Genomic DNA, 226898 nt, shown 5'->3' with positions numbered 1-226898 from the left:
CGCGACCGCAATGATTTGACCATTTTTAATGAAGGGCCCAGCGGCTGCCAGGGTATCAAACATCATATCGAGCTGACCCGCAACCAAATCTTGCAGAGCAGGTCCAGCTCCCCGATAAGGCACGTGGGTGATATCGGTCTTAGTTAATTGTTTAAAAAGTTCACCAGCCAAATGTTGAGAAGTGCCATTGCCTGCTGAACCGTAGTTATATTTACCAGGATTCTTCTGAATGATTGCGATGATGGTTTTGAGATCAGTAGTACCAAACTTATTGGGATTGATCACAATGACTTGCGGCACGCTGCCTAGAACAGCAATCGGCTCAAAATCTTTTGTGATGTCATAACTGAGGTTAGGGTAGAGTGATTGCGCAATCGTGTGATGCACTGCGCCACCAAACCAGGTGTAACCATCGGGTGCCATTTTGGCTGCAATAGCGGCACCCAATGTACCTCCTGCACCACTCTTGTTATCGACAATGACTGAATCACCCAACTGGGTAGTGAGCTGTTTAGCAATAGGTCTCGTGAAAGCATCTACTGCGCCACCAGGAGCGAAGGGGTTAATAATAACAATCGTTTTATTGGGTGCGGGCCACGTCTCTGCTCCAATTGCTGGAGTAAGGGGGAGTAAAACTCCCGAAACCAATAAGAGAGTAAAAATCTTTTGTATTGCTTTATACATATTCAGCAACCTCAACGAGATTGCCATCAGGATCGCGTAGATAGATTGAGCGAATAGGCCCTAATGCACCACGACGAGAAACGGGTCCTACATCAATTGCAATATTGGCTTGCTTCAGATGAGCGATGACTTCATCGAGGGGTACTTTGCTAATAAGACAAAAATCGCCTGAACCTAGAGTAGGAACTTTAGCTTTGGTTGGAGTTTCAGTAGCGCGATCTTGTAGGTTAATTTTTTGTTGACCAAAAAGTAGGGCATAGCGAGGTTGCCCTTCAGGCCCTTTGAAGAATTCACGTTCAAAGCCAAATGCTTTTTCATAAAACTGGGTAGTAGTCTCAATATCGTTCACAGTCAGAACAAGGTGATCAACTCGATCAATCAAGGTATTCAAAATTCATCTCCTAAAAAAGGGGGGGTATCAACGAGATGATCGTAATGGTTTTGGAGCAGCTTATCTTGGGTGCAAACCCTAGTTTATCGGGGTCGTCACCATTTTTAGCTTCCCCAAGCTCAAGGGACAGGGGCTTGTGGGATTTAGTGGTTAAATAACAGAAAAGGGATGACCTAAAAAATCCCCGTTTGACCATATTGGAGTTAATGCATGAGTGAGACATATCGGATAGTGATTGTTGGTGGGGGTGCTGGCGGCCTAGAGTTGGCAACCAAGCTGGGCGACCGTTATGCCTCACGTCAAAGTGGTGGCAAAAAGGTGAGCGTAACCCTGATCGATCGCAACCGGACCCATATCTGGAAACCTAAGCTACACGAGATTGCTGCAGGTAGTATGGATCTGGGCGATCAAGAGCTCGATTACATTGCACAAGCCCATTGGCACCATTTCTCATTCAGGCTCGGCGAGTTAATCAATATTGATCGCAGCAAAGAGCAAATCCAAATTGCCGCCTTTATTGATGAGTCAGGAGAGCTCGTTACACCTGAGCAGTGGATCAAATACGATACCCTGATTATTGCCATTGGCAGTCTGACAAATGATTTCGGAACGCCTGGAGTAGAGCAATACTCGATTCGCCTAGAGTCACAGACTGATGCCAAGCGCTTTCACTTGAAGATGATCAATGCTTGCTTGCGGGCGCAAACTCAGACTACCCCTTTAGCGCCAGGCCAATTGCATGTGGCAATTATTGGAGCGGGTGCTACGGGAGTAGAGTTAGCTGCTGAACTACACCGTACGACTAGGGCAGTGATTTCTTATGGATTAGATCGCGTCGATCCCAATAAAGACCTCAAAGTCATTTTGCTTGAAGCTGCGCCTAGAATCTTGCCAGCCCTTTCGGAGCGGATCTCCAGTGCAGCAGAGAATCTCTTAGATGAGTTGGGTGTAGAGGTAATGACTAGCGCTAAGGTGGAAAAAGTATTGCCCCAGCAAATTTATCTAGCCAATGGCACTGTGATACCTGCTGAGCTTATCGTTTGGGCTGCAGGAGTCAAAGCGCCTGCATTCTTAAAAGACTTTGGTGGCCTTGAGACAAATCAAAGCAATCAGCTGACCGTACTACCCACTTTGCAAACTACTAGAGATCCCCATATTTTTGCAATGGGAGACTGTGCTGCTTGTCCTTGGGAAGAGGCTAATGGTGGAAAAGGCGGTATTGTTCCGCCTCGAGCACAAGCTGCGCATCAACAGGCTAGCCATATTTATAAAGAGATCGATAGCATCATTGCTGGCAAGCAACTCAAGGCCTATCACTATCGTGACTTTGGCTCGCTCGTTTCTCTGGGAGAATTTAGCAGTGTTGGCAGCATGATGGGTGGCTTGATTGGGGGCAGTCTCATGGTGGACGGCCTCTTTGCCAAGCTGATGTATTTGAGTCTCTACAAATTGCATCAGCTGGCACTGCATGGCTGGATCAAGGTAACGCTCGATACGATCAGTAGATTAATTCATCGTCGTACTGATTCGATTGTTAAATTACATTAGTACTTTCTGCTAGCTCAGTGATTCCAAGTAAATTTGAGCAGTTGCTCAAAAGGCTCTGGACTGATCGCCATTGGCCCTAGGAAAGGATGAATGTAGAGCAATAAGAAATAGAGCACACCCACAATCGTTAGGCCTAAAAATCCGATTAAGACTAAATGAGTACGCCCTGAATTCATTTTAAATAAACAGGAGAATAATAAAAAGACGAGTGAGCTGCTGATTAAGCCAATTCCTGCAGGAGGATCTAGAGCAAAACGGGCGCTATAAATTCGGCTACGTCTTAATTCAAGATATTCTGTAACCGTTTGCAGTAGTACTAAGTGTGCGTTAGCCTGACCCGCATTTTTTGGTTGAAAGCGAACAATATCGTTTTCAATTTTTAAGAATTTTTCATAAGTAGGAATGCTGAATTGATTTTTACTAAGTAAAGGCCATTCATCAGTAATGACCGATTGTGTGTAATCAATGAGAGCTGCTTTTTCCGCTCGGTCAATCTCCGGCGGAAGTGCAGAAAGTAGGCGATAAATATTATTGAGCTTACTAGCCTCTTTAAATGTGGCATCACTCACATTATTGTAGTTTTGCCAAACTAGCACTGTAATGAATGCGAATATCAGACTAAATACAACACCCATGGCGTTATAAATGTAGCCAGCATATTCAGAATCCTCGCCAAATAGATACTTTGGGGTAATTTTCTGAAATACAAAGTAGACTAAAAAGCAGAGTGATAAAACGATCGTAGATAGCCAAATACGAAGACCAATATCTGAAAATTGAAGTAGAAATTTGATCACCGCATAGTGCATAGTGTTCCCCGCATATATAAATAAATAGTATCTGGTAAATCTAGTCTGTTAGCATATTTTGACATTGCCCATTTAGCAAGTTTAATTTATAACGATAATGAAAAGTCCGTTTTCAGGCTTTAAGCCTGAAGCCTTTCAGTTTCTTGAGGCTTTAACCGAAAACCAAAACCGGATTTGGTTTGCTGAGCATCGCCATGAATATGAGCAATACGTTCGTGAGCCCATGAAGGGCTTTACAGTAGCGCTGTCTGATGCTTTGGCTAACAAAGATATCCCGCTTTGGGGGGATCCAAAAAAATCACTGTATCGAATCAATCGAGATGCTCGATTCTCTAAAGCCAAGCATCCTTACAATATGCATGCTAGTGGCTTATTTACCCGTACTGGTGATAAGTATTCCTCAGGTGTTTTATATTTCCGCCTTGATCCCCTGGGTTGCCGAGTTGCCGCCGGCTATTTGCAGCCAGAAAGTCATGTGCTTAAGAAGCTACGTTTGGACATTATGGGCAATCCCAAAGCTTGGCTAGCAATAGAGAAAGCTTTAAAGAAAAAAGGCTATGAGCTTGATTATTCAAATAGTCTTGCGCGCATCCCTCGGGGTCTAGAGAATGTTCCGGAGGAGGTAGAAAAAGCCGTTAAGTTGAAGGGCTGGATTGTTCGCAAACCTTTGCCCCGTTCAGTGATTTACTCAAATACACTCCTAAAAGAGATCACGGGATTTGCTGCCGATTTATTGCCACTCCTCAGTTTTGGATGGCATGCCTTGGAGGGTATGTAGCTCAGCGGGCTTGCTGAAATCTAATTAGAATACCCTTTTAGGAGAATTCTATGCAAGCCTATCTCTATACCGCGTTTATCACCTTACTTACTGTAGCGCTGTTATTTGCAGTGACTTTCAATGTCGGTAGAGCGCGTGGCAAATATCAAATTAAAGCCCCTGCAGTACTAGGGCATGAGATGTTTGAACGGGCTTATCGTATTCAGCTCAATACGATTGAAAATGTTTTGATGTTTTTGCCTGCCTTATGGCTATACGCTATTTTCATTGGCGATAAGGGTGCAGGAGACTCTGGGATGATTTGGCTGCTTGGCCGCATTTGGTATGCCATTGCCTATCAAACTAACCCGGCTAAACGAGGGTACGGCTTTCTGCTCTCTCTACTGGTCATCGTAGGACTTTGGTTAGGTGCTGCTTACGGTATTTATGGGGCATATCTCAAAGCCTAGTCGCTATTGATCTGATATGAAAACCTGGCGAATGCAGCGCAACTGCGCACTGACACCGAAACAGCTCTTTCAGTTTTACGCTGTCCTGGTCTTTTTCTCCCTGCTAGTGGGCATAGGCTTTCTGATTGTGGGGATATGGATGATCATCATCTTTACCTGTATTGAGTTGTGCGCACTGACCTTAGGCTTTTTAATCTATGCACGACACGCCCTCGATTTTGAGGAGATACAGATTGATGGTACGGTTCTCAAGATTACTAAATTCATTGGCAGTAAAACCAAAGAATATAAATTCAATAGTCGTTGGACCCAAATACTACTTTCTAGGGATAAGCCCAAAATCTTTGTACTGAGCTCAGAGAAAGAAAACATCGAGCTCGGGCAGTTTGTCAGACAAGATCAACTACCCCAGTTAATTTCTGAAATTAAGGCTTGTTTAGGTTAGATGCTGATTGCTCGACTACAGATCAAGCTTTTTAATCCGGTCACTTTTTGAAGTTCTTTGATAGAAAGAATCTGGCTTGGTCTTTACCCAGCCAATAAATTTTTGCATATCTGGATGTTCTTTGAGTGACTCTGCCGTATTGAGTTTCCTGGCAAGCTCTGTCTCGTTAAACAGAGCATGAATTTGCCGATGACAGATCCGATGCAGATACTCCGTTGCCTTACCTCCTTTGGATTTAGGGATGAGGTGATGAGCATCTTTTTGTGACTGCGGGATTGCTCTATCGCAAATGGGGCAGATGATGGGGCTTGCCTGCACCGTCTTCGAGGGCTCAGACTCAATCAATTTTTTCCGAATCTTACCGAGCATATTTTTCTAATGAAAAGCACTGTCCTAGAGAAAAGCCTTCACTCAGCTAGCGCATATTGCTTCAAAGTTTCGAGAGGAACCGTTTTGAGTGCATTGATATGCGTGCTCTCCAGTTTAATTTGTGGGGCGCAATCGGCTGCTAGTGCTTCTGCCCAGCGACTAATACACAAACACCATTGATCACCTGAGACTAGCCCCGGAAACTGAAATTCCGGTCGTGGGGTGATGAGGTCATTTCCTCTCTCAAGACTAAATTGCAGGAATGGTTTGGAGACAATCGCGCAGACCAGGTGTCTACCAAGATCGTTGTCATCAGTTTTGCAGCAGCCGTCTCGAAAGAAGCCAGTTAAGGGGTCAAAAGAGCAGGGAACTAGGGGCTCGCCCAGTACGTTTAGAGCAACTTCTTTGGTCATTGCTACTTTCGGTAGTGTTGAGTGCGTGAGTTATCTAATCAGACTCCTAAGTGTAAGAAAAAACGCCTAAATTTGCTTGAAATGGGGCTTACAGCAAGAATTTCGGGTTGGATTCATAATTGAGGCAGTCAGATCAAGCCTCAGGGCTTTCAGGAGAGACAGGATGATTAAGGCAATTCGGATTAAATTAGCGCGCTGGATTTTGGGGCATCACTGCCCTTGCTATCAAATGGGCTATCACTCGATGGTCGATTTTCAGCAAAGAAGCGCAGACAAGCTGAAAGAATCTCAAAAGAATAGCCATTAAGGCTAGCTAACGCACCAATGAGAATAGAAGATACCGATCCAGCCAGACATGCTGCTATTGAGTACCCCATGGAAGTGGGGGCGCCTGTCTTTGCTCCTATTAAAGTAGTCGAGGAGAAAGATAAGGCAGTCAATGTCGCTCGGCAAAATGCCAAGCTAGAATACGACCGCATCATGGAGCAGGCAGAGGTCTTAATGAAGCAGGCACGAGCCTTGCAAGCCAGACTCGATGCTACTGAGATGGTTCACTGTGCTAAGTTTGGTTTTAATCCGATTCATGGCAAAACCTATTACCTGTATTACGATGGCCGTAACGCAGTCAATATGCTGATTCAGAATGCGCCCAATAATTGGAGTTGCGGTATTCCAGATAACTGGTCTTATTTGATGGCAGTCAAAAAGTTGGGTGATAGCACCTGGGCTATTGTTGAAGAAGAGCAATAAGAAACTCGTTCTTATCCTCGGGGATCAACTCGATTTAAACGGAGCGGCCCTAAAAGGATTTGATTCACAGCATGATCAAATCATCATGGTGGAGTCAGCCAATGAGGCCCAATATGTCTGGTCTCATAAAGCCAAGATTGCATTATTTCTATCGGCCATGCGGCACTTTGCGCAGAAGCTCAAAGATAAAAAATATCCTCTGGCTTACTACTCAGAGTCTTCTAAGACGATTACAGAGGTGCTGCGCGAGCATTTGACTCAAAATCAGATTCAACATCTGGTATGCGTTGAGCCAGGCGAGTGGCGGCTCAAACAAGCGATTGAAGATTTAGCATCAGAATTCAAAATCCAGCTCGATATGCGGGAAGACAGCCACTTCTTTTGTACGCATGCCGAGTTTCGTGAATGGGCAGCGAATAAAAAAGAATTACGCTTAGAGTATTTCTATCGCTTAATGCGCAAGAAATATTCCATCTTGGTTGATGCTGAAGGCAACCCTGAGGGCGGGCAATGGAATTTTGATCAAGATAATCGCAAGCCCTATCCCAAGAAGGGCCCTGGGATTACCGATGCCCCCGCTGAATTTAAACCCGATGCGATTACGCAAGAAGTCATCAAATACGTTAATCAAACCTATCCGGAGCACCCTGGCTCTTTAGATCAATTCCACTGGCCTGTTAGCCGAGAGCAGGCATTAAAAGCGCTCGATTATTTTGTTGAATACCGCTTGCGTAACTTTGGTATTTTTCAGGATGCGATGTGGACGGATACGCCTTTTGGTTGGCACTCCCTGTTATCGAGCTCATTAAATCTGAAGCTCCTCAATCCGCGCGAAGTGATTGATGCGGTACTGAAGGCCTGGAAAAAAAACGCTCTTGATCTATCCAATATCGAGGGCTTTATACGTCAGATTTTGGGTTGGCGCGAGTTTGTCAGAGGAATGTATTACCTTGATATGCCGCAGATGGCCCAAGATAATTTTTATGATCATCAACGATCACTACCCAAGTGGTATTGGACAGGCGACACTCAAATGCACTGCATGAAGGATACGGTTGGTCAAACTCTACAGTATGGCTATGCACATCACATTCAGCGCTTGATGGTTACCGGTAACTTTGGACTCTTAGCAGAGATCTTGCCCTCAGCAGTATGTGATTGGTACTTGGCAGTGTATGTTGATGCGATCGAGTGGGTGGAATTGCCTAATACCGCTGGCATGGCACTATTTGCTAATGGTGGGCGCTTTACGAGTAAGCCCTATATTGCTAGTGGCGCTTATATCAAGCGCATGAGTAATTACTGCAGCTCTTGCAAATACAAACCGGATGTGCGCTTCGGTGAAACCGCATGCCCCGTGACCAATTTGTACTGGAATTTTTTGATTAAGCACCGCAAACAATTTGATGGCAACCCTCGCACGCGTTTGATGACGGCTAATTTAAACAAGATTAGTCCTGAGGATCAAAAACAAATCACCTTACATGCACAGCATATTTTGAATCATCTAGATGAGCTCTAAATCCAGCACATCCTTCAAAGGCAACAAATCTTTTCTACCTAGCAAGATCTGCGTGGTCTGTAAAAAAGAAATGGCCTGGAGAAAATCCTGGGCTAAGAATTGGGAAGAGGTGAAGTATTGTTCTGAGGCTTGTAAAAAGAAAAAGCCCAGCAATAGCCAGGCTTCTTCTTGAGGACTTATCAAACTCTTAGTGGACTACTAATTCAGGCTCGGGAACTGAAGAGCGAATCAGGTAATCAAATGCCCCTAAAGAAGCCTTGGCACCTTCACCCATGGAGATGATGATTTGCTTATAGGGCACAGTAGTGCAATCGCCTGCTGCAAAGACGCCCGGCAATGAGGTTTCACCCTTATCGCTAATCAAAATCTCACCACGGGGTGATAAATCAACCGTACCTTTGAGCCAATCGGTATTAGGCAACAAGCCAATCTGTACAAAGATGCCTTCAAGTTCAATCACATGCTCGCTGTCCTTATTACGATCTTTATAGCGCAGGCCATTAATCTTCTTGCCATCGCCCAGTGCTTCGGTAGTTAGCGCACTAGTCAGTACTGTGACGTTCGGCAAGCTGTTGAGCTTGTTTTGAAGAACGGCATCTGCCCGCAATTTGCTATCAAACTCAATCAGGGTCACGTGACTAACAATGCCGGCCAAATCAATGGCAGCCTCTACGCCAGAGTTACCGCCCCCAATCACTGCCACACGCTTGCCTTTGTATAAGGGACCATCGCAGTGTGGGCAATAGGCTACGCCTTTATTACGATACTCGTCTTCGCCAGGTACGTTCATTGATCTCCAGCGAGCGCCGGTACTAATGATCATGGATTTGCTTTTGAGGATCGCACCATTCTCAAGCTCGACCTCTAAACCTGCATCGCTCTTGCGCAAGGCTTTAGCACGTTGCAAATTCATGATGTCGACATCATAGCTTTTGACGTTTTGCTCCAAAGCCTGAGTTAGCTTAGGTCCCTCGGTTTCTTTAACGGAGATGAGGTTCTCAATACCGAGCGTATCCATCAGTTGACCGCCGAAGCGCTCAGCAATGATGCCCGTCCGAATACCCTTACGGGCTGAATAGATTGCTGCAGCAGATCCTGCAGGGCCGCCACCAATAATCAGCATGTCGAATGGTTCTTTAGCACTGAGTTTCTTGGCGACTTCTTTAGCATTACCGCTATCCAGTTTGGCGACGATCTCTTCTACAGTCATACGGCCTTGACCATACACTTCACCATTGAGAATCACGGTAGGCACAGCCATGATTTGGTATTGATCTACCAAACCTTGATAAAGGGCACCATCGATCATTTCATGTTCGATATTGGGATTGAGTGCAGCCATCAAGTTGAGGGCCTGAACCACGTCAGGGCAGTTGTGGCAAGACAGGGAGATAAAGGTCTGAAAGCGCATCTTTTCTGATAAACCACGGATGCTATCTAAGACCTCTTCTTCCACTTTAGGTGGATAGCCACTTGCTTGCAGGATGGCTAATATGAAAGAAGTCATCTCATGGCCCATGGGCAAGCCAGCAAAAGTAATACGAGCCGCATCTCCCGTCTTAGCCACGGTAAAGCTGGGCTTATGCTCACCATTACCATCAGTATTGACAGTAATCTTGTCTGACTGCTCAGCAACTTCATTTAAGAGCTCAAGCATTTCAGCTGATTTGGGATCGTCATTCAGACTCGCCGTCAAAACGATAGGGTCAACGATTCTCTCGAAGTAGGTTTTTAATTGAGCCTTAATGTTGCTATCTAACATGATGTTTTCCTTTGCTTCCTGTATTTCTGATGAGTCTATTGGAGAGTACTTTTGATCCTCTCCAATAGACTCTCCGAAGAGAGTCTGTCTGGCTAATACAAATTAATACAAACTACAACAAACCTAAACTTAGATCTTGCCTACGAGATCCAAAGATGGTGTCAAAGTTGCTTCGCCTTCTTTCCACTTGGCTGGGCATACTTCGCCTGGGTGAGCAGCGGTGTACTGAGCAGCCTTCAACTTACGCAATGTTTCGGAAACGTCACGAGCGATTTCATTAGAGTGAATTTCTGCAGTCTTGATAACGCCTTCAGGATTGATGATGAAGGTGCCACGCAATGCCAGGCCTGCTTCAGGAATGTGCACGCCAAAGGCATTGGTCAAAGTATGGGTTGGATCGCCAACCAATGGGAACTTCGCTTTACCTACTGCAGGTGAAGTCTCGTGCCACACTTTATGTGAAAAATGGGTATCAGTAGTGATGATATAAACTTCAGCGCCCATCTTTTGGAAGGCGGCATAGTTGTCAGCTGCATCTTCAATTTCGGTAGGGCAATTGAATGTGAAAGCTGCTGGCATAAAAATAAATACAGACCACTTGCCTTTGATGCTCTCGTCAGAAACGGTAACGAACTTACCGTTGTGGAAAGCTTCAGTCTTAAATGGCTGAACTTGAGTATTAATAATGGACATAGAGTTCCTTTCTGGGTTTACAAATGAGTTACAACGGGATCCATTCTGCGGGAAGGGGGCCAAGCCGTCCAATGAATAATATTTATGGAAGCTATCAGTTATTTATATTGATAGCTAAAAACTATAATTATGACAGAATTGTCATAGCCAAAATTGATAAGCCCCTGAAAATAAGGGGCTTTTTAGTGGATGAATTAGTCTTGCAACAGGCTTCTGAGCATCCAAGCGGTCTTCTCATGGATATTTTGACGCTGGGTTAGTAGGTCGGCGGTGGGTTGATCGCCGGCTTTTTCCACCAAGGGGAAGAGCTTGCGAGCAGTTTTAGACGTCGCTTCCTGGGCTTTAACCAAAAGTTTGACCATTTCCATAGCCTTGGGTACGCCCGATACCTCATCAATCGAAGTGAGTTTGCTGTATTCCTTATAGGTGGCCGGAGCTGGCTCACCTAGGGCACGAATACGTTCTGCAATCAGATCGAGTGCAGCCCACTGCTCGGTGTATTGGGTCATGAACATCAAATGCAAGGTATTGAACATGGGGCCTGTCACATTCCAGTGAAAGTTATGTGTCATCAGGTACAGGGTATAGCTGTCCGCTAATAGCTTAGAGAGACCTTCAGCAATCGCTTTGCGATCTTTCTCATCAATACCAATATCAATTTTTGTGCTCATGACATGCTCCGTCTGTTTGGGGTGAAATTCATTATGAATCGCTTTGTTACTTAAGGCTATTTTTCACATCAATAAATATAAAACTTATTTATAAAAAAGGGTGTTAATCTGAAGTGAATCACTACTCCGTGCCCTCTATTGGGGTTGAGGCTATCTACAGATTGGCTCATTCATTTCATTACACAAGGGCAAATCATGGCAGCTGGACAAAATCAAAGAAATAGAAAAAATGACCCTATGCTCACAAAGACTGGGAAAACGCGTCTTTACCCACTCAATTTGACACAATTAAAAACCCTATTGGAAAAGAGCACTAAGCCAAAAGAAAAGGGCATGATTCTGCGAGCTATTGCATTACGCGAAGTGGCGATTAAAATTGCTTAACAGTCCAAAACTAAAGGGGTAAGCATGTCAGCAAATCACGTTGTTATCTGGGTAGATCACAGAGAAGCCCATGTACTGTATTTTGATGCTAGCTTGAATCAGATGATTAAGGCTGATAGTGCACACCCCCATCTGCATCACAAGGCAAATGAAATCGGCAGCGGCAATGCGCCCGATGAGCATGCTTTCTTTCATAAAGTGATTAGTGCTGTGAAAGATGTGCATGAGATCCTGATTGTTGGCCCAGGATCAGCCAAGAATGAATTGCATAAACATGCCGTAGCGCACGATTCTGCAATTGCAAAGAAAATTGTCGGTGTGGAAACGGTGGATCATCCCACTGATGGTCAAGTATTAAATTTTGCTAAGAAATATTTTCAAAAGATTGACCAATTAAAAGGCATTTAGTCGTCGTTAATTAATTTCTTGATTTAATACACCATGAAACCATTTTTTGCCAAGCTATTTGATATTTTCACGATCATTGCCACGCTCTCTTTTGTTGCAGGCGTAATCCTATTTGCGGTTGATAGTAATAACCGAAATGGCAGCGGTAACCAATCCACCTTCTTTATATCTGAAGTGCTTTGGTTTGCTGCCATCATTGCCTTGAACTATGTAGCCTTAGGGAAGGCCACTTTGTGGAATGGTAAGCGACATCAGAATCAGGATCCAAAACAATAGCCACCCGAGGGTGGCTATTGGCTGATCGAATACCGCTTTACTTAATCCAGCGGATAAAGTGATCCTTAGCACGACGCACCTTCTTGAGATTGACTAACCAATCTTCATCGGCCTTGCGATAACCCAGGGGAAGCATCACAACACTGCGTAAGCCTTGGGATTTCAGATCCAAAATCTCATCAAGGGCTTTAGGATCGAAGCCTTCCATTGGTGTGCTGTCGACCGCTTCATAAGCTGCTGCAATGAGGGCGGTGCCCAGACCAATATAGGCTTGCTTAGCAGCGTGCGTGAAATTGACTTCAGGATCTCGTGCTGGGTAATTTTTCAAGAGCATCTGGCGATAAGCATTGCCCGTTTCAGTCTTGATGTCGCGAATCTCCTCGGTCATATCAAATGCTTGATTAATCCGGTCGGCTGTATAAGTATCCCAAGCCGCAAATACCAGCAAATGGGAGCAATCGGTGATCTGTGATTGATCATTAGCAATAGCCCTGATCTTGGTGCGAATCTCGGGGTTGGTGATCACCAATACTTCATAAGGTTGAAGTCCGCTTGAGCTGGCCGTTAGGCGGATAGCTTCCAGGATTTGATCCAGCTTTTCTTGTGGCACTGCTTTGCTCAAATCCATTTTCTTCGTAGCATAGCGCCACTGTAATTTCTCGATTAGGCTCATTTCGTCCTCTAGGCTTTGTGAGTGAAGCGTAAGCTACTATTTTAGATTAACTTAGGCTAGGGCACCCAAGAATCGCAGGCAGCAAATTAATTTATTTCTTCACCATCCTGGTTTACTATGTAAAAAAATAACTCTAGAAATAATAATGAAAAAATTACTTTCCTCGGCCTGTGCCACGGCATTCCTGTTATGTATTCATTTTGCTTATGCAGCCGGAGGCGGAGGGGTGGTTGCTGATCCTGGCGCAATGGAGGGCAAACACTTTGACTCTAAAGGCAAGCTACCCTCAAGTTTTACTATTGAATTACAAAATGGTCTTCGTAAGACACTTCCATTTGACGATAAGCGTGATTTTGAAGAGGCGCAAAAGGGGTTCTTAGCGGCCCCAGCTTATAAGCAGATCATGGCTGATGCGGGCAATGTTGCGTGGGATATGGGCAGCTACGATTTCCTATTACAAGGCAAAGATTTTGATAGCGTTCACCCCTCTTTGCAGCGTCAGGCGATCTTAAATATGGCCTATGGTTTGTATGAAGTGGTGCCAGGAAAAATTTATCAGGTACGGGGATTTGATCTAGCAAATATCAGTTTTATTAAGACTGACACGGGATGGATTGTGTTTGATCCGCTGACTGCAAAAGAAACTGCCAGAGCTGCTTTGGAGCTGGTCAATGAAAAATTAGGCAAGCGTCCTGTAGTTGCAGTGGTTTACTCGCATTCTCATGGAGATCACTTCGGTGGTGTACGCGGTGTAGTTAATGAGGAAGACGTGAAGAGCGGCAAGGTATTAGTTATTGCTCCCGCCGGCTTTATGGAACATGCCGTAGCAGAGAATGTCTATGCTGGTAATGCAATGACGCGTCGAATGTTCTTCCAATATGGTGTGTTATTGCCACGCAGTCCATTTGGTCATGTTGACCAATCGATCGGCAAAAATACTGCTTCAGGTAATTTGGGTTTGATTGAGCCTAATCGCTACATTAATCAGCCTTTTGAAACCATGACGGTTGATGGGGTAGTAATGGAGTTCCAAAATACCCCAGGCACTGAAGCGCCTGCCGAGATGAACACCTACTTTCCTCAGTTTCAAGCCTTTTGGGCGGCAGAAAACATTACTGGAACCATTCATAACATTTACACCTTACGTGGTGCTTTAGTGCGTGATGCTTTAGCTTGGTCTAAAAATATTAATAATGCACTCTATCGCTATGGTGACAATGTTCAGGTGATGTTTGCCTCACATAGTTGGCCGCGTTGGGGAAATGAGCGTATTCAACAGATCATGCGTACGCAACGAGATAGTTATGCTCATCTAAATAATGAAGTCTTGCACTTAGCTAACCAGGGCGTGACGATTAATGAAATCCAAAACGTCTACAAACAACCCGAGAGCCTGAAGACTCAATGGGCTGCTCATAGCTATCATGGCTCAGAAGAGCATAATAGCCGCGCAGTTATTAATCGCTACTTGGGTTATTGGGATGCCAATCCCGCCACTTTGATTCCCCTATCGCCTAAAGATTCGGCTCCGCTGTATGTGGAGATGATGGGGGGCTCAACAAAGATTATGGCCAAGAGCAAGCAGCTATATTCACAAGGTAAATACCGTGAAGCCATGGAGCTCTTAAATAAGCTGGTTTATGCCCAGCCCAATAATATCCCCGCTAAAAATCTATTGGCCGACACCTATGAACAAATCGGTTACCAAAAAGAGAGTCCTAGTGTGCGCAATAGCTTTTTGGGCGCTGCTTATGAACTACGTCACGGGATGCCTGCAGGCGTACCACCTAAATCGAATGGCCCAGATATGATCAAAGCGATGACGACTGAGTTGTGGCTCAATTCCTTGGCCATTAGTATGGATAGTAAAAAAGCAGATGGCATGCAGTTTGTAATTAATTTGGTCACTCCAGATAATGGAGAAAAGTTTGTGATTGAGTTAAGCAATTCTGCGCTGACCAATATTAAAGGTCAGCAAGCTAAAAATCCTAACTTGACCATCACAATCCAGCGCAGTGATTTAGAAATGATCATGGGTGGTAAGGCTACATTTGATCAATTGCTAGCTGATGGTAGGGTGAAATTCGATGGCGATCGAAAGTCCTTTGATCAACTAAAAAGCACACTGACAATTTTTAAGCCCGATTTTGAATTAATACCCGGTACTAAGGCCAATAGCCCAGCTTCTAAAGACAGTCGAGATCCCTTTGAGGTGCAAGAGTTAGCAGTCACTGGGGGCGAATAAGTATTGCTTATTAATATGCGCTAGCGTTTTAAAAACTTGCCGCTATTCCGATTGAGGTGCCTTGCACGTTTTGCCCGAATTGATAACGAAACATCAGTCGCACTCTCGTGAATAAGGGGTCTGAAGCACTGCGATCGATTTCAAGACCAGTTCCAACTGAAGATAGCGAATCAAAACCCAGTGCCCCTCTTAAATTACCCAAAAATTCTGTATGGGCTAATTCAAAAACTGCTCTCAAAGGTCTATCAAGGACTGTAAAAGGAGTGGGGATGCGACTGCGTGCCCATAAGCCTAGACTTTGGGAATCTGCAGAGCCCTGATAGCCTTGTGAGGTGTCGAATGTTTGAATGGGAATATTGGTATAACGAAGTTCAATATCAATTTCTTGTTCAGGCCGATAGTGCTCATAATCAAGCATGAGGGACCCACCTACACCATAGGTGTTCATTCGACCATAGCTCATGGAATTAAGTTGGGCTTGCGTGTTGCTATTGATATATCTAGCTGCAATAGAGGCATCACTCTCAAGATGCCCGAGCATGACATTGGCAATTGGTCTGAATCGGAGATCTTCTGTTAGTGGAAAATCCCAACCGACGCCTCCGGTTCCGGTAATGCTATTCCAGTGCATAGGAATATTGACTGAGCTAATGCCAGAGCTACCTGTAAAGACGGGATCGAAGCGATTGAGAGCCAGCGTGCCCTCCAAATAAAGCGGAACGTTTTGACTGATAACATCGCCGCCACCTACGGAGGTCATCTGTAGGTTGGTATCACTATTTCCAGGATTATAGATTTTCAGTTGGCCAGTGGTAACGTCAGGCGTTAATGAATAACCAGTAATTGTCATAAACGCATCTGATCTTTTTTGTAAATAATTATTGAGCGAATTGACAATCGCGCTCTGAGCATTACTAGATGCAGAATGAGAAAGTAGTGCTAAAAGTAGCGAAAAAGCGAGAAGGTGTTTTGAGATTAAAGACATTTGGAGTGACATTTTATTGCCAAAAAGTAAAAATAGATTACCGCTTTAAATCTGGACTAGGCCATAAAAAGTCTTTGGTGGACAGCCTGTACTGAAGCTTTTATCATCAAGTTATGAAAGCCTGTCTATTGAGCATCCTCAAGCTACCGATTCTTTTGGTAAATAGAGTCATCCTGTTTTTTGATGACATCATGAGTTTGCTGCGGGCTAATCTGCGCTAAAACTATTTGCTATATGCATTCAGCTAAGCCTCAACTATCTCCAGAAGATCTATCTCGTGTGATCGAAATGGCCTGGGAAGATAGAACCCCATTTGATGCGATTGAGAAAAGCTTTGGACTATCCGAATCTGCAGTAATTGTGCTAATGCGCAAGTCATTAAAGCGAGCTTCATTCAAGATCTGGCGAGAGCGCGTTTCGGGGCGAGCAACCAAGCATCAGGCTCTGCGCAGTAAGCTGGTTACTAGAGCATATTGCCCCACTCAATACAAGCAAAAGTGAGTCACTAGAAAATGCTACCAGGGGAGCTTTTCACCTGAATAACTCAAGAAAGAACCGCTATCGCTTTTCTCAAGAGCTAAAAGAACATTCAGCATATCGCTAGCAGCCTCCAGCGCAGGCCTTCCTTTCATTTCACCACCAAAAGGTTTTGATAGTCTGGACTGCACAGTTCCTGGATGCAAAGCAATTAAGGCGGCATTAGGTTTGGTACGTGCCAGTTCAATCGCTGCTGTCTTGATAATCATGTTGAGAGCCGCTTTTGAAGCTCGGTAGCTGTACCAGCCACCCAGTCGATTGTCTTCAATGCTTCCGACCTTAGCTGAAAGTGTTGCCATCACGCTATGCTGCGGATCGAGCAGTTTGACAAAATGTTTCAGAGTGAGGGCAGGACCAATCGTATTGGTATTGAAGAGGGTGCTCAGACTATCAGCAGTGAGATCCTCTAAACGTTTTTCAGGGCTGAAGTGCTCACTGTGTAAAACACCGATGGTATTAATAATTAACTGAAAAGGTCCTTGTGAAGCAAGCCCATTTGCGGCATCTGCAATGGAAGCTAAATCATCGTAGTCAATTGATGGCATCGACTGACGGTGAATGCCAACAACGTGTTCACAATCGGGATGAGCCTGCAATAGGTTGACCAAGGCTGAGCCAATCGATCCGGAGGAGCCAATCACAAGGGCTCGAAATGAGGTGGCTAGTAGTGGCATGAAATCCTTGAATAAGTGGTCAGCACGCTTTATTAATAAGCCTTAATATAGGCTTAAATGATTCAGCTTGAAAAACTCACCTTATTTTATGACGGCGCCTGCCCACTATGTCAGGCCGAGATTCTATTTTTAACAAAACGCAATCAAGCAGGCCTATTGTCTTTTGTAGACATCAATTCACGGCAGTACGACCCGAGTAAAGTTGGCGTTTCATGCGATCAAGCTTTGGCCTCGATGTATGCCCAATACGAGAGTGGCAAACTCATCAATGGTGTGGAGGTCTTCTTGCAGGCCTATCAGAGAGCGAACTTGCCAGTATTGGTTTGGTTCTTCTCGAGACCTTATTTAAGACCCATCTTGAATGTGAGTTACCAGCTATTTGCTCGCTTTCGTCATCCCATCTCTAGGACTATCGGCCCTATGGCTCTTCGGCTTGTCACAAGCTCACAAGGTAAATAAAAAATGAGTAATCCAGATCATCGTTGCTGTGGATCAGGTGTTTGTATCATTAATGAACAGGACGAGTGCTGGTGTGGCCAAGTTTGGAATGGTAGCAAGATGGCGCCACCCACCCAAAAACTAATGACAAACATTTCTGAGAGTGACAAAAGCTCAACATCTGATGAAGCAGTTATTAGACCAAAGCAATAAAAATCTCATCCCAAGCCAGTTTTTGTCTTGTTCAGGTAGTAATATTATTGAAGACTCAAACCATTAAGCCTATTTTTTGAAAGACTACTGATGGACAAAATGCATTTCACCAGAATGGACCAAGGTACTGCAGCTGATTTTGAAGTAATGAAAAAGGTGCATGAGCATACATTGGCAACTTTGCCGGATAAGCTCTATGGTCTTTTGGATAATCTTGCTAAAGATACAGCCTACAACATCACTCGAAAAGAGCACTGTCTTCAGGCAGCTACTAGGGCCTTACACGATGGTAAGGATGAAGAGTATGTTGTGGTGACTCTATTTCATGATATTGCCGAACCCTTAGGGCCCTTCAATCATGGTGAGGTGATTGGCTCAATCTTGCATCCATTTATCTCGAGGAATAATTACTGGATGCTGATGCAGCATGGTTTATTCCAAACCTATTTTTATGGGGACAAGATAGGCGCAGATCCTAATGCGCGCGATCAATTTAAATCAGATCCAGCATACGAGCAAACAGTAGAGTTTTGCGCAAAGTATGATGAAATCTCATTCGATCCTAAGTACAAAAGCGAGCCCATATCGACATTCGATCCCATGGTGAGAAGAGTACTCCAGAAGCAATGGGTTGCCCCATAAGCGATCGCATCTGTTTGTCTGATTAGTTAATAATCATTCATCATGTTTAAACATCAGATTCGGGTGATTCAGCTTTGTGCCATCAGCCTACCAGCCTCAGGATTTGCCGAAAAGTCTGTATGACAGGCAATTTTATAGTTCCTAAAATATACTTTGGCAATGCTCACGGCTGATATTGAAAATTACTTCTCTATTGATAAGCAATCCTGGAATCGATTGGGTGCACTCTCATCGGCAGAAATCCAAACTAGAATCGATTTAGCAACATGCTATCGATTGGCTGCCAAAATGAACTGGGATGATGGCATCTATACTCACATCTCTGCAGCGTTACCAAATGAGTCTAATGCCTACCTCATTAATCAATTTGGTCTTAGGTTTGATGAGGTAACTCCATTGAACTTGGTTAAAGTTGATACCAAAGGCAATATATTGCAGGGATCTGGACCAGTCAATATCTCGGGTTTTGTAATACATGGCGCTGTTCATGCAGCTCGGAAAGATGCTCTCTGTATCTTTCACTTGCACAATGAATCTAGCATTGCTTTATCAGCGCAAATTCGAGGATTATTGCCTTTGTCGCAACACGCAATGCGTTTTTATCAAGATATTGCCTACCATCCATATCAGGGATTAGCATTATCTTCGCAGGAGCAGAAAGAGCTGATAGCTAACTTATCAAATAAAAAAGCGATGTTATTAAGAAATCATGGCAGTCTTGTTTGTGGGGTAACAATTCAGCAGGCGTTTTATCTGATGCATACTCTAGATAAAGCCTGTTCTATTCAGTTAAAAATTCTTGACTTAAATAGTATTGCTTTTCCTGATGATCAAGTCTGTAGCAGAACCTTCGATCAGCTTTGTATGGATGGCGATCTTGAGGGTCAAATAGAGTGGCCAGCATATCAGCGCTGGTTGTTAAATTCTTAGTATTTAATAAGAGGAGTCACTATGCCATTGATACAAATTCAATTATTTGAAGGTCGGAGTAATGAGGTAAAGCGCGACTATGCCATCGCGATTACTGAGGCAGCAGTAGAAATTATGGGCTGTTCAGCTGAGTCAGTAGATGTGATCTACCAAGATGTCAAAAAGTCTGACTGGGCTACTGCAGGCAAGCTTTGGAGTGACTAGTGAACGATATTAAGGCTAAAAGAAAAAAGCCACCCAAGGGTGGCTTTTGTATAACTGGTGGGTCGGGCGAGATTCGAACTCGCGACCAACGGATTAAAAGTCCGCTGCTCTACCGACTGAGCTACCGACCCGGTAAAACGGAAATTATAGCAAGACTTGCGACTTCTTCAGTGGCTCTTGCGGGCCCTGCCTTTCTAGCCCCTTGCTTAGGAGTTCACCCGTCTTGCCACTGGCGGATTCTTTGAGAAATAATCTTTAATTCCCTTCAAAATAGCCTCCGCAATTCGGTCCTGATATGCATCATCATTGAGTCTGGCCTCCTCTTGCGGATTGCTGATAAAGGCGGTCTCGACCAAGATCGAGGGAATATCCGGCGCTTTGAGTACTGCAAAGCTAGCTTGCTCTACTTTGCCTTTATGAAGCGCTGCAAAACCACCAATTTGTCTCAAAACTGCATTGCCAACCTGCAGCGAATCATTGATCTGAGCAGTGGTCGACATATCGAGCAAGAGATTGGCCACTTGTCGATCTTGAGTCTTGATATTGATCCCCCCAATCAGGTCTGAAGCATTCTCTTTATTGGCCATCCATCTGGCGGTAGTACTTGATGCCCCCATTTGCGAGAGTGCAAAGACTGAGGCACCCTTAGCATTTCTTTCAATAAAAGCATCCGCATGAATCGATACAAATAAATCAGCTTGCACCGCACGGGCTTTTCTGACTCTGACATGAAGTGGGACAAAGTAATCACCATCTCTAGTTAAAAAAGGGCGCATATAGTCTTCGTTCTCAATCTTTTGATTGAGGCGCTTGGCAATCGAGAGCACCACATTCTTTTCTCTAGAGCCGGCTGCTCCTATGGCACCAGGATCTTCACCACCATGCCCTGCATCAATCGCAATCGTGATTAATCGCTTGTACTTGGCAGTTGCTGGAGGGGCTTTGACATCCGGAATGGCCTGGGCAACTGGCGAACCTTTTTCTGGTTTATTGGCAAATTGGGCTATCTGATCAATCTCTTCATTGGATTTAACGAGTGCTTGCTCTTTGCGCGCACTACTTTTGACTAACTCCATTAAAGGATCAGGTGGGGTAGTAGGGTAAAGATCAAACACCATGCGGTATTGATACTCGCCAATCGGATCAAGGGTAAAGAGTTGCGGCTTCACTGGCTCTTTGAGGTCAAAGACTAAGCGCACAACATTCGGCTGATATTGCCCCACCCGAATTTGCGACACATACGGGTCGTTGGGTTTTACTTTAGCCACAATATCTTTGAGAGTGGGATTGAGTTCTAGGTTCTGGACATCGACTACTAAGCGATCGGGATTGGTCAGCATTTGCTGAGTAATGGGCAGAGGGGTATCCGACTCCAGTGTGATACGTGTGTAATCTTCTGAAGGCCACATTCGCACTCCCAGAATCTTGGCACCCCAGGCAATGTCCATCTCACCTAAGAGGAGAACAAAACCCAAGAGCTTGGCCGAAGTCTTGAGATGCTGACGTCTCGAGAGATTGGCTGGTGTAGTGGGCTTTTTCATGAACGTTTAGATCTGCTTTAGTAATTGCTCGCCAAGGATGCTCTTGGCTTGTAGCGTAATGACTCTTTCAGGCTCGGTATTGCCAGCAGTCAATGTCATCTGCAGATCAAACGGTGGCAGGGTGTTTTCTGCTTTCTCGGGCCACTCGACTAAACACAATCCTGGCGCATCAAAGTATTCCGTAAAACCTGCCTCTTGCCACTCGAGGGGAGAGTGCATGCGATAGAGGTCAAAGTGATGGACTGTCAGCAGCTGCTGATCTAGATTAATTGGATAAGGTTCACACAGCGCATATGTCGGGCTCTTCACTTTGCCAAGATGTCCCATCCCTTGAATAAGATAACGTGCAAAAGTGGTCTTCCCAGCCCCTAGATCGCCGATGAGGGCAATATTGAGATGATGGTTGATATTGCTTGTTAGGACTTTGACGAGGGCATTCCCCAAAGACTGGGCTAGAGCTGCAGTCTCACTTTCTTGCCTACAATGCTTTATCTGGGTTTGGCTCTGGGTCATAGTATTTGCCTAGTTTATTCAATTATTGCTATACATTCTTAATTCATGAGCTCACCTTCATCTTCTCCCTCCACCTTGGATAGCGCCCAACTGGGTTCGTTACGCCAATGGCTTGATGGAGAGGCCAGGGCCATTGGTTTTGATGATGTCCGTGTGACCGACACCCATTTAGGTGAGGCTACGAATAAATTGCGAGAGTGGCTTGCTGCCGGGCGCCATGGTCATATGGAATATATGCAACGCCATGCTGCGCTCCGCTCAGATCCGCAACTACTTTTGCCTGGTACTACTCGAGTGATTTGTGTACGCATGAACTATGTACCGCCCGAAGTTGATTTTGAGCAAGAGTGGCAGCGTCTTGCTCAGCCCGATCAAGCGGTAGTCTCAATCTACGCCCGCGGTCGTGACTATCACAAGATCTTGCGCCAGCGATTACAAGATTTTGCAAAATCTATTGAAGCAAGGATTGGTTCTTTTGGCTATCGCGTCTTTACCGACTCTGCACCATTAATGGAGGTTGAGCTGGCTCGCAAAGCAGGATTGGGTTGGCGCGGTAAACATACTTTATTACTCAACAGAGAAGCAGGATCCACTTTTTTCTTGGGTGAGATCTTGGTCGATATACCTTTGCCACTGGATACAGAAATCGAAGACCATTGTGGGAGCTGCAGTGCATGTATTGATATCTGTCCTACACAAGCCATTACTGCACCATATGCATTGGATGCAAGACGGTGTATCTCTTATTTGACGATTGAGAATCCCGACCTTATCCCAATTGAGTTTCGCAAAGCAATGGGTAACCGCGTGTATGGCTGCGATGACTGCCAACTCATTTGCCCCTGGAATAAATTTGCACAGCGCAGTACCTTACCTGATTTTGCAGTTCGTAATGGCTTGGGTAGTGCCTCACTTTTAGAGTTATGGTCGTGGACTGAAGTTCAGTTTGAACGCAATCATGAGGGCAGTGCGATACGGCGCATTGGCTATGCGAAGTGGCGTCGCAATTTAGCAGTAGCACTGGGCAATGCATTGGGTTCAGATACGCCTGAAGAAGAAAAAAAAGGTATTCGGGAAGCGCTCATTGCCGCCTTAGATATTGCTGCTGATACGCCACCACTTGTCGTTGAGCATATTGAATGGGCCTTGGCTCAGTCTAATCATTCCGTATAAACCCTTTTACAATAGTGCTATGTCATCACCCCAGCAGCCCTATATAGATCCAGGTGAGTTAGCTCTAGAAAAATCCGTTTCTGAGCGCTTCAAGAATCGCCAGGATGCTTTTCGAACTGGGCTCAAGAATGCTGCTGGTGCACCTGCAATTGTCCTGTTTGCGGGCATGGTGGGTTTTGGAGCAATGGGTAAAACGAGCGGCCTAGATATGTGGTTCCCAGCGCTCAGTACGCTGCTGATGTTTGCTTTGCCTGGCCAAGTCGTTCTCATGGAGATGGTCCTTGGCGGAGCCTCAGTATTGCCGATCATCTTGGCGGTAACCTTAACTTCTACCCGCTTTATTACGATGACGGTTTCTTTATTTCCGCAGCTACATGATCGGGACCGTAATAAAAATCTCTATGCCTCTGTGCATCTATTGGCGATGACCGCATGGGCTATTTCTATGCGCGAGTTTTCAAGTATTGAAGTCAAGCATCGCCTGAGTTATTTTGTTGGCTTTGGTTTGGTCTGTTGGTTAATTAGTATTCCTGCAACGATCTTGGGTTATTACTTAGCAGCGCTTGTGCCAACTGCAGTGACACTTGGCCTCGTCTTTATCAACCCTTTATTTTTCTTATTAACTTTTGCAGAGGTCAAGCCCTGGATCAATCGAATTGCGATTGGCTTAGGCTGCATCTTAGGCCCCATCTTTTATTTTATCGACCGCGATACCAGTCTACTCGCTTCTGCAGTCATTGCTGGAACGATTGCCTACTATATTGATCGTAAGGTCTTGCGCAAGAAACCAGGGGTGATCGGCTAATGCATAACATGCTAAGCGGATGGTCTTTGGGGGCTGCTCTGATTGGTGCCTGTGTTGGCACTTATATCTGTCGCGCAATTGGCGTCTTGCTCTCGAGCCACATTCATCAAGATAGTGAGATCTTCCGTTGGCTCTCAGCAGTCACCTATGCGATGGTAGCAGCCTTAACCATTCGATTAATTTTATTACCCGTCGGCTTATTAGAAACCGTGCCGGTTTGGACCCGGATTCTGATTTGCGGATTGAGTCTTGGGCTGACTCTTTATAGACCTGGACGTCTCTTGACCCCGGCTTTATTTCTGGGGACTTTGCTGATGATTCTTTATGGAGCTTTGAGTTGAGACTCTCAATAGTGGGTGTTACTTTTTTCCATAAGCAGCATCATGATCAGGCTCAATCCATAAAACCCTTAAAAAATGATCTTGTCTAAAGCCAATTCCACGAATTGATTTGCTTACTCTAAATGAATACAGCGCTTCTACGCCTTTGGGAGGTTGAATACTGTGAATTTTCTCCCATTTCAAGCCCTTATCGCGATAGGCTTGGTTCCATGTTAGCTGTGTAATTTTTTCAAAAGTCGCTACTGCTTTTTCTTGTTCAATCAGTTCCAAGTCATCCCAGGTTGATTGAAAGACAGGGCTGTTGAGATCTAGTTCGATGAATAATTCAGGCCTTGCGTTTCGCGACATGAGTTTTATTCATTTTTAATTTAGTGAGATCGCTTGCTCTTGCAGGTGTTTTTTCAGCCCAGGCTAGGGCGTTACTGAGGTTCTTTTTGGCTGCTGGTGTATGCATCCATTTCTCATTGTCTGGAATAACAGTAGCTGTTTTGATAACCCAAACACCGGGCTCTGGGTTTTCGATTAAAACCTGACGTCCCGCATACTCTTTACCAAGGGATATCTGTCCACTCGACCCTATGGATTTAATAACCTGGCGATCTATAACTATGCCCATAGCATTCTCCTGTATTCATGCCGCATGAATGCATGATAGCATGAATTTATGAAATTATTCATATTTAGGGAGGGCTAATTTGAAGGCTGGATTCGGTTCTAGCTATATGACAAAGAACCCAAATTAGCTCATCAGTATCGCCATTCTGCGTAACTTGTAAGAGGTATTCAGTCAGGACTTCTTCACCATCAAGAAAATGGGCAATATCGAAGACTTTTAATTTCTGTATTTCTTTGATGATCTAAAACTCCTTGGCTGAGGAGTTATTTTAGCTTTATGAGTTTCAAGAAATTCATACGTCCCCTTAGATGCAGGGGGATTTATTTAGCAGAATTGCTTATAGATGGGCCGCCAGAATTTTGGCAATGTGCACTGCATCTCTTTGCGTACCATCGGTAATTTGATGGCGGCAACTCGTGCCATCTGCGACTATCCAGCTATTGGGCGACTTTCTGATGGTAGGTAGAAGACTCATCTCTGCCATTTGTTTGGATACAGTGATGTGCTCACTCTCATAACCAAAGCTACCTGCCATACCGCAGCAGGAGGACTCAATGAGTTCTGGATTGGCATTAGGAATGAGTTTGAGTAGCTCCAGCGCAGGAGTCACAGCAGCAAAGGCTTTTTGGTGGCAGTGACCATGAAAGAGTACAGGTCGAGTCGCTGCCTTCAGATTCAGACTCAGCTTATTGTCTTTGGCTTGCGCTGCTAAAAATTCTTCTAAGAGTTGCGCTTGTTTGCTTACGGTAATCGCTTTATCACCAAAGCCCATTACTAAGGCTTCGTCCTTGAGGGTAAATAAGCAAGAGGGCTCGAGACCAATAATCGGAATGCCAGCTTGCGCATAGGGTACCAAGTAATCGACTAATTCGCCTAATGTCTCTTTGGCTTGATCGACCATGCCTGCTGCAAGATAGGTGCGACCACAACAAAACTCTTTTGAGCAAGCGCTTGTTGAGCTTGTTTTGGCCTGAGTGGTTTTCTGTGGAATATGAACACGATAGCCGGCAGCCTGAAGGACTTGAATGGCAGCCTGTAGGTTCTCGTTTTCAAAATAGGCATTAAAGCTATCTGCTAGGAGTACTACCCCTTTACCATCTTGATGCAGTTCTGCTGGGCTGTATTGCAACTTTTGGAGAATAGATTTGTCATTCCAGAGAGTCTCTTTTTTCCAGACCGGCAAACTTCTTTGTGCAGAGATACCCATCAGCCACTCTTGTAGCTTCGCTACTGGAGGCAGGTGATTTCGTAGATTGAGTAAAGCAGGTAAGCCCGGGATATTGCTGATAATCGGTGCGTACTTGGGTAAGGCAGCGACTAACCAATCCCGCATAGTGAAGCCAACCCGTTTCTTGTAAGCATGCAAGAACTCAATTTTCATCTTCGCCATGTCAACGCCGGTTGGACATTCACGTCGACAAGCTTTGCAGCTCACGCACAGATCCATGACTTCTTTAATCGCATCGCTGCCTAATGGTGAATGCTCATCGTGTGTATCGAGTTGATTCGATAAAGCAAGCCGTAAGGTATTAGCACGACCGCGGGTGAGATCTTTTTCATCTCGGGTCACGCGATAGCTAGGACACATCACGCCGGCATCAAATTTACGGCAGTGACCATTGTTATTGCACATCTCGACTGCTTTAGCTAAACCGAGTGCAGGATCGCCACCGCTACCTGCTGTAGTAATTTCTTCGGTTACTGGATTGTTTTGTACATTCCAGGCTGACCAATCTAAGCTGGGTTTGAGGGGAATGACTTTGTAATCAGGTGGGAAGCGGAAATAGCTTGCATCATCCATCTTGGGCGGATTGATGATCTTGCCCGGATTAAATAAATTACTGGGATCGAATGCCTGTTTGATTTGCGCTAAGGCCTCGGTGATCTTTGGGCCAAACTGCCATGAGATCCACTCACCACGACACAGGCCATCACCATGCTCACCGCTATAAGCCCCTTTGTATTTTCGCACTAGCTCAGAAGCCTCTTCTGCCACTGCGCGCATCTTCTGGGCACCATCACGTCGCATGTCCAGAATGGGGCGAACGTGCAGTGTGCCGACGGATGCATGGGCATACCAAGTGCCGCGTGAGCCATATTTAGCAAAGACCTCGGTCAGGGCTTGGGTATATTCAGCAAGAGACTCGAGCGGAACGGCACAGTCTTCAATGAAGCTGACAGGCTTGCCATCACCTTTAAGACTCATCATGATGTTTAAGCCAGCCTTACGCACTTCCCATAAATTCTTTTGCATGCCGGCATCAGCCATTGGCACCACTGAACCGGGCAGACCTAGATCACCCATTAGCGTTTTTAGGCTCTTGAGTTTCTCAAGCAAGCTTGTTTGTGTTTCTCCAGAAAACTCCACCAGTAGAATCGCCTCTGGTGTTGTACCTTGCGCATCAATTAAAGCAGTTTCAATCGTTTTCTTAAAGCTGGGATTCGTGCGCGCCAGATCAATCATCGTGCGATCCACTAACTCCACTGCGGTGGGGCCTAGTTTGACAATATGCTGCGCACTATCCATGGCCTTATAAAAACTGGCAAAGTTCACGACGCCTAAGACTTTGTGTTGGGGTAGTGGCGCGAGTTTGAGTTTGAGGGACTTGAAGTAAGCCAGGCTTCCTTCACTACCAACAAGCAGGTGCGACAAATTAACACTGCCATCTGGGGTATAGGGTAATTCGCTTTGAGGATGAAAGACATCCAAGTTATAACCTGCAACGCGTCTCATCACTTTCGGGAAACGTGCCTCGATCTCAGGTTGTAACTGATTAGCTAGACCTTGCACAAATTGACCAAGTTGTTTTGCCTTGCCAGTACTGCTTGCAAAGTTGCCAAATTGAGCGATGCTGCCATCCGCTAGCCAAGCATCAATACCTAAAACGTTATGTACCATATTGCCGTAGGCAATTGAACGACTGCCACATGAATTATTTCCTGCCATTCCACCAATCGTCGCTTGCGCCGATGTCGATACATCGACCGGAAACCACAGCCCATGTTTTTTGAGTTCGGCATTGAGATGATCCAGAACCATCCCCGGCTCAACTTCAGCAAAACCTTTTTCAGGATCAATCTGTAGACTCTTGCGAAAGAAGTGGGTGTTATCGAGTACTAAGGCAACGCCAGTGGTCTGACCACATTGACTGGTGCCGCCGCCCCGAGGAAGGATCGGAATCCGATGCTCCCTGGCAACTGCTAAGGCTGCTTCGATGTCGCTGGCGCTCTCGGGAATGACCACCCCCAGCGGAAATTGCTGGTAAATCGAGGCATCCGTGGCATAGCGGCCCCGGCTTGGGGTATCGGTCAACACTTGGCCACGGATATTTTTCCGTAGCTGGGAGACGATTTCAGGGGCTAGGGTTGAATTGGTGCTCATATAACAAGGTATGGGAAAATGTATTAAAACATTGTTTTTCAATAAAAATCACATAACAAGAGACTAAAAATGCTAAAACTGGACTCGCACCCTTCAGGGCGACACTTTTTACATATTCCAGGCCCTAGCCCAGTGCCAAGTCGTGTTCTGCGCGCTATCAGCTATCAAACCATTGATCACCGCGGCCCTGAGTTTGGTGAGTTTGGTAAAGCAGTATTAAGTAATCTGAAAAAGATTTTCAAAACGGATCAGCCTGTCATTGTTTACTCTGCTTCAGGAACAGGCTCGTGGGAAGGCGCATTAGTTAATGTGCTCAATCCTGGTGACAAAGTCCTCTTTTATGAAACTGGTCAGTTTGCTAACTTATGGCGCGCACTAGCAACCCGCTTAGGTTTACATCCTGAGGTGGTTGGTAAGCCTGGTCAAGACACTTGGCGTTGGGGTGTGGATGCTGCAGTGATCGAAGAACGTCTTCGCAAAGATACGGGCCATGAAATCAAAGCAGTGTGCGTAGTCCATAACGAAACTTCGACGGGTGTAACTTCCAATATCGCTGCAGTACGCAAAGCGATTGATGATGCTAAGCATCCTGCCTTGTTATTGGTTGATAGTGTTTCTGGTTTAGGCGCTGCTGATTTTCAGCATGACAAATGGGGCGCTGATGTCACCATCTCTGGATCACAAAAAGGCTTGATGCTTCCGCCCGGAATTGGTTTTAATGCTTTGTCGCCCAAGGCGATTGAAGCAAGCAAGCACAATAAGATGCCTAAAGCCTATTGGGCTTGGGATGAAATCATTGAATCTAATAAAAATGGTTACTGGCCAACAACTCCTAGTACCAACCTGATGTATGGCTTGCATGAAGCGATGGAGATGATGTTGGCTGAAGGCTTAGATAATATCTTTGCCCGCCATCAACGCTTGGCCCAAGCCTGCCGTCACGCGGTGGCTGCCTGGGGCCTTGAGAATCAGTGCTTAGATAAAGATACCTTCTCTCCAGTGCTGACTTGTATCGCTACACCAGAAGGCTTGGATGCTGATAAATTGCGTAAACATGCACTCGAGAAATTTAATCTCTCCTTGGGCACCGGTTTAGGCAAGATTAAAGGTAAGGCCTTCCGTATTGGCCACTTAGGCGATTGCAATGAACTCAGTTTGATGGCTGCCTTAAGTGGTGTAGAGATGAGTTTTGGTGCCATGGGTTACAAACCTAAAGCGAGTGGCGTAGTTGCTGCCCAAGAATTCTTAAAATAATTTGTTTACTAATAATCTAGTTTAAAAGATAGAAAGAAAATCATGTTAGCTTCTAAACCTTACCTCACTCAAGCTGATGCACAAAAGATTCTGGATGCAGCAAATAAATATGCAGAGGCCAATAACTTTGCTGTGACCATTGCGGTTTGTGATGACGGCGGCCACTTACTGGGCTTGATTCGTCGAGATGGTTGTGCGCATATCTCTGCATACATTGCTCAAGAGAAGGCGCGGACTGCTGCAATGGGTAAGCGTGAGACTCGCGTTTACGAAGAGATCATTAATAATGGCCGTACCGCTTTTGCATCTGTTCCCCATAGCATGGGAATGTTAGAGGGCGGGGTCAATATCGAGGTAAATGGTTTTACCATCGGCGCAGTCGGCGTTTCCGGCGTTAAATCGACTGATGATGCGGCTACTGCAAAAGCCGGTATCGCAGCCATTCTGTAAGTTACCTTGACAAATATCCCTACTGAAACTTCTGCTGAACCCACTCCCCAAGCAACGATTACCTTTGCTGATTTTGGCTTAGATCCGCTGATCCAAAAAGCGGTATCTGAGCAGGGCTACACCAGCCCTACACCCATTCAAGCGCAAGCCATACCCCATGTTTTATTGGGGCAAGACTTGATGGGCGCTGCCCAAACAGGCACTGGCAAAACTGCCGCATTTGTATTGCCTATTATTCAACGCATTTTGCGTCACGCAAGTAGTAGCGCCTCACCTGCCAGGCATCCAATCCGAGCTTTAGTGCTTACACCGACCCGCGAGTTAGCTGTTCAGGTGGCAGAGAATGCAGCAAACTATTCTCGTCATACTGATTTACGTTCGGCTGTGGTCTACGGTGGCGTGGATATGAAAGAGCAAGTAGCCACCTTGCGAGGCGGTATCGAGATTTTGATTGCGACGCCTGGCCGTCTCCTAGATCACATTGGATCTAAGGTAGCCAACCTCTCTCAAGTAGAGCTCTTAGTCTTAGATGAGGCCGACCGCATGCTTGATATGGGCTTCTTGCCCGATTTGCAACGGATCATCAATTTAATTCCTGCACAACGTCAGACTTTATTGTTCTCAGCAACGTTCTCGCCAGAGATTAAAAAACTGGCACAGAGCTATTTGCGTAATCCTGTGACGGTGGAAGTGGCTCGGCAAAATGCTGCTGCTGATACTGTGCGCCAAGTAATTCACATGGTGCGATCGGGCGATAAAGAAAAGGCGATTGTGAAGATTTTGGCTTCACGAACGGAACAAGGTTTGTCCCGCCAGTGCATCATCTTTACCAATAGCCGTATGGGTTGCGCCAGATTAGCGCGTGCTCTAGAGCGAGACGGGATTAAAGCCGGCGCGATTCATGGCGATAAGAGTCAAGGCGAGCGCACTTTAACGCTTGACGCTTTCAAATCTGGTGCAATCGAAGCGCTCGTTGCAACTGATGTGGCAGCTCGGGGTTTAGATATCCCAGCAATGCCATGTGTGATTAATCATGAGTTACCGTTTAATGCGGAGGACTTTATTCACCGGATTGGCCGCACTGGGCGCGCAGGAAGTACTGGTGATGCGATTGCTTTGGTAGACGATAGTGAAAAACGTCTGCTCGACGATATCGAGAAGTTGATGAAGCGTAAGTTAGAAATCATGCCTTTACCCAACATCGATATACCTGGCGGTAATGAATCTGACGATCGCCCTAGACATCGATCATCTCGAGAGACCACTCAGAGATCGTATTCAACACCAAAGTCATCGCCAGCGCCTGCTGCTGATCCTTTCTTTTCCATGCCTTATGAATCTTCGAAGACGGTGAATAAAGTGGAAAATACAGATGCTCAGCCCGAAGTCAAGAAGGTGGGTATTGTTCCTGCAAAGCCTCCAGTTGGCGCTTTGCTTGGTGGCTTCAAAAAGAAATAAAGCGCGAATATATTAATTAGTAGCACTTCTTTTTCCAAGCAGCAGTCGCTGCTGACAAAAACTCACCAATACTCTGGTGTGCTTGCTGAGCGATTTCCTGTAATCCCAAATGATTGGCTGCTTGTTCAAGCGCGTTGAGAGCATCAGCAGGAGTGCTTGTATCGATTGCGTTAGCCAGAGTTTGCTTGCTCAGTTTCTCACCAAATTCATCAAGTACTAGGGGTAAATGTAAATACTCTGGCGTCGGGTAGTGAAGTACTTTCTGTAAATAAATTTGCCTTGCCGTATTGCTGAGTAAATCTTTGCCCCGGACCACATGCGTAATTCCTTGTTCAGCATCATCGACAACCACCGCCAATTGATACGTAAATAGACCATCACTTCTGCGTAGGACAAAGTCGCCTACCTCCTGATTCAGATTCTGGATCTGATAACCCAAGGCGCGATCCTCAAATTCAATGGCACAGTGTTTGGGGAGGGCGATTCTCCAAGCGGTGCTGGGTTCTTCGTTTTTGCGCCCTAGCTTTCCTCTACAGCTTCCTGGGTAGACTAAGTCTTGATGGCGTTCGGTCTCGATCCCTAGTGCCTCTAGGGTCTTAGCAATAGTTTGGCGGGAACAGTTGCAAGGGTAAAGCTGACCCTCCTCAATGAGCTGATTCAAGGCCTTTTGGTAGCTTTCCTGCCGCTTGGACTGCCACATGGGCTCTTCGTCCCATTGCAGGCCGCAGGCAAGTAGCTGGGCCTCGATTTGCTGGGCTGCTCCAAATACGCTACGGGGGGTATCCACATCCTCAATCCGGAGTAGCCACTGACCCTGATGAGCCCGTGCGTCAAGCCAGCTGCCAAGGGCTGCCACTAGAGAGCCAGCATGCAAAGGGCCGGTCGGGGAAGGCGCAAATCGCCCGCGATAGGCTCTGGCTGGGGAAGGGAGTTTTTGTAGGTCAGACACAGCTAAAATCATCTCATGGCTTCACCTCGTTTTGTTCATCTTCGTCTCCACTCCGAGTTTTCAATTACGGACGGAATCGTGCGAATTGATGATGCGATTGCTGCAGCCGCTAAAGATGAGATGGGTGCCTTGGCCATCACAGACCTGGGTAATCTATTTGGCCTAGTGCGTTTTTATTCTGGAGCCCGTGCCGCAGGACTTAAACCGATTGCTGGTGCTGATGTCTGGATTAGCAATCCTCAGGATCCCGATCAACCCCATCGTTTATTGCTCTTGGTGCAAAACCAATCGGGCTATCTGAATTTATGTCAGTTGCTTAGCCGCGCTTCTTTAGATAATCAATCGCGCGGTAGAGCCGAAGTGAACCCCCAATGGTTTACAGAACCCGCCGCCAAAGAAGAAGACCGTAAAGCGAAGAAAACCCTAGCCCATGGTCTGATTGCCTTGTCGGGGGCACGCACTGGCGATGTGGGTGCAGCGCTATTAGGTGGTCAATCCGATCAAGCTAAAGTCCTGGCACAGCGTTGGAGCAAGGCATTCCCCGATAGTTACTTCATTGAAGTGCAGCGCGGCGGTCATCCGCAAGATGAGCAACACCTTCAATTCGCTTGTCATCTGGCCAGTAGATTAGACCTGCCCGTAGTAGCGACCCATCCTGTGCAATTCATGCAAAGAAGTGATTTCACGGCGCATGAGGCACGAGTATGTATCGCTGAGGGCGAGTTATTAGGTAATCCCCGTCGTCAGAAGAAATTCAATGAAGAGCAATATTTCCTGAGTCAAGTGGAGATGGAACAGCGCTTTGCAGATCTACCTGTTGCCTTAGCGAACTCAGTAGAAATTGCTAAGCGTTGCAATCTCTCGCTCACTTTAGGCCAACCGCGTTTACCAAATTTCCCGACGCCACCTGGTATTACGCTAGACGATTATTTATTGCAGCAATCGGAGATTGGTTTGAAGCGCCACATGGAGCGTAACTTTCCTGATCCAGCAGAGCGCACAAAAGAAGAGGGTCGTTATCACGATCGCCTGGTCTTTGAAGTGAAGACAATCTCGCAAATGGGTTTCCCAGGATACTTCTTGATTGTTGCTGACTTCATTAACTGGGCTAAGAACAACGGCGTTCCCGTAGGTCCTGGGCGCGGATCGGGAGCAGGCTCTTTGGTTGCTTATTCACTAGGCATTACCGACCTTGACCCCTTGCGTTACAACCTCCTTTTTGAGCGCTTTCTGAATCCTGAGCGTGTCTCGATGCCTGACTTTGATATCGATTTTTGTCAGCAGGGTCGCGACCGAGTGATTCAGTACGTTAAAGATAAGTACGGCAAAGATGCGGTCAGCCAAATTGTGACCTTCGGCACTATGGCTGCGCGTGCAGCGATTCGAGATGTAGGTCGAGTATTAGAGCAGGGCTATAACTTTGTCGATGGTATCGCTAAGCTTGTGCCGAATAAGCCAGGTCAATACATGACGATTGATATGGCCAAGAAGGAAGAAAAACAATTAGCCGAGCGTGAGAAGAATGAAGATGAAGTGCGTCAACTCTTATCGCTCGCTCAGCAATTAGAGGGTATGACTCGTAACGTGGGTATGCATGCTGGTGGCGTATTGATTGCCCCCGGTAAGCTAACAGATTTTTGTCCACTCTACACCCAAGAGACAAAAGATCAAGATAGTAGTTCTGTGATCAGTCAGTTTGATAAAGATGATGTAGAGGCGATTGGTCTCGTTAAGTTTGACTTCTTAGGTCTGACGACGCTGACCATCTTGGCAGCAGCCGAGCGCTGGATTAAAACCCTCCATGCGGATCGCAAAGACTGGAGCATTGGCGATATGGCGCTCGATGATCCTGCTGCGTTTGAGGTCCTCAAAAAAGCCAATACCGTTGCCGTCTTCCAGCTAGAAAGTCGCGGCATGCAAGGTATGCTTCGGGAAGCCAAGCCCGATCGTTTTGAGGACATCATTGCCTTGGTCGCCTTATATCGTCCGGGCCCGATGGATCTTATTCCTGACTTTATTGAGCGTAAGCACGGGCGTCAAAAAGTAGAGTATCCCGATCCCCGTATCGAACCCGTTCTACGTGAAACCTACGGCATCATGGTCTATCAAGAACAGGTGATGCAGATGGCGCAGATGATCGGTGGCTACTCATTGGGTGGCGCGGATTTATTACGACGTGCGATGGGCAAGAAAAAACCTGAAGAGATGGCACAGCATCGCAAGATCTTTAGTGATGGGGCAAAAGCTGGCGGTATCTCTGAAGGCAAAGCCAATGAAATCTATGACCTGATGGAACGCTTTGCGGGTTATGGTTTTAATAAATCGCATGCAGCTGCTTATGCCTTATTGGCTTATCAAACCGCCTGGTTAAAAGCCCATTACCCCGCAGAATTTATGGCAGCCAACTTATCGCTCGCCATGGACGATACCGATAAGATCAAGATCTTGTATGACGACTGCTTGGCTAATCAAATACGGGTGTTCTCTCCCGATATCAACACTGGCGTGTATGACTTCACTCCCTTACGGAGCCCAGATGCTACGCCGGATGCGCCACTCAGTCACATTCGTTATGGTCTGGGCGCAGTACGCGGTACGGGTGAGGCGGCAATTGAGGCGATTGTTAAAGCGCGTGAAGCGGGCGGATCCTTTAAGGATATTTTTGATTTCTGTATGCGCGTCGATCGCCGTCAAGTCAATCGTCGTGCGATTGAAGCTTTGATACGGGCTGGAGCGTTTGATACCTTGTATAAAGATCAACTCCAGACTGGCGGCAATCTATTTGATATTCGTTCTACCTTATTAGCTTCCCTGGCACGTGCCATTGAAGCTGCAGAACAAGCCGAAGCCTCAGTGAACCAGGTGAGCTTATTTGAAGTTGCTGGTGAAGCCGATCGTCACCTGCCAGAGTTAGTGCGCGAACCTGTGTGGTCTGAGAAAAAACGCCTCTCTGAAGAGAAGACTGCGCTCGGCCTTTGTTTAACAGGACATATGTTTGATGCTTATCGTGAAGAGACTAGCCACTTCATCCGCCAGCCTTTAGCAAAAGTGACTGAAGGTAAAGATCAATTAATTGCAGGCATTATCACCTCGGCGCGGATGCTGACGGGGCAGCGTGGACGCATGATGATTGCAACGATTGATGATGGTAGTGCTGCAATTGAAGTCACTCTCTATAGCGAAGTCTATGAACCCAATCGCTCTTGGCTTAAAGAAGATGAGTTACTTGTTGCCAAGGTGAACGTTACCCCCGATAAGTTCTCAGGCGGTATGCGAGTTGTTGCGGAAGCAGTCATGGATATCACGGGTGCCAGAATGCGCTTTGCACGCAATGTGCACGTTTGTATTGATTCAGCGATCGATGTGAAGATGTTACGTAGCCAAATTGGACCCTACTTAATGGCTAATCGCACTCGAGAACCTAAATTTGGCGCCCCTCCCACAGCTAGTAATGATGGAGTCAAGGGTTTAATTCTGACGGCAGCGGTGACTACGGCTGGTGGTGCTTGCTTAATTCAGTTCCCAGAGGACTTGCGGGTCTATCCTGATGACGCTTGCTTACACAGCCTGCATCAAGTTTTAGCTTCCAAGCAAGCTAATCCTGTACAAGTTCAGTATCACTAAGCCTTGCTTAAAGCTTGTTCAATTGCAGTAATCACTTGAGCAGGTTCTAGTAAATCCAGGCATTCACTCAAGCTATTCGGATGATCATCGCAGCCGGCTTTGCGACAAGGTACGCATTCTCCAGGGCCTTGCAAGATCGTTACATAGCCATTCGTTTGAGTACGAGCGCGCAAAACATAAGGCTCGGTACCGATAAAGCCATTAGGCCAGGGTCCAAAGTTAGTAGGTGGCGTAGGGCCAAAAAGGGCAATCGTTTTGGTATTGCAAGCTGCAGCAAGATGCGTAATAGACGTATCGACACCAACATAGAGTAGCGCGCCTCTTATTAAGCTTGCTGCTTGTGGGATGGATAGCTTGCCTGCGGTATCAATCACTTTCTGCCGCGTACTCTCATCTAATAGAGAAAGAATCTCTTGATTGAGTTGAAGATCCTGTTTTGCAGAGGAGGCGCTGAGAACAACTTGCCAACCTTGAGAGACCAGCCAAGTGATGAGTATTTGCCAATACGACAGTGGCCAACGTTTATAAGCAGTTAGAGGTCCGGGATGCACGACAACATAGGGTGATAGCAGTTGACTGGCAATGACTGGAGTTAGTGATTCTTCTTTAGGGGGTGTGACTACGATCTGTTTACTAAAGAGATCTTGTGCATTTTTGTAAAACACCTCGAGTAAACGCAGCTTTTCTACAATCACGTGTTGCTTGAAGTAGTCCACATTTATAGTGTGTATGCAGATCGCTTTCTTCCAGGTATTTTGACGTTCTGCCTTGTGGTCTGTATTGTCAATGCCAGTCTGACCTTGGGGATGACCGCCAAGAACACCGACTCTTCTGAACGCTGCCAATAATCCATAGAGATAAGCGCGATCACTGGGCTGCGTGACGATGGCTAAATCGTATCTTTGAAACAAGCGATTAAAGAGAGCAAGATATTCTGGAAGGCGAGGTCGATCTGAGGTTTCAATGATTTCGGCAATATCAGGATTGCCTTTGAGCATGTCGAGCTTGCCTCGGTAGCCCAGAAAATGAAATTCTGCATCGGGCCATAACTCACGGGCTCTAGAAATGAGAGGTGTAGTTACCAGTACATCACCAATTTGCCGAGTGGCAATGAATAAAACCTTCTTGGGTTTATAGGAATAGAGCTTAGACATAGCGCTTCTTATCGAGCCTTAGCGAGAATTTTTTCACGCACGTGGCGGGCGTTCTCGGCAGCATGAGATTGATCATGAATGTGGTGAAAGAGATGAAATACTTCTGTTGCCCATGCACCTGATTTACGAATGATTCCGTTTTGTTGCAGGCGGAATATGAAGTCAGCATCTTCATGCCCCCAGCCCGTCATGCTTTCATCAAAGCCTTGAATTGCCAGGGCATCGGCTTTCCAGCAGGCCATATTGCAACCTTTGATACGACGCCATACGAATTTTTTGTAATGACGCCAGCTACCGTCGCCAAGCTTGATCTTGATCGGCAGGTATTTATTGATTCCCCCACTCAAGCGATAGCTGAGCAAACTGTTGAAGAAACGCTTTGTATCCCAGTGTGGCCAAAACAGGAGAGACTTAGTAAGAGCTTCATTCAGAATCACGCGGCTACCGGTAAGCAAAAAACCTGGCTGAGCAAGTTCACGATGTTTGGCAATAAAATCGGATTGCACGATACAGTCGCCATCCAAAAAAACCAGATAGTTGCCCTTTGCTACTGCAATGGCTTGGTTCAAAATGCGCGTCTTACGAAAGCCTATGTCTTCTTGCCAGAGATGGGTTATGGGTACTGCAAAAGACGGACGCATCGCTTCAATCAGTGCTTTAGTGTCTTCTTTGGAGCCATCATCGGCAATGATGATCTCAAAGTTCTGATCCGTTTGTTGATTCAGAGATTCTAGGCAAAGCTTCAAGGCTTGCGGCCAGTTATAGGTCGCCAGTAATACCGAGATCATTCTTTGACATCCTGTTGATCAGGTCGCTGACTTTGATTATGGAGCTGCCACAGTTTGATATAGCGATAGTAAGTGCCTTGCCCATTAGAGATGGCTAAAGCCAATCCTTGAGGACCATCTAAAAAACCTGCTCGCAGAATATAGGTGCGCAAGAAAGACCATATTCCATGCAAGACTGCTTTGCAGGGGCTACTGGTTTTACCTGCGGCAAATGCTTGCTCAGCAGAAGCGGTGGAGTAGCGATCAATTTTTTGTAGAACCTGGGAATAGTTCATAAAGCTAAAGTGCAACATCGGATTTTTCAGGCGAGCTACTTGACCATTAGGGATAAGACGCTCGTGCACTAAATCATCCGAGAAGCGGGCGGTACCGCGCTTAAATAAGCGATCGACATAATCAGGGCTCCAGCCGGAGTGACGAATAAATCTGCCGCAATACCAAGATAGTCTCGGAATCGCAAAACAGTCAACCTGGGCCGAGTGATTGATAGCCGTCAGAATTTCCGACCTCAGGGCCGGAGTGAGTCTTTCATCAGCGTCTAGGGACAAAACCCATTCTCCAGTAGCGAGGTCTAAGGCCCGATTCTTTTGGGGGCCAAAACCAGGCCAATCTGAGGGCTCAGCAATGATGGCGCCATAGTTCCGGGCGATCTCTAGGGTGCGGTCTTGACTGGCTGTATCGACCACGACGATCTCGCGGGCAATGCCCTCAAGGGAGGCTAAACAATCCCCAAGATTGGCCTCTTCATTGCGGGTTATGAGTATGACTGATAAGGTGGGCATAATTCATTATATGAATGCTCAAGACCGTACCGCCCTAAACCGCCTAATTCAGTATCTCAGACCACATATTGGCCTGATTGTGGGTTCTTTATTGGCCATGGCTATCGTTGCCGGAGCCGAGACCTCAATCCCCGCTTTAATGAAGCCACTGCTCGATCGAGGCTTTACTGGGCAGCTCAATTCCAAGCTTTGGCAGGTGCCTGTTTTTCTGGTCGGCCTCGCTTTAGTTCGAAGTCTGGCGCAATTTCTCTCTAACTATTTATTGACCCGGGTTATTAACTCGGTTCTTCTCAAACTGCGTGAGCAGATGTTTCAAACGCTATTGCACGCACGGACAGTTTTCTTTCAGAAGAACTCAGCTTCTAATTTAATTAACGCCGTAGTCTTTGAAGTCAATAACGTTCTCTCGGTAATGGGTGGCATGTTAATCAGTCTAGTGAGAGACTCTCTTACTGTGATTGGCTTGATGGGTTATCTCATCTACCTCAATTGGCGTTTGACTTTAGTCGTGCTGATTATTTTCCCTGTGATTGCCTTGATTATGAGCAAGATCAATCGGCGCCTTCGTTCACTCAATCGTGAACAGCAGGCACTCACCAGTGATTTAGCTTATATCGTTGAAGAGTCAGCTGCAGGTTATAAGATCGTGAAGGTCCATGGCGCGCATGAGTATGAGATGCGACGCTTTAAAGAGAAGGCTGAGCGTTTACGTCAATTTGCCCTTAAGTCAGCAGTAGCGGGCGGCCTGAATCAACCCATCACGCAACTGATTGCCTCAATGGCTTTGTCAGTGGTGTTGGTGATTGCTTTAATGCAATCGGCTACCGAGGGTACTACGGTTGGAGGCTTTGCTGCCTTCATTACAGCGATGATGTTGGTGATCTCGCCTTTAAAGCATTTGGCCGATATCAATCAGCCTTTACAGCGCGGCTTGACTGCAGCAGAGATGGTTTTTTCAATGATGGATGAACCCATCGAGGAAGATGAATCTCGTAAAGCCAGTATGCAGTCACTGGATAAAGCCAAAGGCGCGATTCGGTTTGAGGATGTGGGCTTCTCTTATGAACAAGAAGTCGGACGCCAAGATGCTTTACGCCATGTCAATTTATCGATTCAGCCAGGAGAGATCGTTGCATTTGTTGGCCCATCTGGTGGCGGTAAGTCAACCTTGGTGAGTTTGCTACCTCGATTCTTTAAACCCACTAGCGGTGAAATTTTCTTAGACAATATTCCTCTGGAAAATATTGCTTTAGCTGATCTTCGTAAGCAGCTTGCCTTTGTGAGTCAGGATGTGATTTTGTTTAATGATTCAGTAGCGGCTAATGTTGCTTATGGCGCAACAGGTAGTGAAGGTATTGATCGTGGCCGTGTGATTGAAGCGCTTGAGGCGGCTAACCTGGGCGCTCTCATGAAAGAGTTGCCTGAGGGAATTGATACTTTGATTGGAGATAACGGTAATCGACTCTCTGGTGGTCAACGCCAACGTCTAGCAATTGCCCGCGCAATTTATAAAAATGCCCCAATTCTGATTTTGGATGAAGCGACATCGGCATTAGATTCAGAATCTGAGCGCCAAGTTCAAGATGCATTAGAAAGATTAATGACAGGCAGAACCACTTTGGTGATCGCTCATCGTCTTTCAACCATTGAGCATGCAGACCGCATTGTGGTGTTAGATCAAGGGCAAGTTGTCGAAAATGGCTCGCATGAAGAATTGATTCAGCAAGATGGCTTGTATGCTAACTTGCATCGCATTCAGTTCTCGAATGCTTGAAAACCCATTCTCAGTTAACTGAGAACAATATCGTATTGCTCTTGCCGAAAGCTCGCTTCGGCTTGTAGTTTGATGGGCTTTGCTACAAAGTCCCCAAGTCTTGCTAGGAACTGACTTTCTTCCTCAAGAAAGAGATCGATCACATCGGGCGCAGCCACAATTCGAAACTCTCTGGGATTAAATTGACGATGCTCACGCACAATCTCTCGCAAAATCTCATAGCAAATCGTTTGAGGGGTCTTCACTTCTCCTTTGCCAGCGCAGCTAGGGCAGGGCTCACAAGTGATGTGTGCCAGGGATTCACGGGTACGCTTGCGGGTCATCTCTACGAGACCCAGACTAGAAAAATCATTGACTGAAGTACGAGCATGGTCGCGCTCCAAATTGCGCTTCAGTTCGTGCAGAACGGACTCTTGATGCTCTTTGCTGAGCATATCAATGAAGTCAATAATGATGATGCCGCCTAGATTACGGAGGCGCAGTTGTCGAGCAATTGATTGGGCTGCTTCCAGGTTGGTCTTAAAGACCGTATCATCTAAATTGCGAGCCCCAACATAGCTGCCCGTATTAATATCAATGGTGGTCATGGATTCAGTTTGATCAATCATCAGATAGCCGCCAGATTTAAGATCAACCCTTCGACCGAGCGCTTTGTTAATCTCGGTATCCACATCAAATAAATCAAAGAGGGCGCGCTCCCCACGGTGCAAAGTGAGCTTACCCAATACATTGGGCATATAGTTGCTTGCAAAGGTGTTGAGCTTCTCATAATTTTCAGCTGAATCTACCCGAATTTGGGTTGTCTCTTCACCGGCTAGATCTCTAAGAACGCGTTCAGCCAGGCTGAGGTCTTGATACAACAAAGAGGGCGCTGATTTTGTTTTAGCGGCTTCGAGAATATTTTCCCAGGTGGTGCGCAGGTAATGCATATCGTGTTGCAGCTCGTTATCGGTCGCCTCTTGTGCGCTAGTGCGCACAATGATTCCACCTTTTTCATCAGCAGGCATGAGGCCAGCAAGGCGGTTTTTGATGGTTTCACGCTCTTCTGGCGCTTCAATACGCTGGGAGATGCCAATGTATTTCTCGGTACTAGGATCATTGCTATTGGGGGGTAGGTAAACCAAATTACGACCTGCAATACTTAATTGGGTAGTCAGTCTTGCCCCTTTTGTGCCTAGAGGATCCTTGAGTACTTGCACTAATAAGGTTTGGCCTTCAAAGAGAAGTTTTTCTATTTGGGTTTGTGAGTGATTTTGCAGAATATCAGCCACATGCATGAATGCAGTGCGGTCTAAACCAATTTCAATGAAGGCCGATTGCATGCCGGGTAGAACACGCGCTACTTTAGCTAGATAAATATTCCCAACAATGCCACGCTGACGGGTGCGTTCGATCTGGAGTTCTTGTACTGCTCCCTGCTGAATGAGGGCAACCCGCGTTTCTTGCGGAGTAATGTTAATTAGAATTTCTTCATTCATGGGTAGTGCTCAATGGGTATACAACTTGGGCAAGATTCAGTAATTGGGATGTCTCTGCGAGAGGTAGGCCCATGATACCGCTATAGCTTCCCGTAATCGATTCAATCAAGACGCTACCGAGTCCCTGAATCCCGTATGCTCCTGCCTTACCAAAGGCTTCCCCGGAGGCAATGTACTTGGTAATTTGGTCTTCGGATAATTTAGCAAAGGTCACTTCAGAAATTTGGACTGCTGAGACGGGTTCACTGGTGCGGCTGATTCTCAGCGCAATGGCAGTCAGAACTTGATGGGTTTTGCCACTTAAGAGTTTGAGGATGCGGTCTGCATCAATTGCATCAAAAGGTTTACCCAGAATTTCACCACCAATATGACCAGGCAGGCTCACTGTTGTGTCGGCGCATAAGATTGGGGCCCAAGGTAGTGCTCTTTCGATATGGCGCTCCAGTGCAGCAGCACTTTTGGCTAAAGTAACTCGCTTAACATAGTCATGCGCTTTTTCATTAGGATGGATAGCTTCAATACTTTCAGTATCTTCGCCTGGCGCCGGTGCGAGCATTTCATACTTCACGCCAATTTGCTTGAGTAGTTCTTGGCGACGAGGGCTTTGAGAGGCGAGGTAGATATAAGGAAACATGGCAGATTGGTTATTAAGCATTGAGCTTACTCTCGATGATACGGGTGGCCTTGCAAAATAGTCCAGGCTCGGTAGAGTTGCTCGATTAAGATAAGTCTAGCCATAGCGTGAGGTAAAGTCAGACTAGAAAGTCGCCACATTGCATGCGCTTTTTCTTTGAGGCTAGGGTCTAGACCGTCGGCGCCACCAATCAAGAAGGTGATGTCGAGCCCATCTTGGCGCCAGCTTGCGAGCTGCTTTGATAACTGTTGGGTAGTTTGATCCTTGCCGCGCTCATCTAAGGCAATGATTTGCGATCCTTTTGGAATGGCTGTCAAGATCTTGATTGCCTCTTTAGCCGGTGTGAGGTCGGGCTTAATTTCTTTAACATCAATCGCGCAGTCTGTTGGCATACGCTTAATGTAGTCATGGCTTGCCGTTGCTACCCAATCCGGCATCTTATGTCCCACGGAAACAATCGTCAGTCGCATCGTAATTGCAACTTCAGTGTATTTTTAATCAGACTCTTCGTCATCGTCACTAGCCTTAACTAAACCTCTGCTAGCAGCGAGTTTGACGCGGACGGGTTTTGCACCCCACATGCCTTCGAGTTGATAGTAAGCGCGCAGCATCGGTTGCAAGATATGAACCACAATATCACCACAATCAACTAAGACCCATTCGCCGGTCTCTAAACCTTCAATTGAGATAACTTCGCCACCCTTAGCATTCACCTCTTCTTTTACTGACATTGCAAGAGAGCGAGTCTGCCGATTGCTTGAGCCGGTGACAATGATGACGCGATCAAATAATTCGCTGAGCTTACTAGTGTCGTAAACACGAATATCTTGCGCCTTCACATCCTCTAGGGCATCAATAATGACGCGTTGTAATTTACGTAATTCCATATTTTCTCTTTAGTAATAGGCTAATCTTAGCTTGATTACCGGTATAGGCCTAGATTCGTGATAATTTCCAGCGCATGTGATGGTATGGATGCTGTTGCAAGATCATATGTTGAGGGATTCTGGAGCTGTTCTCGTAAGGCGGTTGAGGAAACATCAACTGCTAGCGTTTCATCAATAAAGATCTCGCCACAAGCATGATTCTCGAGCTCCCCAGCTGATTGGCATTGGTGCTGGGCTAAAAGCTCTGCTAAGGCTGGTGGCAATTCAGTATGTAATGAGTGCTCAGGACGGCTAGCAACTGCAAAGTTCATCAAACCTAATAAGTCTTGCCAATGCTGCCAGGTGGGTAGATTGGTAAATGCATCTGCACCCATCAGCCAAATTAGATTAGCCTGGGCGCCAAAACGTTGGCGTAGTTCTTTGGCGGTATCAATTGCGTAGCTTGGGCCTGGGCGATCTACTTCAATTTGATCGATAGCAACACGAGTTGGGATTTGCAGATATAAAAAGGCACGGGCCAAATCAATGGCTGCCGCCTCAGTTAAACGCAAACGGACACTTGCCGAGGTAATGACATTTTCTTTTTGCCAAGGATGACCACTGGGGATTAGTAGCAGTGCATCGAGCTCAAATAATTTAGCAAAGTGAGTAGCAAGCTTTAAATGACCGAGATGGGGAGGATCAAAAGTACCTCCCAATACCCCAATCTTTTTCAAAGAACCCATTTAGGCTAACCAGTCTCGAGGTTTGAGATAGCGTTCATAGAGAACAGCTTCCGGAGAGCCCGCTTCGGGTTGCCAGTTATAGTGCCACTGCACGACTGGTGGCAGAGACATCAAAATGGATTCAGTACGACCACCAGAGTGCAAGCCAAAGATCGTGCCACGATCGTAAATCAAGTTGTATTCGACATAACGACCGCGGCGATATTCCTGGAAAGATTTTTCAGCTGGTGTAAATGGTTTTTCATAGCGACGCTCAAGAATCGGCAGGTAAGCCTCAATAAAGGCATCGCCCACAGCCCGCATCATGGCAAAGCTTTGCTCAAAGGGTAGTTCATTAAAGTCGTCAAAGAAGACGCCACCAATACCGCGTGGCTCTTCGCGATGCTTGAGATAAAAATATTCATCGCACCATTTTTTAAAACGGGGATAGAGGGCTTTATCAAAGGGATCTAAAGCATTTTTAGCAGTTTGATGAAAATGTTTGCAGTCTTCATCCACGCCGTAATACGGAGTCATATCGAAGCCGCCACCAAACCACCAGATCGGATCTTTACCCTCAGCACGGGCAATGAAGCAGCGCACATTCATGTGTGTAGTTGGCGCATGGGGATTGATGGGGTGAAATACTAAAGACATTCCCATCGCCTCAAATTGGCGGCCAGCTAATTCGGGGCGGTGGTGTGTTGCTGAGGGCGGCATTTGTTTGCCATGTACATGAGAAAAACCAACGCCGGCTTTTTCTAAAATATTACCCCCTGCAAGAATGCAAGTCCGACCATAACCCTGCAGTTTGCTATCGGCAGGTTTCTGCCACTCATCTGCAACGAAGGCCTTACCATCCAATTCACTAAAAGCTTGGGTGATACGATCTTGTAGTCCTAAAAAATAGCTCTTTAGGGCTTTAGTATCAATTTGGGTTTCAGAAATACTCAAGCGTTCGCTCTCCATTTACTTAATGGCACGATAGCCAATGTCTTTGCGATATTGCATACCATCAAAATGAATCTGATCGATCGCTGCATAGGCTTTTTGCTGAGCCCCACGCACCGTATCAGCTAAACCAACCACGCAGAGAACCCGTCCACCTGAGGTCACCAGCTTGCCATCCTGTAATTTGGTTCCTGCATGAAAAGTCATTTGATCTTCAGTGTCTTCAGGAATACCTTTGATGACATCACCATTGCGAGGGGTTTCAGGGTAATTATGGGCGGCGAGCACAACGCCTAAGGCAGTGCGACGATCCCACTCGAGTTCCACTTCATTGAGCTTGCCGTCTACTGCTTGATTTAAGGTATGCACGAGATCACTGCGTAAGCGTGCCATGATAGGTTGGGTTTCAGGGTCACCCATACGGCAATTGAATTCTAAAGTTTTGATCTTGCCATCAGGCGAAATCATGAGGCCTGCGTATAAAAATCCAGTGTAAGGGATGCCATCGGCTTGCATACCTTTGACGGTAGGCATGATGACTTCACGTAAAGCGCGCGCATGAATCTCTGGGGTGACAACTGGGGCGGGGGAGTAAGCACCCATGCCACCAGTGTTAGGTCCTTGATCTGCATCGAGTAAGCGCTTGTGATCCTGGCTAGTAGCTAATGCCAACACGTTCTTACCATCCACTAGAACAATGAAGCTGGCTTCTTCGCCAGTCAGAAATTCCTCAATCACAACGCGGGCACCAGCATTGCCGAGTTTGTTATCAGCCAACATCATGTCTACTGCAGCATGTGCTTGCGCAAGATTCATGGCAACGACTACACCCTTACCAGCCGCCAGACCATCCGCCTTGATGACTATGGGCGCACCCTTGGCATCAATATAGGCATGCGCTTCTAGTGCGCTACTAAAAGTTTGATAATCCGCAGTCGGAATACCGTGGCGTTTCATAAATGCCTTAGAGAAGTCTTTTGAAGACTCTAATTGGGCTGCGAGCTGGGTAGGCCCAAAGATGCGTAAACCATTTTGCCTAAAGACATCTACTACACCAGCTGCCAAAGGGGCTTCTGGCCCAACCACCGTTAAGCCAATCTGTTCCCGTTTAGCAAAATCTGCTAAATCTTGTAAGCCTGAGATGGGGAGGTTCTCAATTCCGGCAGTAGTTTGCTTGGCCGTTGCAGTACCGCCATTACCAGGGGCTACAAATACGGTTTGTACTTGTGGGGATTGAGCAAGTTTCCAAGCCAGGGCATGTTCGCGTCCACCAGATCCAATAAGCAGAATTTTCATATGAGGTAAAGATTAAAAGGCAGCGTTAGTAAAGACTTCTTGAACATCATCGAGATTTTCTAAAACATCTAGGAGTTTTTGCATGCTCTCCGCTTGGTCTCCTTCGAGAGCAATTTCAGTTTCGGGGCGCATGGCGATCGTGGCTAACTCTGCCTTCAGGCCGGCCTTTGCAATGGCATCCTGTACCTTGGAGAAATCCGGCACGGGAGTAAGCACCTCAATAGAGCCATCATCATGTGCAATGACGTCTTCAGCGCCGGCATCAAGTGCTAGCTCCATCAGTTGATCTTCATTGATGCCAGGAGCGAATAGCATTTGACCGCAGTGTTTGAATAAGAAAGCCACTGATCCTTCCGCGCCCATGTTGCCACCATGCTTGGCAAAGGCATGACGCACTTCAGCAACAGTGCGCGTTCTATTATCAGTCATGCAATCTACAATGATTGCTGCACCATTAATACCGTAACCTTCGTAACGAATCTCTTCGTAGTTAACGCCCTCCAAAGAACCAGTGCCGCGCTGTATTGCTCTTTGCACATTGTCATTGGGCATGTTCGAGTCTTTGGCTTTATCAATCGCCAGGCGTAAGCGGGGATTGGTGGCAATGTCTCCACCACCGAGTTTGGCAGCAACAGTAATCTCTTTAATAAGTTTGGTCCAAATCTTGCCGCGTTTTTCGTCTTGACGACCTTTGCGGTGCTGAATATTGGCCCATTTTGAGTGGCCGGCCATACAGGTAAGTCCTTTAAGAATTTGGCTATAAGCCCTAATTTTAGGCAAATTCAGGAAAGGCAAGCCAAAAGCCAATGAAATCAGGCTAGGGAGGGGTCAAGTATGACTTTTTTGTTACACTCTCACCTCTTAGTTCATTTGCTGCAGAGTTGTTTCACTGCACACACCTGCCTCGGTGATGGAATTGGTAGACGTGCCGGACTCAAAATCCGGTGCCGCAAGGCGTGGCGGTTCGAGTCCGCCCCGAGGCACCAAATACACATGCCCTGTCGACCGCGGGGCATTTTTCTTTTGTTCTTTTGTTAGGTATACTTGTACAATATATAGAACAAGTAGGAGTTTCAAAATGCGCGTCATTAATTTCTCTGATGCTAGAAATCAATTTAAGCAAGTGATCGATCAAGTTGTCGCTGACTCTGATGTAACTATTATTTCTCGAAGAGACGCTGAAGATGCTGTGGTGATGTCTTTGGATACCTATAACAGCATGATGGAAACAGTCCATTTATTAAAATCTCCCGCTAACGTAAAACATCTGGAGAAATCATTGGCGCAATATCGTAAAGGTCAAACCAAAGCCAAGGCTTTAGTGGATGAGAAGTGATTTAGTATGGACCTCTGCTGCTTGGTCCGATTATCTATATTGGCAGGGACAAGATAAAAAAACACTTAAGCGCATCAATCTTTTGATCAAAGATGCGATACGCAATCCGGCAGAGGGTATCGGTAAGCCCGAGGCTTTGAAAGAAAATCTATCCGGCTTATGGTCTAGACGCATTGATGATGTAAATCGCTTGGTCTACGTAATCGAGAAAGACCAGTTAGTCATCATTGCTTGCCGATATCACTACAGTTAGCCCCCTCAAATCTCGTAGTTCTCAGACTCGCTCGACATCGCCTGCTCAACAATCTTGCGTGTGAGGGTTGGCGAGAAGAGTTCAATGAAGGTGTAGACAAAAGATCTTAGGTAGGCACCCTGCTTAACGCCAAGGTGAGTTACGTTGTTGCCAAAGAGATGTCCAACAGGAAGCACTTTGAGATTGCGATCTCTATCTGGATCGTAAGCAAGTCCAGCAACAATACCTACACCCATACCAGCCTCAACATACGTTTTAATCACGTCCGCATCAATGGCTTCGAGCAAGATATCTGGAGTTAAATTCCTTTGTGCAAAAGCAGCATCAATCTTGCTGCGTCCTGCAAAGGCTTTGTCATAGGTAATGATGGGATATTTGGCGAGCTCTTCGAGCGTAATGCTAGCTTGATTTAATAGAGGATGACTCAGGGGCACCATCACTACGTGTTGCCACTGGTAGCCGGGCAGGGCGAGAACGCCTGGAGTGTTCGCAATGCCCTCAGTAGCAATCGCAATATCTGCGCGGTCCTGGGTCAATAGTTCGGCGATCTGTCCAGGGTTACCTTGCTGAATGCTGACCCGCACTTTCGGGAAGCGTTTAGTAAATTCGCTTAGGACTTTGGGTAAGGCATAACGAGCTTGGGTATGGGTAGTGGCAATGACTAAGTTGCCTTGATCTTGAGTTGCGAATTCTTTACCGACCCGTTTTAGTGTTTCTACTTCATCCAAGATGCGTTCAATCGATTGCAAGATTCTCTTGCCAGGCTCGGTGAGCGAGCGAATTCTTTTACCGTGGCGACGAAAGATCTCAACACCAAGTTCATCTTCTAACTCAATGATGGCCTTGGATACTCCAGGCTGAGAAGTAAATAAAGCCTTAGCCGCCGAAGTCAGGTTGAAATTTTGTCTAACCGCTTCTCGTACAAAACGAAATTGGTGCAGATTCATAGGGATTCCAATCTTATATATCTACAGAGATATAGGAATCAAATTCTAAATTATTTTTGGGTATTAAGCCCGAGAAACGAGACGTAGGGCAGCAAAGGCTAGGAAAAGATACAGCAGGGGCGGAATGAGGGCGGTTAGAAGAGCAGGCCAAGAGCCCAGTAAGCCCACATTGGAAAAGAGTGAGTTGAATAATTGAAAGCTCATGCCCAACATAATTCCGCCGAACACTTTGACTCCAACGCTGCCAGCCCTGACTTTCAAATAGGCGAATGGCAGGGCTAGGGCGAGCATCACAAAGATTGTGAAAGGGTAGATCACTTTTTTCCAGAAAGCAATTGAGTGGCGCTGAGCATCTTGTTTGTTTTCACGCAGATGAGAAATAAATTGCGAGAGACTGAAGATCGACATTTTTTCTGGGCTAATCAGAAGTACACCCAAAATTTGTGGCGTGACTTCAGACTCTAGAGTCAACTGGGGGTAGCGCAGAATTTGAGTTGAATAGATTGGATTAAGGGGATCTGCTTGTTTGGTTTCTTTGAAGCGCGTTTCAGTGACGTTCTGCAGCGCCCACATACCGCGATCCTCGAAGTGGCCAGACTCTGCACTGCGAATCGATAGCAGTCGATAGTTGGGATCAAATTCATACATGCGGATATTGCGTGCTTGATTGTCTTTATCTACCGTGCCGACATTGACATAGCGTACCCCAGGACGAATGGGCCCATTGCCATCCTCATCACGCAGGCGATCTTTTACCCAGACGCCGGTTTTGAGCTCAGAGCCATAAGATGAACCTAAAGCCTTCATGCGAACTTGCTCCGATATCGCTTCGGTATAGGGCCCTAGCCATTCACTCATGACTAAGGTGAGAACAATTAAAGGTAAAGAAATTTTGGCTAAGGTAATTAATCCTCTGCGGATATCCAAACCTGCAATCCGCAAAATAGTGAACTCAGATTGACTGGCTAACATAGCAAAGACATAAATACTGCCAATCAGAGCTGCAATCGGTATGATTTCAGAAATACGACCTGGAGCTTTGAGTAGGATATGTAATAGCGCAATCGGCAAAGTGTATTGCGCATTAACAGAACCTAGCTCACTTAAGATATCGAAGAATAAGAAGAGTGCAACGAGCGCAAATAAAATAAAGCCAAAGGCAGCATAAATCTGCTTCGCTAAATATCGCTCGAAAATATATGGAAAGAGGGTTCTCATGACTTGGCCATGCTGGCTGGCAATTGACGTTGCCACCATTTAAGAGAGGGATTAATACGATTACGAATCAACGCCGTAGCAATCAGTAAGGCCAAAAGATGAATTGGCCAAGCCCCAATAAAGACATTCATCTTGCCTGAAGCAACAAAGTTTTGCGTGAGGTTTAAGAGGTTGCTGTAAATCAGATAGATGAGCACTGCGTAAAACATCGCCGTATAGCTACCCAGCCTGGGGTTGACATATGCCAACGGAATCGCAATAAGTACTAGCCCCAAAGCCATTAGTGGCAAACCAATGCGCCACATGAGCTCTGCACGATTGGCGTTCATGCTATTTGGATCTTGATCGGTAATGAGTTCGAGAACTGTTTTTTCTCGATCACGGGGCGCAGGAGTAAGCGCTTCCTTACTGCGAATCTTGGTGCTGTATTCATCAAACTCCAGAATTCGAAAATCAGGCTGTGTAGGAGTTCCTTCGTAGCGCCTACCATTATTGAGGACGATGGACTTTTCACCGCCCTCAGAATTTTGAATATAGCCCGTTGCTGCAACAGCCACACTTAGGCGACCATTTTTGTTATCCGCTACAAAGACATTTTTCACTTCACTTTTCTTGAGATCCAATTCTTCAATAAAGAAGACCCGTTGTGCTCTGGCAGATTCTTTAAATTGGCCTGCTGCGATCATCGAAACATCATCACGTTGCTGAAAGCGTTGACTAATCAGAGTGGACTCACGATTGGCCCAAGGCCAAACAAAAAGTGCTAATAAGGCAATGATGATGAGAAGAGGGGCGGCAAATCTCAGAATCGGTTTAATGAGATTGGTGATGCTTAAGCCGCTTGCAAACCAGACAATCATCTCTGAATCTTTGTACCAGCGTACCAAGACAATGAGAACAGCTACAAATAGGGACACTGTTAACAAGACTGCTAAGTAGCTTAGTGTGGCGAGCGTAATGAGCACCAAGACATCTTCTGGGTTGACATTGCCATTGGCAGCCATTCCCAATACCCGAATCACCAAGGTCGTGATCATGATGGTGACGAGCACCAAAAAGACTGCCCCAGTTGTAAAGCTGAGTTCGCGGCGAAGGGCTTGTTTAAAAATCATGCAGATTGTTTGGGTAAATATGGCATTCTCGCTAGGATAAAGCCTTCGCCGGGCTCTCGGAGGATAATAGACAAATTCACCGATTTGACCTCTAGATACCTTAAGAAATCATGACCATTCAATTTAGTAGCAAAGTTTTTGCGCAAGCTGACTTATCCAGCCCCAAACTCCTCAAGGCGGGATTAAGTAGCCTGCTTACCCAAAGTACCGACTGCCTTGTTTTGGCATACTCCCAGGCGCAATTGAATACCTTGACCAAAAGTGGTTTACTCAAGGAGCTTGATGGTCTCTTGGGTGGAGCAGTCAAACTGGCCAAAGAGGCTGGAGACTTAGAAGACAAGCAAAGCGCCATATGTCTCTTGCGTGCCGATAAGTCTTGGCCTGCAAACGTCAAAGCCAAGAGATTGCTATTGGTTGGCTTGGGTGAATTGGGTGCAAAAGAAGCCAATACTTTGCTCGCGTATTCCAAAGTTGCTCGCACAGCTTTAAAGGCATTGAGTAACGGACCGATCACAAATGCTGTTTGGTTCATGCCCAGTTTTGTGACTGAGGCGCATCAATTTGGCGAGCAGGTACGTGTTACTTTGCAATTAGCAGGTGATCAAGCCTACCGCTTTGGTGTGCGCCAGCCTGCCATGAAATTTAAGGCCAAAGATAAAGCAGACCCATTTAATCATCTAATAATTGCATGTAATAACACCTTTGCAAAAGAATTGAAGTTGGCGGTGACTGAGGGTAGTGCGATGGTTGAAGGAATGGATTTGGCCAAAGATTTAGGAAATCTCCCTCCTAATATTTGTACACCAACATATTTAGCAAAAACCGCACAAGGTCTAGCAAAGAAAGTTCCCCTCAAAGTGGAGGTGTTGGGTCAGAAACAATTAGAGGCTTTAGGAATGGGTTCTTTTCTGTCGGTAGCAAAAGGTTCTGATACGCCACCACAATTCATCATCATGCGCCACCAAGGTGGGAAGCCAAGTGAAGCACCAATTGTATTGGTTGGTAAAGGGATTACGTTTGATACTGGCGGCATTTCCTTAAAGCCTGGTGAGGCGATGGATGAGATGAAGTACGACATGTGTGGGGCTGCATCGGTCATCGGTACCCTATATGCAAGCGCCCTTATGAAGCTCGGTAAAAATGTGATTGGCGTGATTCCGACTTGCGAGAACATGCCATCTGGTCGCGCTTCTAGGCCTGGCGATATCGTGAAGAGTATGTCTGGTCAAACTATTGAGATTTTGAATACTGACGCAGAAGGACGCCTCATTCTGTGCGATGCCTTAACTTACGTTGAGCGCTTTAAGCCTCGGGCAGTCATTGATATTGCCACTTTGACAGGGGCTTGTGTCATTGCTTTGGGTCATGTGCATAGTGGACTTTTCTCGGATGATCAAGGTTTGGTAGATGGTTTAACAAAAGCAGGTTATGCCTCTTTGGATACTGTTTGGCGTTTACCTTTAGATGCAGCGTATCAAGAGCAGCTCAAATCCAATTTTGCGGATGTCGCCAATATTGGCGGTAGACCAGCTGGTAGTGTCACGGCAGCTTGTTTTTTAGCGCGCTTTACTGAGAAATACAAATGGGCGCACTTAGACATTGCGGGTACTGCATGGAAGAGTGGGGCTGCTAAAGGCTCCACCGGAAGACCAGTACCTTTATTGGTGAATTTCCTCTTAGAGCAATAAGTAGGGCAAAGAGAGCAAGGACTCAATACAATTTTTATGGCGCGCATTGATTTTCATTTCAACGTGAATGACAAGTATGAGTACGCTTGTCGTTTAACGCGCAAAATTTGGAGTGCGAGTGCTGCAGGAGAGCCAGTTCGTAATATCGTGATGGTGGGTAATACAGCCGATTTAAAAAAACTCGATGCTGTACTGTGGAGTTTTAGTCCAAGCGATTTCTTGCCACACTGCTTTATCGATGATGAAGCAGCAGTCGATACACCCATCGTCATGACAGAAGATTTTGCCTCACCCTCTTTGGCAAACATTCCGCATGCTGATGTCTTGATTCATTTAGGCATGAATATGCCAAAAGATGTAGCGACGCTGGTCGAGCGCTTTCCCCGTATTGTGGAATTGGTAACCGTCAATGAAGCAGAGCGCCTGGCTGGAAGAGAGCGCTATAAAGCCTATCGAGACTTAGGGCATGAGTTGTTCAACTTCGATCAATCTAAACCGGAAAGCAAGTCTTAATTCCTTTTATGTTGATCCACCCACAGTTTGACCCCGCTGCAATTCGGATTGGTTCCTTTGCAATCCATTGGTATGGCTTGATGTATCTCATGGCCTTTGCCCAATTTTTAGTCTTAGGACGTTTGCGGATTAGCTCTCCCCAATATCAAACTCTGGGATGGTCTTATAAAGACTTAGAAGATTTACTGTTCGCTGGTGTGCTCGGTGTAGTTTTGGGCGGCCGCTTAGGTTATACCTTGTTCTATCAACCCGGCTTTTATCTCACGCATCCCTTGAATATTCTTAAGCTATGGGAAGGCGGCATGTCTTTTCATGGTGGTTTGCTAGGCGTGATTCTGGCAATGCTCTGGTTTGCGCATCGTCATAAAACCACCTTTTTTGTTGTGAGTGACTTGGTTGCGCCGCTGGTCCCATTTGGTTTAGCCTTTGGCCGACTGGGGAACTTCATTAACGGCGAGCTTTGGGGTAGGCCTACTGATCTGCCGTGGGCAATGATCTTTCCTCAGGTGGATATGCTGCCGCGCCATCCCTCTCAAATCTACCAATTCTTGGGCGAAGGCATTTTGCTAGGAGTCATTTTGTGGATTTTTTCGAGCAAACCTCGCCCGCTTGGTCAAGTCTCGGGTTTGTTCTTGCTTGGATATGGAGCCTGTCGTTTCTTGGCAGAGTTTGCACGTGAACCTGACGCCTTTTTAGGCTTACTGGGATTGGGTTTATCGATGGGGCAGTGGCTCTCACTCCCCATGATTTTTTTGGGTTTTTACCTTATAGTGAGACCAAATACCCAGAAAGTTGACTAAAAGCCGCTAAAACCTCAAAGTTTTATTGAGACTGTCGCTAATTTCTGGATTGATGTGTTGTAACCATTTATTTATCGAATTAGAGAGACAGATATGCTGGAAAAGATCGCCAAAGCCCGTAATTTATCGCGTGTAAATAATGCGGTAAAGCGCATGATCTCCGAACGTGGCGAATCGAATGCTGTCAGCATGGCCGATGATGTTGTGAACGGTTATCGCAAGCTTAGTAAAGATCAACACGTCGCCTTCTTCACTTTTTTATTCGAGAAATTAAATCCCGATACTGATCTCGTGATGACTGCTGCGCAAAATTTTGCTGCAGACTCCAATGCCCGAAACTACATTCGTTTGCAACGCGTCGTTGAGTCTCCTCGGCAAGAGTTGTTTCGTCGTTTAAATCGTGCTAGTGAAGGTACTGCTGCAGTAGTACAAATGCGCCGAGATCTCTTGCAAGTTTTAGACAAGAAACCTGAATTAACTGCGGTTGACTTTGATATGCGGCACCTGCTGTCTTCTTGGTTTAATCCTGGATTTTTGAAGATGCACCGCGTGGACTGGAAGTCTCCTGCTGAAGTCCTAGAGAAATTGATTCAACACGAAGCAGTTCATGCGATTGATGGCTGGGATGATTTGCGTCGTCGCCTACAACCAGATCGTCGTTGTTTTGCTTTCTTTCATCCCCAACTTCCTAATGAACCCCTGATCTTCGTTGAGGTTGCATTACTCCCAGAAGTTCCAGCAGTCATTACACCCTTGGTCGACAAAAAGGCTGAGACCAATGATCAAGTATCTCAATTTAAAGTTGCAGCTTTTTACTCAATTAGTAACTGCGAACCCGGATTGCGTGGCGTATCGATGGGTAACTTTTTAATCAAGCGCGTAGCTGAGCAATTGCATGCAGAATTTCCGGGGTTAAAAACCTTTGTGACCTTATCGCCGATTCCGGGATTCATGGATTGGGTGGCGGCGGGCGCGAATCTTGGCCAGGGTGTTCCTGAAGATCGCTTGAAGCCTGCCATTAAAGCAACACGAGATCAAGCGTTAGCAACGCTAAAGTTAGATAGTCAATCTTGGACGGAGCGCTTAAGCGCAGGTTGGCATCCTGATCAGGCATCCGAAAAAGAAAATGAAGCACTCATGTCTCTAGCGAGTATTTATTTAGGCCTCGTCTCAACAGGGCGGGATGGCAATCCTGTCGCCAAATTCCATTTGGGTAATGGCGCAAAACTGCACCAGATTAACTGGGCGGGCGATCTATCTCGTAAGGGTTTACGTCAATCGGCTGGCCTGATGGTCAACTACTTATATGACCTTTCTTCCGTTGAGGATAATCATGAGCGCTTTGCCAATGGTGAGGTGATTTCTAGCAGGGCAGTGAGTAAGTTAATGACGGCTTAGAGGGTTTAGGAGGCGCTTAGACCCCTTTCAGGCGGTTTATGCCTGAATAGATGAAGCCTCAAGAATCAAGTTTAAAATGACAGAATTATTAATAGTAGCGAATGTAGTTTGATTATTTGATAAAAAACAGGGTCAGCAATTTCTGTAAGCAAAGACCCACAGGAGAACAAAATGACAGATTCAAAAGAAATTAGTCAGTTACGCCGCCAAATTCTATTGGGTGCCGCTGGTGCATCATTAGCGGGATACAACTTGCCAACTTGGGCTCAGGGCGCATCACAGACCCTCAAAATTTCCCATCAATTTCCAAGTGGTACAGACTTCCGTGATCGTCTTTGCAAAAAATTTGCTGATGAAGTCACCAAGAGAACCAAAGGTGCTTTGAAGTTTGATGTGTATCCACAATCTTCTTTAATGAAGACCAATGCGCAATTTAGTGCGCTTCGCAAAGGCGCTTTGGATTTCAGTTTCTATCCAATGCCTTATGCCGGTGGTGAAGTAGTTGAAGCCAATATTGGTTTAATGCCAGGTTTGGTAACGAGTTACGAGCAGGGTGCGAAGTGGAAGAATGCTGAAGTAGGCAAGATTCTCAATAAAGTGATGGAATCTAAGGGCATCATCATTGTGAGCTGGGTCTGGCAAGCGGGTGGCGTAGCTACTCGTACGGGCCCTATTATTGTTCCTGAGGATATTAAAGGCGTTAAGGTCCGCGGCGGTAGTCGTGAGTTTGATGCGATGTTGAAGGCTGCTGGCGGTTCAGTGATGACTTCGATTCCATCTAATGAAGTGTATCAAGCGATGCAGGCTGGGTCATTAGAAGCCGCCTACACTTCGTCAGCCAGTTTGATGTCGTTTAAGCTGGCTGAACTAAGTAAAAACTTTACTAGCGCCAAAATGAAATCGTATTGGTACATGCTAGAACCACTCATGATGTCCAAAATGGTATTTGATGCATTGCCAGCCAATCAGCGCGAAATCATCATGGCTGTTGGTGCTGATATGGAAAAATTTGGTACTGAGCAAGCGAAGTTGGACGATATCGATGCGTCGATTGCTTTTGCTAAGGCGGGCAACAAGGTATTCGAGCTAGATAGCTCTGTTGTTGAGAAATGGAAAGCTGTTGCTAAGCCATCCGCTTGGAAAGAATTCTCCGAGCGAAATGAAACTTGTGCAGCAATGATGCGTTCCGCAGAGAAAATTACTTAATTATGTTTAAGCTTCTTGAGATTGCTGACAAAGGCATGTCGGCGATAAATAAATGCCTAGTATTGCTGGGATCTATTGCCCTAATGGCGGCAGCCCTTATCTTGACCTACAGTGTTGTTTCACGGGGTGTATTTCATGCCGCTAACGACTGGCAAGATGAAGCAGCTTTATTCTGCTTGGTCGGAGTGACGTTTTTATGTAGCTCCTACGTTCAAGAAAAACGTGGCCACATTGGCATCTCAGCAATTGAAGGTTTATTGCCTCACCATGTCAATCGCATCAGAGGTATTGTGATTGACATTATTTCCTGCTTATTTTTTACCTTCTTTTCGGTTAAGACTTGGGATTTATTGGTCGAGGCTTGGGTCGATGGTCAGGTAACAAATTCCACTTGGGCTCCTTCTTTGTGGATTCCCTATGCCATGATGTTTGCTGGCATGGCTTTACTCAGCTTCCAATTATTTTTACAAATCTTTGTCAGAAAGCATGTGGCTACTGATGTTCTAAGTCGGGGTCACTAATCATGTCAGTCTTAACTCTTGGTCTAATATTTGGTGTAGTAACGCTGCTCATCATGTTCTCCGGAATTTCCATTGCATTTGCTTTGGGAATCGTCGCGATTATCTTTATGTACTTCTTCATGCCTGCATCTTCACTAGATACAGTTGCGCAAAATGTCTATGAAGAAATGTCGAGTATTACCTTAATGTCGATCCCGCTCTTCATTTTGAAGGGGGCGGCAATTGGACGCTCACGCGCCGGTAAAGATCTCTACGATGCATTGCATGTTTGGATGGGTAAAGTGCCAGGCGGCTTAGGCGTTGCTAACGTGTTTGCTTGCGCGTTGTTCGCTGCAATGGCTGGGTCAAGCCCAGCAACTTGCTCGGCGATTGGTAGTGCAGGTATCCCAGAAATGCGTAAACGTGGCTACTCTCCTGGCTTTGCTGCGGGCATTATTGCTGCGGGTGGAACCTTAGGTATTTTGTTGCCACCATCGATTACGATGATTTTGTATTCCGTTGCATCCGAACAGTCGCTTGGTCGTTTGTTCTTGGCGGCGATTGGCCCCGGCGTGATGTTGGTCATTTTCTTCTCGATGTATACCATCATGCGTTTCCGTAAGGAATATGCGAGTGCGTACGAAGCATATAACTTGAACTCTGCTGTGACTTCGCCGATCCTTGATCGTCACACTTACACCATGCAGCAAAAGATCAGCGCCTTACCTCGAGTGCTACCATTTTTGGTTCTCTTGATTGGTGTGATGGTTGCCCTTTACGGCGGCTATGCCACTCCAGCTGAGACTGCTGGTCTAGGCGCCGTATTCGCTTTCGTGTTGATCGCTTTAATTTACGGGATGTGGCGCTTCAAAGATTTATATCCTTTGCTGGACGTCACCATTCGAGAGTCTGCCATGCTGATGTTCATTATTGGTATGTCTTTGCTATTTGCTAACGTCATGAGTTATTTGCACTTGAGTCAGTCGGCAGCGCAAGCCATCGTGGATTTGCATACCTCACGCTGGTTGCTCTTAGCAGCGATTCTATTGATGGTCGTGGTATTGGGCTTCTTCTTACCACCAGTCTCGATCATTTTGATGACTTCACCAATCTTCCTGCCACCACTACGTGCTGCTGGGTTTGACCTCATTTGGTTCGGTGTAGTGATGACAATTGTGATGGAAACTGGCCTGATTCATCCGCCAGTGGGCTTGAATATTTTCGTCATTAAGAATATCGCTCCAGATATTACGCTGCGAGAGATCATTTTTGGTGTGATGCCTTTTGTAGCAATTATGATTTTCTCAGTGGTCCTGCTGTGCTTCTTCCCAGAAATCTCCACCGGTCTCTCAGACTGGGTAATGGGCCCACCGCTCTCGTAATTTAGATTTAAATCCCCAAGGAATTTTCATGAATTTGTATTCGTTGTTAGAAAAAGGTTTTCCTAAAGATAAGAAAGCCTGCGCTCTTGAGACCCACGATGGACTGTATTACTCATGGGGTGACCTTGAGCGTTCTACAGCCATGATGGCCAACCTCTTGAAGAACCTGAAGCTTCCCAAGGGTTCCCGGGTTGCTGTCCAAGTAGAAAAGTCTCCTGAAGCACTTTTTCTGTATCTCGCTACGATTCGTGCAGGTTATGTTTATCTACCCCTGAATACTGCTTATCAGGCTGCTGAAATGCAGTACTTCATTGAGAATGCTGAGCCAGCATTGGTAGTTTGCAGTAGCAAGAACTTCGCCTGGGTATCCAAAGTGGCGTTTAAGGCGGGTACTAAGCATGTTCTTACCTTAGACGACAACCGAACTGGCACCTTGCTCGAAAGAGCGGCTGTGCAAAGCGATAAGTTCAAGACGGTTACTGTGAAAGATGATGATCTCGCAGCAATTCTCTATACCTCTGGTACAACTGGTCGTAGCAAGGGCGCAATGCTGACCCATAAAAATTTAGGTAGCAATGCAGCTGTTTTGCAAAAGTTCTGGGGCTGGCAAAAAGGCGATGTTTTGTTACATGCTTTGCCAATCTTCCACGTTCATGGTTTATTTGTAGCAGCTCATGGTGCCTTGATCAACGGCAGCAAGATGATCTGGCTGCCACGCTTAGATACTGCTCAATTACTCCATCACATGCCTCAGTCCACTGTAATGATGGGTGTACCCACTTTCTACGTCCGCTTACTTGCCGACAAGGGTTTCAATAAGCAGACTGCACGTAATATGCGCTTATTTGTTTCTGGCTCCGCTCCCTTGTTGACCGAAACCTTTAATAGCTTTAAAGAAGTAATTGGTCAGCCAATCTTGGAACGCTATGGCATGAGTGAAACCGTGATGTTGGTTTCTAATCCCTACAAGGGCAATCGCGTTGGTGGCTCAGTAGGTATCCCACTGCCTGGCGTGAAGGTAAGGGTGGTAGACGAGAATAATAAGCCTTGTGGCCCTAACGAGATTGGCAGCATTCAGGTGAGAGGCCCCAATATTTTTGCTGGTTACTGGCGCATGCCTGAGAAGACGGCAGAAGAGTTCACCAAAGATGGTTGGTTTAAAACTGGCGATGTTGGACGCTGGGGTGGTCCAGCTAATGGTGGCAATGCTCCAGATAACTATCTCTGCATCGTTGGTCGCAGTAAGGATTTAATTATCTCTGGCGGCTATAACGTGTATCCAAAAGAGATTGAAGGCTTTATTGATGATATGGATGGCGTTGATGAGAGCGCTGTGATCGGCATCCCTCATCCTGATTTTGGTGAGGCTGTGATGGCGGTCGTTGTGCCTAAAGCTGGTGTCAAGCTGGATTCACAGGCGATGATTAATACCTTAAAGACTCAGATTGCCAATTTCAAAGTACCAAAACGCTTAGAGATCGTTTCTGATTTGCCTCGTAATGCCATGGGCAAAGTTCAGAAAAATGTTCTGCGTGAGCAATACACCCAGAAGTAATTTAGCTCTTATAAACCAAATGCCTTGCGGCTTTCATTAAACATGAAGGCCGCAAGCAAGAGCAAAATAAATCCAAAGATGCGTTTGAGTTGTGCAACATTTAGTTTGCGCGCCATCTTTGCACCCCAAGGCGCAGTGAAGATGCTGACAATCACAATGCAGCCTACTGAAGGCAAGTAGACATAGCCGAGTGAACCTGCAGGTAGATTAGGTATTCCCCAGCTGCCGTACATGTAGCCCAAGGTTGCCGATAGTGCTACCGGCAAACCTAAACCAGAGGAGGTGGCCATGGCAGTATGGGGTTTGACGTTACACCAAATCATGAATGGCACAGTTACAAAAGCACCGCCCGCTCCGACCAGACTTGCAAGGGCTCCAACAAAAGTGCCAAACGAAAATAATCCTGCTGAGCCTGGAAGATCGCGACCGGGCTTAGGTTGTTTATTGCGCAGCATCTGAATAGCGCTGTACACAATAAAACAGCCAAAGAACAAAGAAAGCCATGAGGTCTTGATTGCCTCAAATAATTCACTACCACCAATCAGGGCGCCGAACACCATGCCTGGGCTAAGCAGCCCAATCAGTTTCCAGTTCACTGAACCATGTTTATGGTGAGCCCAAATCGCTGATGAGGTAGTAAACAAAATCGTTGCCATACCACTGGCAATTGCCATGTGCACAATCAAGTCTTGTGGAAAGCCTAAATGATTGAATACCATAATCATGAAGGGGACTAAGATCATTCCGCCGCCAATACCGAGCAGTCCGGCTAAGAACCCAGAAATACTTCCGCAGAGCAGCAGCATCAGAATGTCGTTTACTGCCATATAGGATTCCCCGCCTTAGCCGCTAGGCCGTCATCCTGAACCCTAGGGTTCAAGGTGGAACGGCTACTCTGCTTCGGGTGCATTAAGCTCTTCAGGGAGTGAACAGCGCGAAGCTGCCACTGTGAAGTATCAAAACGCTCACGCCCACAAGGTAAAGATCGTTCCGGATGCTTGCGCATCGGTTCAAGGAACTATTGGCCTTGGCGAACCAGGCAGGGAAAGGGTTTGCATCAGTGCATCAACCTGACTCTCTAAAGAATGAATTTCTTCTTGGAGGCGGGATACATCTTCTGATTGAAGGCTACTTGGTGCGGCCATATTTTGCTGTTCATTTTGCAGCTTGATAAAGTCGCCAGCAATTTTGAGAGCCGCCATCATGCTGGCACGCTCAATACTGCGATTACCGCCATTAATCGCCAACTGAATTTGTTCGTCAACGAGGGTGCAGGCAGCCCGCAACAGGTGTTCATGCTCAGTGCTAGTTGCTAGCGCAATCTTTTGACCGGCAATTACTACTTCAATGCGTTGTTGGCTCATTACCATCCTCAGGTTCTGGGGTGCTGCTTTCACCAAGTAAATTCATTTGACGCCCGTCAGTTTGTTCGGGTAGTCGACTCAAGATATGTTGAATACGTTTTTGTGCATCCTCAATTTTTTCTTCCAACTGAACGCGGTCAGCTGCCAATTTTTGGACAGCAACCGCTACCTGGGCAAGCTTTTCAGTAAGGCGTTGAATCGAGGCCTCTAAGCTGCCTAGATCGCTGGAAGAGGAGGGGTATTGATCACTCATAGTGCCATTGTAGCTTTTTGAGAAGGGACTGGGAAAGCTTCCTAAGACCCCCTTTTTTTTGGCTGGAATGGGGGGTCTATTTATAGGAACAAGGCCAGCGCCATCTTTACCTACTTAACTAAATAACGTAGGCCCACAAATACATTTGAACCTGCATTGGCATAACCATAGCTAGTTTGATATTGAGAATTAAATACGTTGTTCCATCGAATAAAAGTTGATAAATTCTTTTCAATTTCATAGCTGCCGTAAATACCTACCAATGTGTAGCTGGGCATACTGTATGTATTAGCAGTTTGGTCAGAATTTACACCTCCCCAGCGGGGCCCAGTAAGCGTGATATTAGAGCCAAAATTAAATTTTTGGATTTTGTAATCTGCCAACAAATTACCAACCCAATTAGCGCGGTTTGGTACATCAAGTCCAGTATTTTGATCAACAGTACTCATTGCATCTGCAGATGCTTTCAGGGTGAGTTTTTCAAATCTACCATCAACCCCTAATGAAGCCCCCTTGATTTGGACAAGACTGAAGTTTGTTGGGTACGATCCGGAATAATTCGCAGGATTGTCACATGTATAGTCGGGGCAATTAATTGGAACGATAAAATTTTCAATTCTATTTTGGTAAGCAGTTAAATGCACTCCATATTGCTGGGTTTCGTAATGAATCCCCCCCTCGACATTTCGATTGGATTCAGGTTTTAGGTTAGGGTTTCCATAACCCGGGTAGTAGAGGTCATTAAAAGCTGGAGCACGAAAGCCGGTTCCATAGTTGATATTTGTTCTCAGTTCTTTTGTGAGAAAGTAGCCGTAAGCTGCACTGTATGTTGCTTTAGAGCCATACGAAGAGATATTGTCGTTACGGACAGCTATAGTAGCTAAATGATCGCCTCGTTTTAATTCATAAGCACCAGCGATTGAGTCGGTAGTTCTGAGTTGGCTAATATTGATATTTGCACATCCCGAGGCACTGTAAGTGCAGCCTGTTTGATATGCCGAGTTATCCATATTGGCATATTGCATATTCCGCTCAAGTAATACTTGAACCTTATCAGTACCAAGCTTTAAATCGTTTTGCCATAGATAATCATAGGCTGGAGTAACCAACTTATCGTTACTTTGAGAGGTTAGACTTTGCCCGGAATTGGTTGAGCTAGATACTTGAAAAAAGCTGCTCCATAAATCTGTAATCTGGTTTTTTGAATAAGCAGAGATGATGGCGAGTTGATTTACCCCAATGTCTGTTTCAGGGGAGCCATTATTACTTGGATATTGCCAACTATTTTTACTGGTAAATACTTTCACGCCGAATTCTTGGCCCTGTGACCAAGTATTGCTTAATGAACCACTGGCACCAAGCCTTGTATATCCAGTTGATGTTGTTGGATAACTTGTTGCATAGCTAGTCATACTTGGGTTCTTTGGATTATTACTCGCAACAGTATTAAATCCCGCAGAGTTTTCTTGGCTTATGCCCAGAGAGTATGTGGTACCACTTTCCTTGCCGAGGGATCCACTTAGTACTGCACTTGTAATGCTGGTGTTATAGCTTCCATAGCCTGCAGAAGCTTCAAGTTGGGTTGGTCCCCCACCTTTTTTTGTGAAGATTTGGATTACACCGCCCATGGCATCAGAACCATAAAATGTGCTTTGAGGACCATAAATAATTTCTATATGATCGATTAATGCAAGTGGAATTGAGTTCCAAATTGCTCCGCCACCAACAGAGTCAATCTTGACCCCATCAATAAGTACAAGACTTTGTGCATTACTTGTACCTCTTAAATAAACACTAGTGATATTCCCTGATCCACCAGAGCTCGATATTTGCACCCCTCTTTGTTGTTGTAATAAATCGGGTAGGCTAGACTGTGCGGAGTTTTCGATTTCTTCCCGGCTGATGTACGTGTAGTCTGCGAGCACATCGTTTCCAGATTTCGCAGTACGAGTTGCCGTGACAATGATGGGATTTTCTGGAGTGAGAGAATTCGTAACTGAGACAGTGCTAGAGTTTTGCGCGAATACTGTTGGACTGACGAGCAAGCCAAGGCCACAAAATAGGGTGGCTATTTTTTTATTACTGAAATTCCGTTTCATGCTGCACTTTCTGTTTTCGAATACCCGCGCCAACTTCCCCGTTAGCAGGGTCGAACAGAATTTCACGTGCAAGAGATCGGGCGTCAATAAGGGTCCGGGCCTTTTGGGGCGAGGACAATCATCGGCGCGCGAAGGTCCCCGTCCGCAAAATTCCACCTGTCTTGGCCGGTATCCGGGCTAGTAAACATCAGAATCTGGCCTTCCCATGCGATTGACGCGCACAGTGGCTTTTGAGATTCCTTGCCCCATATTGTGAAATCTGGGGTGCATTTACTTACCGTTGCGGGGGCAGCACACGTTTAGTGTTTCCCGTTTAACCCTATTGCAATGCAATAAGGCACCACGACACAGTAATTCTATCTTAAATAGCTTTCTAGACTAGGTATTTGAGGGTTTTGACGTCCTAAAACGCCTACAATATAGGGCTTAGGAACGAAGAATTCATGACCGCATTAGATAAGCATCCCGAAAAAAACCTGATACGCCTACAACTTAGCCAGAACTCGGTTTTGCAGAGTCTTGATTCGAGCGCAATGGCTGATTTAGAAGCCCATCTAGAGATCGCAGATCTCAAAAAAGGCGATATCCTCCTGCATCAGGGCGACCACCAAATGGAGCAGTACTTTGTCCTGGATGGCATTTTGAAAAGAATCGTCTCTAGCGCAGATGCTAAGGAAATGATTCTGCGTTTTGCGATCGAAAAAGATATCGAGACCAGTTATGCAGCATGGCGCCTCAAGACATCCGCCCCCTACAGCATTGCTTCAGTGACCAAGGCCCGTGTAGCACGGATGCCCCTCAAGGCTTGGGTTGAGTTTTTAGATGCCCATCCGGCCCTGAAAGAAAGCTTTGAGTTTGAGGTCATGCGCTTGATGAGCGAGATCATGGCTCACACCATCACTTTGCATATGCTTGATGCACCTGGTCGGGTAGAGCGTTTCTTGCGTAAGTACCAGTATTTATTTGAATTGCTGCCCAAAAAAGAGCTGGCTGCTTACCTCAATCTGTCCCCCGAGACCCTGAGCCGCCTCAAAACCAAGCATAAAGAACTCTTTGTCTAGGCAGGAGCCAGCCCAATAAAACTGGGCATTTCAGTGGAAATTGACCCAAGTCAATGATCCATTGCCTCCCCAAGCCTAAGATTCAGTTCTGCTATGGAGGAGACGCTTTCTCCCTCTTGCATTGTTTATAACTTTAATAATTATTTATGACTACAGATACTCAAAACACCCAGTTAACCGATGGCTTTCATCTGGTTATTGATGCCCTGAAGGCAAACGATCTCAACACCATTTTTGGTCTTGTTGGTATTCCAATCACTGACTTGTGCCGTTTAGCGCAAGCAGAAGGTATGCGTTTTATCGGCTTCCGACATGAGCAACACGCAGGTAATGCTGCTGCTATTGCGGGCTACATGACTCAACAGCCGGGTATCTGTATGACAGTTTCTGCTCCTGGATTCTTGAATGGTTTGACTGCCTTAGCAAATGCAACTGTCAACTGTTTCCCAATGATTTTGATCAGCGGTTCTAGTGCGCGTGAGATCGTTGACTTGCAACAAGGTGACTACGAAGAGATGGATCAGCTCAATGCAGCCAAGCCATACGCAAAAGCGGCTTATCGTATCAACCACATTGAAGATATTGGTATCGGCTTTGCTCGCGCGATTCGTGCAGCAGTATCAGGTCGTCCTGGTGGCGTATATCTGGATTTGCCAGCTCAGTTGCTCGCACAAACCATGCCCGCTGCTGAAGCGAAGAAAACCATCTTCAAGGTAATCGATCCTGTTCCTCGTCAAATTCCTGCTGCTGATGCAGTCGAGCGTGCACTCAATGTATTAAAGGGTGCCAAGCGCCCATTGATTCTTTTGGGTAAAGGCGCAGCGTATGCCCAGGCTGATAGCCAGGTGCGTGATTTGATTGAGAAGTCTGGTATTCCATATTTGCCAATGTCGATGGCTAAAGGTTTGTTGCCTGATAACCATCCACAGTCAGCATCTGCAGCTCGTTCATTTGTTTTGGCCGAAGCAGACGCAGTCTTGTTGGTTGGTGCGCGTTTGAACTGGTTACTCGCACACGGTAAAGGTAAGACTTGGGGCAAAGATCCTAAGAAATTTATTCAGATCGATATTCAGGCAAACGAAGTTGATAGCAACGTACAAATTGATGCTCCATTGATTGGTGATATTGGCTCATGCGTTGGCGAACTCTTGAAGGGTATTGCTGCAGTTCCTAAGCCAAGCGCTGAGTGGATCAATGCCATTAATGAGAAGAAAGACAAGAACATGGCGAAGATGGCAGAAACACTTGCCAAAGAAGCAACGCCAATGAACTTCCATGGTGCCTTGCGTGTGATTCGTGATGTGGTTAAAAAGAATCCAGACATCAACTTGGTGAACGAGGGCGCGAATACATTGGATTACTGCCGTGCGATTGTGGATATGTACAAGCCACGTAAACGTTTCGACTCTGGCACTTGGGGCATTATGGGTATTGGTATGGGTTACGCGATTGGTGCGGCCGTGACGAGCGGATTACCCACGATTGCAGTTGAAGGGGATAGCGCCTTTGGATTTAGTGGTATGGAATTAGAGACCATCTGCCGTTATAACTTACCTATCACTACGATTGTTTTCAATAACAACGGCGTTTATCGCGGAACCGATGTCAATACCTCTGGCACTGCAGATGTTGCCCCCACTGTCTTTGTTAAAGACGCACGCTATGACAAGATGATTGAGGCCTTTGGCGGAGTAGGTTATTACGTGACCACCCCTGCTGAATTAGAAGCAGCTTTAACTAAAGCGATTGCTGCTGGTAAACCTGCTTTGATCAATGCGGTCATTGATGAAACTGCAGGCACCGAAAGCGGACGTTTAACGAATCTCAACCCATCTAGTGCTGCAGCTAAGCACTAAGCCAACAGTAATTGATCAGTAATATTGACTAGCTACATTAAGTAATACTTTAAGGAGAAACAAACATGACTAAACCATTAGACGGCATTCGGATTATCGACTTCACCCACGTACAAGCGGGTCCCGCCTGCACCCAATTGTTGGGCTTTTATGGCGCTGATGTGATCAAGGTAGAGCGTCCAGGATCTGGCGATGTGACTCGTAGTCAGTTACGCGACATTCCAGGCGCGGATGCTTTGTATTTCACAATGCTCAACGGTAATAAGCGTTCTTTAACTTTGGATACCAAGACCCCAGAAGGTAAAGAAGTTTTAGAGAAGATGATCAAAGCATCTGATGTCATGGTTGAAAACTTCGGCCCAGGCGCTTTGGATCGCATGGGTTTTTCTTGGAAGCGTATTCAGGAGTTGAACCCAAAAATGATTTTGGCTTCTGTTAAAGGTTTCAGCGATGGCCACTCTTACGAGGACTTGAAGGTATACGAGAACGTTGCCCAATGTGCTGGCGGTGCTGCTTCTACAACTGGTTTCTGGGATGGTCCTCCTACTGTTTCTGCTGCTGCTTTGGGCGACTCCAATACGGGTATGCACTTGGCGATTGGTATTTTGACTGCATTGATGCAGCGTCAGAAGACCGGTAAAGGTCAAAAAGTATCTTGCTCAATGCAAGACGCCGTTTTGAATCTGTGTCGTGTGAAGTTGCGCGATCAGCAGCGTTTGGACAAGATTGGTTACTTGGAAGAGTATCCTCAGTATCCACACGGTTCATTCTCTGATGTCGTGCCACGCGGCGGTAACGCTGGCGGTGGCGGTCAACCAGGTTGGGTCTTGAAGTGTAAAGGTTGGGAAACTGATCCTAATGCGTACATCTACTTCACCATTCAAGGCCATGCATGGGAGCCAATTACCAAAGCTTTGGGTAAACCAGAGTGGGCAACTGATCCAGCGTACATGACTGCTGAAGCACGTCAAGACAAGATTTTTGACATCTTCGCCACCATTGAAGACTGGTTAAAAGACAAGACTAAATACGAAGCAGTGGATATTCTCCGTAAGTTTGATATTCCTTGTGCACCAGTTCTTTCTATGAAAGAGTTGGCTAACTCACCAGACTTGCGTAAGAGTGGTTCAATCGTTGAAGTGGATCACAAAGTACGCGGTAAGTATTTGACTATTGGCAGCCCAATCAAGTTCTCTGATTTAGAGATCGAAGTAAAGCCATCACCAGTATTAGGTGAGCATACCGATGAGGTATTGGCTGACTTAGGTTATGGCAAAGAAGACATTGCCAAACTGCACGCAGCTAAAGCAGTTTAAGTAGATTCAAATGGTCTCAGAAGGCGCTCTCAGTGGGCGCCTTTTTTACGTCTAAGGGTTCTCCCTAGCTAAAAAATAGGCAATATTCCACCCTGATTTCTCGCTGGTAAAATTGAACTAATTCAAAATTTCAATCTTCCTAGGACTTTAATCATGGCAAAAGCATTAGACGGGGTCAAAATCCTCGACTTTACGCATGTTCAATCTGGCCCAACCTGCACTCAGTTATTAGCTTGGTTTGGTGCTGACGTTATCAAGGTGGAAAAATCGGGTGAGGGTGATGCTACTCGCGGTCAACTCCGCGATATTCCAGATGCAGACAGTTTGTACTTCACAATGCTCAATCACAACAAGCGTTCGATCACTGTCAATACCAAAACTCCAAAGGGTAAAGAAATTCTGGAGCGCTTGATTAAAGAGTGTGACGTGCTGGTAGAGAACTTTGCACCTGGCGCATTGGATCGTATGGGTTTTTCGTGGGAGCGTATTCAAGAACTTAATCCGCGCATGATCATGGCCTCGGTTAAAGGTTTTGGCCCTGGACCCTATGAAGACTGCAAAGTCTATGAGAACGTCGCCCAATGTGCTGGTGGTTCAGCTTCCACAACTGGATTTGATGATGGCCCTCCTATGGTGACTGGTGCGCAGATCGGTGATAGCGGCACCGGTTTACATTTAGCGCTCGGCATTGTGACTGCTTTGTATCAACGTACCCAAACGGGCCGCGGTCAAAAAGTATTAGCAGCAATGCAAGATGCTGTTCTCAATCTCTGCCGTGTGAAATTACGTGATCAACAGCGCTTAGAACGCAATGGTGAAATGCGCGAGTACCCACAGTATCCTAATGGACAGTTTGGTAATGCTGTACCTCGTGCTGGTAATGCCTCTGGTGGCGGACAGCCTGGCTGGATTCTGAAATGTAAAGGTTGGGAAACCGATCCGAACTCCTATATCTATGTGGTGGTTCAAGCTCCTGTGTGGGAGGCGATTTGCAAAGTGATTGGCCGCGAAGATTGGATTACCGATCCTAAATTTGCTTCCCCTACTGCCCGTTTGCCCCATCTCATGGATATTTTTGGTGGTATCGAACAGTGGACAATGACCAAGACCAAGTTTGAAGCAATGGATATTCTCAATAAATACGATGTTCCTTGCGGCCCAATTCTGTCAATGAAAGAGTTGGCTGAAGAGCCATCTTTGCGTGAGACAGGTACAGTGGTTGAGGTAGATCATCCAGTGCGCGGCAAGTATTTAACTGTAGGCAATCCCATTAAGTTATCGGATAGCGAAACTGAGGTGACTCGCTCCCCATTGCTGGGCGAACATACTGATGAAATCTTGAATGAGCTTGGCTATAGTACCGATGAGTTAATCGAACTTCGTCACGACAAGGTTATCTGATGCGCATCGCCTTAATTGGAAGTGCAGATTTTGGCAAGGCTGCATTAGAAGCTTTTTTGGATCGGGGCGATGAACTGGTTGCGGTCTTTTGTCCCCCAGATAATCCTAAATCCAGTAAGCCTGAAGCCCTTAAAGAGGCTGCTCTAGCGAGAGGCCTCACTCCTTTGCAATTTACTTCCTTGAAAAGTCCTGAAGCTGCTCAGGCCATGATTGATAGCAATGCGGATATCTGTGTCATGGCATATGTATTGCAGTTTGTACCTCAGGAGCTTGTCAAAATTCCGAAGCACGGCACGATTCAATATCACCCATCTTTATTGCCAAAGTACCGTGGTCCCAGCGCCATCAATTGGGCGATTGCGTTGGGCGAAGAGAAAACGGGCTTAACCATTTTCCGTCCCTCTGATGGTTTAGATGAAGGCGCAGTCATTTTGCAAAAAGAAGTAGCAATCGGACCAAACGATACTTTGGGTCAAATCTACTTTGATCATCTTTTCCCATTAGGCCTTAGCGCATTACTAGAGGCTGCTGATCTTATTGTGGCTGGCAAACATCAAGAAGTTATTCAAGATGAATCCCAGGCTAACTATGAAGGTTGGTTTGACGCAAATGCAGCCAAGATTCATTGGGCAACCCATATCAATCAAACCTATAACCTCATTAGGGCTTGCAATCCTGCGCCGGGAGCCTGGACAAGGTTTGGTGAGCAAAAAGTGCAGATCTACGATGCTCATAAACATATCGCTCCAACTTTTGCTTCAGTCAAAGGTAAGCCTGGTGAAATCACTGAGATTAGCTTGAACTCATTCTCAGTAGCTTGCCATGGTGGCCAAATTGAGGTGCTCAGAGCAAAGGGCGCTGCAGGTAAGGTGACGGGCGCCGAACTTGCTCAAGAACTTCATCTTGCAGTTGGACAATTCTTCGAGTTGTAATTCAAAGGGTTTAGATTTCGAGATTATCGATTAGGCGAGTTTTGCCAAGCTTGGCCGCAGTCAGAATAACTAAAGACTCTTTGGCATCAAGCGCAGTATTGCTAGGAGTGGCTAAGTCACTTTGCAGACGAATGGCAATGTAGTCCGGCCGCCAGCCTCTTTTTGTAAGGGTCTCAAGCGCGCCAGCCTCAATCTTTTTCAGCTCTTCTGGGCTCTGTTGTTTAAGCCCGATCACTTGCTCGCGTACTTGTTGAAGAAGTTTTTGTAACTCAGGCGCTTCACGACGCTCATCGATTGATAGATAAGTATTGCGTGAGGAGAGGGCAAGACCGTCTTCGGCGCGAATAGTTTCTGCAGGAACAATATCTACTGGTAGCGCAAATTGTTTTGCCATTTGGCGAATGATCATGAGTTGCTGATAGTCCTTCTTCCCAAATACTGCGACCTTCGGTTGGACGCAAGAAAAAAGTTTAAGCACTACTGTACAAACACCTTGAAAGAAGCCGGGCCTGAATTCTCCTTCGAGAATGTTGCCTAGTTGGTTTGGGGGTTCTACTCGATACTCTTGAGGCTGGGGATAGAGATCTTTTTCAGTAGGCGCAAATAATACATAGACACCTTCTTTCTCCAACTTCTCAATGTCTGCCTGCATAGTGCGAGGGTAGCTATCAAAATCCTCATTGGGCCCAAACTGTAGGCGATTCACAAAGATGCTGGCTACTACCGGATCACCGTGTTGGCGAGCTAAGCGCATGAGGGAAAGATGGCCTTCATGGAGGTTGCCCATGGTGGGTACAAAAGAGGCCCGATTCTGGCCGCGCAACTGATCGCGCAACTCTCCAATATCGCTAATGATTTTCATGCGCTGGGGGTATAGGCTAAGCGCACGTAGATAGGGGCGTAGGGCTCAGCTTGAGTGATCTCAATTAAGGCTTCACGTGAGAGTTCAAGCATGGCAATAAAGTTTACGATCACGACAGGTACACCTTTGCCAGATGCAATAGCATCCTCAAATAGCTCACTAAATTCGACAAAACGGGTATTTTGCAGGCGACGCAAAATCCGCGTCATGAAGTCGCGCACAGACAATTCTTCGCGAGTGATAGTGTGGTGTTGATTGAGTGTGGCACGGTGTAGAACATCGCGCCAAGCCATTTGTAGATCATCTAAATTGACTTCAGGCCAAGTGACTGCGACCGTGGTATCCACATGTCCATGAGCGATCTGGAAATCACGACCCTGTTGCGGGATTTGATCGAGCTCTTGAGCAGCAAGCTTCATACGCTCATATTCAAGTAGACGCCGCACGAGTTCTGCGCGTGGGTCTTCTACTTCTTCCTCGCTATCGGCTTTTTTCATCGGTAGCAACATGCGCGATTTGATTTCAATCAACATTGCTGCCATTAATAAATACTCAGCGGCGAGCTCAAGATTGTGATGGCGAATTTGGTCGATGTAGCTCAGATACTGTTGCGTAACCTGTGCCATTGGAATATCAAGCACATTGAAGTTCTGCTTACGAATTAAGTACAGCAATAAATCAAGCGGACCTTCAAATGCCTCTAAGAAAACTTCTAATGCATCTGGCGGAATATAGAGATCGGTTGGGAGTTTGAAAAGGGGTTCGCCATACAGCTTGGCAAACGCCTCTGACATTCCATCGGTTACTGCAGGGGTGCTATCCAGTAATTCAGATACTGGTGCTGCGCTGGGTTCAGTCATTCGAATAAACGTAAGCGCGCTGTTTTAATTTCGCAGCTTTGGCGCGGCGCATATCTTCTACGCTCTGGGGTTCTTTATCCCAAAGGAGGGCGCGTCCTTCTTGCTGTCCTGCCTCAAGATCAGGCTTCTCAGATTTCATTTCATTTAAAAACTTGGTGAAATCAGACTCGTATCGGGCCATAGTAATTCCTAAATTCTCAATCAAATCAATAACTTAAACTTTTATTGGCCAAAGATTTTTGACCACACAAACACCATTATTAACGATTTTTAGTCGTTCTCGACCAATTTCCGACTTCTAGAGATTTGCTGCCAAGAGGCTATCAATTTGAGTGGGCTCGACCCGAGTCATGAGGTGTTGATAAGCTTGGATTGGGTGTTGACTACTCAAAGGGGTATTGATGTCCTCCCAATGCATTGGCTTGAGAGATAAAAAAGTTTCCACGCCTTCCGCGACCTTAGGCAAGACCGGTTTGAGATATAAACTCAGTGCCCGAAATGCTTCTAAAGTCACGCTACAGACGCGTTGCAGATCTGCTTCACGTTCAGAATCTTTAGCAATTTCCCAAGGCTTGTTCTCATCGACAAAAGCATTCACCTTGTCGGCAAGCTCCATCACGCTACGCAATGCTTTTGCAAACTCGCGACCTTCATATAGAGCGGCAATTTTTTCACTCGCTCCTCTAATTTCGGTTAGCAAAGGATGATCCATCGCTTCGTCAGAAACGACCCCAGCAAATCGCTTCACTAAGAAGCCCGCGCTACGACTTGCAATATTGATGTACTTACCGAGGAGGTCGCTATTGACACGCGCAACGAAGTCTTGCAAGTTCAGATCTAAATCTTCCATGCTGTCATTGAGTTTGGTCGCAAAGTAATACCGGAACCATTCTGGATTGAAGCCTGATTCAATCACGCTGTGTGCAGAGATGAGGGTGCCACGTGACTTACTCATCTTCTCGCCATCGACGGTTAAGAAGCCATGGGCAAACACATTAGTTGGGGTGCGATAGCCGGCAAAGTGGAGAGTCGCTGGCCAAAAGAGGGTATGGAAATATAGGATGTCTTTACCGATAAAGTGGTACTGCTCGGTTGTGGTGTTAGGCTTAACCCACTCCTCAAAATTCAGCCCCTTTTGCTGGCAGTAGTTGAGAAAGCTGGCGTAATAGCCAATGGGGGCATCAAGCCAGACATAGAAGTACTTACCAGGAGCATCCGGAATTTCAAAACCAAAGTAGGGTGCATCGCGTGAGATATCCCAGTCACCTAATTTACTGTCTCCGGCTTCGCCAACCCATTCTTTCATTTTGTTGCGTGCTTCTGTTTGTAGAGGTGTCTTTACTTGAGTCCACTCGCGCAAGAAGCTTTCACAACGAGGATCAGATAGTTTGAAGAAGTAGTGATCAGAAACTTTTTTAATTGGTGTCGCACCACTCGCAACAGAGTAAGGGTTTTTTAAATCAACAGGGGAATAGGTTGCGCCACACTTTTCGCAAGAATCACCGTATTGATCTTTAGCGCCACACTTAGGGCATTCACCCTTGATGAAGCGATCGGGTAAAAACATTTCCTTAACAGGATCGTAAGCTTGCTCGATTGCACGTTTCTCAATTAGACCGGCATCACGCAGTTTGATATAAATACTTTGCGAGAGTTTTTCGTTCTCAGGACTATCGGTGGTGTAGTAGTTGTCAAACGAGATTAAGAAATCATCAAAGTCCCGTTTATGCTCTTTCCAAACATTGGCAATCAGTTCTTTAGGAGTGATACCTTCTTTTTCAGCGCGTAGCATGATGGGGGTGCCATGGGTATCGTCAGCCCCTACATAATGGACCTCATGCCCCCGCATTCTCTGGAAGCGGACCCAGATATCGGTTTGTACGTATTCCACCAGATGGCCAATATGAATCTGGCCATTGGCATATGGCAGGGCGGAGGTAACAAGAAGGCGGCGCGGAAGGCTACTCATGCAAAACAGGTTTGATCAAAATAGGGGTCAATATACGATTATGCTGTCTAGGCTTATGGTTCTGCAGTAATTTTAGTCTGCGGTTAAAGTTGAGCCCGATTCTTTATCTATTTAAGAAGGTGTTTTATGGCTGTATCAAGCCCCATTCAGATGTCTCATGCTTGCGTGCCGCTCGTGCACGAGGTCCAAATCGTGGACGAAGCTGGACGACTGAAAACGACCTTTATCCCTGGGGAGCGCCCCTTGACGATCTATCTCGATAAGCGAGAGATCGTGACGCTGATGACTCTCGGCAGTGCTCCTGAGGCCTTGGTTTTGGGTTATTTGCGCAATCAGCGCTTGGTAGAGTCGGTTAGCGACATTGAGAGTATTCAGGTGGATTGGGAGACCGATTCAGCAGCGGTCAAAACCCGTCGTAGTTCCGTAGATATTGATGCCCTGACAAGTAAACGGGTGGTTACCACTGGCTGTGGTCAAGGAACCATGTTTGGGGGCTTGGTAGAGGAGGTTGAGGCAATCCGTCTACCCGATGGTCCTAGTTTGCGCCAAGAAGCGATTGTGGCTCTGATCGATACGATTCGGACCCACGATACGATCTATAAGCAATCTGGCTCGGTCCATGCCTGTGCTGTCTTTGAGCGGGCGGGACCAGACCAGGTTCACTTACTCCATTTCATAGAAGATGTGGGGCGCCATAACGCTGTTGATTCCATCTCTGGACTTCTATGGCTTGAGGACAAGCCTGGCAAAGACCTGATCTTTTTTACCACTGGACGCCTCACCTCGGAGATGGTGATTAAAGGAGCGCAAATGGGGATTCCCTTTCTCATGACCCGCTCGGGCATGACTTTAATGGGCTTAGAAGTCGCTCGCAAAACGAATCTCACCCTCTTGGGCCGCTGCTCTGGCAAGCACTTTGAGATCTATAACGCCCCTGAGCGGGTGGTATTGAGCAAAGCTGCCTAAGGCGGTACTAAAACCTGCCCAAAAAGGGTGGGAAATGACTTGCGAAGGTTTTACAATCCGGCCATGACTATTAAATCAGACCACTGGATCCGCCGTATGGGCGCGCAAGGCATGATCAGCCCATTTGAACCCGGCCAAGTTCGCCAAGATACTGCCGGCCACAAAATTGTGAGTTATGGCACCTCGAGCTATGGCTATGACATTCGTTGCGCGAATGAGTTCAAGATTTTCACAAACATCAATAGCACCATTGTTGACCCCAAGAACTTTGATGAACAATCGTTTGTCGATTTCAAGGGCGATGTTTGCATCATTCCACCCAATTCATTTGCTTTGGCAAGAACAGTAGAGTTTTTTAAGATACCCCGTAACGTCTTGACAATTTGCGTTGGTAAAAGTACTTATGCACGTTGCGGAATCATCGTGAACGTGACCCCATTTGAACCCGAGTGGGAAGGTTATGTGACGCTAGAGTTTTCTAATACAACACCATTGCCAGCCAAAATTTATGCTGGTGAAGGCTGTGCTCAAGTTTTATTCTTTGAGAGTGATGAAGTTTGCGGCACCTCTTACAAAGATCGCGGCGGTAAATATCAAGGTCAAAGCGGCGTTACTCTGCCCAAGACCTAAGTTATCTTCATTCACTAATCGCTTGCGAACCTAAAGGGTCCTCATGAAATTCCGTTTCCCTATCATCATCATTGATGAAGACTTTCGTGCTGAGAACATCTCGGGCTCTGGTATTCGTGATTTGGCAGAAGCAATTGAAACCGAGGGTATGGAAGTCATCGGTTTGACTAGTTATGGCGACTTAACTTCTTTTGCTCAACAGGCCTCACGCGCATCGACATTCATCGTATCTATTGATGATGAAGAGTTTGTGTCTGATTCTGAAGACAATGATTTGCCTGCTTTAAATAATCTGCGCGCGTTTATTGCCGAGGTGCGTAAGCGTAATGAAGATATTCCCATCTTCCTTTATGGTGAGACCAGTACTTCTCGCCATATGCCTAACGATATTCTGCGTGAGCTGCATGGCTTCATTCATATGAATGAAGATACCCCTGAGTTTGTGGCGCGTCATATCATTCGCGAAGCCAAGGTTTATCTTGATTCTTTGTCACCTCCATTCTTTAAGGCCCTCACGCATTACGCCTCAGAAGGCTCGTATTCCTGGCATTGCCCAGGGCACTCAGGTGGCGTTGCCTTTTTGAAGAGTCCCGTTGGCAGAATGTTCCACCAGTTCTTTGGTGAGAATATGCTCCGCGCAGACGTATGTAATGCAGTGGAAGAGCTCGGTCAATTGCTAGATCACACCGGTCCTGTTTTGGCGAGTGAGCGTAATGCAGCGCGTATTTTTAATGCTGACCATTTGTTCTTTGTGACTAATGGCACCTCGACCTCTAACAAGATTGTCTGGCACTCCACCGTTGCGCCCAGCGATGTGGTCCTAGTAGACCGCAATTGCCATAAGTCCGTGATTCATTCAATCACGATGATGGGCGCGATTCCCGTCTTCTTAATGCCAACTCGCAATCACCTCGGCATTATTGGCCCAATCCCTAAAGAAGAGTTTGAGTGGGCCAATATTAAGAAGAAGATTGACGCTAATCCTTTCATCAAGGATAAAAATGTTATCCCCCGTGTGATGACCTTAACGCAGAGTACTTACGATGGCATTATTTATAACGTTGAGATGATTAAAGAGATGCTCGATGGCAAAGTGGATTCTTTGCATTTCGATGAAGCTTGGTTGCCCCATGCGGCATTCCATCCTTTCTACAAAGACATGCATGCAATTGGCTCAGAGCAAAAGCGTACTAAAAAGAGTTTGATGTTTGCTACCCAATCGACTCATAAATTATTGGCAGGCTTATCGCAAGCCTCACAAGTATTGGTGCAAGACGCTGAAGAGCGTAAGTTAGATCGTGATTGCTTTAACGAATCCTACCTAATGCATACCTCAACTAGTCCACAGTATTCGATCATTGCTTCTTGCGATGTGTCAGCAGCCATGATGGAATCGCCTGGCGGTACCACTTTGGTGGAAGAGTCGATTGCAGAAGCGATGGACTTCCGTCGCGCGATGCGCGAAGTCGATCATCAGTTTGGCGCTGACTGGTGGTTCCAGGTTTGGGGCCCAGATCATATTGCGCAAGAGGGTATTGGTGAGCGTTCTGACTGGGTGCTAGAGCCTAATGCGTCATGGCATGACTTTGGTAAGTTAGCCAAGGATTTCAATATGTTGGATCCGATCAAGGCCACGATTGTGACGCCGGGTTTGGACATTGATGGCAAGTTTGGTGAGATGGGTATCCCAGCTAGTATCGTCACTAAGTATTTGGCTGAGCACGGTGTGATCGTTGAGAAGTGCGGTTTGTATTCCTTCTTCATCATGTTCACCATCGGTATCACCAAAGGTCGCTGGAATACGCTCGTGACCGAGTTACAGCAATTCAAAGATCATTTTGATAAGAACATGCCCCTTTGGAAGGTTCTCCCTGAATTTGTAGCCAAGCATCCTCGTTATGAGCGGGTTGGTTTAAAAGATGTCTGTCAGCAGATTCATGAGTTCTATAAGAGTCGTGATGTAGCGCGCATGACTACCGAGATGTATACCTCAGACATGGTGCCTGCGATGTTGCCAGCCGAAGCTTGGGCCAAAATGGCGCACCGTGAAGTAGATCGTGTACCTGTCGACAAGCTTGAGGGCAGAATTACTGCCATGTTGGTAACGCCTTATCCACCAGGTATTCCTTTGCTGATTCCAGGCGAGCGTTTTAATAAACGCATTGTTGACTATCTCTACTTTGCACGTGATTTCAATGAGAAGTTTCCTGGCTTCGAGACCGATATTCACGGATTAGTGAAGACCGAAGCGAACGGCCGCACTGAGTACTACGTCGATTGTGTGAGAGCTTAGTTACAGCGTAACTAATAAATTACTTGAGTTCGCTACGTGCCTGTTTAATTGCACGAAGCACTTGCTCAGGAGCGGTGCCCCCGGCGTGTTGACGTGATTGCACTGAACCTTCAACAGTGAGCAGTTCAAAGACATCGTCGCCCAAAAGCTCCGGACGACTATCGAGGCCACAGGCAAAGCGCAACTCAGCCAGACTAAGATCAGTTAGCATGCAATTTCTACCAACGCAGGCTTTGACTGCATGCGCCACAGCTTCATGGGCATCGCGGAAAGCCAAACCTTTTTTGACTAAGTAATCAGCTAAGTCGGTTGCTGTAGCAAAACCTTCTTCAGCAGCAGCCTTCATAACCTCCGCCTTCACTTCAATATGGGGAACCATGTCAGCAAAGATGCGCAGAGTATCTTGCACGGTGTCCACTGCATCAAATAATGGCTCTTTATCTTCTTGGTTATCTTTGTTGTAAGCCAAGGGTTGGCTCTTCATCAGAGTTAAGAGGGAGATGAGATCGCCATAGACGCGACCGGTCTTGCCGCGAGCTAATTCGGGGACGTCAGGATTCTTCTTTTGCGGCATGATCGAGCTACCCGTGCAGAAGCGATCGGGCAAATCAATAAAGCCAAAGCGTGGACTCAGCCACAGGACCAGCTCTTCAGATAGGCGAGAGACATGCATCATGAAAATGGATGCAAAGGCGCAAAACTCGATCGCAAAGTCTCTGTCTGAGACAGCATCTAGAGAGTTATTGCAAATGCCATCAAAATCTAGGGCATGCGCAACTTGCTCGCGATCAATTGGATAGGTGGTGCCAGCTAAAGCTGCTGCGCCAAGCGGTAGGCGGTTAAAGCGTGCGCGCAAATCCGCTAAGCGACTGGCATCACGCGTAAACATTTCGTAATAGGCCATCAAGTGGTGGCCAAACGTAATGGGTTGCGCAACTTGTAGATGAGTGTGTCCAGGCATGATAGTGCCCGCATGTTTCTCAGCCAAGTTCAAAAACGCAGAACGTAAGAGGGTTAATGAATTACTAATCTCATCCACGCTAGCCCGCAGCCAAAGACGTAAATCAGTGGCGACTTGGTCATTGCGTGAGCGACCGGTATGTAAACGTTTGCCAGCATCGCCAATCAATTCAGTAAGGCGAGCCTCAATATTAAGGTGGACATCTTCTAAAGCAAGCTGCCAATTAAATTGGCCAGCTTCAATCTCTGTTTTGATCTGGGCCATTCCCTTTTGGATATCGGCCAGGTCTTGGGCGCTAATGATTTTTTGCTTTGCCAGCATTTCAGCATGGGCAAGTGAGCCTATAATATCGACTAAAGCGAAGCGCTGGTCAAAGCCAACCGAGGCGGTATACCGCTGCACCAGTTCTGAGACGGGTTCGTTAAAACGGGCCGACCAGGCTTGGGCTTTATTGGCGAGAGAATTTTTAGTTGAGCTCATAAACACAGTATATTGCTGTAGGTCTTTAATTATTTTAAATGTGATGTCCCCAAACCCCATTTCTTCTTCTCAGCCCAGCCGTTTGGTCATAGCTTCCCGTGAAAGTCGCCTTGCCATGTGGCAGGCTGAATATGTCCGAGATTGCCTCAAAAAGCACTATCCCGACTGCGAAATCAGCATTTTGGGCATGACTACCAAGGGCGATCAGATCCTAGATAAGGCACTCTCCAAGGTTGGGGGTAAAGGTCTGTTTGTCAAAGAGCTGGAAGCAGCTTTAGAAGATGGACGAGCAGACTTGGCGGTACATTCCTTAAAGGATGTACCCATGGTTATGCCAGCAGGTTTTGAGCTCGCATGCATTATGGCTCGTGAGGATGCAAGAGACGCTTTCGTGTCCAATGATTTTCAAGATTTGGAAGATTTACCCAAAGGCGCGGTTGTAGGAACTTCCAGCCTGCGCCGAGAATCTATTCTGCGAGCCCATTTTCCGCACTTGGTGATTGAGCCTTTGCGGGGTAATTTAGATACGCGTTTAGGTAAGTTAGACCGAGGCGAATACCAGGCGATTATCTTGGCTGCCGCTGGTTTAAAGCGTTTGGGTCTAGAGAATCGTATTCGGACGTATTTGACGGCCGATATCTATACGCCTGCAGCAGGGCAAGGCGCCCTAGGAATCGAAACCCTTCAAGGCCATCCTCAGATCAAGCAATGGCTTGCACCTTTCAATGATTTACCTACTTTGTTAGCAGTTTCAAGTGAACGTATGATTTCTCGCCAATTAGGCGGCTCTTGTGAAGTGCCACTTGCAGCACATGCTATTTTTGAGAATCAGCAAATGCAAATCCGTTCATTTGTAGCAAGCGTTGATGGTCAAACTATTTGTAGAGCAAATGCGAATGCCCCAGTGCAAACAGTAGCTGAAGCTGAGGCATTAGGCTTAGCGGTAGCTCAAGACCTGATATCTCAGGGCGCAGCCGCTTTACTACCTAAGTAAAGCCGTGACTATCAAAGTGAATACAAAAACCATTGTTATCACCAGGCCAGTTGGTCAAGCTCGTCACCTAATGGAGTTGCTCAGCGCAGCACTATCGAGTCATACCGTTACTCAGCCACCACAAATTCTGTCACTACCTTTATTGACGATCATTCCAAAGGCAGATGAAGAGCTGATTTCAGAGGTCATCAGTGCTATGCAAGATGCCGATCTCGCAATCTTTGTGAGCCCCAATGCAATCGAATGTACCTTGCGCTTAATTGAGTGCGCTTGGCAAGATTTAGCTAGAGACATTATTCCAATTGGTGTCATGGGTGGCAGTAGTGCCCAGGCTTTGCGACATCATGGTATTGGCTCGGAGGACAGCCCCACACCCATTCTGATGCCTGAGCAAAATGCAGGCTGGGATTCTGAAGGTCTATGGCAAAAGCTTCAAACCCTGGGATGGAATTGGCCCAGCAAAAAAGTGGTGATCTTCAAAGGCGAGGGCGGTCGTGATTGGCTTGCAGAAACTCTTGAGGCTGCGGGTGCAAGGGTGACGGCGATCTCGGTCTATACCCGTGTACCGCTTGCCATTGATAACCCAGCATGGTTACCAGTTCATGAGATGAATTTCGCTGACTCGCTTTGGGTCTTAACTTCTTCAGAAGCAGTTCGGTATCTAGGTAATGTGATTGAGGATCAATTTAGACAAAGCTTGAGTGATGCCAATGCACTCTGTCCGCATGACAATATTGCTGATGCTGCAAAAGCAGCAGGTTTTGCTAATGTCTTAGTTTCTGAGCCAGGCGATGAGGCTTTGATTCAGGCTAGCTTAGGATGGATTAAAAGCTTAAGTAGCCAATAGGGCAGGCAGGAATACTTCGCAAACCAAGATCGGTTTGCCTTTCAATTGATAGAGCGTTCGTCTTGCCCACAATTTTGATGGTAGCGATGGATACAGCTTCTGAAAGTGTTGCCAAAAAGGATCACGTTTAGACAAATAACAAATTTCTCGAAGTACTTTGCGTTTGGATGAATTTGGCTTCTTGGCAAATAAGACGGCACCAAGTGGTTTGTTGCCCAAACGAAGCAAGCCTTGATTGCCCCCAAGTATGCTGCTAGCGGGTATCACGCTACGCGCAATCACTAGAGGGGTATTGCCTTTACAAAGCAAAACTTCACGAACACGGCAGCGCTGAGGCTGAAAATGAAAATAGCGACTCTCATCGCTATTTAGGGCTTGACGACTATCACGCAGAACCCGAACTTCGAGCTTCTGGGCAATATGCTCCTCAATTTTTTGGGTTAATGAGCCGGTATCACTGAGCCATCTTTGCCATCTACGAGGCGCAAGATGAAGTTCACCAGAATCGACTCGATTCCATTTAGAAAGGAGGCGACGCTGGTGAGGCATGATTAGCTACCGCTAAAGTTCTTACGTTGTCCACCAGACTTCGCTTTAGCAAAGCGAGGACCAGCAGGACGTGAATCACCTGAGCGACTTGGACGCGAGTCAGCAAAGCGATTGCCATTACTTGGACGTGAGTCCGCAGAACGAGAATCAGCTTGACCGCCAGAGCGTGCTTCAGAGCGAGCACCGGAGCCATAACGGCCACCACCACCGCCTGAGCGAGCACCGCCACCACCAGGACGACCGCGACCACCACCGCCACCAGGGCGTCCGCCGCCACCGCCACCACCAAAGCTAGGCTTGGCTTGTGGCTCAAGACCAGCGATGACTGAGGCTGCAATATCTTGCTGAGTAAAACGCTCAATATTGCGAATCTTGGCACGATCACGGTGCTCAACTAAGGTAATCGCAACACCGCTGCGACCCGCACGACCAGTACGACCGATACGGTGCGTATAGTCCTCTGGTTTCATTGGGAGTCCAAAGTTAATCACGTGAGTGATACGAGGCACATCAATACCACGAGCTGCTACATCAGTTGCTACCAAAATCTTGGTATGGCCTTTGCGCAAAGACTCTAAGCGACGCATCCGCACAGCTTGAGGCATTGCACCATGAAGGGCGCTAGCTTCGTAGCCATTAGCACGGAGAGTATCAGCGATTTTCTCGCTTTCAATTTGGGTACTTGCAAATACAACTGCTTGATCTAAGGTGGCATCAGCCAAAATATGCTCAAGTAATTTATGTTTGTGTGAAGTGCTATCGGCCCAATGTAACTTCTGTTCAATGTTGGCATGTTTATCGCCAGCATGAGCCAATTCGATACGCATGGCATCCTTGGTTAATGCATTAGCTAAAGACATGATCTTCGGTGCAAAGGTTGCAGAGAACATCAAAGTTTGGTTACGACCGGCGCAACGCTTATCAATTGCTTCAAGATCATCAGCAAATCCCATGTCGAGCATGCGATCAGCCTCATCAATCACGAGTTGTTTGACATCATCAAGACGAATAGCTTTGCTATCGCACAAGTCGAGCAAGCGGCCAGGAGTAGCAACCACGAGTAATGCCCCTTTAAGAGCCTGAATTTGTTTGCCATAAGGCATCCCACCCATGACGGTGGCAATTCGGATTCCTTTGAAGCCGCGAACCAGGTTCACAGCATCAGCGGTTACCTGCTGAGCTAATTCACGAGTAGGGCAGAGCACTAACACTTTAGGTTGTGCGCGTCCTGGCACTGGTGAGCTGTTAGGGTTGCTCTCAATGAGTTGGTTAATCAATGGCAACAAAAATGCTGCTGTCTTGCCGCTACCGGTCTGGCTACTTACTAACAAATCAACACCAGTTAATGCCGCAGGAATAACCTGAGCTTGCACTGGAGTTGCGTGAGTAAAGCCTAATTCAGCAACGTTTTTAAGGAGTGGTGCCGCAAGGGCAAAAGACTGAAAGGTACTTTCAGCGTGCTTTGAGTCCGTAGACTCAGGTTTCGTTTCTTTAGAAAAAGTCATGCTATTACACATCCCCTTCAAGGGATGTCTCCGTTTGTGCACCCAATGTTTTTAAGGGTGCGATGGTCAAAGGCATCGACCATCAGACAAGCGGCAGCGTTGGTATGTTTATGACTTCTAAACGAATCGCTGAAATATAGCTGGGGGGCGATGAATCAAATTGCTTTAAAAAGCCTCTTATTATGGCAGTTTGGAGAGGCTAATACAAGGGTTTCCCCGACTTATTTCAATAAGCGCAGTAAAAACTCTGTTTTCTTGCCATAGGGAGGACGCGCCATATTCGTGCCTTTGAACATCTTGATCCCTAAAAAGCTGTGAACTTCTAAAACTGATTTTTGATGACTCAAGGTATCAAAGCCTGTTTTACCGCGATAGGCACCCATGCCGCTTGCACCAATGCCGCCAAAAGGAAGGGTCTCTACTGCAGCGTGTAAGAGTGTGTCGTTGATGGTCATACCACCAGAGCGGGTTTCAGAGATCCAACGCACTTGATTTTTATTATCACGTCCAAACCAATAGAGCGCTAAAGGATTTGGCTTGCTGTTGACATAGGTAATTGCGGCATTGATATCCTCAATCACCACAATCGGCAATATTGGCCCAAAGATTTCTTCTTGCATGACTGCTGCATCTTTACTGACATTAAGTAATGCAACAGGCATGAAGTTTTCATTTGCCACCTCTGTCAATAATGGGATGACTTGCGCGCCCCGAGTTACTGCATCCTCTACCAGAAATTTCCAACGTGCTAACTGATTCTCATCGATAGGACCGGTCAGCTGTGTATCTGCGGAGTATTGCTTTTGAGCCGCTTGCTTGAGCTCTGCAACAAATGGATCCAATTGACCTTGTTGCAGTAATACATAGTCAGGCGCAATACAAGTTTGGCCTGCATTAATCAACTTGCCGTAAACAATGCTGGCAGCAGCGTCAGCGAGTTTAGCCGAGGAATCAATCACGGCAGGCGATTTACCGCCTAACTCAAGCGTGACTGGGGTCAGGTTTTCTGCAGCAGAACGCATCACTTTTTTAGCAATCACTTCAGAGCCAGTAAAGAACAAATGATCAAAGGGTAAAGATGCAAAGATTTCTGCGACGTCTGGACCCCCAGTGCTCACACAAAATTCAGTAGGATGAAAATATTCTTGAATGAGCCCTGCTAGGAATCCTGAGGTGCGTGAGCTGCGTTCAGAAGTCTTGAGCCACACCCGGTTACCTGCTGCTATTGCAGCAATAGCAGGAAGTAAAGCTAAGTGAATCGGGTAGTTCCACGGACTGAGGATGCCCACCACACCAATGGATTGGCTTTCAATCCAAGCTTGTGATGAGCCTAAAAATCCAGGTGTCTCTACTTGGGTTGGTTTCATCCACTCTTTGAGATGCTTGCTTGTGTGTTTGCAAGCTTGATAAATCATGCCAAATTCAGCTAAGCGAGTTTCCATAGGGTGTCTAAAACCAAAGTCTGCTTCTAGAGCCTTGCAGATCTTGTCCTCATTCGCTGTGATCATTTGCTCAATTTTGCGAATGCGCTCTAAACGAACCTCCAGGCTGGGATTGGGTTCTGCGATATAGGCAGTTTTGATTTCTTCAAGTTGGAGGGTAAAACGATTCATTGGCTATCGAACTCTGCAAATAATGGAATAAAGCAGTAGGATAAAGCTATGAGTGAAATTCTGAACAAAAATGGGGAAAAACTTGAGCGGGCCAGCTTGGGTGGGGGCTGTTTCTGGTGCTTAGAGGCTGTTTACCAGCAAGTACGCGGTGTCGACCATGTAGTGTCTGGTTATGCTGGGGGCCCTAATCCTAATCCAACTTATGAGGCGGTCTGTTCAGGCATGACTGGCCATGCAGAAATCGTCGATATCTACTTTGATCCAAAGCAGGTTTCTTTTCGAGATCTCCTGGAAGTCTTCTTTGTGATTCATGATCCAACCACTTTGAACTATCAGGGTAATGATCATGGTACCCAATATCGTTCAGTCATATTTACGCATAGCGAAGAACAAAATCGTATTGCTCGAGAAGTTGTTGCGCAGTTAGAGGACGCTGCTATTTATTCAGGTCCTATCGTGACACAAATACTGCCAGCACCAACGTTTTATCCTGCTGAAGACTATCACCAGGACTATTTCAATCAACATCCAGGTCAAGGGTATTGCATGGCGGTAGTTGCACCTAAGTTGGCTAAGTTTAGAGCCAAGTTCAAAGTGCTCTTAACAGATTAGGGCGCTAATCGGGCAATACGCCAAGTCTGATCCTGTAGTTTGTATTGAATGCGATCATGCAGTCGGGATGGTCGACCTTGCCAGAATTCAATCTCGGTCGGACTGAGGCAATATCCACCCCAATGATCAGGGCGTGGTGGATTGTCACCATGCTCGCTCAAGAATCGCTTCTCTGCTTCCTCCAGAAATTCTCGACTCGGAATTTCAGCGCTCTGAGGTGAAGCCCAGGCACCGATTCGTGATGCAGGAGGGCGAGAATGAAAGTATTCATCGCTCTGGGCAGGGTCCACTTTAGTTACTGTGCCTTTGATCCGAACTTGACGTTCTAATTCATGCCAATGGAATAACAAAGCAGCTTCAGGTCGATTTGCCAGCTCTTGCCCTTTTTGACTTTGGTAATTGGTAAAAAAGGTGAAGCCCTTATCGCTAGCCCCCTTTAATAGGACAATACGAGCCGAAGGGTTCCCAGATTGATCTGCGGTGGCTAAAGCCATGGAATTGGGTTCAGGGCAATTGGCTTTGATAGCTTGATCAAACCACAAGTGGAATAGTTCGAGCGGATTAGCAGGAACCTGAGTTTCTGAGAGTTGACCCAAGGTGTAGTTTTTGCGAAGTTCAGCAATCGAGTTCATTTATTCAGTATAAAGAGAAGCTATGGCAGAAGACAACTTAGATGATCGTCGTTTTGGAGGGGTAGCCCGGCTGTATGGGGGAGAGCTGCGCGAGCGCTTTCTGAGGGCAACGGTGGTTGTAGCAGGTCTCGGCGGGGTAGGGTCCTGGGCTGTGGAAGCGCTGGCTAGAACCGGGATTGGACATCTCGTCCTAGTAGATTTTGATCACATCGCAGAAAGCAATACGAATCGGCAGATTCACGCTTTAGAAATGAACTATGGCAAGTCCAAGGTTGAGGCAATGGCCGAGCGGATATTACAAATTAATCCTGAGATTCAGTTAACGGTGTGCGATGAATTCTTGGAGCCTGATAATTTGGAGCGCTTGATTCCGATAGACGCTTTTGTATTGGACGCAACTGATTCAGTACCAACTAAAATTGCATTAGCGGCATGGGCTGTTAAAAATGAGCGAGCCCTAGTCATGTGTGGCGCTGCTGGTGGAAAAGTCGATCCCACATCCGTGCGCTGTAGTGATCTATCTAAAACCGAGCAAGATGCTTTGTTGGCTAAAGTGAGAGTAGGGCTGAGAACCGATCATGGTTTTTCTAGAGACTTAAAAAAGAAAATGGATATTCGTGCGGTGTATTCGCATGAGCCACGCGCTGGGGGCGCCTCTGGTGGCTTGGCGTGCTCAGGTTATGGCTCTACAGTCATGGTTACCGCCGCGGCAGGTTTAGCAGCAGCAGCTGAAATTCTGAATCTGATTGCTGCAAAAAAATATTAAATAGCCCTTTTTTCCTCAGAGAGCACTAGGGCTTTCCCTGTCAGAAATTACGGATTCTGTTGTCATCCCAAATAAATTCATGACAACTTACTCTGGTTTAAATCCACAACCCATCTATTCAGTGTTCCGTTCTAATCATTTCTAGTACTTTGGTTATTTTTTACCTCTAGTACTTCCGCTGTCTCCTCCCTAGACTTTGCTTCGTTGGTAAATCGCCAAGGACAAATCGAAAGGAGGTCTCTTTTGCAGACTGAACAAACCGGCTTAAAGCGCCATCTCAAAGTTCGACACATTCGCTTGATGGCTTTAGGTTCAACGATTGGTGTAGGTTTATTTCTGGGTTCGGCAAGTGCCATTGAATTGGCTGGCCCATCCATTCTTTTAGGCTACCTCTTGGCAGGTATCGTCGCTTTCATTGTCTTGCGTACCTTAGGTGAGATGGCGGTCCATCAGCCTGTTGCTGGCTCCTTTGCAGCATATGCCAATACCTATGTTGGTCCAGTTGCAGGCTATATGGTCGGCTGGGGGTATTGGACCTACTGGATTGTGGTGGGAATAGCCGAAGTGACTGCAGTAGGAATCTATATGGGTATTTGGTTTCCAGAAACACCCCAGTGGATTTGGGCTCTATCAGCCATTCTGATGATGGGCCTAATTAATTTAATTGCCGTCAAAGTCTTTGGAGAATTTGAGTTCTGGTTTGCTTTGATCAAAGTCGTTGCGATTGTTGCCATGATTGGTTTGGGTGGAGCGGTGATCTTCTTTGGCTTTACAAACGGCTGGCAGCCGATAGGTTTGAGTAATTTGTGGAGCCATGGCGGATTCTTTCCCAATGGTATTTCTGGAATGCTCCTTTCTTTGCAAATGGTCTTGTTTGCTTATGTTGGGATTGAGATGATTGGCCTGTCTGCAGGTGAGGCTGAGAATCCTCAGAAGACCATACCAATGGCAATTGATTCTCTTGCCTGGCGTATCTTGATTTTTTACATGGGCGCCATTCTAGTCATCTTGGCGATCTTTCCTTGGAATCAGATTGGTCAGCAAGGCAGCCCATTTGTCGTGATGTTTGAGCGAATTGGTCTGCGTGAAGCAGCCGGCTTAATTAATTTTGTCGTCATTACTGCTGCACTCTCGTCATGCAATGCGGGTCTCTTTAGTGGCGGCAGACTACTGTATGCCTTATCAATTAATGGTTATGCTCCTGCATCTTTTGCGCGTTTATCCAAGTATGGCGTTCCAGCAAGAGCTGTTGGTGCAACCGTAGCGGTGTGTCTGACTGGGGTAGTGCTGAACTATTTTGTGCCCGACAAAGCATTTCATTACATCATGGCCGCAGTAACTTTTGTGGGGCTGATGGTTTGGATTGCGATTTTGTTGACACAAATTCAGTTCCGACGCTCTCTTACTAAAGCTCAAGTTGCCGAACTATCGTATCGCGCACCTTGGTGGCCCTATTCCTCATGGTTTGCCTTGGCATTCATTGTCTTAGTAGTGGCGCTAATGGGCTTTCATGAAGATGCCAGGGTCGCTCTGATTTTAGGACCCTGTTTATTGGCGGTCTATCTAGCGATGTTCTATATCGCTGGCTTACATCGCAAAACGAAGTCGAAATCACCATTTCAATAAAGGAGAACAAGATGATTATTGGCGTACCTCAGGAAGTAAAAAATAATGAGTTTCGGGTTGGGCTGACACCGGGTAATGTGAGCGGCTTATGCAAGCAAGGACATTCGGTTTTATTGCAACGGGGTGCTGGTACTCAGATTGGATTGACTGATGAATCCTATCGAATCGCTGGAGCTACTCTGGTTAATAGTGCCGCAGAGGTCTACAGCAAATCTGAAATGATTGTTAAGGTGAAAGAGCCACAAGCGCAAGAGTGCGCGATGCTACGTGAAGATCAAATCTTATTTACCTATTTGCATTTAGCACCAGATCCAAAACAAACTCAAGCCTTGATTGACTCTGGTGCCACCTGCATTGCGTACGAGACAGTGACATCGCGTTGTGGCGCATTACCGCTCTTAGCCCCGATGAGTGAAGTTGCTGGGAGAATGTCCATTCAGGCTGCTGCATCTCATCTCGAAAAAACCCATGGTGGTCTAGGAGTTCTCATGGCAGGTGTGCCGGGGGTTGCTCCTGCAAAGATCGTGATATTGGGTGCTGGCGTTGTCGGTCGTAATGCCTTACAGATGGCAGTTGGGCTTGGCGCTAATGTGAGTATTTTTGATCGCGATCTTGAACGCCTCAGACAAATCGATATGCTCTTTGGTAATCGGGTTAGAACACTCTACTCAGACTCACTCTTGGTAGCTCAGGAGGTTCATGAGGCAGATGCCGTGATTGGTGCAGTTTTGCTTCCTGGTGCTGCTGCCCCTAAATTAGTCAATCGTGAAATGATTCGGAAAATGAAAGCAGGCGCAGTCGTGGTGGATGTTGCGATTGACCAGGGCGGTTGTTTTGAAACCTCAAAACCAACTACGCACGCTGATCCTACTTATGAGATCGATGGAGTGATTCATTATTGTGTAGCCAATATGCCAGGTGCAGTTGCGAGGACCTCTACCTTTGCACTCACTAATGCGACTTATCCTTTTGTTGAAGCGCTAGCCAAGCGAGGGGTGATTGAGGCTTTGAAAAAAGATCAATATTTACGTAATGGCTTAAGCGTGCATCGTGGAGTGCTGACTTCTGAGCCCGTTGCTATGGCGCAAAAGTTAGACTTTGTATCAGCCGAAGAGTTATTGGCGGCTTAGATAGTAGTGTTTCTCTCAGTGGGCGTGGCGCAAATGAAGTCACGACCCACTGTCATCAATCTGCTTGGGTATTCCGTTAAGATGGACGCTTTATACCTAAGCAATAATCTCATGGATCTTTCTATACTTTCGCTTTCAGCTGGGATTGTTGCCTTGGCTGAAATGGGTGACAAGACACAACTGCTATCTCTCATGCTGGCAGTTCGATACCCAAAGCAGGGATGGCCTATCATCGGCGGCATTCTCATAGCCACTCTAGTGAATCATGCTGGCGCTGCTTTTTTAGGTCAAGTATTAGCAAGTTTTCTAAACCCTGATGTCTTACGGTGGATATTGGGTGTGAGCTTCATTGTGATTGGTGCTTGGTTATTGGTGCCAGACAAGCTAGAGGATGAAGGTAAATCAAAAAAGGTGCATGGAGCTTTAGCAGTTTTCTTGCTAACTATGACACTGTTTTTCTTAGCCGAGATGGGTGATAAGACTCAAATTGCAACGATTGCTCTGGGTGCGCGCTATAACAATGTGCTCTCAGTTACCGCAGGAACTACCCTGGGCATGATGCTGGCTAATGCTCCGGCGGTATGGATTGGGCAGAAATTTACCCAAGGTGTTCCCTTAAAGTGGGTCCACGCAATTGCTGCGGGGGTTTTTATCGTCATAGGGCTGTTTACCCTGATTTGGTCTTAAGTCCCCGCAAGCAGATTGTCGCTAGGCGACTAAAATAGTGATATGAAAACGGATCTACCCCAAAGCTTTCGCCGGCTCGAATACCAGCCCCCCAATTACACTTTTCGCCATGTTGAGCTCGACATTGCTCTAGATCCCGCCAGAACGATTGTCAAAAGTCGTATCGAGGTTTTACCTGGCGCCTCTCATGTAGATCAAATACCTTTAGTTCTGCAGGGTCAGGAACTGGAGTTTGTGAGTTTGCGCATTGATGGTGAAGCGCATAAGCATTTTGAACTCACTCCTGAAACGCTCACAATTCATTCTTTACCAAGAGGTGGCAAAGAAGCATTCATTGTTGAAATCATTTGTGTATGCTGCCCAGAAAAAAATACTACCTTGATGGGTTTGTATGTATCAAATGGAAATTTCTTTACGCAGTGTGAAGCCGAGGGCTTTAGAAAGATTACCTATTTCTTGGATCGTCCTGATGTAATGGCGCGCTATAGGGTGGTATTGAGAGCGCGAGAAACTGAGTGTCCAGTTCTATTAGCAAACGGCAATCTCATTGCTCAAGAAAAACTCCCAAATGGTTGGCATAGCGCAACTTGGGAGGACCCCTTTCCAAAACCATCCTATTTATTTGCGCTGGTTGGAGGTAAGTTGCAATGCATTGAAGAAACGATTACCACCAGTAGTGGTGCAAAGAAGTTATTGCAGATCTGGGTAGAGCCACATGACCTTAAAAAAACTCGACATGCCATGGACTCTCTCATTGCATCAATTCATTGGGATGAAAAGCGCTTTGGTTTGGAATTGGATCTTGAGCGCTTCATGATTGTGGCGGTGAGTGATTTCAATATGGGCGCTATGGAAAATAAGGGATTGAATATATTCAATACCAAGTTTGTACTTGCTCAACCTGAAACTGCAACCGATGTTGATTTCGCTAATATTGAAAGCGTTGTTGCGCATGAGTATTTTCATAATTGGACTGGTAATCGCGTGACTTGTCGTGATTGGTTTCAGCTCTCCTTAAAAGAAGGGTTAACCGTCTTTCGTGATCAAGAGTTCTCAGCCGATCAAATGGGGAGTGATTCGGGTAGAGCGGTTAAGCGTATTGAAGATGTGCGTTTACTGCGCCAAATTCAGTTTCCAGAAGATGCTGGCCCAATGGCTCATCCGATTCGCTCCGACGAGTACCAGGAAATTAATAACTTCTATACCGTGACTGTGTATGAGAAGGGCGCAGAAGTTGTGCGGATGTATCAAACTCTGTTGGGTAAAGAGGGCTTTCGCAAAGGCATGGATTTGTATTTCAAACGCCATGATGGTCAGGCTGTGACGTGTGATGATTTTTTAGCAGCCATGGCGGATGCTAATCAGCGCGATCTGAGTCAGTTCAAGAATTGGTATAGCCAAGCAGGAACACCGCATGTGAAGGTCGAGGAGCGATATGACGCTGAGAAAAAGCAATATCACTTAAATCTCTCGCAAAGTTGTACCGCCACTCCTGGCCAGTCCGAGAAAAAGCCGTTTCACATCCCTCTGAAAATGCGCCTCATTACTGACCAGGGTGATCAAGCAGAGATCCTCCTCGAATTGACTCAAGTCAACCAATCTTGGACCTTTGATTGCATTAATCAACGTCCGGTCTTATCCATTAATCGTAATTTCTCGGCCCCGATTCAGTTGGATTTTGATCAGAGTCAGGATGATTTATTGACTTTGTTTTCGCACGACGATGATCCTTTTAATCGCTGGGAAGCTGGTCAAAAATTGGCGATGCAAATGATTTTAGAGAATTGCCTGCCCGACCAAAAACTCATTGAAGCTTATCGAGAGCTTTTGCTAGATCCCAATTTAGATCCCGCCTTCAAAGAACTCGCATTGACCTTGCCTGCGGAGAGTTATCTCTATGAGCAGGGTCACGATGTTGATCCGCAAAAGATCTATCAAGCCCGCTGCGCATTTCGTCACGCCATGGCAAGTGAGCTCAGAATGGAATTTGCAGCGATTTATCAGCAAATGCAAACCCCGGGGCCATTTAAGTCAGATGGCGTCACAGCAGGTAAGCGGGGCCTGAAAAACTTTGCACTCAATATGTTGCTTGAGGCTGATGTTAGTGTCTGGCTACCTATGGCAGTCAATCAATATCAGACAGCCGACAATATGAGTGATCGCTATGCAGCACTCGCTTGCTTAGTCAATCATGATGCCAAGCCAGCTAAATCTTGTTTGGCCGATTTTTATGAGCGCTTCAAAAATGATCCATTGGTCACCGATAAGTGGTTTGCATTACAAGCTATGCGCCCACCGCTAGAGCTTGCTGGATCGACCTTGAATGAAGTACGTTATTTACGTCAGCACGAGGCATTTAAGCTCAATAACCCCAATCGAGTGCGCAGCTTAATCCATGCTTTTTGTATGAATAACCCAGCCAGTTTTCATCAGGCTGACGGCAGCGCCTATAACTTTTGGGCGGAGAGTGTTTTGGCTTTGGATCCCGTAAACCCCCAAGTGGCAGCTCGTCTTGCGAGAGCCTTGGACCGCTGGCGTTTATTTGCTGAACCCTACCGCAGCAAAATGCACGCCGCATTAGAGCGAGTCGCCCAATGCAATACGCTCTCATCGGATGTTAGGGAAGTAATTGTTAAGGCATTAGCAAATTAAACGCTAATGTGGTTTCCCAACGAAACCAACTTTGAGTTTGGTCGCGAGAGCCCCAAGTTTTTTATCTAAAGTCCATAATTGGGCGTTTTCGGACAAAAGGGTTGCCGCAAGTAATGAAATGTCAATTGCCCCGCAGCCTGAATCAAATAATTTGTATTCTTCAATGAAATATAAAGTTTCCTCCGTTCCAGCTAGCACTGCTTGACGTAGCAATCCCATCTGTTCGATGGTCTTGGCCCTTGGGCTAGGTGGGGAGCCGCATGCAATTTCTAAGACAACTAATGGGTGGCAAATAATTCGATCATTAATAAGTAATGATTCTAAGAGGGGGTTATTTTTTCTAAAATGTTGTACCCATATAGATGTATCAGCTAGCACGAAACTCATGGTTATTTGTCGTTCCCTACTTTTCGACGAGGAATATCTTTCATTTGAGGGTTTTTGCCTCCTAGTGCAGCAAGACGCTTTGCTACCTGGACTCTTACAAACACCTGTAAAGCCTCTCTGAAGAGATCGGCTTTATCAATACTGGGGTCAGCCAGATCTAGGACTCTTTGATATAGAGCGTCGTCGATTGTTACGGTGGTACGCATGGGGTATACCTCATCAATTTTGATGTATATTAGCATCAAATTAAGCATCAATCAAGTTGAATATTACCCCCCTAAAAAACTGACTCTCGGTATCTGGAAAAGGGCAAAATAGATCCTGCAGCACAATAAGCTTTATTTCGGAGAATTTCTTTTGAGCACCAAAATCCATTTAGAGCAATACCTCAAGACCACTAAGGCTAAAGGCGCCTCTATTCCTATTGGTTTACAAGAGCTCTTGATTGCTGTTGCCAATACTTGTACTACGCTCAGCGATGAAGTCGCTCAAGGCGCTTTAATTGGACTACTGGGTTCAGCTGGAACTGGTAATGTACAAGGCGAGGTTCAGCAAAAGTTAGATGTCATCGCCAATGATTTATTGATTGAAGGTGTTCAAGAGTGCAAGGCGCTTGCTGGTCTTGCTTCCGAAGAAATGGAATTACCGATGCCTGTTCAAGGAACGGGCGATTACTTGTTGCTCTTTGATCCTTTAGATGGCTCATCGAATATTGATGTCAATGTATCGATTGGTACTATTTTCTCAATCTTGCACAAACAAAATCCCATTGCAGCTTTGCAAAATAGTGATTTCCTCCTGTCAGGGCGTCATCAAGCTGCTGCAGGCTATGTGGTTTATGGACCTCAAACCACTATGGCGTTGACTTTAGGTGATGGGGTAGTGATGTTTACCTTGGATAAAGCGACGGGTCAGTTCGTTTTAATTAAAGATCGGGTCGAGATTTCACCTACGACTAAAGAATTTGCGATCAATATGTCCAATATGCGTCATTGGGCCGAGCCTGTTCGACGCTACGTGCTGGAATGCCTTGATGGCGTGACGGGTACGCGCAAGAAAGACTTCAATATGCGCTGGATTGCCTCGATGGTCGCTGATGTCCACCGTGTTCTATCTCGTGGCGGCGTCTTTATGTATCCCTGGGATCAACGTGAGCCCAATAAGCCAGGTAAGTTGCGCCTCATGTATGAAGCCAATCCGATGAGTTTTTTAGTTGAGCAAGCCGGTGGTGCATCGACTAATGGTAAGCAAGTGATTATGGATATTCAGCCGCAAGACTTGCATGAGCGCGTATCAGTCATGCTGGGCTCTAAAGAAGAAATCGAGAGACTACAGAGCTATCACGCCTGAACTTTTTCTTTGAGGTAGGCGAGAGATTCTTCGACTTGGTCGATGAGGATCAAGCAAATATCACCTGCTTCTAGATCATTCAGGGCGGTGTCGATGGCTAAAAACTCACCATAGATCTCTTTAACTTGAGAAGCCTTCTTGGCTCCAGTTAAGCCATCTTGCAACAGTTTCATGACCTCACCATCAGCGCGACCACGCTGACATTGATCCTCATACAGAATCACATTATCAAAATGATTTCCTAGAATGCGGGTCAAATCCCGAATATCCTCATCGCGTCGATCGCCAGCACCACTAATGACTACATGACTCTTCTTGGGTTTCATGGCTTCGATGGCGCTAGCTAAAGCACGCATCGCATCTGGATTGTGACCATAGTCAGCAATGACAGTCGCGCCACGATGCTGGAATTGATTGAAACGACCAGGCACAGCATTAGCGGTACTCTCAAAACTATAGAGGCCACGCGCAATTTTTTCAGCGTCTAAACCCAATACCCAAGCGGCACCAATGGCAGCCATCACATTCTCAATTTGAAAACCGAGCACTCCATTTTGAGTCAACGGAATTTCACTAACAGGGAAGCGGTAGACCACTCGCGAGCCCTTAGAGGCGACAATATAACTACCATCAAAGAAAATCACTTTTTTATTCTTGGCGCGATGCGCAGCAATAACGGGGTGGTGCTGATTTTGGGCAAAGAAGACAACGCGCCCTTTGCAAATATCACCCATTTTGGCAACGATGGGATCTGCAGCGTTTAGGACAGCCGCTCCAGTGGCGGCGACATTCTGAACCACTACCCGTTTCAAAATGGCTAAGTCTTCTACGCTAGCAATATAGTTCAGACCCAGATGGTCACCTTCACCAATATTGGTCACAACAGCAACTTCACAGCAATCAAAGCCAAGTCCTTCGCGCAACATACCACCGCGGGCGGTTTCTAGAACGGCAGCATCGACATCAGGGTGCATGAGAACATTGCGTGCGCTCTTGGGGCCGCTGCAATCACCAGAGTCAATTAAGCGCTGGTTGACGTAGACGCCATCAGTTGTGGTCATTCCTACTCGTAAGCCAGTTTCGCTTAGAAGGTGAGCAATCAAGCGAACGGTAGTGGTTTTACCATTCGTTCCAGTGACAGCAACAACTGGAATACGTCCATCTTCTCCCTGTGGGAACATCGTATCGATGATGTATTCACCAACTGGACGACTCTTGCCATACGAGGGCTTGAGATGCATGCGTAGTCCTGGCGCGGCATTGACTTCAACGATGCCACCACCTTGAGCCTCTAAAGGTTTGTAAATTTCTTCGCACAAAATATCAACGCCTGCAATATCCAGACCAATCATTTGTGCGGCAGCAATGGCGCTTGCAGCCACATCGGGGTGTACGTCATCAGTCACATCGGTTGCAGTGCCGCCGGTGCTGAGATTGGCGTTATTGCGCAACAGTACGCGCTCTCCCTTTTTGGGGATGTACCCAGGCGTCAGATTGGCGCTAGCTAAGTGCGCTAAGGCAATATCATCAAACCGAATTTTAGTTAGGGCGGTTGCATGCCCATCGCCACGGAGAGGGTTTTGATTCTCGATCTCAACCAACTGGGCAATGGTATGACTACCATCACCAACGACTTGAGCTGGCTCGCGCCGCGCTGCTGCTGCTAGTCGATTGCCAACTACTAAAAGACGATAGTCTTGGCCAGGAAGGTAGCGCTCTACGATTGTTTCATCACCGAAGGCTTGCGTAACTACAAAGCCATTGCGGATTTCAGTTTCAGTTTGAATATTGGCTACTACGCCTTTGCCTTGATTGCCATCTTTGGGCTTTAGAACTACGGGGCCACCAATTTTTTGCGCCACACGCCAAGCATCATCTGCTGTTGTAACAACATCTCCAATCGGAACAGAAACACCAGCAGTTGCCAACAAATTTTTTGTGAGTTCTTTATCTTGCGCAATCGCCTCAGCAATCGCACTGGTATCGCTGGTCTCTGCTGCTTGAATGCGCTTCTGTTTACTTCCCCAGCCAAACTGGACCATACTGCCCTCGGTCATGCGACGGAAGGGGATATTGCGTTGGATTGCAGCATCAACAATTGAACCAGTACTAGGACCTAGACGGACATCTTCATAAAGCGCTTCTAGCTCGCCTAAGGCTGCCGTGAGATCAAAGGGGCCATCATTCAGAGTGGCTTGTACTAAAGCGAAGGCAAAGTCGAAAGCCATACGGGCAACCAACTCTTCGGTGTACTCCACAACAACTTGATAGACATCCTCTTCAATGGTTTGGACGGTACGACTAAAGGTAACAGGACAACCCGCTTGAGATTGAAGACCTAGGGCGGCGTACTCTAAAACGTGTGCCAAGGAGAGCACCTCACTTTTTCCTCCGCGGCGCATATTACCCAATTGCGGAAAACGGGAACGAATCTTAGACTCAAACTGGGGAATCAGATCAATCGAGCGCTCTGCAGGTTCGCACGAAACCACCGCTTCCAGTGCAGTGTGGCGCGACCATAAATTTGGGCCACGTAGAATGCGGATGCGGGTGATTTCCAATTAAGCCTCGGCAGGGTGAAGCATATCGGGCATAAACGTTTCTGTGCCGGCTTCGATGACGTTAAAAGGAATACCTAAACCCCAGGCTGCTGCAATGGCAGCACCTAAGTTCAGCGAATGCCACTTTGAATCGATGGCGGCATGAGAAGGTAAGGGCACAGGAATATTCTTTTGATCGTTCAGACCCCATTTTAGGGCGATCTGTTGTTTGCCTACGATCACTGCGCGCCCACCATTCTGCAAATGGGTATTGATCAACACAGAATCATGATCTTTCGTAAAGAAAATAACTTCACCATCGGATAGCTCTGCCATCTTCGCGACCCACTCATCGTCTGCATTGAGGACCGCAACCCCAGTTGGAAGTACGACATCCACTTGAGTGCGCGTAATGCTAAAGACTTGGTCTTCATCATAGATCGCATATTCTGGAAAGTTGGCTTTGGGGTTTAGGTTCAGAACCACGCCAACCTGACAGCGGTCATAAGCCAATCCTTCTATCAACATTGAAAGCGAATTGTTTTCAATCACGGCCGCATCTACTGTGCGATTTAGCAGTGTTCTACGTGCATCTTCCCAATTCGCTGAATCGCTTCTTTGCACTGCACGGTTGCCGAAATACAAACCTTTGCTACAAGCTAAGCCGACATTGACATTGGTTAAACGTAAGAAATAGGCAATCATTTCCGCTACAGAAGTTTTTCCCTTTTCACCAGTGATTCCAACTAAAGGGATGCGGAAGTTAGCGCCAGGCGGAAAGAGGTGGTCAGTAATTGCTTTACCAACGGGTTGTGGACTGCCGCTAGCAGGCTTCAGGTGCATTAATAAGCCTGGGCCAGCATTGACTTCGACAATGGCAGCACCTTGCTCTGCAAGTGGTTTGCTGATGTCTTGGGCAACCAAGTCAACCCCGGCAATCTCAAGACCAACTACGCGTGCAGCTAAAGCAACTTGGTAAGCTACATCAGGATGAACTTGATCAGTGACATCAAATGCAACATTGCCATTACTTTGAATGAGAACCTTTTGGTCAAGCGGAGGAATGCTAGTGCCCGTCAGTTGTTGACGAGCCAATTCGAGCTCAACTGCAGAATCAATTCGTACGGGATTGAGAGGGCATTCTTCTGCAGTCCCGCGACGTGGATCTGAATTAATCTGAATCTCAATCAATTCTTTGATAGTGTGTTTGCTATCACCAGTGACCCAAACGGTTTCACCTTTAGCCGCAGCAACCACTTGATTGCCGACAACCAATAAGCGGTGTTCATCGCCAATGATGTGTTTCTCAACTAGTACTTCGCTACCTTCATGGATGGCCACTGCATAGGCGGCTTCAATCTCCCCTTGGGTATAGAGATTAATAAAAACACCGCGACCATGGTTACCATCAATCGGTTTGACAACGACGGGTAGACCAATATCTTGAGCAGCTTCCCATGCATCATCGTGACTCGTGACAGTCCTGCCCCTCGGGGTGGGCACGCCAGCACTAGCTAGTAAGCTCTTAGTTAAATCTTTGTCACGTGAAATGGTTTCTGCGATTGCACTGGTTTGATCAGTCTCCGCAGTCCAGATACGCCGCTGTTTTGCACCATAACCGAGTTGGACTAAGTTACCTGAGGACAAACGAATCGAAGGTATGCCGCGCTCTTCGGCAGCATTGACGATACATGCTGTACTAGGACCGAGTAATAGCTCATCACTGAGCTCGCGCAAGTTTTCAATAATAGTTTTGACTTCAGCCACTGGATCTTTGGTGTCTTGGGCTAGAGCCAAGTAAAGATCGCGGGCATATTGAAGAGCGGTGAGGGTGACTTCTTGATTGATTGCGCTGACAATTACTTTGTAAACGCTACGACGATCGCCATCACGTGCCTTACCAAATCCCCCGGGAATGCCTGCAAGGTTCTGCAACTCTAGAGTGAGGTGCTCCAAAATGTGTGCTGGCCAAGTACCTTCTTCAACTCTTTTGAGAAAGCCACCAGGCTCGCCATAACTACAGCGGTGTTCTTGAAGACTGGGTAAGGCTTTAACTAAGCGATCATAGAAACCAGGTATGAGGTTAGAGGGATAGTCCTCTAAGTCGCCAATATCGACCCAAACCTCGATCACGGGGTGGTAGGTCCACATATTGGGGCCTCTGAGATGCTTAACGCTCAGAATCTCAATAGATTTATCAAGTAATTGGGGCATCGTGGTGCATGGCGCTGGGCTGTAGAGGCTTAGCCTAGTCCGACTGTCTTCCTATTTCTAGTTTTAATTAAATCCACAAAATCAGCAAAAATATGCAAAACGGCTTAGTTGCATAATTTAACGGCTTTGGGCTCCCTAAAGTTGACAATCTCTATAAATAGAAAAAGCCTATGCTCCACTATACTTTTAGGGTCAATGAAGCCTGAAATTTCCCCCCAAACCCCGATTCTTCCGAATGATTGGCAGAGGGTAGTGGGCGAACTCCAATTTCCCATAGGGGATCTTGGTCACGTTTTGGCCTGGGTCGAGCTCGACCTAGACCAAAATCTGCGTTTTGAAAAAAGCCTGTTATTACTATTAGAAAAGAATCTCGTTTGGACCAATGGCAAGGAAGTTCTCAAATTGCCCATTACTTCTGATTGCACATTAGTTCATGGCGACCATGCTGGGGTAGGGCATCTCAAATTAGAAACTCCCTATCGCCTTGAAAAGATTTGGTATTTCACTTTAGCAGTCAATCCTCACGTTCTGCGTTTGCAAGCCAGTTTCAAAAAGATGAATGCAGCTCATCATGTGCATGAAGAGCCTGTAACTAATGAATACGATAAACAAATTTGTCCCGTTTGTTTAAGTCCAAAACCAGCTAACTCGGATTCATGTCCTACTTGCGATCCTGAAGATGACGCACCGCCTTCTACTTGGACCTTATTTAAGTTATGGCGCTTTGCTAAGCCTTATCAAAACAAACTCCTTTTAGGATTTGTGCTGACTTTATTGTCGACCGGCGCTACTTTAGTCCCGCCGTACCTCACGATGCCTTTAATGGATCATATTTTGATTCCTTATGAAAAAGGCCAACCGATTGATTTTCATTTAGCCAGTCTATATTTGCTTGCGCTTTTTGCTGCAGCCCTGTTGGCCTGGGGTCTAGGTTGGTGGAAAACCTACTTACTTGCTTTAGTGAGTGAGCGAATCGGCGCGGATCTACGCAATACGACTTTCGAACATTTACTCAAATTATCCTTGGAGTATTTTGGTGGTAAACGGACAGGGGACTTGATCGCACGCATTGGGGCTGAGACCGATCGCATTTGTGTTTTCTTGTCACTGTATGCGCTCGATTTTGTAACCGATGTGTTGATGATCACGATGACTGCGGCAATCTTAGTTTCGATCGATCCTTTGTTAGCACTGGTCACTTTAGCTCCGCTACCCTTCATCGTGTGGATGATCCATGTGGTGCGCGATAAATTACGCTTTGGTTTTGAGAAGATTGATCGCATTTGGTCCGAAGTGACGAATATTTTGGCCGATACTATTCCAGGTATTCGGGTAGTAAAAGCGTTTGCGCAAGAGGATCGCGAACTCAAACGTTTTGTCGATTCCAATAAACACAATCTACAAATTAATGATCGTGTGAATCGTGTATGGGGATTATTCTCTCCAACAGTCACCTTATTAACCGAGACAGGTCTCTTGGTGGTGTGGGGCTTTGGTATTTGGCAGGTTGCCCATCGACGTATCAGTGTCGGCGTCTTAATTGCTTTCTTGGCCTACATCGGTCGCTTTTATATTCGCCTAGATTCAATGAGCCGGATTGTTTCGCATACCCAAAAAGCAGCAGCTGGAGCTAAGCGTATCTTTGACATCTTGGATCACGTCTCGAGTGTTCCAGAGCCGATTAACCCAGCACCTCTAGCAAAGGTTGAAGGCCGTATCAGCCTGAAAGAAGTGGGTTTTCGTTACGGCAATCGTGCCGTCACCAAAGGAATTAATTTAGAAATCGCTCCCGGTGAAATGGTTGGTCTGGTTGGGCATAGTGGCTCAGGCAAAAGTACGCTCGTCAATTTGATTTGCCGTTTCTATGACGTGAGTACTGGATCGATTGCGCTAGACGGACGCGATATTCGTAGCATCGGTATTGCGGACTATCGCAAGTGCATTGGCTTGGTCTTGCAAGAACCTTTTCTATTCTTCGGCACCATTGCCGAAAATATTGCCTACGGCAAACCTGATGCGACTCGTGAAGAAATCATTGATGCTGCTAGAGCAGCCCATGCCCATGAATTTATTCTCCGCCTACCTTTGGGTTATGACTCCTTGGTAGGTGAACGTGGTCAGTCTTTATCGGGTGGTGAGCGTCAACGAATCTCGATTGCACGAGCGCTACTTATTAATCCTGCCATTCTGATTTTGGATGAAGCGACTTCTTCGGTCGACACTACTACTGAAAAAGAAATTCAGAAGGCGCTCGATAACTTAGTCAAAGGCCGGACAACGATTGCGATTGCCCACCGCCTTTCTACCTTGCGCAAGGCAGATCGCTTGGTAGTCTTGGATAAAGGCGAGATTGTAGAGATTGGTACCCATGATTCATTGATGGAAGCGCAGGGCGCTTACTACCAGTTATACCAAGCGCAAATTCGACAGGCTGCTGAGTTGGTAGAGGGTGGCGCCATCGGTGATACCGTTGAAGAAAATACAGAAGTACACCAAGAAGAGTCTTTGCAAGTAATCGCCAAAAATTTGGGAGGAGGAGTGTGATGACAAATCAATCCCATCGCTTAGAACGAGATGATCTTGGGAGCTTGGTATTGATCGATCATGCTGGTACTCGTCATGTAGGCGTTTATCCCGTTCGCGCTTTTCCCATTACGGCCATTGAGGCTGGTATCGGCCTGATGGATTCCTCGGGTAAAGAGTTGTGCTGGTTTCCCGATACAGCATCGATTCCTCAAAACGAACTTGAGCTTATTCAAGCAGAGCTAGCTACCCGAGAATTTATGCCCGTGATCGAAAGAATTGTGAAGGTCTCTACCTTCGCTACTCCCAGCATCTGGGATATTCAGACTGATCGTGGCCCAACCCGCATTCGGCTAAAGGGTGAGGAAGATATCCGTCGGATCTCTGGTAATACGCTACTCATCTCAGATGCCAATGGCTTGCAATTCCTTATTAAGGACTCAACCGCCTTGGATAAAGGCAGTAAAAAGCTTTTAGACCGCTTCCGTTAAAATTACTAGCTCAAGTCGCCGCTTTAGCTCAGTTGGTAGAGCAGTTCATTCGTAATGAAAAGGTCGCCAGTTCGATTCCGGCAAGCGGCACCACCTTAAATAAGATAAATTTCAATTAAATCAAACACTTAAATGTTTGTATTTACTCTCTTTTGGGCGCTTTCCAGGGGTTTGCAAGGAAATGTTATTAGGGTTATAATCTAGGTATTAACCCTTAGGAGATTACAAATGACTCAACTAATCAACATGATTAACCAGATTTTCAAAGACAGCTCTGCAACTGAACAGCAACTTCGTCATTATGATTTTGACGGCGCATATCGCGGTATGTAATCCAGCGAATGCTGAATAGATAACCACCTTCGGGTGGTTTTTTTTCGTCACAATTTGCCATCTCAATCCAAATGAAGCGCCAATTATGCAAGGGTAATCACTAGTGATGTAAATGAAAATTATTGACTACTGTCAAGTGATTACAACGCAAATTGCATAAAAATTGGTCACCCAAATTCAGCATGAACTTGGATCACAAAATAATTTGAAATACTAGGAGATTACAGATGGGCAATGAGCAAACTTCAGGACCATTAGGCGGCCGTTGGTTTCAGTTACTGATTGGCATTGTATGTATGTCGATGATTGCAAACTTGCAATATGGTTGGACGCTATTCGTTAACCCAATTGATGCTAAATTTGGTTGGGGTCGCGCAGCAATTCAAGTTGCTTTCACCATTTTCGTATTGACTGAGACCTGGTTAGTTCCTATCGAGGGTTACCTGGTTGATAAGTTTGGTCCTCGCCCTGTAGTATTTTTCGGTGGATTACTATGCGGCATAGGTTGGGTGCTTAATTCCCAAGCAGACACCTTGGCCATGCTCTATTTTGCTGCTGCAGTGAGTGGTGTTGGTGCTGGTGCTGTTTACGGTACCTGCGTGGGTAATGCGCTTAAATGGTTCCCTGATCGTCGCGGCCTAGCAGCTGGTATGACCGCTGCTGGATTTGGTGCTGGCTCTGCCGCAACGGTGATTCCGATTGCCAATATGATTGCTAATCAGGGTTATCAAGAGACATTTTGGTACTTTGGTATTGGTCAGGGTGCAATCGTCGTTATCTTGAGTTTGTTGCTTTCGAAGCCTGTCAAGAGTGCTATTACAACTGTTAAGGCTAAAGTTGTTCAGACTCGTAAAGATTTTCGTCCAATGGAAATGGTCAAGCAGCCAGTGTTCTGGATCATGTATTTGATGTTTGTAATGGTGGCTGCTGGTGGTTTAATGGCCACAGCGCAACTCGCCCCAATTGCTAAAGACTTCCAAGTTGCTGGCGTTACCGTCAGTCTCATGGGCTTAGCTTTGCCTGCGCTGACTTTTGCTTTGACAATCGATCGTGTACTTAATGGTCTGACTCGTCCATTCTTTGGTTGGGTATCTGACAAGATTGGTCGCGAGCAAACCATGACCCTGTGCTTCACTTTTGAGTGCTTCGGTATTCTGGGTTTGTACTACCTTGGTCATGATCCAGTGATGTTCGTTCTGTTGACCGGCTTAGTATTCTTTGCTTGGGGTGAGATTTATAGCTTGTTCCCCTCAACCAATGCCGATACCTTCGGTACTCAGTACGCAGCGGGTAATGCCGGCTTGCTCTACACCGCCAAAGGAACTGCTTCCTTATTGGTACCTCTATCTAGCATCTTGATGGCAACGACTGGTGGTTGGGAAGCCGTATTTTGGGTAGCCAGCATCTTGAACGGTACGGCGGCGATTTTGGCCTGGTTTGTATTGCGCCCAATGCGTCGCAAATTGATTGAGCGTTCTGCCTCAATGTAATTTGAGCTACACATCAAAATAAAAGGGCCCACAAGGGCCCTTTTTTTCATCTGTACTGATCAGGTAAAATCTTCACATCATGACATTCCGCAATCGCAAACTCGTCCACTGGATCGCTGCAGTATCGATTCTGATGAGCGCGCTTGCCCCTGCGATTTCTCAGGCAGTAGTCAAAAATGCCAACGGCTTTGCAATGGAAGTGTGCTCCACTTCCGGCAGCAAGATGATACAAATGCAGTCGGATGATTCCGGTAAAGCGGATGTCAAAATGCAGGCCTGTCCTTATTGCCTTGCTCATGCCAGTATTACGCCATCATTTGAGAGCCACATCTCGGTTGACGCGCCTCAAAGCTACGCTTTATTTCCAGCGCTTTTCTATCAATCACCCAAGCCGCTCGCGAATTGGGTAAGCCCTCCCTCAGCAGCTCCTCCAGTACAAGCCTAATTTAGTCATTAGGGCATAGCGCTTGCTATGCATTAGGTAATTCTTGTTGGAGCAGTAAATGAAATTAAAAAAATTAATATTGGCAATGGCATTTCTGATGCCAGCGGTAGAGGTCATGGCTTGTGCTAGTTGTGGGTGCAGTCTTAATACGGATATCGGTACGCAAGGAATGGGTTCTTCCCAGGGCTGGACCTTCGATCTGCGTTATGACAGCCTCAATCAAAACCAGTTGCGCTCAGGGACTGGAAGAATTTCTCAACAGCAAGCGGCAAATACGATCAACCCTAAAACAGGATTACCTGCTGAGGTTGAAGGCTTCACCCAAAATAATTACGTTACCGCATCTATGGATTACAACGATGGTGAAAAGTGGGGTGCCACTATCATTCTTCCTTACATCATGCGGACACATATGACTTATGGTTCGGCTAATGCGGATGATGGGGATGGCGGCTGGCCAACTGGCACCAATGGATACCACTCTCAAGCCAGCGGCTTTGGCGATATCAAAATGATTGCTCGCTACTTTGGTTTTGCTGAACAAAAAGACTGGGGTATTCAGTTTGGAGTGAAGTTACCAACGGGTAATAATTCTCAAACGGTGACAGGTAATAACGGGACCACTCAGGCGGTAGATCGGGGATTGCAATTGGGAACGGGTTCAACCGACGCCATTCTTGGGGTGTATAAGTTTGGCTTTATTCCCCAAACTGAAAACTGGGGTTACTTTGCTAACGTCCAGTATCAGGCGACTGTGAAGCCTACTAACGTTCCATCTAACATTGCCTCACTCAATAGCGTCGCAAATGGCGGCACTGGAGGCTCCTCCTACCGACCAGGCAACGCACTCAATATCAATGTGGGCACAAACTATCAGGGCTGGGATAAATGGGTACCCACTTTGCAGTTCAATTATCTGTATAAGACCGCTGATAGCGGTACTGCAGCGGATACTTGGGCAACAGGGGGCACACTCTTATACGCCACTCCTGGATTGTTATATCAGCTCACTCCTGCAACCCAGGTATATGGAAACGTACAACTACCTGTATATCAGAACTTAAATGGCATTCAGGTAACGCCCACTTTCATTGCATCGATGGGTGTGCGAGTGCACTTTTAACTATTGAGTATTTAGCAGTGGAGTAACGAGTTCTTCAAGAAGTTTGGTATCGACTCTAGCATCACCAGTCATGCCATTCTTTCTGAGGATGCCTTGTTTGTCGATGATGAAGGTGCTGGGGATACGCCAAATGCGCCCGTAGTCTGAGTAATCCATTTGTTTTTTCTCAGCAAATAGAAAGGGGTAGTTCTGCATGATCTGTTTTGCTTGTTGCATATCAGCCGGTTTATCTACGGTGATAGCAAGGACTTCCAATCCTTTGGATTTATTCTTTTTCAGAAAGGCTTCGATGGCTGGCATTTCTTCGCGGCAGGGTTCGCACCAACTTGCCCAAAAATTGACTAAGACCACTTTGCCTTTATTGGCTTGGAGCGAGAAGGGCTTGCCATCAATCAATGTTCCTTCTATATTGGGTGCGGGCTGGCCGACTTCAATTCCGGCAAAAGCAATATTGGCTAGAGCAGAAGTGAGCAACACAAAAAGAATTTGATAGACGCGTGTCATTTGTATGAGTATTTCATGAAATTCCATTTAAGGAGAAGGTAATGATAAAGAATCAAACAGGCTGGCTATTCAGTATTGCATTAATGGCTTTTACTGGATGCGTTCAGGCTCAAGAAGCTAAAGTAGGCTCCATCAAGATTGAGAATGCGTATGTTCGTGCTACAGCGCCAGGACAGCCAGCTGCCGGCGCTTTTATGAAGATTGAAAATGGTGGTACTGCCGCCGATCAATTGGTTTCAGCCAGTTCTCCTGCAGCTGGCGAAGTTCAACTGCACCAGATGTCGATGGAAGGTAATGTGATGAAAATGGGACAGGTTAAAGATATCGTTGTGCCTGCTAACGGATCAGTTGATCTCAAGCCTGGCGGTTATCACATCATGCTGATGAATATCAAAGCACCATTGAAAGCGGGTGAAACTGTGCCAGTCAAACTCAAGTTTGCCAAGGCGGGTGAAGTAGAAGTGAAGTTGCCGGTCAATGCAGTTGGCAGTGGCATGAATATGCACTAAGTCATTCAAACCTAGCCATGAAAAAAGCCCCTATTGCTAGGGGCTTTTCTATTCCTCACTCAGTACACGAAGTGAGAGATTGGCTTAGAGATCTAAATCTAGGTCAGTTACTGCACCTTTACTAGCAGTGCTAGCCAAGCTAGCGTATTTTGCTAAGAGGCCACGGGTATAACGTGGCTTTGGTTTTTTCCAAGCAGCGCGACGCCTAGCAATTTCTTCTTCACTCACATTGAGTTGAATAAGAAGCTTGTGTGCATCAATCGTGACTGAATCGCCTTCTTCAATCAGCGCAATCGTGCCACCCACATAGGCTTCAGGAGCGACGTGACCAACAACCATACCCCAAGTGCCACCTGAGAAGCGACCATCGGTGATCAGACCTACAGTTTCACCCAGACCTTGCCCGACAAGAGCGGAGGTAGGAGCGAGCATCTCACGCATACCAGGACCACCCTTAGGACCCTCGTAGCGTATGACAACCACATCTCCATCCTGAATCTTCTGGGCCATGATGGCCTGCATCGCATCATCTTCGGAATCAAAGACGCGTGCTGGGCCAGTAATGGAAGGGTTCTTTAAGCCAGTAATCTTTGCTACGCAACCCTCAGGAGAAATATTTCCCTTTAGGATTGCTAAGTGACCTTGCTTGTACATAGGGTTGTCTAGAGTGCGAATCACTTTTTGATCAGCGCGGGGTACCGAAGGAACGTCTTTTAATACTTCGGCGATGGTCTTACCGGTAATCGTCATGCAATCACCATGCAAGAGTCCACCATCGAGCAAAATCTTCATGACTTGCGGAATGCCGCCTGCTTCATGTAAATCGGTTGCTAAATAAGTGCCAGAAGGCTTCATATCGACGATGACGGGAACCTTTTTACGAATTCTTTCAAAGTCATCAATCGTCCAATCAATCTCCGCTGCACTGGTGATCGCCAGGTAGTGCAGAACGGCATTAGTTGAGCCACCCACCGCCATGATCACGCTCACTGCATTCTCAATCGATTTTTTGGTGATGATGTCACGTGGACGCAAGTTATTTTTAATTGCTTCTACTAAAACTCGTGCTGATTCAGCGGCGCTGGCCACTTTCTCTTCATCTACGTTAGACATTGTGGAGGAGTAGGGCAGACTCATACCCAATGCTTCGAAGGAAGAGCTCATCGTATTCGCGGTATACATACCACCGCAAGAACCGCTGCCTGGGCACGCGTGTTGTTCTACACCCTTGAGGTCTTCTTCGCTTAAGCGACCCGATGTAAATTCACCAACGGCTTCGAATGCAGAAACAATATTGAGTTCTTTGCCTTTGAAATGTCCGGGCTTAATCGTTCCGCCGTAAACATAAATTGCCGGTACGTTAGTGCGCGCGATTGCCATCATGCCGCCAGGCATGTTTTTATCGCAACCACCAATCACGACAACGCCGTCTTGCCAAAGACCATTGACACAAGTCTCGATACTATCGGCGATCACTTCACGAGAGATCAGGGAGTATTTCATACCCTCGGTGCCCATACCAATTCCATCTGAGACGGTTGGAGTGCCAAACACCTGCGCTTTAGCGCCAGCTTCTTCAAGTGCAATGATTGCGGCATCTGCGAGTTTTTGTAAACCGCTATTACAGGGAGTAATGGTCGAATGACCATTGGCCACCCCCACCATCGGTTTAGAAAAATCCTTTTCCTGATAGCCCATTGCGTAATACATGGAGCGGTTAGGAGCTCTAGCGACTCCCTCGGTTACGTGTCTTGAGCGTTCGTTAAGGCGTTTCATCTACTTAGTACTCCAAAGTGATATTTGCTGAATTTGTAAAGGCTCTATTGTGCCGTGATGTATGTCGAGTCTATTATGTTGCACTGCAATATAAAAGAGTGAATTACATTCCCTCTTGGGCTACTTTGAAATGAAACACTTATCGCTTATATTTCAGTAGGTTATCTTTTAATTGCAATTCGGGTAGAGGAATCTCGAATGTCCATGAGTAGCAAAGTGCTAGATTGATCTGATTTGATGAATACATTCACAGAATTTTTAGAGCTTGATCAGACTGCTTTTATCAAGGCGCGGGAAGCACTTGGTTTAAGCATTCAGGAGTTAGCGTCCAAGGCCTGTCTCTCGGTGCGACAAGTTGAGCAAATTGAAAATGGTGGACAAAGCTCTTTCTACAGTTTAAAGATAAAAAATACTGCTGCTAAAAAAATAGCAAACCTCTTGAAGTTGAATGAAGCATTGATTTTTAAAAGCTCAGATATTGCAGGCGATCAAGACACTCAAATTGATCAATCAACTGTTAATCCTGCACCACAAGAAACTATCGAAACAAGAGAAGCAAAAGAAACAACTGGCCCTACACGACACCGTAGCTCCCTTCTGCGGCGTGATAAATATACGGCCAGGCTTTAACTAAATGAAAAATTTAGCTGCACCACCGATAATTCGCAAGGAAGTTTTTATTGCCGCAAGGGAGAAGCTTGGTCTGAGTATTAAGGAATTATCCCAAAAGGCATGCTTATCAGCACGCCAGATTGAGCAAATTGAAAATGGAGAGCAAAATTCTTTTTATAGTGCCAATATCAAATTTACCGCTGCTAAGAGAGTAGCGGAGCTCTTAAAGTTGAGTCCCGAACAAGCGTTTGACTTTGGAGATTTGGTTTCACAGATGCCAGCAGTAGAGAATCCTAATGCGGCGATCAATGATGGGGTTGAGCCAATTTTGACTCCATCAGTTGCGGAAGAGGCGATCAAAAAGACAAAGCCAGCAAAGACGTTCCATTCACCTTCAGTCAAAATGAAAAAATGGCTACCGATCATGGGATTGATTACGGTTGCTGGATTTGCGTTTGTAATTCTGCAGTCAACCTTTTTTAGTGCCATTATTGAGACAGCGACTACCCCTGTTGAACTGGTAAAAGCAGAATCTGCCACCGCATCTACACCTCCTGAGACTCCAACCGAAGCTAGCCCTCAAACTAACCCAGCACCAGTAGTTGCGGCTGTACCGATTGCTATAGTTGCCTCAAGTCCTGCTGCTACTGAATGTCCAGTTGCTGATGCTAGTGTTGCTAGCTTTAGGGCTGATGCACCCAAGAAGTCTGCTGACATGGTGTATCTCGTTGCTAAGACTCCGCAGGTAGTCTGTGTTCTTGACGCTACTGGTAAAAGCCAGTCTAAGCAATTAGAGCCCGGAATTGGGGCTAGTGTTTATGGCAAGGCGCCTTTGAAGGTCTTGACCGCAGGTTTGAGTCAAGTCGATTTGTACTTTCAGGGGGTAAAAGTACGTCCTGGTAATGCTGGCAACACAATCTTGCTAGAGCCTGCTCCGCTGAGTGCTAATAAAAACGATAGCGATTCTGAGTTACGTTAGTCGGCCCGATTCAGCATTGAAGCCGTTCTTTATAAAGCAGATTCATTAGTCTCACCAGTTCGAATCCGAATCGTTTGATCAATCGAAGTCACAAAAATCTTGCCATCACCAATCTTGCCGGTATGTGCCGCCTTGGTAATTGCCTCTAAAGTAGCTTCCAGTTTATCGCTGGCAACTACCACCTCAATTTTGATCTTTGGTAAAAAATCGACCTGGTACTCGGCACCACGGTAGAGCTCAGTATGGCCTTTTTGACGACCAAAGCCTTTGACTTCGGTGGCGGTAATACCACTCACACCAACTTCAGCTAGTGCCTCACGAACTTCTTCGAGTTTGAATGGCTTAATAATCGCAGTAATGAGTTTCATAGGTCCCCCAGTTTCATTTCATGATACTCATAAGAACTCAGATTGCCTATAGTGTTTGACAGTAATAAGTCAGTTCTATTTAGGCCCTAAATTGCGATGTAATAGGGTAGCGCCAGTCTCGCCCAAAAGCCCGAGTCGTGACCCGAACGCCTGGTGGTGCTTGCCGACGCTTGTATTCATTAAGTTTGATCAGACGAGTCACTTTTTCTACACTCTCAGCATCAAATCCTGCTGCAATAATTTGGGCGATGGATTGGTTTTGCTCCATATAGCGCTCTAGGATACCGTCCAAGACTTCATAAGATGGCAGACTATCTTGGTCGGTTTGATCTGGGCGCAATTCTGCAGAAGGTGCGCGGGTCAGAATGCGTTCCGGAATGACTTTTTGAATACTATTGCGATAAGCGCAAAGGCGATAGACCAGAGTCTTGGCAATATCTTTAATCACAGCAAAACCACCCGCCATATCACCGTATAAAGTGCAATAGCCCACAGCCATTTCACTCTTGTTACCAGTGGTGAGAACGAGTCTACCCGTTTTATTAGAGAGTGCCATCAAGAGCGTGCCGCGCACTCGGGCCTGAATATTTTCTTCAGTTGCATCTGGTTTCAAATCCTGGAATTGCGGCGCAAGTGCATGCTCTAAGGCATCTACTGAGTCACCGATAGCAATCTCGTCGTATTGCACACTCAAGTTTTTAGCAAGTTCACGCGCATCGATCCACGAGATATCTGCGGTATATCGTGAGGGCATCATGACTGCGCGTACTTTTTCTGCGCCTAAGGCATCTACCGCGATGGCGAGGACGAGGGCAGAGTCTACGCCCCCAGATAATCCAATAATGACGCCCGGGAAATGATTCTTATGAACATAATCCCGTACACCCAATACCAGAGCTTGATAGGCCTGTGCCTCTACGCTTAAAGCTTGAACGATCTTGCTGGGCTCGAGATCATGGACAGCATTGACTTTGACAAAACCTAAATCACTCTCGAATTGTGGCATTGCCATCACCAGTTCACCTTTGGAATTCAAGGCAAATGAACCGCCATCAAAAACCAATTCATCTTGACCACCTACCGAGTTCACATAAATTAATGGCATTTTGGTAAGTGCAATATGCTGTCTCAAAACCTCAATACGTAGGGCTTCCTTATTGAGGTGATATGGTGAAGCATTAGCAACCAATAAGATCTGCGCGCCAGCAGCGTGGGCTTGCTGAGCAGGGCCTACATGCCACGCATCCTCACAGAGAATCAGACCAAAGCGCACACCATTTACTTCAAACACACAGGGTGTATTGCCAGGCGTGAAGTAGCGTACTTCATCGAATACTTCGTGATTGGGTAATTCTTGTTTGGCATACCTTGTAATGACTTTGCCATCGCGCACGACGGATGCAGAATTTTGCAGACCTTGAGTCGATTTTTGTGGGTGTCCAACTACGACAGTAAGGCCTGTAAATTGCGCCAAGGATTTTGTCAGAGCTTGAAGGGCATGATCGCATGCTTCAATGAATGCAGGGCGCAGTAATAGATCTTCTGGTGGGTAGCCCGTGAGAGAGAGCTCGGGAGTCAATAATACTTTTGCGCCTTTAGCATAGGCTTCTTTGGCTGCTAAAAGAATGAGCTCAGCGTTACCCTCTAAATCACCCAAGAGTGGGTTGATTTGGGCGAGGGCGATGGATTCTGAGCTCACTCCAAATGACAAGACGCTTTAGGCTGACTTGCTTTCCTTGTTATAGCGCTCAATACCTTCGAGGATCTCTTGGTGTGCTTCTTTAACGCCACCCCAGCCTTTGATTTTGACCCATTTTCCTTTTTCGAGATCTTTGTAGTGCTCGAAGAAGTGTTGAATTTGATTGAGGCGTAGCTGATTCATATCTTCTGGTTTTTGCCAGTGGGTATAGATTGGCAAAATACGATCTTCTGGAACGGCTAATAATTTAGCGTCTTGACCGGCCTCATCCTCCATGAGCAGAATGCCAATTGCGCGGCAACTGACAACTACACCCGGAATGAGGGGGAAGGGGGTGATGACGAGAACATCAACGGGGTCGCCGTCGCCAGCAATCGTTTTATTAATGTAGCCATAGTTACAGGGATAGTGCATTGCAGTCCCCATAAAGCGATCTACAAAAATTGCGCCACTTTCTTTATCTACTTCATATTTAATTGGATCGGCATTCATCGGAATTTCAATAATGACGTTGAAACTCTCGGGGATTTTCTTGCCTGGTTTAACGTTGTCTAAACTCATAAATACTCCAATTAAAGATTAGTAAATACCCTGATCTTATCAAACTAGCAAAGTCATAATTCTGTTAGATACTGATGCAGCTTATGGATTCTGAGCAAAAGCCATAAAAAATCAGGTTTCAGTAGGCACAAGTAACAAAACAAATCAATTTTAGGGAGTTCAAGCATGAGTAATGTCACTTTAGGCTTGTATTTTGCCTTGGCGTGCGGCGTCATAGCCGTGATTTACGGTTTTGTGATGCGCGGCTGGATTTTGCGGCAAAGCACAGGCAATGCCAAGATGGTTGAAATTGCAGAGGCCATTCAACTTGGCGCAGCAGCCTATTTATCGCGCCAATACAAAACCATCGCGATCGTCGGAATAATTCTTACAGCCTTAATTGTCCTCTTCCTCGATATTGCTACCGCAATTGGCTTTGTGGTTGGAGCAGTCCTCTCAGGCGCCTGTGGTTTCATTGGCATGAACGTTTCAGTGAAGGCTAATGTGCGTACTGCACAAGCAGCAACTATCGGTATGAATGAGGCACTCAATGTTGCCTTCAAGGGCGGGGCTATCACTGGCATGCTGGTCGTTGGACTTGGTCTGCTTGGCGTGGGCCTCTTTTTTATGTTCCTCGTTTCGATCGGCGCAGGCAGAGATCTCAATGCGGTATTGCATCCTCTGATTGGATTGGCCTTCGGCTCTTCTTTGATCTCGATCTTTGCGCGCCTTGGCGGCGGTATCTTTACTAAGGGTGCCGACGTTGGTGCTGACTTGGTTGGTAAGGTCGAAGCGGGTATTCCAGAAGATGACCCACGTAATCCAGCAGTGATTGCGGATAACGTCGGTGACAACGTAGGTGACTGTGCTGGAATGGCGGCTGACTTATTTGAGACCTACGCTGTGACCTTGATTGCTACCATGGTGCTTGGCGCACTGATGATGACAGGCGCTCCCATTGCAGCCATTATTTATCCATTGGTCTTGGGTGGAATCTCCATTTTGGCCTCTATCATTGGTTGCTCTTTTGTTAAAGCGTCGCCTGGTATGAAAAATGTGATGCCTGCTTTGTATAAAGGTTTGATTATTGCGGGTGTACTTTCACTGATTGCGTTCTACTTTGCAACCAACTACATCATGCCGGATGATTCTTTAGGGATTCCGGGTAGTCAATGGCGTTTATTTGGTAGTACGGTAGTTGGATTGGTCTTGACTGCAGGTTTGGTCTGGATTACTGAGTACTACACCGGCACTCAATACAAGCCAGTTCAGCATATTGCTGAAGCCTCTACCAAAGGCCATGGCACTAACATCATTGCTGGCCTTGGCATCTCCATGAAATCCACCGCCTACCCAGTACTCTTTGTCTGTGCCGCGATTTTTGCAGCCTACTATTTAGCTGGTATTTACGGTATTGCCGTTGCGGCGACAGCGATGTTGTCAATGGCGGGCATTGTGGTTGCTCTGGATGCGTATGGTCCGATTACAGATAACGCAGGTGGTATCGCGGAGATGGCTGGCTTGCCACAGTCTGTGCGCGACATTACTGATCCATTGGATGCAGTGGGGAATACCACCAAAGCAGTTACCAAGGGTTATGCGATCGGTTCTGCTGGCTTAGCGGCACTCGTGCTCTTCGCTGATTACACCCATGCTTTGGAGGCGATCGGCCAACAAGTGTCATTCGATCTCTCCAATCACATGGTGATCATTGGTCTTTTCATTGGCGGCATGATTCCTTACTTGTTTGGTGCCATGGCAATGGAAGCAGTGGGCCGTTGCGCTGGAGCTGTAGTTGAGGAGGTACGTCGTCAGTTCCGCGATATCCCTGGAATCATGGATGGAACTGGCAAGCCTGAATACGGCAAAGCGGTTGACATGCTGACCTCCGCAGCAATTAAAGAAATGATCGTGCCATCACTGCTCCCAGTGGTAGCCCCCATATTGGTTGGTCTGATTCTTGGACCTGCTGCATTGGGCGGGCTCTTGATGGGTACGATTGTGACTGGCCTATTCGTGGCCATCTCGATGTGTACCGGTGGCGGCGCATGGGATAACGCCAAGAAATATATCGAAGAAGGTCACTTTGGTGGCAAAGGTTCCGAAGCTCACAAAGCTGCTGTTACTGGCGATACCGTTGGCGATCCCTATAAAGATACGGCAGGTCCTGCAGTTAACCCATTAATCAAGATCATCAATATCGTTGCACTGCTCATCGTGCCTTTGTTGCCTATCATGCATTAATGCAATTGCGTGAGCAGTAAATAAAAACGCCTAGCAGTGCTAGGCGTTTTTTTATGTCCCCATGGTCTGATCGTGGCTATTTATTGCTTTTATCATTCTAGCCATGGAGAAAATGAATTTAATTCGAGTCACAGTTGATCTTAATGATCCAAAAACATTTCCAAAAAGTGATGTCGATAGAGAGGCTGTTAGGGCAACTTCAGAAGAGCAGATCGCAGAACATAAAAAAGAAGACGATCTATTTTTAAAAGAATTCTTCAGGAAGGGCTGTCGATATTAAAAGGGGCCCCTTAGATTGTGGCCTTATGCATCAAACCATTCACCTTTAAATTGCGTCAATTTAAAGGGCTTTCAAAAACACAACAGATCTGTTAATATTTAATGAATTCTAAGCAAATGAAGAAGTGGCTAGAGCAGCAAGGAGCTACTTTCTTGCCCGGCAAAGGTTCACACTTGAAAGTATTTTTAAATGGTAAACAATCAATATTGCCAATGCATGGAACAGCAGAATTAGGGAAGGGCCTGGAGGCTGCCATCATGCGGCAATTGGGTTTGAAATAAAGGGAATATATGTTTAACTACCCAGCAACTTTGACTAAAGATGGCCATACCATCCTAGTGACATTTCGAGATGTCCCGGAAGCAATTACTTTTGGCGTTGATAGGGAAGAAGCATTACTAAACGCAGTAGATGCTTTGGAGAGTGGACTCTCTTTCTATGTTGACTCCCGAAAACCTCTACCATTGCCAAGCAAAGCAAAGCGGGGCGAGGTCATTGTTTCTCCAACTGCTTTAGAAAGCGCCAAGTTGGGTGTTTATCAGGCTATGACCGAGCAGGGTATTAAAAAAGCGGAGTTAGCCAGACGTCTAGGCTGGCATATGCCGCAAGTCGATCGCTTATTTGATTTACGTCATGCATCCAAATTAGATCAAATTGAAGCTGCTGCTATTGCCCTTGGTCGCCATCTTGAGGTAAAGGTCGCAGCCTAAACTAGGATTGACCTTCTAAATACCGCTGTGCATCTAATGCAGCCATACAGCCTGTACCTGCACTGGTAATTGCCTGACGATAGATGTGGTCCTGCACATCACCTGCCGCAAATACACCAGGGATATTGGTTGCAGTGGCATTGCCATTCAAACCTGAGTGTGTCTTGATATAGCCGTTGTTCATATCGAGTTGGCCAATAAAGAGTTCGGTATTGGGTTTATGTCCGATCGCAATGAATGCGCCCATGACAGGGACATCTTCAGTGCTGCCATCGGCTTTTTTGATTCTGACGCCAGTGACGCCTTTGTCATCGCCGAGAACTTGCTCGAGTGTGGCGTTCAATTTGAGTTCTACTTTACCTTCAGCAACTTTTGCCATTAAGCGATCGTTCAAAATGGGTTCAGCGCGGAACTTGTCACGACGATGAATCACGGTCACTTTTTTAGCAATGCCAGTGAGATAGAGGGCCTCTTCAACTGCAGTATTGCCACCACCAACGACGCAGACATCTTGATTGCGATAAAAGAAGCCATCGCAAGTTGCACAACCCGATACGCCTTTACCCATGAATTCTTCTTCGCTCGGTAGGCCTAAGTATTGAGCGGAAGCGCCAGTAGAAATAATCAGGGCATCACAGGTGTAAGTGCCAGAGTCGCCAACTAAGCGGATCGGTTTTTCAGAAAGGGCCGCCGTATGGATATGGTCAAAAATGATTTCGGTATTGAAATGCTCGGCATGCTTCAAAAAGCGATCCATGAGCTCTGGGCCTTGAACCCCATTTGGGTCGGCTGGCCAGTTCTCGACATCAGTCGTGGTCATCAACTGACCTCCCTGGGCTAGGCCTGTAATGAGGGTGGGCTTAAGGTTGGCTCGGGCCGCATAAACCGCTGCGGTATAGCCTGCGGGGCCAGATCCGAGGATAAGAACTTTAGAGTGTTTTGGATTATTAGTAGTCATATTCAAATTATAGGTTTGCTTGTTTACAATCGGTAGAACATGGCAAGAACCGCATATCCAAAGCCTCAGAATTCCTTACCCCCCGATAATGTGGGGCCAGGCCGGATGCCCCGCCTCCTGATGGAGATTCGCTGGTTCATTTCATTAGGCCTATGCCTGGGTTTATTGGCTATTTTGCTGACCTATTCCAAGGCAGATCCCGCTTGGTCACACGCCAGTTTTGAGACTCCTAGCAATCTGGGGGGTCGCTTCGGTGCCTACATAGCCGATTTAATGCTCTACATTTTTGGTATTTCTGCCTTTTGGTGGGCGGTTCTATTTGGTCGACGGGTCCTCAATGGCTGGAAAGAGCTGTGGAGCATTCCTTTGCCCCCAGATCCAAACGCAAAACCTGACTCCATCCTGATGCGTTGGTTGGGCTTTGCCATTACTTTAATTAGCAGTATGGGTCTCGAGTCCATTCGTCTGCATTCGCTGTCCTGGCAGCTCCCTAGACCTCCTGGCGGGATCTTAGGCGAGCTCATTGGCGATCCCTTGCAAATGGCGATGGGTTTCACTGGCGCAACCCTGATTTTGTTGTTTGGCCTCTTTGCGGGACTTTCTTTGTTCTTGCACTTTTCTTGGTTGGATGTCGCAGAAAAAGTGGGCCGCTTCATTGAGCTCAGCTATCACCGCATTCGTGAGCGTCGCCAAACCCAGGAAGATCGCAAGTTAGGTGAAGTCGCTGCTGAAGAGCGCGAAGAATTCGTGGAAGAGATTCGTGGGCGTGTGATTGAAGCTGCGCCAGTTCAGATTGTGCGAGCACCGGTCGAGATTCCCAAAAGTTCTCGAGTCGAGCGCGAGAAACAACAACCTCTCTTTGTGGATATTCCGGATTCAGAGTTGCCACCTTTGGCTCTTCTAGATCCCGTTCCCGAAGCTAAAGAAACCATCTCCGCTGACGTTTTGGAATTTACCTCCCGCCTGATCGAGCGCAAGCTTGCTGAGTTCAATGTCGAAGTTAAAGTCATTGCTGCTTATCCAGGTCCTGTTGTGACTCGTTATGAGATTGATCCTGCGGTGGGTGTGAAGGGTAGTCAGATTGTCAACTTGTCTCGTGACTTAGCGCGATCACTGGGCGTAGTCAGTATGCGGGTCGTCGAAACGATACCAGGCAAAACCTGCATGGCTTTGGAATTACCAAACCCAACACGTCAATCAGTGTACTTATCTGAGATTCTGACTTCACAGGTTTATAACGACAATCACTCATTACTGACATTGGCCTTAGGTAAAGATATTGCTGGAAGCCCGATGGTGGCTGATCTAGCCAAGATGCCACACTGTTTGGTTGCCGGTACTACTGGAGCAGGTAAGTCAGTCGGTATTAATGCCATGATTTTGTCGCTGCTCTTCAAGGCTAAGCCTGATGAAGTGCGCTTGATCATGATTGATCCTAAGATGCTTGAGATGGCGATGTATGACAAGATCCCCCATCTGCTGTGCCCTGTAGTTACAGATATGAAGCATGCCTATAACGCCCTCAATTGGGCGGTAATTGAGATGGATCGTCGTTACAAACTCATGAGTAAGTTTGGCGTACGTAATCTTGCCGGCTTTAATAAAAAGATTTTGGAAGCCGAAGAGAAAGGTGAAAAACTCACCAATCCGTTTAGCTTGACACCTGAAGATCCAGAGCCAATTTATAAAGCCCCTGTGATTGTGATTGTGATTGACGAGTTAGCAGACCTGATGATGGTCTCCGGCAAAAAGATTGAAGAGTTGATTGCGCGCATTGCCCAAAAGGCCCGTGCTGCCGGTATTCATCTGGTGTTAGCGACACAGCGTCCCAGCGTAGATGTAATCACTGGCTTGATTAAAGCCAACGTACCTACACGTATTTCCTATCAAGTCAGCAGCAAGATTGATAGCCGTACGATTTTGGATCAACAGGGCGCCGAATCCCTGCTGGGTATGGGCGACATGCTCTATATGGCGCCTGGTACTGGCCTACCGATTCGGGTTCACGGCGCATTTGTCTCTGATGATGAAGTGCATCGTGTGGTGGAGTGGCTTAAAGAGAAGGGCGAGCCGAATTACATTGAGGGCATTCTCGAGGGTGCTGATGAATCCAATATTGATGTGCTTAGCGGTGGCGGAAGTGGTGAAGCCGATCCTTTATATGATCAAGCCGTTGCCATCGTTCTAGAAAACAAACGGGCTTCTATCTCACTTGTCCAGCGACACTTGCGCATTGGTTACAACCGCGCAGCCCGCCTCTTGGAAGACATGGAAAAAGCTGGACTCGTATCCAAAATGAGCGGAAGCGGTAACCGTGAAATTTTGATGCGCGCACCAGAGTAAAGAGCCCCCTTGTTCAGAATTATCCTTGCATTACTTCTCACTACCGTTTTTAGTTCTGCCAATGTATTGGCAGATAACTCAGCCGCTGATCAACTGCGCCAATTTGTGCGGAACTCTAAAACGGCTGAAGGTGACTTTGTCCAGCAGCAACTTCGCGCTCCCCGCGCTAACGAGGCGCAAGACAAAGGCCTCAAAGTTGTTCGCCAAACCCAAGGCCATTTTGTATTTCAGCGGCCAGGGCGTTTTATCTGGGATACACAAAAGCCTTATGAACAGAAACTCATTGCTGATGGCAAGCAACTCATCTTGTGGGATCAAGATTTAAATCAAGCTACCTTTAGACCCAGCACTCAAGCATTGGCAAGCACGCCTGCCGCCATTCTTTTTGGTGAAACTTCCCTCGATCAGCATTTTGATTTAGTGGAAGGGCAAGAGCGATTAGGAATGAAATGGGTTGACCTACAAGCCAAGAAGGACCCAAATGCTAAAGGTGATTTACCGTACACCAAGATCTCCATCGGAATGGTTGATGGCCTTCCAAAAGCCTTAGAGCTAACCGATGGCCTGGGTAGCGTGGTTTTGGTGACTCTGAGCCAGATTCAGCTCAATATCAATGTTGCTCCCAGCCGCTTCGTCTTCAAGCCACCACAAGGTGCTGAGGTCTTACGCTTAAACTAGAGCCTTGATCAGAAAAATTCAGTATTGATAGGTCGTAAAAATGATTGATCCCCAACTACTTCGTAAAGATATTGCTTCAGTAGAAGCACGTTTACTGGCACGCAAATTTAAGCTCGATGTTGAGAAATTCAATACTCTAGAGAGTGAGCGTAAGTCTTTACAAACCCGTACTGAAGAATTACAAGCCAAGCGCAATCAACTCGCCAAGTCCATTGGTATGAAAAAAGGCAAGGGCGAGGATGCGGGTGCGGAGTTAGCAGAAGCCAGTCAAGTTAATTCTGATATGGAATCTGGTGTTTCTCGTTTAAGCCTCCTGCAGGCCGAAATTGCTGATTTCTTAATGGGTATTCCAAACTTGCCAGATGAGTCGGTGCCCAATGGCAAAGATGAAACCGACAATAAAGAAGTCAAACGCTGGGGCCAAGAACCCATATTTGATTTTGAGATCAAAGACCATGTGGATTTGGGTGCGCCCTTAGGTTTGGATTTTGAAGTTGCTGCCAAAATTAGCGGCGCGCGTTTTGCGTTTCTAAAAGGGCCTATCGCAAGACTGCATCGCGCCTTAGCGCAATTCATGCTCGATACGCATTCTACTCAGCATGGTTACCAAGAGATCTACACACCCTATATGGTGAACGCTGCATCGATGCGCGGCACAGGACAGTTACCCAAGTTTGAAGAAGACCTCTTTAAAGTGCCTCGCAAAATGGGCGGTGCTCAATCGGCAGAAGGTGGAGAAGAAGAGCGTATTGAAAACTTCTACCTCATCCCAACGGCTGAAGTACCGGTTACCAATTTAGTCAGAGATGAAATTGTTAATGCAGATAGTTTGCCAATGAAGTACGTTGCACACACACCGTGTTTCAGATCGGAAGCAGGGAGTTACGGCCGTGATGTTCGTGGCATGATTCGTCAGCATCAGTTTGACAAAGTGGAGTTGGTGCAAATTGCAAAGCCCCAAGATTCGATGCAAGCGCTAGAAGAACTTACAGGGCATGCTGAAAAAATTCTAGAGTTACTCGAGCTGCCTTATAGAAAAGTATTGCTCTGTACTGGCGATATGGGATTTGGTAGCACTAAGACTTACGATCTTGAAGTGTGGGTACCTTCGCAAAAATCCTACCGAGAAATTAGTTCCTGCTCCAATATGGGTGACTTCCAGGCTCGACGTATGCAAGCAAGATTTAAAGACGGACAGGCTAAACCTGAACTAGTCCACACTCTTAATGGCTCTGGTCTGGCAGTAGGTAGAGCATTGGTTGCCTTGTTGGAGAATAAGCAACAAGTAGACGGCAGCATTGCCATCCCCAAAGCTTTGCAGCCGTATTTGGGTGGCTTAGCAGTGCTCAAACCAATTTAATGTTTCAACAAATGAAAAGTGGAATGACTCAATTGAATAAATTCCAATTATTCATAACTCTTATTTGTTCAGTATGGATTTCTCCAGGTGCTTTTGCAGCTGAAAAAATCTATCGCTGTGAGGTATTGAGTGACGCTTATATTAAAAGCAATGGTGAGTTAGATATTGTGAAAGATAGCCCCAGAATTGGCCAAGAATTTGTGGTTATCAAGAAAACAGGGGAAGTGGTTGGAGATGTGATGGATTCCTTAGGGAAACCCAAGGTAATTGCATTTGGAAGCAATAGCAATTCTTATAAAGTCGTTTGGATAAAAAAGGCTGCAGGCAAGGATGGGGCCTTTGTAGACTATCTCAGCATCAATGGGTTTGCAAAAGACGGCAGGTATCCCTTTGGGTTTTTCTCCGGTGCGCTTCTAATGGCGGGCGTGTGCGAGTAATAGATCAAAAAGCCTAAGGTGAGATTGCCACATCGTTCTATCCCAAAGACATTTGGGAAATGCAGGGATCGCTAAAGTCGGCTGGTTAAATCACTATAGTTTTTATTTTTAGCCTCGAGGCATTCTTTTCAAGCACTTTATCAAGGGTGATAATTGATTTTGCTTTTAAGAATTTTGCAGCCGCGAGATGTAGCGCATCCCCAGATCGCAATTTGAATTTACTATCTAGCACTAGAACACCGGCGGAGTAAAAGACTTTATTTTCTATTGGCAGTAATTCAATATCATTAGTGCAGATGGCTTCGAAAAGCTTCCAAGCACTCTTGCTTTCCTTGGGGGTAATTTGTCCAGTTCTCTCCTTAATGCTTAAGGCGCTAGCAAATTCTGTAAATGTCCAAGTAGATGAGATCAACTTCGCATCTTTAGAGTTGTCATACCATTTGTGGATAGCTAGACTTTTTCCTTCTTGGGTGCAAAAACCAACCAGTATGCTTGTGTCAACATAGAGCATTAGTAGCGAGCTCCAGAGCGAAGCTCGTCCATTACTGATGTGCCCATTTTCATGGAATCTCTTAACTCCTTGGCCATTTTGGACAAAGCTTTGCGATCCAGTTTTTGAGGTCTGATGACTAATGCTCCGTCACTAGATAGGGTTGCTTCAACTCTATCGCCATTTTTCAGTTGGATTTCTTTAATAAATGCCGCAGGAATGCGAAGGGCTAGGCTGTTACCCCACTTTGAAATTTGGACGTTCATGAGCTCTCCTTCTTAAATATAGATATACATAAATGTATATCTATATTAGTACGATATACCGACTAGGTCAAATAAGCTCAACAGCTAACCTTAGCTACATGGATTTGTATGCCTGTAGCTATAATTGCCATTCGGTTCGGAGAGGTGGCAGAGTGGTCGAATGTACCTGACTCGAAATCAGGCGTACTGTCAAAGGTACCGAGGGTTCGAATCCCTCCCTCTCCGCCAAATTGATTTTCTTAGGAGTATTTATGAAGCGCATCATGTTGTTGTCCAAAATTCATCGTGCCGTTGTCACTGAAGCAGATCTTCATTACGAGGGTTCTTGTGGCATTGATGAATCCTTGCTCAAGGCAGCTGATATGCGCGAGTTTGAAAAGATTGAGCTTTACAACATTAATAATGGTGAGCGTTTTTCAACCTACATCATCAAAGCGCCTGCTGGATCTGGGATCATTTCATTGAATGGTGCTGCTGCCCGCAGAGCGCATGTAGGTGATCATTTAATTATTTGTACCTATGGTGCGATTGATGATTCCGAAGTGTCTAAACACGTTCCTAAAATTATTTTGGTTGGTGATAAAAACGAAATTACCCAAATCAAGAGCTAATTCTTTTTACTCAGTTCTCAAGCACCACAATTTCCCCGAGGGAAGTCTTTTCTCGAAACTGCGAGAAAGAAAACAACGCTTTAATACTCGAAGTTTTAATAATTTCAATCATTCCTTCAGGGGTTAGTACTGCTGGATATTCGCCCGGCGGGAAGATCGTATCCAAAGCCTCGGTCGTGGGTTTACCTTGAATGCGAAGGATTAAGTTTTTGGTGATTTCGATACGCATGACCCATTTTAGTTCCAATAATTAGAAGCAAAATCGTCTATGCACAAAATTAGTTAAACCTTGCACCAAGATGGATTTATTTACTGACGGATTTTTTCTGGTTTGATCCAATACGCTTTAATGCACAAAATCAGGGCAATTATTTAATTGACACAAAATCGTCACAATGATTGAATGGCATTTACTCAATCATTGATGCCGACATTTCATGAAACTCATTACTGCGATTATCAAACCCTTTAAGTTGGATGAGGTTCAAGAAGGTCTTGCCCATATTGGGGTCGATGGCATGACGACTTATGATGTTCGTGGCTTTGGCCGGCAGAAAGGGCATACGGAGCTCTATCGAGGCGCTGAGTATGTGATTGACTTTATTTTAAAGCTAAAAGTTGAGGTTGCAGTTGCGGACTCTAAGTTGGAGGAGGCGCTCAATGTGATTTCTCGTGCAGCTTATACTGGCAAAATTGGTGACGGCAAAATCTTCGTGACGCCACTCAATGAGGCAGTTCGGATTCGGACTGGGGAGAGCGGGCAAGCCGCTCTATGACACCGAGCAGTTTAGATCTAGCTTACTGACCTTTTTTATCAGCAGCATCCATAAAGCCAATGATGTAAGGAGAGGGCACAAAGAGTACGCTCTCGCCACCACGCTGCGCATGAATATTGACTTGGAAACCGGTCTTCGCATTCTTAATTAGGAAGTCTTCCGTGAGGCTAATGGCCATCATTTCTCGCATGAGACAGCGACCATTGAAACAGGCGCCTGCTTCTCTGGAAACGACATTAAATGTCACCTTGTCTTGATTCACCAGGCTTGCAGAATCGTATAAGCGCCAGTTATTTGGGTAGACCAATAAAACCATGAGCTGATAGTTTTTAGTGCCTTGAGCAGTCTTTTGAGCCTGCAGACCAAAAGTTTGGTCAGTATTGTTGGCATCCATCGTGTTAATGGTAGGGCCAACATAGCTTTGGGTATTGGAGTTGCCATTTTTTGCTAGAACGGTATCGAGATAAACCGCTTGCGCTTCATCAGCTTTAATCTGAGGATCATTGTTGTGAGAGCAGGCGCACAGGCCTCCAATGAGGGCTAAGCAGAGGGCTAATCGTTTCATATTTAAATTCCTTGTAATGGCTGGCAGTATTGAGCATGGGCTCAATTCATCTCATGCTCTAGAGTATATTAGACACAAGTAAACGAGGTGATAAAGAGCCCTATGATGCGTTTGAAAAACTTTGGAATTGCCCTTTTAGGTTGCGGTTTATTTGTTCTGGCGGCCTGCAGCACTCCCACCAGTGAATTTGGGGTTTATCGCCAATCTGATGGCACGATTGGGGTACATGCCCCCAAGGACGCTAAAGAATCTGAGGCGCAGACGGTTGCCCTCGCAGAATGTAAAAAGGATGGAAAGCGAGTTGTTTCCATCCTTGAACAGCGCAAAACTGTTAATAGCAACTTCCCAACGACCTATCTTTATAGCTGTCGATAGGTCGCTGTTTTATTAGCTAAGCAACCACTTCTTAATCGATTTATCGACACACATAGCATCTAGAGCAAGGCCGAAGAAGGCTGAGCCATTAGTAACCATATTTTCAATCGCCTCGACTTTGCCAGACTTGATGCCACGTAAATAGGTAGCAGCGCGATAGCGTAAGAAGTGCTCGTTCTCATCATTTTCGTTGAGGGTAGAGCAGATTTCGATACTGCCGTAACGGGTCTCGGGATTAATGTTGAGTAGAGCAATCCCTACTGCATTAATGAGATTATCCGGAACGGGGATGGGTACATACGAGTACAGAGAAACCAACATCTCTTCTTCGTCTACTTCAATGATGTGATCGATATCTAAAGCATCTTGCTCAGTCAGTTCAGTCTCTCCTGAGTCACCACCACCAAAGGTGGACTCAAACTGCAACATTGCTGTATTGCTATCTTTTGAGATATCAATCATGTCAGGGTAGCCCAACAAGCCTTTCCACCAGTACATCAGTGAGAAAGTGCAAGGCTTCACTTCCACTAAACCTTCATCGGTTGATTTAGCAAAATATAGACCGTAGAACTCATCATCTTGCTCAAGACCATACTGATCTACCTTAGGTGCTTTGACGGAAGATTTTTTTGGGGATTTCTTAGCTGTAGTTTTTTTGGCAACGGGTTTTTTGGCAGCGGGCTTACTTGCCTTTTTCACTGCTTTCTTGCCTACCGGCTTTTTAATCACCTTCTTGACTAATTTTTTAGCAGTCACTTTTTTCTTAGCGACCACTTTCTTTGGGGCGCTTGATTTTTTAGCTGCTTTCTTAGCTACGGTTTTCTTCTTTGGAGCTTTCTTTGTAGCCATGATGAATTACCCTTATTTTGGTGATGAATATCGCACTTCCAGCATTTGATATTACTGCACTTTGTAGACTAATTTACTTTAGAGATCTACGGTATTACCAGTAGCATTTAAGCAAGAATATTTGACACTTTTATGGCTTTGATACACTGAATCTCATGATAAAAAAGATCAAAATTGGACTGATTGCCCTAGGGCTCCTCATAGGCTTGGGGGCTGCTGGCGTTTTCTATCTTGCCCACTCCATCAACCCTACACAACTCACCAGTTTGATTGCTTCACTTGTGAAGTCAGAGACTGGGCGGGATTTCAGTATTGCAGGACCAATTGAGCTCCGCTTTTTTCCAGCGATTGGCGTTGTCGCTCAGGATGTCTCCTTAAGTAATGCCTCGTGGGCTTCGGAGCCGAAGATGCTTCAGGTGCAAAAAATTGAGTTGCAGATCAAGTTGCTTCCCTTATTGATGAAGCAGGTTGAGATTAATCGCATTAATTTAAGTGGTGTTGAGTTGTATTTGCAGGCTGGCCAGAATAACCGTGTGAATTGGGATTTATCTACTCCATCCGATAAAGGGCAAGTGCATTCTTCCGCAAGCCCTGCGAATTCTGCAGCATCGGGGATAGGCGTGATCACTGGAATTGAGCACTTCAAGCTCGTTGATGCAAATATTCACTATCAAAATAGTAGAGGCTCAAAAAGCCAGTATTCGATTAAGAACTTTTCGGCTGATAAGGATGGCGGCAAAACTGCGATAGAGCTTAAGGCTAGCGATGGCGCATTGCAATTTGGCTTGCAAGGAAAAATGACTTCCTTAAGAGAGATTGCCAGCCAATGGAATAGTGCACCGCTAAAGATTGATACGGATTTTGAAATCACCCTAGACGGTAAGTCACTCGAGTTGGTGGGTGATGTTGATAAAAAACCTGGCAAGCAAGCACAATGGAATATGAAGCTCAAATCGAAGTCTTTTGATTTAGCCCCCTTAGCTGGAGGCGCTGCTGTAGCTTCAGGAGTCAATAAGGCAATGGGCTCAGATGCTCAAGTCAGGGTTAGTCAAAAGACCAAGTCACCTTATTTCTTTAGCGATACCACTTTGCCTCTTGATCAATTGCCCGTAGCGCAAGGAATTATTCAGATTGATATTGGAAAACTGGGGCTCCCTCATTTAGCTAGTTTAGAGAATGTGAAGGGCAAGATTGTTCTTAATGGAGAGCAAATCGATTTATCGGACTTGAGTTTTGACTGGGGTAGTGGGCATGTTAAATCCAGCATCCTGTTATCTCAGATTCATTCAACTAGTCCTCTGGTTCGTATGCAGGGGGAAGGTAATGGCTTCACCTTAGAGCAGTTAATATCTGCAGGCAATCCCAACTCCAAGATTAGTGGTGGCGATACCCGTGTGGCTTTTAGTATCGTCAGTGCTGGAAGTAGTCTGCATCAAATTGCGAGTAGGGCCTCAGGTCGCGCCCAAATCACGGTTGGTCCAGCCCATATTGCCAAGAATTTCCTGAATGCAGGCGGGGATTTTTTTGTTAGCCTGCTAGATGCCATTAACCCGATGCGCAAACAGTTTGATCAAAGTGTCGTGGAATGTGCAGTAGCCTATCTGCCTTTTCAGAATGGCGTAGTTAATATTGCAGATTCAATAGGCTTTAAGACGGACCGTCTAGACATCACTTTATCGGGTACCTTGAATCTAAATAACGAAGCAATTAATCTCGATATTTATCCCAAAGAAAAATCCGGCCTAACGACGGGTGTCAACTTAGGCGGTCTAGTGAAGCTGCAAGGGACGCTCGAGCATCCGGGTTTAGGGGTGAATAAGGTAGGAGTCTTAAATAGCGCTGTATCGGTAGGTCTAGGTTTCTTAACGGGCGGCGCTTCGATCCTGGCCGAGAATGCCAAATCAATAGCAACCAAGAGTGATCCTTGTAAAACGGCGTTTCATCCTTGGGATGAAATTACCAAACAATAAGTACTTTGCAGTAATTACTCAGTAGTAAGCAAGTCTAGAAAATCATTCCGCTGACAAAGAGGCTAAATAGCGAAATAAAGATACTCTCAAAGAAGGCAGTCCAAAAGCTGGAGATTGTGAAGCCACTCACGATCGAGGATACCAACCTCAACACGAGTGCATTGATTACTAGCAGAAAAAGCCCCATAGTTAATACCGTCAGCGGTAGAGTGAGGAGAACTAGCAAGGGCTTGACAATGGCATTCGCAAAGCCAAGTAAAAGAGCGGCAATAACTAGGGAGCCGCCATCAGCAAAGCGCAGGCCAGAAAAAATATAACTAGCAACCCATAACGAAAGAGAAGTTAAGCCCCACTGGATTAGAAATGGCATTAGATTCATGATTATTCCCCGTGATTAATATCTATCACTATAGTACTAGTTCATTAATAGTGGGGTGGGATTTCATCGCGTAGGTTGCTGCCAGCGCTGTTGTTTGAGCTACTTTGTTCTTTAAGCGATTTCAGTTCACGATATAAAAACTCTAATTGTTGCTGTTGCTCATAGACCCGATGATTGAGTTTCTCAATGAGGTCCTCAGCAAAACTCAGTTTGATTTCGAGATTGGTAATACGCTCTTCACTCATTTCATTTCTTTCTCAGAGATCACGACAAAACGTCCGTCTTCCATTTCTGCTTGAGGCCGGATCCAAAAGCTCTGATTACGTAAGGACTCATAAACATAGGCTGGCTCGCGTGTAGCCTCAATGTTAGCCAGCATCAATACCCGATAGAAGCCACCGGACTTGAGATGCTTCAAAAAATCACCAGGCTTAAAGAGCCCATCATCAGCAGAGAAACAGGGGTTTGTATGCATAAGGTATTTACGTCCGGACAGTGTAATCAGCAGTAATCAATATATCCTCTTTGGCCGCTCGACTGGCAATTTTGAGTAACTCAAGATCCTTGCTAAATAGAATGCAAGGTTTCAGGCTGTAGGCCAGATCTAAAAACACTTGATCATCAGGATCTTGGCATAGCCAGGGGGCTTTAGAAAGTTGTGTATCTTCAAGCATCTGAACTAAGCCTTGCCATTGGGCCAAGATTGCAGACTGGACTGCATCATCTAATGCAAACACAGACCTAGAAATGACTTCAGAAAATTCATCTAGAGTTTGTTGGTTTGCATAGCCAACGATTTTTTGATCTAAGAGAGCGGCTTTGAGATGAATCGCTTTAACATCATTAAAGACAAAGAGATCTAGTAAAACATTGGTGTCAAAAATAACCGGTTTACTCATTGCGCCGTACGCCATACCTCTGGGGTGATAGTGACCTGTCCTTGCTCCGAAGAGACATAGACCTCGCCATCTTGAGTATTGATGTGTAGAACCATGCTGCGCTCGACTAAGCCATTAAGTTGTTTAGCTTGATCAGCGGGAATAGCAATGACGGATAAATTTTTGGCTCGGGTGAGCTTATTGCTAATGCCGTCCCACCAAATCTTACTAGTTTGACCACCATAGCAATAGACGATTACCTGATCTGATCTGCCGCATGCCTTCAGAATGCGCCGCTCATCCGGTTGCCCGATTTCAATCCAGAGTTGAATGGCATCGGTTAAGTCCTTGACCCACAAATCAGGTTCATCGGTATCGCTCAGACCCTTAGTAAAGGTGAGATTCTCTTGAGCTTGGAGTGCAAAGGCCAGAATACGCACCATCATCCGCTCATCCGTTTCCGAGGGGTGCTTAGCAATCGTGAGGGAATGACTGCCATAGTAATGACGGTCAGAATCGGCGACATGAAGGTCGGCTTTGTGAATAGTTGCGCGTAGGGCCATGCCGCATTATCGCCCTGAAGCCCGCTGGTCAGTATGATTGGGCCAAATCCTGATCAATTAATGTGTATCCTAGCCCCATGATTCGCCTTACTGAACTTCGCTTACCGATTGATCATGCTCCAGAGGCTCTGGAGCAAGCAATCCTGAAGCGTCTCCATTTAGAGCCAAAAGATTTAATGGGTTTCACGGTATTTAAGCGAAGCTATGATGCCCGTAAGAATGTAGCTCTGTCATTGATCTACACCGTCGACGTCTCGATTAAAGATGAGGATGCACTTCTACAGAAATACTCAGGTGATCAGCATGTCCGAATTTCACCAGATACGAGTTATCACTTTGTCACGAATGCATATCAGGCTCATCCGATAGATCGCCCCGTTGTGATTGGTTTTGGACCTTGCGGAATCTTTGCTGCATTAGTTTTAGCGCAAATGGGATTCAAGCCGATTGTGCTCGAGCGTGGCAAGGCAGTTCGAGAAAGAACCCAAGATACTTGGGGATTATGGCGGAAGAAGATCCTCAATCCTGAGTCCAACGTACAGTTCGGCGAAGGGGGTGCTGGCACATTCTCTGATGGAAAACTCTGGACCCAAGTCAAAGACCCTAAATTTTATGGACGAAAAGTGCTTGCCGAGTTTGTGAAAGCAGGCGCCCCAGAAGAAATTCTGTACGTCGCTAAACCCCATATTGGTACCTTTCGCTTGGTCGGTGTGGTTGAAAAAATGCGTCAAGAGATTATTGAGCTCGGTGGAGAGATTCGGTTTCAACAAAAGGTGAATGGTTTTGTCATTACCCATGATCAAATTCAAGCAGTCCAGATCGAAGGGCAGCCCGACTTACCTGCTTCGCATGTAATACTTGCATTAGGGCATAGCGCACGCGATACCTTTCAAGCCCTGCATGATGCGGGCGTCTATATGGAAGCCAAACCATTCTCGATCGGTTTTCGCATTGAGCATCCCCAATCTTTAATTGACAAGGCGCGCCTGGGTCCGCATGCAGGCAACCCTCTAATCGGAGCTGCTGACTATAAATTAGTACACCATGCTAAAAATGGCCGCTCGGTTTATAGCTTTTGTATGTGTCCTGGAGGCACAGTGGTTGCCGCTACATCAGAGCCCAATCGCGTTGTAACGAATGGTATGAGCCAATACTCACGCAATGAACGAAATGCAAACGCAGGCATTGTGGTTGGCATTACGCCTGATGACTATCCCGGCGGACCATTGGCGGGTATTGAGTTTCAGAGAGCTTTGGAGTCAAAGGCCTTTGAGTTAGGCGGCTCAACTTATGAAGCTCCTGGACAGTTGGTTGGCGACTTTTTAGCAGGCAAAGCCTCTACCGAATTTGAAAGCGTCCTACCATCTTATAAGCCCGGCGTTCATCTCACTGATCTGGCCAGTAGTTTGCCTGATTACTGTATTGAGGCGATTCGAGAAGCGATTCCTGCTTTTGAAAAACAGATCCCCGGTTTCTCATTAAAAGATGCAGTACTGACGGGCGTCGAAACGCGCACTTCTTCACCTTTGCGTATTACGCGTGGCGCTAATTATCAAAGCATGAATATCAAAGGCCTTTATCCAGCTGGAGAGGGCGCTGGTTACGCAGGCGGAATTATGTCTGCTGGGATCGATGGTATTAAGGTTGCTGAGGCCCTTGCGCTGGACTATCAGGCCAAATGAACTGCTTTAGCTTTTATCAAAAAACGCTCGTTTCTGAGTTCTTGGTAAGCGTTTGAGTTTGGCTTCTGCCTTAGAGGCTTGAGATCGATCTGGGTGCTCTTGGGTTGCCAAAAGGATGACTGGCCTACGTGATCGGGTGTAGCGCGCGCCTTCCCCAGAATTATGGGCTTCCAAACGATGATTTAGGCGATTGGTAATGCCTGCATAGTAAGTGCCATCAGCGCATTCAAGAAGGTAGACCAGCCAGGACATTGAGGAGTAAATATCAGGGTTTAGGTGGTCTTGAAGACCTTGAAATATGTCATATAGTCCTTATATTCTATACATAGCAGGCGCCTCATCAGGCCCTAAGTGATTTGCAGGTTTAACCTGAGCTTTAAATAGAGAAAAAAATGAGAATAGAGAAACTAACTACCAAATTTCAAGAGGCCTTGAGTGAGGCCCAAAGTTTAGCTTTGGCCAAAGACAATCAATACATCGAGCCGGCCCATTTGTTATTGGCAATGCTGCGTGATTCTGATGGCGGCGCCAAGAGCCTATTGAGTCGTGCAGGGGTAAATGTCCCTGGTTTAGAAAAAGGGCTAGATAAACTCATTGCGAATTTACCTGAGGTTCAAGGCACTAGTGGGGAAGTTCAAGTTGGACGTGATTTAAGCAATATGCTTAATCTCACCGAAAAAGAGGCTACTAAACGGGGCGATCAATTTATCGCTGGCGAACTCTTCTTATTAGTAGTTGCTGATGACAAAGGTGAACTCGGTAAGCTTGCTCGTGAGAATGGCTTAAATCGGAAATCATTAGAGGCGGCTATTGAATTAGTGCGCGGAGGAGAATCAGTGAATAGTGCGGATGCTGAAGGTCAACGCGAGGCCTTGAAAAAATATACCGTTGACTTAACTGAACGCGCCCGTTTAGGTAAGTTAGATCCTGTGATTGGGCGCGATGATGAGATTCGTCGGACCATTCAGATTTTGCAACGGCGTGGCAAGAATAACCCCGTCCTCATTGGCGAGCCTGGTGTCGGTAAGACCGCGATTGTGGAAGGTTTAGCTCAGCGTATCGTCAATGGTGAAGTTCCTGAGACCCTCAAAGATAAACGTGTGCTGGTATTAGACATGGCATTGCTATTGGCTGGTGCTAAATATCGTGGCGAGTTTGAGGAGCGCCTCAAGGCGGTATTGAGCGATGTTGCCAAAGATGAAGGTCGGACCATCATCTTTATTGATGAAATCCATACGATGGTAGGCGCCGGCAAGGGCGACGGAGCAATGGATGCAGGCAATATGCTTAAACCTGCCTTAGCTCGTGGTGAGTTGCATTGTATTGGCGCAACAACCCTAGACGAATATCGCAAATACATCGAAAAAGATCCTGCCTTAGAGCGCCGCTTCCAAAAAGTGATGGTTGAAGAGCCGAGTGTTGAGGCGACGATTGCCATCTTGCGCGGCTTGCAAGAGCGCTATGAGCTTCATCATGGCATTGAAATTACTGACCCAGCTATTGTTGCAGCTGCTGAGTTGTCACATCGTTATATTACGGATCGCTTCTTGCCTGACAAGGCAATTGATTTAATCGATGAAGCAGGTTCACGTATCCGGATGGAGATTGATTCCAAGCCCGAAGTGATGGATAAATTAGATCGTCGTTTAATTCAGCTCAAGATTGAGCGTGAAGCAGTTAAAAAAGAAAAAGATGAGGCTTCTCAAAAACGTCTCACTCTGATTGAGGAAGAGATTCAACGCTTGGGTGCAGAGTACGCTGACCTAGATGAGATTTGGAAGGCCGAGAAGAGTGCTGTGCTTGGTACCGCCAATGTCAAAGAAGAGATTGAAAAGATCAAAGCAGAAATTGTGAAGTATCAGCGTGAGGGTAAGCTGGAAAAAGTGGCCGAGTTGCAATACGGCAAGCTACCCGAGTTAGAGGCTAAGCTTAAATCGGCTGCAGCTGCAGAAGCCAAGGGTGATAAAGATGGCATTGTGAAGAATAAGCTTTTGCGCACTCAAGTTGGCGCCGAAGAAATTGCTGAGGTAGTCTCGCGCGCGACTGGTATCCCTGTATCCAAAATGATGCAGGGTGAGCGCGATAAGTTATTAAAGATGGAAGAGCTTTTACATAAGCGTGTGGTTGGCCAAGATGAAGCCATTCGGGCTGTGTCAGACGCCATTCGTCGCTCCCGCGCAGGCTTGGCTGAGGAGAATCGTCCTTATGGCTCTTTCTTATTCCTCGGGCCTACTGGTGTTGGTAAGACCGAGCTTTGTAAAGCCTTGGCGGGATTCTTGTTCGATAGCGAAGAGCATTTAATTCGGATCGATATGAGTGAGTTCATGGAAAAACATAGTGTCGCTCGCTTGATTGGTGCGCCCCCAGGTTATGTTGGCTACGAAGAGGGTGGTTATTTGACCGAACAGGTCCGTCGCCATCCTTACAGCGTGATTCTGTTTGACGAGATTGAAAAAGCCCATCCTGATGTATTTAATGTGTTGTTACAAGTCTTGGATGATGGTCGTTTAACAGACGGTCAAGGGCGAACAGTCGACTTCAAAAATACTGTGATTGTGATGACCAGCAATATTGGCTCACACCTTATTCAGTCCATGGTCGATAAGAAACAGTCTGAAGTCAAAGAGGCTGTGTTTGGTGAGCTGAAGAACCATTTCCGCCCTGAGTTCTTGAACCGCATTGATGAGATTGTGGTCTTCCATGGCTTGGATAAGAAAAATATTGCCAATATTGCCAAGATCTTGCTCAAGAATTTGTCAGATCGTTTGGCTAAAGTTGATATGCAGCTAGAGGTGAGCGATGCAGCACTCGATAAGATTGCGCAAGTCGGTTTCGACCCTGTATTTGGAGCGAGACCACTCAAGCGGGCTATTCAACAACATATTGAGAATCCTGTGTCGAAGATGATTCTTGAGGGCAAATTTGGCCCCAAAGATGTTGTGCCGGTTGATATTGATAAGCAGGGCGAGTTTAGCTTTACCCGCCAAGTGCATTAAATAATCACCTCATTACTGCGGTAGTTTCCACGCATTTAAAAACCCGGTTTTGCTCGAAAGGGCTACCGGGTTTTATTTCATCATATGAAATGATATTTCCACTTGTAAAATGCAGTGCAATAAAACCGGCTTGAGTTGATTTCAAGCATTGAACTTATATTCCATAATATGGAAATTAAATCATAAGTCACTGAATTATTTGACTTAAATCTATACTCAAAAAGATAAAAAAAGCCTTGTGTGTTTTTAATCAATCTCTAAACTCTTATATAAGACATAAGACTTGAATTACCAATTCTGATGGTCTCAATATTTGAAGTTTTCATTTTTATAGGGAGAAGAGCATGACCGATCGCAAAGCTGATATTGCTGCAATTCAAAAAGACTGGGATACCAATCCAAGATGGCAAGGCATCAAGCGTGGCTATACCGCTGAGGATGTTGTCCGTTTGCGTGGCTCCCTCAAGATTGAGCACACACTAGCCAAGACTGGTGCTGAGAAGTTATGGAACTTGGTTAATAACGAAGCGTACGTTAACTGTCTTGGGGCGCTCACAGGCGGTCAGGCCATGCAACAAGTGAAAGCAGGCATTCAGGCAATTTACTTGTCTGGTTGGCAGGTTGCTGCTGATGGAAATTCTTATGCTGCAATGTATCCAGATCAATCTTTATATCCAGTTGACTCCGTTCCAAAGATGGTTGAGCGGATCAACAATTCTTTCCAACGTGCCGATGAAATTCAGTGGGCTAAAGGTGTTAATCCTGGTGATGCTGGTCATATCGATTACTTTGCTCCTATTGTTGCTGATGCTGAGGCCGGTTTCGGTGGTGTACTAAATGCTTTTGAATTAAGTAAAGCCTTGATCAAGCAGGGCGCTGCAGGTGTTCACTTTGAAGATCAACTTTCTTCTGTAAAGAAATGTGGTCACTTAGGTGGTAAGGTTCTATTGCCTACCTCTGAATCTGTTCAGAAATTGATCTCAGCCCGCTTAGCTGCGGACGTCATGGGTGTGCCTACCATTATCTTGGCTCGTACCGATGCAGAAGCTGCTGACTTATTGACCTCTGATTATGATGAGAACGATAAGCCATTCCTCACCGGCGAACGTACTCCAGAGGGCTTCTACAAAACCCGCAAAGGTCTTGATCAAGCAATCTCCCGTGGCTTGGCTTACGCTGCCTACGCAGATATGGTCTGGTGTGAAACAGGTACTCCTGATTTAGACTTTGCTAGAAAATTTGCTGAAGCGATTCGAGCAAAATTCCCAGGCAAGATGTTGGCGTATAACTGCTCACCATCTTTCAACTGGAAGAAGAATTTAGATGATGCAACGATTGCTAAGTTCCAGCGTGAATTGGGCGCAATGGGTTACAAATATCAGTTCATCACTTTGGCTGGTATTCACTCAATGTGGTACAACATGTTCGACTTGGCCCAAGACTACTCGAAGCGCGGTATGACTGCTTATGTTGAGAAAGTTCAAGAGCCAGAATTTGCTGCCCGTGATCGTGGCTACACCTTCGTATCCCATCAGCAAGAAGTTGGCACAGGTTACTTTGATGACGTCACAACCGTTATTCAGGGTGGTAAGTCTTCCGTTACTGCATTAACAGGCTCTACCGAAGAAGAGCAGTTCCACTAAGCGGAATTTCTCAACTATACCGGCATCTAATTCGCCTCATGAGGGTGACTTAGATGCCGTTTTCGTTTACATTCACCTCATGAGCAATTGCGTACTTTGTAAAGATACCTTGAGACCTGAAGAGGGGGAGTTGATTTGGCGTGGCGATGACTGCCGCGTGATTTTGATTCACGATCCTGACTTGCCGGGTTTTTGTCGAGTGATTTGGAATCGTCACGTGCGTGAAATGTCTGAGCTCACTTATGGAGAGCGTGAACATTTAATGAATCTCGTTTTTGCTGTTGAACAGGCGATTGATCAAACAATGGAGCCACTCAAGATCAATTTAGCCTCTTTGGGTAACCAAGTACCCCATTTGCATTGGCATGTCATACCGCGTTATGAGGATGATGCTTTTTTCCCAAGTACTGCGTGGTCAGCTAGGGTGCGAGAGACATCTCCAGCAATCATTGCTGAACGTAAGAGGCTAGCTGCGGAGTTACCAAAGGCAATTCGCGCAGCAATTGCTGCGCTAGCCTAGCTCAAACTAGCTTCTTTAAAGCCTCAAGGTATTTTTCAGGACTCAGTTGCCCACCCTCTCTTTGGGCCTCCCACATGACTTGCCCTAGACATTCCATTATCAGATGTTGTGCTTCATGTGCAGAGCCTAATTTCTTGGTGAGGGTTTCTGAAACCTGACGTATCCCAGGTGGTTGATCGATTGAGATTTGCTCGCTGATCGAAAGATGCATCGAAAGATGTAAAAAGGGATTGGTTTCCCCGCGTTCAGGAGTGTAATCTTGCGCGAGAGCACCTTCAGGATCAGCCAGTAGGTCGTGGTACTCGGGATGCTGCTCCATCCAGTCACCTGCGATGATCTCAAGAGGAGCAAGAATATGACCCTCAGTTTTCTTTTTCCAGGTGTCGCAGAAAAAGCGCCGCACTTCTTCGCGAGTAGGGTTAAATATCGCCACGCACTTTTCCTTTTCCCGTTTTTTGTTTAAACCTGCAGAGTGGCTCAACAATGCATTCTTGACAGTGAGGGTTGCGAGCCGTGCAAGTATATCTGCCATGCAGAATAAGCCAATGATGGGCGTCCTGTAAAAATTCTTTAGGAACGCGTTTCATGAGTTGTGCTTCAACCATAACAACATCTTTTCCTGGCGCTAAGCCTGTTCGATTCGACACTCTAAAAATATGGGTATCGACTGCAATTGTTGGCTCGCCAAACGCTGTGTTCAGTATCACGTTAGCCGTTTTTCTACCAACCCCTGGCAAAGCCTCTAGGGCCTCACGCGTACGAGGGACTTCACCCTGATGCTGCTCTAGCAAAATTTTACAGGTCTCTTGTATATGCTTCCCTTTGGTTCTGAATAAACCAATATGCTGAATATAGGGGCGGACACCTTCCTCACCTAAATTTAGTAAAGCTTGCGGGGTATTGGCAATCTTAAATAGTTTTCGTGTCCCTTTATTTACTGAGACATCAGTAGCTTGTGCGGAAAGTAGGACTGCAATTAAGAGCTCAAAGGGTGAGCTGTATTCAAGTTCAGTGGTGGGCTGTGGGTTGTTCGCCTTTAATAGCTCAAAAAAACTGCGCCGCCGCTCAAGATTCATTTGGATTGCTCGGCTCGTGCAATGGCTGCTGCAATAATTTTACGTTTACGTGCCTGTTCGGTAAGCTCAGCTTCTGTTGATGCAGACTCTGCATTCAGTGCCGATAACTTAGCACTCGCTTTCTTTGCAAGACGCTCTTGGTTATCACGTTCTTCTCTAGCCAAACGGGTTTCTCTAGCGTGGTAACGTATTCGGGCTTCATCGGCTAAAGCGGGGGCCCAAGCATTCCAGCCAGTATTCTGATCAGTGACGCCTACCATCGTGATGCAATCTACTGGGCACGGTGGCAAACATAAATCGCAGCCAGTACACCAGTCATCCAGCACGACATGAAGCTGTTTGGAAGCCCCCACAATGGCATCAACAGGGCAGGCCTGAATACAGAGGGTGCAACCAATACAGCGTTTAGGATCAATTACTGCGACGGGTCTGGAGCGCTCGACACCACAGCTAGGATCTATTTGAGAATTGAGTACAAAAGCATCTAGCGGAAAGTACGGCTCTAAAATCCGACTGAGTCTCTGAATCCCTTCGACACCACCAGGAGGGCAGCGGTTAGGTTTGACATCACCAGATGCCATGGCTTGTGCATAGGCTCTGCAATCCGGATAGCCACACTTAGTGCATTGGGTTTGGGGTAGAGCGTCTTCTAGAGAATCGGCAAGCGCATTTTCCTCAAGGGTATTCATGTAATGCGCTACTTCAATTTAACTAAGTCTGACTGTATTAGTCAGAGGTCTTGCCGCCTAAGGCTGGAGGTCTAGCCTTAGTTTTTTTATGAATTTCTTGATGGTCGCGAATGAAGGATTTGACCTTGGGGTAAACCTTCTCACGCCAACGTCGTCCAGCAAAGATACCGTAATGTCCAGCACCAGCAACTTCATAATGATCTTTATGCTCTGTAGGGATGCCTTTGCATAGTTTGTGAGCTGCGCGTGTCTGACCGCTACCAGAGATATCGTCTAGCTCGCCTTCAATGGTTAGCAAGGCAGTATGCGAAATATCTTGAGGTTTAACAAGCTCATCACCGACTTTCCAAGTGCCATTAGGTAAGGCATAGTCTTGGAAAACAGTCTTGATCGTATCTAAATAAAACTTAGCATCCATATCAAGTACTGCGTTGTACTCATCATAGAAACGAATATGGGCATTAGCATCATCTTCATCGCCCTTCATCAGGCTCTTGAAGAAATCCCAATGGGATTGCATATGGTTTTGTGGGTTCATAGCCATAAAGCCAGCATGTTGCAAGAAGCCAGGATAGACGCGTCTTCCTGCGCCAGGGTGTGGAGGAGGGACTTTATAAATCACATGGCTCTCAAACCAATCGTAAGATTTTTTATCTGCCAAATTATTTACTGCGGTAGGTGATTTGCGGGCATCAATTGGCCCACCCATCATGATCATGGAGGCAGGCGTTTGCTCTCCTGCAGAGGCCATGAGCGAAATTGCACCTAGAGTTGGAACCGTAGGCTGGCATACAGAGATCACATGAAGATCCTTGGCGCCGATCGTGCGGATAAATTCTTGGATGTAGTGAACATAGTCATCCAAGCCAAAATCCCCATCTTCCAGCGGAATATTTCGCGCGTCGACCCAGTCAGTAATGTAAACCTTGTGGTCTTGCAATAAGGTTCTTACGGTATCACGCAATAAAGTCGCATGATGCCCTGACATAGGGGCTACTACCAGTACAACCGGATCTTCTTTGAGTTTTGTAATGACTTGAACATCATCAGAGAAACGCTTGAATCGAATCAGTTGGCAGAATGGTTTGGCTAACACTACAGCCTCATGAATGGCAACGTCACGTCCATGAGCATGCACTGTCTTAATGCCGAATTCTGGTTTTTTATATTCTTTGCCAAGGCGGTGGAGTAACTCATAGCTAGCTGCTAAACGTGAGGAGCCTGGCATCTTCGAAAGGGGATTGGAGGCATTCATGAAAGTTTCAGAAGCCGCACGCGCCCAAGCACTCAGTGGATTGAGTAAGGCCTTTTGAAACTCATGTAACTGATATAGCATGCTACCTCCTAAAAATCAGTTGAACTACCAAACTATCTTAATACTATGCAGCCAAAACCCGAGCAATCGCTCTAGCTACTTTATCAATATTTTTAGTATTGAGGGCTGCAACGCAAATACGACCTGTTGAGAGGGCGTAGATACCATCTTCCTTCTGCAGGCGCTCCACTTGCTCGGCTGTTAAGCCTGAATACGAGAACATGCCACGCTGATCTTCAATGAAAGAAAGATCTTCTTTTACGCCAGCCTCAGCTAATTTAATCACAAAGTCATGACGCATCTTTTTAATACGATTGCGCATGGTAGCTAACTCTTCTTCCCACATCTGGCGCAGTTCAGGCGTATTCAGGACGGCAGCAACAATAGCGCCACCATGGGTTGGTGGATTTGAATAGTTCGTACGAATTACACGCTTGAGTTGTGAAAGAACGCGATTAGATTCTTCTTTGCTTTGGGTGATGATAGATAGAGCGCCAACACGCTCACCATATAGAGAAAAAGATTTAGAAAAAGAACTCGATACAAAGAAGGACATGCCAGAATCTGCAAAGAGTCGCACAGCAATACCATCTTGATCAATGCCATCAGCAAAACCTTGGTAAGCCATGTCCAAGAATGGAATCAGCTCTTTTGACTTGCAAATCTCAATCACTTGACGCCATTGCGCTTCAGTAATGTCGGCACCAGTAGGGTTATGGCAGCATGCATGCAAAACGACTGTGGTGTGCTTTGGATAAGACTCTAAAGATTTCACCATGCCTGCAAAGTCAACACCGTGAGTCGCGCTATCAAAATAGGTGTAGTCACGAACTTCAAATCCAGCGGCTTCAAAAATACCGCGATGGTTTTCCCAGGTGGGGTTACTAATTGCAGCAGGAGCCCTCAAATTCAAACGCTCAATGAAGTCAGCGCCAACGCGCAATGCACCAGTGCCGCCGATACATTCGGCAGTCACAACACGCCCATCCTTGATTAAAGGAGAGTGAGCACCAAACAATAAATTCTGGACCGCTTGGTTATAGGGGTTGGGACCATCAATGGGGATGTAGCCTCTTGGTAAGTGTTTGGCAACCAATTCTTCTTCAGCCTTAAGCACGGCCTTTAGCAAAGGAATCTTGCCCTCGTCTGTAAAGTAGACTCCTACTCCAAGATTGACCTTATCGGGTTTTTGATCGGCAACATAGGCCTCGGTTAAGCCAAAAATAGGGTCTTTAGGGGCAAGCTGAACAGAAGAAAACAGGGTCATTTGGTCTGGGGAAGAAGAGGTTATAGGTACTTTTTAGCTTAATTTACGAATTTTTACACCGAAGTTCACTATTTTTTAATAAAAACGGCAAAATCATCGTTTGTGCAAAATTCTCTGTAATACAAACTTACAGCTGAAATGATAGCTGAGATGCCCCCTAAGTCCCCGAAAACCTCCTCTAAATCCCCTGTGAATGAGACTCTCCCCGCGGTAGTGGCCGACCCATTGGGCCAAGCAGGGCATGACTTGGATCCCGCTAAGTTTGTCGAATTTCCCGATTCCCCTTACCACCTCTACCAGCCATTCCCGCCAGCAGGTGATCAACCTCAGGCAATTGAGAAGTTGGTTGAGGGCGTAGAGGATGGTTTGGTGTTTCAGACGCTCTTGGGGGTAACCGGTTCTGGCAAGACTTTTACGATGGCCAATGTCATTGCCAGAACAGGGCGCCCAGCCATTGTTTTTGCTCCTAATAAAACACTAGCAGCACAACTCTATAGCGAGTTCCGCGAATTCTTTCCACGCAATGCAGTGGAGTATTTCGTGAGCTACTACGACTATTACCAGCCTGAAGCTTATGTGCCGCAGCGCGATTTGTTTATTGAGAAAGATTCTTCAATTAACGAACATATCGAACAGATGCGTTTATCAGCAACCAAGAGTTTGCTCGAGCGACGCGATGTCATTATTGTGGCAACAGTGTCGGCGATTTACGGTATTGGCAATCCCGGTGATTACCACAGCATGGTCATGACGTTGCGGCCTGGTGACAAGATGAGCCAGCGCGATATTTTGGTCCGCTTAATTGCGATGCAATACGAGCGCAATGAATTAGATTTCAAGCGCGGTGTTTTCAGGGTTCGTGGCGATACGATTGATATCTTCCCTGCAGAACATAATGAGCTCGCGATTCGGGTGGAGTTGTTTGACGATGTAATTGAGAGTTTGCAATTCTTTGATCCTTTAACTGGACGTATTCGTCAAAAGATTCCTCGCTTTACTGTCTACCCTAGCTCACACTATGTCACCCCACGCGAGACAGTACTTAAAGCGATTGAAACGATTAAGACCGAGTTGCGCGAACGTCTCGATGAGTTTGTCAAGGATGGCAAGCTGGTTGAGGCGCAGCGCTTAGAGCAACGGACGCGCTTTGATCTCGAGATGCTCAATGAGTTGGGCTTCTGCAAAGGAATTGAGAACTACTCCCGCCATCTCTCTGGCGCCAAGCCAGGCGAGGCTCCGCCGACTTTGGTGGATTACTTGCCTAACGATGCTTTGATGTTCTTGGATGAGAGTCATGTCCTCATTGGGCAGCTCAATGCGATGTATAACGGGGATAAGTCGCGTAAACACACGCTCGTTGAGTTTGGTTTCCGTCTGCCATCGGCAATGGACAACCGACCCTTAAAGTTCACTGAATTCGAGACCAAGATGCGTCAGACCATTTTTGTTTCAGCGACCCCAGCAGATTATGAGGGTCAGCATACTGGACAAGTTGTAGAGCAAGTAGCGCGGCCAACTGGTCTTGTTGATCCTGAAATCGAAGTGTTACCAGCCAGCACACAGGTCGATGATCTATTGAGTCAAATTCATGAACGGGTCAAAGTAGGTGAGCGTGTCTTGGTTACTGTGCTGACTAAACGTATGGCGGAGCAACTAACAGATTACCTATCGGATAACGGAGTGAAGGTGCGCTATGTCCACTCAGATATCGATACGGTCGAGCGGGTCGAAATTCTGCGTGATCTGCGTTTGGGTGTATTCGATGTATTGGTCGGTATTAATTTATTACGCGAAGGTTTGGATATTCCTGAAGTGTCCTTGGTCGCCATCTTGGATGCTGACAAAGAGGGCTTCTTGCGTTCTGAGCGCAGTTTGATTCAAACGATTGGACGTGCCGCACGAAACGTACGCGGCAAAGCCATTTTGTATGCTGACCGTGTTACTGATTCTATGCGGCGCGCGATGGGTGAAACTGAGCGACGTAGAACAAAACAAATTGCGTTTAATAAAGAACATGGCATCGAGCCACGTGGCGTCACCAAGCGCATTAAAGACATCATTGATGGTGTTTATGACGTGGGTGAGAAGCGGATTGAGCTTCAGACAGCCCAAGAGCGAGCCCGCTATGAGGACATGACTGAAAAAGACCTAGCAGCTGAAATTAAACGTCTAGAGAAGCAAATGAACTCTGAGGCTAAAAACCTTGAATTTGAGAAGGCTGCCAGCACCCGCGACCGGCTATCCAAAGTCAAAGAAATGGCCTTTGGGGCCCTATCTCACGACTTCCTGGGCTAATCTCCCTACCACTCGGATATGTATTGCAGGGGCAAAAAACCCACTTTTCTGTTATAGTTGAGTGGATTGGTCGGGTATTACCCATCTGACCAATAGCTGTCCATAACAATCCATTACCAAGGTGACATATGAGACTTACAACTAAAGGCCGTTTTGCAGTAACCGCAATGATAGATTTAGCCCTCCGTGAAGCACATGGGCCTGTAACTTTGGCTGGGATCAGTCAGAGACAAAAAATTTCCCTTTCCTACCTGGAGCAATTGTTCGGCAAATTACGCCGTTTCAATATTGTCGAGAGTACTCGCGGTCCTGGTGGGGGCTATACGCTTGCACGCAAGTCAGATGAGGTGAGCGTGGCGGACATCATTGTGGCCGTCGATGAACCCTTAGATGCAACTCAGTGTGGTGGCAAAGGCAACTGTCATAGTGAAGAAGACCATTTGGGTCGTTGTATGACTCACGATCTATGGGCCAATCTCAATTCCAAGATGGTTGAGTATCTGAGCTCAGTGACCTTGCGTGATTTAGTACAACAGCAATCTGGTCGTGGCATTGTGATTCAGGACATGCGCCACAAGAAGGCCAAGATTGATGGCAGTAAACCTGAAAAACAAGCGCCTGCTACCGTAGCTGCTAAGAAGGAAGTGGCTCCTAAGCCACCGTTGATTAATTCAGTATTTAATTTAGCCCAGCAAAGTTAAAGCACCTACTTGGGCATGACCAAAAGCACACCATGAACGCACCTCAAGAAATTCCTAAGCAACCGGTTCCTATGTTTAGTCCTAAACACTTTCCGGTGTATATGGATTATTCAGCGACAACCCCAATCGATCCGCAAGTGGTCGACAAAATGTTGCCTTACCTGCGTGAGCAATTTGGCAATGCAGCATCACGCAGTCATGCGTATGGTTGGGCTGCTGAGGAAGCGGTTGAGTGGGCGCGTTCAGAGGTGGCTCAGTTAGTTCATGCTGATCCAAGAGAAATCGTCTGGACCAGTGGCGCTACTGAAAGTATTAACTTAGCCTTGAAGGGCGCTGCCCATTTCTATCGTGAAAAGGGTAATCATATTATTACCGTCAAAACCGAACATAAAGCGACTTTGGATACCTGTAGAGATCTGGAGCGCGAAGGTTTTGAAGTGACCTACCTAGATGTGCTGCCAAGTGGCTTGATCGATTTTGCACAATTAGAAGCAGCCATGAAGCCTGGAACGATTTTGGCCTCAGTTATGTTTGTAAATAATGAAATCGGTGTGATTCAGGATATTCCTCGCATTGGCGAGCTTTGCCGCTCACGTGGCGTCATCCTTCATGTGGATGCTGCTCAAGCAACTGGCAAAGTAGAGATTGATCTGAAGACACTCAAGGTAGACCTCATGAGTTTCTCAGCGCACAAAACGTATGGTCCTAAAGGGGTCGGCGCTCTGTTTGTGAGTCGCAAACCACGCGTTCGTATTGAAGCCCAGATTCACGGTGGCGGTCATGAGCGCGGTATGCGTTCTGGAACTTTAGCAGTGCATCAAATTGTCGGAATGGGTGAGGCTTTCCGCATTGCCCGTATCAGCATGGCTGAAGGTAATAAGCGGATTCGTGCTTTGCGCGATCGCCTTTTAAATGGCCTCAAAGATATTGAGGAAGTTTATGTAAACGGTGATATGGAGCACCGCGTACCTCATAACCTCAACATCAGTTTTAACTATGTTGAAGGCGAGTCTATGTTGATGGCTCTCAAGGAATTAGCGATATCCTCAGGCTCTGCTTGTACTTCCGCCTCTTTAGAGCCCTCTTATGTATTACGTGCCTTAGGTCGTAACGATGAATTAGCACATAGCTCAATCCGCTTTACCTTGGGACGCTTTACCACCGAAGAGGAAGTCGATTTCACGATCAAGTTAGTAAAAGAAAAGATTGCCAAGTTGCGTGAGTTGTCACCACTTTGGGAAATGTATAAAGACGGAATTGATTTGAGCACTATTCAGTGGGCTGCTCACTAATTAATAAAGATATATAGAGAGAAAACATCATGGCATATAGCGACAAAGTAATCGATCATTACGAGAATCCCCGTAACGTAGGCTCATTTGCCAAAGGCGATGACGCAGTTGGTACCGGCATGGTTGGCGCACCTGCTTGCGGCGACGTCATGAAGCTCCAGATTCGTGTGAACGATCAAGGTGTGATCGAAGACGCAAAATTTAAGACCTACGGGTGCGGTTCTGCGATTGCATCCTCCTCACTGGTAACTGAGTGGGTGAAGGGTAAGACATTGGATCAAGCTTTGGAGATCAAAAACTCTCTGATCGCCGAAGAATTGGCTTTGCCACCTGTCAAAATTCACTGCTCCATTTTGGCTGAAGATGCCATCAAGGCAGCCGTGCAAGATTATCGTGAAAAGCATCCAGCTAAATAAGTATTCATCCTATGTCTATTACTCTTACCGAAAAAGCAGCAGCTCACGTTAACCGCAATCTTGAAAAGCGCGGTAAGGGTTGTGGCTTGCGTCTTGGTGTTCGTACCACTGGATGTTCTGGCCTAGCTTATGAGCTTGAGTATGTTGATGAGCCTACGGCGGATGATCAGGTATTTGAATCTAATGGCATCAAGGTATTTGTTGATCCCAAAAGCTTGGCCTATCTAGATGGGACTGAGCTGGATTTTGTACGCGAGGGTTTGAACGAAGGCTTTAAGTTTCAGAACCCCAACGTCAAAGATGAGTGTGGTTGTGGTGAATCCTTCCGCGTCTGACGATTACTTTTGTTTCTTTGGCTTAAAAGAACAATTCAAAATCGACTTGTCTGCCTTAGATCAGGCTTACCTATCGATTCAAAAGGAAGTACATCCTGATCGCCATGCTCGTGGCAGCGATAGCGAGCAACGGCTAGCGATGCAAATGGCAACTTTAGCCAATACCGCCTATCAAACCCTCAAGAATCCGGTTCAACGCGGTTTATATATCTGCCAGATTCATGGTGTCGATGCCCAGCTCGAAACTAATACTGCCATGCCAGCCGCTTTCTTAATGCGTCAAATGGATTGGCGTGAAAGTCTGGATGAAAAGGCGGAAGACTTAGAGGCACTCGAAGTGCTCACTGAAGAGGTCAATAAATCTAAAGAGGAAGTCATTTCAGAGATCGCATTGGCGATTGATTCTGCGCATCAATATGAGCGCGCTGCTGAATTACTCAGAGGCCTTTTATTCATCGATAAGTTTGCTGTCGAGCTCGATGATGCAATTGCTGCATTGGTATAGATTCATGGCACTCTTACAAATCTCCGAACCCGGAAAATCCTTAGCGCCCCATCAGCGTCGGATTGCAGTAGGTATTGATTTGGGAACCACCAATTCTTTAGTAGCGGTAGTGAGGGATGCTTTGCCAAAAGTATTGCCTGACGCTCAAGGTCGCGAGTTGCTGCCATCAGTCATTCGTTATTTACCAAATGGTCGTACTCAGGCTGGCTTTGAAGCGATTGAAAGTATTGCGCTTGATCCTAAAAACACTATCGTCTCAGTCAAGCGTTATATGGGTCGTGGCCTGACGGATATTGAGCATATTGAAAGCGCTCCCTATGATTTTGTCGATCAACCCGGGATGCTCAAATTGCGTACGGTTGCTGGTGATAAAAGTCCGATTGAAGTCTCAGCAGAGATTTTGGCCCGTTTACGGCAGCTTGCAGAAGATTCTCTTGCCGACGATATTGTCGGTGCGGTGATTACGGTGCCTGCTTATTTTGACGATGCACAGCGTCAAGCTACAAAAGATGCAGCCAAGTTAGCCGGCATTGAAGTGTTGCGTCTACTGAATGAGCCTACTGCTGCAGCGATTGCTTATGGTCTAGATAACGCCTCTGAGGGTATCTACGCTGTCTATGATTTGGGTGGTGGCACCTTTGACATCTCAATTTTGCGCATGACTAAGGGCGTCTTTGAGGTGCTTTCCACAGGCGGAGACTCTGCCTTGGGTGGGGATGACTTTGATCATCGGCTCTATTGCTGGGTGATAGAACAAGCTAAATTGCCTCCCTTGTCTATTCAAGATCAACGTAGCTTGCTGATGGCATGCAAAGAAGCCAAGGAGCATTTAAGCCATAGCCCATTAGTGCGCGTCCATCAAAAATTGAGTGATGGCACAACCGTCAATGTCGGCGTTAGCCAGGCTCAGCTCTTTGAGATTACTCAGAACTTAGTTAACAAGACTTTAGTAGCTTGTCGTAAAGCACTGCGTGATGCTGGACTCAAAGCTGATGAGGTCAAGGGCGTCGTGATGGTTGGTGGCTCTACTCGTATGCCCAATGTTCAAAGGGCTGTAGGGGAATTGTTTGGTAGCAACCCGCTAAATAATCTCAACCCTGATCAGGTAGTTGCGCTTGGCGCTGCCATGCAGGCAGATTTACTGGCGGGCAATCAAGGCAAAAATGATGAGTGGCTCTTGCTTGACGTCATTCCTTTATCTCTTGGTATTGAAACCATGGGCGGCCTGGTCGAAAAGATTATTCCTCGCAACACGCCAATTCCCGTTGCACGCGCACAAGATTTCACTACTTTCAAGGATGGCCAAACGGTGCTAGCCCTACAAGTAATTCAAGGCGAACGCGAACTTACTCAGGATTGCCGTTCACTCGGCAAATTTGAACTCAGAGGCATTCCAGCAATGGCTGCTGGTGCAGCGCGGATTCGGGTGACGTTTCAGGTCGACGCAGATGGATTATTGTCAGTCAGCGCAGTAGAGCAGGGCTCAGGCGTACAAGCCTCGATTAATATCAAACCCTCTTATGGTCTTACCGATAGCGAGATTACCAAGATGCTGCAAGATGGATTTGCCTCTGCAAAAGTGGATTTGCAAGCCAGATCTCTCCGTGAGGAGCAGGTAAATGCTCAGCGCTTGCTAGATGCAGTACAAACCGCATTAGCTGCAGATCGCAATTTACTGAGTGAACTAGAGCAAGCAAACATTGAAAAAGAAATGACTGGCTTGCAGCAAGTCCTCAATCAAGAAACCGATAGCGCTATTTTGCGTAAGGCGGTTGACCATGCTGCTAAAGCCACCGATGATTTTGCTCAAATCCGGATGAATGCGAGTATTCAAAAGGCGCTAACCGGTAAGAATGTCGCTGAAATTTAACATACTGATACTAAAAGAAGAATATGACCCAGATCGTTGTTTTGCCTCATAGTGAATATTGCCCCGAAGGAGCGGTGGTAGAGGCTTTACCTGGGACCTCAATTTGTGAAGCGCTTCTAGAAAACGATATTCCCATTGAGCATGCTTGCGATATGGTCTGTGCTTGCACAACTTGTCACGTGCTGGTGAAAGAGGGTCTTAATAGTCTCAATCCCCCCGATGAAAACGAGGAGGATATGCTCGATCGTGCCTGGGGTCTTGGCCCCCAGTCACGTCTATCTTGTCAGGCAATTGTTGCGCAAGAGAACTTGGTGATTGAGATACCAAAGTACTCAATCAATCATGCCAAAGAGAATCACTAATTAATACACTGACGAATCATTCCAGCTGCAACCGTATGATTGCTGACTTCATCAATCAAGATAAAAGCACCAGTAGCTTGCGATTCATCAAATAAATCTGCAGCAATAGGCTTTTGCAGTATCAAGCTTACTCGACCAATTTCATTGGTATTCAGAGGATGTGTCTCACTTGCTTGAAATAGGGTCTGTACATCAAGCACCTGTTCAATTGCTTTCACCTTGGCTCCAACCGTATTGGTAGTGTGACGCAAAGCATATTTCCGATTCATGGAGAGTGGTTCGCTATCAAGCCAACACAGGTCAGCAGAAATTTCCTTACTCAGGCGGGGCGGTGTAGCATCATCAACATTGATAAATAAGCAACCCCGTGAAATATCAATATCTTCCTTGAGACGAATCGCGATTGCATCACCTGTCGTCGCCGAATCCACTGTGTTATTAGAGTCATCCCGGGTTGAGCCATTGCCAAGATAGATTTCAGCCACGGTAGCTTCACTATTACCTGGCAAAACCTTAATCTTCTGGCCCTTGTGAATGCTGCCAGTCTCAACTTGACCAAGATAACCCCGAAAATCATCCGAGGCACTACCGTCTTGACGGGCTACATATTGCACCGGAAAGCGAAACCCAGTTTTTTCAGAAGCAGGACTCGTATCTAGGCTTTCAAGCCATGCGAGGAGAGTAGGGCCTTTATACCAGGGGGTATAAGTGCTGGCATTAACTACGTTAGCACCAAGTAAGGCAGAGATGGGGATGAGGGTTGGCTGAGGTAAGCCGATCTTTTGACATAAATCTTCAATCGCTTGGGTAATGGTGGTGAAAACATTTTCGTCAAAATTAAATAAATCCATTTTGTTTACAGCAAAAACCACATGACGCAGGCCAAGTAAATGCACAATGGCTGCATGGCGTTTGGTCTGTGCCAATAAAGTAGCAGGGGAAGCGGCTAGATCAACCCTACTGGCATCAACCAAGATAACGGCCACATCCGATTGTGAAGCACCAGTGACTAAGTTGCGAGTGTATTGCTCATGTCCAGGGGCATCCGCTACGATAAATTTACGTTTTGGTGTCGAAAAATAGCGGTAGGCTACATCGATCGTAATACCTTGCTCACGCTCGGCTTCTAAGCCATCGGTAAGTAAGGCCAGATCAACGCCAGCATCGGATGAAGTGACACGGGCATGTTTGGTTTTGGAGAGGGACTCTAACTGGTCTACTAAGATAGACTTGGTATCGTATAGGAGACGACCAATGAGGGTGCTCTTACCATCATCAACGCTACCTGCCGTAATAAAACGGACGACGTTTTGATGTTCTGCAGAATGAGTTGCTTGGGTCATTAGAAGTAACCTTCTTTCTTGCGACGTTCCATGGAGGCCTCATTAGTTTGATCATCCATCCGAGTTGCGCCACGCTCAGTAATTTCTGTAATTGCAGTCTCAGCAATAATGTCCAAGGGATTGGAGGCGGTACTCAGCACTGGGCAAGTGCAGCTAATATCGCCAACGGTGCGGAAACGAACATCTAATATCTCGCTAACATCACCCGGTGCTTTAGGTGTAATGTCAGTTACGGGCACTAGCAAGCTATTTTTTCTAACCACTTCGCGTTGATGGGTGTAGTAAATACTCGGAAGATCTAAGTTTTCACGGGAAATGTATTGCCAAATATCCAGTTCAGTCCAGTTGGAGATAGGGAAGACACGCATGTTCTCGCCCTTAGCGATCCGAGCGTTATACAGATTCCAGAGCTCAGGACGTTGTGCTTTAGGGTCCCATTGACCAAAATCATCGCGGAACGAGAAGATGCGCTCTTTAGCGCGGGCCTTTTCTTCATCGCGACGAGCGCCGCCCATCAGCGCATCGAATTCATATTGAGCAATGGTTTCAAGTAAGGTTACTGCTTGAGCCGCATTGCGTGAGTCCGTTTCCTTGCGAAGGCGAACTGTACCTTTTTTAATCGAGTCCTCTACATGGCCAACAATCAGTTTGACGCCGGTCTTTTTAACGACATCATCACGGTACTGAATCACTTCAGGATAGTTATGACCGGTATCGATATGCAAAATAGGGAATGGTAATTTGACAGGTCGATCACCAAACTGAAACGCCTTGCGCGCTAAGTGAAACATCACAATAGAATCTTTACCGCCAGAAAATAGCATAGCTGGATTAGCACACTGAGCTACAACTTCGCGAATGATGTAAATCGATTCAGCTTCAAGCCAATCTAAATGATCATCTAATAAGGTTTGTTCTTGCATTTAATAAATCATTCAGTTATTGATTAATGTGCAGACCACATTCTTTACTATCGCTTTGCAGCCACCACCAGCGACCAGCCCGAATATCTTCACCTTGTTTAACCTGACGAGTACAGGGCTCACAGCCAATACTAGGGTAGCCCTTAAGATGGAGCGGGTGTATTAGTACATTTTCTTGCTTGATATAGGCCCAAACATCCGCTTCAGTCCAATTAAATAGTGGATTGAACTTTTCAATTCCTCGGGCATCATCATGCTCAGCAAAGTTCAGCTCGGTACGAGTTGTTGATTGCTCTCGTCGCTGACCGCTTAACCAGGCTTTTGCACCCTGTAGAGCAGTATTCAGTGGCTTGATTTTGCGTGCTCCACAGCATGCTTTCTTGGCTTCTTCGCCATCATAAAAACCGTTGATTCCGTATTGATCAATATAGGATTGAACATCGGATTCTTCTGGATAGACTTTGGTAATGCTAATTTGATAATGATCTTGAGTGGTCTTCACCAAGTCTACGGTTTCTTGATGCAGTCGACCTGTAGCCAAGGTAAAGAATTGAATTGGTAACTTTGCTTGGGTAATCGCGTCTGTAATCACCATATCTTCGGCAGCCAGACTTGTTGCAAAGCGAACATCATCGAACTGGTCACAAATAGAAACTAAGCGCTCTTGGAGCGCTTGAGTTTTTATGGCCAATTGGGAGGGGCTCAACTCACTAGGAGGGATGGTCCAGAATTGTGGAGCATTCATGAGATTACCAACTTTAGACCAACCAAAAAGAGTGTTACCGCCAGCGTATTGCGAGTAATTTTTTCAGACAAGATGCTTGAGAGTTTGGCGCCGAACCAAATGGCAGGAACGGATCCAATTAGAAGACCGGCGAGTAGATCAAAGTGCACATTGCCGAGCCACCAGTGGCCAAGGCCTGCTAATGCCGTTAGCGGGACAGCATAGGCAATATCGGTGCCTGCAACTTCAGCCGGCCGAAGGGTGGGGTAGAGAACCAAAATCAAGGTAGCGCCGATAGCACCTGCTCCGATTGAGGAGACAGTCACTAAGACTCCGATCACTGCCCCAACTACTACCGTGGCTACTTTGAGAGGAAAGCCTTTAGGTAAACGCTTTGGATTTGCGTGAACCCATTTCATAATCTTCGCTCTAAAAAGCAGTGAGCCTGCAGTTAATAAAACAGATGCACCGATCGCAAGGCTAATGAGGTGATTCCAATCTTTCGATACTGGCCCCACATACTTCAGTGCGATGATCGACAGTATTGCCGTTGTGAGGCTACCCACACACAGCAGGCGAACAATATCCCACCGGACGTTGCCGTGTAAGCGATGGGCTGCTGTGCCAAAACCTTTGGTAATGGCAGCAAAAGCCAAATCTGTACCAACTGCTGTAGTTGGAGCGACGCCAAAAATAATCGTCAGCAAAGGCGTCATAAGAGAGCCGCCACCTACGCCGGTCATGCCGACTAAGAGACCAACAAGTGCCCCTGAAAGAATAAAGTGCGATGAATCGATGAAAAATTGGATCATGGTTTACTTTTTTTGATTAGCACTGGGCTTCTTCAAATTCTTGAAATTTAATTGCGCTCATCAAAAACAGAATGCGACGTTGGATCGATTTACGAGTTTCAACTTGTTCTATTGGCAATTGATCATGCTCGCGCAGAAGGCTGGTAATGATGGGGTTGTATTGTTCCCGAACTGGCGACATTGCGATTCCTCTGTTAATCAAGCGTTAGAGGAGACTTTAGCAATGAGTCTATATATCCACAAGAAATATATAGCGATATCTATATTACTTACAGGTATATAGATTATTTTTCTACGAAGGCCCGCTCAAAGACATAGTCGCCTAAATGACCTAGGCTTGGGGAGACTTTGAAGCCCTTACTATCGAGCATCTCACAGGTTTCTTTGAGCATCGATGGACTGCCGCAAATCATGGCGCGATCCACTGCTGGGTCTAATGGAGGCAATCCGATATCTTTGAAGAGCTTTCCAGTTTCAATGGCAGTGGTAAGTCGACCAGTATGTTTGAATGCTTCGCGCGTCACGGTAGGGTAGTAGATGAGTTTTTCTCGAATGAGTTCGCCTAAATATTCATCTTGAGTCAGTTCATTCTTGATGTAATCACCATAAGCCAATTCACTAACGAGACGTACGCCATGAATCAAAACAACTTTCTCAAATTTGTCATAGGTTTCAGGGTCGCGAATAATACTCATAAAGGGCGCCAAGCCGGTACCAGTACTAAATAAGTAGAGATGCTTACCGGGGTTGAGATCATCAATGACCAATGTACCAACGGACTTCTCGCTTACAAGGATGGGGTCACCCACCTGGATTTTTTGAAGACGTGAAGTAAGCGGACCATCTTGAACCTTAATACTCAAGAACTCCAAATGCTCCTCGTAGTTTGGGCTGGCAACACTATAAGCACGGAGTAGTGGTTTACCTTCGACCTCTAAACCAATCATTAAAAAGTGCCCGCTACGGAAGCGCAGACCTTTATTGCGGGTGGTCGTGAAGCTAAAGAGAGTGTCATTCCAATGATGAACTGACAGAACGGTTTCAGTATTGCAAGTAGCCATAAAGCGGTGTGATTTTCAGTAAAACCGCCATTATCCCATTCTTAAGCTTGTGCCGAGAGCTTCGGAGGCGATTAACTTTTTATATGCCCTGAACTTTTAGTAATAAGGCAGATTTTTCGAATCGACTCTAAGCTTCGCTATCATCAGGGCATGAACCGAACTTTTTACCTCCTCATGGGCTTTCTGAGTCTGGGTCTTGTGATGGCTGCGCTCATCCTCCAGCAATTTGGCTATCAGGGCGTCCCTTTCTTGCCATGCCCTTTGTGCATCATGCAAAGGGTAGGGTACTTGGGAATCTGTTGCTCTTGCTTCATGGCGCTGGCTTTTCAGCCAAGTAGAAAATTCTTCCATATTTTGGCGACATTATTTGCGCTATTTGGCTTACTTGTCGCAGGTCGCCATATCTGGGTGTTATTCCATCCCGATACATCCTGCGGTATTGATCCTCTAGAAACTTGGATCAATCAGTTTGAGCTTGTGCGTGGCTTACCTTGGCTCTTCAAGGCTGATGGACTTTGCTCCGCGCAACTCCCACCTATTTTCGGTCTCCAACTTCCCCAATGGTCCTTTATTTGGTTCGCAATCTTCTTGATCGTGCTACTACAACGACTTTTTAAGAAGAGCTAATTACTCTTCTTCGCGACGTAAGTGCGGGAACAGAATCACATCCCGAATATTGGGTGCATCGGTTAGTAACATCACCAGACGATCGATGCCGATACCGCAACCGCCAGTAGGGGGCATGCCATATTCCAGTGCACGAATAAAGTCATGGTCGAAGTACATTGCCTCTTCATCACCAGCTTCTTTTTGCTCTACCTGCTTACGGAAGCGATTCGCTTGATCTTCTGCGTCATTAAGTTCTGAGAAACCATTGGCAATCTCACGACCGGTGATGAATAACTCAAAGCGCTCGGTGACGCCCGGACGAGTGTCTGATTCGCGGGCGAGAGGGCTCACCTCAATCGGGTAATCAATGATGTAAGTAGGCTCCCAGAGGTGTTCTTCAGCAACCAATTCAAACAAGGCTAATTGAAGAGCGCCGATACCTGCATTCTTCAGGGTGGGAGAATCAGGATTCTCACCACCTTTTTTCAACTCAGCGCGAATGAAGTCGGCATCTTCGAGTTGTGCCGTTTGATATTGTTTATTTGACTGGGGACCGTATTTCAGAATCGCCTCAGTAATAGTCAAGCGCTGAAAGGGTTTACTTAAATCCAGTTCTCGTCCTTGATGGGTCAAGATTGCAGTGCCTTGTGCGTCGATTGCTGCAGCACGAATAAGTCCTTCGGTAAAGTCCATCAGCCACCGATAGTCGGTATAGGCCGCATAGAACTCCATCATTGTGAACTCAGGGTTATGGCGCGGGCTCACGCCTTCGTTGCGGAAGTTACGATTGATTTCAAATACGCGTTCAAATCCACCGACAATTAAACGCTTCAAATAGAGCTCTGGTGCGATACGCAAAAACATCTGCATATCTAAAGCATTGTGATGGGTGATAAAAGGCTTTGCAGTTGCACCCCCGGGAATAGGGTGGAGCATGGGCGTCTCTACTTCCATGAAATCGGCATCAAGCATGTGACGACGTAATGAGGCAATCGCATTACTTCTTGCCTTGAAAGTATTACGACTCTCTGGATTCACAATTAAATCAACATAACGTTGACGGTATTTAGTCTCTAAATCAGATAGTCCATGGAATTTATCTGGCAGAGGACGTAAGGATTTGCTGAGCAAACGCAGATTGCTGCTCTCAACAGAGAGTTCACCTTTATTGGTCTTAAAAAGATGGCCTTCTGCAGCAATAAAGTCGCCCATATCCCAGTGCTTAAATGCACCATGAGTATCAGCCCCACTAATTTCATCATTGATATAGAACTGAATTTGCCCACTTCGGTCTTGAATGGTGGCAAAGCTTGCTTTACCCATCACGCGCTTAAGAACCATGCGGCCTGCCACTTTGACATGAACTTTCTTGGCAGCTAATTCTTCTTTAGTGAGGCTATCGTAATGCGCATGCAAATCTGCTGATAAATGCGTTGGCACAAAATCATTCGGGAAAGGAACGCCAGCTTCCCGAAGTTTGGCTAATTTTTCACGTCGCTCGGCAATGATGTGATTCTCATCAAGGGGTTCTGGATTAGCTTGCGGGTTGACTTTATCGTTCATATCAAAATAGATCGCTGTTAATAGGATTAAACACCTTGCTTCAGGCTGGCTTCAATAAAGGCGTCAAGATCTCCATCAAGCACCTTCTGGGTATTAGAAATCTCAAGGTTGGTGCGCAAATCTTTAATACGACTCTGGTCTAGGACATAAGAGCGGATTTGATGACCCCAGCCTACATCGGTTTTGCTAGCCTCTAGCTTATCTTGCTCAGCGCGACGCTTTTGCATCTCATGTTCATATAGACGTGACTTGAGCATACTCATTGCCTCAGCACGATTTCGGTGTTGGCTTCGATCATTCTGGCACTGCACCACGATGCCAGTAGGAATATGCGTTAGACGCACGGCAGAGTCCGTTTTATTAATATGTTGACCACCAGCGCCCGAGGCGCGGTAGGTATCAGTGCGAATATCTGCGGGATTGACTTCAATCTCAATGGAGTCGTCGATCTCAGGATAGACATAAATACTGGCGAAAGAGGTATGTCTGCCATTGGAAGAGTCAAAAGGAGATTTGCGTACTAAACGATGAACTCCTGTTTCTGAGCGAAGATGGCCATAGGCGTATTCACCATCGACTTTGATGGTCGCGCTCTTGATGCCTGCCACATCGCCATCAGACTCTTCAAGAATTTCTGTTTTATACCCCTTGCGCTCGCAATACTTAAGGTATTGACGATAGAGCATGCTTGCCCAATCACAGGCTTCGGTTCCGCCTGCACCAGCTTGAATATCAATGAAGCAGTTGCAGGAGTCCATTTCATTGTGGAACATTCTGCGGAACTCAAGATCTCCAATGAGTTTGCTATAGCTTTCAGTATCTTGTTCGATGGCTGAGATGGTCTCAAAATCACTTTCCTCTTTAGCCATTTCAAACAGTTCAAGTGCACCAGTGATATTACTATTGAGATTGGTGAGAGTGGCAACAACACCATCTAGTAATTTTTTCTCTTTACCAAGGGCCTGCGCTTTTTTCTGATCATCCCAAATTTTGGGATCTTCCAGAATAGAATTCACTTCAGTAAGACGGCGTGACTTTACATCAAAGTCAAAGATACCCCCGAAGGGCTTGCTCACGCTCGAGCAGATCAGAGAGGGTATTGGAGATGGTATTGAGTTGTTCGGCTTCCATGTCCCTATTATAGGGTGGGATTCTCATCGTGCGCCTCGATCATGAGCTGAACCCGTGCCTGACCTTGGTAACGGTCGGTGACTAAACGGTAAGCTAATTTGGCGCGCTCTGGTAGGGTTTGGGTCCGATTGAACCAAACGCCAGTCAATCCTTTACTAGAGCTGTTACCAACTGGGCGCAACTTCAAGCGCAAGTGTTTTTCTTTCATGAGGCTTTGCTCCGAGATCTCAAATTCTCCATAGAAAACCGGCTGCGGAAATCCTTGGCCCCAGATTTCTTCAGCGAGAAGATCGCCGATCTCGGGGGTAAATTGAGTGGGCTCTAGGCTACCATCATGGCTATGGCTGCGTTCCAATAAATCATCGGTAAGTAATTCATCAGCAACTTTTTGAAAAGTAGCATCAAACTTTACAAAGTCAGATTTATGAATAGTTAATCCTGCCGCCATAGCGTGACCACCAAACTTCAGAATCAAGCCAGGCTCTCTTTTGGAGACTAGATCTAGGGCATCACGCAAATGAAAGCCAGTAATCGACCTGCCAGAACCACGCAATTCATTACTGTCAGCACCATCAGCTGGTGCAAATACTAGGGAGGGGCGATTGAATCGCTCCTTTAGACGTGAGGCCACAATACCAATCACGCCTTGATGCCAAGCTTCATTCCATAGGCAGATACTAGACTTCTCACTTATCGTATTAGCAAGTTGATCTTCGGCTAGTAATGCCAGGGCCTCTTCTTGCATGCCGGTTTCAATCACTCGTCGCTCTCGGTTGATGCGATCGAGTTCTTGGGCAATCGATAAGGCTTCACTTTGATCATCCGTCAATAAAAGACGAATACCCAAAGTCATATCAGCCAATCTACCGGCAGCATTCAGTCTAGGACCAATAGCAAAACCCAGATCAAAGGCAGACGCTTTGCGAGCGTCTCTGACGGCAACCTGAAAGAGGGCTTGGATACCTGCTTGGCAAACGCCATTCCGAATGCGTTTCAACCCATTCGATACTAAGATACGGTTATTGCGATCGAGTTGAGCGACGTCAGCAACGGTACCCAAGGCTACCAGATCCAAGAGATTTTCAATCTTCGGTTGTGTCTCATTCGTAAATTTACCGCGTTGACGTAACTCTGCCCGTAATGCAACCAAGAGGTAAAACATCACACCGACACCCGCTAGTGCTTTACTAGGGAATGGGCAGCCCACTTGATTGGGATTGACGATTGCCGTTGCATTGGGAATGATGTCCCCAGGTAGGTGGTGATCCGTCACGATCACATCGATATCAAATTCACGGGCGCGCTCAACGCCTGCAGCGCTTGCGATGCCGTTATCGACGGTAATGAGATAGCGTGGCTTAGGCTTTTGTTGCGCAGCGAGTTCTACAACTTCAGGGGTAAGGCCGTAACCCATCGTAAAGCGATTAGGGACTAGAAACTGAACTGCAGCATGATCTGCGCCGAGCATCTTTAGCCCACGTATCGCGACGGCGCAAGCGGTCGCACCATCACAGTCATAGTCAGCAACAATGACAATCGGCTCTTTCCTTTCCAGAATATCCGCTAGCAAACTGGCAGTACTCAAACAGTTCTTCAGTTCAGTTGGCGCTAGGAGGTTTTTGAGTTCGAGCGATAAGTCATCGGGTTTCTCAACACCTCTTGCAGCAAATAATCTCGCGAGTAATGGATTTAAACCACTTTGTTCTAGCCACTGTGCTGTTCTCTCAGAATAGGGACGATGCTGAAAGCGACTCATACGTTTGCCCCAACAAGATCGTGCCAAGAACGTTTTTTAGGTTTACGCCAGAACATCCAAGACTGCTGATGTAATACTTTGCGAGTAAATGTTCTCTCACGTACATCACCATCAGGGAAATCAATCAGGATTACTTCATCAAGTTGTTTGGTATCTAATGCGGTTGACAGGATTTCCCAGATGGGTTCCGGATTATCTGCATATGCAAACCCAGCATCCAATTTATTCTGATTGAGATCTGCCGAATGTGGAATCTTGAGAAACTTGGCTAGACCAATAAGAAGGGGTTTATCGCTATAAATAGATTGAATTTCTTGAAAACACTTTGGTGCTTCAACATCCGCCAATTTCCCAATTCCACTAATCCAAATTGAGTTAATGCTCGCTTGAGCAGATTGTTCTCGTTTCTCATTCACAGGGTCGATATGCCAGAGCATCTGGATTTCGTTTTGGAGCTTGCGCCAATTTTTAGCCACACCCTCTTCGTCACTATCACGAGGCATCCACCAATCGATATTGCGCCCATGGGATTGATCCAGGCTATGCGTTACCAGACTAGTGAACGGCCCAGCAGGTATGAAATAAAAAGAGGCGTTTTGAAAAAGTAAAGGACTTTTAAAATCTTCTTCCAATAAAGGCAAGATAGGTTTGAGTAGAGCAGCAGACTCTTCTTCTGTCAGCCCGAGCTGATTTTGATTTAGGAGAACTAAATGATCCCGTGTCGCATGCAGATGAACAGGCTGTAGGCAGGCTATTGAGAGCTGGGGGTCTATCACAAGATCGGATTGTCCAAGTAAGAGAATTGGGGCAATAGGTGCTCGATCTCCCAAGAGGAAGCGTTCTTGGGGGAGGCCGCTTGGGGAGCGTTCGGTCTGAGGATCGGGGGTATCCTCCCCTGCAATCATCAAGGTAAAACGGCGAACGGAAGTGGTATTGGTAATTGAATTCATGGCCATTCCCCTGATTTTAGGTGGCATTTGATTATTCCATTGGTTTAGTTTGGTAATTCACTAAACTGTCGGGATGTTGAAATTTCCCCTTGAGCTCGAAATTGGCCTGCGCTACACCCGTTCTAAGCGTCGGAAGGCAATTGGTAAGCGTGACGGTTTTCTATCGTTTATTTCAGGTATTTCTACGATCGGCATTGCCTTAGGAGTTGCATCCCTAATTGTGGTGCTCTCGGTCATGAATGGATTCCAAAAAGAGGTGCGGGATCGGATGCTATCTGTTCTTTCCCATATTGAAATTACTGCCCCAGATGGCTTGGCTAACTGGCAACCTTTGTCATTGACGGTTGCTGCGCAGCCCCACGTCCTTGGTGTTGCTCCCATGGTGAGCTCTCAGGGTTTATTAAGTCGGGGTGGGGCAATGCGCGGCGTATCTATTCGAGGCGTCTCACCTAGTGAAGAGATCAAGGTATCGGATTTACCAAAACAATTTGTTTCTGGAAGTATTAACGATCTCACACCAGGAAGTTTTGGAGTTGCCTTAGGCTCGCAACTCGCTGCCATCATTGGTGCTAATGTTGGCGATCGGGTTAATTTAATTGTTCCAGAAGCTGATCTCACTCCAGCAGGTGCTTTACCTAGAATGCGCACCTTGCAAGTCGTAGGTATTGTGGATAGCGGTCATTACGAGTTTGACAGCACATTAGTCATCATGCATTGGCAAGATGCTGCAGCTTTACTTCGCACACGTGATCCTACGGGCTTGCGAGTCAAGGTCGATAATATGCAGCGTGCGCCTGAGATTGCCAATGAAATTGCATCTGTACTACCCGCAAATGTATGGATTTCAGATTGGTCACGTACCAATCGCAATTGGTTTGCAGCAGTCCAAACCGAGAAAAAAATGATGTTCATCATTCTGACCCTCATCATTGCAGTAGCAGCCTTTAATTTAGTCTCAACCTTAGTGATGACTGTTAATGAGAAGCAGGCAGATATCGCAATCTTGCGAACCATGGGCGCCAGTCCCGGCATGATTCAACGCATCTTTTTAGTTCAGGGGCTTGCCATTGGTCTGCTTGGCTCTTTAGCAGGAGTTGCCTTTGGCTTATTGATTGCCCTAAACATTGATGTGATTGTTCCAGCAATTGAAGCAGTCTTTAGGGTGCGCTTCTTGCCTCGCGATGTGTATTTCATTAGTGAGTTGCCATCGGATGTTCATCTTGCAGATGTTCTAACAGTAGGGTTAATGGCCTTTGGTTTATCGGTCTTAGCTACCTTGTATCCAAGCAGTCGTGCTTCAAAGGTTCAGCCTGCGGAGGCACTCCGTTATGAGTAATTCCAATGCCATTGTCCTCAGTGCAAACGGGTTAGCCAAAACCTATGGTCAAGGTGCCTCTGCGGTTGAGGTCCTCAAGACGATTGATTTGCAAGTATCGCCTTCAGAAAAGTTGGCTATTGTGGGCTCCTCAGGATCTGGTAAGAGTACGCTTTTGCACCTATTGGGTGGCTTAGATACTCCTACTAGTGGCACAGTCACGCTAGCAGGAGAAAACCTCAATCAACTTTCAATTAAAAAGCTCGATCAACTTCGTAATCGTAGCCTCGGATTTGTATATCAGTTTCATCATCTCTTGGATGAATTTACTGCGCTGGAGAATGTCGCTTTACCACTTCGTATTAGAGGCTTAGATAGCGAGGAGTCTCTTGCCCGCGCTAGTGCAATTCTGAAACAAGTCGGTTTATCTACTCGCGAGAAACATACGCCTGGTGAGCTGTCTGGAGGAGAGCGCCAACGCGTTGCTGTTGCAAGAGCTTTAGTTGGTAACCCCGCATGCGTGTTAGCCGATGAGCCGACGGGTAATCTTGATACTGAAACTGCCGATGGTGTGTTTGATTTGATGTTAAGTATTGCACGCGAGCAGGGGACTGCATTTGTGATCGTGACGCATGATCCTGTGCGAGCACAGCGCTGTGACCGCATTATGCGTCTTGATCGCGGTGTATTAAGGCCCTTTGCTGGATGAGTATCAGTCCATCATGGGTTGACACCCATTGCCATCTGGACGCCCCTGAATTACTCGCTAATCTCCCATCGATCTTGGCTGAAGCTGCTGAAAAGGGTGTCCAAGCTATTTTGCTGCCTTCAGTTCAAGCAAGTGATTTTGAACACGTTACAGAACTCGCGCATCAATATTCAAAACACATTCCTGGTTTGGTGTACACATTAGGAATCCATCCTTTATATATTCAGAAGGCTAAAGAGAGTGATCTCCAGGTTTTGCAAGAAGCAATTAAGGCTAATCTTGAAGATCCTCGCTTCGTGGGGATTGGTGAAATCGGCCTCGATTATTTTGTAGAAGGCTTAGACCCACAAAGACAGGATTTCTTTTTCCAGGGACAGTTGGATTTAGCGCAGCAATATCAATTACCCGTTGTGCTGCATGTTCGGCGCTCTCAAGATGTAATCCTCAAAGCATTACGGCAAAGAACCATTCCGGGAGGCATTGCACATGCTTTTAATGGTAGTTTTCAGCAGGCAGAGCAATTTATTAGCATGAACTTCAAGCTTGGGTTCGGGGGTGCCGCTACCTATACCCGTGCGCTACAAATTCGTCGCTTATTGAAAGAGTTACCGCTCGATAGTATCGTCACTGAAACTGATGCACCCGATATTCCTCCTGCATGGCTAAGAGATGAGAGTCAAGAATTTAACTCACCCATTTATTTACCTCGCATTGCTACTGAGTTAGCAGATATTAGAGGTATTGGTCATGATCAGTTTGCGCTAGCTGTGATGCAAAATGCATCTCAAGCTTTGCCACGCTGGTCTTCATTTCTCGCTTCTTAAAGGCCCTTGCGCTTAGCAATTACGGCGTTTATCGCCGGGGAATCCTTTCTTCTCTTTTTACCTGCTGTGCCGGCAAACTATTTGCCAATCTCATTGGCCTTAACAACTGTATTGTTGCTAACAATCTTGTTCTTCAAACATCATCTGATCAGGATTGTATTAACTCTCATTTTTGCCTTCACTTTAGGATTCTGTTGGACTGCCCATTACGCCGATCAAAGGCTAAGCCATGTTTTATCTGACTCCTTAGATGGGGCAGAGTTTGAGTTAATCGGCAGGGTAGACGCTTTGCCTCAGGGTAATACTCGTGGCGTTAGATTTGCCTTTGAAGTGGAAGAAGTATCTTCTAGAGAGCATATAGAGGCATTTCCTCGGCGGGTATATCTTAGTTGGAACCCGGCTTGGAAAAATACGAACGCTATCCCTGAAATTATTCCAGGACAGCGTTGGAAATTGAAGCTTAAGTTGAAGCAACCCTATGGCTTACTCAATCCCCATACATTCGACTTTGAGCGTTGGACATTTCATCAGGATTATGGCGCGACTGGATCAGTTCGATCGGGCGAGTTGCTTGAAGCAAATGCGATTGGGATATTGGATTTTCGCCTTGGTATGGAGCTGAGGCGGTGGCAATTACGAGAAAAAATTCAACGCCTACTACCTATAGATGCGCGCTATCAAGGTGCACTGGTTGCTCTTGTGCTTGGTGATCAGAATGCAATTGAACAAGATGATTGGCGAGTATTTAATGCAACGGGCATTGGACATTTAATATCCATCTCGGGATTACATGTCACTATGTTGGCTGGAGTAGGGGCAATCATTTCAGCAAGACTTTGGCGCAGATCCTCTCTCCCTCTGTATGTTCCTGTTAGCAAAATTGCTGCCGTCATGGGTTTTTTGACTGCATTTATTTATACCTGGTTGGCCGGCTTTCAGATACCAGCTCAAAGAACCATGTATATGGTTGGGGTGGTTGCATTCGCGCTATGGAATGGCCGCAATCCCCGATCTTTTGATATTTGGTGGTGGGCGCTCTTTTTTGTTCTCTTGATTGATCCAATGGCAGCTTATACCCCTGGCTTTTGGCTTTCCTTTGGTGCTGTTGCTGCCATTCTCTATTCCATGAAAGACTCAAAGGCCCTATTAGGCATCCCAACTGGAAAGGAATTTGAACTGCATTGGCTTGATCGAATCAAGATGGCTTTATCAGAGGCCTGTCGAGTGCAGACGGTGGTAACGATTGCTTTACTCCCACTTACTTTTTATTGGTTCTATCAAACCTCAATAGTCTCGCCTATTGCAAATGCCTTAGCGATACCGCTAGTAAGTTACGTAGTGACTCCTTTTGCTATTGTCGGGGCTTTATTGCCGGAGTGGTTAGGACAATGGTTTTTGAAACTAGCGCATTTGGCAATGGAGTATCTGGGAATCGCTTTAACTGAATTTGCTAGTTGGCCTTGGGCAGTACATCGCTCGCATGAGCCCAAGCTCTGGGCCCTAGCAATTGCTGGGATAGGTGTGATTGTTTCGATTCGGCCTGGGCATTTGATTGATGGCTGGAGGTCTCGCTTATGCGGAGTTTGCTTATCAGTTGCTTTATTTATCCCGCCATTAAATCATCTCAAGTCTGCAGAATTCCGGGCAACCGTTTTAGATATTGGACAAGGAACAGCAGTGCTCATTCAAACAGCAACAAAGACGCTACTGTATGACACTGGACCGACACACGGCACAAAGGATGATGCAGGTAGGCGAGTAATCATTCCTTTTTTAATGGGTGAAGGCATTCATGAGATTGACCGCTTAGTGATTAGTCATAGCGATAGCGATCATATTGGAGGAGCGGTATCGATATTGAAAGAAATTCGGTTTGCTTCGATGATGGGCTCTTTACCGCAAGACAACCCACTACTTAGTCATTTGAAGAAAAGAGCCATTCCAGCATTACCGTGTCGGTATGGGCAGCAATGGGAGTGGGATGGCGTGTTGTTTCGGGTATGGCATCCAGATGAGCAGACCAACTTTGCAAAGACATACCCAATGAAGCCAAATGAGATGAGTTGTGTAGTAGAAGTCAGTAATGATCGTTATTCTTTTTGGATGACAGGGGATGTTGAGAAGTATGGCGAGGCTGAAATGAGAAATAGACTGACTGACGATCAATACTCACAGGGTAATGACAAGGAAGTGATTTTGATGGCGCCACATCATGGGAGCAAAACGTCATCGTCAATTAGCTTACTTGAGGCGATCAACCCACATCAAGCGTTTGCTCAAAATGGACATCTAAACCGCTATGGGCATCCACATCCAACAGTTACTAAGCGTTATCAAGATTTGGGTATTCCGTTTTATCAAACTTCAGAAACGGGAGCTCAGATTTGGGATTTCAAATCGAATAGACTCTTAAAGATTAATTGGCGCCACAGAGAGAAAAGAATTTGGCACAGAAAATTAACTAACAGCTAAAAATTAAGATTCTTTCTTAGATCTTTTTACTGTCATTGGGCAGGTTGTTCTGAACAATTCTGTCTTAATGAAAATGGGTTTACCAGTTGCGGTATCGACCCCAATTCGGGTAACTCCATCACTTAAAGAATAGTCACCTGTGTTGTACAGAAATTGCTCTTTTGTTCTTTGCAAATTGGGATATTCAATTTCTCTATAGCAATTGAGTACCAAGCCATCCTTTATGCAACTTCTCTTAGACATTTGGTTGGCGTCAATCTCGTAGTGTCGTTTCTGTCTAGCGGTACTAATAACATACCCAGAGCCTGATATTTCAGTGTAGGTGCCTTCGCAGTCAAGCGAAAAGGTGGTTTGCGAGCCTTTTGAACAGGCAAGGAGTAGAAATAGGCTTAACAGTAAATATTTTTTCATCGCAACCCTAATCTTATTGAGTCAGAGGGAGATGGATTCTCTTTTTTATGAAGATATCTTAGACGAAACCCAGGTAAATATCGATGCTAGGGAGCTCTGAGGAGCCAATAGAAAAGGGATACCTGCGTATCCCTCTGTTCTATATGACTAATTTGGTTGCGGGGGCAGGATTTGAACCTACGACCTTCGGGTTATGAGCCCGACGAGCTGCCAGACTGCTCCACCCCGCGTCTGAGCCTTAGATTCTAACATTTTTTCCCTCAACTTGTCCATCTGGTTCGCTTTAGTGAGTCTAGAGATAGGAATATTTAAGGCTATTAGGGGTGCCTTGGGCACCACATTTCAGGAGTAATATATCGCCACGCAGCATGATGATCATCAACCCATCAAGGAAGCTTTATGTCAGTCAGTAATCCTGAATTCTCTCAATCAGAGATATTGCGCCCAGTAGAGATTGAGGGGGCAAGCCATCAACAAAAAGGTAGCTTGGCTGCATTGGCTTTAGGTGCTGTCGGTATTGTGTTTGGTGATATTGGCACCAGCCCGCTTTACGCATTAAAAGTCTGCTTCGATCCAGTCAATGGAATCCCGATGACACCAGATTCGATCTTTGGCGTCATATCGATGATTTTTTGGTCATTTGTCATGGTTGTTTCGCTGAAGTACTTGTTATTTGTCATGCGGGCCAACAATCATGGCGAAGGTGGGATCCTGTCTTTGATGGCGCTAGCTCTCAGAACCGCAGACACTAAATCAAAACGATATGTCGTCATTATGCTTACCGGCGTTTTGGGCGCCTGTCTTTTCTATGGCGACGCGGTGATTACTCCAGCAATCTCTGTCTTGTCAGCCATTGAAGGTACGGTGGTGGTTTCGAATGACTTCATACCCTATGTGCTACCTATTACCATTGCTATTTTGTTGTGTCTCTTTTTGATTGAGAAAAAAGGGACCTCAGTGGTAGGTATTCTCTTTGGACCTGTGATGTTGATTTGGTTTGCCTCTTTGGCTGTAATGGGGATTTATCAAATTCAGGATGCGCCACAAATTATCGCTGCCTTGAATCCGATTTATGCCTTTAGATTTATGACTCAAGATGCGGGTATCGCTTTTGCTGTTACTGGATCAATCTTTTTGGTATTGACTGGCGCTGAAGCACTGTACGCAGATATGGGGCATTTCGGTATTCGTCCTATTAAGCTGGCTTGGTTTGGATTAGTCATGCCTTGCTTGCTAATCAATTACTTTGGGCAAGGAGCAATGCTCTTGGTACACCCAGAGACAATTACTAATCCTTTCTTCTTGATGGTTCCTGATGCATACACCTTTGCTTTGGTGATACTGGCAACCATTGCAACAGTCATTGCTTCACAAGCTTGTATCTCAGGCGCTTACTCGATGACGAGTGAGGCTATCTTGCTCGGCTTCTTGCCTAGGATGAAAATCCTTTTTACTTCTGCCAAAGAAAAAGGGCAGATCTACGTTCCTTTTATTAATTGGATGCTGTGTTTCATCGTGATTGGAATCGTCTTGGCTTTTAAAAAGTCGGATAATTTGGCTTCAGCATACGGTGTTGCAGTCTCTACGACCATGCTATTGACTACTTTGCTTGCCGCAGTAGTGATGAAAGCCCTCTGGAAGTGGAACGCAATTTGGGTGACATTAATCATCGGCTGCTTTCTGATTGTGGATCTTGGATTCTTTACAGCAAACCTCACCAAGCTCTTAGATGGTGGTTGGTTCCCCGTAGTTATTGCATCAATCTGCTTCTTACTCATGATGACTTGGTATCAAGGACGTCAAATTGTTCGCAAGCGGGTATTGGATGACGGTATTCGTCTCGATTCCTTCATGAACAGCCTCCTACAAAACCCACCGCATCGAGTTGAGGGAACTGCTGTTTTCTTAACTGCGCATGTCGACTACTTGCCGGTCTCTTTTTTACACAACCTCAAACACAATCACATCTTGCATGAGCGGGTATTTTTCCTCAAGGTCAGCATTTGGGATGTGCCTTATGTTGATGATGATCAAAGATTGACGCTCAAAGAGATTGGCCCCAATATTTACGTTGTACGTGCAGTCTATGGATTTAAAGAGACACCAGACTCTAATCAAATTCTGGATTTGCTCGAAAGTCAGTTTGACTTGAAGATCGATAAAATGAATACCTCATTCTTTTTATCAAGGGATACGATTATTCCAACATCCTTACCAGGTATGGCTATCTGGCGCGAAGTCATTTTTGCTTGGATGTATCAGAATGCTGGAAGACAATCTGACTTCTTTAAGATTCCAGCTAATCGTGTAGTTGAGTTGGGTGCAAAGGTTGAGATTTGACACTACCAATTAGCCTGCGCTTCAGAATATTCGCACTCCTATTCTTAGCCTCATGCTGCTTCACCCCTTTGACATTTGCAACGCCAGAGGAGGAGGCTCAGCTGGAGTCGCTAAATAAAATTGATCAACAGCTCGAGCTCCAACGCGACTGGGCTAAATACCGCTGGGAAAAAGCGCAAAATGAATGCTATACCCATTATTGGGTAAGCTACTGTTTAAGCGGAGCTCGCTCTGATTACCGTAAGGCAATTGATCCTATTAGCACTCAACAAATTGCCTTGCACACTGAGCAAAGAAAGATCCGAGAGAGTCTAAAGGATCAGAAGGATGCTGAAAAAATAGCTAATCGAGCTTCTCCTGAAAAAGCGGCTGAACGCGCTGAAAATAAACAGAAGTACGAGCAGAAGCAAAAAGATGCTGCCCAAAGGGCGGCTGATTTAGAGCAACGTCGTAAAGATGCACCTAAACGCTCTCAAGAAAATAAAGCTGGTACTCAGCTCGATTAAGCTGTAACTCTTCTTATCCTTTTTTACTAGGTTATACATTGGCTAAAGCTAAAACGATTTATGTCTGTCAATCATGTGGCGGAACTTCTGCTAAATGGCAAGGGCAGTGTCCTTCCTGTCAGGCTTGGAACACAATGGAGGAAGGACTTCCTGAGTCGAGAACACCATCCCGCTTTCAGGGTTTGGCTCAATCTTTACCAAGACAAAAACTTGCAGCAATTACTGCGGAAGATTTACCTCGTTTTAGTACTGGGGTAGAAGAGTTCGATCGCGTTTTAGGTGGTGGCTTAGTTCCGGGCGGTGTTGTACTTTTGGGTGGTGATCCCGGCATTGGTAAATCCACCTTGTTACTTCAGGCTTTGGCTGAGATGAGTTCAGCTGGTATGCATGTTCTCTACAGTAGTGGTGAAGAGTCAGCTGCGCAAATTGCATTACGGGCTAAACGGATTGCTTTAGAAGCCCCTGCGCTTGAAGTATTGGCTGAGATTCAGCTAGAGAAGCTGTTGTCCATCATGGAAACCGTGAAGCCTCAAGTGCTCGTGGTGGACTCTATTCAAACTTTGTATTCAGAAGCCTTCAGTTCTGCGCCAGGCTCAGTAGCCCAGGTGCGTGAGTGTGCCGCACAACTCACGAGGGCCGCCAAGTCCAGTGGTATCTGTGTATTGATGGTTGGGCACGTCACCAAAGACGGTCATCTTGCTGGTCCTCGTGTCTTAGAACATATTGTGGACACGGTTTTGTATTTTGAGGGCGATACGCATTCTTCATTTAGATTGGTGCGTTCGATTAAAAACCGCTTTGGCGCTGTCAATGAGCTCGGTGTTTTTGCGATGACTGAAAAAGGTCTGCGTGGTGTATCGAATCCATCAGCGATTTTCTTATCGCAGCACGAACAGATGGTGCCAGGAGCTTGTGTTCTGGTAACGCAAGAAGGTACCAGACCACTCTTAGTGGAGATCCAGGCTTTAGTTGATACCGCCCATATCCCCAACCCAAGAAGATTGGCGGTAGGGTTGGAGCAGCATCGCTTGGCAATGCTGCTGGCGGTCTTACATCGTCATGCTGGGGTCGCTTGCTTTGATCAAGACGTATTCTTAAACGCAGTAGGCGGCGTCAAAATCACTGAGCCTGCTGCTGACTTAGCTGTTCTACTCGCTATTCAATCCTCAATTCGAAATCGTGCACTACCCAAAGAATTGATCGTCTTCGGTGAAGTCGGTTTAGCTGGGGAGATTCGCCCATGCCCGAGAGGTCAGGAACGATTGAAGGAAGCTGCCAAATTGGGCTTTAAGCTTGCAATCATTCCGAAGGCCAATATGCCAAAGAATAAAATTCCGGGACTTAAAGTAATCCCTGTTGAAAGAATTGACCAGGCGATTGCTGCAGCGAATGAGCTGAGCTAGTGCAGATCTTCTGCTTGAATAAGCAAGACCTGTTGATCACCTGCTGAGACTTCCATCCAAATCGCTGGAATTTGTGGGAATGCTTTCTTGAAGTTCTCATATTCGTTACCGATTTCAAGTAAGAGTGCGCCACGTTCGCTTAAATAATCTGGCGCGCCTCTAATAATTTTTCTAATTAAATCCATGCCATCTTCACCACCTGATAGAGCTAAAGAAGGCTCAGCTAAGTATTCTGCAGGGAGCTTGCTCATTGAATCGGCGTTGACGTAGGGTGGATTGCAAATGATGAGATCAAAACGATTTTCTTCATTGGGCTCAGATAATGCCTCCCAAAGATCACCATGGAGTAAATCAATCTGCTCGCTTAGGCCGTGACGGTCTAGATTGCGTGAGGCTAAAGCCAGTGCAGGCAGACTAATATCGCATGCGCTCACTTGTATATCAGGACAGGCTAGTGCCAGCAAAATTGCAAGAGATCCGTTACCAGTACAAAGATCGAGAGCTTTTCCATCAGCAGGGAGCCAGGGCTCTAGATCACCATTAACGATCAATTCTGCGATCCATGAGCGCGGCACAATACTTTGTTCATTGCTATAGAAGGGGACGCCCATTAACCAAGCTTCGCCCAAGAGATAGGCAAGCGGTTTTTGTGAATCTATTCGTAGTTGTGCAAGTGCGAGTGCTTTTGAATGATTTTCTGGAGAGATGACTTGCTGAAGTTGATCTAGAGCATCGCTGGGACTGAGATCCAGTTGCTTGCTCACAATCCAAAGCGCTTCACTTGGCGCATCACTTGCTCCATGCCCGTAATGGAGCTTGGCTTTTTCTAGCAACAGAGCAACTTGCTCAATACTCTGATCAACTGTCAGTTGGGGTTGAGGCTCGGGGTCCATGATCGGGAATGTATTGAAGAAGGAATGGCTTAAGCAACCAATTGCTCAAGCGTGAGACGGTAAATATTTTTCAGTGGCTCAACATCATCAATATTGACGCACTCATCAATTTTATGACTCGTGGCATTGATAGGACCAAACTCAACAACTTCTTTGCAGATTTTGGAGATGAAGCGAGCATCGCTAGTTCCACCAGTAGTCGACAATTCTGTTTCTAGATGGACTTCTTCCTGAATGGCGGTCCGTAGGGCATTGGCTAAAGCGCCATCGCCAGTCAGAAACGGGTTTGCGCCCACATGCCAATCAATCTCGTAGTCCAGGTTTTCAGATTGAAGAATCTTCTCTACCTTTTCTTGCAGCTGCTCTGGAGTACTTTCAGTAGAGAAGCGGAAGTTGAAATCAATTTTCAACTCGCCTGGAATCACATTGTTTGCGCCTGTACCGGCGTGGATATTGGAGATCTGAAAACTGGTTGGCTGAAAAAATGGATTACCTTTATCCCATTCCATATCGCTTAACTTTTGGATTGCGCCTGCTGCTGAGTGGATCGGATTCTTGCCTAAATGAGGGTAAGCAATATGGGCTTGCACGCCCTTGACAATCAGTTTCCCGGAGAGGGATCCGCGACGGCCATTTTTAATCATGTCACCGAGTTTATTAACTGAGGTGGGTTCACCAACGATGCAGTAGTCAAGATTCTGTTTGTCTTGCTTAAGACGTTCACACAAAATCACTGTGCCGTCATGGCCAGGACCTTCTTCATCACTCGTAATTAAAAAAGCAATAGAACCCGAGTGCTTTGGATGCGCTGTAACAAATTCTTCGGTAGCAACTACAAAGCTCGCCAGCGAGGTTTTCATATCAGCAGCGCCACGACCATATAAATGGCCTTCACGAATCGTCGGAGTGAATGGATCGTTGGTCCATTTTTCGAGAGGGCCGGTTGGCACTACATCGGTATGGCCTGCAAAGACAAAAACTTTACCTTGATCGCCTAGCTGTCCTTTTTTGATGGCCCACAGATTGCTTACTCTGAAGTCGTCTGGACCACTAACAATACTTTCCGTATGAAAGCCAATTGCTTGTAGACGCTGAGCGATCAGTTCTTGGCAACCACCATCAGCAGGGGTAACTGATTTACAAGCGATCAGTGCTTCAGTGAGATCAAGGGCTGCGCTCATGGTGATTTAGTCGCGGAGCAATTCATTGATTGCAGTTTTAGCACGGGTCTGTGCGTCGACTTTTTTCACAATGATTGCGGCATAGAGGCTGTATTTCCCATTGCTTGCTGGGATAGAGCCTGGGACCACTACTGAACCAGCTGGCACACGGCCGTAATGGACCTCACCGGTTTCCCGATCATAGATCTTAGTGCTTTGACCGATGTAGACGCCCATTGAAAGTACGCTGTTTTCTTCAATCACAACACCCTCGACCACTTCAGAGCGAGCACCGATAAAGCAGTTATCTTCAATGATGACGGGCCCAGCTTGAATGGGTTCTAAAACACCACCAATACCAACACCGCCTGATAAATGGACATTCTTACCAATTTGAGCGCATGAACCGACTGTTGCCCAGGTATCAACCATGGTGCCTTCACCAACGTAGGCGCCAATATTGACGTAAGAGGGCATTAGAACGGCATTCTTGCCAATAAAGGAGCCGCGGCGAGCAATCGCAGGGGGAACCACTCGGAAGCCACCAGCTGCAAAGTCAGCCTCAGTGTAATTCTCAAACTTGCTGGGCACCTTGTCGTAGAACTGGGTATAGCCACCAGCAGACATGGGTTTGTTGTCTTCAAGGCGGAAGGATAGGAGGACAGCTTTTTTTACCCACTGATTAACCTCCCACTTGCCCACGCTTTGACGCTCAGCCACCCGAATAGTCCCTGAATTAAGGCCTTCTAGGACAGCATTAACTGCTTGACGGATCTCTGCAGAAATTGCTTGAGGAGAGAGGTTGGCGCGGTTTTCCCAGGCTTGTTCGATGGTGTTTTGAATGGATTGGCTCATGCTTTTTAGTTAACTATAAGATTGTTAAGGGATTTTGCCCTGAATGTCGATTTATCATTATATCGATGGGCCAAAAACGGGTGTAAACAGCCCTAAGCTTGCTATCATCATCCCACTTTAGCTGTAATTTTTGACCCCTCATTTAAACCCCTTTTTATCCTACAAAGTCCGCCGTGCATCTGAAATCCATCAAACTTTCCGGCTTTAAGTCATTCGTTGATCCAACCCATTTTGAAATGCCGGGTCAGTTAATTGGGGTGGTTGGCCCAAATGGTTGCGGAAAGTCCAACATTATTGACGCTGTTCGCTGGGTTTTAGGCGAATCTCGTGCAAGTGAGTTACGCGGTGAATCAATGCAGGATGTCATTTTTAATGGCTCTGGTTTACGCAAACCTTCGGGACGTGCCAGTGTTGAATTGATTTTTGATAACTCAGATGGACGTGCGCAAGGTCAGTGGGGCGCATTTACGGAGTTATCTGTCAAACGCGTTTTGACACGCGATGGTAACTCGAGTTACTACATTAACAATCAAGTGGTACGTCGTAAAGATATTCAAGATATTTTCTTGGGCACCGGCATGGGACCAAGAGGTTATGCCATTATTGGGCAAGGAACGATCAACCGTATTCTGGAGTCTAAGCCTGAAGAGTTGAGAGTTTTCCTAGAAGAGGCTGCGGGCGTCTCGAAATATAAAGAGCGTCGTAAAGAAACTGCCTCGCGTCTTGAAGACACTAAAGAAAATCTCACTCGTGTTGAAGATATTTTGCGTGAACTGGATCAGCAACTTACTCGCCTGGAGAAGCAGGCAACTGTGGCTGAACGCCATGCCCAGTTATCTGCAGAAATGAAATCACAGCAGCAATTGTTGTGGTTTGTGCGTCAAACCGAAGCTGGTAAAGAGCAAGAGCGTCATGCCAATGCGATTCGCGATACCCAAGTCGGCTTAGAAGAACAGACAGCGAAGTTAAGACACGCCGAGACGCAATTAGAAGTGATGCGTACCGAGCAGTACGCACTTCAAGACAAGGTTTCTCAAGCGCAAGGCGATTTGTATCAAACCAACTCTGATATCAGCCAAGTAGAGTCACAAATTCGTTATGTGCAGGAAGGGCGTCAACGTCTTGCTCAACAAATTCAGGATTTACAGGCACAACTTCAGCGTTGGACTGTACAAGAAACCGATGCAGCACAAGCCCAGCGTACTACCGAACATGAGCTGGCTGCTGCTGTAGAAAAAGAGCAAGCTTTGGTATCCGATTTGAGTGCGCTGCAAACACAATTGCCCGGGCGTGAAGAGTCTTACCAATCTGCAGTTCAAGCTCTTAATGTTGCTAGAGATAGTTTGGCGGCGATGGAGCAGCGTTTAGCTAGCTTAGGTGAGAGAACTAAAGCATTGTCAGCTCAACAAGAAGAGTTGCAGGGTCGTACGAGCCGATTACATGATGAGTTAAGCGGAATGCGTAAGCCCGACCCTGAGGCTTTACAAATGGCCCTAGATCGTCAAGTGATGGCCCAGCGTAAGGTAGAAGAGTCTAAGCAGCGTGCTCTAGAAACCCAACAACGCGTGCCTGCAGCCGATGAAGCGCGTAATGCTGCCCAACAACAGATTCAGACTGCTAATCAAGATCTAGCGCAGACCGAAGCCAAGCTCACCGCATTAACAGCGCTACAAGCTAGCGTTCAAGCGCAAGGCAAGATCGGACCTTGGTTAGAAAGCAAGGGACTTAAAGAAAGTAAGCGACTCTGGCAAGAGCTCAAAGTAGAGTCTGGTTGGGAAACCGCCTTAGAGTCCGTATTGCGTGAACGTCTAGCAGCAGTGACGGCAAAGAGTGTTCAAGAGACTCTGGCATTAGCAAATGATGCGCCACCAAGTCGCCTTGCTATTTTATTGACTGAAGAAATTGCACCAGCATCATCTCCGGTTCCAGCCGATTTCATTGCCTTGGTTTCTCGGGTGCAAAGTGCAGGCGCTCCGCGTCTTTCTGCCGTTTTACAAGAATGGCTAGATAAAATTTATATTGCTGATAGTCTCGAAGATGCCTTGCGTCGTCGCGAAAAACTTCCAGCGGGCGGCGCTTTGGTAACCCAACAAGGTCATTTGGTGAGTCGCGTTGGTGTTCAGTTATACGCAGCAGATTCTGAACAAGCTGGCATGCTAGCTCGCGCACAGGAGATGGAAAGTCTTGAGAAGCAACTGCGTGCACAAAAACTGATCCAAAGCGAGCTTCAAGGCGAGATGGATCAATGTATTGCTAATTATCAAGCTGCACATCAGGCCGCAGAACAAGCACGCCTAAATGCTGAGCACGCCGTGAATGAAGCGCATGGCTTTGAGGTTGAGAGAATGCAACTCACTCAAGCTGAAGAACAATATAGCCAAAGAGCCGCGCAAATACAAAATGATTTGGATGAGTTAGCCAAACAACTTGAGCAGCTCATGGCTTCGCAAAATCAAGCCACTCATGAATTACAGACTTCTGAGAGCGCGAAGCAAGACCTCCAGCAAAAACTATCTGTGGCAAATCAGCAATTAGAGTTCGCGAGCCAACAGCGTGATCAACTCCGTGAATCTTTGCGTGCCGCAGAGATGGCCGCCCAAGAAGCTGCTTTTGCTACACGATCGCTTCAACAGCGTATTGCTGACTTACAGCGTGACCAAAGTACTGCGCGTACTCAGATCATGGAGATTCAGGATAAATACGCTGTAGCAGAAGAAGAGCTGAAGAGTTTGAGCGATGAAGCTGCCCAAGAGCAACTGCAGGGCCTATTGCTGACACGAAGCGAGAGAGAGTCTTTGCTGGCAGCCGCAAGAACGGAACAAGATGCCTTGTTGCATAAGTTGCGTGAAGCCGATGAAGAGCGCTTATTAATCGAGCGTGGTTTACAACCCATGCGCGATAAAGTGGTGGATCTCCAGTTACGTGAGCAAGCAGCACGCTTGAACTTTGAACAGTTTGCGACCTTATTAACCGATGCAGAAGCTGACTTGATCGCACTTGAAACTAGCTTTAGCTCAGACCTCAAGGTTGGCGCTTTGCAAAGCGAAGTCAATCGTTTAAATACTGAAATTCAGTCTCTTGGACCTGTCAATATGGCAGCCTTAGATGAGTTGGCCAGCTCTCGCGAGCGTAAGTCATTCTTAGATGCGCAATCAGCTGACTTGAACGAAGCAATGCAAACTTTGACTGATGCAATTGCGAAGATTGACGCTGAAACCCGCGACTTACTCCAGGGCACCTTTGATGAGGTGAATAAGCACTTTGGCAGATTATTCCCAGAGTTATTTGGTGGTGGTCATGCAGAGTTAGTTATGACTGGCGAAGAGATTTTAGATGCCGGCGTCCAAGTGATGGCTCAGCCACCTGGTAAGAAGAACAGCACCATCTATTTATTATCGGGTGGAGAAAAAGCCCTAACCGCAATTGCTTTAGTCTTTTCGCTATTCCTGCTCAATCCTGCACCATTCTGTTTGCTCGATGAGGTCGATGCGCCACTAGATGATGCAAACACCTTGCGCTATGCTGAAATGGTTTCCAGAATGGCTGATAAGACTCAGTTTGTCTTCATCTCACATAACAAGATCACCATGGAAATTGCCCATCAACTGATTGGTGTCACCATGCAAGAGCAGGGTGTATCCCGCATTGTTGCGGTTGATATCTCATCTGCCGTATCGATGGTGGAGGCTGCTTAAGTGTTTTTAGAGCAAATCATGACAAGTTTGGGTTTGTCAGACTTGCAGTTTGCTTTAGCAGTTATTGGCCTAGGTATTTTGATACTTGTAGCGCTACTGAATCTGAGATACGCACATGTTCGTAAAAAGGCAAAAGCCCAGAATGCGCTAGAAAAACGATTTGCCCCCGGATTTGCCGATATCAGCTCGACACAAAATGAGACTGAGGCAGAGCAGGTCCAAGCGCCGGTAATCATGAGTTCTGAAAAGGCTGCAATTGATCCCCGCATTGACTGTGTCATCTCCTTGCGTTTTGATGAGCCGATTAGCGGCCAGGAAATTCTTAAAGAAATGGAAGATTGGCAAGATATTCCCGGGCCATCAGGCGTTCAGTGGATGTGCGAGGGCCTCAATGTAAATGTGGATGAGGTAGAGACTTGGGAGCCCATTCAAAGCGATGCAATTTATTCTGAATTACAACTAGCGATTCAGTTAGCAAGCAGACGTGGTCCGATTGGTGTTTTAGAGCTTTCTGATTTTTGTTCACGTGTCCAATTACTTGCTGAAACCTTAGGATCACAAATTGATATGCCCACTGTAAGTGCAATGTTAGAAAGTGCCGAAGAGCTTGATCGCATGGCAGCAGAGAGTGATATTCAGCTCAGTATTAACGTGGCATTCGATGAGCCCTGTTCGTGGAAAGACTTGGCTATTATTCTGCGACAAAGAGGCTTTCATTTAAGCCGTAATGGCAGATCCTACGAATTTGGTGGACCTGAAGCTGGATTATTTAAAAGCGCCGAGCTCGACCCTAATCAATCTGTGAAGCAATTGACCTTATTGCTGGAGTTTCCCTTGGTGCCTGAGAGCTCGCGTGCCTTTGAACGAATGCTAGCGGAGGGTGTTGCAGTCGCTCAGATCGCCCATGGTCGCTTAGTCGATGACAACGGCATGAACTTGAGTGAAGCTGCAGTCACCAGCATCCGCCAGCATTTAGATGTGCTCTATATCAAGTTGGATAAGAGTGGCATTCCTGCTGGGTCATCCACTGCCATCAGATTATTTAGCTAAGGAAGTACTTTGTCGTCTAATCGGCCGATGAATCTCGCGGATCGTTACGCCTTTTTACAAAAAGAGCTAGCTCGACTGGAGCATGCTTACTATGTTCTCGATGCTCCGCTATTGCCCGATATTGAATACGATCGCCTCTATCGAGAATTATTGGAGATAGAGGCAGCCCATCCTGAGTGGATCACTTCAGAGTCACTGTCCCAGCGGGTTGGTGGGGCTGCCCTCAAAGAATTTGATTCGGTAGAGCACGTGGTGCCGATGCTCTCTCTCAATAATGCTTTTGAAGATGCTGAATTGATTGCTTTTGATCGCCGCTGTAGAGAGGGGTTGAATGTCAAGCAAGTGGACTATGCTGGCGAGTTGAAATTTGATGGCCTTGCGATCTCATTGCGCTATGAAAATGGCTCTTTAGTTCGAGCCGCAACGAGAGGTGATGGTGCAAGTGGTGAAGATGTCACAGCAAATATCAAAACAGTTCGTGCGATTCCCTTGCGGCTCCTAGGTAAAAATATTCCAGCTGTTTTAGAGGTGCGCGGTGAAGTCTTCATGTATTTAGAGGATTTCCTGAAAATGAATCAACTGGCAGCTGCGCAGGGTGAGAAAGAGTTTGCCAATCCTCGTAACGCAGCTGCGGGTAGCTTAAGACAGTTGGATTCGAAGATCACCGCTAAACGTCCACTGTCTTTCTTTGCTTATGGTCTGGGTGCCTTGGAGCCCCAGGGGTGGCTTCCCGCAACTCATGAGGAGTTACTCAATCGCTATGTTGATTTAGGCTTACCAGTATGTACAGAGCGAAAAGTCCTGAAATCGGTAGAAGACATGCTTGCTTTTTATCATGAGATTGAGGCTAAGCGTGATTCTTTGCCTTACGACATCGATGGGATTGTCTACAAGGTCAATTCTATTGCTGAGCAAAACACACTCGGCTTTGTCTCAAGAGCGCCCCGTTTTGCTCTGGCGCATAAATTTCCTGCTCAAGAGGCCTTAACAACTGTCTTGGGTATTGATGTTCAGGTGGGCCGCACTGGAGCCATTACTCCCGTCGCTCGATTGGCTCCTGTAGAGGTAGGGGGTGTCACCGTCACGAATGCCACCTTACACAATGAGGATGAGGTCAAACGCAAGGATGTGCGCATTGGGGATACTGTTACTGTGCGGCGAGCAGGTGATGTGATTCCTGAAGTGGTGTCCGTCATTAAGGAGCGACGCCCTAAAAGTGCGACTGAATTCGTAATGCCAAGCCGATGCCCTGTATGCGACTCTCATATTGAGCGCTTAGCAGATGAGGCAGTAGCGCGTTGTAGTGGTGGCCTATTTTGTGGGGCACAGCGTAAGCAGGCATTAATTCATTTTGCTCACAGAAGGGCGCTCGACATTGAGGGCCTCGGTGAAAAGATTGTCGATCAGTTGGTTGATCAGAACTTAGTGAGAACTCCCGCAGATCTTTATCGCCTAGGTTTTTCTGCTCTAGCCAATTTAGAGCGTATGGGTGAGAAGTCCGCCGATAATTTAATTCAGGCGATCAACCAATCACGCAATACGACTTTGGCCCGATTTATCTTTGCTTTAGGTATTCGTCATGTCGGTGAGACTACTGCCAAAGATCTAGCTAATCATTACCAGTCGATGCATGCTCTGATGGATGCTAGCTTGGAAGATTTGCTCACTGTGAAAGATGTAGGCCCTGTAGTAGCAGATTCTATTGTGAGCTTCATGGAGGAAGCCCATAATCGAGAAGTAATCGAGCAACTTCTTGCATCAGGCATGCAACTCTCCGTTGAAAAGAAAGTGATCAGCGCTGCAGTAGTAGGAAAAACGTTTGTGCTTACCGGAACTTTTCCAAGCTTGAGTCGTGATCAAGCTAAAGACCTGCTTGAGAAGGCGGGCGCGAAGGTCGCTGGCTCGGTCTCCAAAAAAACAGATTATGTTGTCGCAGGTACAGACGCTGGCAGCAAGCTAAGCAAAGCAGAAGAATTAGGTATTACAGTCATTGATGAGCAAAAACTATTGATGCTTCTTGGTTAAAAAATTAACTCCTTAAATAAAAAATTCTGTAGTTCATTTCCTAATAAATTTTCAGGTAGCCTGAAAAAGAGTTGATTGCTAGTATTTTGCGTTTTAGGGAGGATAAATGCAAAACTCTGCTCACTATTTCAATTCTATTATTAGGTCATCAAAATGCTACCCAATAGATAGCATCATAGCTGTTCTACATATATGCAGAGGTAGCATTCAATTTCTTGAAGCTATTTCTAGTTTTACTAGAGTAGCTGGAGTTATTCCAAAGCAAAGTTCGAAGATATTTGGTTCGTTAAAAAATGTATCTGAAAACTATCACGTGCTTGACTACGCCAGATCTGAGATTATTTCCAAGCAGGAAATTTTTTTAGGTGAAATTTCATCCCTAACAAGAAATCAAAAATTCGCAATTATCGATATTGGCGGATATTTTGCAGCCGTTTATCCCACACTTGTTAATAGATTTGGGGATAAATTAATTGGCGTAGTTGAGGATACAGAAAATGGACATCAAAAATATCAAAATATATTAAAAATTCGTCCGCCCTTTAGTCATTATCCACCAATCATTTCGGCTGCTAGGAGCGCTTTAAAGGAGCCAGAGGACTTATTGGTTGGTCAGGCTATCGTATTTTCTGCTGAAGCAATTTTACGCTCTCAGGGATTAATCCTAGTTGGAAGGCAGGCCGGAGTGATTGGGTTTGGAAAAATCGGTAGAGCAATAGCTTGTGCCTTAGTCAATAGGGGAGCTAGAGTGAATATTCTTGAATCTAATCCGATTCGTACCGCATCTGCTTTATCTATGGGATTTCAAGTTAACTCAAAAAAAGATTTACTTGAAACCTCACAAATCCTCTTCTGCGCCACGGGATCACGTTCATTAAATATTGATGATATTGATCATTTAAGGAATGAGGTTTACATTTTTTGTGCAACATCTGCTGATGACGAGTTGTCAGAGTGCCTCATGAATAGAATTACTAATCATTCTCAAATTGTTGCCGCTCATTTACGATCAATTACAGTTGACGGAAAACTAATATATCTTTGCAATGATGGCAATCCAGTTAATTTTATACATGGTGGCGTTGTTGGTAGTTTTATTCAATTAGTTCAGGGGGAAATAATTTTCGCCTTAGGGCGCCTCCATGATGCGCCAAAAAACTCTATATCGTCATTGGCTGAAAAAGATAAAAAGACTATTGCTAGTAAATGGATGCAGCACTATCAATCCAGATAGGAACAAACTCTAAATTATGGAAATCATACCAGTGCTGGCCTCCTTGGCCTCTAGTGTTTCTAGGGCTGGGATTAATGTTCTTGATAGAAGGCAGTTTAGATCTGCCAATAACTCTTCGGCTCTTATCGGCTATTGGAATAATTTTCCCCCAATCATTCTAATGACTCCTACTGTGTTTTATTTTGTAGCTTTTGAAATTTTGATTGATTTTTTGCTGTCACCTTTGGTGATTTTAGTTTCTTTCTTGATTCAGCTGGTTGCCCATGCATTTTTATATGCATATAAGTTTTTACGGGTTGTAGACGTTGCGATTATTTCTAAGGTAGCAGACTTCACGATCCCTCTATGCTTAATATTCTTGGGTTACCTAGCCGCCTATTCGAATCTAACAGTTATCTTGATGCTTATTTTGGTAATTGTTCTTCCCTTATCACTTAGATCCCATTTTGAAGCAAATTTATCAATTCTTTTCTTGATTGGTGCGCTAACACTTCAGGGGATGATTTTCTTTGGACTCAGCTATAAAGATTTAATTCAAACCAATCCTGTATCACTAATTGCATTTGCTTACATTTCCCTGGTCTATAGGTTTGTACTCTCTTTATTTTTCATACTTTTACGTAAAAAATTTTTAGATCTTTTTTGTTATCCGCATCACTCTATATCCATGCCAACATATTGGTTAAGAGGTTTATTGACGACAATTACACAACTATCGTTTATTGTTGCAATCAACACTAAAAATTTGACTTTAATTTGGCTAATTTTAAATTCCACAGCTTTTATCGGTGCAATCTGCTCATACTTTTTTTTGGATGAGAAGCTCTCTAAGTATGATTTGCTATTACTGTTAACAGTTTTTGTTCTCACCACTTCAATAACTCTGATCTTGAACTATGCCTAAATTACAAAATAATATTGTTTCAGCAATTATGGGAATAAATCTAGCACCGAATTACGCTAGTTTGATATCTGATTTAGTTCAAAGTGATAATCCGTTTTCTCGCGAAAACTCCCTTGCACACATTACAGCTAGCGGCTTAGTCATTGATAGCAAAAAGGTATTGCTTATTTTTCACCCCTACATCAAAAGATGGTTTCAGCCGGGAGGTCATATTGATCCAAATGAAAATCCATCTGAGGCAGCAATTAGGGAGGTTTGGGAGGAGACTGGTTATGTTTGTAAGCTCGATAGGGAAAATGCATCCCCTATACATATCGACATTCACCAGATTCCCGAAAATCCAATTAAAAATGAACCTGGACACCTTCATGTAGATCTAATGTATAAGTTGGATGTGATTGAAAGAGATGCAAGTTCTGAAGATATTTTGTACCAATGGATTGAGTTCGGTGAAGTTAAAAATGAACGCTTAGATATTGTGCTCAAAAAGCTACGTTCCCAGCACCTCTAATAATTCAGTCTCTAACTGAATCTGTAATTTAGGATTCTTGCTCAGATTTACAGCATCTAACAAGAGAACGTCTTCGACTCTTTCGCCGAGTGTGTTAATCCGCGCGGTATGCAGGGAGACTTGATGCTTAGCAAGTACGCGCGAGATAGCATAAAGTAGGCCAGTGCGATCGCTTGCTGATAGCGAGAGTGCGAAGTATTGACCGCGCTCATCAGGCATAACACGGACCCGAGGCTGAATCGGGAAGCTGCGGGATTGTCTCGACAGACGACCCATGCTGGGGTGGGGTAAGGACTCAGCGCTTTGTAGCGCTTGCGTAAGTTCATATTCAACTAATTGAATCAGATCTCGATAGCTACCACCTTCGCTGACTAAATTACTGCCAGAAATTTGGAAAGTATCTAGCGCATATCCATTGCGAGTGGTATGAATACGAGCATCCCAAATCGAGAATCCATGGCGTTCAAAGTAAGCACAAATACGAGCAAATAAGTCTACTTGATCCTTGGTATAGACCGCGACCTGTAAACCATCTCCGATTGGAGAAAGTCTGGCTCGAACGATTGGCTCAGGACTATCTACTTTGGTGAACAGCAAACGTGTCAGCCAAGCAATATCAGCAGCATCTTGCCTTAGGAAGAATGGGACATCGAGTTGTTCCCAGAAATGCGCATAGGAGGCGTCTTCCAAGCCGTATAAGCGTAGCTTGGCGCGGGACTCTTCTTGATGTAGGGCTAACTCAGAAGAGGCATCTGACTTCGAGCCACCGAGGACCCGCAGTGTGGCGCGGTAGAGGTCTTCTAGTAATTTGCCTTTCCAGGCATTCCATACTTTTGGACTGGTACCGCGAACATCGGCAACCGTTAGCAAATATAAAGCAGTTAAATGACGTTCATCACCGACGTGTTTAGCAAAGGCATTAACGACATCTGGATCGGTAATGTCTTGCTTTTGTGCAACTTGACTCATATTCAGGTGCTCAGCAACTAACCAGACCAGCAACTCTGTATCTGTTCTATCAAGACCATGTTCTTTAGCAAATCTGCGCATATCCGCTTTGCCTAGTTTGGAATGATCACCACCGCGACCTTTAGCAATATCATGGAAGAGGGCTGCGATCACCAGTAACCACGGCTTATCAAAGTGTGCAATCAAGCTGCTACAGAAAGGAAATTCGTGGGCATGTTCCACCACCATGAAGCGGCGCACATTACGCAAGACCATCAAAATATGTTGATCAACGGTATACACATGGAATAGGTCGTGCTGCATTTGGCCAACGATTCTGCGGAACGCCGGTAGATAGCGCCCAAGTACGCTAGTCCGGTTCATTAGCTGAAAAGCACGGCTGACACCTTCGGCTTGCTTCACTATCTCAATAAATATGTCTCGATTCTGGGGATCGCTGCGCCATTTCTGATCCATTAATTGACGGGCGTTATAGAGGGCCCTGAAGATCGTGGCAGATAAGCCCGTTACGCTGGGCGTTTGTGCAAAAACTAAGAAGGTCCGCAAAATCTGCTCAGGATATTTTTCATATAGGAGCGGATCAACAATATCTAAGAGGCCTTGACGTTCAATGAAATGCTGATTTTCTTCGCCAGCAATAGGGTAAGTCGTTTTTGACTCTTGTGGAAAGAGTAAAGCCTCAATATTTTGCAGCAAGATATCGTTCAGCTGCGTTACCGCTTTGGCAGCCCAATAATACTGACGCATGATTGCTTCGCTACCTAAGCGAGCGGATTCTTCATGCAGTCCCATAGCAGCTGCAAGAGGATTTTGTAAATCAAAAGCCAGCACATCCTGCCTGCGCCCCGCGAGTAAATGTAAATTGGCACGCAAGGTCTCTAGAAACTTCTGATTACGATTGAGCTCAGTGAGTTCGCGCTTGGTAATGAGTCCCTGAGTATTGAGATCTTTAAAGGTTTTGCCAAGTTGCGCGGCTTTACTTACCCATGAGATGACTTGCAAGTCTCTCAGTCCGCCGGGGCTCTCTTTGCAATTAGGCTCTAGGGAGTAGGGAGTATCTTGATATTTGTGATGACGTTGAATTTGCTCGGCGAGTTTCGCCTGAAAGAAAGTTCTTGGATCTAAGGCCTTATTAAAAGAAATTGTAAATTCTTTAAAGAGCCCTTTTTGTCCATCAATGAAACGCGCCTCTAATAAAGAGGTGCGTACGGTAATGTCTTGCTCGGCTTCACTGATACATTCACTCACCGTTCTCACTGCAGAGCCAATCTCTAAACCAGTATCCCAGCAAGAGGCAACAAATTTTTCTACCTTTCGGGAGAGGCTCTCGGGAACAGAATCTGGATTGCCTGGTAGCAAAATTAAGATGTCAATATCTGAATAAGGGAATAAGGCACCTCTACCAAATCCCCCTACGGCGACGAGCGCAGCTTCTTTTTCTAGATTACTTTCTTTCCAGAGCTGAATGAGTAGTTGGTCACTCAATTTACATAGCTGCTTTGTCAGCTTATGAATTTGCTGATTATTTTTAAATTTAGTAAATGCTTCATCTCGTGCAGCGCGAAAGCCCGCTGCATCCAAAATCATGGGGGCTTGAGCATTCATGTCCAGCGTCCTGGAATAACTAAGCGTTAGTTGTCTCAGGTCTAAACACGAGACCCTTGACGCAATCTGGAGGAGGGTTGCTCCCAGTAGACCAGGTCAAGACCTCAACCCCCGTAGCTGTAACCAATAAGGTGTGCTCCCATTGTGCAGACAGACTGCGGTCTTTGGTTTTGACTGTCCACTGATCAGGCATGGTGCGGATCTCACGACGCCCTGCATTGATCATGGGCTCAATAGTGAAAGTCATGCCTTGCTCTAGTTTCTCCCCAGTTCCTGGGCGACCATAGTGCAGGATTTGCGGGTCCTGATGAAACACTTTGCCAATGCCATGACCACAATATTCTCTTACGACAGAATAGCCGGCGTTTTCAGCATGCGTTTGAATCACATGACCAATATCACCAAGCGAGGCACCAGGTTTTACTTGGGCAATACCAAGCCACATACATTCAAAAGTAATTTGGGTTAACCGTTTTGCCAAGACAGAAACCTCGCCGACCATAAACATGCGGCTGGTATCGCCATAGTAACCATCGGGGGTAATCACCGTGATGTCTAAATTAACGACATCACCACTCTTGAGAATTTTTTCTCCAGGGATCCCATGACAAATCACATCGTTGACTGAGGTGCAGATAGCAGCCGGAAATGGGGGGTATCCTGGGGGCTGGTAATTGAGTGGAGCGGGAATGGTCTTTTGCACATCCCGCATATAGTCATGACAAATCCGATCAAGTTCGGCGGTGCTAACTCCTGGCTTCACGTGGGGAGTGACGTGGTCTAACACCTCACTCGCTAAACGGCCCGCTTCCCGCATGCCTCGAATATCTTTTTCTACTGTAAATACGCTGTTCATGCCTTGATTATCAACGACTTGGCCTAATTTGGCAGAGTCAAATTACCCAATTTTGATGCTCAGAGTCAATCTAGCCAGGGTTCTGATCCAGTTATACCTTGCTAGATGATTGATATTTAAGCTATAATTTCGTTCTCGGTGCACGCTGGGCTAATTAAAAACAGTCCAAAGTGATCTGAAATAGCGAGTTAAGCCTTCCAGGGTGGCGCTTTTGAGCGCAGCTAGGACTTAACTTTAGAACCAACCCTTAGGAGAATTACATGTCAGTGACTATGCGTCAAATGCTGGAAGCCGGTTGCCATTTTGGCCACCAAACCCGTTTCTGGTCTCCCAAGATGGCCCCTTATATTTTCGGCCATCGCAATAAGATCCACATTATCAATTTGGAAAAAACATTGCCAATGTTTCAGGATGCCCTGAAATTTGTCAAACAAGTTTCCGCCAACCGTGGCACCATTTTATTTGTTGGGACAAAGCGCCAGTCTCGCGAAATTATTGCTGAAGAAGCGACCCGCGCAGGTATGCCTTACATCGACAGCCGTTGGTTGGGCGGTACGCTCACCAACTTCAAAACCGTTAAGGGTTCCCTCAAGCGCTTAAAAGATATGGAAGTCGCTAAGGAGGCAGGCGATTGGGAAAAGCTTTCGAAGAAAGAAGCTTTGACTAATGATCGTGATCTCGACAAATTACAAAAAGCCTTAGGCGGTATCAAAGACCTGAATGGCGTACCAGATGCGATTTTTGTAGTGGACGTTGGTTACCATAAGATTGCCATTACCGAAGCTAATAAACTCGGCATTCCAGTTATTGCTGTAGTTGACACCAATCACTCCCCCGAAGGAATTGATTACATCATTCCTGGCAACGATGACTCCAGCAAAGCCGTGACTTTATATGCACGTGGTGTTGCTGATGCCATCCTCGAGGGCAGAGCGAATGCAGTTCAAGAAGTTTTAATCGCTGCTAAAGAAGGCGAAGAAGAATTTGTTGAAGAAGGGAAAGCAGAATAATGACCGCTATTACCGCCGCAATGGTTGGCGAATTACGCGCCAAAACTGATGCTCCCATGATGGAGTGCAAGAAGGCTCTAACTGAGGCTAATGGTGATATGGCTAAAGCAGAAGAGATTCTGCGTGTCAAACTCGGTAGCAAAGCTGGCAAAGCTGCTTCTCGTGTAACAGCCGAAGGAATCGTTGCTTCATTCATCAGCGGCACTACTGGTGCTTTGCTTGAAGTGAACTGTGAAACCGATTTCGTTTCTAAGAACGATGACTTTTTGGCTTTTGCTAATGAGTGTGTAAAGTTGGTTGCTGAGAAAAATCCAGCCGACGTTGCTGCTTTACTAGCATTGCCAATGAATGGCTCTACGGTTGATGAAGTGCGTAGCGCGTTGATCGGCAAGATTGGCGAAAACATCATGCCACGTCGTTTTAAGCGTTTTGCAGGTAGCAGTAAATTGGTTTCCTATCTCCACGGCACTCGTATTGGCGTCATAGTCGAGTTTGAGGGCGATGAAACTGCCTCCAAAGATGTGGCAATGCATATTGCTGCGATGAAACCAGTTGCTTTGTCTATGGCGGATGTGCCTGCTGAATCGATTGCTATTGAGCGCAGCGTTGCTGTGCAAAAAGCAGCTGAATCTGGCAAGCCACCTGAGATTGTAGAAAAGATGGTTGAAGGCTCAATTCAGAAATATCTTAAAGAGGTTTCTTTATTGAATCAGACTTTCGTGAAAAACGACAAGCAAACCGTTGAGCAAATGCTCAAAGCAGCCAACACCACTATTAAGGGCTTTACGATGTTTGTTGTAGGCGAGGGCATTGAGAAACGTCAAGACGACTTTGCTGCTGAAGTAGCAGCTCAGGTTGCCGCGGCAAAAGCCACTGCTTAATCTGAGTTATCAGGCCTAGCCGATCTGGCTAAGCTGCTGTATCCAAGGGTATAGGAAGCACGTTTCTATGCCCTTTTCTTTGGTCTTTGCCAAGCCCTTTATAATCCTTTCGAGATATAAAAACACTTAAAGATCAATAAGCTAAGTTCAGTACCGACTTAGTGATTACGGAAAACAGAAGAAGATGCCAGCCTACAAAAGAGTTCTCTTAAAACTATCTGGTGAAGCCTTGATGGGTGATGATGCATTCGGCATCAACCCTGCAACTATTGATGCAATGGTTAGCGAAATTGCTCAAGTGGTCAATAGCGGTATCGAGTTAGCGATTGTGATTGGCGGCGGTAATATTTTCCGTGGCGTTGCCGGAGGAGCGGCTGGCATGGATCGCGCTACTGCTGACTATATGGGCATGCTTGCAACCATGATGAACTCCTTAGCTCTGCAAGATGCCTTGCGCCAAAAAGGGGTCGAAGCGCGCGTGCAATCCGCCCTGAGAATGGATCAAGTGGTCGAGCCTTATATTCGTCCACGGGCAATTCGGGCAATGAGCGAAGGTAAGGTTGTGATTTTTGCCGCTGGCACGGGTAATCCATTCTTCACTACAGACACTGCTGCTGCATTGCGTGGAGCTGAAATGGGTGTGGAGGTGATGTTGAAGGCTACTAAGGTCGATGGTATCTACAGCGCTGATCCTGTTAAAGATCCTAGCGCAACCCTCTATAAAACGATTACCTTTGATGAAGCGCTCATCAAGAATTTGCAAGTGATGGATGCTACTGCTTTTGCGCTATGCCGTGATCGCAAACTACCTATCAAAGTATTCTCTATTCTGAAGCCAGGCGCATTGATGCGTGTAGTGCAGGGCGAGGCAGAGGGTACCCTAGTACACGTTTAACAGGAGGTCGGATGTCTGCAGCAGAAATTAAAACCAATACTGATCAAAAGATGCATAAGTCTCTTGATGCTTTGAAAACCAATTTAGCCAAAATTCGGTCAGGGCGTGCAAATCCGGGAATTTTGGAGCATATTCAGGTGGAGTACTACGGTAATCCAACACCACTGAGTCAGGTTGCAAGTCTTGGGCTGGCTGACGCTCGCACGATTAATGTTCAGCCTTTTGAAAAAACGATGGTTGCTGCAATTGAGAAAGCCATTCGTGATTCTGATTTAGGATTAAATCCAGCCTCACAAGGTACCGTGATTCGCGTGCCAATGCCGGCGCTTACCGAAGAGCGCCGTCGTGAGCTCACCAAAGTTGTGAAGTCTGAAGGTGAAGAGACCAAGATTGCGGTGCGTAATTTACGCCGGGATGCAAATGAACATCTCAAGCGCCTTACGAAAGATAAGGAAATCTCTGAAGATGAGGAGCGTCGTGCTACCGATGAGATTCAGAAGATGACAGACAAAGCGGTGGTCGATATTGATAAGATCATTGCTGATAAAGAAAAAGAGATCATGACGGTTTAAGGCTGTCTCTTTTTCATCTCCCACATATTTATAGATGACCCAGCACACGAGCTCTACCCTGGCAATCCCAGAGGTCAGCGCTATTCCCCGCCATGTAGCAATCATCATGGATGGTAATGGGCGTTGGGCCAGCAAGCGTCACATGCCACGTGTCGCGGGACATTCCGAAGGATTGAATGCAGTCCGCAAAATTGTTGCAGAGTGCCGCCGTCTTGGGGTTGAATACTTAACACTTTTTGCTTTCAGCTCCGAGAATTGGCGCCGACCACCAGAAGAGGTGGGCTTTTTGATGAAGCTCTTTTTGAAATCCTTAAAAGGTGAAGTCACCCGCTTAGCCGAGAACGATATTTGTCTCAAGCTTATTGGAGACCTAGAGCGCTTTGATCGTGATATTCAGAAGATGGTGACATTCTCTGAGGAAAAAACTGCACAATGTAAGGCGCTGACTTTTACGATTGCTGCTAACTATGGTGGCCGCTGGGATATCTTACAAGCTATGCGCCAATGCTTGATTGCCCATCCCCACTTAAAACCTGAACAGGTCAGCGAAGATTTGATTCAACCTTTCTTATCGATGTCATATGCCCCTGAGCCCGATTTATTTATTCGTACCGGTGGTGAGCAGCGTGTGAGTAATTTCTTGCTATGGCAACTTGCGTATACCGAACTCTATTTCACGGATGTTTTGTGGCCCGATTTTGATGAAGCTGAACTTCATAAATCTTTTGAGTGGTTTAGTCAACGAGAGCGGCGTTTTGGCAGGACAAGTGCGCAAGTCATGTCTCAAAGCATGAGTGATGCAGTTTAAAAAAGAGCAAAAGCCAAAATGCTAAAAACAAGAGTCATTACAGCAATTGTTCTGCTTACGATTCTCTTGGCAGTGTTGTTTGTGCTGCCACCCATTTATCTGGGCGGGTTTTTTCTATTATTGCTTATGGCTTCGGCATGGGAGTGGAGCCGCTTGATTCTTCCCAATCAACCCTGGTTAGCCTATTTCTACGCCAGTGTCTGCCTATTGATCATTGCTGGTTTAATGCTCCTTCATCAACCCCTGGGGCCATTTGCTCTGATGTTTTTTGCCAGCATCTTCTGGCTATTGATCGCCCCCTTAATGTTATCTAGAGGGCTTAAGATCGATTTAAAAAAATGGTCGGCTCCTTATTTTATTTTGGGTCTTGTCCTACTTCCAGCAACTTGGTTTTCGGTCATGTTCCTGCGGGAAATAGGCTTGTTATTTCTTTTGTCTACGATGGCACTAGTTTGGATTGCTGATATTGGGGCTTATTTTGTGGGCAAAGCCATTGGTAAGCGTCGCCTTGCCCCAGAAATTAGTCCTGGCAAATCTATTGAGGGCGCTGTTGGAGGTCTTGTGCTTTGCTATATGTATGCGGGTCTATGCACTTTTTATTTAGCGCCTACCCTTACTTTGTTTGGTGTTTGGACTTACCGCTTTGGTTGGTTACCCATGTTTTTAATGGTCACTGCTTTAACCTTCCTGAGTATCTTTGGGGATTTATTTGAATCTCAATTCAAAAGATTGGCTGGGGTTAAAGATAGTAGTCGTTTATTACCAGGCCACGGTGGTGTGTTAGACCGAGTTGATGCATTAATCCCAGTAATGCCAATTGCTGTTTTACTGGTTGGGTTTTTATGACTAGTAAGAGACGCATCGCAATCCTAGGGTCAACCGGCTCAATTGGCACAAATACGCTGGATGTGATTCGTGCGCATCCGGAACGATTCGAAGTGGTGGCCTTAACAGCAGCCAAGCAGGTCGAGCGTTTGGCAGAGCAGTGTGTTGAGTTCAAGCCCAGGGTCGCGGTGGTCAGTGATGCAGGCTCTGCTAAAAAACTCTCTGAGCTTCTATTGGCAAAACAAGTGGGTACCCAAGTTTTGTATGGACCAGATGCTCTGATTACAGCAGTGCTTGAGTCAGATTGCGATACCGTGATGGCAGCGATCGTTGGGGCAGCAGGGTTATTGCCCACCTTGGCCGCTGCTAAGGCTGGCAAAAGAATCTTACTCGCCAATAAAGAAGCGCTGGTGATGTCAGGTAATTTATTTATGGATGCTGTGCGTCAAGGCGGTGGTGAATTACTGCCAATTGATAGCGAACATAATGCAATTTTTCAATGCTTGCCTGTCCATTATTCAAAAAGCCCGAGCCAGCATCATGGGGTCGAAGAGTTGTGGTTAACGGCCTCTGGCGGTCCCTTTCGTAATACCCCGATTGCTGAGTTAAGCCAAGTTACTCCAGAGCAAGCTTGCGCACATCCCAACTGGGTAATGGGTAGGAAGATTTCCGTCGACTCTGCCACGATGATGAATAAGGGGCTGGAAGTAATCGAGGCTTATTGGTTATTTGGCCTGCCTATTGAAAAAATTCAGGTATTGATTCATCCACAGAGTGTGGTGCACTCGATGGTGCGTTATTGCGATGGCTCAGTTATTGCTCAAATGGGTCAACCCGATATGCGAACCCCCATTGCCTATGGACTAGCCTGGCCCGACCGTATCACTGCAGGCGTTCAATCATTAAGCTTGACTCAACAAGCAGCCCTCAATTTTATGGAGCCTGATCTTCAGCGTTTTCCATGCCTATCGCTGGCATTTCAGGCGGGTAAGCAGGGCGGGACAGCCCCAGTCATTTTGAATGCAGCAAATGAGATCGCAGTCGCAGCATTTTTAGATAATGCGCTCCAGTATCTGCAAATACCGGAGGTAGTAGAGCGGGTATTGAACACAACTCCACCCTCTACTCCGAGTTCGCTCGAAGATATTCTTGAAGTAGATGCTAAATCCAGAGTGCTAGCAACGGATGTGATCCAGCGTCTGCACTCATAAATAGGCAAACTTTTTGCAGTCACTTATTACCTTTGCTGCTTTTTTGCTGACCTTAAGTATTGTGGTTTGCTTTCATGAGTTCGGCCACTTTCTGGCTGCTCGCTTATGTGGCGTTAAAGTGTTACGGTTTTCTTTGGGCTTTGGTAAACCAATATTTACTTTCAAGTCAAAGTATTCCTCTACGGAGTGGGTATTGGCCCCGATTCCATTGGGTGGTTATGTCAAGCTATTGGATGGTCGAGATCCACAACAAACCATTGCAGCATCAGAACAAAGTCAAGCTTTTGATACCAAGCCACTGTGGCGACGATCTCTGATTGTCTTTGCGGGCCCCTTAGCAAATTTTGTTTTGGCTATTTGTTTATTGACCATCATTTATGTTGCTGGTGTCATTCAGTTACCAGCCCGCTTGCAAGCACCCCCTCCAGACTCGGTTGCCGCGAGCTTAGGAATCGCCCAAGGGGATCAAGTTCTTGCCTGGCACCCACAAACAGATAAAGAATTTGAGTCGGTTATTAGCTGGAATGCATTACGGTGGAATTTGATGGATGCCATTAGCTCGCAAGAGGGGTTTGCTTTGAAAATGCAAGATCCTTCGGGACGACAATTTATTAGTGATTTTTTAGCTTCTCAATTGCCAGCAATGTCTTCTTCGGAGGACCCCTTTTCACGACTTGGAATTCTTCCAGTACTGCCTCCAGCTTCAGAATATTTCACCCTTAAATTAGATCCATTGAGTGGGTTGATTTATGCCTCCAAGCGGGTTTGGTTGATCAGTAAAGTGTCCCTGAGGTTAATGGGGGGTTTATTGACGGGGCAGAGTTCTTTAAAGCAGCTGGGAGGGCCCCTGAGTATCGCCAATATGGCAGGGAAGACGGCTCAAGTAGGGTGGCAAGCATATTGTGCTTTTTTGGCTATTTTGAGCATTAGTATTGGCCTACTTAATCTGGTGCCATTGCCAATGCTAGATGGGGGTCAGCTCCTGTATGATGCATGGGAGTTGGTCTCTGGGAAACGGATTTCGACCTCATTGCAGGAGCAGTTCCAGAAAGTGGGCTTTATCTTGCTGATTTCCATTTCCCTGCTGGCCTTGTTTAATGATTTGCAACGCTATTTTTCGCCTTGATCCATCTGAATATCTTTTTCTCTCGGTTTGTCCGATTTATTGCCCAGGTAGCACTGGTTTTAGCCAGTGTTTGCATAAGCGCTCACGCAGCTGACTCTTTTGTCATTAAGGACATCCGCCTTGAAGGTCTCCAGCGCGTAGAACCCGGAACCGTTTTTAGTTATTTACCTGTTCAGGTTGGCGACACCTTCACCGAAGAAAAAGGGGCTGACGCTATTCGGGCGCTTTACGAAACCGGCTTTTTCAGAGACGTTCAAATTCAGGCTCAGGGCGATGTCCTGATCGTGATCGTGGAAGAGCGTCCAACCATCTCTCGTATTGAATTTACGGGCATGAAAGAGTTTGATCAGGAGATCGTCCGCAAGTCTCTCAAGTCAGTTGGCGTGGCAGAAGCCCGTTTTTATGACAAAGCCTTAATCGATAAAGCAGAGCAGGAATTAAAGCGCCAATATGTCAGTAAAGGGATGTACGCTGCCGAAGTGGTAGCGACTGTAACTCCCGTTGAACGCAATCAAGTTGCTATTTATTTCAATATTGATGAAGGCCCGGTTGCCAAGATTCAGGAAATTAATTTCATCGGTAATAAGGTGTTCAGTGAAAGCACCTTAACTGGCATGATGCAGTTGCAAGTTGGTGGTTGGCTATCTTGGTATACCAAGGACAATCTTTACTCCAAGCAAAAACTGACAGCTGACTTAGAGACGATCCGTTCTTACTACCTCAATCGTGGTTACCTTGAGTTTGTGATTGACTCTACTCAGGTCTCGATCACCCCAGATAAAAAATCAATCTACTTGACGATCAGCATTAAAGAAGGTCAAAAGTTCACAGTACAAAAAGTGAGTCTCGCAGGGGAATTGCTAGGTAAAGAAGCAGAACTCATGCAGTTGGTTCAGCTTAAGGCGGGAGATACTTTTTCCTCTGCTAAATTAACTGAGAGCACTAAAGCAATCGCTGACTTGCTGGGCTCCTATGGCTATGCCTTTGCAACCATTAATCCTCAGCCTGATATTCATCGTGAGCAAAGTGAAGTAGATTTGACCTTGGTTGTTGATCCTGGACGCAGAGTCTATGTGCGCAAAGTCAATATCTCTGGCAATGCAAAAACACGAGACGTCGTTATTCGTCGAGAAATGCGCCAGTTTGAGAGCTCTTGGTTTGACGGTGACAAGATTGAATTATCTAAAAAACGTTTAGGTCGACTTGGCTACTTTACAGAAAATAACGTAACCACTCAGGACGTCCCAGGCTCTCCAGATCAAGTCGATGTGAATGTGGATGTTAAAGAAAAGCCCACTGGATCTGTGTCATTGGGTGCAGGTTATTCCAGTACTGAAAAGGTGATTTTGACTGCTGGCGTAAACCAAGATAATGCTTTTGGTACCGGTCAGTCGATTGGTTTAAATGGTGCCTTAGGTAAGGTTAATCAGAGCTTGACGCTCTCCAACTATGATCCCTACTTTACAGAAGACGGTATTAGTCGCTACAGCGATCTGTTTTATCGGACCTCTAAGCCGCTCTATTACATCGGCGATCCAGATTATCAAATTAAATCATTGGGTACGAATATTAAATTCGGCGTTCCTTATAGCGAGGTTGATCGGGTTTTCTTCGGAACTGGTTTTGAGGCCTATCAAATTAACACTACGATCAATACGCCACAACCTTATTTAAATTATGCCCAGTCTTATGGCATTGCCGCACCTGGATATCCGGGCACCTTGACTACATATAACGTTCCATTAACAGCTGGATGGGCGCGCGATGGCAGAGACAGTGCCTTGATTCCGTCTGAAGGTTCTTTGCAGCAATTGTCTTCGGAGGTGGGAACGCCAGCGGGTAATATGACTTACTACCGAGTTTATGGCCAATATCAAAAGTACCACTCTTTCAGTAAAGCGAATATCCTGTCTTTCAATGGCGAGGTCGGTTATGGACAGGCCTACGGCGCTTACCCATTCCCAATTACCAAGAATTACTATGTTGGCGGTATTGGCTCAGTTCGTGGCTATGCTCCAGGCTCACTTGGTCCAACCTACTACAACACCACATATGGCACCTATCAACCTACGGGCGGCCAGTCGAAGATTGTTACAAACGTAGAGTACACAGTGCCTGTGCCAGGGTCTGGCACTGAGAAAACGCTGAGGATGTTTACCTTCGTGGATGGCGGCAATGCCTTTGGGCAAAATATCAACCTGGTGTTGAGGTATTCTTATGGTCTAGGTATATCATGGATATCACCGCTTGGACCACTGAAGTTTAGTTATGGTATTCCAATTAAGTCTCAGCCAACAGATAACATCCAGCGTTTGCAGTTCCAAGTCGGTACCGCGTTTTAATTGTTTAAGGAAAGTTTTATGAAGCTCTATCACTCTTCTAAATGGATCTCATTGGGTCTCGTTGCCCTCGTATCTCTCATTAGCTTGCCACAAGCTTTTGCCCAAGAAGTTGGCACAAAGGTAGCAGTTGTGAATTCAGAAAAAGTGTTTAATGAATCCAACTTAGCTAAAGCCATGCAGACGCGTTTACAAAATGAATTCACAAAGCGTCAGAACGATTTGCGAGATAGCGCCCAAAAGATTAAATCTGCTGCTGAGAAGCTCGATCGTGATGCTGCTGTGATGTCTGAAGCTGATCGTATTCGTCGTCAGCGTGAGCTTGCTGATCAAGATCGTGAACTACAGCGTAAACAACGTGAATTCACTGAAGATTTAAATCAGCGAACATTTGAAGAGCGTGCCAAGATTGCTGAGAAGGCCAACCAGGTTCTCAAGCAAATTGCTGAGCAGCGTAAGATTGATGTCATTGTTCAAGAAGCAGCATATGTTAGTCCTAAGTCTGACATTACCGATGACGTCATCAAGGCTTTAAATAACTCTAAATAAGCTTTATGCCCACCGCCATCGAGCTGGCCAAACAGTTTCAAGCGAGCTTGGTGGGGGAGGGTTCTCTCTCTTTCGATAGCCTAGCTCCTATAGAGCTTGCGCAATCAAATCAAATTGCTTTTCTATCCAATCCGCTTTATCGCCAAGATGCTATTGAGAGCGCCGCTGGCGCCTTAATCCTGAGTCAAGCGGATTACGAATTCTTAAAAGATCAAGCACATAGCAAAAATCCGAATCGGATCTACTTCATCTCGAATAATCCCTATGCTACGTTTGCAAAAGTAGCGCAACTTTTTGCCAAAACCTCTGCTCCAAACTATCCTGCTGGTGTGCATGCTAGTTCAGTAATTGATCCATCCGCCCAGGTGCCAGCTTCTTGTCATATTGGGCCATTCGTTCATATTGGCCCTAGAGTTAAATTAGGCGAACGAGTTTGCGTTCTAGGAAATACAAGCATTGCTGAAAACAGTAGTATTGGCTCTGATACTCTTTTATACCCACAAGTATCTGTTTATCACAATGTTCATCTTGGTGAGCGTTGCATTGTCCATAGTGGCGCCGTAATTGGTGCAGATGGTTTTGGCTTTGCCCCCAATTTTTCTGCAAGCGGTGGTGAGTGGGTAAAAATCCCACAGATTGGTGGTGTGCGAATTGGTGATGATGTTGAGATTGGCGCATCTACTACGATTGATCGTGGCGCCATGAGCAATACTGAAATCGGCGCAGGCACGAAGATCGATAATCAGGTGCAAATTGCACACAATGTCATCGTCGGCAAAGCTTGTGTGATTGCTGGTTGTGCCGCCATCTCAGGTAGCACCAAAATCGGTAACTTTTGCATTATTGGTGGAGCAGCTAATTTTGCTGGGCATTTGACTATCGCCGATAGAACGACAGTTTCCGGAAATACCTCCATCATCCGCTCCATAAATGAGCCTGGACAGCACTTTACGGGGGTTTATCCATCCATGCTTCATAGTGCTTGGGAGAAAAATGCTGCTATCTTGCGTGGGCTAGATAAAATACGGCAACGCTTACGTTTCTTAGATCAAAAGAAAAGTGAAAAGTAAGCTGCAGAGTAAAACGTTTTGAATTGGGTAAATTATGAGTAAATCAACTGGAATCGACATCAACAAAATCTTAAAGTTGTTGCCGCATCGCTACCCATTTTTATTAGTAGACCGTGTATTAGAAATCACTCCTCGCGTGAGCATTACTGCTCTTAAGAATGTCACCATGAATGAGCCATTCTTTCAGGGGCATTTTCCTGATTTTCCAGTGATGCCAGGAGTGCTAATTATTGAGGCCTTGGCACAAACGGCAGCGCTACTGACTTTTTCAGAAGAGCGTGCTGAGGATGCGGTTTACTATTTTGCTGGAATTGATGGCGCAAGGTTTAAAAAACCCGTACTACCAGGTGATCAACTCATCATGACGGCAACGCTGGAACGTGAGCGTGCAGGTATTTATAAATTCCAAGTGCAGGCAACTGTTGATGGAGAGCTAGCAGCAGAGGCCAATATTACTTGCGCAGTGCGTTCGAAGGGCGCGTAATGAGTTTGATTCATGCGACAGCAATCGTCGACTCAAAGGCTCAGCTGGCTGAGAATGTAGAGCTTGGCCCATATTGCGTGATTGGCCCAAACGTCACGATTGGTGCTGGAAGCAAGATTGGATCACACACTGTGATTGAAGGCCACACCACTATTGGTAAAGATAATCATATCGCTAGCTTTGCTGCCGTAGGTGGTCCCCCCCAAGATATGAAGTACCGTGGTGAGCCTACGCAATTACTGATTGGTGACCGTAATACCATTCGCGAGTTCACTACCATTCATACTGGGACTGCTCAAGATGCTGGTATTACCAGGATCGGAAACGACAACTGGATCATGGCCTATGTGCATATTGCACATGATTGTCAAGTTGGCGACCATACTATTTTTTCAAGTAATGCCCAGATTGCAGGCCATGTTCAAGTCAAGGACTGGGCCATTATGGGTGGTATGTCTGGAGTCCATCAGTTTGTCCGTATTGGTCAGCATGTCATGCTGGGGGGCGCTTCGGTTTTAGTACAAGATATTCCGCCGTTTGTGATTGCGGCAGGTGATAAAGCAACACCTCACGGAATTAATGTCGAGGGTCTCAAGCGCCGAGGATTCTCAAGCGAAACGATTTCTGCATTACGCCAAGCTTATAAAACTTTGTATAAAGATGGCCTAAGCTTTGAAGAAGCGAAGTCCGAGCTACAAAAGATGGTCAGTAATCATGCAGCGGATCCGGCTACAGCAGAGAAGCTTGCTGAGTTTCATGACTTTATTGCCGCTTCTACGCGCGGCATTATTCGGTAAATTGACTTGCCCAAATTAGCTTGCGTTGCTGGCGAGCCCTCTGGTGATTTGTTAGCAGCACCAGTACTGAGTGCTTTAAATCAAATTCCGGATATGGCGGACCTCGAGGTCTATGGCATCGGTGGTCCTCTTATGCAGGCTCAGGGATTTCGCTCAGACTGGCCAATGGAAACCTTGAGTGTTCGTGGTTATGTTGAGGCGATTCAGCAGTTGCCAGCTATTCTGAGGCTTCGTAAAGAGCTGATTCATACTTTGCTGACGGAGAATCGGCCAGACGTGTATTTAGGGATTGATGCGCCTGACTTTAATTTGGGCGTTGAAATGCAATTACGCAAAGCGGGCATTCCAATCTTACATTTTGTATCACCATCGATCTGGGCATGGCGGGCAGGGCGAATCAAAAAGATTGCACAGGCAGTCGACCGCATGCTCTGTATCTTTCCTTTTGAAACGGCGATTTATGAGCGTGCTGGCATCGCTGCAACGTATGTGGGTCACCCCTTGGCGAGCGACATTCCTTTGCAACCTGACACATCAGGCGCTAGACAAAAGCTCTCTCAATTGCTGCACTTGAGTTCAGACAAGCTCGATGGAACTGTAGTTGCGGTTCTTCCTGGAAGTCGTGGCTCTGAGATTGAATTGATTGCCCCTATATTTTTTGACACCATGGCTGTGCTGGCAAATAAATTAAAGGGCCAAAAGCTCTATTTTTTGATTCCAGTGGCAACGGCTCGTTTACGAGCGCCGTTAGAGGCTCTCAAATCTCAATTACAAAATCAATATCCTGAAATTCAGATTCATCTTATTGATGGGCAGGCTGACTTAGTTCTTGAGGCTGCAGATGTCGTACTCATTGCTAGCGGTACCGCTACCTTGCAAGCAGCGCTTTGGAAGAAACCCATGGTGATCTCTTATAAGGTGCCCTGGTTAACGGGGCAGATTATGAAGCGTCAGGGATATCTTCCATACGTGGGCTTACCGAATATTCTTTGCGGTGAGTTCGTAGTACCAGAGCTTTTGCAAAATGAGGCAAAACCAGAAGCACTGGCGAACGCTTTAATGACTTGGCTAGAAAATCCAAATAAAGTGACTCAGTTAAAAAGTCGCTTTACTGAGATGCATGAAACTTTACGTCGACCAACTGGTCTTTTGGTAGCGCAAGCTGTCACCCATGAAATCCAGTCTAAACACGCCCAGTCGAAATCCAAATGAGCGCTATCTGGATCTGCGGCGTCGATGAAGCAGGGCGTGGCCCCCTGGTAGGTTCGGTAGTGGCTGGAGCAGTGATACTCGATCCTGATCAACCGATTATGGGTTTAAAGGATTCCAAGAAATTGTCCCCAGCCAGACGAGAGAATTTGTATGCAGAGATCATACTCAAGGCGAAAGCTTGGGGCATTGGTGAAGCCAGCGCTCAAGAGATCGATCAAATCAACATTTTGCAAGCTACCATGCTTGCAATGCAGAGAGCGGTTGAAGACTTGGTGAAAAAGTTTGGCCAGTGGCCACATAAAGCCTTAATTGATGGTAACCGTTGCCCTAAATTACCTATTGCATCAGAAGCAATTGTGAAGGGAGATGCAAAAGAGCCTGCAATCTCTGCTGCCTCTATTCTGGCTAAAGTCACGCGTGACCATCAAATGCAGAGTCTGCATGCGCTTTATCCGCATTACGGTTTTGCGCAGCATATGGGCTATCCTACCGAAGCGCACTTTGCAGCACTCAAGCAGTATGGAGCATGCAATGAGCATCGCAGAACTTTCTCCCCTGTACGGGCAATACTTGAAGGATCTAGCAAATGAATCCAGAAGTCATTAGTTCTAAAGACAATCCGCTATTTAAAGAATTACGCCTGCTGCAAGCCTCAGGTAGCAAAGGTCAAAAAGCGAGACTAGCAAGTGGACATGCCTTGTTGGAAGGCATTCACTTAATTCAGACTTGGGCGGGCGACCCGGCCCTAAAGACCCTATTGACCTCAGAGCATGGTCTGATGAATTCTGAAATTACTGAAGTCGTAGCTCATCATCTTGAAGTCTGCCCAGATACCAAGATCTATTTGTTAGACAGTAAGCTATGGGACTTGCTGAGTGACTTAGTTAATGCGCCACACCTTGCTGGATTATTCAGTTTGCCAAAATCAGTGCTCCAGCCAGAATCCGCATCTACTCTGAGTGGCGATGTGCTCATCTTGGATCGGATTCAAGACGCGGGTAATGTTGGCTCGATATTACGGACTGCAGCAGCGGCTGGCTTTACTCAAGTACTGGCCCTAAGCGGTACAGCACATCTTTGGTCAAGCAAGGTCTTAAGAGCGGCCATGGGCGCGCACCGGCTGTTAGATCTTTACGAGGGTTGGTCCAATCAACAAATGCTTAGCGCAGTTGAGGCGCCATTACTCGCAACGAGTGCAGATGGGCAAAGTGATTTGTATGAAATGAACGGCGCCCTCCAAAAGCCAGTTGCTTGGGTGATGGGTAGTGAGGGTCAGGGGGTCTCAGAAGAGATCCTGGCACAAGCCAAAACCATATCGATTCCAATTGATCCCAGAGTAGAGTCTTTGAATGTTTCGACTGCAGCGGCGATTTGCTTATTTGAAACGCTCAGAATCCGCAGATCTTAAGCGCTTTAGCCGAGAATCGTTTTATCCGCTTTAATTGCTTGTAAAACTGTGGTGGCAATCTCTTCAATCGATTTGCTTGTAGTGCTCACCCACGGAATAGATTCTTTCTTTAGCATCGCAGTTGCTTCATTAATTTCATAACGACAATTTTCTAGCTTGGCGTAGTTACTTCCAGGGCGCCGCTCATTGCGGATTTCTGAAAGACGCTCAGCATCAATCATCAGACCAAAGATTTTTTGGCGATAGGGTAGTAAATCTTTGGGTAATTGACCGCGCTCAAAATCTTCAGGGATTAATGGGTAGTTGGCTGCTTTCAAGCCATACTGCATGGCTAAATATAGGCTGGTTGGGGTCTTGCCTACCCGAGATATGCCCACCAAGATGACATCAGCCTCAGTCAGTTTGAGATTGGACTGCCCGTCATCGTGGGCTAAGGAGTAGTTAATTGCCTCAATCCGGTTTTTATAAGCTGCAGTATCCGCATTGTGGTGAAGCCGGTTCATCGCATGGGTAGATTTAATGCCGAGGGCATGTTCAAGGGGGGCCACAAAGGTCTGAAACATATCCAAAATCAGGCCATTGGCTTTTCCCACAATGGAATTGAGTTCTGGGTTAACTAGGGTAGTAAAAACAATGGGTTGCACGCCATACTTAGAGGCGGCTTGATTAATGTTACTAACCGCGTCATGGGCTTTTTCAGAGGTATCCACAAAAGGGATCCGAATCTGCCTAAAAGTGGCCTCAAATTGCGCCAAAATCGATTGACTGAAGTTCTCGGCGGTGATGCCAGTTCCATCTGAAACAATGAAAACAATGCGGGATTCGTTGGACATGATTTTGGGTCTTTGGGTCGGGGTCAGCACTACAATAATACGTTAATGAAGTATGCCGTATTTAGTGCGGCCGCTCGACCAGTTTCCTTATCTTTAGAGAGTAGTTTATGTCCAACCAACAACAGCAAAACAGCAGTATGGCGCAAGCCTATGTTTTACCTTTTGAGCAGCTCCGCATGACCGATGTTGAATCCGTCGGTGGTAAGAATGCCTCCTTAGGAGAAATGATTTCACAGTTAGCAAGCACCGGGGTTCGTGTACCTACCGGTTTTGCCACTACTGCACTAGCATTTCGAGATTTCTTACAACACAACAATCTCACTGAGAGAATTCAGAAGCGTTTAGAGAATCTGAATATTGATGATGTTCGTGCTTTAGCTGAAGCCGGTGCAGAAATTCGTCATTGGATTGAGACTGCGCCATTTCAGCCCCGTCTGGATGAAGAAATTCGCACCGCTTTTAAGAAATTAGACGACTCCGGCAAGGGCTCCTTTGCGGTCCGCTCCTCAGCTACTGCTGAGGATCTTCCAGATGCCTCATTTGCTGGTCAACAAGAGACCTTCTTAAACGTCGAAGGTATTGATGATGTTCTGAAGAAGATTCGTGAAGTGTTTGCTTCGCTTTATAACGATCGTGCAATCTCATATCGAGTGCACAAAGGCTTTGCTCATGCCGAGGTAGCATTGTCAGCTGGTATTCAGCGCATGGTACGTTCTGACTTGGGTGCTGCGGGTGTGATGTTTACTTTGGATACCGAATCTGGCTTTGAAGATGTGGTTTTCATTACCTCAAGCTATGGCTTAGGTGAGACTGTGGTGCAGGGCGCGGTTAATCCAGATGAGTTCTATGTTTTCAAAACTACCTTGGCACAAAACAAGAAAGCGATTATTCGCCGTTCTTTGGGATCAAAACTGATTCAAATGCAATTTGCTCCAGCAGGCTCTGTTGAGAAAGTGGTGACTGTTGACGTTACCCCAGAAAAACGCAACCGTTTTTCTTTGGAAGACGCAGATATTACAGAGTTAGCAAAATACGCTGTCATCATTGAAAAGCATTACGGTCGTCCGATGGATATCGAGTGGGGTAAGGATGGTCAAGATGGCCGTATCTATATTTTGCAAGCGCGCCCAGAGACCGTGAAGAGTCAAGCTGCCGGACAAGTGGAAATGCGTTACAAATTGAAGGGTAGCTCTAAGGTTTTAGCTAAGGGCCGAGCCATTGGTCAAAAGATCGGTGGTGGTCCGGTCAGAATCATTCGTGATCCTAGCGAGATGGATCGTGTTCAGCCTGGCGACGTATTAGTAGCCGATATGACCGACCCTAACTGGGAGCCCGTAATGAAGCGTGCTTCTGCGATTGTGACCAATCGTGGTGGTCGTACCTGTCACGCTGCGATTATTGCGCGTGAGTTGGGTGTTCCAGCAGTAGTCGGTTGCGGTGATGCTACCGATCAACTCCAAGATGGTATGGTTGTTACGGTATCTTGTGCTGAAGGTGACGAAGGTCATATTTATGATGGCTTGATTGAAACGGAAGTCACTGAAGTTTCTCGAGGCGCCTTGCCGGAGATTCCTGTCAAGATCACCATGAACATCGGTAATCCTCAGTTGGCGTTCGATTTCTGCCAGATTCCGAATGCAGGTGTCGGCTTAGCGCGTCTTGAGTTCATTATTAATAATTACATTGGTGTTCATCCCCGTGCTGTATTGGAATATCCCAATGTAGATCCTGATCTCAAGCGTGCTGTTGAGAGCGTGGCGCGAGGCTATGCCAGCCCACGCGCTTTTTACGAAGACAAGCTAGTTGAGGGTGTAGCCACTATCGCTGCAGCTTTCTATCCCAAGCCAGTTATCGTTCGTTTATCCGACTTCAAATCCAATGAGTACAAGAAACTGATTGGTGGTTCACGTTATGAGCCTGATGAAGAAAATCCGATGCTTGGTTTCCGGGGTGCCTCACGTTATATATCTGAAGATTTTGGTGAAGCATTTGCCTTAGAGTGCGCGGCGATGAAACGCGTGCGCGAAGATATGGGCCTAGATAATGTTGAAATCATGGTGCCATTCGTACGCACTATCAAGCAAGCGCAGCGTGTGATTGGTATGATGGAAAAGCTGGGCCTCAAGCGTGGTGTTAATGGCTTGCGCCTCATCATGATGTGCGAGATTCCTTCAAATGCGATTTTGGCTGATGAGTTCCTCGAATACTTCGATGGCTTCTCGATTGGATCAAATGATATGACCCAGCTTACCTTGGGACTAGACCGCGATTCTGGAATGGAATTATTGGCGATTGACTTTGATGAACGCGATCCTGCAGTTGAGTTCATGATTGCGCGATCGATTGAAGCTTGCCGTAAGCAAAATAAATATGTCGGTATTTGCGGTCAAGGACCTTCTGACCATCCGGACTTTGCACGCTGGTTGGTTGCTAAAGGGATTACATCAATTTCTCTGAACCCGGATAGCGTGGTTGCTACATGGGAGATGTTGGGTAAGCAGTAAACCCAAGCTAAGACACAGAGGCGACTTACTTGGACCTAGTCTTGGTAGTCGCCTTTTTTGTTGCCCCTTTTTTGCTGGGCCTGCTAGTTGGCAAACTCTTTTTTACACCCTTATGAATTAATACTGGCCCCATCTTTTTGGTTGGGGCGGTAATAGAGGGCCCACGGCCCGTATTATTCCAGCTAGGCTCAATAATGGCATTGAAAGCAGCGCGAAGTTTTTCACCCCAGAGTTTATGAATCATCTCGAAATAGGGATTGGCATCATCGATGGTTACAAGCTTGCTGGCCTTCAAGGAATTCTTTTCGTACACCAATAAATCCAGCGGTAGACCAACCGAGATATTACTTTTCAGAGTCGAGTCCATCGAGATGAGGGCGCATTTAGTGGCTAAATTGAGTGGGGTATCAAAAGTGATCACACGATCCAAGATCGGCTTACCGTATTTAGACTCACCAATCTGAAAGTAGCAGGTCTCTGGTGTTGCTTCAATGAAATTACCTGCAGAGTAAATATTAAAGAGCCTGGGTCGCTCGCCTTTGATTTGCCCGCCAAAGATGAAATTGCAATTAAATTCAAGCCCTGCTTTTTCTAAAGCTTCATGATCACGCTCATAGACTTGTTTGACAGCTTCACCGATAACTACTGCAGCATCATGTGTGCTTTGCGCATTCCATAAGTTCATGCCGTCAAACATTTGACCTTGGAGTAATATTTCTTTTACAGCCTGGCTAACGGCCAGGTTGCCAGCGCTCATCAGTGCAAAAAAACGATTCTGATCTTTTTGAAAGAGGGCCATTTTGCGGAAGGTGCCAATCTGATCAACACCTGCATTGGTTCTGGTATCGGATAAAAAGACTAGACCGTCTTTTAAACATAAGCCTACGCAATACGTCATAGCAAACTTCCTAAAAATGATTTCTTGGGATTATCGCCTAAGACTAAAACTGAGGTTCAAAGGACTTGTTGTATGGAAATACTAGCGCTGAGCTCCTCGCCACCACCACCAGAACGTACCCCTTTAACAGGAGCAGCTGAATAGTAATCTCGTCCAATGGCCAGTCGAATGTGGCGGGCATCGGCTAAGCAAGCATGGGTGATATCAATACTTTGCCATATTCCTTGATCGATATCACTACAAAAATCAATCCAAGCGTGGCTCGCTAAATTTGGAGATTCTTCTGCAAAGAAATATCCACTAACGTAGCGCGCAGGAATGCCCGAGAATCGGCAAAGACCCAGCATCACGTGCGCGTGATCCTGACAAACACCAGACTTCAAGGCAAATGATTGTGCGGCAGTCGTTGCAAAATTGGTTTCACCAGGGCGATAGGCAATCGTAGCCTGTACAGCGCTAGCTAATTTAAGAACTGATTCAATCGTGTTGTTCTTTGGCAGATTCTTCTCGAAGAAAGAGAGCATTTCTTGGGTGGGCTCAGTCAAATGGGTTTGCTGGAGCAGGTAGAAAGGTGAGACAGCCTTTGGCGTATCAATAAATTCATAAGCATCTTGAGTATGGATTTCTCCCTCGGCCTCAATCATCATTGAGGTATAGGGGCTCTCTTGCACAAAGACGCTACACAGATTGCCAAAAGCATCATGTGAAGTGCTGGCTTTAATTGGCGTTCCCACTTTCCAGCGCTCAATTTTTTGGCCTGCAGTTTGAGGTGGGGTGAGGCGTAATTCCTGAATGGAATACCGTACGGGAGTTTCGTAGCGATACTCAGTGCGGTGGCGGATCTTTAAATGCATGGTCATTTTTTAATTCGAAGCCAATGGAATGAGGTATGCGGTGCTAAATTCATCGGCGATATGGTTAATTCTTTCAAGGAAAGACTCAATAAATTCTTCGAGACCTTGGGAGAAAACTTCATCAATATCTGAGTAATCCAGGCTGGCCTTGAGTTTTCCCAGTAACCTTTCAATTTCTCTTGACTGATTATTTTCCACTTCAGCAATCAATGAGATGAGTTCATTCACGCAACAGACTAGCGAGCGAGGCATCTGTTTATTGAAAATCAATAATTGAGCAACCTGTTTAGGCACGACTTGGTCAGAGTAAATCTGACGATAGATTTCAAAAGCGGAGACAGAGCGCAATAGAGCTGCCCAGTGGTAGAAATCAAAAAAACTTCCACCATCTTCATTATCACCACCATTATTTTGAGCTCGCAGAACTTTCAGACTAGCCTGATCTTCATACTTGGTCTCTAAAATACGGGCGGTATTATCAGCCCGCTCCAAGAGAGTACCGATATTAATAAAGTAAAAGGATTCATTTTTGAGCATCGTACCGTACATGACCCCGCGGAAGAGGTGACAACGGTGTTTGACCCAATCGAGCAAACGACTAGGATCCGCTTGGTCCCTGGCCTCCAAAATGCGTTGAAGCTCAAGCCAAGTCGTATTTTGGGTTTCCCAAACTTCGGATGTAATTTTTCCTCGAATGACACGTGCATTCTCACGCGCAGCATATAAACAAGAAACGATGCTGGAGGGATTGCTGGTCTCGTAAATCATAAAGTCCAAGACATTCTCGCGATTAATGACATCGTACTTACTCAAGAAGTCTGCTTCCAATTTAGAAATCGTCAGCAATTTTTTCCAGCTTTGCTCCAGAAATTCTGCTGGCTGTGGAAGTAAAGAGGTTTGGTGATTGACGTCGAGCATACGTGCAGTATTTTCTGCACGCTCGGTGTAACGAGCCATCCAATATAAGCAATCTGCTGTGCGGCTTAACATAGGCTCTTCTCTTATTCTTCCAAGACCCAGGTGTCTTTGGTACCACCACCTTGGGAGGAGTTAACCACCAAAGAACCCTCTTTTAAAGCAACCCGAGTGAGGCCACCAGGAACCATCTTGATCGTTTTGCCGGATAGTACAAAGGGTCTCAAATCAATATGACGAGGTGCTACGCCGGATTCAACAAATGTAGGGCAGGTTGATAGAGCGAGCGTGGGCTGAGCAATATATTTATCGGGATTAGCGATGAGATGAGCTCTAAATTCTTCAATCTCTCCTCTACTAGCTGCGGGGCCTACTAACATGCCATAGCCACCCGCGCCGTGCGTTAACTTCACCACCAATTTATCGAGGTTGGCTAAGGTATAGGCCAGGTCATCAGGCTTGCGACATTGAAACGTAGGTACATTATTGAGGATCGGCTTTTCACCTAAATAGAACTCAATCATGTCTGGTACGTATGGGTAGATCGACTTGTCATCTGCAATACCAGTACCAATTGCATTGGCTAAAGTGACATTGCCAGCTCGATAGGCGGATAAGAGTCCAGCAACACCGAGTGTGGAATCAGAGCGGAAAGAGAGTGGGTCCAAGAAGTCATCGTCAACCCGGCGATAAATGACGTCTACTCGCTCTGGACCTTGGGTGGTGCGCATAAAGACCTGCTCGTTCTTTACAAACAAATCCTTGCCTTCGACTAGCTCAACACCCATTTGTTGCGCTAAGTAGCTGTGCTCGAAATAGGCGGAGTTATACATGCCTGGTGTGAGTACAACGACATTGGGTTTTTTAACATCTTCAGGCTTAACCGATTTAAGACACTCCAACAGTAAGTCAGGGTAGTGCTCTACAGGCGCTACGCGATATTTTTGAAAGAGATCCGGAAAGAGCCGCATCATCATCTTGCGATCTTCCACCATATATGACACCCCCGAAGGAACACGCAAGTTGTCTTCTAAGACGTAGAACTCACCTTCACCTGCTCGCACAATATCAATGCCTGCAATTTGTGCATAGATGTCTCTGGGAATATTGACATTGCGCATCTCAGGCCGATATTGCGCATTGTTGAAGATTTGTTCAGCTGGAATAATCCCCGCTTTAATGATGTCTTCTTCGTGATAAACGTCGTAGATAAATCGGTTGAGGGCTTTTACGCGTTGACGTAAACCTTTTTCTAATTGCGCCCATTCTTTGGCTGCAAAGATCCGAGGCACTTGATCAAATGGGATTGTTCTTTCCGAGCCCAAATCATCGCCATAGACCGCAAAGGTGATGCCCACTCTACGAAAGATCAGGTCAGCCTCAGCACGCTTGAGACCCATCAGGGTATCGCTTTGCTGTTTTAGCCAGTTATGGAATATCTGGTAGTGGGGACGCGCTTTACCGGCAGCATCGAGCATCTCATCGAAAGGCAATTTCATAATGACAAACTAACGCCTTTGAGATGACAACAATGTAAAGAGGGGAGCGGCTTGGTGCCATATTGCACCAATATGGGGAAAATAGGCCTAGTCTAAGCGATTTCTAGCTATTGAGGTCGCCACGAGCGATTCGACCTTTTTGGACTTCCCACTCACGCTCTTTGGTTGCCGCACGTTTGTCATGCTGTTTTTTACCCCTGGCTAACCCAATCTCGCATTTCACATTACCTTTCGAGAAATGGAGATTAATTGGAACCAGGGTATAGCCCTTTTGTTCAACCTTGCCGATGAGCTTACGGATCTCTATCGCATTGAGGAGTAATTTACGGGTCCGGGTGTTATCGGGAACGATATGGCTGGACGCAGAAAGAAGCGGGGCAATATGAGCGCCAATCAGAAAAAGCTCCGCCTGGCGAATGACGACATACGCTTCTTTAATTTGGGCGCGACCTGCACGGATGGCCTTGACTTCCCAGCCTTCTAGAACCAGACCCGCCTCGAACCGTTCCTCGATAAAATAATCGAAGAAGGCTTTTTTGTTATCGACGATACTCATATTTTTACCTTCTCACGATCGATTATGGCAGACGTCCACAAGACCGTTTTAATTGACCAATCTGCAGAGCGCATGTATGGCTTGGTCACTGATGTGGCTAGCTACCCCGAGTTTTTACCTTGGTGTGGTGGGGTAGAGATTTTTGAGCAAACCGATACTGTCTTGGATGCCAAAATTCATATTCAATTTAAGGGAATTTCCCAATTTTTTCATACCCGCAATACCAATCATCGACCAGACTCAATAGATATGGTGTTTGTAGATGGCCCATTTAAACGTTTTTCTGGCCAATGGAAATTCATCTCACTTCGCGAAGATGCCTGCAAGGTGGAATTCACCCTGGAGTGGGAGTTTAAGAATGTCCTGCTCGATAAGGTCATTGGCCCTGTTTTTGGCTATATCGCCGGGACCTTTGTGGAGTGCTTTGTGAAGCGGGCTGAGGATCTCGATGCTTGAGATTTGGATTTGCGATGCCCGAGGCGAAGTGCCAAAGATCACCCCATTCCAACTCACTTTAGCGCCCAATGAAAAGGCCACTGTAGGCCTGGCTTTGCAAAAAGCCGGTATTGCTACCGGGCCAAACGACCCTGTTTTAGCCAGAAAGGGCTGTTTTGGGGTGTTTGGTAAGCGCAAGGATTGGGATAGTCCGATTTATGCTGGCGATCGCCTAGAGCTCTATTCCGCCTTATTAATAGATCCCAAAACCGTCCGTCGGAAAAAGGCAAATCAAAACCAGGATGCCAAATTTCAGGCTGCGGCCTCTAGAAGAAAGGCAAGGAGGCTATAATCTGTTTTTGCGACTAGGGGTTTTGCATGCGACTCATTCAAAAAGCACTCACTTTTGACGATGTGCTCCTCGTGCCGGCTTATTCATCGGTGCTCCCTCGAGACGCCAATTTGGCGACTCAACTCACTCGAAGTATTTCACTCAACACGCCTTTAGTATCCGCAGCAATGGATACCGTCACGGAAGGTCGATTGGCAATTGCCATGGCCAGCGAAGGCGGTATTGGCATTGTTCATAAAAACCTTTCACCTGCAGAGCAGGCTCGTGAAGTAGCTAAAGTCAAACGCTATGAATCTGGTGTCTTGCGTGATCCAATTACGATCGGACCATCGGTGACCGTTCGTCAAGTGATGCAGTTATCCCGCGAGCATGGATTTTCGGGTTTCCCAGTTCTTGAAGGAAAAACAGTCGTTGGCATTATTACCAATCGCGACTTACGCTTCGAAGAAGATTTAGATGCACCTGTTAAATCGAAGATGACTCCTCGTGAACGTTTGATTACGGTTAAAGAGGGCGCGAGCTTAGAAGAAGCCAAACGCTTGATGAGTAAACATCGCTTAGAGCGCGTATTGGTTGTCAATAATGCTTTTGAGCTGCGCGGCCTGATTACGGTTAAAGATATTTTGAAGGCCACTGAACATCCTAATGCCTGTAAAGATAGCGAAGGTAAATTACGGGTCGGTGCTGCGGTAGGTGTCGGTCCCGATAACGATGAGCGCGTTGAGCTTTTGGTGCGTGCAGGCGTCGATGTGATCGTGGTGGATACTGCTCACGGGCATAGTCAGGGCGTGCTTGATCGCGTTCAGTGGGTCAAGAAAAATTATCCTCAGGTCCAAGTGATTGGCGGTAATATTGCAACCGGTGAGGCTGCTAAGGCTCTGGCCGATCATGGTGCTGACGGCGTCAAGGTTGGTATTGGGCCTGGTTCGATTTGTACTACTCGCATTGTTGCGGGTGTTGGTGTTCCCCAAATTACAGCGATTGTGAATGTGTCTAACGCACTCAAGGGTACTGGTATCCCACTGATTGCTGATGGCGGTATTCGCTATTCTGGCGATGTCTCTAAAGCATTGGCAGCGGGCGCTAATTCAGTAATGATGGGTGGTATGTTTGCAGGAACTGAAGAAGCGCCAGGTGAAGTGTTCCTCTATCAAGGACGTTCATACAAGAGTTATCGTGGCATGGGTTCTTTGGGCGCCATGACAGATGGTTCTGCAGATCGCTATTTCCAAGGCGACATCAGCGCAGCCAATGCGGAGAAACTGGTTCCCGAAGGAATTGAAGGACAAGTTCCTTACAAAGGTAGTGTTCTGACCATCTTGCATCAATTAACGGGTGGTATTCGTTCTTCCATGGGCTATTTGGGTTGCAAAACGATCAATGAGCTGCATGAGAAAGCCAATTTTGTGGAAATCACAAGTGCAGGTGTACGCGAGTCGCATGTTCATGATGTGAAGATCACTAAGGAAGCGCCGAATTACCACATCGACTAAGACTTCATAAGGCAGCCTCCTTCGTGCACGATAAGATACTGATTCTCGACTTTGGCTCACAAGTAACCCAGCTCATTGCCAGACGTGTACGTGATGGAAAAGTCTATTCTGAAATCCATCCTTACGATTGTGATCCCAAATTCATTCGCCGCTTCGTTCTAGAAGAGGGCTGTAAAGGCATCATTCTGTCAGGTGGCCCCAACTCTGTAACCGAGCCAGGCAGCCCAAGAGCCCCAAATATTGTTTTTGAACTGGGCGTTCCTGTGCTGGGGATTTGCTACGGTATGCAAACTATGGCAACCCAATTGGGCGGTGCTGTGGCGTCCGCTGAGTCCTTAGGCAAAGCCCGTGAGTTTGGTTACTCAGAAGTGCGTGCCCATGGTCATACTGCTCTACTCAAAGGCATTCAAGACTTCTCTACTAGCGAAGGTCACGGTATTCTGAAAGTATGGATGAGTCACGGCGATTCTGTTACCAGCTTGCCAGAGTCTTTTCAGTTGATGGCTTCAACAGAGTCTTGTCCAATCGCCGGTATGGCAGATGAAAAGCGTAAATTTTATGCCTTTCAGTTTCATCCAGAAGTCACTCATACGCTTCAAGGCACCGCAATCATTAACCGCTTTGTACATGAGATTTGCGGCTGCAAACCAGATTGGGTGATGGGTGATTACATCAGCGAAGCTGTAGAAAAAATCCAGAAGCAGGTTGGTAAGGAAGAAGTCATTCTTGGTTTATCCGGCGGCGTCGATTCAAGCGTTGCTGCCGCCTTAATTCATAGGGCGATTGGCGATCAGCTGACTTGTGTATTTGTGGATCATGGTTTGCTGCGTCTTAACGAAGGCGATATGGTGATGGAGATGTTTGCCCGCAATCTTGGAGTGAAGGTGATACGGGTCGATGCTGCCCCCAAATTTATGTCTGAGCTTGCTGGTGTTGCTGATCCTGAAGCTAAGCGAAAAATTATCGGCAAGGAATTTGTTGAAATCTTCCAGAGTGAATCAGCTAAGGTTAAAAACGCGAAATGGTTAGCTCAGGGAACGATTTATCCAGACGTCATTGAGTCTGCAGGTAAAGGCAAGAAGGGCGCGCATACGATTAAGAGCCACCATAATGTGGGCGGTTTACCAGAAGATATGCATCTCAAGTTACTAGAGCCCTTACGCGAATTATTTAAGGATGAAGTGAGAGAGCTTGGCGTTGCTCTTGGCTTGCCAAGAGAGATGGTCTATCGCCACCCCTTCCCAGGTCCTGGTCTTGGTGTTCGTATCTTGGGCGAAGTAAAAGAAGAGTTTGCCAAATTATTACAACGTGCTGATGCCATTTTTATTGAAGAACTACGCAATACGATTGATCAGCAAAGTGGAAAATCCTGGTATGACTTAACCAGTCAGGCCTTTGCAGTCTTCTTGCCAGTGAAATCGGTTGGCGTCATGGGTGATGGTAGAACCTATGAGTATGTTGTTGCCCTAAGAGCTGTACAAACTCAAGACTTTATGACTGCACATTGGGCTCACTTGCCACACGAACTCTTGGGCAAGGTTTCCAATCGCATCATCAATGAAGTGCGTGGCATCAATCGAGTGGTCTACGACATTAGCGGTAAACCACCAGCAACCATAGAGTGGGAATAAATCATATGAATCTATTACAGCGCACCTCTACCCTTGCTTGGGTTTTGGCCATTACTGCTTGCGCAGCTCCGTTGGGTTATGAGACAGGTAACTCAATATCTACTCCTAACCCTTTGCCAACCGTGCGCGCTCCTCAAGTGGGCCAAGAATGGGTTTACTCTAAGAAGAATGTATTTAATGGCAAAGAGTTAGGCATTATTACTGAGCGAGTCTCTAGCGTTGGCGCTCAGATCACGATCACCAGAACAACTGCTGATGGTGGTCAATTACCTTCAGAAATCCAGGGGCCATGGGGAATGATCTCTACTGATCCCCATTGGACTCGAGTCATTAGCTACAGCCCAGCCATTCCTTTGTGGCCACAAAATCTTTCAGGCAATTCGAGTAAGCAAGCTAATACAAAGTATCAAATCACTGGCTATGATGGCAATTTCTATAACTGGAATTTATATATGAGCTCCAATGGCTGGCAGCAAATTACTGTTCCAGCCGGAACCTTTACTGCACTGCGTTTCCAGAACCTGATTTATTTTGAAAATGCTGATCCCAATAAAGTGGATTGCGTACGTAAAGAAACCATTTGGTTTGCCCCACAAATTGGTCGTTGGGTTGCCCGTGAGTCAACCGGCTCCTGCAAGATTCAAGGGCAGATTAACAATGAGTCACTTGAGGACACTACCCAGTGGCAGCTCCAGAGTTACAAGTAAATCTCACACGTAGGGCATTACTGCTCACTGCAGCATCTCTGCCGGTAGCATGCCTCTCTTCATTGCCATTTCCGCAAGGGGTAAGTGAGCCTCAGCCTTTTGATATTCATATGCGGCCACCGCAGGTTGGCCAAGAGTGGGTATACAGCATTAAAAATGTTTTCAATGGCTTGCTAATGGATACAGTTACTGAGCGTGTTGAGGCGGTAGGTGCACAAATTCGGATTTCCCGAGTTGGTCAAAAGCTGGGTGTGTTGCCCGATGAGATTCAAAGCCCTCGGGGATATATCTTGCAAGATCCCCATTGGAACCCACCCCAGCAATTTCAGAAACCGATGCCACTATGGCCTGAGCAACTTAGAGCCGGTTGGTCTGGGTTTTATCAAACTCGCTATATCGTGCCTGGTTATCCCGATAATTCCTATTATTGGAGCGAAAATATCAATACTCAATCTTGGCAAAGAATACAAGTGCCCGCGGGCGATTTTCTGACGCTCAAGTATCACGTGAATGCCCCTAATTTTGAGAGCAATGATTTTTCTCGTATAGCAAATTGGCGTGATGAAGATATCTGGTTATCACCAAAAATTGGGCGCTGGGTCATTAGAAGAAGTTCAGGTCGATATTTATTGCCAGGCTATAACATTGCCGCAGCTCTCTGGGAAGATTACCTTGAAAGCGAACTGCTCTCTTGGAAATAATCTCACTTCCACTTGATTGACTATGTATACCATTAAAGAACTTTTTCCAACCCTACAAGGTGAGGGCGCACATACGGGGCGAGCTGCAGTCTTTTGTCGTTTCACTGGATGTAACTTGTGGAGTGGGCGCGAGGAAGATCGAGCTACTGCAGTCTGCCAGTTTTGCGATACTGATTTTGTAGGCTTTGATGGTGATGGTGGTGGAAAGTTTGAAACTGCCGAAAGCCTAGCTGCTGCAATTGAACTTGCGTGGCTCTCAACTAAGGCTGGCCCACAACAACGTTACGTTGTCTTCACCGGTGGAGAGCCTTTGCTCCAGTTGGATAAAGCTTTAATTGATGCGCTTCATCACAAGGCTTTTGAGGTAGCAATTGAAACTAATGGCACTCTCAAGGTGCCTGCAGGTGTTGACTGGGTTTGCGTAAGTCCTAAAGCAGGGGCTGACTTGGTTGTACTTCAAGCAGACGAAATGAAGTTGGTTATTCCACAGGTAGGACATGACAATCTAGAAAATTTACTCGGCCGCTTTGAGAAAATGGATTACCGTAATCGCTTTTTGCAGCCGATGGATGGCGCTCAGTTGGCAGAAAATACCCAATTAGCCATTCAACTGTGTCAAAAACGCCCATTATGGCGTCTGAGCATGCAAACTCATAAGATAATTGGCATTCGGTAAATACTCACAGAAAAACAATTCCTCATGAAGCCAGCACCCATATCTATTACCCGTCGACTTGAGTTTGATGCAGGTCATCGCATTCCGAATCATGATGGCCAGTGCAAACATCTTCATGGACATCGCTACGCGATTGAGCTTACCTTATCGGGCGAAATTGCTAATCATCCAGGTCAAGCCGATGACGGCATGGTCTTAGACTTCGCTGATATCAAACGTTTGAGTAATCAATACGTTGTTGAGCCATGGGATCATGCATTCTTAGTAGCCAAAGAAGACCAAGGCTTGGTGGATTTTCTGAACAGTTTGCCCAATCACAAGACGGTAGTCATGGAACATGTCCCTACAGTGGAAAACTTGGCACAAGCTGCGTTCAACATCTTATCTCCGCTATTTGATAAAGCCTTTGCTGGACGCTTACAACTTACAGCGATTCGGCTTTATGAAACCCCCAATTGCTGGGCAGACGTCCATCGTCCTTAATCATGTCTAGCGAGCTTGATCACCAGTTCATGATGCAAGCATTAGAGCAGGCCAAACTCGCTGCTCAAGCTGGGGAGGTTCCAGTTGGCGCGGTCTTGGTCCATAACGGGGCAGTCATTTCTAAAGCATTTAATCGTCCTATTGGTAATCACGATCCAAGTGCGCATGCAGAAATGCTGGCCCTCAGATCTGCTGCTGGTGAGATACAAAATTATCGCTTGCCTGGCAGTACCCTGTACGTCACTCTAGAGCCCTGTGTGATGTGTGCCGGGGCGATGCTCCATGCTAGAGTAGATAGAGTCGTATTTGGTGCTCGAGACCCTAAGACTGGTGCAGCTGGCAGTGTGGTGGATATTTTCTCGATCAATCAATTGAATCATCAGACAACAGTCGATGGTGGCGTACTAGAGTCGGAGTGCGGTCAAGCGCTAAAAGATTTCTTTAAGGAGCGGCGTTGAAAAAAATTCATGTAATTGCTCCTTCAGGCGCAAACCCAGAACCGCAAAGTCCTTTTGCTGCTATTGAATGGTTTAAGCGGCAAGGTTTTGAGGTTCAAAATACCGATTGCGTTGAGCGAAGACATCAGCGCTTCTCTGGAAAAGATGCAGAGCGCCTATCTGAGCTCAATCAAATCGGAAAGCTCTCTGGAGAGCATCTTGTTTTAGCCATGCGAGGTGGATATGGCTTACACCGCTTATTGCCCGATATTGAATGGCAGCAAATTGCAAACGCCATTCAAAATGGACTTCAGGTATGTGGCCATAGCGACTTTACTGTCTTCCAATTGGGTTTACTGGCAAAAACTGGCGCAGTCTCCTTAGCGGGCCCTATGCTCAACTACGACTTTGGGCCTAAAGAGAGCCAAGCTGAAATTATCCCTGACCCATTGATGTGGAAACACTTTCAGGCAGCGATTCAGGATCGTCAATTGGATTGCAAAGTAGAGGCTCAGCAGAGTTATTTAGGTAAATCTACCGCAGGAGAGCTAACTGGAACCCTCTGGGGTGGCAATTTAACGATTCTGTGCAGCCTAGTTGGAACTCCATATTTCCCAGCGCAAAAGCAAATACAGGGCGGCATTCTGTTTCTAGAGGATGTGAACGAGCATCCTTATCGAATCGAACGTAATTTAATGCAATTATTGGATGCGGGTATTCTGGGTTCCCAAAGCGCCGTCCTATTAGGTGGATTTTCTGCATATCGCCTTTTTGACCATGATCAGGGCTATGATCTCCATATGGTCTTCGAGCATCTGCGCAAGCGTCTGCCCGAAGGTATTCCGCTCTTAACGGATTTACCGTTTGGCCATCAAGCAAATAAGGTAACTTTACCTGTTGGAGCCAGCGGTAAATTAAGTTACAACTCCTCTGGCTTTGTATTGCAGTCCAAATGGTAAGTGAGTTCTCAATGAGTCAAACTAAAAAGTTACTACAAATCTGTTTAGCTGGATTAATCCTTTTCTCAGGAGCAGTTATGGCAATTGAAGAGCCAAAATATAGTGTGCTTGAGCAGTCTGGCCCATTTGAACTCCGAGCCTACGAGCCAAAGATCATTGCTGAGGTGAGGGTGAAGGGTGATATGAGTGAGGCCTCCAGTGCCGGCTTTAGACTCATTGCAGCTTATATCTTTGGAAAAAATCAGTCTAAAGAAAAAATTGAGATGACCATTCCAGTCATTGTCGAACCTAAAGCTGAATCTGCTGCAATGGGTTCGCCAGTCTTAATCAACGAAGGAACCAATGAGTGGCTAGTAGCCTTTGTGATGCCAAGCTCTTTTGAGCTGAGTACTCTGCCTACGCCGGTGGATGAGCAGGTCCAACTTAAAAAAATTCCAGCAGAAAATAAAGCAGTGATTACTTTCTCTGGTTTTAGTACCTATAGCAAGGTAGAGGCGAAGACGACTGAGCTTAAAGATTGGATGGCGGAAAAACGTTTGACACCTATTGGACCAGCGCAATTTGCACGTTACAACCCACCATGGACTTTACCTTTCTTACGCCGTAGTGAAATCATGTTTGACTATCGACCACAGTCGAAGTGATCTTTAGTTTTCAACGTTCTTTAAGATAAACTCCGCCCCTGAGTTTTGACCCAAGATTTTAACTAGGGTAGGCAAGGCCTCCTTAAGGTGGCCCTCAAGGGTCCAGGGGGGATTGAGAACAAACATACCGCTGGCTTGTAGACGTCGCTCTCCTGGAGAGTTCTCCACTCTCAACTCAGCTTGTAGCCAAGACCGTTTATGAGCAGTGGCGATTTTCTGCAATCTATCAGGCAGGGCAGCTGCCTCTCTTCTGGAGAGAATCGGATACCAAATGGCATAACAGCCCGTAGCAAAGCGACTTAAGGCTTCTTCTAGGGCGGATTCTAAATATCGATAGTCTTGCTTGTCTTCATAAGATGGATCAATCAGAACGAGTCCGCGGCGGCTTGGCGGGGGAACTAAACCTTTTAATCGACTAAAGCTATCCTCGTGATAAATATCAATCTGCTTAGATTGTGGGAGCTGCTGCACATTGTGGCGTAGCAAGTCAATTTCTTTGGGATGAAGCTCAAAGAGTTTCAATCGATCCTGTGGGCGCAACATTTTTGCCAAGATAAAAGGGGAGCCAGGATAAAAGGCAATCTCTTCATTCGGATTTTCAGAGGCAATCGCCTGCATATATTCACTAATGCTACTTGTGAAGACTGAATGATCTGAAGATTGAAAGTATTGATTTAAGCGAAAGATACCACCCTCAGCTTCTTTGCTCACGGCAGCAAAGCCATCACTAAGACTATAGATACCAGCTCCAGCATGAGTATCAATGATCGTTAGAGCCCCTTCTTTTTCTTGAAGATAGCTAACAAGTTGAATTAGAACAATATGTTTGAGGATGTCAGCATGGCTGCCTGCATGAAAGGCGTGTCGATAACTAAACATGAATTAGCGACTGGACTGAGTGCGCTGTGCCCGCACAAAGAGCGCTAAGGTAATTGCAATCAGTAGGGCGCAGGCATATTGCAAAGGGTGATTTAAATCCGAATCCATGGTTTGGGTGAGCAAAGGGTAGATGGTCAATAAGCCGCACAGTGCAATAAAGCGGGGCCACCACTTACTCAAGAACAGTTGACTATCGGGAATCAAGCTAGCCAGAAAAGAGCCGAGGATTCCGCACCAAAGACCAATTGCAGCTGCTACGAACTCATCACTTAACCAGTGAGCACCCACCGCGCTGCGGGATAAGCCAACCAGAGATGCTAAGGCAAATAAGCAGAGCAAAGGCTTGCGCTTATCGATTTCACAAGCAAAGTAAAGACCGCTTGCGACGGCGAAGGCCGTTAAGGTATGGCCTGATGGCATGGAGTTATAAAGTAGAGCTTCGCCAATTTGATGAAAGTCACCGCTAGCCAAAACACTTGCGGGTCTAGGTAAGTTCACCAGTGGTTTGAGAATGGCAATGGCTAAGCCGCCCAATAATCCTGCAAAGATGCCAGCACTGAGTAAGCGTGGGGCTAACAAGAGTAAAGGAAAGGCAAGCGCAAATGTGCCCCAGCCATTTCCTAAAAAGGTCAGGCCCGCCCAAATTCGATCGGGAACATTCTGTGTGATTTGATTGATGAATAGAAAACTGCTGTTCTGGATGCCACCAAAGTAGATCAGCAAGCCTAATGCTAAGGGTAGAACAGGCGCACAACATACCAACAAAGAAGGGCGTTGATATGTCATGGAATCAAGCTTGCTTAGCGAGATCGGCTGCCTGTAACTGCAACTCGACCTTTTCCATCACTTGCTTAACGCTAATGGCTTGCATACAGACATTGTTATGACAGGGGGTCTTGCGGTGGTTAGCAGCGCTGACGCAAGGCGAGCAAGCCAAGTTCGCTGTAATCGAAATCGAGTTGCCTAATGAACCATACAGTGCAGGTGTTTCTGGTCCAAATAACACGATCGTTCTCAAAGGCGTCACTGCAGAAAAATGTCCAGGACCAGAATCATTGGTCACCATGACATCCGACAGAGTATAGAGAGCGGGTAGTTCTGAGAAGCTAACTTGCCCTGCAAAATTGAGGGCATGCGCAACATTAGCAACCGACCGAACAGTTTCTACATAGGCAATCTCAGCGGGTGAACCTGTAATCAGAATCAAATCATCGGGGTAACGCTTTGCGATAGATTGAATTAATTCGGAGAAACGGGCTTGAGCCCAGCGACGTTGCGGCAGCAAATCACTGGCATTGGGGTTAATCAGAATCAGACGTTGTCTACCATGAGCAAAAGGAATGCCGGCGGAACTGGCCAACTTTACAATTCGCTCGAGCACTGCATTCTTGACCTGAGTATCAATGATGGCTTGTTCAAGTCGCACTTCCGAATCTAAAATCTGAATCTTGCTAAAAGGCACTTCAATCTCTTTGGCATAAGCCGCATGAATCAGGGATAGGAAATTCTTAGTAATGTGAATATGCGGGTTGTAATGGACCTTGCGTGTCAACATCGTGCCACGCCATAAGCCTTCACCATGAAAGATGTGATAGCCGACTCGGCGCTGGGCACCACATAAGCCAGTGAGCAGGGCAGTGAAGCGAGAGAAGAGCTCGAGATCAATGACGGTATCAATTTTGTGGCAGCGCGCAATCCATAAAAACCGTAGCGTATCTTTAATTAAGCCGCCCAAGCTGGAAGAATCGATCGTAAAAATATTCTCCGGCTTAACGGTATTAAGTAAAGATAGGCTGGCGCGATTGCTCTTGAAGATTAAGAAAAATAGTTCTGCGCCACGAGCTTGAGCGTTACGCATCGCTGGGTCCACCAAAATAGCGCTACCCATTTCGGATAATTCAATAAAGAGTAATTTTTTAGGAGCCTCAAGCGTAGGCGTAAAGAGGCTCTTAATGCGGTCGACTAATGCGACGAGAGGGCTGACTAAGGCGCACAAAGGAACACCAACCCAGTGGTCGATGGCACGCATGGTATTGACACTAATACTCATAGTTAGGCTCTAAAGAGAAGACTTTCGTTTTAATAGAATAAATGCACCGGGCAAAACACATAAAACAGTTAATGCGCCATAGCTAATCGAGGCTAGCACGGTCACAGAAGGATTAACTGCCCAGAGGGTTAGCACAGAAGAGAGGGTGGCTTCTCGTAAGCCCCATCCAGAAATACTAATTGGCAGCATTAACAATAAGCTGAGGGCTGGTAAGCCAATCATGAGGCCTTCCAAGGGAGCTTCTGCGCCATAAGCCTTGAGACAAAAACCCAGCGCCAGGATTGTAAAGAAATGAATGCTCATGGCAACTGCTGCTTGTCCAACATTGATTGGCCAAGAAAAAGCAAAACGGATACCAGGCAGAGCATCACCCAAATTCAATTTCATTAGAAACTTTTGCAAAAGATTGCGAGCAGGGGTCCAGGCCAAAATAAAAGCAATCAATAGGCCCGAGAAAATCATTATCGCCATAAGGGCATAGCCCAAGCTTGTTCCCCAGCTGGCTAAGGTTGCTCCACCCACAATTAATCCTAGGGCGCCCAATAGATTATTGCCTGCAAGGCCGAGCAGCCGATCGACAAAAACCATTGAAAAACTCAAACGCAGCTTGGGTTTTGCGTGTTCAAGATCGACTGCGTGATGAAGCTCTTCATCTAAGACTTTCTGCTCAGTAAAGTGACCTTGACCATCTAGATGACTCGCTGTGATTGCCCTGTAGCTATCACCACCAAGGGTACTAGGTAAACCTTGATTGATGAGACCACCGGCAAAGTACAGGGCGACATAATCCTTGAGACTTGCACGAAAACCAACTTGTCGCATGAGCATTCCCCAACGCAAGCCACCGCAAATAAAAGCCAACAGGATAGCCCCACCCGCTGCTGCAAACCATAAGGGCTGCATTTGGATCTCGGAGTGGATGAGGGCATCCCAATTGATACCACTGGTTGCTTTCCAAAGCAGGGCTATCGACAGCAAAATCCGGATAGTAGGCCAGGCTTTCTTCAGTAGGGACTTCCACCCAGTGCTGGGGCTGGGGGTGGCTGAGGATTGAGGATTCATAGGCCTAAGGATAATGCTTTAGGCTGCTTAGACCTTGAATTTAAAGAATTACTACCGTAAACCCGTTTTCTGCCAATGACTACATAGGCTAAATTCAAAACTGGATAAATTTTGGCCAAATCGCTCAATGGCAATGTGCTCTATGGGTTTGCATTCGCCAAAGGCGAACTTCTCGCCTGAAGGCCCGTCGATGGGCTTATCTAGTGTTGGTTGATTAAATGGCATACCAGTCCAATTGACCAACAAAACTGAGCTACCTAAAGGGAGCTCCCCAAACCAGAGATCAAACTGGTCTTGGCGTTGATCAAGAATAAATACAGGCAAAGGATGAGCGTACCAAGCAATGCGGCTGCCGAGAGTCCAATTCTGAACAGCAATTCCTTGAACCTGATTTGCTCGCACAAGTTCCGCTGCTTTTTGGCCGGCCAGTTTCCAGCCGTAAAGATCGGCAATTGGATTGCTCTTAATCGCTGCTGTATTGATACCACCGGATAAAACATAAACAAAACCCATTAGACAAAGCGTAATTTGCAATATCAACAGAAACTTAATCCAAAAGCGGTGACGTATAGACCAGGCCTTTGCTAAACCAATGCCAGAAAAAGGCGCCAGACAAAACCAGGCGGGACTAGTCCAATGCGGCAAACCCCCACCGCCGGAGAGCGCTGCAAAAATTACAAAAGGAATAACAAAGAAACTCAAGAGCGCAATCATGGAGCGACGGCTGGTATACAAACAATCTTTGCAGAATAAAAAAGCGCCAATAATGATGAGAGGTCCAAAGCAGAGCACCTGCAGACCTAAGAATGCAGCAACTCTTCGCCATGCCCATGAAGAACCACCGCCATGAGCGATTTGGTATCGAAAGGAAATCCAGTCATGGGTCATATTCCAATACAGGACCGGGCTAATCAGAATAAGGGCAATGAGCAAAGCCAGCCAAAATCCACCTTGGCGGATCCAAGTTTTTCTAGGGTGTAGCAGAAAGACGATGAAGAGGGCTAAGGCAGTAAAGCAGGCAGTGTATTTGCTCAGTCCGGCTAAGCCCAAAAGAATGCCAAGCACAAGCCAATCACTTGCGGCATAAGTATCTTTGCGGATCCATCGTATAGACATCAGCATGATGCCCAGACTGAGAGGGATCAGAATACTATCTGGCAGCAAGCCAACTGCGAGAACATGGGGAAGAGGCGCAGCAATGATGCAAAGTACTGACATCAAAGCACAGGTATTAGCAGAAGGAAGTGCGCTGGTGAGATAACCCGCATTACGACCTTGAATGAGGCGATGGAGTTCTTTGCTAACTAGAAATACACCGTAGCAAGACAGCACCCACAACAACTCCGGAACCAAGCGAATGATTCCTTCATTTGAAGTCAAACTGATTAAGGGCCACTGTATCCATCCGACTAGGGGCGGGTGATCAAAATAACTGAAAGCTAAGTGCTGGGCATATAGAGCGTAGTGTGCTTCATCAACCGAGAATTCAATTGCAAAGCCCAAGCCAAAGTGAACCAGCGCAGCGATCAAGATGCTAAAGATTGCCCAGGCAGAAGGGGGATATTGGCGCATGGTGTCGGACTCAGAATAAGCTTCACCGATTTTAGACTCAGTCAGCTCAATATTTGGGACAATTCATCTTATGTACTCTGTATCCACCATCTGGACCTGTTTTGATAAGCCCATCCGGTTTTTATTAATCGTCTTGATGATGCTCATTTCCGCATGCGCTAGTGTGAATGAGGACTCCTCAAGTTCAACTCCAGCCGAAGCTTTACCGACCCAAGAGAACTTACCGAAGTTCTCCAATCAAAGTAGTGGGGCAACAATGCCTACGGGGTGGACTTTTTATCGAATTGCTCCGTTTAAAAAGAATACGGTATATCACTTAGAAAAATATCAGGGTAGAACGGTTCTGAGTGCGAGTTCAAAAACAGCAGCTTCAGGTTTAGCAATTAAGCTAGTACCACGATCAGCTCAAAATTTATGGCTACGTTGGGAATGGAAAGCTACGGGGATGATTCCTGCAGCCGATAATGCCGATCAACAAAATGATGATGCTCCCCTCAGAATCATGGTCGCTTTTGATGGTAATAAATCAAAACTCTCCCTTAAGGAGAAAATGAATTTCGAATTAGCCAATTTAATTAGTGGTCAAGAAATGCCGTACGCCACCTTAATGTATATCTGGTCAGGTAAAACACCAGTAGATACCACCCTTGATAATCCCCGTACAACCCGAGTCAAAATGATTGTGGTGGACTCTGGTCAAGAGCATATCGGCGAGTGGCGCTTGCATGAGCGTGACTTATCAGCTGATTACCAAAAGGCTTATGGTGAGGCAGCTGGTAAGGTTATTGGCATTGCCTTGCTTACGGATACCGACAATACTCAATCGGAAACTCGTGCCTACTATGGTGATATTGAGTTAATACGTAAATAGTCCGCAAGCATTAAGATACTCTAGATAAATCAGCTTGCCCACATGAGCAAGACCCTTAGGAGAGCATTTTGGCAGTCACAGTTGAAAACGTTGAGACAGTACTACGAAGCATTATTAATCCCGATAGCAAAATCGATTTGATGTCCTCTGGCTCAATTAAAAATCTGAGCGTAAGCGATAACAATATTCAATTGGAAGTGGTACTGGGTTATCCTGCTAAAAGCCAATTTCAGGCCATTCAGGATTTAGTGATTGCTGCCCTAAAAAAGATAGCTGATGTCAAAAATATTCAGGTCACTGTCAGCAGCAATATCGTCGCCCATACCGTTCAACGGGGTGTGAAATTATTGCCTGGCGTTAAAAATATTATTGCAGTCGCCAGCGGTAAAGGTGGCGTTGGAAAATCGACAACTGCAGCCAATTTGGCGCTAGCTCTTTCTGCTGAGGGTGCTCGCGTTGGTATTTTGGATGCCGATATTTATGGCCCCAGTTTGCCGATGATGCTGGGGATCAATGGGCGTCCGCAGACTGTGGAAGAGAACACCATTGAGCCGATGGAGGGCCATGGCTTGCAGGCTAGTTCGATCGGTTTTCTGGTTGATCAAGATAGTCCGATGGTGTGGCGCGGTCCGATGGTGACTTCTGCTCTAGAACAGTTACTACGCCAAACCCAGTGGCGTGACTTAGATTATTTAATTGTGGATATGCCACCAGGTACAGGGGATATTCAGTTAACGCTCAGCCAAAAAGTGCCCGTAACGGGAGCAGTCATTGTGACTACACCCCAAGATATTGCTTTATTGGATGCGCGCAAAGGGCTCAAAATGTTTGAGAAGGTTGGCGTTCCGATTATTGGTATTGTAGAAAATATGAGCACCTATATCTGCCCAAGCTGCGGTCATGAGGAGCATGTATTTGGTTCAGGCGGCGGACAAAAAATGTGCAGTGACTATAGCGTTGATTTCTTAGGGTCTTTACCCTTAAACCTATCGATTCGGGAACAATCGGATGCTGGCTGTCCAACAGTTGTTGCTGAACCCAATGGCGCAATTAGTCAAGTCTATAAGCAAATCGCTCGGCAAGTTGCCATTCGGATTGCGGGTCTTGCGAAGGATATGAGTAGTAAGTTTCCGAATATTGTGATTCAGAACACCTAGGCTTGAATAAGCTCTTGAGACAAGAAGCGTTGAGCTGCTAGCGTTTTTGGATTCGAGAAAAACTCACTAGTTTTTGCTATCTCTTGAATTTGACCTTCAGCAATAAAGATCACTTGCTCTGCAAGTCTTTTGACCTGAGCTAATTGGTGCGAAGAAAATAGTAGCTCAATACCATCCTGCTTATATTGCCGCATCATTGCCTCCACTTGCTCAGTAGTGTTCGGATCTAAATTAGCGGTAGGCTCATCTAGTAATACGAGATCGGGCGACTGTAAAAGCGCTCTAGCTAAACACAGTTTTTGTCTTTCACCCGCTGAGAGTTTCTGAGCTGGCCAATCCGCTAGGTGGGCTAAACCCGCATGTTTTAGAGCCTGCTCGATTTCTTGATTAGATATTGAGCGGTCACTATCTTGAGCCAGCGCTAGATTGGTTCTAGCAGAGGCTTTAATCATTGCGGTGTGATGTAAAACCAAAGCTTTACGAAGAGCGGGATTAGAAAAATAGATGGTTCCAGTATCAGGCTCAATCAGACCATGTAAAAGCTTAAGTAGGGTGGTCTTGCCTGCGCCATTAGGGCCGATCAATGCCGTCATCTGATCAAAATGAATCTTTGCATGTGGAATATTCAGAATGACTTTTCCCCCATCCTTAACCAAAATCTGATTCAGTTCAATCCATTGTTGAGTGTGTGCAGATGAATTAAGCATAGCGACGCTCTGCAATCTGGCGAACCATAAATGTGAGGAGGTTGGCTAATAAAACTACGCCCATCAGAATGATGCCGAGTGCTAAGGCTAGAGGTAAATCCCCCTTACTAGTCTCTAGTGCGATGGCGGTTGTCATGGTGCGCGTGGAGTGATCAATGTTGCCACCCACAATCATGACCGCGCCCACTTCGGATATCGCTCTCGCTAAGCCAGCTAATAGTGCAATCGTGAGTGAGAAGCGACAGTCCCAGCTGAGCCATTTCAGGGTCGATGAGTAAGGTAGCTTAAGCGCTAAAAAAGAGTCGCGATGAATGCGCCAAGCATCCTCTAATATTTGACGACTTAAGGCTGCGATTAGAGGCGTTGTTAACAAAATCTGCGCCACGATCATGCCGGGTACGGTAAATAGCCAGCCCAACGTACCGAGGGGGCCAGAGCGCGATAGCAACAAATAAACCAAGACGCCCACAATGACAGTTGGAACTCCCATCAGGGTATTTAATAAGACCACGACGAATTTTTTCCCCCTGAATTCTTCCACTGCAAGGATCGCTCCTAAGGGCAGGCCAATCAGGGCGCCTATTAAAAGGGCGGTCAGACTAACCTGAAGAGATACCCATACGATACCCAGTAGGGCTTGATCCTGGTGGGCGAGAAGGGCAAAAGCGCCTTGAAATGCATTAAACATGACTCGATTCTATCAAGGGGGTGGCAAAATGGCTTTAATGCGATTGATTTCACACTTCCGGTAAATGGCTCAAATCATTTGTCTTTGTAATGAGATCTTGGATTTGGATCTCCGAGACTACCTCGACAGCCACAATATCAATTCAATTGATGAGTTGCGTGAGGCTGCTTCCATTTGTAATAAATGCATGCAATGCCAAGAGTTAGTTGAGGCAGAAATCTATTCTGCTCGAATCCGGCGTCAAAGTGCAGAGGCTTCCAAAGCATGACCTCATCTCAGCGATTTACCGTACTTAGTATCAATATGCATAAAGGTGTATCTCCATTGCATCGTCATGTGACAGTGCATCTATTGCGGCAAAAAATTCGGATCCAACATCCCGACCTATTATTTCTCCAAGAATTACAGCAAGAGCATCGCACACGTGTGAGTCGATATCGTCATTGGCCTGAAAAAGAACTCACCCATTTTTTGTCAGAAGACTTTTGGCACGATTGGCATTACGGCAAAAATGCAGAGTACGCCAATGGCCATCACGGCAATGCCATTCTCTCGAAACATCCTTTGCAAAAGGGTAAGAATTACGATATCTCTGCTTATCGCTTTGAGAAGCGTGGCTTATTACATAGCGTAATTAGACTGCCAGGTAATGAACAAGCAATCCACTGCTTTTGTGTTCATCTCGCACT

At 46.2% G+C, this 226898-nt stretch carries 228 protein-coding genes, 5 tRNA genes, 1 other RNA gene, 3 pseudogenes and 1 riboswitch (2 of these 238 cut by a window edge); of the genes and pseudogenes, 134 read left to right on the top strand and 103 right to left on the bottom strand.

All coding sequences use genetic code 11. From position 1 onward, the window contains the following. Both Pas1_RS07125 and Pas1_RS07120 read right to left on the bottom strand, forming a co-directional pair. Positions 1 to 711 carry the 5' portion of a tripartite tricarboxylate transporter substrate binding protein gene (locus Pas1_RS07125; RefSeq protein ID WP_225971599.1) on the bottom strand. The gene continues 306 nt to the left of window position 1, outside the view, so only the first 711 of its 1017 coding nucleotides appear in the window; the start codon lies at positions 709 to 711; its stop codon lies off the left edge, out of view. Beyond that, positions 677 to 1075: a VOC family protein gene (locus Pas1_RS07120; RefSeq protein WP_112203186.1), complete on the bottom strand. Its 399-nt coding sequence runs from the start codon at positions 1073 to 1075 to the stop codon at positions 677 to 679. The genes Pas1_RS07125 and Pas1_RS07120 overlap by 35 nt, the downstream gene beginning before the upstream one ends. A gap of 210 nt (positions 1076 to 1285) precedes the next feature. Between Pas1_RS07120 and Pas1_RS07115 the strand changes: the two genes are divergently transcribed. After that, positions 1286 to 2623 carry an NAD(P)/FAD-dependent oxidoreductase gene (locus tag Pas1_RS07115; protein ID WP_112294876.1) on the top strand — a complete coding sequence of 446 codons (1338 nt, stop codon included), beginning with the start codon at positions 1286 to 1288 and terminating at the stop codon, positions 2621 to 2623. A gap of 14 nt (positions 2624 to 2637) precedes the next feature. Here Pas1_RS07115 and Pas1_RS07110 read toward each other — a convergent pair whose 3' ends face one another. Continuing rightward, positions 2638 to 3420, bottom strand: a complete 783-nt coding sequence (locus tag Pas1_RS07110; RefSeq protein ID WP_158525995.1) for a bestrophin-like domain — start codon at positions 3418 to 3420, stop codon at positions 2638 to 2640. A 109-nt stretch (positions 3421 to 3529) separates the two neighbouring features. Here Pas1_RS07110 and Pas1_RS07105 point away from each other — a divergent pair, with 109 nt between their 5' ends. The 3 genes from Pas1_RS07105 to Pas1_RS07095 are packed head-to-tail and all read left to right on the top strand — an operon-like array spanning position 3530 to position 5104. Further along, complete coding sequence (locus tag Pas1_RS07105) at positions 3530 to 4210, top strand: DUF2461 domain-containing protein (RefSeq protein WP_112294874.1); 681 nt, start codon at positions 3530 to 3532, stop codon at positions 4208 to 4210. A 50-nt stretch (positions 4211 to 4260) separates the two neighbouring features. After that, positions 4261 to 4659: an MAPEG family protein gene (locus tag Pas1_RS07100; RefSeq protein ID WP_112294873.1), complete on the top strand. Its 399-nt coding sequence runs from the start codon at positions 4261 to 4263 to the stop codon at positions 4657 to 4659. Positions 4660 to 4675: 16 nt separating this feature from the next. Next, positions 4676 to 5104, top strand: a complete 429-nt coding sequence (locus Pas1_RS07095) for a DUF2244 domain-containing protein (protein WP_112208885.1) — start codon at positions 4676 to 4678, stop codon at positions 5102 to 5104. A gap of 15 nt (positions 5105 to 5119) precedes the next feature. Here the strand turns inward: Pas1_RS07095 and Pas1_RS07090 are convergent, their stop codons facing one another. Both Pas1_RS07090 and Pas1_RS07085 read right to left on the bottom strand, forming a co-directional pair. After that, complete coding sequence (locus tag Pas1_RS07090; RefSeq protein WP_112208886.1) at positions 5120 to 5473, bottom strand: HNH endonuclease; 354 nt, start codon at positions 5471 to 5473, stop codon at positions 5120 to 5122. Between the two features lie 38 nt (positions 5474 to 5511). Next, the gene (locus Pas1_RS07085) at positions 5512 to 5886 is read right to left on the bottom strand and encodes a DUF2237 family protein (RefSeq protein ID WP_112208887.1); all 375 of its coding nucleotides are present in this window, start codon (positions 5884 to 5886) and stop codon (positions 5512 to 5514) included. A gap of 163 nt (positions 5887 to 6049) precedes the next feature. Between Pas1_RS07085 and Pas1_RS09655 the strand changes: the two genes are divergently transcribed. The 4 genes from Pas1_RS09655 to Pas1_RS09885 are packed head-to-tail and all read left to right on the top strand — an operon-like array spanning position 6050 to position 8330. Then, positions 6050 to 6193, top strand: a complete 144-nt coding sequence (locus Pas1_RS09655) for a hypothetical protein (RefSeq protein WP_158525170.1) — start codon at positions 6050 to 6052, stop codon at positions 6191 to 6193. Between the two features lie 17 nt (positions 6194 to 6210). Then, positions 6211 to 6636, top strand: a complete 426-nt coding sequence (locus tag Pas1_RS07080) for a DUF2452 domain-containing protein (RefSeq protein ID WP_112208888.1) — start codon at positions 6211 to 6213, stop codon at positions 6634 to 6636. Continuing rightward, entirely contained in the window at positions 6620 to 8158 is a 1539-nt protein-coding gene (locus tag Pas1_RS07075; RefSeq protein WP_225971598.1) for a cryptochrome/photolyase family protein, read from the top strand. The genes Pas1_RS07080 and Pas1_RS07075 overlap by 17 nt, the downstream gene beginning before the upstream one ends. Beyond that, positions 8148 to 8330, top strand: coding sequence for a DUF2256 domain-containing protein (locus Pas1_RS09885; RefSeq protein ID WP_112294872.1), 183 nt, complete (start codon positions 8148 to 8150; stop codon positions 8328 to 8330). The genes Pas1_RS07075 and Pas1_RS09885 overlap by 11 nt, the downstream gene beginning before the upstream one ends. A 15-nt stretch (positions 8331 to 8345) precedes the next feature. Here the strand turns inward: Pas1_RS09885 and ahpF are convergent, their stop codons facing one another. From ahpF to Pas1_RS07055, 3 genes are all read right to left on the bottom strand, one after another. Beyond that, the gene (ahpF, locus tag Pas1_RS07065; protein WP_112294871.1) at positions 8346 to 9920 is read right to left on the bottom strand and encodes an alkyl hydroperoxide reductase subunit F; all 1575 of its coding nucleotides are present in this window, start codon (positions 9918 to 9920) and stop codon (positions 8346 to 8348) included. A gap of 129 nt (positions 9921 to 10049) precedes the next feature. Next, positions 10050 to 10613 (bottom strand): alkyl hydroperoxide reductase subunit C, encoded by a 564-nt coding sequence (gene ahpC, locus Pas1_RS07060; protein WP_112203194.1) that lies wholly within the window; start codon positions 10611 to 10613, stop codon positions 10050 to 10052. Positions 10614 to 10807: 194 nt separating this feature from the next. Continuing rightward, the gene (locus Pas1_RS07055) at positions 10808 to 11284 is read right to left on the bottom strand and encodes a Dps family protein (protein ID WP_112203196.1); all 477 of its coding nucleotides are present in this window, start codon (positions 11282 to 11284) and stop codon (positions 10808 to 10810) included. Positions 11285 to 11479: 195 nt separating this feature from the next. On the opposite strand from Pas1_RS07055, the gene Pas1_RS07050 reads away from it, so the two are divergent. From Pas1_RS07050 to Pas1_RS07040, 3 genes are read left to right on the top strand one after another with little or no spacing between them, the layout of a single operon-like run. After that, the gene (locus Pas1_RS07050) at positions 11480 to 11668 is read left to right on the top strand and encodes a hypothetical protein (protein ID WP_112203198.1); all 189 of its coding nucleotides are present in this window, start codon (positions 11480 to 11482) and stop codon (positions 11666 to 11668) included. Positions 11669 to 11692: 24 nt separating this feature from the next. After that, positions 11693 to 12076 carry a translational machinery protein gene (locus Pas1_RS07045; RefSeq protein ID WP_112294870.1) on the top strand — a complete coding sequence of 128 codons (384 nt, stop codon included), beginning with the start codon at positions 11693 to 11695 and terminating at the stop codon, positions 12074 to 12076. 33 nt (positions 12077 to 12109) lie between these two features. Next, positions 12110 to 12352: a hypothetical protein gene (locus Pas1_RS07040; protein WP_112294869.1), complete on the top strand. Its 243-nt coding sequence runs from the start codon at positions 12110 to 12112 to the stop codon at positions 12350 to 12352. 37 nt (positions 12353 to 12389) lie between these two features. On the opposite strand, the gene Pas1_RS07035 is transcribed toward Pas1_RS07040, so the two are convergent. Continuing rightward, a complete protein-coding gene (locus tag Pas1_RS07035) occupies positions 12390 to 13025 on the bottom strand; it encodes an NAD(P)H-dependent oxidoreductase (protein WP_112208892.1) in 636 nt (211 codons plus the stop codon). Positions 13026 to 13170: 145 nt separating this feature from the next. Between Pas1_RS07035 and Pas1_RS07030 the strand changes: the two genes are divergently transcribed. Then, entirely contained in the window at positions 13171 to 15270 is a 2100-nt protein-coding gene (locus tag Pas1_RS07030; protein ID WP_112294868.1) for an alkyl/aryl-sulfatase, read from the top strand. 28 nt (positions 15271 to 15298) lie between these two features. Here the strand turns inward: Pas1_RS07030 and Pas1_RS07025 are convergent, their stop codons facing one another. Next, a complete protein-coding gene (locus Pas1_RS07025; RefSeq protein ID WP_112238413.1) occupies positions 15299 to 16255 on the bottom strand; it encodes a hypothetical protein in 957 nt (318 codons plus the stop codon). A 234-nt stretch (positions 16256 to 16489) separates the two neighbouring features. Between Pas1_RS07025 and Pas1_RS07020 the strand changes: the two genes are divergently transcribed. Beyond that, positions 16490 to 16756: a TIGR03643 family protein gene (locus Pas1_RS07020; protein WP_112294867.1), complete on the top strand. Its 267-nt coding sequence runs from the start codon at positions 16490 to 16492 to the stop codon at positions 16754 to 16756. Positions 16757 to 16770: 14 nt separating this feature from the next. Here Pas1_RS07020 and Pas1_RS07015 read toward each other — a convergent pair whose 3' ends face one another. Beyond that, positions 16771 to 17466, bottom strand: a complete 696-nt coding sequence (locus tag Pas1_RS07015) for an SDR family NAD(P)-dependent oxidoreductase (protein ID WP_112294866.1) — start codon at positions 17464 to 17466, stop codon at positions 16771 to 16773. Between the two features lie 57 nt (positions 17467 to 17523). Between Pas1_RS07015 and Pas1_RS07010 the strand changes: the two genes are divergently transcribed. The 5 genes from Pas1_RS07010 to Pas1_RS06990 all read left to right on the top strand — a co-directional run bounded on the left by Pas1_RS07010 (position 17524) and on the right by Pas1_RS06990 (position 19893). Beyond that, positions 17524 to 17925 (top strand): thiol-disulfide oxidoreductase DCC family protein, encoded by a 402-nt coding sequence (locus tag Pas1_RS07010; protein WP_112208895.1) that lies wholly within the window; start codon positions 17524 to 17526, stop codon positions 17923 to 17925. Positions 17926 to 17928: 3 nt separating this feature from the next. Continuing rightward, entirely contained in the window at positions 17929 to 18117 is a 189-nt protein-coding gene (locus Pas1_RS07005; RefSeq protein ID WP_112208896.1) for a hypothetical protein, read from the top strand. Positions 18118 to 18207: 90 nt separating this feature from the next. Further along, complete coding sequence (locus Pas1_RS07000) at positions 18208 to 18759, top strand: phosphohydrolase (protein ID WP_112203215.1); 552 nt, start codon at positions 18208 to 18210, stop codon at positions 18757 to 18759. Between the two features lie 216 nt (positions 18760 to 18975). Further along, a complete protein-coding gene (locus Pas1_RS06995) occupies positions 18976 to 19689 on the top strand; it encodes a class II aldolase/adducin family protein (RefSeq protein WP_264080453.1) in 714 nt (237 codons plus the stop codon). Positions 19690 to 19710: 21 nt separating this feature from the next. Then, complete coding sequence (locus Pas1_RS06990; protein WP_112294864.1) at positions 19711 to 19893, top strand: 4-oxalocrotonate tautomerase; 183 nt, start codon at positions 19711 to 19713, stop codon at positions 19891 to 19893. A gap of 55 nt (positions 19894 to 19948) precedes the next feature. Here Pas1_RS06990 and Pas1_RS06985 read toward each other — a convergent pair. From Pas1_RS06985 to tsaE, 3 genes are all read right to left on the bottom strand, one after another. Continuing rightward, positions 19949 to 20024 (bottom strand) — tRNA-Lys (locus Pas1_RS06985). Between the two features lie 75 nt (positions 20025 to 20099). Then, positions 20100 to 21434 carry an N-acetylmuramoyl-L-alanine amidase gene (locus Pas1_RS06980; protein WP_112294863.1) on the bottom strand — a complete coding sequence of 445 codons (1335 nt, stop codon included), beginning with the start codon at positions 21432 to 21434 and terminating at the stop codon, positions 20100 to 20102. A gap of 6 nt (positions 21435 to 21440) precedes the next feature. Then, a complete protein-coding gene (tsaE, locus tag Pas1_RS06975; protein WP_112294862.1) occupies positions 21441 to 21947 on the bottom strand; it encodes a tRNA (adenosine(37)-N6)-threonylcarbamoyltransferase complex ATPase subunit type 1 TsaE in 507 nt (168 codons plus the stop codon). Positions 21948 to 21992: 45 nt separating this feature from the next. Between tsaE and queG the strand changes: the two genes are divergently transcribed. The 3 genes from queG to Pas1_RS06960 are packed head-to-tail and all read left to right on the top strand — an operon-like array spanning position 21993 to position 24266. Next, the gene (gene queG, locus Pas1_RS06970; RefSeq protein ID WP_112294861.1) at positions 21993 to 23120 is read left to right on the top strand and encodes a tRNA epoxyqueuosine(34) reductase QueG; all 1128 of its coding nucleotides are present in this window, start codon (positions 21993 to 21995) and stop codon (positions 23118 to 23120) included. 19 nt (positions 23121 to 23139) lie between these two features. Then, positions 23140 to 23925 carry an AzlC family ABC transporter permease gene (locus tag Pas1_RS06965; protein ID WP_112203244.1) on the top strand — a complete coding sequence of 262 codons (786 nt, stop codon included), beginning with the start codon at positions 23140 to 23142 and terminating at the stop codon, positions 23923 to 23925. Continuing rightward, positions 23925 to 24266: an AzlD domain-containing protein gene (locus Pas1_RS06960; RefSeq protein WP_112294860.1), complete on the top strand. Its 342-nt coding sequence runs from the start codon at positions 23925 to 23927 to the stop codon at positions 24264 to 24266. Before Pas1_RS06965 ends, Pas1_RS06960 begins: the two co-directional genes overlap by 1 nt. An 18-nt stretch (positions 24267 to 24284) precedes the next feature. On the opposite strand, the gene Pas1_RS06955 is transcribed toward Pas1_RS06960, so the two are convergent. From Pas1_RS06955 to Pas1_RS06945, 4 genes are all read right to left on the bottom strand, one after another. After that, positions 24285 to 24536, bottom strand: a complete 252-nt coding sequence (locus tag Pas1_RS06955; RefSeq protein WP_204881682.1) for a hypothetical protein — start codon at positions 24534 to 24536, stop codon at positions 24285 to 24287. Positions 24537 to 24591: 55 nt separating this feature from the next. Beyond that, the gene (locus Pas1_RS06950; RefSeq protein WP_112203250.1) at positions 24592 to 24882 is read right to left on the bottom strand and encodes a hypothetical protein; all 291 of its coding nucleotides are present in this window, start codon (positions 24880 to 24882) and stop codon (positions 24592 to 24594) included. Between the two features lie 64 nt (positions 24883 to 24946). Continuing rightward, positions 24947 to 25111, bottom strand: a complete 165-nt coding sequence (locus Pas1_RS09880) for a helix-turn-helix domain-containing protein (protein ID WP_404824880.1) — start codon at positions 25109 to 25111, stop codon at positions 24947 to 24949. 108 nt (positions 25112 to 25219) lie between these two features. Continuing rightward, the gene (locus Pas1_RS06945) at positions 25220 to 28264 is read right to left on the bottom strand and encodes an FAD-binding and (Fe-S)-binding domain-containing protein (RefSeq protein ID WP_112294859.1); all 3045 of its coding nucleotides are present in this window, start codon (positions 28262 to 28264) and stop codon (positions 25220 to 25222) included. Positions 28265 to 28333: 69 nt separating this feature from the next. Here Pas1_RS06945 and Pas1_RS06940 point away from each other — a divergent pair, with 69 nt between their 5' ends. The 3 genes from Pas1_RS06940 to Pas1_RS06930 are packed head-to-tail and all read left to right on the top strand — an operon-like array spanning position 28334 to position 31426. Then, complete coding sequence (locus tag Pas1_RS06940) at positions 28334 to 29518, top strand: pyridoxal-phosphate-dependent aminotransferase family protein (RefSeq protein WP_112203253.1); 1185 nt, start codon at positions 28334 to 28336, stop codon at positions 29516 to 29518. A 42-nt stretch (positions 29519 to 29560) separates the two neighbouring features. Then, positions 29561 to 29968 (top strand): GlcG/HbpS family heme-binding protein, encoded by a 408-nt coding sequence (locus tag Pas1_RS06935; RefSeq protein WP_112203255.1) that lies wholly within the window; start codon positions 29561 to 29563, stop codon positions 29966 to 29968. Positions 29969 to 29974: 6 nt separating this feature from the next. Then, positions 29975 to 31426: a DEAD/DEAH box helicase gene (locus Pas1_RS06930; protein ID WP_404824868.1), complete on the top strand. Its 1452-nt coding sequence runs from the start codon at positions 29975 to 29977 to the stop codon at positions 31424 to 31426. A gap of 16 nt (positions 31427 to 31442) precedes the next feature. On the opposite strand, the gene gluQRS is transcribed toward Pas1_RS06930, so the two are convergent. Beyond that, positions 31443 to 32387: a tRNA glutamyl-Q(34) synthetase GluQRS gene (gene gluQRS / locus Pas1_RS06925; protein ID WP_112294858.1), complete on the bottom strand. Its 945-nt coding sequence runs from the start codon at positions 32385 to 32387 to the stop codon at positions 31443 to 31445. A 3-nt stretch (positions 32388 to 32390) separates the two neighbouring features. Between gluQRS and dnaE the strand changes: the two genes are divergently transcribed. Beyond that, positions 32391 to 35999, top strand: coding sequence for a DNA polymerase III subunit alpha (gene dnaE / locus Pas1_RS06920; RefSeq protein ID WP_112294857.1), 3609 nt, complete (start codon positions 32391 to 32393; stop codon positions 35997 to 35999). On the opposite strand, the gene Pas1_RS06915 is transcribed toward dnaE, so the two are convergent. The 3 genes from Pas1_RS06915 to Pas1_RS06905 are packed head-to-tail and all read right to left on the bottom strand — an operon-like array spanning position 35996 to position 38723. Further along, positions 35996 to 37153: a glycosyltransferase family 9 protein gene (locus Pas1_RS06915; protein ID WP_112294856.1), complete on the bottom strand. Its 1158-nt coding sequence runs from the start codon at positions 37151 to 37153 to the stop codon at positions 35996 to 35998. The two genes, dnaE and Pas1_RS06915, sit on opposite strands and share 4 nt — an antisense overlap. An 8-nt stretch (positions 37154 to 37161) precedes the next feature. After that, on the bottom strand, positions 37162 to 37941 hold the full coding sequence (locus tag Pas1_RS06910) for a glycosyltransferase family 2 protein (RefSeq protein WP_112294855.1): 780 nt from the start codon (positions 37939 to 37941) through the stop codon (positions 37162 to 37164). Continuing rightward, positions 37938 to 38723 (bottom strand): glycosyltransferase family 2 protein, encoded by a 786-nt coding sequence (locus tag Pas1_RS06905; RefSeq protein ID WP_112203265.1) that lies wholly within the window; start codon positions 38721 to 38723, stop codon positions 37938 to 37940. The genes Pas1_RS06910 and Pas1_RS06905 overlap by 4 nt, the downstream gene beginning before the upstream one ends. Positions 38724 to 38733: 10 nt before the next feature. Here Pas1_RS06905 and msbA point away from each other — a divergent pair, with 10 nt between their 5' ends. Then, the gene (gene msbA, locus Pas1_RS06900) at positions 38734 to 40497 is read left to right on the top strand and encodes a lipid A export permease/ATP-binding protein MsbA (RefSeq protein WP_112294854.1); all 1764 of its coding nucleotides are present in this window, start codon (positions 38734 to 38736) and stop codon (positions 40495 to 40497) included. Positions 40498 to 40511: 14 nt separating this feature from the next. Here msbA and rng read toward each other — a convergent pair whose 3' ends face one another. The 8 genes and pseudogenes from rng to Pas1_RS06860 all read right to left on the bottom strand — a co-directional run bounded on the left by rng (position 40512) and on the right by Pas1_RS06860 (position 47179). Continuing rightward, positions 40512 to 41975, bottom strand: coding sequence for a ribonuclease G (rng, locus tag Pas1_RS06895; RefSeq protein ID WP_112294853.1), 1464 nt, complete (start codon positions 41973 to 41975; stop codon positions 40512 to 40514). Next, positions 41968 to 42630 (bottom strand): Maf family protein, encoded by a 663-nt coding sequence (locus tag Pas1_RS06890; protein ID WP_225971597.1) that lies wholly within the window; start codon positions 42628 to 42630, stop codon positions 41968 to 41970. Before Pas1_RS06890 ends, rng begins: the two co-directional genes overlap by 8 nt. A 5-nt stretch (positions 42631 to 42635) precedes the next feature. Continuing rightward, complete coding sequence (gene rlmH / locus Pas1_RS06885; protein ID WP_112294852.1) at positions 42636 to 43079, bottom strand: 23S rRNA (pseudouridine(1915)-N(3))-methyltransferase RlmH; 444 nt, start codon at positions 43077 to 43079, stop codon at positions 42636 to 42638. A 27-nt stretch (positions 43080 to 43106) separates the two neighbouring features. Further along, positions 43107 to 43496 (bottom strand): annotated as a pseudogene (rsfS, locus tag Pas1_RS06880) (ribosome silencing factor); the annotation flags it as partial. A 35-nt stretch (positions 43497 to 43531) separates the two neighbouring features. Then, positions 43532 to 44221: a nicotinate (nicotinamide) nucleotide adenylyltransferase gene (gene nadD / locus Pas1_RS06875; protein ID WP_112294851.1), complete on the bottom strand. Its 690-nt coding sequence runs from the start codon at positions 44219 to 44221 to the stop codon at positions 43532 to 43534. Then, on the bottom strand, positions 44222 to 45133 hold the full coding sequence (hemF, locus tag Pas1_RS06870) for an oxygen-dependent coproporphyrinogen oxidase (protein ID WP_112209412.1): 912 nt from the start codon (positions 45131 to 45133) through the stop codon (positions 44222 to 44224). It lies immediately after the preceding gene. Positions 45134 to 45169: 36 nt separating this feature from the next. Beyond that, complete coding sequence (gene purD / locus Pas1_RS06865; RefSeq protein ID WP_112208914.1) at positions 45170 to 46447, bottom strand: phosphoribosylamine--glycine ligase; 1278 nt, start codon at positions 46445 to 46447, stop codon at positions 45170 to 45172. Between the two features lie 12 nt (positions 46448 to 46459). Then, a complete protein-coding gene (locus Pas1_RS06860) occupies positions 46460 to 47179 on the bottom strand; it encodes a YebC/PmpR family DNA-binding transcriptional regulator (RefSeq protein ID WP_112237704.1) in 720 nt (239 codons plus the stop codon). A 169-nt stretch (positions 47180 to 47348) separates the two neighbouring features. Here Pas1_RS06860 and Pas1_RS06855 point away from each other — a divergent pair. The 3 genes from Pas1_RS06855 (at position 47349) to Pas1_RS06845 (ending at position 48036) form a co-directional block, all read left to right on the top strand. Continuing rightward, positions 47349 to 47433 (top strand) — tRNA-Leu (locus Pas1_RS06855). 92 nt (positions 47434 to 47525) lie between these two features. After that, entirely contained in the window at positions 47526 to 47783 is a 258-nt protein-coding gene (locus tag Pas1_RS06850) for a type II toxin-antitoxin system Phd/YefM family antitoxin (RefSeq protein WP_112203281.1), read from the top strand. Further along, positions 47773 to 48036: a Txe/YoeB family addiction module toxin gene (locus tag Pas1_RS06845; RefSeq protein WP_112203283.1), complete on the top strand. Its 264-nt coding sequence runs from the start codon at positions 47773 to 47775 to the stop codon at positions 48034 to 48036. Before Pas1_RS06850 ends, Pas1_RS06845 begins: the two co-directional genes overlap by 11 nt. Positions 48037 to 48041: 5 nt before the next feature. On the opposite strand, the gene Pas1_RS06840 is transcribed toward Pas1_RS06845, so the two are convergent. The 3 genes from Pas1_RS06840 to lptF form a co-directional block, all read right to left on the bottom strand. After that, entirely contained in the window at positions 48042 to 48983 is a 942-nt protein-coding gene (locus Pas1_RS06840; RefSeq protein WP_112203285.1) for a CysB family HTH-type transcriptional regulator, read from the bottom strand. A gap of 63 nt (positions 48984 to 49046) precedes the next feature. Beyond that, positions 49047 to 50201, bottom strand: a complete 1155-nt coding sequence (gene lptG / locus Pas1_RS06835) for an LPS export ABC transporter permease LptG (protein WP_112208915.1) — start codon at positions 50199 to 50201, stop codon at positions 49047 to 49049. After that, on the bottom strand, positions 50198 to 51313 hold the full coding sequence (lptF, locus tag Pas1_RS06830; RefSeq protein WP_112294850.1) for an LPS export ABC transporter permease LptF: 1116 nt from the start codon (positions 51311 to 51313) through the stop codon (positions 50198 to 50200). Before lptF ends, lptG begins: the two co-directional genes overlap by 4 nt. 116 nt (positions 51314 to 51429) lie before the next feature. Here lptF and Pas1_RS06825 point away from each other — a divergent pair, with 116 nt between their 5' ends. The 8 genes from Pas1_RS06825 (at position 51430) to Pas1_RS06790 (ending at position 60355) form a co-directional block, all read left to right on the top strand. Then, positions 51430 to 53001, top strand: coding sequence for a leucyl aminopeptidase (locus Pas1_RS06825; protein ID WP_404824879.1), 1572 nt, complete (start codon positions 51430 to 51432; stop codon positions 52999 to 53001). A gap of 36 nt (positions 53002 to 53037) precedes the next feature. Continuing rightward, positions 53038 to 53514 (top strand): DNA polymerase III subunit chi, encoded by a 477-nt coding sequence (locus Pas1_RS06820; protein WP_112294848.1) that lies wholly within the window; start codon positions 53038 to 53040, stop codon positions 53512 to 53514. An 8-nt stretch (positions 53515 to 53522) separates the two neighbouring features. Beyond that, positions 53523 to 54314 (top strand): prolipoprotein diacylglyceryl transferase, encoded by a 792-nt coding sequence (lgt, locus tag Pas1_RS06815; protein ID WP_112294847.1) that lies wholly within the window; start codon positions 53523 to 53525, stop codon positions 54312 to 54314. A 93-nt stretch (positions 54315 to 54407) separates the two neighbouring features. Beyond that, positions 54408 to 55712 carry a malonyl-CoA decarboxylase gene (locus tag Pas1_RS06810; protein ID WP_112294846.1) on the top strand — a complete coding sequence of 435 codons (1305 nt, stop codon included), beginning with the start codon at positions 54408 to 54410 and terminating at the stop codon, positions 55710 to 55712. Positions 55713 to 55883: 171 nt separating this feature from the next. After that, positions 55884 to 56918 (top strand): TRAP transporter substrate-binding protein DctP, encoded by a 1035-nt coding sequence (gene dctP, locus Pas1_RS06805; protein ID WP_112294845.1) that lies wholly within the window; start codon positions 55884 to 55886, stop codon positions 56916 to 56918. Between the two features lie 2 nt (positions 56919 to 56920). Then, the gene (locus tag Pas1_RS06800) at positions 56921 to 57439 is read left to right on the top strand and encodes a TRAP transporter small permease (RefSeq protein ID WP_225971596.1); all 519 of its coding nucleotides are present in this window, start codon (positions 56921 to 56923) and stop codon (positions 57437 to 57439) included. A 2-nt stretch (positions 57440 to 57441) separates the two neighbouring features. Beyond that, positions 57442 to 58800, top strand: coding sequence for a TRAP transporter large permease (locus tag Pas1_RS06795; protein WP_112294844.1), 1359 nt, complete (start codon positions 57442 to 57444; stop codon positions 58798 to 58800). Between the two features lie 28 nt (positions 58801 to 58828). Further along, complete coding sequence (locus Pas1_RS06790) at positions 58829 to 60355, top strand: malonate--CoA ligase (protein WP_404824867.1); 1527 nt, start codon at positions 58829 to 58831, stop codon at positions 60353 to 60355. 8 nt (positions 60356 to 60363) lie between these two features. On the opposite strand, the gene Pas1_RS06785 is transcribed toward Pas1_RS06790, so the two are convergent. The 5 genes and pseudogenes from Pas1_RS06785 to Pas1_RS06765 form a co-directional block, all read right to left on the bottom strand. Then, positions 60364 to 61182, bottom strand: coding sequence for a sulfite exporter TauE/SafE family protein (locus tag Pas1_RS06785; RefSeq protein WP_112294842.1), 819 nt, complete (start codon positions 61180 to 61182; stop codon positions 60364 to 60366). Between the two features lie 3 nt (positions 61183 to 61185). After that, a non-coding RNA gene (gene ssrS / locus Pas1_RS06780) (6S RNA) lies at positions 61186 to 61404 on the bottom strand. 99 nt (positions 61405 to 61503) lie between these two features. After that, a pseudogene (locus tag Pas1_RS09875) lies at positions 61504 to 61719 on the bottom strand (cell division protein ZapA); the annotation flags it as partial. Beyond that, entirely contained in the window at positions 61700 to 61972 is a 273-nt protein-coding gene (locus Pas1_RS06770; protein WP_112203309.1) for a hypothetical protein, read from the bottom strand. The gene Pas1_RS06770 and the pseudogene Pas1_RS09875, both read right to left, overlap by 20 nt. A gap of 110 nt (positions 61973 to 62082) precedes the next feature. Continuing rightward, positions 62083 to 64071, bottom strand: coding sequence for a TonB-dependent receptor domain-containing protein (locus tag Pas1_RS06765; protein ID WP_112294841.1), 1989 nt, complete (start codon positions 64069 to 64071; stop codon positions 62083 to 62085). A gap of 146 nt (positions 64072 to 64217) precedes the next feature. Further along, a riboswitch (cobalamin riboswitch) is annotated at positions 64218 to 64431 on the bottom strand. A gap of 83 nt (positions 64432 to 64514) precedes the next feature. Here Pas1_RS06765 and Pas1_RS06760 point away from each other — a divergent pair. From Pas1_RS06760 to Pas1_RS06740, 5 genes are all read left to right on the top strand, one after another. Next, positions 64515 to 65132 carry a Crp/Fnr family transcriptional regulator gene (locus tag Pas1_RS06760; RefSeq protein WP_112294840.1) on the top strand — a complete coding sequence of 206 codons (618 nt, stop codon included), beginning with the start codon at positions 64515 to 64517 and terminating at the stop codon, positions 65130 to 65132. Positions 65133 to 65278: 146 nt separating this feature from the next. Continuing rightward, positions 65279 to 66988 carry an oxalyl-CoA decarboxylase gene (gene oxc / locus Pas1_RS06755; protein WP_112294839.1) on the top strand — a complete coding sequence of 570 codons (1710 nt, stop codon included), beginning with the start codon at positions 65279 to 65281 and terminating at the stop codon, positions 66986 to 66988. Positions 66989 to 67053: 65 nt separating this feature from the next. Then, on the top strand, positions 67054 to 68304 hold the full coding sequence (gene frc / locus Pas1_RS06750; protein WP_112208926.1) for a formyl-CoA transferase: 1251 nt from the start codon (positions 67054 to 67056) through the stop codon (positions 68302 to 68304). Between the two features lie 153 nt (positions 68305 to 68457). Further along, positions 68458 to 69705 carry a formyl-CoA transferase gene (gene frc / locus Pas1_RS06745; RefSeq protein ID WP_112294838.1) on the top strand — a complete coding sequence of 416 codons (1248 nt, stop codon included), beginning with the start codon at positions 68458 to 68460 and terminating at the stop codon, positions 69703 to 69705. Next, the gene (locus Pas1_RS06740; RefSeq protein WP_112294837.1) at positions 69705 to 70637 is read left to right on the top strand and encodes a methionyl-tRNA formyltransferase; all 933 of its coding nucleotides are present in this window, start codon (positions 69705 to 69707) and stop codon (positions 70635 to 70637) included. Before frc (Pas1_RS06745) ends, Pas1_RS06740 begins: the two co-directional genes overlap by 1 nt. 10 nt (positions 70638 to 70647) lie before the next feature. On the opposite strand, the gene panC is transcribed toward Pas1_RS06740, so the two are convergent. The 4 genes from panC to metG form a co-directional block, all read right to left on the bottom strand. Beyond that, positions 70648 to 71499 carry a pantoate--beta-alanine ligase gene (gene panC / locus Pas1_RS06735; protein ID WP_112203325.1) on the bottom strand — a complete coding sequence of 284 codons (852 nt, stop codon included), beginning with the start codon at positions 71497 to 71499 and terminating at the stop codon, positions 70648 to 70650. Further along, positions 71496 to 72359, bottom strand: a complete 864-nt coding sequence (locus Pas1_RS06730; RefSeq protein WP_112203327.1) for a segregation and condensation protein A — start codon at positions 72357 to 72359, stop codon at positions 71496 to 71498. Before Pas1_RS06730 ends, panC begins: the two co-directional genes overlap by 4 nt. Next, positions 72352 to 72540 (bottom strand): DUF3460 family protein, encoded by a 189-nt coding sequence (locus Pas1_RS06725; RefSeq protein WP_112203329.1) that lies wholly within the window; start codon positions 72538 to 72540, stop codon positions 72352 to 72354. Before Pas1_RS06725 ends, Pas1_RS06730 begins: the two co-directional genes overlap by 8 nt. A 117-nt stretch (positions 72541 to 72657) precedes the next feature. Next, positions 72658 to 74328 carry a methionine--tRNA ligase gene (gene metG / locus Pas1_RS06720; protein ID WP_112294836.1) on the bottom strand — a complete coding sequence of 557 codons (1671 nt, stop codon included), beginning with the start codon at positions 74326 to 74328 and terminating at the stop codon, positions 72658 to 72660. Between the two features lie 126 nt (positions 74329 to 74454). Here metG and Pas1_RS06715 point away from each other — a divergent pair, with 126 nt between their 5' ends. From Pas1_RS06715 to Pas1_RS06705, 3 genes are all read left to right on the top strand, one after another. After that, positions 74455 to 75294 (top strand): formate dehydrogenase accessory sulfurtransferase FdhD, encoded by an 840-nt coding sequence (locus tag Pas1_RS06715; RefSeq protein WP_112203333.1) that lies wholly within the window; start codon positions 74455 to 74457, stop codon positions 75292 to 75294. A gap of 63 nt (positions 75295 to 75357) precedes the next feature. Then, a complete protein-coding gene (gene dcd / locus Pas1_RS06710; protein WP_112203335.1) occupies positions 75358 to 75924 on the top strand; it encodes a dCTP deaminase in 567 nt (188 codons plus the stop codon). A 43-nt stretch (positions 75925 to 75967) separates the two neighbouring features. Beyond that, on the top strand, positions 75968 to 78217 hold the full coding sequence (locus Pas1_RS06705; RefSeq protein WP_112294835.1) for an arginine/lysine/ornithine decarboxylase: 2250 nt from the start codon (positions 75968 to 75970) through the stop codon (positions 78215 to 78217). Between the two features lie 19 nt (positions 78218 to 78236). On the opposite strand, the gene argH is transcribed toward Pas1_RS06705, so the two are convergent. After that, a complete protein-coding gene (gene argH / locus Pas1_RS06700) occupies positions 78237 to 79658 on the bottom strand; it encodes an argininosuccinate lyase (protein ID WP_112294834.1) in 1422 nt (473 codons plus the stop codon). Positions 79659 to 79701: 43 nt separating this feature from the next. Here argH and hemC point away from each other — a divergent pair, with 43 nt between their 5' ends. Both hemC and Pas1_RS06690 read left to right on the top strand, forming a co-directional pair. Continuing rightward, entirely contained in the window at positions 79702 to 80652 is a 951-nt protein-coding gene (hemC, locus tag Pas1_RS06695; protein ID WP_112294833.1) for a hydroxymethylbilane synthase, read from the top strand. 16 nt (positions 80653 to 80668) lie between these two features. Next, a complete protein-coding gene (locus Pas1_RS06690) occupies positions 80669 to 81499 on the top strand; it encodes a uroporphyrinogen-III synthase (RefSeq protein WP_112205795.1) in 831 nt (276 codons plus the stop codon). Here the strand turns inward: Pas1_RS06690 and Pas1_RS06685 are convergent. From Pas1_RS06685 to Pas1_RS06675, 3 genes are all read right to left on the bottom strand, one after another. Next, a complete protein-coding gene (locus Pas1_RS06685; protein ID WP_112294832.1) occupies positions 81485 to 82048 on the bottom strand; it encodes a chorismate--pyruvate lyase family protein in 564 nt (187 codons plus the stop codon). The two genes, Pas1_RS06690 and Pas1_RS06685, sit on opposite strands and share 15 nt — an antisense overlap. 2 nt (positions 82049 to 82050) lie before the next feature. After that, positions 82051 to 83553 (bottom strand): DEAD/DEAH box helicase, encoded by a 1503-nt coding sequence (locus tag Pas1_RS06680; RefSeq protein WP_112208932.1) that lies wholly within the window; start codon positions 83551 to 83553, stop codon positions 82051 to 82053. 221 nt (positions 83554 to 83774) lie between these two features. After that, positions 83775 to 85166, bottom strand: a complete 1392-nt coding sequence (locus tag Pas1_RS06675) for an aldehyde dehydrogenase family protein (RefSeq protein WP_112294831.1) — start codon at positions 85164 to 85166, stop codon at positions 83775 to 83777. Positions 85167 to 85214: 48 nt separating this feature from the next. Here Pas1_RS06675 and msrA point away from each other — a divergent pair, with 48 nt between their 5' ends. Next, on the top strand, positions 85215 to 85778 hold the full coding sequence (gene msrA, locus Pas1_RS06670) for a peptide-methionine (S)-S-oxide reductase MsrA (protein ID WP_112203349.1): 564 nt from the start codon (positions 85215 to 85217) through the stop codon (positions 85776 to 85778). Here msrA and pdxH read toward each other — a convergent pair. Further along, a complete protein-coding gene (pdxH, locus tag Pas1_RS06665; RefSeq protein WP_112208935.1) occupies positions 85775 to 86410 on the bottom strand; it encodes a pyridoxamine 5'-phosphate oxidase in 636 nt (211 codons plus the stop codon). The two genes, msrA and pdxH, sit on opposite strands and share 4 nt — an antisense overlap. 22 nt (positions 86411 to 86432) lie before the next feature. On the opposite strand from pdxH, the gene Pas1_RS06660 reads away from it, so the two are divergent. From Pas1_RS06660 to pepN, 5 genes are all read left to right on the top strand, one after another. Continuing rightward, the gene (locus Pas1_RS06660; RefSeq protein WP_112294830.1) at positions 86433 to 87176 is read left to right on the top strand and encodes a tRNA threonylcarbamoyladenosine dehydratase; all 744 of its coding nucleotides are present in this window, start codon (positions 86433 to 86435) and stop codon (positions 87174 to 87176) included. 243 nt (positions 87177 to 87419) lie between these two features. Beyond that, complete coding sequence (locus Pas1_RS06655) at positions 87420 to 88802, top strand: amino acid permease (protein WP_112203355.1); 1383 nt, start codon at positions 87420 to 87422, stop codon at positions 88800 to 88802. Positions 88803 to 88813: 11 nt separating this feature from the next. Then, a complete protein-coding gene (gene ald / locus Pas1_RS06650) occupies positions 88814 to 89932 on the top strand; it encodes an alanine dehydrogenase (RefSeq protein ID WP_112294829.1) in 1119 nt (372 codons plus the stop codon). A gap of 6 nt (positions 89933 to 89938) precedes the next feature. Next, positions 89939 to 90619 carry a TMEM165/GDT1 family protein gene (locus tag Pas1_RS06645; RefSeq protein WP_425325353.1) on the top strand — a complete coding sequence of 227 codons (681 nt, stop codon included), beginning with the start codon at positions 89939 to 89941 and terminating at the stop codon, positions 90617 to 90619. Between the two features lie 42 nt (positions 90620 to 90661). Continuing rightward, positions 90662 to 93271 (top strand): aminopeptidase N, encoded by a 2610-nt coding sequence (pepN, locus tag Pas1_RS06640; protein WP_112294828.1) that lies wholly within the window; start codon positions 90662 to 90664, stop codon positions 93269 to 93271. Between the two features lie 3 nt (positions 93272 to 93274). Here the strand turns inward: pepN and Pas1_RS06635 are convergent, their stop codons facing one another. Together Pas1_RS06635 and Pas1_RS06630 are read right to left on the bottom strand one after the other, a co-directional pair. After that, positions 93275 to 93658 (bottom strand): type II toxin-antitoxin system VapC family toxin, encoded by a 384-nt coding sequence (locus tag Pas1_RS06635; RefSeq protein ID WP_112203363.1) that lies wholly within the window; start codon positions 93656 to 93658, stop codon positions 93275 to 93277. Between the two features lie 2 nt (positions 93659 to 93660). Then, positions 93661 to 93864 carry a type II toxin-antitoxin system VapB family antitoxin gene (locus tag Pas1_RS06630; protein ID WP_112205796.1) on the bottom strand — a complete coding sequence of 68 codons (204 nt, stop codon included), beginning with the start codon at positions 93862 to 93864 and terminating at the stop codon, positions 93661 to 93663. A gap of 151 nt (positions 93865 to 94015) precedes the next feature. Here Pas1_RS06630 and Pas1_RS06625 point away from each other — a divergent pair, with 151 nt between their 5' ends. After that, positions 94016 to 95008: a class 1 fructose-bisphosphatase gene (locus tag Pas1_RS06625; protein WP_112208940.1), complete on the top strand. Its 993-nt coding sequence runs from the start codon at positions 94016 to 94018 to the stop codon at positions 95006 to 95008. Here the strand turns inward: Pas1_RS06625 and cphA are convergent. Both cphA and Pas1_RS06615 read right to left on the bottom strand, forming a co-directional pair. Then, a complete protein-coding gene (cphA, locus tag Pas1_RS06620) occupies positions 94999 to 97569 on the bottom strand; it encodes a cyanophycin synthetase (RefSeq protein WP_112294827.1) in 2571 nt (856 codons plus the stop codon). The two genes, Pas1_RS06625 and cphA, sit on opposite strands and share 10 nt — an antisense overlap. 33 nt (positions 97570 to 97602) lie before the next feature. After that, positions 97603 to 99762 (bottom strand): annotated as a pseudogene (locus Pas1_RS06615) (cyanophycin synthetase); the annotation flags it as partial. 195 nt (positions 99763 to 99957) lie between these two features. Between Pas1_RS06615 and Pas1_RS06610 the strand changes: the two are divergent. The 6 genes from Pas1_RS06610 (at position 99958) to Pas1_RS06585 (ending at position 106167) form a co-directional block, all read left to right on the top strand. Continuing rightward, positions 99958 to 102306: a cyanophycin metabolism-associated ABC transporter gene (locus Pas1_RS06610; protein WP_112294825.1), complete on the top strand. Its 2349-nt coding sequence runs from the start codon at positions 99958 to 99960 to the stop codon at positions 102304 to 102306. After that, the gene (locus Pas1_RS06605; RefSeq protein ID WP_112203372.1) at positions 102306 to 102776 is read left to right on the top strand and encodes a cyanophycin metabolism-associated DUF1854 family protein; all 471 of its coding nucleotides are present in this window, start codon (positions 102306 to 102308) and stop codon (positions 102774 to 102776) included. The genes Pas1_RS06610 and Pas1_RS06605 overlap by 1 nt, the downstream gene beginning before the upstream one ends. A gap of 17 nt (positions 102777 to 102793) precedes the next feature. Next, positions 102794 to 102869 (top strand) — tRNA-Thr (locus tag Pas1_RS06600). 467 nt (positions 102870 to 103336) lie between these two features. Then, positions 103337 to 104599, top strand: a complete 1263-nt coding sequence (gene oxlT, locus Pas1_RS06595) for an oxalate/formate MFS antiporter (protein ID WP_112208945.1) — start codon at positions 103337 to 103339, stop codon at positions 104597 to 104599. A gap of 79 nt (positions 104600 to 104678) precedes the next feature. After that, complete coding sequence (locus tag Pas1_RS06590; RefSeq protein WP_112294824.1) at positions 104679 to 105044, top strand: DUF2946 domain-containing protein; 366 nt, start codon at positions 104679 to 104681, stop codon at positions 105042 to 105044. 58 nt (positions 105045 to 105102) lie between these two features. Beyond that, the gene (locus Pas1_RS06585; RefSeq protein WP_112294823.1) at positions 105103 to 106167 is read left to right on the top strand and encodes a TonB-dependent receptor; all 1065 of its coding nucleotides are present in this window, start codon (positions 105103 to 105105) and stop codon (positions 106165 to 106167) included. Here Pas1_RS06585 and Pas1_RS06580 read toward each other — a convergent pair whose 3' ends face one another. Beyond that, positions 106168 to 106671: a peroxiredoxin family protein gene (locus tag Pas1_RS06580; RefSeq protein ID WP_158525532.1), complete on the bottom strand. Its 504-nt coding sequence runs from the start codon at positions 106669 to 106671 to the stop codon at positions 106168 to 106170. It lies immediately after the preceding gene. A 41-nt stretch (positions 106672 to 106712) separates the two neighbouring features. Between Pas1_RS06580 and Pas1_RS06575 the strand changes: the two genes are divergently transcribed. Continuing rightward, entirely contained in the window at positions 106713 to 107180 is a 468-nt protein-coding gene (locus Pas1_RS06575; protein ID WP_112294822.1) for a copper chaperone PCu(A)C, read from the top strand. 84 nt (positions 107181 to 107264) lie between these two features. Here the strand turns inward: Pas1_RS06575 and ilvD are convergent, their stop codons facing one another. Then, positions 107265 to 108956, bottom strand: a complete 1692-nt coding sequence (gene ilvD, locus Pas1_RS06570; RefSeq protein ID WP_112294821.1) for a dihydroxy-acid dehydratase — start codon at positions 108954 to 108956, stop codon at positions 107265 to 107267. Positions 108957 to 109193: 237 nt separating this feature from the next. Here ilvD and Pas1_RS06565 point away from each other — a divergent pair, with 237 nt between their 5' ends. Beyond that, complete coding sequence (locus Pas1_RS06565) at positions 109194 to 109586, top strand: helix-turn-helix domain-containing protein (RefSeq protein ID WP_112294820.1); 393 nt, start codon at positions 109194 to 109196, stop codon at positions 109584 to 109586. Positions 109587 to 109590: 4 nt separating this feature from the next. Continuing rightward, the gene (locus Pas1_RS06560) at positions 109591 to 110547 is read left to right on the top strand and encodes a helix-turn-helix domain-containing protein (protein ID WP_112294819.1); all 957 of its coding nucleotides are present in this window, start codon (positions 109591 to 109593) and stop codon (positions 110545 to 110547) included. 29 nt (positions 110548 to 110576) lie between these two features. Here Pas1_RS06560 and glnK read toward each other — a convergent pair whose 3' ends face one another. From glnK to ppa, 3 genes are all read right to left on the bottom strand, one after another. Next, the gene (gene glnK / locus Pas1_RS06555) at positions 110577 to 110915 is read right to left on the bottom strand and encodes a P-II family nitrogen regulator (RefSeq protein WP_112203389.1); all 339 of its coding nucleotides are present in this window, start codon (positions 110913 to 110915) and stop codon (positions 110577 to 110579) included. A gap of 79 nt (positions 110916 to 110994) precedes the next feature. Beyond that, complete coding sequence (locus Pas1_RS06550; RefSeq protein ID WP_112294818.1) at positions 110995 to 112614, bottom strand: NAD+ synthase; 1620 nt, start codon at positions 112612 to 112614, stop codon at positions 110995 to 110997. Between the two features lie 18 nt (positions 112615 to 112632). Then, positions 112633 to 113175, bottom strand: coding sequence for an inorganic diphosphatase (ppa, locus tag Pas1_RS06545; protein ID WP_112203393.1), 543 nt, complete (start codon positions 113173 to 113175; stop codon positions 112633 to 112635). A gap of 165 nt (positions 113176 to 113340) precedes the next feature. Here ppa and Pas1_RS06540 point away from each other — a divergent pair, with 165 nt between their 5' ends. The 4 genes from Pas1_RS06540 to Pas1_RS06530 all read left to right on the top strand — a co-directional run bounded on the left by Pas1_RS06540 (position 113341) and on the right by Pas1_RS06530 (position 116388). Next, positions 113341 to 115398, top strand: coding sequence for a sodium-translocating pyrophosphatase (locus Pas1_RS06540; RefSeq protein WP_112294817.1), 2058 nt, complete (start codon positions 113341 to 113343; stop codon positions 115396 to 115398). Positions 115399 to 115510: 112 nt separating this feature from the next. Further along, entirely contained in the window at positions 115511 to 115678 is a 168-nt protein-coding gene (locus tag Pas1_RS09650) for a hypothetical protein (RefSeq protein ID WP_158525178.1), read from the top strand. A 101-nt stretch (positions 115679 to 115779) separates the two neighbouring features. Then, positions 115780 to 115959 carry a type II toxin-antitoxin system HicA family toxin gene (locus Pas1_RS06535; protein ID WP_112203397.1) on the top strand — a complete coding sequence of 60 codons (180 nt, stop codon included), beginning with the start codon at positions 115780 to 115782 and terminating at the stop codon, positions 115957 to 115959. A 9-nt stretch (positions 115960 to 115968) separates the two neighbouring features. Then, positions 115969 to 116388, top strand: coding sequence for a type II toxin-antitoxin system HicB family antitoxin (locus Pas1_RS06530; protein ID WP_112203399.1), 420 nt, complete (start codon positions 115969 to 115971; stop codon positions 116386 to 116388). A 1-nt stretch (position 116389) separates the two neighbouring features. On the opposite strand, the gene trxB is transcribed toward Pas1_RS06530, so the two are convergent. Then, on the bottom strand, positions 116390 to 117346 hold the full coding sequence (gene trxB, locus Pas1_RS06525) for a thioredoxin-disulfide reductase (RefSeq protein WP_112203401.1): 957 nt from the start codon (positions 117344 to 117346) through the stop codon (positions 116390 to 116392). A gap of 39 nt (positions 117347 to 117385) precedes the next feature. Here trxB and Pas1_RS06520 point away from each other — a divergent pair, with 39 nt between their 5' ends. From Pas1_RS06520 to Pas1_RS06505, 4 genes are read left to right on the top strand one after another with little or no spacing between them, the layout of a single operon-like run. Further along, the gene (locus Pas1_RS06520) at positions 117386 to 119689 is read left to right on the top strand and encodes a DNA translocase FtsK (protein WP_112294816.1); all 2304 of its coding nucleotides are present in this window, start codon (positions 117386 to 117388) and stop codon (positions 119687 to 119689) included. Between the two features lie 9 nt (positions 119690 to 119698). After that, positions 119699 to 120367, top strand: coding sequence for an outer membrane lipoprotein carrier protein LolA (locus Pas1_RS06515; protein ID WP_112237766.1), 669 nt, complete (start codon positions 119699 to 119701; stop codon positions 120365 to 120367). Between the two features lie 40 nt (positions 120368 to 120407). After that, positions 120408 to 121727 (top strand): serine--tRNA ligase, encoded by a 1320-nt coding sequence (serS, locus tag Pas1_RS06510; protein ID WP_112294815.1) that lies wholly within the window; start codon positions 120408 to 120410, stop codon positions 121725 to 121727. A 23-nt stretch (positions 121728 to 121750) separates the two neighbouring features. Continuing rightward, positions 121751 to 122164, top strand: a complete 414-nt coding sequence (locus Pas1_RS06505) for a hypothetical protein (RefSeq protein ID WP_215288013.1) — start codon at positions 121751 to 121753, stop codon at positions 122162 to 122164. Between the two features lie 85 nt (positions 122165 to 122249). On the opposite strand, the gene Pas1_RS06500 is transcribed toward Pas1_RS06505, so the two are convergent. After that, positions 122250 to 122675, bottom strand: a complete 426-nt coding sequence (locus tag Pas1_RS06500; protein ID WP_112203410.1) for a type II toxin-antitoxin system VapC family toxin — start codon at positions 122673 to 122675, stop codon at positions 122250 to 122252. After that, the gene (locus Pas1_RS06495; RefSeq protein ID WP_112203412.1) at positions 122675 to 122920 is read right to left on the bottom strand and encodes an AbrB/MazE/SpoVT family DNA-binding domain-containing protein; all 246 of its coding nucleotides are present in this window, start codon (positions 122918 to 122920) and stop codon (positions 122675 to 122677) included. The genes Pas1_RS06500 and Pas1_RS06495 overlap by 1 nt, the downstream gene beginning before the upstream one ends. Positions 122921 to 123058: 138 nt before the next feature. Between Pas1_RS06495 and Pas1_RS06490 the strand changes: the two genes are divergently transcribed. Both Pas1_RS06490 and panD read left to right on the top strand, forming a co-directional pair. Further along, positions 123059 to 123148: transfer RNA gene (locus tag Pas1_RS06490), tRNA-Ser, on the top strand. Positions 123149 to 123171: 23 nt separating this feature from the next. Continuing rightward, positions 123172 to 123531 (top strand): aspartate 1-decarboxylase, encoded by a 360-nt coding sequence (gene panD, locus Pas1_RS06485; protein ID WP_112203414.1) that lies wholly within the window; start codon positions 123172 to 123174, stop codon positions 123529 to 123531. 10 nt (positions 123532 to 123541) lie between these two features. Here the strand turns inward: panD and Pas1_RS06480 are convergent, their stop codons facing one another. Further along, positions 123542 to 123760, bottom strand: coding sequence for a hypothetical protein (locus tag Pas1_RS06480; RefSeq protein ID WP_112294813.1), 219 nt, complete (start codon positions 123758 to 123760; stop codon positions 123542 to 123544). Between the two features lie 208 nt (positions 123761 to 123968). Here Pas1_RS06480 and Pas1_RS06475 point away from each other — a divergent pair, with 208 nt between their 5' ends. Continuing rightward, complete coding sequence (locus tag Pas1_RS06475; protein WP_112203418.1) at positions 123969 to 124307, top strand: P-II family nitrogen regulator; 339 nt, start codon at positions 123969 to 123971, stop codon at positions 124305 to 124307. A gap of 22 nt (positions 124308 to 124329) precedes the next feature. Here Pas1_RS06475 and Pas1_RS06470 read toward each other — a convergent pair whose 3' ends face one another. After that, positions 124330 to 124872 (bottom strand): hypothetical protein, encoded by a 543-nt coding sequence (locus Pas1_RS06470; protein WP_112203420.1) that lies wholly within the window; start codon positions 124870 to 124872, stop codon positions 124330 to 124332. Between the two features lie 102 nt (positions 124873 to 124974). Here Pas1_RS06470 and Pas1_RS06465 point away from each other — a divergent pair, with 102 nt between their 5' ends. Further along, positions 124975 to 125247, top strand: a complete 273-nt coding sequence (locus Pas1_RS06465; RefSeq protein ID WP_225971475.1) for a hypothetical protein — start codon at positions 124975 to 124977, stop codon at positions 125245 to 125247. Positions 125248 to 125259: 12 nt separating this feature from the next. On the opposite strand, the gene Pas1_RS06460 is transcribed toward Pas1_RS06465, so the two are convergent. Then, complete coding sequence (locus Pas1_RS06460) at positions 125260 to 126096, bottom strand: hypothetical protein (protein ID WP_158525994.1); 837 nt, start codon at positions 126094 to 126096, stop codon at positions 125260 to 125262. Positions 126097 to 126251: 155 nt separating this feature from the next. Here Pas1_RS06460 and Pas1_RS06450 point away from each other — a divergent pair, with 155 nt between their 5' ends. Continuing rightward, on the top strand, positions 126252 to 128066 hold the full coding sequence (locus Pas1_RS06450) for an AsmA family protein (protein ID WP_112294811.1): 1815 nt from the start codon (positions 126252 to 126254) through the stop codon (positions 128064 to 128066). Positions 128067 to 128100: 34 nt separating this feature from the next. Here the strand turns inward: Pas1_RS06450 and Pas1_RS06445 are convergent, their stop codons facing one another. Genes Pas1_RS06445 through Pas1_RS06425 form a run of 5 tightly spaced genes read right to left on the bottom strand, consistent with a single transcriptional unit; the run spans position 128101 to position 129886 of the window. After that, complete coding sequence (locus Pas1_RS06445; RefSeq protein ID WP_112294810.1) at positions 128101 to 128451, bottom strand: phage holin family protein; 351 nt, start codon at positions 128449 to 128451, stop codon at positions 128101 to 128103. A gap of 38 nt (positions 128452 to 128489) precedes the next feature. Continuing rightward, positions 128490 to 128690: a SlyX family protein gene (locus tag Pas1_RS06440; RefSeq protein ID WP_112294809.1), complete on the bottom strand. Its 201-nt coding sequence runs from the start codon at positions 128688 to 128690 to the stop codon at positions 128490 to 128492. After that, complete coding sequence (locus Pas1_RS06435; protein WP_112203430.1) at positions 128687 to 128920, bottom strand: hypothetical protein; 234 nt, start codon at positions 128918 to 128920, stop codon at positions 128687 to 128689. Before Pas1_RS06435 ends, Pas1_RS06440 begins: the two co-directional genes overlap by 4 nt. Before the next feature lie 7 nt (positions 128921 to 128927). Further along, positions 128928 to 129344, bottom strand: a complete 417-nt coding sequence (locus tag Pas1_RS06430; protein ID WP_112294808.1) for a putative toxin-antitoxin system toxin component, PIN family — start codon at positions 129342 to 129344, stop codon at positions 128928 to 128930. Further along, on the bottom strand, positions 129341 to 129886 hold the full coding sequence (locus Pas1_RS06425; protein WP_112203434.1) for a YaeQ family protein: 546 nt from the start codon (positions 129884 to 129886) through the stop codon (positions 129341 to 129343). The genes Pas1_RS06430 and Pas1_RS06425 overlap by 4 nt, the downstream gene beginning before the upstream one ends. Before the next feature lie 77 nt (positions 129887 to 129963). On the opposite strand from Pas1_RS06425, the gene Pas1_RS06420 reads away from it, so the two are divergent. Then, on the top strand, positions 129964 to 131568 hold the full coding sequence (locus Pas1_RS06420) for an NAD(P)/FAD-dependent oxidoreductase (RefSeq protein ID WP_112294807.1): 1605 nt from the start codon (positions 129964 to 129966) through the stop codon (positions 131566 to 131568). Between the two features lie 6 nt (positions 131569 to 131574). Here Pas1_RS06420 and Pas1_RS06415 read toward each other — a convergent pair whose 3' ends face one another. Then, positions 131575 to 131820, bottom strand: a complete 246-nt coding sequence (locus Pas1_RS06415) for a GIY-YIG nuclease family protein (protein ID WP_112209015.1) — start codon at positions 131818 to 131820, stop codon at positions 131575 to 131577. Between the two features lie 140 nt (positions 131821 to 131960). On the opposite strand from Pas1_RS06415, the gene clpB reads away from it, so the two are divergent. From clpB to Pas1_RS06400, 3 genes are all read left to right on the top strand, one after another. Next, complete coding sequence (gene clpB / locus Pas1_RS06410) at positions 131961 to 134564, top strand: ATP-dependent chaperone ClpB (RefSeq protein ID WP_112203440.1); 2604 nt, start codon at positions 131961 to 131963, stop codon at positions 134562 to 134564. Between the two features lie 344 nt (positions 134565 to 134908). After that, positions 134909 to 136207, top strand: coding sequence for an isocitrate lyase (aceA, locus tag Pas1_RS06405; protein WP_112203442.1), 1299 nt, complete (start codon positions 134909 to 134911; stop codon positions 136205 to 136207). Between the two features lie 79 nt (positions 136208 to 136286). After that, positions 136287 to 136727: an HIT family protein gene (locus Pas1_RS06400; protein ID WP_112294806.1), complete on the top strand. Its 441-nt coding sequence runs from the start codon at positions 136287 to 136289 to the stop codon at positions 136725 to 136727. 1 nt (position 136728) lies between these two features. Here Pas1_RS06400 and Pas1_RS06395 read toward each other — a convergent pair whose 3' ends face one another. Genes Pas1_RS06395 through Pas1_RS06375 form a run of 5 tightly spaced genes read right to left on the bottom strand, consistent with a single transcriptional unit; the run spans position 136729 to position 141074 of the window. Next, a complete protein-coding gene (locus tag Pas1_RS06395) occupies positions 136729 to 137154 on the bottom strand; it encodes a DUF1841 family protein (protein WP_112295187.1) in 426 nt (141 codons plus the stop codon). After that, positions 137147 to 137803, bottom strand: coding sequence for an endonuclease III (gene nth, locus Pas1_RS06390; RefSeq protein ID WP_112294805.1), 657 nt, complete (start codon positions 137801 to 137803; stop codon positions 137147 to 137149). The genes Pas1_RS06395 and nth overlap by 8 nt, the downstream gene beginning before the upstream one ends. After that, positions 137800 to 138492, bottom strand: a complete 693-nt coding sequence (gene rsxB / locus Pas1_RS06385) for an electron transport complex subunit RsxB (protein ID WP_112294804.1) — start codon at positions 138490 to 138492, stop codon at positions 137800 to 137802. Before rsxB ends, nth begins: the two co-directional genes overlap by 4 nt. A gap of 37 nt (positions 138493 to 138529) precedes the next feature. Then, on the bottom strand, positions 138530 to 139828 hold the full coding sequence (locus Pas1_RS06380) for a polyhydroxyalkanoate depolymerase (RefSeq protein ID WP_112203450.1): 1299 nt from the start codon (positions 139826 to 139828) through the stop codon (positions 138530 to 138532). 43 nt (positions 139829 to 139871) lie between these two features. After that, positions 139872 to 141074 (bottom strand): amino acid aminotransferase, encoded by a 1203-nt coding sequence (locus Pas1_RS06375; protein WP_112203452.1) that lies wholly within the window; start codon positions 141072 to 141074, stop codon positions 139872 to 139874. 138 nt (positions 141075 to 141212) lie between these two features. Between Pas1_RS06375 and uvrB the strand changes: the two genes are divergently transcribed. The 8 genes from uvrB (at position 141213) to fdx (ending at position 148850) form a co-directional block, all read left to right on the top strand. Further along, positions 141213 to 143369 carry an excinuclease ABC subunit UvrB gene (gene uvrB, locus Pas1_RS06370; RefSeq protein WP_225971595.1) on the top strand — a complete coding sequence of 719 codons (2157 nt, stop codon included), beginning with the start codon at positions 141213 to 141215 and terminating at the stop codon, positions 143367 to 143369. Between the two features lie 128 nt (positions 143370 to 143497). Further along, a complete protein-coding gene (locus Pas1_RS06365) occupies positions 143498 to 144070 on the top strand; it encodes a Fe-S cluster assembly transcription factor (RefSeq protein ID WP_112203454.1) in 573 nt (190 codons plus the stop codon). Between the two features lie 32 nt (positions 144071 to 144102). Continuing rightward, positions 144103 to 145362 carry an IscS subfamily cysteine desulfurase gene (locus Pas1_RS06360; RefSeq protein ID WP_112203456.1) on the top strand — a complete coding sequence of 420 codons (1260 nt, stop codon included), beginning with the start codon at positions 144103 to 144105 and terminating at the stop codon, positions 145360 to 145362. Positions 145363 to 145391: 29 nt separating this feature from the next. After that, the gene (gene iscU / locus Pas1_RS06355; protein WP_112203458.1) at positions 145392 to 145778 is read left to right on the top strand and encodes a Fe-S cluster assembly scaffold IscU; all 387 of its coding nucleotides are present in this window, start codon (positions 145392 to 145394) and stop codon (positions 145776 to 145778) included. Between the two features lie 11 nt (positions 145779 to 145789). Then, the gene (gene iscA / locus Pas1_RS06350) at positions 145790 to 146113 is read left to right on the top strand and encodes an iron-sulfur cluster assembly protein IscA (RefSeq protein ID WP_112203460.1); all 324 of its coding nucleotides are present in this window, start codon (positions 145790 to 145792) and stop codon (positions 146111 to 146113) included. Next, positions 146094 to 146618, top strand: a complete 525-nt coding sequence (hscB, locus tag Pas1_RS06345) for a Fe-S protein assembly co-chaperone HscB (RefSeq protein WP_318778966.1) — start codon at positions 146094 to 146096, stop codon at positions 146616 to 146618. The genes iscA and hscB overlap by 20 nt, the downstream gene beginning before the upstream one ends. 4 nt (positions 146619 to 146622) lie before the next feature. Continuing rightward, positions 146623 to 148488: a Fe-S protein assembly chaperone HscA gene (gene hscA, locus Pas1_RS06340; RefSeq protein WP_112294803.1), complete on the top strand. Its 1866-nt coding sequence runs from the start codon at positions 146623 to 146625 to the stop codon at positions 148486 to 148488. A 23-nt stretch (positions 148489 to 148511) separates the two neighbouring features. After that, on the top strand, positions 148512 to 148850 hold the full coding sequence (gene fdx, locus Pas1_RS06335) for an ISC system 2Fe-2S type ferredoxin (RefSeq protein WP_112294802.1): 339 nt from the start codon (positions 148512 to 148514) through the stop codon (positions 148848 to 148850). Here the strand turns inward: fdx and Pas1_RS06330 are convergent. The 6 genes from Pas1_RS06330 to Pas1_RS06310 all read right to left on the bottom strand — a co-directional run bounded on the left by Pas1_RS06330 (position 148847) and on the right by Pas1_RS06310 (position 153713). Continuing rightward, positions 148847 to 150193, bottom strand: coding sequence for a sulfate adenylyltransferase subunit 1 (locus tag Pas1_RS06330; RefSeq protein WP_112294801.1), 1347 nt, complete (start codon positions 150191 to 150193; stop codon positions 148847 to 148849). The two genes, fdx and Pas1_RS06330, sit on opposite strands and share 4 nt — an antisense overlap. Next, positions 150193 to 151116 (bottom strand): sulfate adenylyltransferase subunit CysD, encoded by a 924-nt coding sequence (cysD, locus tag Pas1_RS06325; protein ID WP_112294800.1) that lies wholly within the window; start codon positions 151114 to 151116, stop codon positions 150193 to 150195. The genes Pas1_RS06330 and cysD overlap by 1 nt, the downstream gene beginning before the upstream one ends. A 16-nt stretch (positions 151117 to 151132) precedes the next feature. After that, positions 151133 to 151861, bottom strand: coding sequence for a phosphoadenylyl-sulfate reductase (locus Pas1_RS06320; RefSeq protein ID WP_112294799.1), 729 nt, complete (start codon positions 151859 to 151861; stop codon positions 151133 to 151135). Continuing rightward, entirely contained in the window at positions 151858 to 152652 is a 795-nt protein-coding gene (locus Pas1_RS06315; protein WP_112294798.1) for a sulfite exporter TauE/SafE family protein, read from the bottom strand. The genes Pas1_RS06320 and Pas1_RS06315 overlap by 4 nt, the downstream gene beginning before the upstream one ends. A 16-nt stretch (positions 152653 to 152668) precedes the next feature. Continuing rightward, complete coding sequence (locus Pas1_RS09695) at positions 152669 to 152833, bottom strand: hypothetical protein (protein ID WP_168183330.1); 165 nt, start codon at positions 152831 to 152833, stop codon at positions 152669 to 152671. A 103-nt stretch (positions 152834 to 152936) separates the two neighbouring features. Next, the gene (locus Pas1_RS06310) at positions 152937 to 153713 is read right to left on the bottom strand and encodes a ferredoxin--NADP reductase (RefSeq protein WP_112203503.1); all 777 of its coding nucleotides are present in this window, start codon (positions 153711 to 153713) and stop codon (positions 152937 to 152939) included. A 150-nt stretch (positions 153714 to 153863) separates the two neighbouring features. Between Pas1_RS06310 and Pas1_RS06305 the strand changes: the two genes are divergently transcribed. After that, positions 153864 to 154340 (top strand): disulfide bond formation protein B, encoded by a 477-nt coding sequence (locus Pas1_RS06305; protein ID WP_112294797.1) that lies wholly within the window; start codon positions 153864 to 153866, stop codon positions 154338 to 154340. On the opposite strand, the gene lysS is transcribed toward Pas1_RS06305, so the two are convergent. The 4 genes from lysS to Pas1_RS06285 all read right to left on the bottom strand — a co-directional run bounded on the left by lysS (position 154341) and on the right by Pas1_RS06285 (position 159722). After that, complete coding sequence (gene lysS / locus Pas1_RS06300) at positions 154341 to 155885, bottom strand: lysine--tRNA ligase (RefSeq protein ID WP_112209027.1); 1545 nt, start codon at positions 155883 to 155885, stop codon at positions 154341 to 154343. It abuts the gene before it with no gap. A gap of 26 nt (positions 155886 to 155911) precedes the next feature. After that, positions 155912 to 157016, bottom strand: a protein-coding gene (prfB, locus tag Pas1_RS06295; protein ID WP_192874751.1) for a peptide chain release factor 2 whose coding sequence is annotated in 2 segments (ribosomal slippage) — positions 155912 to 156943 and positions 156945 to 157016 — 1104 coding nt in all. Because the reading frame shifts where the segments join, the coding sequence is not laid out codon by codon here. A gap of 7 nt (positions 157017 to 157023) precedes the next feature. Beyond that, complete coding sequence (gene recJ / locus Pas1_RS06290) at positions 157024 to 158772, bottom strand: single-stranded-DNA-specific exonuclease RecJ (RefSeq protein ID WP_112294796.1); 1749 nt, start codon at positions 158770 to 158772, stop codon at positions 157024 to 157026. Beyond that, a complete protein-coding gene (locus Pas1_RS06285; protein ID WP_225971594.1) occupies positions 158769 to 159722 on the bottom strand; it encodes a hypothetical protein in 954 nt (317 codons plus the stop codon). The genes recJ and Pas1_RS06285 overlap by 4 nt, the downstream gene beginning before the upstream one ends. Positions 159723 to 159798: 76 nt before the next feature. Here Pas1_RS06285 and Pas1_RS06280 point away from each other — a divergent pair, with 76 nt between their 5' ends. Genes Pas1_RS06280 through Pas1_RS06265 form a run of 4 tightly spaced genes read left to right on the top strand, consistent with a single transcriptional unit; the run spans position 159799 to position 165042 of the window. Then, complete coding sequence (locus Pas1_RS06280) at positions 159799 to 161058, top strand: lipoprotein-releasing ABC transporter permease subunit (protein ID WP_192874770.1); 1260 nt, start codon at positions 159799 to 159801, stop codon at positions 161056 to 161058. After that, positions 161051 to 161746, top strand: coding sequence for an ABC transporter ATP-binding protein (locus Pas1_RS06275; RefSeq protein WP_112203517.1), 696 nt, complete (start codon positions 161051 to 161053; stop codon positions 161744 to 161746). The genes Pas1_RS06280 and Pas1_RS06275 overlap by 8 nt, the downstream gene beginning before the upstream one ends. Continuing rightward, a complete protein-coding gene (locus Pas1_RS06270; RefSeq protein WP_112294794.1) occupies positions 161743 to 162570 on the top strand; it encodes a TatD family hydrolase in 828 nt (275 codons plus the stop codon). The genes Pas1_RS06275 and Pas1_RS06270 overlap by 4 nt, the downstream gene beginning before the upstream one ends. Before the next feature lie 6 nt (positions 162571 to 162576). Further along, positions 162577 to 165042 (top strand): DNA internalization-related competence protein ComEC/Rec2, encoded by a 2466-nt coding sequence (locus Pas1_RS06265; protein ID WP_225971593.1) that lies wholly within the window; start codon positions 162577 to 162579, stop codon positions 165040 to 165042. A 3-nt stretch (positions 165043 to 165045) separates the two neighbouring features. On the opposite strand, the gene Pas1_RS09575 is transcribed toward Pas1_RS06265, so the two are convergent. Continuing rightward, positions 165046 to 165285, bottom strand: a complete 240-nt coding sequence (locus Pas1_RS09575) for a hypothetical protein (protein ID WP_136625606.1) — start codon at positions 165283 to 165285, stop codon at positions 165046 to 165048. A 321-nt stretch (positions 165286 to 165606) separates the two neighbouring features. After that, a tRNA-Met gene (locus Pas1_RS06255) sits at positions 165607 to 165683 on the bottom strand. Positions 165684 to 165852: 169 nt separating this feature from the next. On the opposite strand from Pas1_RS06255, the gene Pas1_RS06250 reads away from it, so the two are divergent. Genes Pas1_RS06250 through radA form a run of 3 tightly spaced genes read left to right on the top strand, consistent with a single transcriptional unit; the run spans position 165853 to position 169702 of the window. Further along, positions 165853 to 167793 (top strand): potassium transporter Kup, encoded by a 1941-nt coding sequence (locus Pas1_RS06250; protein WP_112294792.1) that lies wholly within the window; start codon positions 165853 to 165855, stop codon positions 167791 to 167793. Continuing rightward, positions 167790 to 168299, top strand: coding sequence for a hypothetical protein (locus Pas1_RS06245; RefSeq protein ID WP_112203525.1), 510 nt, complete (start codon positions 167790 to 167792; stop codon positions 168297 to 168299). The genes Pas1_RS06250 and Pas1_RS06245 overlap by 4 nt, the downstream gene beginning before the upstream one ends. Before the next feature lie 38 nt (positions 168300 to 168337). After that, positions 168338 to 169702 (top strand): DNA repair protein RadA, encoded by a 1365-nt coding sequence (gene radA / locus Pas1_RS06240; RefSeq protein ID WP_112294791.1) that lies wholly within the window; start codon positions 168338 to 168340, stop codon positions 169700 to 169702. On the opposite strand, the gene prmB is transcribed toward radA, so the two are convergent. From prmB to dapD, 3 genes are read right to left on the bottom strand one after another with little or no spacing between them, the layout of a single operon-like run. Continuing rightward, the gene (prmB, locus tag Pas1_RS06235; RefSeq protein WP_112203529.1) at positions 169699 to 170595 is read right to left on the bottom strand and encodes a 50S ribosomal protein L3 N(5)-glutamine methyltransferase; all 897 of its coding nucleotides are present in this window, start codon (positions 170593 to 170595) and stop codon (positions 169699 to 169701) included. The two genes, radA and prmB, sit on opposite strands and share 4 nt — an antisense overlap. Before the next feature lie 29 nt (positions 170596 to 170624). After that, complete coding sequence (gene dapE / locus Pas1_RS06230) at positions 170625 to 171776, bottom strand: succinyl-diaminopimelate desuccinylase (protein WP_112294790.1); 1152 nt, start codon at positions 171774 to 171776, stop codon at positions 170625 to 170627. A gap of 6 nt (positions 171777 to 171782) precedes the next feature. Beyond that, positions 171783 to 172610: a 2,3,4,5-tetrahydropyridine-2,6-dicarboxylate N-succinyltransferase gene (dapD, locus tag Pas1_RS06225; RefSeq protein ID WP_112294789.1), complete on the bottom strand. Its 828-nt coding sequence runs from the start codon at positions 172608 to 172610 to the stop codon at positions 171783 to 171785. Positions 172611 to 172783: 173 nt separating this feature from the next. Here dapD and smc point away from each other — a divergent pair, with 173 nt between their 5' ends. The 6 genes from smc to Pas1_RS06195 all read left to right on the top strand — a co-directional run bounded on the left by smc (position 172784) and on the right by Pas1_RS06195 (position 182029). After that, a complete protein-coding gene (smc, locus tag Pas1_RS06220; protein ID WP_112294788.1) occupies positions 172784 to 176305 on the top strand; it encodes a chromosome segregation protein SMC in 3522 nt (1173 codons plus the stop codon). A gap of 18 nt (positions 176306 to 176323) precedes the next feature. After that, a complete protein-coding gene (locus Pas1_RS06215; RefSeq protein ID WP_112294787.1) occupies positions 176324 to 177355 on the top strand; it encodes a cell division protein ZipA C-terminal FtsZ-binding domain-containing protein in 1032 nt (343 codons plus the stop codon). A gap of 27 nt (positions 177356 to 177382) precedes the next feature. Continuing rightward, positions 177383 to 179380 (top strand): NAD-dependent DNA ligase LigA, encoded by a 1998-nt coding sequence (ligA, locus tag Pas1_RS06210; RefSeq protein WP_112294786.1) that lies wholly within the window; start codon positions 177383 to 177385, stop codon positions 179378 to 179380. Positions 179381 to 179486: 106 nt separating this feature from the next. Continuing rightward, a complete protein-coding gene (locus tag Pas1_RS06205) occupies positions 179487 to 180614 on the top strand; it encodes an NAD(P)-dependent oxidoreductase (protein WP_112294785.1) in 1128 nt (375 codons plus the stop codon). A 16-nt stretch (positions 180615 to 180630) separates the two neighbouring features. Then, positions 180631 to 181518 (top strand): hypothetical protein, encoded by an 888-nt coding sequence (locus Pas1_RS06200; protein ID WP_112294784.1) that lies wholly within the window; start codon positions 180631 to 180633, stop codon positions 181516 to 181518. Then, on the top strand, positions 181511 to 182029 hold the full coding sequence (locus Pas1_RS06195; protein ID WP_112294783.1) for an NUDIX hydrolase: 519 nt from the start codon (positions 181511 to 181513) through the stop codon (positions 182027 to 182029). The genes Pas1_RS06200 and Pas1_RS06195 overlap by 8 nt, the downstream gene beginning before the upstream one ends. On the opposite strand, the gene Pas1_RS06190 is transcribed toward Pas1_RS06195, so the two are convergent. Next, positions 182009 to 184603, bottom strand: a complete 2595-nt coding sequence (locus Pas1_RS06190) for a [protein-PII] uridylyltransferase (protein ID WP_112294782.1) — start codon at positions 184601 to 184603, stop codon at positions 182009 to 182011. The two genes, Pas1_RS06195 and Pas1_RS06190, sit on opposite strands and share 21 nt — an antisense overlap. Before the next feature lie 19 nt (positions 184604 to 184622). Then, positions 184623 to 185459 (bottom strand): type I methionyl aminopeptidase, encoded by an 837-nt coding sequence (map, locus tag Pas1_RS06185; protein WP_112294781.1) that lies wholly within the window; start codon positions 185457 to 185459, stop codon positions 184623 to 184625. 260 nt (positions 185460 to 185719) lie between these two features. Here map and rpsB point away from each other — a divergent pair, with 260 nt between their 5' ends. The 16 genes from rpsB to Pas1_RS06105 all read left to right on the top strand — a co-directional run bounded on the left by rpsB (position 185720) and on the right by Pas1_RS06105 (position 200646). Beyond that, positions 185720 to 186469 carry a 30S ribosomal protein S2 gene (rpsB, locus tag Pas1_RS06180; RefSeq protein WP_112209052.1) on the top strand — a complete coding sequence of 250 codons (750 nt, stop codon included), beginning with the start codon at positions 185720 to 185722 and terminating at the stop codon, positions 186467 to 186469. Next, entirely contained in the window at positions 186469 to 187350 is an 882-nt protein-coding gene (gene tsf, locus Pas1_RS06175) for a translation elongation factor Ts (RefSeq protein WP_112294780.1), read from the top strand. The genes rpsB and tsf overlap by 1 nt, the downstream gene beginning before the upstream one ends. A 184-nt stretch (positions 187351 to 187534) precedes the next feature. Further along, positions 187535 to 188245 carry a UMP kinase gene (pyrH, locus tag Pas1_RS06170; protein WP_112203549.1) on the top strand — a complete coding sequence of 237 codons (711 nt, stop codon included), beginning with the start codon at positions 187535 to 187537 and terminating at the stop codon, positions 188243 to 188245. Between the two features lie 11 nt (positions 188246 to 188256). Further along, the gene (frr, locus tag Pas1_RS06165; RefSeq protein WP_112203551.1) at positions 188257 to 188817 is read left to right on the top strand and encodes a ribosome recycling factor; all 561 of its coding nucleotides are present in this window, start codon (positions 188257 to 188259) and stop codon (positions 188815 to 188817) included. Positions 188818 to 188851: 34 nt separating this feature from the next. Continuing rightward, complete coding sequence (gene uppS, locus Pas1_RS06160; RefSeq protein ID WP_112237826.1) at positions 188852 to 189625, top strand: polyprenyl diphosphate synthase; 774 nt, start codon at positions 188852 to 188854, stop codon at positions 189623 to 189625. An 18-nt stretch (positions 189626 to 189643) separates the two neighbouring features. Beyond that, positions 189644 to 190471 (top strand): phosphatidate cytidylyltransferase, encoded by an 828-nt coding sequence (locus tag Pas1_RS06155; RefSeq protein ID WP_112294779.1) that lies wholly within the window; start codon positions 189644 to 189646, stop codon positions 190469 to 190471. Beyond that, positions 190468 to 191661 carry a 1-deoxy-D-xylulose-5-phosphate reductoisomerase gene (ispC, locus tag Pas1_RS06150; protein ID WP_112294778.1) on the top strand — a complete coding sequence of 398 codons (1194 nt, stop codon included), beginning with the start codon at positions 190468 to 190470 and terminating at the stop codon, positions 191659 to 191661. The genes Pas1_RS06155 and ispC overlap by 4 nt, the downstream gene beginning before the upstream one ends. Before the next feature lie 13 nt (positions 191662 to 191674). Then, positions 191675 to 192787, top strand: a complete 1113-nt coding sequence (locus tag Pas1_RS06145) for a M50 family metallopeptidase (protein ID WP_112294777.1) — start codon at positions 191675 to 191677, stop codon at positions 192785 to 192787. Then, the gene (gene bamA, locus Pas1_RS06140) at positions 192787 to 195129 is read left to right on the top strand and encodes an outer membrane protein assembly factor BamA (protein ID WP_404824878.1); all 2343 of its coding nucleotides are present in this window, start codon (positions 192787 to 192789) and stop codon (positions 195127 to 195129) included. The genes Pas1_RS06145 and bamA overlap by 1 nt, the downstream gene beginning before the upstream one ends. Positions 195130 to 195147: 18 nt before the next feature. Then, the gene (locus Pas1_RS06135) at positions 195148 to 195675 is read left to right on the top strand and encodes an OmpH family outer membrane protein (protein ID WP_112237832.1); all 528 of its coding nucleotides are present in this window, start codon (positions 195148 to 195150) and stop codon (positions 195673 to 195675) included. A 5-nt stretch (positions 195676 to 195680) separates the two neighbouring features. After that, entirely contained in the window at positions 195681 to 196745 is a 1065-nt protein-coding gene (gene lpxD / locus Pas1_RS06130) for a UDP-3-O-(3-hydroxymyristoyl)glucosamine N-acyltransferase (protein WP_112294776.1), read from the top strand. A gap of 34 nt (positions 196746 to 196779) precedes the next feature. Then, a complete protein-coding gene (gene fabZ / locus Pas1_RS06125; protein ID WP_112203565.1) occupies positions 196780 to 197229 on the top strand; it encodes a 3-hydroxyacyl-ACP dehydratase FabZ in 450 nt (149 codons plus the stop codon). After that, positions 197229 to 198026 (top strand): acyl-ACP--UDP-N-acetylglucosamine O-acyltransferase, encoded by a 798-nt coding sequence (gene lpxA / locus Pas1_RS06120; protein WP_112203567.1) that lies wholly within the window; start codon positions 197229 to 197231, stop codon positions 198024 to 198026. Before fabZ ends, lpxA begins: the two co-directional genes overlap by 1 nt. Beyond that, the gene (gene lpxB, locus Pas1_RS06115; protein WP_404824877.1) at positions 198027 to 199238 is read left to right on the top strand and encodes a lipid-A-disaccharide synthase; all 1212 of its coding nucleotides are present in this window, start codon (positions 198027 to 198029) and stop codon (positions 199236 to 199238) included. Further along, positions 199235 to 199828 carry a ribonuclease HII gene (gene rnhB, locus Pas1_RS06110; RefSeq protein ID WP_112294774.1) on the top strand — a complete coding sequence of 198 codons (594 nt, stop codon included), beginning with the start codon at positions 199235 to 199237 and terminating at the stop codon, positions 199826 to 199828. Before lpxB ends, rnhB begins: the two co-directional genes overlap by 4 nt. Continuing rightward, positions 199825 to 200646, top strand: coding sequence for a TrmH family RNA methyltransferase (locus Pas1_RS06105; protein WP_112294773.1), 822 nt, complete (start codon positions 199825 to 199827; stop codon positions 200644 to 200646). Before rnhB ends, Pas1_RS06105 begins: the two co-directional genes overlap by 4 nt. A gap of 5 nt (positions 200647 to 200651) precedes the next feature. Here Pas1_RS06105 and ppsR read toward each other — a convergent pair whose 3' ends face one another. After that, positions 200652 to 201479, bottom strand: a complete 828-nt coding sequence (gene ppsR, locus Pas1_RS06100; RefSeq protein ID WP_112203574.1) for a posphoenolpyruvate synthetase regulatory kinase/phosphorylase PpsR — start codon at positions 201477 to 201479, stop codon at positions 200652 to 200654. 107 nt (positions 201480 to 201586) lie between these two features. Between ppsR and ppsA the strand changes: the two genes are divergently transcribed. Further along, positions 201587 to 203983 carry a phosphoenolpyruvate synthase gene (gene ppsA / locus Pas1_RS06095; RefSeq protein WP_192874750.1) on the top strand — a complete coding sequence of 799 codons (2397 nt, stop codon included), beginning with the start codon at positions 201587 to 201589 and terminating at the stop codon, positions 203981 to 203983. Positions 203984 to 204008: 25 nt separating this feature from the next. Here ppsA and Pas1_RS06090 read toward each other — a convergent pair whose 3' ends face one another. From Pas1_RS06090 to smpB, 5 genes are all read right to left on the bottom strand, one after another. Continuing rightward, positions 204009 to 204881 carry a peptidase gene (locus Pas1_RS06090; RefSeq protein ID WP_112237842.1) on the bottom strand — a complete coding sequence of 291 codons (873 nt, stop codon included), beginning with the start codon at positions 204879 to 204881 and terminating at the stop codon, positions 204009 to 204011. Between the two features lie 56 nt (positions 204882 to 204937). Next, positions 204938 to 205741, bottom strand: coding sequence for a transglutaminase family protein (locus Pas1_RS06085; RefSeq protein ID WP_225971592.1), 804 nt, complete (start codon positions 205739 to 205741; stop codon positions 204938 to 204940). 3 nt (positions 205742 to 205744) lie between these two features. Next, positions 205745 to 206725, bottom strand: coding sequence for an alpha-E domain-containing protein (locus Pas1_RS06080; protein ID WP_112203580.1), 981 nt, complete (start codon positions 206723 to 206725; stop codon positions 205745 to 205747). Positions 206726 to 206736: 11 nt separating this feature from the next. After that, positions 206737 to 208149, bottom strand: a complete 1413-nt coding sequence (locus Pas1_RS06075; RefSeq protein ID WP_112203582.1) for a circularly permuted type 2 ATP-grasp protein — start codon at positions 208147 to 208149, stop codon at positions 206737 to 206739. A gap of 103 nt (positions 208150 to 208252) precedes the next feature. Beyond that, positions 208253 to 208705, bottom strand: coding sequence for an SsrA-binding protein SmpB (gene smpB, locus Pas1_RS06070; protein WP_112203584.1), 453 nt, complete (start codon positions 208703 to 208705; stop codon positions 208253 to 208255). Positions 208706 to 208729: 24 nt separating this feature from the next. Here smpB and Pas1_RS06065 point away from each other — a divergent pair, with 24 nt between their 5' ends. The 11 genes from Pas1_RS06065 to Pas1_RS06015 are packed head-to-tail and all read left to right on the top strand — an operon-like array spanning position 208730 to position 217223. Then, positions 208730 to 209161 (top strand): type II toxin-antitoxin system RatA family toxin, encoded by a 432-nt coding sequence (locus Pas1_RS06065; protein WP_112203586.1) that lies wholly within the window; start codon positions 208730 to 208732, stop codon positions 209159 to 209161. Next, on the top strand, positions 209154 to 209492 hold the full coding sequence (locus tag Pas1_RS06060) for an RnfH family protein (protein ID WP_112203588.1): 339 nt from the start codon (positions 209154 to 209156) through the stop codon (positions 209490 to 209492). The genes Pas1_RS06065 and Pas1_RS06060 overlap by 8 nt, the downstream gene beginning before the upstream one ends. Positions 209493 to 209518: 26 nt before the next feature. Then, a complete protein-coding gene (gene guaB / locus Pas1_RS06055; protein WP_112294772.1) occupies positions 209519 to 210985 on the top strand; it encodes an IMP dehydrogenase in 1467 nt (488 codons plus the stop codon). A gap of 23 nt (positions 210986 to 211008) precedes the next feature. Continuing rightward, entirely contained in the window at positions 211009 to 212616 is a 1608-nt protein-coding gene (gene guaA / locus Pas1_RS06050) for a glutamine-hydrolyzing GMP synthase (RefSeq protein WP_112203591.1), read from the top strand. Between the two features lie 5 nt (positions 212617 to 212621). Then, a complete protein-coding gene (locus Pas1_RS06045) occupies positions 212622 to 213323 on the top strand; it encodes a hypothetical protein (RefSeq protein WP_112294771.1) in 702 nt (233 codons plus the stop codon). Further along, complete coding sequence (locus tag Pas1_RS06040; RefSeq protein ID WP_112294770.1) at positions 213299 to 214024, top strand: hypothetical protein; 726 nt, start codon at positions 213299 to 213301, stop codon at positions 214022 to 214024. Before Pas1_RS06045 ends, Pas1_RS06040 begins: the two co-directional genes overlap by 25 nt. A gap of 22 nt (positions 214025 to 214046) precedes the next feature. Beyond that, a complete protein-coding gene (queE, locus tag Pas1_RS06035) occupies positions 214047 to 214700 on the top strand; it encodes a 7-carboxy-7-deazaguanine synthase (protein WP_112294769.1) in 654 nt (217 codons plus the stop codon). 24 nt (positions 214701 to 214724) lie between these two features. Beyond that, positions 214725 to 215183, top strand: a complete 459-nt coding sequence (gene queD, locus Pas1_RS06030; RefSeq protein WP_112237855.1) for a 6-carboxytetrahydropterin synthase QueD — start codon at positions 214725 to 214727, stop codon at positions 215181 to 215183. Between the two features lie 2 nt (positions 215184 to 215185). Continuing rightward, positions 215186 to 215641, top strand: a complete 456-nt coding sequence (gene tadA / locus Pas1_RS06025) for a tRNA adenosine(34) deaminase TadA (protein WP_112294768.1) — start codon at positions 215186 to 215188, stop codon at positions 215639 to 215641. Continuing rightward, entirely contained in the window at positions 215638 to 216579 is a 942-nt protein-coding gene (locus tag Pas1_RS06020) for an LD-carboxypeptidase (RefSeq protein WP_112203621.1), read from the top strand. Before tadA ends, Pas1_RS06020 begins: the two co-directional genes overlap by 4 nt. An 11-nt stretch (positions 216580 to 216590) precedes the next feature. Then, the gene (locus Pas1_RS06015; protein ID WP_225971591.1) at positions 216591 to 217223 is read left to right on the top strand and encodes an SOUL family heme-binding protein; all 633 of its coding nucleotides are present in this window, start codon (positions 216591 to 216593) and stop codon (positions 217221 to 217223) included. Positions 217224 to 217226: 3 nt separating this feature from the next. Here Pas1_RS06015 and Pas1_RS06010 read toward each other — a convergent pair whose 3' ends face one another. From Pas1_RS06010 to Pas1_RS05990, 5 genes are read right to left on the bottom strand one after another with little or no spacing between them, the layout of a single operon-like run. Continuing rightward, positions 217227 to 218102 carry a 23S rRNA (adenine(2030)-N(6))-methyltransferase RlmJ gene (locus Pas1_RS06010; RefSeq protein WP_112203623.1) on the bottom strand — a complete coding sequence of 292 codons (876 nt, stop codon included), beginning with the start codon at positions 218100 to 218102 and terminating at the stop codon, positions 217227 to 217229. Between the two features lie 3 nt (positions 218103 to 218105). Next, complete coding sequence (locus tag Pas1_RS06005) at positions 218106 to 218888, bottom strand: phosphatase PAP2 family protein (RefSeq protein WP_112203625.1); 783 nt, start codon at positions 218886 to 218888, stop codon at positions 218106 to 218108. 4 nt (positions 218889 to 218892) lie between these two features. Beyond that, the gene (locus Pas1_RS06000; RefSeq protein ID WP_112294767.1) at positions 218893 to 220152 is read right to left on the bottom strand and encodes a glycosyltransferase family 9 protein; all 1260 of its coding nucleotides are present in this window, start codon (positions 220150 to 220152) and stop codon (positions 218893 to 218895) included. 9 nt (positions 220153 to 220161) lie between these two features. Then, a complete protein-coding gene (locus Pas1_RS05995; RefSeq protein ID WP_112294766.1) occupies positions 220162 to 221214 on the bottom strand; it encodes a lysylphosphatidylglycerol synthase transmembrane domain-containing protein in 1053 nt (350 codons plus the stop codon). 51 nt (positions 221215 to 221265) lie between these two features. Continuing rightward, positions 221266 to 222786 (bottom strand): glycosyltransferase family 39 protein, encoded by a 1521-nt coding sequence (locus tag Pas1_RS05990; RefSeq protein ID WP_112294765.1) that lies wholly within the window; start codon positions 222784 to 222786, stop codon positions 221266 to 221268. A 70-nt stretch (positions 222787 to 222856) separates the two neighbouring features. On the opposite strand from Pas1_RS05990, the gene Pas1_RS05985 reads away from it, so the two are divergent. Together Pas1_RS05985 and apbC are read left to right on the top strand one after the other, a co-directional pair. After that, positions 222857 to 223657 carry a DUF3047 domain-containing protein gene (locus tag Pas1_RS05985; protein WP_112294764.1) on the top strand — a complete coding sequence of 267 codons (801 nt, stop codon included), beginning with the start codon at positions 222857 to 222859 and terminating at the stop codon, positions 223655 to 223657. 68 nt (positions 223658 to 223725) lie between these two features. Further along, entirely contained in the window at positions 223726 to 224814 is a 1089-nt protein-coding gene (gene apbC / locus Pas1_RS05980; protein ID WP_112294763.1) for an iron-sulfur cluster carrier protein ApbC, read from the top strand. On the opposite strand, the gene Pas1_RS05975 is transcribed toward apbC, so the two are convergent. Continuing rightward, positions 224811 to 225521, bottom strand: a complete 711-nt coding sequence (locus Pas1_RS05975) for an ATP-binding cassette domain-containing protein (protein WP_112203637.1) — start codon at positions 225519 to 225521, stop codon at positions 224811 to 224813. The two genes, apbC and Pas1_RS05975, sit on opposite strands and share 4 nt — an antisense overlap. Next, positions 225514 to 226209 (bottom strand): ABC transporter permease, encoded by a 696-nt coding sequence (locus Pas1_RS05970; protein WP_112203639.1) that lies wholly within the window; start codon positions 226207 to 226209, stop codon positions 225514 to 225516. The genes Pas1_RS05975 and Pas1_RS05970 overlap by 8 nt, the downstream gene beginning before the upstream one ends. Before the next feature lie 64 nt (positions 226210 to 226273). Here Pas1_RS05970 and Pas1_RS05965 point away from each other — a divergent pair, with 64 nt between their 5' ends. Next, on the top strand, positions 226274 to 226477 hold the full coding sequence (locus Pas1_RS05965) for a (2Fe-2S)-binding protein (protein WP_112294762.1): 204 nt from the start codon (positions 226274 to 226276) through the stop codon (positions 226475 to 226477). Next, positions 226474 to 226898: the 5' portion of an endonuclease/exonuclease/phosphatase family protein gene (locus Pas1_RS05960; RefSeq protein ID WP_112294761.1), read on the top strand. 322 nt of this gene lie beyond the right edge of the window; the window shows 425 of its 747 coding nt (coding positions 1-425); its start codon is at positions 226474 to 226476; its stop codon lies beyond the right edge, outside the window. Before Pas1_RS05965 ends, Pas1_RS05960 begins: the two co-directional genes overlap by 4 nt.

The organism is Polynucleobacter paneuropaeus, from assembly GCF_003261235.1.
In the GTDB taxonomy this organism is placed as follows: domain Bacteria; phylum Pseudomonadota; class Gammaproteobacteria; order Burkholderiales; family Burkholderiaceae; genus Polynucleobacter; species Polynucleobacter paneuropaeus.
Note: the sequence above shows the minus strand (reverse complement) of the source record. Positions and strands in the feature narration are given on the sequence as shown.

Excerpts from the sequence above, each read along its gene's own strand:
- Pas1_RS07115 (WP_112294876.1), top strand. The coding sequence starts at position 1,286 with ATGAGTGAGACATATCGGATAGTGATTGTTGGTGGGGGTGCTGGCGGC.
- Pas1_RS07105 (WP_112294874.1), top strand. The coding sequence starts at position 3,530 with ATGAAAAGTCCGTTTTCAGGCTTTAAGCCTGAAGCCTTTCAGTTTCTT.
- Pas1_RS07100 (WP_112294873.1), top strand. The coding sequence starts at position 4,261 with ATGCAAGCCTATCTCTATACCGCGTTTATCACCTTACTTACTGTAGCG.
- Pas1_RS07095 (WP_112208885.1), top strand. The coding sequence starts at position 4,676 with ATGAAAACCTGGCGAATGCAGCGCAACTGCGCACTGACACCGAAACAG.
- Pas1_RS07090 (WP_112208886.1), bottom strand. The coding sequence starts at position 5,473 with ATGCTCGGTAAGATTCGGAAAAAATTGATTGAGTCTGAGCCCTCGAAG.
- Pas1_RS07085 (WP_112208887.1), bottom strand. The coding sequence starts at position 5,886 with ATGACCAAAGAAGTTGCTCTAAACGTACTGGGCGAGCCCCTAGTTCCC.
- Pas1_RS09655 (WP_158525170.1), top strand. The coding sequence starts at position 6,050 with ATGATTAAGGCAATTCGGATTAAATTAGCGCGCTGGATTTTGGGGCAT.
- Pas1_RS07080 (WP_112208888.1), top strand. The coding sequence starts at position 6,211 with ATGAGAATAGAAGATACCGATCCAGCCAGACATGCTGCTATTGAGTAC.
- Pas1_RS09885 (WP_112294872.1), top strand. The coding sequence starts at position 8,148 with ATGAGCTCTAAATCCAGCACATCCTTCAAAGGCAACAAATCTTTTCTA.
- ahpF (WP_112294871.1), bottom strand. The coding sequence starts at position 9,920 with ATGTTAGATAGCAACATTAAGGCTCAATTAAAAACCTACTTCGAGAGA.
- ahpC (WP_112203194.1), bottom strand. The coding sequence starts at position 10,613 with ATGTCCATTATTAATACTCAAGTTCAGCCATTTAAGACTGAAGCTTTC.
- Pas1_RS07055 (WP_112203196.1), bottom strand. The coding sequence starts at position 11,284 with ATGAGCACAAAAATTGATATTGGTATTGATGAGAAAGATCGCAAAGCG.
- Pas1_RS07050 (WP_112203198.1), top strand. The coding sequence starts at position 11,480 with ATGGCAGCTGGACAAAATCAAAGAAATAGAAAAAATGACCCTATGCTC.
- Pas1_RS07045 (WP_112294870.1), top strand. The coding sequence starts at position 11,693 with ATGTCAGCAAATCACGTTGTTATCTGGGTAGATCACAGAGAAGCCCAT.
- Pas1_RS07040 (WP_112294869.1), top strand. The coding sequence starts at position 12,110 with ATGAAACCATTTTTTGCCAAGCTATTTGATATTTTCACGATCATTGCC.
- Pas1_RS07035 (WP_112208892.1), bottom strand. The coding sequence starts at position 13,025 with ATGAGCCTAATCGAGAAATTACAGTGGCGCTATGCTACGAAGAAAATG.
- Pas1_RS07030 (WP_112294868.1), top strand. The coding sequence starts at position 13,171 with ATGAAAAAATTACTTTCCTCGGCCTGTGCCACGGCATTCCTGTTATGT.
- Pas1_RS07025 (WP_112238413.1), bottom strand. The coding sequence starts at position 16,255 with ATGTCTTTAATCTCAAAACACCTTCTCGCTTTTTCGCTACTTTTAGCA.
- Pas1_RS07020 (WP_112294867.1), top strand. The coding sequence starts at position 16,490 with ATGCATTCAGCTAAGCCTCAACTATCTCCAGAAGATCTATCTCGTGTG.
- Pas1_RS07015 (WP_112294866.1), bottom strand. The coding sequence starts at position 17,466 with ATGCCACTACTAGCCACCTCATTTCGAGCCCTTGTGATTGGCTCCTCC.
- Pas1_RS07010 (WP_112208895.1), top strand. The coding sequence starts at position 17,524 with ATGATTCAGCTTGAAAAACTCACCTTATTTTATGACGGCGCCTGCCCA.
- Pas1_RS07005 (WP_112208896.1), top strand. The coding sequence starts at position 17,929 with ATGAGTAATCCAGATCATCGTTGCTGTGGATCAGGTGTTTGTATCATT.
- Pas1_RS07000 (WP_112203215.1), top strand. The coding sequence starts at position 18,208 with ATGGACAAAATGCATTTCACCAGAATGGACCAAGGTACTGCAGCTGAT.
- Pas1_RS06990 (WP_112294864.1), top strand. The coding sequence starts at position 19,711 with ATGCCATTGATACAAATTCAATTATTTGAAGGTCGGAGTAATGAGGTA.
- Pas1_RS06980 (WP_112294863.1), bottom strand. The coding sequence starts at position 21,434 with ATGAAAAAGCCCACTACACCAGCCAATCTCTCGAGACGTCAGCATCTC.
- tsaE (WP_112294862.1), bottom strand. The coding sequence starts at position 21,947 with ATGACCCAGAGCCAAACCCAGATAAAGCATTGTAGGCAAGAAAGTGAG.
- queG (WP_112294861.1), top strand. The coding sequence starts at position 21,993 with ATGAGCTCACCTTCATCTTCTCCCTCCACCTTGGATAGCGCCCAACTG.
- Pas1_RS06965 (WP_112203244.1), top strand. The coding sequence starts at position 23,140 with ATGTCATCACCCCAGCAGCCCTATATAGATCCAGGTGAGTTAGCTCTA.
- Pas1_RS06960 (WP_112294860.1), top strand. The coding sequence starts at position 23,925 with ATGCATAACATGCTAAGCGGATGGTCTTTGGGGGCTGCTCTGATTGGT.
- Pas1_RS06950 (WP_112203250.1), bottom strand. The coding sequence starts at position 24,882 with ATGGGCATAGTTATAGATCGCCAGGTTATTAAATCCATAGGGTCGAGT.
- Pas1_RS06945 (WP_112294859.1), bottom strand. The coding sequence starts at position 28,264 with ATGAGCACCAATTCAACCCTAGCCCCTGAAATCGTCTCCCAGCTACGG.
- Pas1_RS06940 (WP_112203253.1), top strand. The coding sequence starts at position 28,334 with ATGCTAAAACTGGACTCGCACCCTTCAGGGCGACACTTTTTACATATT.
- Pas1_RS06935 (WP_112203255.1), top strand. The coding sequence starts at position 29,561 with ATGTTAGCTTCTAAACCTTACCTCACTCAAGCTGATGCACAAAAGATT.
- gluQRS (WP_112294858.1), bottom strand. The coding sequence starts at position 32,387 with ATGATTTTAGCTGTGTCTGACCTACAAAAACTCCCTTCCCCAGCCAGA.
- dnaE (WP_112294857.1), top strand. The coding sequence starts at position 32,391 with ATGGCTTCACCTCGTTTTGTTCATCTTCGTCTCCACTCCGAGTTTTCA.
- Pas1_RS06915 (WP_112294856.1), bottom strand. The coding sequence starts at position 37,153 with ATGTCTAAGCTCTATTCCTATAAACCCAAGAAGGTTTTATTCATTGCC.
- Pas1_RS06910 (WP_112294855.1), bottom strand. The coding sequence starts at position 37,941 with ATGATCTCGGTATTACTGGCGACCTATAACTGGCCGCAAGCCTTGAAG.
- Pas1_RS06905 (WP_112203265.1), bottom strand. The coding sequence starts at position 38,723 with ATGCCCACCTTATCAGTCATACTCATAACCCGCAATGAAGAGGCCAAT.
- msbA (WP_112294854.1), top strand. The coding sequence starts at position 38,734 with ATGAATGCTCAAGACCGTACCGCCCTAAACCGCCTAATTCAGTATCTC.
- rng (WP_112294853.1), bottom strand. The coding sequence starts at position 41,975 with ATGAATGAAGAAATTCTAATTAACATTACTCCGCAAGAAACGCGGGTT.
- Pas1_RS06890 (WP_225971597.1), bottom strand. The coding sequence starts at position 42,630 with ATGCTTAATAACCAATCTGCCATGTTTCCTTATATCTACCTCGCCTCT.
- rlmH (WP_112294852.1), bottom strand. The coding sequence starts at position 43,079 with ATGCGACTGACGATTGTTTCCGTGGGACATAAGATGCCGGATTGGGTA.
- nadD (WP_112294851.1), bottom strand. The coding sequence starts at position 44,221 with ATGGGTTCTTTGAAAAAGATTGGGGTATTGGGAGGTACTTTTGATCCT.
- purD (WP_112208914.1), bottom strand. The coding sequence starts at position 46,447 with ATGAAAATTCTGCTTATTGGATCTGGTGGACGCGAACATGCCCTGGCT.
- Pas1_RS06860 (WP_112237704.1), bottom strand. The coding sequence starts at position 47,179 with ATGGCCGGCCACTCAAAATGGGCCAATATTCAGCACCGCAAAGGTCGT.
- Pas1_RS06850 (WP_112203281.1), top strand. The coding sequence starts at position 47,526 with ATGCGCGTCATTAATTTCTCTGATGCTAGAAATCAATTTAAGCAAGTG.
- Pas1_RS06845 (WP_112203283.1), top strand. The coding sequence starts at position 47,773 with ATGAGAAGTGATTTAGTATGGACCTCTGCTGCTTGGTCCGATTATCTA.
- Pas1_RS06840 (WP_112203285.1), bottom strand. The coding sequence starts at position 48,983 with ATGAATCTGCACCAATTTCGTTTTGTACGAGAAGCGGTTAGACAAAAT.
- lptG (WP_112208915.1), bottom strand. The coding sequence starts at position 50,201 with ATGAGAACCCTCTTTCCATATATTTTCGAGCGATATTTAGCGAAGCAG.
- lptF (WP_112294850.1), bottom strand. The coding sequence starts at position 51,313 with ATGATTTTTAAACAAGCCCTTCGCCGCGAACTCAGCTTTACAACTGGG.
- Pas1_RS06820 (WP_112294848.1), top strand. The coding sequence starts at position 53,038 with ATGGCGCGCATTGATTTTCATTTCAACGTGAATGACAAGTATGAGTAC.
- lgt (WP_112294847.1), top strand. The coding sequence starts at position 53,523 with ATGTTGATCCACCCACAGTTTGACCCCGCTGCAATTCGGATTGGTTCC.
- Pas1_RS06810 (WP_112294846.1), top strand. The coding sequence starts at position 54,408 with ATGCTGGAAAAGATCGCCAAAGCCCGTAATTTATCGCGTGTAAATAAT.
- dctP (WP_112294845.1), top strand. The coding sequence starts at position 55,884 with ATGACAGATTCAAAAGAAATTAGTCAGTTACGCCGCCAAATTCTATTG.
- Pas1_RS06800 (WP_225971596.1), top strand. The coding sequence starts at position 56,921 with ATGTTTAAGCTTCTTGAGATTGCTGACAAAGGCATGTCGGCGATAAAT.
- Pas1_RS06795 (WP_112294844.1), top strand. The coding sequence starts at position 57,442 with ATGTCAGTCTTAACTCTTGGTCTAATATTTGGTGTAGTAACGCTGCTC.
- Pas1_RS06790 (WP_404824867.1), top strand. The coding sequence starts at position 58,829 with ATGAATTTGTATTCGTTGTTAGAAAAAGGTTTTCCTAAAGATAAGAAA.
- Pas1_RS06785 (WP_112294842.1), bottom strand. The coding sequence starts at position 61,182 with ATGGCAGTAAACGACATTCTGATGCTGCTGCTCTGCGGAAGTATTTCT.
- Pas1_RS06770 (WP_112203309.1), bottom strand. The coding sequence starts at position 61,972 with ATGAGTGATCAATACCCCTCCTCTTCCAGCGATCTAGGCAGCTTAGAG.
- Pas1_RS06765 (WP_112294841.1), bottom strand. The coding sequence starts at position 64,071 with ATGAAACGGAATTTCAGTAATAAAAAAATAGCCACCCTATTTTGTGGC.
- Pas1_RS06760 (WP_112294840.1), top strand. The coding sequence starts at position 64,515 with ATGACCGCATTAGATAAGCATCCCGAAAAAAACCTGATACGCCTACAA.
- oxc (WP_112294839.1), top strand. The coding sequence starts at position 65,279 with ATGACTACAGATACTCAAAACACCCAGTTAACCGATGGCTTTCATCTG.
- frc (WP_112208926.1), top strand. The coding sequence starts at position 67,054 with ATGACTAAACCATTAGACGGCATTCGGATTATCGACTTCACCCACGTA.
- frc (WP_112294838.1), top strand. The coding sequence starts at position 68,458 with ATGGCAAAAGCATTAGACGGGGTCAAAATCCTCGACTTTACGCATGTT.
- Pas1_RS06740 (WP_112294837.1), top strand. The coding sequence starts at position 69,705 with ATGCGCATCGCCTTAATTGGAAGTGCAGATTTTGGCAAGGCTGCATTA.
- panC (WP_112203325.1), bottom strand. The coding sequence starts at position 71,499 with ATGAAAATCATTAGCGATATTGGAGAGTTGCGCGATCAGTTGCGCGGC.
- Pas1_RS06730 (WP_112203327.1), bottom strand. The coding sequence starts at position 72,359 with ATGACTGAACCCAGCGCAGCACCAGTATCTGAATTACTGGATAGCACC.
- Pas1_RS06725 (WP_112203329.1), bottom strand. The coding sequence starts at position 72,540 with ATGGCCCGATACGAGTCTGATTTCACCAAGTTTTTAAATGAAATGAAA.
- metG (WP_112294836.1), bottom strand. The coding sequence starts at position 74,328 with ATGAGTAGCCTTCCGCGCCGCCTTCTTGTTACCTCCGCCCTGCCATAT.
- Pas1_RS06715 (WP_112203333.1), top strand. The coding sequence starts at position 74,455 with ATGGCTGTATCAAGCCCCATTCAGATGTCTCATGCTTGCGTGCCGCTC.
- dcd (WP_112203335.1), top strand. The coding sequence starts at position 75,358 with ATGACTATTAAATCAGACCACTGGATCCGCCGTATGGGCGCGCAAGGC.
- Pas1_RS06705 (WP_112294835.1), top strand. The coding sequence starts at position 75,968 with ATGAAATTCCGTTTCCCTATCATCATCATTGATGAAGACTTTCGTGCT.
- argH (WP_112294834.1), bottom strand. The coding sequence starts at position 79,658 with ATGAGCTCAACTAAAAATTCTCTCGCCAATAAAGCCCAAGCCTGGTCG.
- hemC (WP_112294833.1), top strand. The coding sequence starts at position 79,702 with ATGTCCCCAAACCCCATTTCTTCTTCTCAGCCCAGCCGTTTGGTCATA.
- Pas1_RS06685 (WP_112294832.1), bottom strand. The coding sequence starts at position 82,048 with ATGCCTCACCAGCGTCGCCTCCTTTCTAAATGGAATCGAGTCGATTCT.
- Pas1_RS06680 (WP_112208932.1), bottom strand. The coding sequence starts at position 83,553 with ATGACTTTTTCTAAAGAAACGAAACCTGAGTCTACGGACTCAAAGCAC.
- Pas1_RS06675 (WP_112294831.1), bottom strand. The coding sequence starts at position 85,166 with ATGAATCGTTTTACCCTCCAACTTGAAGAAATCAAAACTGCCTATATC.
- msrA (WP_112203349.1), top strand. The coding sequence starts at position 85,215 with ATGAGTGAAATTCTGAACAAAAATGGGGAAAAACTTGAGCGGGCCAGC.
- pdxH (WP_112208935.1), bottom strand. The coding sequence starts at position 86,410 with ATGAACTCGATTGCTGAACTTCGCAAAAACTACACCTTGGGTCAACTC.
- Pas1_RS06660 (WP_112294830.1), top strand. The coding sequence starts at position 86,433 with ATGGCAGAAGACAACTTAGATGATCGTCGTTTTGGAGGGGTAGCCCGG.
- ald (WP_112294829.1), top strand. The coding sequence starts at position 88,814 with ATGATTATTGGCGTACCTCAGGAAGTAAAAAATAATGAGTTTCGGGTT.
- pepN (WP_112294828.1), top strand. The coding sequence starts at position 90,662 with ATGAAAACGGATCTACCCCAAAGCTTTCGCCGGCTCGAATACCAGCCC.
- Pas1_RS06635 (WP_112203363.1), bottom strand. The coding sequence starts at position 93,658 with ATGAGTTTCGTGCTAGCTGATACATCTATATGGGTACAACATTTTAGA.
- Pas1_RS06630 (WP_112205796.1), bottom strand. The coding sequence starts at position 93,864 with ATGCGTACCACCGTAACAATCGACGACGCTCTATATCAAAGAGTCCTA.
- Pas1_RS06610 (WP_112294825.1), top strand. The coding sequence starts at position 99,958 with ATGAAGCCTGAAATTTCCCCCCAAACCCCGATTCTTCCGAATGATTGG.
- Pas1_RS06605 (WP_112203372.1), top strand. The coding sequence starts at position 102,306 with ATGACAAATCAATCCCATCGCTTAGAACGAGATGATCTTGGGAGCTTG.
- oxlT (WP_112208945.1), top strand. The coding sequence starts at position 103,337 with ATGGGCAATGAGCAAACTTCAGGACCATTAGGCGGCCGTTGGTTTCAG.
- Pas1_RS06590 (WP_112294824.1), top strand. The coding sequence starts at position 104,679 with ATGACATTCCGCAATCGCAAACTCGTCCACTGGATCGCTGCAGTATCG.
- Pas1_RS06585 (WP_112294823.1), top strand. The coding sequence starts at position 105,103 with ATGAAATTAAAAAAATTAATATTGGCAATGGCATTTCTGATGCCAGCG.
- Pas1_RS06580 (WP_158525532.1), bottom strand. The coding sequence starts at position 106,671 with ATGACACGCGTCTATCAAATTCTTTTTGTGTTGCTCACTTCTGCTCTA.
- Pas1_RS06575 (WP_112294822.1), top strand. The coding sequence starts at position 106,713 with ATGATAAAGAATCAAACAGGCTGGCTATTCAGTATTGCATTAATGGCT.
- ilvD (WP_112294821.1), bottom strand. The coding sequence starts at position 108,956 with ATGAAACGCCTTAACGAACGCTCAAGACACGTAACCGAGGGAGTCGCT.
- Pas1_RS06565 (WP_112294820.1), top strand. The coding sequence starts at position 109,194 with ATGAATACATTCACAGAATTTTTAGAGCTTGATCAGACTGCTTTTATC.
- Pas1_RS06560 (WP_112294819.1), top strand. The coding sequence starts at position 109,591 with ATGAAAAATTTAGCTGCACCACCGATAATTCGCAAGGAAGTTTTTATT.
- glnK (WP_112203389.1), bottom strand. The coding sequence starts at position 110,915 with ATGAAACTCATTACTGCGATTATTAAGCCATTCAAACTCGAAGAAGTT.
- ppa (WP_112203393.1), bottom strand. The coding sequence starts at position 113,175 with ATGAGTTTAGACAACGTTAAACCAGGCAAGAAAATCCCCGAGAGTTTC.
- Pas1_RS06540 (WP_112294817.1), top strand. The coding sequence starts at position 113,341 with ATGAGTAATGTCACTTTAGGCTTGTATTTTGCCTTGGCGTGCGGCGTC.
- Pas1_RS09650 (WP_158525178.1), top strand. The coding sequence starts at position 115,511 with ATGAATTTAATTCGAGTCACAGTTGATCTTAATGATCCAAAAACATTT.
- Pas1_RS06535 (WP_112203397.1), top strand. The coding sequence starts at position 115,780 with ATGAATTCTAAGCAAATGAAGAAGTGGCTAGAGCAGCAAGGAGCTACT.
- Pas1_RS06530 (WP_112203399.1), top strand. The coding sequence starts at position 115,969 with ATGTTTAACTACCCAGCAACTTTGACTAAAGATGGCCATACCATCCTA.
- trxB (WP_112203401.1), bottom strand. The coding sequence starts at position 117,346 with ATGACTACTAATAATCCAAAACACTCTAAAGTTCTTATCCTCGGATCT.
- Pas1_RS06520 (WP_112294816.1), top strand. The coding sequence starts at position 117,386 with ATGGCAAGAACCGCATATCCAAAGCCTCAGAATTCCTTACCCCCCGAT.
- serS (WP_112294815.1), top strand. The coding sequence starts at position 120,408 with ATGATTGATCCCCAACTACTTCGTAAAGATATTGCTTCAGTAGAAGCA.
- Pas1_RS06505 (WP_215288013.1), top strand. The coding sequence starts at position 121,751 with ATGACTCAATTGAATAAATTCCAATTATTCATAACTCTTATTTGTTCA.
- Pas1_RS06500 (WP_112203410.1), bottom strand. The coding sequence starts at position 122,675 with ATGCTCTATGTTGACACAAGCATACTGGTTGGTTTTTGCACCCAAGAA.
- Pas1_RS06495 (WP_112203412.1), bottom strand. The coding sequence starts at position 122,920 with ATGAACGTCCAAATTTCAAAGTGGGGTAACAGCCTAGCCCTTCGCATT.
- panD (WP_112203414.1), top strand. The coding sequence starts at position 123,172 with ATGAAGCGCATCATGTTGTTGTCCAAAATTCATCGTGCCGTTGTCACT.
- Pas1_RS06480 (WP_112294813.1), bottom strand. The coding sequence starts at position 123,760 with ATGCGTATCGAAATCACCAAAAACTTAATCCTTCGCATTCAAGGTAAA.
- Pas1_RS06475 (WP_112203418.1), top strand. The coding sequence starts at position 123,969 with ATGAAACTCATTACTGCGATTATCAAACCCTTTAAGTTGGATGAGGTT.
- Pas1_RS06470 (WP_112203420.1), bottom strand. The coding sequence starts at position 124,872 with ATGAAACGATTAGCCCTCTGCTTAGCCCTCATTGGAGGCCTGTGCGCC.
- Pas1_RS06465 (WP_225971475.1), top strand. The coding sequence starts at position 124,975 with ATGATGCGTTTGAAAAACTTTGGAATTGCCCTTTTAGGTTGCGGTTTA.
- Pas1_RS06460 (WP_158525994.1), bottom strand. The coding sequence starts at position 126,096 with ATGGCTACAAAGAAAGCTCCAAAGAAGAAAACCGTAGCTAAGAAAGCA.
- Pas1_RS06450 (WP_112294811.1), top strand. The coding sequence starts at position 126,252 with ATGATAAAAAAGATCAAAATTGGACTGATTGCCCTAGGGCTCCTCATA.
- Pas1_RS06440 (WP_112294809.1), bottom strand. The coding sequence starts at position 128,690 with ATGAGTGAAGAGCGTATTACCAATCTCGAAATCAAACTGAGTTTTGCT.
- Pas1_RS06435 (WP_112203430.1), bottom strand. The coding sequence starts at position 128,920 with ATGCATACAAACCCCTGTTTCTCTGCTGATGATGGGCTCTTTAAGCCT.
- Pas1_RS06430 (WP_112294808.1), bottom strand. The coding sequence starts at position 129,344 with ATGAGTAAACCGGTTATTTTTGACACCAATGTTTTACTAGATCTCTTT.
- Pas1_RS06425 (WP_112203434.1), bottom strand. The coding sequence starts at position 129,886 with ATGGCCCTACGCGCAACTATTCACAAAGCCGACCTTCATGTCGCCGAT.
- Pas1_RS06420 (WP_112294807.1), top strand. The coding sequence starts at position 129,964 with ATGATTCGCCTTACTGAACTTCGCTTACCGATTGATCATGCTCCAGAG.
- Pas1_RS06415 (WP_112209015.1), bottom strand. The coding sequence starts at position 131,820 with ATGTCCTGGCTGGTCTACCTTCTTGAATGCGCTGATGGCACTTACTAT.
- clpB (WP_112203440.1), top strand. The coding sequence starts at position 131,961 with ATGAGAATAGAGAAACTAACTACCAAATTTCAAGAGGCCTTGAGTGAG.
- aceA (WP_112203442.1), top strand. The coding sequence starts at position 134,909 with ATGACCGATCGCAAAGCTGATATTGCTGCAATTCAAAAAGACTGGGAT.
- Pas1_RS06400 (WP_112294806.1), top strand. The coding sequence starts at position 136,287 with ATGAGCAATTGCGTACTTTGTAAAGATACCTTGAGACCTGAAGAGGGG.
- nth (WP_112294805.1), bottom strand. The coding sequence starts at position 137,803 with ATGAATCTTGAGCGGCGGCGCAGTTTTTTTGAGCTATTAAAGGCGAAC.
- rsxB (WP_112294804.1), bottom strand. The coding sequence starts at position 138,492 with ATGAATACCCTTGAGGAAAATGCGCTTGCCGATTCTCTAGAAGACGCT.
- Pas1_RS06380 (WP_112203450.1), bottom strand. The coding sequence starts at position 139,828 with ATGCTATATCAGTTACATGAGTTTCAAAAGGCCTTACTCAATCCACTG.
- Pas1_RS06375 (WP_112203452.1), bottom strand. The coding sequence starts at position 141,074 with ATGACCCTGTTTTCTTCTGTTCAGCTTGCCCCTAAAGACCCTATTTTT.
- uvrB (WP_225971595.1), top strand. The coding sequence starts at position 141,213 with ATGATAGCTGAGATGCCCCCTAAGTCCCCGAAAACCTCCTCTAAATCC.
- Pas1_RS06365 (WP_112203454.1), top strand. The coding sequence starts at position 143,498 with ATGAGACTTACAACTAAAGGCCGTTTTGCAGTAACCGCAATGATAGAT.
- Pas1_RS06360 (WP_112203456.1), top strand. The coding sequence starts at position 144,103 with ATGAACGCACCTCAAGAAATTCCTAAGCAACCGGTTCCTATGTTTAGT.
- iscU (WP_112203458.1), top strand. The coding sequence starts at position 145,392 with ATGGCATATAGCGACAAAGTAATCGATCATTACGAGAATCCCCGTAAC.
- iscA (WP_112203460.1), top strand. The coding sequence starts at position 145,790 with ATGTCTATTACTCTTACCGAAAAAGCAGCAGCTCACGTTAACCGCAAT.
- hscA (WP_112294803.1), top strand. The coding sequence starts at position 146,623 with ATGGCACTCTTACAAATCTCCGAACCCGGAAAATCCTTAGCGCCCCAT.
- fdx (WP_112294802.1), top strand. The coding sequence starts at position 148,512 with ATGACCCAGATCGTTGTTTTGCCTCATAGTGAATATTGCCCCGAAGGA.
- Pas1_RS06330 (WP_112294801.1), bottom strand. The coding sequence starts at position 150,193 with ATGACCCAAGCAACTCATTCTGCAGAACATCAAAACGTCGTCCGTTTT.
- cysD (WP_112294800.1), bottom strand. The coding sequence starts at position 151,116 with ATGCAAGAACAAACCTTATTAGATGATCATTTAGATTGGCTTGAAGCT.
- Pas1_RS06320 (WP_112294799.1), bottom strand. The coding sequence starts at position 151,861 with ATGAATGCTCCACAATTCTGGACCATCCCTCCTAGTGAGTTGAGCCCC.
- Pas1_RS06315 (WP_112294798.1), bottom strand. The coding sequence starts at position 152,652 with ATGATCCAATTTTTCATCGATTCATCGCACTTTATTCTTTCAGGGGCA.
- Pas1_RS09695 (WP_168183330.1), bottom strand. The coding sequence starts at position 152,833 with ATGTCGCCAGTTCGGGAACAATACAACCCCATCATTACCAGCCTTCTG.
- Pas1_RS06310 (WP_112203503.1), bottom strand. The coding sequence starts at position 153,713 with ATGGCTACTTGCAATACTGAAACCGTTCTGTCAGTTCATCATTGGAAT.
- Pas1_RS06305 (WP_112294797.1), top strand. The coding sequence starts at position 153,864 with ATGAACCGAACTTTTTACCTCCTCATGGGCTTTCTGAGTCTGGGTCTT.
- lysS (WP_112209027.1), bottom strand. The coding sequence starts at position 155,885 with ATGAACGATAAAGTCAACCCGCAAGCTAATCCAGAACCCCTTGATGAG.
- recJ (WP_112294796.1), bottom strand. The coding sequence starts at position 158,772 with ATGAGTCGCTTTCAGCATCGTCCCTATTCTGAGAGAACAGCACAGTGG.
- Pas1_RS06285 (WP_225971594.1), bottom strand. The coding sequence starts at position 159,722 with ATGAATTCAATTACCAATACCACTTCCGTTCGCCGTTTTACCTTGATG.
- Pas1_RS06275 (WP_112203517.1), top strand. The coding sequence starts at position 161,051 with ATGAGTAATTCCAATGCCATTGTCCTCAGTGCAAACGGGTTAGCCAAA.
- Pas1_RS06270 (WP_112294794.1), top strand. The coding sequence starts at position 161,743 with ATGAGTATCAGTCCATCATGGGTTGACACCCATTGCCATCTGGACGCC.
- Pas1_RS09575 (WP_136625606.1), bottom strand. The coding sequence starts at position 165,285 with ATGTCTAAGAGAAGTTGCATAAAGGATGGCTTGGTACTCAATTGCTAT.
- Pas1_RS06250 (WP_112294792.1), top strand. The coding sequence starts at position 165,853 with ATGTCAGTCAGTAATCCTGAATTCTCTCAATCAGAGATATTGCGCCCA.
- prmB (WP_112203529.1), bottom strand. The coding sequence starts at position 170,595 with ATGGACCCCGAGCCTCAACCCCAACTGACAGTTGATCAGAGTATTGAG.
- dapE (WP_112294790.1), bottom strand. The coding sequence starts at position 171,776 with ATGAGCGCAGCCCTTGATCTCACTGAAGCACTGATCGCTTGTAAATCA.
- dapD (WP_112294789.1), bottom strand. The coding sequence starts at position 172,610 with ATGAGCCAATCCATTCAAAACACCATCGAACAAGCCTGGGAAAACCGC.
- Pas1_RS06215 (WP_112294787.1), top strand. The coding sequence starts at position 176,324 with ATGACAAGTTTGGGTTTGTCAGACTTGCAGTTTGCTTTAGCAGTTATT.
- ligA (WP_112294786.1), top strand. The coding sequence starts at position 177,383 with ATGAATCTCGCGGATCGTTACGCCTTTTTACAAAAAGAGCTAGCTCGA.
- Pas1_RS06205 (WP_112294785.1), top strand. The coding sequence starts at position 179,487 with ATGCAAAACTCTGCTCACTATTTCAATTCTATTATTAGGTCATCAAAA.
- Pas1_RS06200 (WP_112294784.1), top strand. The coding sequence starts at position 180,631 with ATGGAAATCATACCAGTGCTGGCCTCCTTGGCCTCTAGTGTTTCTAGG.
- Pas1_RS06195 (WP_112294783.1), top strand. The coding sequence starts at position 181,511 with ATGCCTAAATTACAAAATAATATTGTTTCAGCAATTATGGGAATAAAT.
- Pas1_RS06190 (WP_112294782.1), bottom strand. The coding sequence starts at position 184,603 with ATGAATGCTCAAGCCCCCATGATTTTGGATGCAGCGGGCTTTCGCGCT.
- map (WP_112294781.1), bottom strand. The coding sequence starts at position 185,459 with ATGAACAGCGTATTTACAGTAGAAAAAGATATTCGAGGCATGCGGGAA.
- rpsB (WP_112209052.1), top strand. The coding sequence starts at position 185,720 with ATGTCAGTGACTATGCGTCAAATGCTGGAAGCCGGTTGCCATTTTGGC.
- tsf (WP_112294780.1), top strand. The coding sequence starts at position 186,469 with ATGACCGCTATTACCGCCGCAATGGTTGGCGAATTACGCGCCAAAACT.
- pyrH (WP_112203549.1), top strand. The coding sequence starts at position 187,535 with ATGCCAGCCTACAAAAGAGTTCTCTTAAAACTATCTGGTGAAGCCTTG.
- frr (WP_112203551.1), top strand. The coding sequence starts at position 188,257 with ATGTCTGCAGCAGAAATTAAAACCAATACTGATCAAAAGATGCATAAG.
- uppS (WP_112237826.1), top strand. The coding sequence starts at position 188,852 with ATGACCCAGCACACGAGCTCTACCCTGGCAATCCCAGAGGTCAGCGCT.
- Pas1_RS06155 (WP_112294779.1), top strand. The coding sequence starts at position 189,644 with ATGCTAAAAACAAGAGTCATTACAGCAATTGTTCTGCTTACGATTCTC.
- ispC (WP_112294778.1), top strand. The coding sequence starts at position 190,468 with ATGACTAGTAAGAGACGCATCGCAATCCTAGGGTCAACCGGCTCAATT.
- Pas1_RS06135 (WP_112237832.1), top strand. The coding sequence starts at position 195,148 with ATGAAGCTCTATCACTCTTCTAAATGGATCTCATTGGGTCTCGTTGCC.
- lpxD (WP_112294776.1), top strand. The coding sequence starts at position 195,681 with ATGCCCACCGCCATCGAGCTGGCCAAACAGTTTCAAGCGAGCTTGGTG.
- fabZ (WP_112203565.1), top strand. The coding sequence starts at position 196,780 with ATGAGTAAATCAACTGGAATCGACATCAACAAAATCTTAAAGTTGTTG.
- lpxA (WP_112203567.1), top strand. The coding sequence starts at position 197,229 with ATGAGTTTGATTCATGCGACAGCAATCGTCGACTCAAAGGCTCAGCTG.
- rnhB (WP_112294774.1), top strand. The coding sequence starts at position 199,235 with ATGAGCGCTATCTGGATCTGCGGCGTCGATGAAGCAGGGCGTGGCCCC.
- Pas1_RS06105 (WP_112294773.1), top strand. The coding sequence starts at position 199,825 with ATGAATCCAGAAGTCATTAGTTCTAAAGACAATCCGCTATTTAAAGAA.
- ppsR (WP_112203574.1), bottom strand. The coding sequence starts at position 201,479 with ATGTCCAACGAATCCCGCATTGTTTTCATTGTTTCAGATGGAACTGGC.
- ppsA (WP_192874750.1), top strand. The coding sequence starts at position 201,587 with ATGTCCAACCAACAACAGCAAAACAGCAGTATGGCGCAAGCCTATGTT.
- Pas1_RS06090 (WP_112237842.1), bottom strand. The coding sequence starts at position 204,881 with ATGACGTATTGCGTAGGCTTATGTTTAAAAGACGGTCTAGTCTTTTTA.
- Pas1_RS06085 (WP_225971592.1), bottom strand. The coding sequence starts at position 205,741 with ATGACCATGCATTTAAAGATCCGCCACCGCACTGAGTATCGCTACGAA.
- Pas1_RS06080 (WP_112203580.1), bottom strand. The coding sequence starts at position 206,725 with ATGTTAAGCCGCACAGCAGATTGCTTATATTGGATGGCTCGTTACACC.
- Pas1_RS06075 (WP_112203582.1), bottom strand. The coding sequence starts at position 208,149 with ATGAAATTGCCTTTCGATGAGATGCTCGATGCTGCCGGTAAAGCGCGT.
- smpB (WP_112203584.1), bottom strand. The coding sequence starts at position 208,705 with ATGAGTATCGTCGATAACAAAAAAGCCTTCTTCGATTATTTTATCGAG.
- Pas1_RS06065 (WP_112203586.1), top strand. The coding sequence starts at position 208,730 with ATGGCAGACGTCCACAAGACCGTTTTAATTGACCAATCTGCAGAGCGC.
- Pas1_RS06060 (WP_112203588.1), top strand. The coding sequence starts at position 209,154 with ATGCTTGAGATTTGGATTTGCGATGCCCGAGGCGAAGTGCCAAAGATC.
- guaB (WP_112294772.1), top strand. The coding sequence starts at position 209,519 with ATGCGACTCATTCAAAAAGCACTCACTTTTGACGATGTGCTCCTCGTG.
- Pas1_RS06045 (WP_112294771.1), top strand. The coding sequence starts at position 212,622 with ATGAATCTATTACAGCGCACCTCTACCCTTGCTTGGGTTTTGGCCATT.
- queE (WP_112294769.1), top strand. The coding sequence starts at position 214,047 with ATGTATACCATTAAAGAACTTTTTCCAACCCTACAAGGTGAGGGCGCA.
- queD (WP_112237855.1), top strand. The coding sequence starts at position 214,725 with ATGAAGCCAGCACCCATATCTATTACCCGTCGACTTGAGTTTGATGCA.
- tadA (WP_112294768.1), top strand. The coding sequence starts at position 215,186 with ATGTCTAGCGAGCTTGATCACCAGTTCATGATGCAAGCATTAGAGCAG.
- Pas1_RS06015 (WP_225971591.1), top strand. The coding sequence starts at position 216,591 with ATGAGTCAAACTAAAAAGTTACTACAAATCTGTTTAGCTGGATTAATC.
- Pas1_RS06010 (WP_112203623.1), bottom strand. The coding sequence starts at position 218,102 with ATGTTTAGTTATCGACACGCCTTTCATGCAGGCAGCCATGCTGACATC.
- Pas1_RS06005 (WP_112203625.1), bottom strand. The coding sequence starts at position 218,888 with ATGACATATCAACGCCCTTCTTTGTTGGTATGTTGTGCGCCTGTTCTA.
- Pas1_RS06000 (WP_112294767.1), bottom strand. The coding sequence starts at position 220,152 with ATGAGTATTAGTGTCAATACCATGCGTGCCATCGACCACTGGGTTGGT.
- Pas1_RS05995 (WP_112294766.1), bottom strand. The coding sequence starts at position 221,214 with ATGAATCCTCAATCCTCAGCCACCCCCAGCCCCAGCACTGGGTGGAAG.
- Pas1_RS05990 (WP_112294765.1), bottom strand. The coding sequence starts at position 222,786 with ATGCGCCAATATCCCCCTTCTGCCTGGGCAATCTTTAGCATCTTGATC.
- Pas1_RS05985 (WP_112294764.1), top strand. The coding sequence starts at position 222,857 with ATGTACTCTGTATCCACCATCTGGACCTGTTTTGATAAGCCCATCCGG.
- Pas1_RS05975 (WP_112203637.1), bottom strand. The coding sequence starts at position 225,521 with ATGCTTAATTCATCTGCACACACTCAACAATGGATTGAACTGAATCAG.
- Pas1_RS05970 (WP_112203639.1), bottom strand. The coding sequence starts at position 226,209 with ATGTTTAATGCATTTCAAGGCGCTTTTGCCCTTCTCGCCCACCAGGAT.
- Pas1_RS05965 (WP_112294762.1), top strand. The coding sequence starts at position 226,274 with ATGGCTCAAATCATTTGTCTTTGTAATGAGATCTTGGATTTGGATCTC.